This window comes from Halomonas sp. McH1-25, from assembly GCF_022348165.1.
Taxonomy (GTDB): Bacteria; Pseudomonadota; Gammaproteobacteria; order Pseudomonadales; family Halomonadaceae; genus Modicisalibacter.
Genome location: NZ_JAKRFI010000001.1, coordinates 453,771 through 679,926, shown reverse-complemented (window position 1 = coordinate 679,926; position 226,156 = coordinate 453,771). Strand labels below are relative to the sequence as shown.

Sequence of the window (226,156 nt, the reverse complement as noted above, 5' to 3'; positions counted from 1 at the left end):
TCGGAATGGGAGGGTATGACGAAGCTCAGGAAGGGCGACGAGACGATCATCGTGACCAGTGAGCGATCAACCGTCGGGCTGTTCGGAAGCATGTTCGGCATGGAAGAAAAGCCGTCGGAAGTGCAGCTTATCTCCGCATCGCCGAGCGTGGTTGAGCGGGTAAAGGCGGCAGAGAGCGGGGAGGGGTGATGGACAGCATTTACCGAGGCTTCAAAAGGTCGGCCCGGACTGGGCGTGTTATCGGCTGCCTCATGCTCGCTACCGCTGCGGTTGCCGGAGTTGGTGTAATTGTAGAGGACTGGCCGAGCATATGGCCCTTCCAGTTCATGGCCGCTCTCTGTATGAGCCTAACAGGCTTCTATTACGGACGGCTTTCGGCATGGCAGACAGGGCGTCACCAAGCCAACGTCAAGCGATGGGGCGAGGTTGAGGAAATTATGCGCGAGTTGGATCGGCAGTAGCCAACCACCCACACCGAACACAGCCCCGCATGGGGCTTTTATTTTGCCAAGGAGAAAAGCAATGCAGAAGCGCCCACCGATTACCGACGAAATGATCCGCCAAGTCACCGACGAGATTGCCCGTGAGTACGAAATTGGCGATCCCGACATTCTTCCCAAGCACTATCGCAATCACATGGATGGGATGGAACTGGCCATTGAGCTGGCCAAGTGGGAAGGCTGGGATTACGGCTACGAACTGGACCGGGAGTTCATCGACGAGCTCGACACCATTGGCATTCGCGTTGACCACATACACCGCCAGGCCGTGCAACAGTGGTTCGAGGAAAACAACATTCAGCCGCCCTATCCAGTCGGCACACAGATAACGCAAGGCGTCATTGACGGTATCGACGAGCACGGCATTGCCCGCTACATGGTCAAGCGGCCAGAGGATGAGGGTAAGCAAAGTTGGCTGCTGGTGAACTTCGAGGATGCCGTGCCTGTAGAGGCAGCCACGCCAGCCTAGACCGTTATCGAAATACCGATATTGAACACAGCCGCCCGAGAGGCGGTTTTCTTTTGCCTGGAGGAAACATGGCCTATCACCTGAAACGAGCGGAATATCTGCCACATGGCGATTTCGACCCGCCCCAATACGCATGGTACGTGGATTCCATGCGCGCTTGGTGCGGCAGTAAGCCCAGCACCTTCTGGCTAACCACCGATCCCGACAAGGTGAACTGCAAGCGATGCCGACGAATGATCGACTCAGGAAGCCTTGAGATAGGCAAGCACATCAAGCCCGCCTGATTGAAACACAGCCGCCACGAGCGGCTTTTTTTTGCCAGAAATTCGGAGGAGCGATGAATATCACGCCAACAGACATTGCGCGTTTTGAGGCTGCCTTTGACAGGGGAGAGCATGAGGAATGTTGGCCCTGGAAAAAGGCAACGCAATACGGATATGGCCGTTTGCGCATCGATGGCAAAGTCAGAAAGGCGACGAGAGTCGCATATCTGCTGCATTACGGCGAGCTGCCTGACGACAAGTTCGTGTGTCACTCGTGTGATAACCCTTCATGCGTCAACCCGCACCACCTATGGCTAGGGACTCCAAAAGAGAACCAGCATGATGCGCAATTGAAGCGTAGAAAACCGGTCATCCGGAACAGGGGGAAGAAGAACGCCAACTCGGTGCTGAACGACCTTGATGTAGAGATCGTCTTGTATCTCATTTTTCGAGGGTACGGGGATAAGCAAATTGCCGCCCGTCTCAGTGTTTCCAAAACCACTATTGCGAATATCAGGGCTGACCGCGCCTGGGTTCACTTGCCGCGCCCTGTTGAAGTTATTACCCGCAGCCGCTCGGCGGCACCAGAAGTTGAATGGGAGAACCGAGATGGGGCAACTGCTGACAGCATCTGATCTTGCCGAGCGCCTTGGTATCAGTCTTTCCAAGGCGTACGCACTCAAGGAGCAGATCGGTTTCATCGAGCTGGGCGGTAACGTCAGATTTGAGCCGGAGGCCGTGCAGGCATACATTGAGCGATGCAAGCGCGGCCCCGCCGAAGGGGAGAAGGAACGATGGGCGTCACAGTCCGTTATCGAGCGTCCCGCCAGAGGTGGGTCGTCACTGAGACGAGTGGATGCAAACGCTATCAAACAACGTTTGCAACAGAGAGCGAAGCAGAACAATACGCGCAGAAGCGCAGAACCGAGATAGGCGAGGCCGTTTTCAATGGCCAGATGGGGCGGCGACCGAAGTACACCTTCATGGAAGGCCTGGACAAGTGGATCGAGGAGTACGACACCACAAGCCAGGCCAGCAACATCGTGAAGGTGGCGGAATGGTTCGATGAGAACGCGCCGGATGCGCTGGTCGGGCAGGCGACGCTCGACGCAGCGCGGAGGATGCAGCGTGATCTCCGTAAGGCCGGCAAGAGCCAATCGACGATCAACAACCGCATCCAGGTAGTAAAGCGCGTTTTGTCACTGGCGTACAAGGAGTGGGATTGGATCGACCTACCACTGGACGGCAAGCTGAGCAAGCCGAACCCGAAGAACGAGCGGCATGTGTACCTGACCGAGGAAGAGGTCAGGGCGCTTATTCTGGCCGTGCCAGACAAGTACAGGGAGGAAAGGCGAGTCATTACCCTGGCAGCGCTGACGGGCTTGAGGCGTGGCGAACTGTTCACGCTCGACCCGAGCAATATACAGGGTGGCCGCATCATCCTGCGACCAGGACAGACCAAGAGCGGCAAGGCGCGAATCGTGCCGCTACCGGAGGATGGCGGGTATCTGGTGGAGAACCTGCCATTCCAGACGGACGGGCATCAGCTACGCATGGCGTTCGAGAAGGCAAGGAAGGCGATAGGCCGCGAGGATCTGCGCTTTCACGACCTGCGACACACGTATGCGTCGATGCTGGCCGAGGCCGGGGAGGTCATGACGACCGTGCAGGCATTGCTGGGTCATAGCAGTCTCGTCGTCACGTCGAGATACGCGCATATGTTCGATTCGAGACTGGATCAGGTAGCAAATAAGCTGCCGCGCATATGCGACCAAACTGCGACCAAAGGGATAGCTTCCGAGGGACTAAATCAGCTAAAGCATTGATTCTTGGTGCCCGGAGCCGGGCTCGAACCGGCACGGAGTCAACCTCCGAGGGATTTTAAGTCCCTTGCGTCTACCAATTTCGCCATCCGGGCGGGGATTGGGTTGGCCGGTTAGGCCGAAGAAATGGAGGCTGGAGTCGGAATCGAACCGGCGTACACGGAGTTGCAGTCCGCTGCATAACCACTCTGCCATCCAGCCTCTACGAGTCATTTGACGTGGCTAATCAGGTGCGATTGTGCTGATCTTCCAGCTTGCGATCCTGATGCCACTTTCCACCTTGGTGGAATCTGGAGCGGGAAACGAGATTCGAACTCGCGACCCTCGCCTTGGCAAGGCGATGCTCTACCACTGAGCTATTCCCGCTTGACTCGGAGACGCATTCTACAGATAAGTGCGCGTCTGTCAAATGCTTATCGTCATTTCTCTTACATCGACCGGGACAGTTCCGGCCATGCGGCACGCAGATATTGATACATCGACCATAGTGTCAGGATGGCGGCGGCATAGAGCGTAAACACGCCAATGTTGGCGATCAGGCTGCCAGGAACGGAGCTCAGGAGCAGCAATAGGGCAACCATTTGCAGGGTGGTCTTGAGCTTTCCTACCCAGGAGACGGCAACGCTGCCTCGCTTGCCCATTTCGGCCATCCATTCACGCAATGCAGAGATGACGATCTCGCGACCGATGATGACCAGCGCCGGTAGGGTCAGCCAGATCGATTCGTAGCGTTCGATCAGCAGCGCCAGGGCGACGGCGACCATGACCTTGTCGGCGACCGGATCGAGAAAGGCGCCGAAGGGCGTGCTTTGGTTCCAGCGCCGGGCCAGATAGCCGTCCAGCCAATCGGTCACGGCTGCCAGGCCGAACAGGGCGGCTGTCAGTGGCAGGCTCCAGGTATAAGGGAGATAGAACAGCAGAACTAGCAATGGAATGAACACGATACGCGCGAGCGTAAGGAGATTGGGAATATTCATCGATGTATCGTGGGTCCCTTGCCAGTGATCGAAATAACCATTCTATCTGTTGCGTTGTGTCTCATCCATGCAACGCCTGGTGAATAGAGGCGGCGAGGCTGGCGCTGATCCCGGGTACTCGAGCCAATTCGTCACGCGTGGCGTGGCGAACCCCTTGCAGGCCACCGAAGAATTTCAGCAGCTCGCGCCGACGCTTGGGGCCAACGCCTGGGATGTCTTGTAGCGTCGAGGTGCGCCGCGCCTTGTCGCGACGCTGGCGATGTCCGGTAATGGCAAAGCGGTGAGCCTCGTCACGAATATGCTGGATAAGATGCAGAGCAGGGGAGCCGCTTTCCAGGCTCAGTGTGTTGTCCACTGTCTCGAGGAACAGCGTTTCCAGCCCGGCCTTGCGCGTGGTGCCTTTGGCGACGCCTATCAGGCGAATGCCGGTTACGCCCTGTTCTTCCAGGACTTCTCGCGCCATGTTGAGCTGCCCCTTGCCGCCATCGATCAGCAAAATATCCGGACGCTTGCCATCGTCCTGCTGCAGCCGCTTGAACCGTCGCGTCAGGGCCTGGCGCATGGCGGCATAGTCGTCGCCGGCAGCTACGCCTTCGATATTGAAACGACGATAGTCCGATTTTACCGGGCCATCCGGATCGAATACCACGCAGGATGCCACCGTCGCCTCGCCGTGGCTATGGCTGATATCGAAGCACTCGAGTCGGTTGGGTATCCGTTCCATATTCAGGGCGGCGCGAAGTGTCTCGAAGCGCTTGGATAGCTGGGAACGATTGGCCAGCTGGGTGCCCAGGTACTGCTCGGCATTGGTGATGGCCAGTTGCTGCCACTGGGCCCGGTAACCGCGAACCTGGTGGGCGACACGAATTCGCTTGCCGGCATGCTCCGAAAGGGCGGCCTGAAGGATATCGCTGTCGGGCATCGAATGGCTGGTTATCACCTCTGGTGGCAGTTCGCGGCCCTGGCCGAGGTAATACTGGCTGACGAACTCACCGAGTAGGTCGCTGGGGGCTAGGTCGAGACCATTCTCGGGGGAGTGGTGGCGTGCCCCAAGCATCCGCCCCTGACGGACGGTCAATACGCTGACGCACAGTCCACCAGGACGCTCCGCTAGGGCAAAAATGTCGGCATCGCTGGCGTCGGTGTCGACGATCTGACGTTCTTGCACGCGACGCAACTGCTGGATCTGGTCTCGCAAGCGGGCGGCCTCTTCGAAGTCGAGGGCATGACTGGCCGCCTCCATCGCTGCCGTGAGCTGACCGGTGACCTGCTCGCTTCTGCCTTCCAGGCACATGATGGCGTGCTCCAGGTCGCGGCGATAATCCTCCTGACTGATGTAATCCACACAGGGCGCGCTGCAGCGGCCTATCTGATACTGCAGGCAGGGGCGCGTACGATGTGCGAATACGGTGTCCTCGCAGTTACGGATGCGAAAAATCTTCTGCATCAGGGCGAGGCTTTCACGTACCGCGTTGGAACTGGTGTATGGGCCCAAATAGCGGCCGTCGTTGCGCTTGCTGCGTACACGCTTGAATTCCAACGCTGGATAGGGGTGCCGGTCGCTGACAAAGACGTACGGGTAGGATTTATCGTCACGCAGCAGAATATTGTAGGGTGGCCGTAGTTCCTTGATCAGCGTTTGCTCCAGAAGCAGAGCTTCGGTCTCGCTGCGGGTAATGGTCACCTGAATGTCGGCGATGCGGGCCACCAAAGCCTGGGTTTTTGCATTGAGTGCGCCCCGGAAATAACTGGCCAAGCGCGCCTTGAGACGCTTGGCCTTTCCTACATAGAGTACGTTGCCCTGGTCATCGAGCATCCGGTACACACCCGGTGCCTCGCTGACCGTCTTGAGAAAGTGCTTTGCGTCGAAACTCATTCCACCTTAGGACCGTTCAGACAAAATCGGCAGGGGCCGGGCCACCAATTATCGGGTGTGCGGCAGATCACTCGTCGTTACTATAGCCGTCCACCAACCCGTAACGCAGCCCCAGATGCGTCAGTTCGACATCGGACTGCACTCCAAGTTTCTCGAAGATACGATAGCGATAGGTATTGACGGTCTTGGGGCTGAGGAAGAGGCGATCGGAAATGTCGCTGACCTTGTGGCAGTTGACGATCATCATTGCCACTTGCAACTCGCGGCTGGAAAGCTGATCGAAAGGGTTGTCCTGAGCGTCGAGCTTGGCCAGGACCAGGCGCTGGGCGATTTCCGGACTGATGTAACGTTGACCGATGTGGATGGTACGGATGGCGCGTACCATCTCATCCAACTCGCTACCCTTGCTGATAAAACCGCTGGCGCCTGCATCGAGCAGTCGTTGAGCAAAGGTTTCCTCGAGGTAGGCTGTGAGTACGACCACCTTGATATCCGACATGCCGCGAACGATCTTGCGGGTCGCTTCCAACCCACCGATTCCGGGCATACGGATATCCATGAGCACGATATCGGGGCGCAGAGCACGTGACTGGCTAATAGCCTCTTCGCCATCGGCGGCTTCGCCGATGACTTGCAGTCCTTCTTCCTCATCCAGCATACGAGCGATGCTGGTACGGACGAGGTGATGGTCGTCTGCGACTAGAACCTTGATCAAGTTCGCTCCTGGCGTAACAACGGTTGGTTCAGGCGTCAGCCTCAGGCCGAAGCGGGAACACGATTGTACTGAGTAGCGAAACGATGATCTACTGTATAGCACCGTTTCGCCGGGCTTGACTCAACGAATATTCATCCCTATGATACGCACCGTTCCGGTGACAAGGCAGATGCCCAACCGCATCAATTGTCAAAGTATCGTTTTCTATTATCGGAAGCTATGCATCTTAAGAGGTAGCAAGCCTCTGGATGAGTTTGGGGCCTTAGCTCAGCTGGGAGAGCGCAACGCTGGCAGCGTTGAGGTCATCGGTTCGATCCCGATAGGCTCCACCAAATTCGAAAAAGCCGCCAAAGCTTATGCTTTGGCGGCTTTTTTTGTAGGCGAATATAGGCATGCCCTTCCGTAGAACAATCGCGCTCCATGCCTGTGTATTTGCTTAGTGCCTATTAGCCCCATGGGGAATCATCGGTTCGACCTGGCTCTGGTCCAGCTTGATTTCGACGCCCTTGAACGTCGTTGGGCTAATCTCATCGATCCCGGATTGCATTGCGGCCCACTTTTTCAATTCCCGAGCCTGATTTGGCCCGACGGTAATGTAGTCCGGATAGGCTTCATGCTTTTGGTAGTAGTCATGAATACAGGCTTCCAGCTGATCGTCGATCCGCATGGCATCCTCCTTGAATAGGTCGTCTCCAAAATTTCAGCCTAGTTCAAAGCTGATATGAGCTCCAACCGATGCCTGTGTAAGCCTTCCCAGGCTGCAGTGAAGAGATTAAGAAAACCGTCATGAAGTCTTGTTATGCTGGGTTCCGCATAAGCCAGACATAGGCAGGAGGCCTACATGTTCAACATCTCAAGGGAAGTGGCCTGTCCGCACTGCAGCGTCGTCAACTGCTGGGAAATCAACGACCCTCAGCCCGACGATGAACTGACTTGTACAGGATGCCGGCGGTTTATTAGCAGTCATGAAGACTATATTTACGGGCTGGTGAAGCAGGAGGTATCTCGTACCATGCAGCGTTACGCACACTGTAACGTCTCCCGTGATCTCTCGCTCCTGAAGTTGGCGCTCATGGGGGACGTTTCACCGCCTGTACCCGAAATGCTGCGTTACTGATCCACTAAAAGGCCGTGTTCAACCTGATCGCGGCTTTCTAGGCCTTCCCGGGTACGCGGAGGACCGTCGTGTCTGGGGGTATGTAGACGCTGGCTTGTTCTCGTCCAAGGGATCACCCAAACTCAGTCAAGCATGACAAGAGGCGTTACCTACCAGCAAGGAGGCTGAATATGAGAGCGTATTTCGGGTTTGGGCGTTTCGCTATCGTTTCGCTTGGTATCTTCATGGTCACCGTAGCTGGGTGCAGCACCTCCAGCGAGAGGGAGCAAGAAACTGCCGGTGTGGCAGTTGCCGCGGACGAAAAGCCGGAACCGATGTCGAGTAGTGAAATCCTTTTCGTCATCGAGACGATCAATTTGGGGGAGGCCGAGCAGGCGGAACTCGCCTTGCAGCACTCTCGCAACGATGAAGTTGCCGAGATGGCCCGGCGCATCCTGCAGGATCACACCGCCTCGACCCAAGCCGTAGATGAACTGGGGCAGGCCGTCGGTACTGAAGAGGATGCTGCGAGCTCAATCAGCGAAGGCATCCAGTTCCAGGTAGACGCCTTTCTGGAAGACATGGCGGGACTGACCGGATATGAGTTCAACAAGACCTATCTCGAAAAGCAGGTCGTGTTGCACGGTGTCGCGCTGGATGTGGTGCGCACCCAGTTGATTCCCAATGCCGATGAACCAAAAGTCCTCGAATACCTGGAAACTTATCGGGATATGCTCGAGGCGCATCGCAAGCAGGCCCAACAGAGTCTGGAAGACGTGCTTATGTCTGGCTCCAGCTAAGAGGAAGAGCGCCCCGCCCGAATTGGAGCGGGGCACAGCGCCTTGCCAAGCAAACCGAAAAGCGCTCGGTCAGGCCCCGCCGATGCCGCGGACTACATAGCCAGTGCCGCCGCAATCGGGGCATTCCTTATCTTCCAGCTGGCCCGTGCCGCCACACTTGCGACATATGTCCTCTCCTGTGCCGGGCGTTCCCGGTTCGGCTTCATCGCCCGGCTCCATGCCCTCATTCCGATGATCGTCGTTATGCGTCACCATGTCATGCCTCCTGTGAGATTCCCTGGCTAACGGCATCCCGCTCATGTCCTGAGATACTCTATCTACCCTAGAAGTGAAACGGGCCATTGACCAGCCGATAAAGATTCCCTGAATCAGGCGGCGTCCTGCCCGTCGCATAGGGCGACACGCACGAAGAGGCATGCTGAAGGCTTCAACGGGTTAGTAGGCTAGTAACCTAACCCCAAGGCCATGAATCAGCGCTTGTTCGATGGCTATGACTCGACACGCCCCAGTAGCAAGAACTCGAGCAGCGCCTTCTGGGCATGCAGACGGTTGCCGGCTTCCTGCCACACCACGGCGCGCGGATCGTCGAGCAGCGTTTCACTGATCTCTTCGCCGCGATGGGCCGGCAGGCAGTGAAGAAAGACGACTTCGTCCGCCGCCTTGTCGAGCATGGCTTCGTTTACCTGAAAACCGGTAAAGGCGCGTTCGCGTTGGGCCTGTTCCTCTTCCTGACCCATGGATGCCCATACGTCGGTCGTGACCAGGTGCGCATCGATGACGGCCTCTTGGGGGTCGCGCAGCAGCGTCACCCGATCGCCTGCGGCGTTCAGAATCTCGGGGGCGGGGTCGTAGCCTTCGGGGCAGCACACGCGAAGCTGAAAATCGAACTGGCGTGCCGCGTTGATCCACGAGTGGCACATGTTGTTACCGTCACCGATCCACACGGCCGTCTTGCCCTTCACGGCGCCGCGCCGCTCGGTCCAGGTCATGACGTCGGCCAGCAACTGACAGGGGTGATAGTCATCGGTGAGAGCGTTCACCACGGGCACCGTGCTGGCCTTGGCAAAGGCCTCCAGGCCGGCATGGGAGAAGGTGCGGATCATGACCGCATCGACCATTTCCGAAAGCACCCGTGCGGTGTCCTCGATCGGTTCGCCCCGCCCCAGCTGGGTGTCGCGTGGCGAGAGGAACAGGGCATGACCGCCGAATTGCGCCATGGCAGTCTCGAACGACACGCGGGTTCGCGTCGATGATTTTTCGAAGATCATTGCCAAGGTGCGATTGGTGAATGGCGTATAGGTGGGACCGTGGGTCTTGAGGCCATTCTTGATGCTGATTGCCCGGCGGATCAGGTAGGCGAGTTCTTCCGGGGTCAGATCCAGCAGGGTCAGAAAGTGGCGTGTCGCCATGGCAAGCTCCTGTCATCGACATACCGCTAACGAAAAAGGCGCCGAGGAGCGGGAGTGCACCGTCGGCGCCCGGGCCATGACATAGGCATGCCTGACCGCGCGAAAGGGAACCATCCTATCCAGTGCCGGGTCACAGCGCAACGTACGGAATATACTCATGTCCCAGCGGGGGCTGCTTTCGGCTCCCGGCATTAGTAGAATGAAACTACGCAATCATTCATCCGGCAACGCGGCATCGTGCTGACCAGCCCGGTGCCCCGGCCCGGTGTCAAGGAAAGGAACGCCACATGAGCACTACCCTGGAGAACATCAAGCAGCAGATCAGTGAAAATCCCATCCTGATCTACATGAAGGGAACGCCGCAGCTTCCGCAGTGCGGCTTTTCCGCGCAGACCGTTCAGGCGCTGATGGCGTGCGGCGAGCGCTTTGCCTTCGTTAACGTACTGGACAACCCCGATATCCGCGCCGAGCTGCCCAAGTACGCCAACTGGCCGACCTTCCCACAGCTATGGGTGCACGGCGAACTGGTTGGCGGCTGCGATATCGTCGTCGAGATGTATCAGAACGGCGAGCTCGAGACATTGATCAAGGATGCAGCTGCCAAGGCCAACGCCGAGCCAGGCGATCAGGCCTGAATCAAGCGAAGTCAGTCGGCTATACGGCCCGCGGACCGATGATTCGCGGGCCTTTCTGTATCCACGAAACGATACGCTTGGATACGAAATAACCCCTCGACATCATTGAAAAGACTGATTTGCGCAGCCACCCTGAGTCAAAGGACGGTCGATGAGAATCGACTGGAAAGTGAGCATGACCAGGGAGGTACGTACATGCAGGTTCCATTGGAAATTACTTACAATCATGTTTCCCGCTCCGACTGGATCGATGACTATATCAAGTCGCGTGTCGACAAGCTTGAACATCTCAGCGACAACATCGTGGCCTGTCGCGTCGTCATCGAACAGACACAGAGCCCGCACCGGACCGGCAATCCCTACCGTGCTCACGTTGAAGTTTCACTGCCTGCCAAACGTGAACTGGTGGCTGACAAGACGGAGACGGTGACCGATCCACAGGTGCAATTGCGCCCCATTATCCGGCATGCTTTCGAGGCGATGGAAAAACAGCTGAAGAAGCAGAACGGCAAACGCGGAGGGCGCAAGGTCAAGCACTACGAGGGCGGCGACGAGCTGACCCCGTCGGTAGCCACCGTGGTGCGCATGTTCGAGGAAGAGGGCTATGGCTTCCTCAAGAACCTCAGCGGCGAGGAAATCTACTTTCACCGCAATTCGGTACTGCACGATGACTTCGACCGACTGACCGTGGGGTCACAAGTGCGCTTTGAGCCCGAAGAGGGTGAGAAGGGACCACAGGCCAGTACGGTTCAGATCATCGACAAGCCAGGCGTGGCCGGGTCCCAGGATGTCGAGAACGATGTCGAACAGCCTGCCGGCTGGGAGCGTCGTCACTGACTGAGCGGCAGTACACAAGACCCGGGCCCGACAGCTTGGACTGCCGGGCCCGGGCGACGCATCGGCTCAAGCTTGGGCGACAAGCGGACCGCTTTTTTCTGCGGGTCCTGAGCGGATAGCTTAGTCGCCTTCCATCCCCTGTTCGCGTTGGGCCAACTCCCAACCTCCCATATCCTTGAATCGATTGACGATGGCGCAGAACAACTCGGCGGTACGCTCGGTATCGTAGCGGGCCGAGTGGGCAGCGGAGTTGTCGAATTCGATACCTGCCGCACGACAAGCGCGAGCCAGCACCGTTTGGCCGTAGACAAGACCCGACAAGGATGCAGTATCGAAGCTGGAAAACGGGTGGAAAGGATTGCGCTTGATGCCGCAGCGGTTCACTGCGGCATTCAGGAAGCCATGATCGAATGACGCGTTATGGCCGACCAGAATCGCTCGCGTACATTGGTTGGCTTTGATTGCCTTGCGTACTGGACGAAAGATTTCGCCTAGGGCCTGGGCTTCGTTGAGTGCCACCCGCTTGCGTAGCGGGTTGTCGAGATCGATGCCCGTGAAATCGAGCGCCGCCTGATCGATGTTCGCTCCCTCGAAAGGTTCGACATGAAAAGCAAAGGTGGCATCGGGCAGTAGGTTGCCTTGGGCGTCCATGGTCAGAGTGACGGCGGCGATTTCCAGAATGGCATCGCGCTCGGCATTGAATCCCCCGGTCTCCAAATCCACCACTACCGGCAAAAAACTGCGAAAACGCTGAGCCATCAGCACGTGGGCGTTCGCCTCGGTCATTCACCTCTCCCAATCCAGCATCGATGATTTGCGGTCGCCCCGCGCTACACAGGCCGTGAGTTTAGCATCTTTGGCTGCATGGCGTACCGGACGGCGGTGTTCGGCGCTGACGGCGAGCGTTATACTTGGACGATCGAATCACCAGGCCCGGCTGCCATGCGGCCGGGCGCTGCTGCCTCATAGCGTCAAGCCAGAGAGTTAAGGAGCCCCGCATGTCCGATGTGAAAAAGGTCGTCCTCGCCTATTCCGGCGGTCTGGATACCTCTGTAATCGTCAAGTGGTTGCAGGAAACCTACGACTGCGAGGTCGTGACATTTACCGCCGACATCGGTCAGGGCGAAGAAGTCGAGCCGGCCCGTGCCAAGGCTCAGGCACTGGGTGTGAAGGAAATCTACATCGAAGACCTTCGCGAGGAGTTCGTGCGCGACTACGTCTATCCCATGTTTCGCGCCAACACCATCTATGAAGGCGAGTACCTGCTGGGCACCTCCATCGCCCGCCCGCTGATCGCCAAGCGACTGATCGAGATCGCCAACGAGACCGGTGCCGACGCCATCTCGCACGGCGCAACCGGCAAGGGCAACGACCAGGTGCGTTTCGAACTCGGCGCCTACGCACTCAAGCCGGGTGTCAAGGTCATCGCGCCGTGGCGCGAGTGGGACCTGACGTCACGCGAGAAGCTCATGAATTACTGTGAGCAGCACGACATCCCGGTCGATTTCTCCAAGAGCAAGAAGAAGTCGCCGTACTCCATGGATGCCAACCTGCTGCACATCTCCTACGAGGGCGGCATCCTCGAGGATCCCTGGGCCGAGGCCGAGGAGGACATGTGGCGCTGGAGCGTCTCGCCCGAGGCGGCACCGGACCAGCCTACCTATGTCGAGCTTACCTACGAGAAGGGTGACATCGTGGCCATCGACGGCGAGCGCCTCGCCCCGCACGAAGTGCTGGCCAAGCTCAACAAGATGGGCGGCGACAACGGCATCGGCCGCCTCGACATCGTCGAGAACCGCTACGTGGGCATGAAGTCGCGCGGTTGCTACGAAACGCCGGGGGGGACCATCATGCTGCGTGCCCATCGCGCCATCGAGTCGATCACCCTCGACCGCGAGGCTGCACACCTCAAGGATGAATTGATGCCCAAGTACGCCGAGACCATCTACAACGGCTACTGGTGGAGCCCGGAGCGCAAGATGCTGCAGGCGGCAATCGACGAGACGCAGCAGTACGTCAACGGCGTGGTGCGCATGAAACTCTACAAGGGCAGCGCCAGCGTGGTCGGGCGCAAGTCCGAACAGTCGCTGTTTGACGAGTCGATTGCCACCTTCGAAGATGATGCAGGCGCCTACAATCAGAAGGATGCCGAAGGCTTCATCAAGCTCAATGCGCTGCGCTTGCGCATTGCGGCAGGCAAGGGGCGTCACGCCGGCTGAAGCAGGGTCGGGCGACATGGCTTGGGAGAAGCAGGGAGATGGTATGCTCAAGAAACTGATCGATGGCCTGTTTCGCAGTGGCGATGTCAAAGCTGAAGAGATCCCGGCGACGGACTATCGCGGTTACCTGATCACCCCGGATCCGCAGGATGCCGGTGGTCAGTATCGTGTCAGCGGCTGGATTCGCAAGCCGGTCGAAGGTGGCCAAACCCTCGAGCATCGCTTCGAGCGCTCGGACATGGTCGGCAGCCGGGAAGCCTGTGCCGAGCTGATCATCGCCAAGGCCGAACGCTTCATCGATGAGCGTGGCGACGATATCTTCAAGAGTTGATCCAGCAGACCTGACCGCAAGAGACGGCACCCTTCGGGGTGCCGTTTTTCGTTGTGTAGACTTGTGAGCGATACAAGTACCCGACGCGGCGTCAGGATAGATAAGTGCCTCTAGAGGAAGAGTAGACTGTAGAGATGGTATGGCCATGACTCACGGGTACTGACCGGTTCCTCGATCCACAGATTCGCCAGCACCTGGATTTCTGGGAAAGTGAACTCACTGTGTCGTCCTGGTTTGCCGGCGAGCGATTCAGTGCCGCCGATATTCAGATGAGTTTCCCGCTACTGGCGCTCGAAGCACGCGGTGGTTTTGGTGAGCGCCCCCATGTCAGCGCCTGTCTGGCACGCATGCGTGAACAACCCGCTTTTCAGCGCGCGATGGAAAGCGGCGGAAAGCTCCGCCTTTCCGGGTGAGGATCCGTCGAGCTCAATGCTCAATGGCTCGGCATCACCCGTGAGCGCAACAGGTAAAAAGCCCGTCCCAGCCATTCATGCAACGCCTGGGTGCTGTGGTGCAGGTGATAGGCGCGGGGCACCCAGGCGATGAGCCCCGGCGGTGGCTGGCTGGCAAAGTCGGTGGGGGCGGGCATCACCACCATGCCGGCATGAATGAATTCGGGCACGGCGCGTGGCAAGTGCCAGGCCTGAGAAACCAGCAGTACCGTCCGGATATCCTCGCGTTTGAGAATGGCCGCACTGAACGTTGCATTCTCCGCCGTCGTGCGGCTGCGGCTCTCGATCCAGCGGGCCTCGAGACCAAACACCTCGTCCAGAGCCTGCGCCATCAGTGTGGCCTCGGCAATTGGCTCGCCATGCACGCGACCGCCGGAAACCAATAGGGGCAAGCCGGTCTGGCGTGCCAGCCAGGCGGCATAGGCCAGGCGTCGCCAGGTGGCATTGGCGGGGGCGTCGCCCCAGCCGAATTCCGGTGCGCCATAGTCGCGACCGCCGCCGAGCACGACGATCGCCTGGGCTTCCTCCAGTTGGGTTGGTGTCGGCGGGTCGTAGGGCTCCAGGCTCCAGCGCAATAGGTAGCTTGCCCAGGGGGTGGCGAGAATGAGCAGGGTAGCCAGGCCCAACGTGACAAGAGACATGCCCCAGCGGCGATGGCGCTTCCAGAGTCCCAATCCAGCCAGGATCAGCAGGGCGTTGGCCAACGGCGGAAGGAACAGGTATTTCAGGATATAAAGCAGCATGCGTCGTGGCCTGGTGGGTCACACAATGTGCCAGCGCATGCTGGCCGACCTTCAGAAGGTAACTCAGGCGCCGCGTTTCGCAAACCGGCCAAACGCGTCACGCTCAGAAGAGCTCGGTCTTGTCGGGATATTCGCACAGGTCCTCGATGACACAACTGCCACAGCGGGGCTTACGCGCCACGCATGTGTAACGGCCATGCAGGATCAGCCAGTGATGGGCGTCCTGGCGGAACTCTCTGGGCACATGACGCAGCAGTTTCTGCTCGACCTCGTTGACGTTCTTGCCGGTGGCGATGCGCGTGCGGTTGGAGACGCGGAAAATGTGCGTGTCCACGGCGATGGTGGGCTCACCGAAGGCGGTATTGAGTATCACATTGGCGGTCTTGCGGCCCACGCCGGGCAGCGCTTCCAGGGCCTGGCGTGTCTTCGGTACTTCACCGGCGTACTCTTCGACCAGGATGCGGCAGGTCTTCATCAGGTTTTCGGCCTTGGTGTTGTACAGGCCGATGGTCTTGATGTGCTCCTTCAGACCGTCGATGCCCAAATCGAGGATGGCTTGCGGCGTGTTGGCGACCGGGAACAATCGCGCCGTGGCCTTGTTGACCCCGACGTCGGTGGCCTGGGCGGAAAGCAGCACTGCCGCCAGCAGCTCGAAAGGCGTCGTCCAGTTGAGTTCGGTCGTGGGCGTGGGGTTATGCTCGCGCAGACGGACAAAAATTTCGTGGCGTTTCTGGGCGTTCATCCGAGGCTCATCGTGTCAGGATCGGGGCAGAAGTGTAACAAATCGTCGTCAGCGGATGATGCCAGTCACCCGCACACGACGGTTTTCTTTCGGCTGCTTAGCCTGCTGGCGCCGACGCTCCAGGCGATCGTCGATGGCGTTCTTGGCGGCGATCAGCAGGCCGGTGGCAAAGAACGCACCGGGCGGCAGGACCAGAAACAGGAAGCTGTAATCGGCAAACACCGTGACCTGCCAGTCGGCAGCGATCGGCCCAAGCAGCAGGTCCATGCCGGCAAGCAGCGTGCCCTGGCCGAACAGTTCGCGTACCGCGCCGAGCACCACCAGCACGGCGGCAAAGCCCAGGCCCATCATCAGGCCGTCGGTGGCGGCAGGCAGCATGGGGTTCCTGGCGGCAAAGGCATCGGCGCGGCCGAGAATGGCACAGTTGGTAACGATCAGCGGAATGAAGATACCGAGGATCTGATAGAGACGGAACGTGTACGCCTGCATCAGCAGTTCGGCACAGGTCACGAAGGCGGCAATGATCATCACGAAGGCGGGCAGGCGAACGCTGGCCGGGACATGATGGCGAATCAGCGAGACCGACACGTTGGCGCCGACCATCACCAACAGCGTGGCCAGGCCCAGGCCGAGGGCGTTGACCACCGTGCTGGTCACAGCCAACAGCGGGCACAGCCCGAGCAACTGGACCAGGGCGGGATTGTTGCTCCACAGACCGTTTCGGGTGAGTTCGTTGAACTGGCTCATGGCGAGGCGTCTCCTTCGGAGCGGTCCAGCAGCATGGCGCGGTTGGCCGCGAAGTATTCCAGGCTACGGCGTACGGCGCCGACCACGGCACGCGGCGTGATGGTCGCGCCGGTAAAGGCGTCGAACGTGCCGCCGTCGGGGCGAACGGCCCATTCGGCCGCGGGTGGATTGCCCAGCGACAGGCCACTGAAGCGCTCGATCCAATCGGCCTTGCGGGCTTCGATCTTGTCACCCAGCCCGGGGGTCTCGCGGTGGGCCAGTACGCGTACCCCGGTCAGTGTGCCATCGGCGGCGATGCCGACCAGCAGGGAGATATCGCCACTGTAGCCGTTCGGGGCCACGACCGGGAGAATCACCGCGCTGACCTGGCCCTCGCGTCGGGCTCGCCAGGCAACGAACGGCCCGGGCTGACCGAGGGTTTCGGCTGCTGGCAACGTGACGGCGCCATCGAGCAGGTCGTTGTCGTGCAACTCGGCAGGCATTACCTGGCCGAGTGCCTGGTACTGGCTGGCGAGTCGATTGTCTTGAATGCGCCCGGCGGTCAGCGAATGCGTTACGCCCACCACCCCGGCCGTCACTATGGCGAACAGGCCGAGCCCCACGGCGCTGCGACGAATGCTCGGTGTCAGTTCGCTCACGGCAGCTCCTCGTCGTCATCGAGCTGGCGTACCTGAATGCCGCGGTTGGCCCGGGCATGGCCGTAAGTGCGGGGCTGAGTGTAGTAATCGATGAACGGCACGGCGAAATTCATCAGCAGCACGGCAAAGGCCACGGCATCCGGGTAGGCCCCGGTCGGGCGAATCACCATGATCAGCAAGCCGATACCGGCACCGTACCACAGCTTGCCCCGGCGGCTGGTGGCGGCACTCACCGGATCGGTGGCGATGAAGAAGGCGCCGAAGATGGCTGCCCCGCCCAGCAGGTGGAAAAGCGGCGTCGCGAAATGACTGGGATCGATGGCGTACATGGCGGTGGCCACTAGCGCCAGGGTGCCCAGCAGGCTCACCGGGATATGCCAGGTGATGATGCGCTTGGCGAGCAGGACGACGCCACCTGCCAGCCAAGCCAGGGCGACGTTGCGCCAGGCCTCTAGTGTGCCTGGAGGCAGTGGGTCGGAGGCCCAGAACTCACTGGCCAGCAGCGTTTCGCCCTTGTGCTTGAAAGCATCCAGCGGGGTGGCGCCGGTCATGGCATCGGCTGGGTCGGTCAGCCCCAGGAAATGACGTAGCGCGTCGCCTGGGGCAATGGCGTCCGGCCCGAACAGGCCGTGCGGTGCGGCCCACTGCGTCATGTCGACCGGAAACGCGATCAGCAACAGCGCATAGCCGACCATGGCCGGATTGAAGGGATTCTGGCCCAGGCCACCGAAAAGGTGCTTGGCGACGACGATGGCGGCAACCATGCCCACCAGGATCAGCCACCAGGGCACGAACGCAGGCAGCGAGACGCCGAGCAGAACGCCGGTGACCAGGGCGCTGTTGTCGCGCAGCGTCATGCCCAGCGGTCGCTGGCGCAAGCGCAATACACCGGCTTCAAGGACGATTCCCATGGCAGCGGCAAACAGCATGTTGAACAGCACGCCCCAGCCGAAATAAAAGGTTGCGGAGAGAATGCCTGGTAACGTGGCCAACAGAACCCAGCCCATGACGCGAGCGGTGGACGTCGCGGCGCGAGTGTGCGGGGAACTGGCATGCATCAGGCTCATGGCGTCGAGGTATCCTTGTGTTCGCTGGCGGTGGCCTCGGCTTCCTCAAGAGCCTTTCGGGCGCGTTCCAGGTTGCCTTGCGTACGCTCGAGTTTCTGCTGGGCCGCTGCCAGGGCAGCATCGTCGTTCTGCGCCATGGCACTTTCCAAGGCCTTTTCGGCCTTGCGGTAGGCGGCCTGGGCCGAGGCGACGGCAATCTTGCGTTGGCGGACCTGCTTGGCCGCGTCCCCGGTCGTGGCGCCCGTAGACGACGGTTGGCTCGCAGGGGCGGCGGATTCAGTTTTCGTCGTCGGTACGGGCTGAGTGGCAGCGGGTGTCGTTTGGGATTGCAATGCAGCCAGACGGGCCTCGGTCGCCTGTAGGTTTTCCCGTGCGGTGGCCAGTTGGGTTTCCAGATCGTCGAGGTCTGCCGACGGGTGCTGGCCGCCTTCGCTGGCGCGGGCCAGTGCCTTCTCGGCCTTCCTCACTGCCGCCTTGGCGGCGGCCTGGGCGATCTTGAGCTTCTTGAGCTCGGCGGCGCTATCCTGGCTATCGCGCTGAGGCGTATCGCTGGGGACGGAGGGTACTGCAGTCTTGCGTTGTTCGGGAGCCGAGCGTGACGCCTTGGCCTGCGCCAGGCGCGCCTGGCGCCGCGCTTCCTTTTCCGCCTCCTCGCGGGCCATGCGCGCCTGGCGAAACTCGAAACGGTGACGGGCGTGTTCGGCCTTGCGAGCTTCGCGTTCGCGTAGGCGAATCTCGCCCTTGGCGGCACGATAGTACTGGACCAGCGGAATATGGCTGGGACAAACGTAGGCGCAGGCGCCGCATTCGATGCAATCGAACAGATTGAACAGCTCGGCCTTGTCGTGTTCGCGACTCTTGCTGAACCAGTACAATTGTTGGGGCAACAACGAGGCCGGGCAGACCGTCTCGCAGGCGCCGCAGCGAATGCAGGGTTGCTCGGCTGGCGCCGGTGGGAACTCGTCGGCCGTCCCGGCAATCAGGCAGTTGGCCGTCTTGACCAACGGCAGGGCGTCGCTATCCAGCGTGAAACCCATCATCGGTCCGCCCAGGATCAGTTGCGATAGCCGCTCCGGGCGTAGTCCGGCGACACTCAGCAGTTCATGCAGGGGCGTGCCCAGGCGCGTCTGCAGATTGCCCGGGCGGGCCAGCGCCTCGCCAGTCAGGGTGACGATACGCGAGATCATCGGTTCACCATCGCGTACCGCTCGCAGCGAGGCCAGCAGCGTACCGGGATTGTGGCATAGCACGCCGACATCCGCCGGCAGGCCGCGTGAGGGTACTTCGCGTCCGGTGAGCTTCTGCACCAGTTGGCGCTCGCCGCCACTGGGATAGCGCGTTGCCACGATCTTGAGTTCGACCGGGATATCACCAACCGTGCCCGATAAGGTCCGGCGCAGCGCGGCGATCGCCTCGGGCTTGTTATCCTCGATACCGATCAGGATGCGCTCGGCGCCGCAAAGCCGGGCAAGCATGCGCGCACCCTCGAGAACGTCGCCAGGATGGGTGCGCAGCGTCAGATCGTCGGCGGTGATGTAGGGCTCGCACTCGGCAGCATTGACGATCAATGTATCGATGGTATGGCGCCGACGTACCTGCGCCTTTACGGCAGTGGGAAACCCTGCCCCGCCGAGGCCGACCACGCCGGAAGACTGCAATCGCTCTATCAGGAATTCGTCGCCTGTGCTGCGCCAATCCAGCGGTGGCATGCGCAGCCAGTCGTCGTCCTGGCCGTTGCCTTCGATGACGATGCATAGCGCCTTCGATTCCCCCACCGCTGCCGAGGGGTGGGGCACGGCGCGCTCCTCGATGGCCGTGACGCTGCCGGTGATGCTGGCATGCACCGGCGCCGAGATCATGCCTTGGGCGCAGGCAACGATTTCTCCGGTGCGCACCGTCTGGCCGACAGTGACGACCGGTTCGGCAGGCTGGCCGACATGCTGGGTCAACGGCAGCACGACTCGGGCGGGCAGAGGCGCTTCGATCAGCGGCGCTCGATTGGACAGCGCCTTGCGTTCGGGCGGCATGATGCCGCCGGGAAAGTCGAAATCAGCCATGCGCACGTTCCTCCGGCGCAGGCTGACGGTCGCTGGCGATCACTGTGGCCGCGATGGGCTGCGAGGGTCGATGGCCCGGGCCGGGCGGGCGCGGCCAGTGCCACTGCTTGGCCAGCTCGGGATGGGGCAGCATGTCGATGCAGTCAACCGGGCAGGGATCGACGCACAGGTCACAGCCGGTACATTCGTCGACGATCACCGTGTGCATGTGCTTGGCGGCACCGAGGATGGCGTCCACCGGGCAAGCCTGAATGCACTTGGTGCAACCGATGCACTCTTCCTCACGAATATAGGCGACCCTGGGTATGTCTTGCGCCTCGCCATCCAGCGGTTTTGGCTCGCGACCCAGTAGATCGGCCAGCGCAGCAATGGTCGCTTCGCCACCCGGGGGGCACTTGTTGATGTCGTCGCCCTGAACGATGGCCTCGGCATAGGGCTTGCAGCCTGGATAGCCGCACTGGCCGCACTGCGTCTGGGGCAGTAGCGCATCGATGCGCTCCACCACCGGGTCGCCCTCGACTTTGAAGACCTGCCCTGCGAAGCCCAGCAAGGCGCCGAACGCCGTCGCCAGGCCCAGCAGGGCAAGGATGGCGGCGAGTATGCCGTGGTCGGTGAGCCATTCGAGCATCGTCATTCTCCCGTCACAGGCATCTAGACCTGGACAAGCCCGCTGAATCCCATGAAGGCCAACGACATGAGACTGGCCGTGATCATGGCGATGGCCGCGCCACGAAAGGGCCTGGGCACATCGGCTACCGCCAGGCGCTCACGCATCGCCGCGAACAGGATCAGGACCAGCGAAAAACCCACCGCTGCGCCAAAGCCGTACAGGGTGGCCTCCATGAAGCTCGACTGGCGGTTGAGCGACAGCAGCGCCACGCCGAGCACGGCGCAGTTGGTGGTGATCAGCGGCAGGAAGATACCCAGTACCTGATAGAGTAGTGGACTGGTTTTGCGCACCATCATTTCGGTGAACTGCACGACGACGGCGATCACCATGATGAAGGCGATGGTACGCAGGTATTCCAGCCCCAGCGGAGCCAGCAGATAATGAAACGTCAGGTAGCTGGCCACCGATGACAGGGTCAACACGAAGGTCGTCGCCATCGCCATGCCCATGGCCGATTCCAGCTTGTTGGATACGCCCATGAACGGGCACAACCCAAGAAACTGTACCAGCACGAAATTGTTGACCAGCACGGTGCTGACCAGGATCAGGAAGTAGTGCGTCATCGCAGCCAACTGCAGCGGAGTGGTCGCCGGCGTGTCATTGAAACACCGGCGCCTTTGAGTCAAGGCGAACATTATACGCCCCTCTCGCCGGAGGGCCTACCGTGATCGCATCTCCCGGTCAGGCTGCGGTTTGTTCGCCTTCCATGCTCACGCGATTGCGGCCCGTTTGCTTGGCGGCATAAAGTGCCGCGTCGGCGGCATCGATCAGTTCCTGGGTCGAGCGTGGCTGTTCGGGAGAAACGTACCCGACACCAATGCTGACCGTCACCACGGCGCTCGCCTCGCCTGCGGGATGGGGAAGGCCCAATGCCTCGATGGCCAAGCGCAGGTTGTTGGCCTGTCTGGCGGCGAGCGTGGCACTAATGCCTGGCAGGATCACGCTGAACTCTTCCCCGCCCGTGCGCGCCACCAACTGGGCGGGCTGCGAGAACTGGCGTTGCATGGCATCGGCTATGGCCTTGAGACAACTGTCTCCGGCTGGATGCCCAAGCCGGTCGTTGTAGATCTTGAAAAAGTCGATATCGATCATCAGCAGGCTCATTGGCTGACTGCGCCGTTGGGTCAGCTTCAAGGTATCGCTCAGGTGCTGATCGAATAGCCGGCGATTGGCGAGTCCGGTCAATGGGTCGCGGTGGGAGAGTTCGACCAGGGACGAAGTCTGGCGGCGCTGTAGCTCCAACATTTGCTGGAATTCACGCGCCAGCATGCCGATTTCGTCACGCCTGTCGAGCAGTTCCCGAGGTAGGGGGCGGCTATCCTCGTGTAGCTGCAATTTCTGGGTGAAACTGGCGAACTGTCGCAACGGCCTCAGCACCATGCTCTCCAGCAGGATCAGGACGATGGCGATGACCATCACCAACAGGCCCGCCGTCCAGAACTGGGTATAGCGAAAAGTGGCGAGCTGAGTGAAAAAATCCTCGCGAGGGAGGCGGCTTTGCAACAACAGGCTCTCCGACCCCGTCACATGGGTAATAGGACGTGTAACCGTCATCTGCTGGCTGTCGCTACGCTCCAGACGTAGCCCTTGAAGAATGTCCTGCTGTAGGGCAGGCAGCAGTTCTATAGGCAGCTCGGTCTGATTCTCGACATGGGCTTGCCATTCATCATCCAGCAGGCGCACCTGCGCAAGCCACCCTTGCGGCGGACCGCTTTCATCGGTACGCAGAATCGGGTGCAAGGCAACGAAGGCGGGGTAGGGCGTGATTTCCAGATATGCCGTGCCTTCGGCCGGTCGGTAGCGGACCAAGGGGCGTAACCGTTGCGCCATGTTTTCCGCCCAACGGCAAGCGCCTTCGACACCCGGACAGGAAGCATAGCTACCACTGAGCGGATCGATGCCGGCTGTCCACTGCACCGAGCCATTTGTGGCGAAGAACAACATGAACTGGTAGTCCATGTCCTGGAACATGCTAAGGCTGAAATTCGACTCAGGATACTCCGCACGCTGTCCTTGCATGAACGCGTAGGTGTCGTCCCAGGTCGCCCAGTCCTTGGTCATGAGCAGCAGGGCATGGCGGTCGCTCTCCATGACGCGCTCGATTTGGTCGAGTTTGGACGCCGCCAAGGTGCGTTCTTCTTCGAGCAGGGCAGGATGAATGATGAAACGTGCAATCAGGCCCAACGCGCACATCGCAGCCAGGAAAAGAGTGGCCAACGCGAGCAGAAAGCGATGACGCAGCGAAGAAAGTCTGAAATTCATTGAGTGATCGCCACTGAGAAGCCCGTCGTAAGGCCGATAACCATGCAGAGTGTCGCAATCGATATCGGCCGTAATGGACGGGGCTTTAACCGGGCTTCACCCAATTCAAGGGACGGCCTTGGTGAATGCTCTGCAGGCTGAGACTAAAGTCGGATCGCGTCGAGTTAAAACCATACTACCATACTAGTTATACAAGAACGGCCAGGAAGGAAGTGCCGATGTCCGCCTCTCCCGGCGAGGTGCGAGTGCGGCCTCGAAAGCCATGTCCAAGCGAAAGCCAAGGAACATTCATGAATATCACTGATGCCTACGTGATCGTCACGTCGCCCGGGCGCAACTTCGTCACTCTCAAGATCGTCACCGAGGCGGGAATTTACGGCATCGGCGACGCGACGCTCAACGGCCGTGAAATGGCCGTGGTCGCCTACCTGGAAGAACATGTGTTGCCTGCATTGATCGGGCGCGACGCCGGACGGATAGAAGACATCTGGCAGTATCTCTATCGGGGGGCGTACTGGCGGCGCGGTCCCGTGACCATGTCGGCCATTGGTGCCGTGGATATGGCGCTGTGGGACATCAAGGCCAAGGCGGCCGGCATGCCGCTCTATCAGCTGCTCGGTGGCAAGAGCCGTGAGCGGGTCATGACCTACGCTCACTGCACCGGCAAGGACATCGACAGTTGCCTGGAGGAAGTGGCACGTCATGTCGAGCAGGGCTATCGCGCCGTGCGCGTACAAGCCGGGGTGCCGGGCATTTCGACTATCTACGGCGTCGCCAAACGCGAGGGCGAGCGTTACGAGCCCGCCGATTCGGACCTGCCCGCCGAACACGTGTGGAGTACCGAAAAGTACCTCAATCACGTGCCCAAGCTGTTCGCTGCGGTACGCGAGCGCTTTGGCGACGACCTGCATGTCCTGCACGACGTTCACCATCGCCTGACGCCCATCGAAGCGGCGCGACTGGGCAAGATGGTGGAGCCCTATCACCTGTTCTGGCTGGAGGACTGCGTTCCGGCCGAGAACCAGCAGAGCCTCAAGCTGATCCGCGAGCATACCACCACGCCGCTGGCGATCGGCGAAGTCTTCAACTCGATCCACGATTATCGCGAGATGATCGAGAATCAGTGGATCGATTACATTCGCATGCCGCTCAGTCACGGTGGCGGTATCACTCACGTGCGGCGTGTTGCCGATCTGGCTGCGCTCTATCACATCCGCACCGGTTTCCACGGCCCGACGGACCTGTCACCGGTATGTCTCGGCGCGGCGATCCATTTCGATACCTGGGTGCCCAATTTCGGCATTCAGGAGCACATGCCGCACGACGCGACCACCGATGCCGTCTTTCCGCATGACTACCGCTTCGAGGATGGCCACTTCCTGGTCGGTGAAGCGCCGGGGCATGGAGTCGACATCGACGAAGAGCTGGCCAGGCAGTATCCCTACAAACGTGCCAGCCTCCCGGTCAACCGGCTCGAAGACGGCACGCTGTGGCATTGGTAAGCGACGCCATCCCAATGTGGTTGCCCACCTTACTGATGGGGGAATGAATCCTATGGCTCTAGATACCGTGCCCAGCAATTACGGCCAAGTCGATATCGGCATCGTCCATCTCGGATTGGGGGCATTCCATCGCGCCCACCAGGCGGTCTACCTCGAGCGGCACCTGGCGCGCCACGGCGGTAGCGGCGGCTGGGGGATCTGTAGCGCCAACATCCGCTCCAACTGGCGATTGGTCGAGCAGTTACGCGCCCAGGGGCAACGCTACCACGTTGCCGAGTACGCCGACCGTGAGCATGTGACGCTGCGTGAAATCGCAGCCATTCGAGAAACGCTTTATGCGGGCGAGGATGGCCCCGATCGCGAAGCGTTGCTGGTCCGCATGAGCGATCCCAAGGTGCGCATCGTCACCCTGACCGTGACCGAGAAGGGGTATTACCTGAACCCCGCCGAGGGTACGCTGATGACCGATGATCCGGCCATCGCTCACGATCTCGACAACCCCGACTCGCCGTGCACCGCACCGGGCATGCTGGTCGAGGCCTTGGCCCGGCGACACAGGGCGGGTATCCCGCCGTTCACGGTGCTTTCCTGCGACAACATGCCGGACAACGGCAAGCGCACCCGGCAGGCCGTGATCGACCTGGCGTGTCAACGCGATGCGGTGTTGGCCGAATGGATCGCTGCGAATGTCGCCTTTCCCAGTAGCATGGTGGATCGCATCGTTCCGGCCATGACCGAGCAGGACTTCGCTCGCCTCGCCGAACTGGGGATCGACGATACCGCCGCGGTGGTCTGCGAGGCTTTCAGCCAGTGGGTAGTCGAGGACGATTTTCCGCAGGGCCGCCCGGACTGGGAGCATGACGGCGTCGAGATGGTGAGTGATGTGGCCCCGTTCGAGGCGATGAAGCTGCGCATGCTCAATGGCAGCCATTCGCTGCTGGCCTATCTGGGAGCATTGGATGGTGTCGAGACCGTGGCCGACGCCGTCAGCCGACCCGACATTGCCGCCCTGCTAACGCGTTATATGCAAGACGAGGCAATACCGACGCTGAGCATGCCGGCCGGCACCGACCTCACGGACTATACCGAGCGTTTGCTGGCGCGTTTCGGCAACGACAGCCTGCGACACCGCACGCATCAGATCGCCATGGACGGATCGCAGAAGCTGCCGCAACGCTGGCTCAATGGCGCACAGTCGCGGCTCGCTGCAGGCGGCGGCATCGCTTGTACCGCCTTGGGCGTGGCGGCATGGATTCGCTATACCCGGGGCGGCGATCTGCATGGTCAGCCACACACAGTCGACGATCCCATGGCGGAGACCTTCGCCGAACTCCATCGTCGCCATGCCGGCTCGGATGACGCCCTGGTCGCGGCGTTTCTGGGCCTGGAATCCATCTTTCCGAGCACTCTGGCGTCGGACGAGCGTTTTACGCGGCCCGTGTTGGCCGCCTATCGTTCGCTAGAGGCGCGGGGCGTTGCCGCGACCTTGGATAATCTCGATTCACTGGCACTCTAGGAGTTCAGCATGGAACAGACCTGGCGCTGGTTCGGTCCCGGCGATCCTATTACCCTTGCCGACATTCGTCAGACCGGTGCCACAGGCATTGTCACTGCGCTGCACGACATTCCCAGCGGCGAGGTCTGGCCGGTGAGCGCCATTGCCGAGCGCAAGCGACTCATCGAGGTGACGATTCGGCGCTTGGGCCTATAGGAACGAGCACGGCGAGCTTTTGTTGTCTCAACGAAAACGCGCGGCCTATCAAGCCGCGCGTTTTTTCATGCCTTGCGGGCAACCTGCGTCAGGTCACGCGCTGGCCGGGCTCGGCACCACTGTGCGGTTCCAGCAGGTAGATGCCCTTGCCGTCTCCGGCGGCCAGCACCATGCCCTCGGAAACACCAAAGCGCATCTTGCGCGGCGCCAGGTTGGCGACCATCACGGTCAAGTGACCTTCCAGCGCTTCCGGGGCGTAGGCCGAGCGAATGCCGGAGAACACCGTGCGCGTTTCACCGCCCAGATCCAGGGTCAGCTTGAGCAGCTTGTCTGCGCCTTCCACATACTCCGCCTTGGCGATGCGCACGATACGCAGGTCCACCTTGGCGAAATCGTCGAAGGCGATCTCGTCGGCGAGGGGGGTGTCGACCAGGGGCCCCTTGGCGGCTTCCTTGAGTTTCTTTTCCACCGCAATGTCCTCCTTGGAAGCTTCGACCATGGCATCGATCTTGTCGCGCTCGATGCGGGTCATCAGCGGCTTGAACTTGTTGATCGCATGATCTTCCAGCACATCGTGGCGGGTGTGCCAGTCGAGGCTGTCGAGATTCAGGAAGACGCGTGCCTCATCGGCCATGGCCGGGACCACCGGGGCCAGGTAGACCATCAGTTGGCGGAACAGGTTGATGCCCACTGAGCAGATATCGAGAACTTCCTGCTCACGGCCTTCCTGCTTGGCCAAGGCCCAGGGTTCCTTGTCGGCGATGTAGGTATTGGCCTCATCGGCCAGCTCCATGATCTTGCGCATGGCGCGGCCGAATTCGCGGACCTCGAAGTCCTCGGCGATCTCGTCACCGGCAGCGATGAAGCGGGCCAGCAGCTCCGGCTCCACCGATGTCGCGGAGAGCTTGCCTGCGCCGAGTTTCTTGACGAACCCGGCACAGCGGCTGGCAATGTTGACCACTTTGCCGACCAGATCCGAGTTCACGCGGTAGGCGAAGTCCTCGAGATTGAGATCGAGGTCGTCGACGCGCGAGGTCAGCTTGGCCGCGAAGTAGTAACGCAGGTATTCCGGGTTCAGATACTCGGCGTACGTCTCGGCCTTGATGAAGGTGCCGCGCGACTTGGACATCTTGGCGCCGTTGACGGTCACGAAGCCGTGACAGTTGATGGCGGTCGGCGTGCGCATGCCGGCGCCTTCGAGCATTGCCGGCCAGAACAGGGCGTGGAAGTAGACGATGTCCTTGCCGATGAAGTGATACACCTCGGCGTCGGAGTCCTTCTTCCAATAGCTGTCGAAGTCGATGCCCTCACGCTCGCACAGGTTCTGGAAGCTGGCCAGGTAACCGATCGGCGCATCCAGCCACACGTAGAAATACTTGCCGGGGGCGTCGGGGATTTCGAAGCCGAAGTAGGGCGCATCGCGCGAGATGTCCCACTCGTTCAGGCCGGCCTCGAACCATTCCTGCAGCTTGTTGGCGATCTGCGGCTGCACGTGGCCGGCGCGGGTCCAGCGCTTCAGGAATTCCTCGAAGTCGGGCAGCTTGAAGAAGTAGTGGGTGGAGCTGCGCACTTCCGGCGTGGCGCCGCTGATCGCCGAGACCGGATCGATCAGCTCCGCCGGGGTGTAGGTGGCGCCGCACGCCTCGCAGTTGTCGCCATACTGGTCCGGCGTCTTGCACTTGGGGCAGGTGCCCTTGATGAAGCGATCGGCCAGGAACAGGCCCTTGACCGGGTCGTACATCTGCTCGATGTCGCGGGTCGAGATGTGACCGGCATCGCGCAGCGCGGTATAGATGCGCTCGCTGTGGATGCGGTTCTCTTCCGAGTGGGTCGAGTGGTAATTGTCGAAGGCCACCCCGAAGCGCGCGAAGTCCGCCTGGTGCTCCTTGGAGACCCGTTCGATCAACTGCTCGGAGGTAACGCCTTCCTGCTCGGCACGCAGCATGATCGCGGTGCCGTGGGCATCGTCGGCACACACGTAGTGGCATTCGTTGCCGCGACTCTTCTGGAAGCGCACCCAGATATCGGTCTGGATGTACTCCAGCAGGTGGCCCAGGTGAATCGAGCCGTTGGCATAGGGCAGGGCACTGGTGACCAGGATCTTGCGCTTGGCGTTGGCGGTAGTGGGCATGGCGGCTCTATGACTGGTAGAAACGAAGAATTCGGGCGTCGGCTAGGGCTCGGAGATGAGCCAGGACGAAAGGGCGATTGTAGCCCGCTTGGCGGCCGGGTGCATCCGTGGAACTTCTACAGCTAGCTTTGTCATGGACTGCCGGCCAATCTCTCCTCATTCAAGTACATCAAAAAATCTCAAGAAATCTCTATCCAGGCCGAATGAGGTCTTAGTAGGCTAAGCAATGCTTTATCATGGTATGAGCAGTCATGAAAAATGTGGTGGGAGAGGAGGAGCAAATGTCGCAGCCTCTTAGCGGTAGCGTGTCCGGACGGTTGGAAAATGCATAGAATACTGTAGATGGAATATTAAATAGGCAGCTTTTTGAGCTGCTTGGAGGCTTGGTTGCTAATAAGACCTTAAGGTGAAATAAATTGGTGTATAAGCAAATAATAAGGTGGGCGGGTAGTAAAAAAAAGCTTCTTCCACAGCTTGTCGATAATGTGCCAGCCTCCTTTTCTCGATATGTTGAGCCTTTTTGTGGCTCAGCATGCCTGTTTTTTGAGATTCAGCCTAAGAAGGCACTTCTTTGCGATATCAATGAAGAGTTGATTAATGCTCTTCGCTTTATCAGGGAGGATGAATGTTTGCATTCGAAACTTTTAATTATACCCAACACTAAGGAGGAGTATTACAGGATAAGAGCCTTGCCTGTTGAGGATCTTACATCAGAGGAAAGAGCTTTACGTTTTTTGTATTTAAACAGATATTGTTTTAATGGGGTTTACAGAACCAATAAGAAAGGGGTTTTTAATGTGCCGAGAGGAACAAAGACCGGAGGTATTCCTGATGCTGGGGTTTTTGAGCGCGCAAAAGATATTCTTCAGTCTGCAGAAATAAGAAAAATGGATTACAAACAGACAGTTTTGAATTTAAAAGAGGGGGACTTTGTGTACTTGGACCCTCCGTATTCCAAAGCGGGAAGATTCACTGGCGAATATGGCGTGGGTAGTATGAACGCTTCAGAAATAGATAGTATAGCTAATTGCCTGTATGATATGGATAAGCGCGGTATTAAATTTTTGCTTTCTTATAAAAACTGCGAAGATTTTTTGAAATTAATTTCAGGCAGGTATCGATATAGTGAGCTTAAGGTTAAGCGCCATGTCTCTGGTTTCAAAGCTAAGTGGAGTGATGCTGATGAGATTTTGGTAAAGAATTATGAGTAACAGTCTTAAAGTTCTAATAGTTTCAGATCTGCATGCTGTTATTGACGAAAGACATAAAGATGATTCGCATCTATTTATTGATGGCGCAAGCTCAGAATTTGTTGACGCTTTTATAAGCTTCGTTAATGACCTTGGGGTTAATTTCGATTTGCTTGTATGTGCTGGGGATGTTGCTAATAAAGCTTCTAATGGCGCATTTGAAGCTGGCTGGATGGTTCTTAATAAAATAAGAAAAGAGTTGGGGGTGAGGGATTTTTATTGTGTGCCAGGAAATCATGACCATAAATCGAGGCACACTGGAAATAGTTTTGATCCTAAGCATGATTTGCAATTTGCAAATCCGCCATTTCCCCTTGATTGCAATATAAAAAGTACTCACTTTTGGGCATGGAATTGGTGTTGTGTTAATTGTGATTCCTACAATATGGTTTTATTGAATAGTAGCGCTTACCATGGCTATGGTGATGAACATTCTCATGGAAGAGTTGCCTATGAGATAAGTGATCAAATAAAAGATTATGTTAACTCTGAGAGATTTATAAAAAAGCCTATAAATATACTTTTATGTCACCATCACCCCACTAAAATGGAACAGGTTGACAGAGACTACGACACTCAGGAAATGCAAGGAGGGCAGTATCTAATCCAGTGCCTTGGTGAAGCAGGAAAGGGAGGGTGGCTAATTATACACGGGCATAAGCATTTTCCTGAAATAAGCTATGCTTCAGGAAGTACATCCGAGCCTATTACCGTACTTTCGGCAGGAAGTTTTAGTGCAGTTATCCATTCTGAAATAATGGGTAAGACTTCTAATCAATTTTATATCCTTGATATAGACCTGAGTGAAAGTAAAGCAAGTGGGCGTGCTGTTGGGAAGTTTGAAACGTATGAATGGACTCTGAAAAAAGGATGGTCCAGATCTGAGTCAGAGAGCTTACCCGCAAAGGGTGGTTTTGGAAGCTTATTAACGCCATCTCTCATTGCAAGTAGAATAGAAAGCTTAATAGAAGAAGATGAAGCAGGCTTTCTGGAAGAAAACGACCTGACTGATATTCAAAAAATAGTTGATAATTTTGTGCCAACTGATTTCAAGAAGCTTGTTAATAATTTGAGGTCATTAGGGTTTGATGTTATATACGATAGTGGAAAAATAAATCAAGTTGGGAGGGGGCATGGTTAGGTATAAAAGTATCCATGATTCGTTCAATGCGAGAAACTTAACTATTAGTGCGCTCTGTGAAGGATTTATTGTAAATGATCACTTTTTAAAGTTGTCGGGTCCTGATCATGCAATCATGGTTGGCCCTCGAGGTAGTGGTAAAACTACTCTAATGAAAATGCTCCAGGTAGAGGCGCTTTCGTTATGGGAATCGGATGATGCAGAAACTTTTAGAAAAAAAATAGATTTTACGGGGGTTTTCATTCCAACAGATAGATTGTGGAAAATGCAGTATGAATCTATTGTAGGAAATAATGAATGGGAAAGTGCTCGGGTTGATTCTCTTAATAGTATTTTTATTTATCATGTTTTAGAGCGATTTGTCCTGGCTGTAGAATATAGATCTAAAAGGTCATTAAATGATGTAAGGGGGTTTAGGCGTGTTAACCTTAGTAAAAAGGAAGAGGTTTCTTTAGTTAACGATCTTGCTAGAAGCTGGAGGGTGAAACCAAAGATGCTAACTCTTAAAGGGCTTGCTTTAGAGTTGGCTATGTCAAAGCACGAGTTATCCGGATTTTCTCTTTCTGCAGAGAGGGAGCCTGAAAAAGAAAAAAAATCACCCTTTTTTGATATAAAAAATATCGCAGGATTGCTGGATGTTTCAGTAAAAATAGTCAATAGCCATATTGATGAGGATGGTGGGAAGTGGTGTTTTTTATTTGACGAACTTGAGCTGGCTCCTGAAAGTATAGTGCAGCCGCTTATTAACGCATTAAGAGGTGGGCCAGAGGACATTATACTTAAACTTTCGTTGTCTCCTTATCATGGTGATATTAAGGTTACTGACAACCCTAATAGTCCTATGGATAGGCAGGATCACTCATTTATTAATCTATCTAGTTCTAATGATAGAATAGGATTCGAATTTTCAAAAAAACTTTGCCAAAAGCTTTTTGACAGGCACGGCTATTCTAAGACTGTTGAAAGCTATTTTGAAGAGCCGAAGCGGAAGCCGAACAAAATTGTTTTTCTGGAGTTGGAAAAGAAAGATCCAACCTTTAAAGATTATTTGATGAGGAATAATATAGATGCTACTAGGCTAGAACTCTATACAGAGAAAAATAAACTTCCAATAATAAGGAAGGTGCAATTCATTGCTCAATTGCGGAATGAATTTCTTTCATATGAGGGTAGGCTGAAAAGTAAGAAAAGAGCCTTAGATTACTATGCTGGATTTGATAAGATATGTAAGGCAGTTGAATATAATCCTAGGATGCTTATTGGGGTTTTTAGCATGCTTTTGGATGCAATGGTGGATAACAAAATATCAGTTAGTGAACAGATAAAGTCACTGAAAGAAATTTTAAATTCATACTCTGCATTGTTGAATACGATATCCATCGAAGTTGCCGGCTCTGCCTCTTTGCTGGAAATGGTTGACAAACTGGCAATAGCGCTTGCTTCCTATATAAAAGGTGGTGATTTTTATTCTGAGACTTATGGTTATTTCTGTTTTCATAAAGACCCAGGTGAGGAAGTTAAACGAGCGGTAGGCTATGCTTTAAATTCAGGTGCGTTTGTAATTGATGACTCTGATGCTCACTTGAATGGTAATATTGGGGATATAGAGAGCGTTAGGTTTAGACTTTCATATATCTTCTCTCATAAATATGGTTTGGTTATGAGCAAGCCTAGAGAGCTTGATTTTATGAAGGCTCTAAGCGGAGATTTAATGCCTAATGGACTTTCGCCGGAGCAAATAAAGCTTTTATGAAAATATTAAAAGAAGCATATCTGGAAAGCTTTGATGTAGCAATTTTTGGCCTAGGCTACGAAGAGCGATCTACTTATTTGTATAATAAGATTAAGCTTAAAAGCACTAGTAGTTATGCGATTGGTTATAAGTATAATGATAAGGTGTACAATTATAAGAAAAATAAGGCTGAGTTCCTGATGGGAGCCGAAGTGTTTGAGGTTGATGATAATGGATTTAAGTCTGCGATAGCTAAATGTATCTCGAGTTTACAAAATTTTAACAGGCCAAAGGTATTTGTTGATATTACTGTAATGAGTCGCCATAGACTGGCGACCGCTCTATGGGTATTAATTAAGAATTTGCCGCAAGGGGGACGTATAACAGTATCCTATTCTGTATCAGAATTTGTGCCTCCTCCTAACGAAATGCCGCCTGTAAAAGAAATAGGGCCTATAATTGGTGAGTTAAATGGGGTGCCTAGTAGTTTGGGATTGCCAATTGGGCTTATCGCCTGTTTAGGATACGAAGAGAACAAGGCCTTGGGCGCCGCTAATTATATTGACGCAAGCGAAGTGGTTGCTTTTATACCATGCAGCAAGATCGATGAATTCTATAAAGAAGTTTTGAGGAGCAATAAATTTTTCCTAGGAGGAATAGGAAAAGAAAATACATTTAGCTACGATGTGCATAATCCTTACAAGACTTTCATCGATATGAAGTCAGTAGTTATTGATATGTTAAAGGTCAATCGACCGATTATTCTTCCCTTAGGCCCTAAAATAGTTGCAGCGCTTAGTGTGTTATTGGGAATAGAGTTTTATCCACACCTTCCTATATGGAGGCTTTCCTCCAAAGAGAGTGAGGTTCCGGTAAATCGTCCCGCTAGCGGCCATGTTGTTAATTTCACTATTGAGAATTAGAAGTTTTGCATTAATCTGGCCTAAATATAGATAAATTTTCCAACTTGGCATATGAATCTAGCTAGCTGATCAAGACGGAAGGGGCCACTTAAAAGGTGACCTCTTCCTCCCTGATTCAACTCAGGCGCTGCATGTAGTCTAGGTAGCCGAAGGCCTTGACCGTACGCACCTCGCGGCTGGTCTCGTCGATCCGGCAGATCGCCGGCAGGCGAATGCCATTGAAGGTGGTGGTCTTGACCATGGTGTAGTGGGCCATGTCGGTGAACACCAGCCGGTCGCCGATCTCGAGCGGTCTGTCGAACGAGTAGTCGCCGATCACGTCGCCGGCCAGGCAGGTGGTGCCGCCCAGGCGATAAGTGTAGGCCTTCTCGTCCGGCATGCCGGCGCCGATGATCTCGGGCCGGTAGGGCATCTCGAGTACGTCCGGCATGTGCGCGGTGGCGGAAGTGTCGAGAATGGCGATGGGGCCGTCATTGTCGACGATATCCAGTACGCTGCACACCAGATACCCAGTGTTTAGGGCGATGGCTTCACCTGGCTCCAGATAGACTTCCAGATGCGGATAGTGCGCCTTGAAGTCACGGATGACCCGCACCAGCCGATCCATGTCGTAGTCGGCACGAGTAATGTGGTGGCCGCCGCCGAAGTTCACCCAGCGCAGGTTCGGCAAGTACTCGCCGAACTTGGCTTCGAACACCTCGAGCGTGGCTTCCAATGCGTCGCTGTTCTGCTCGCAAAGCGTATGGAAGTGCAGCCCGTCCAGACCATTCATAACGTCAGGATTGACGTCCACGGAGCGTGTGCCGAGCCGCGAGCCGCGAGCGCAGGGGTCGTAGATGGCGACTTCGCCTGTCGAATGCTCGGGGTTGACCCGTAGCCCGCAGGAAATCGGGCGCGGCGCCGCCGCAACCTTGTCGCGGAAGTGCCGCCACTGCCCCGGCGAGTTGAAGCTGATGTGGTCCGCATAATGCAGTACCACGTCCATCTCGGGGTCGGTGAACGCCGGCGAATAGACATGCACCTCGCCGCCGAAGGTCTCGGCGCCGAGGCGTGCTTCGTCCTGCCCGCTGGAGGTCGTGCCCACCAGATATTGGCTCACCAGCGGGAAGGTATCCCACATGGCGAAGCCTTTCAGGGCGAGCAGAATCTTCGCCCCGCTGCGCTCCTGCGCCTCTTTCAGGCGTTCCAGGTTACGGCGCAACAGGGCGTCGTCGACCACGTAGGCCGGCGACGGACAGGCATGGATGTCGAACGGATAGGTCGTTTCCGCCATCACGAATCCGCCAGCGGATCGTCGTCGGGATCGAGCTCGACCATCTGCCACGGCAGGCCCATGTCGCCGATGCGCTCCATGAACGGGTCCGGATCGAGCTGTTCGACGTTGAACACGCCTTCGCCCTTCCAGATGCCCTGCAGCATCAGCATGGCGCCAGTGACCGCGGGTACGCCGGTGGTATAGGAGATCGCCTGGGACTTGACTTCGCGGTAGCTCTCTTCGTGGTCGCAGATATTGTAGATGTATACCTTGCGCCGCTTGCCGTCCTTGATGCCGTCGAGGATCACGCCGATGTTGGTCTTGCCCTTGGTGCGCGGACCGAGCGACGCCGGATCGGGAAGGACCGACTTGAGGAACTGCAGCGGCGAGATTTCGCAGCCGTTGACCTCGATCGGCTCGATGCTGGTCATGCCGACGTTCTCGAGCACCTTGAGGTGCGTGATGTACTTCTCGGAGAAGGTCATCCAGAAGCGAATGCGCTCGATGCCCTTGATGTTCTGGGCCAGCGATTCGAGCTCCTCATGATAGAGCAGGTACATGTCCTTCTCGCCGATGCCGTCGAAGTCGAACCTGCGCTTCTCGGCCAGCGGCGCGGTTTCCTTCCACTCGCCCTTTTCCCAGTAGCGGCCATTCGCAGTGATCTCGCGAATGTTGATCTCCGGGTTGAAGTTGGTCGCGAACGGGTAGCCGTGATCGCCGCCATTGGCATCCAGAATGTCGATGCGGTGGATCTCGTCGAACAGGTTCTTCTGGCCATAGGCGCAGTAGATGTTGGTCATGCCGGGATCGAAACCGCAGCCCAGCGTGGCCATGTTGCCGGCCTTGGCGAAACGCTCCTGGAACGCCCACTGCTCCTTGTATTCGAACTTGGCCTCGTCCGGGTGCTCGTAGTTGGCGGTGTCCAGGTAGGGCACGCCGGTACGCAGACAGGCTTCCATGATGGTCAGGTCCTGATAGGGCAGGGCCACATGGATCAGCACGTCCGGCTTGAAAGACTCGATCAGCGCGACCAGCGCCTCGACATCATCGGCGTCGACCTGGGCGGTCTGGATGGGGCGATCCAACTGGTCTGCAATTGCCTTGCACTTCGCTTCGTTGCGACTCGCCAGGCAGATTTCGTGGAACACCTCGGGGTGCTGCGCGCACTTGTGAGTCACGACACCACCGACGCCGCCGGCGCCAATAATCAAGGCTTTGCTCATGCGTTCGCCTCCAGATGGGAAAGTTCAATAGTGGTCGAGTCCAGGCGTAGTCCAAGCGGTGGTCTTGCCCTTTGCTCAGACACAGCCTAGTCGGAAGTGAACGATGGACGCACGTCCGGTCGGCGTTCACTCCGGTCATGGCCTCACCCGGCCCCGAGGAGCCTGGCAAGAAGGCGCCGATAATGCGCAACTCAACGGCCAGGCTCAAGTCTTTTTCACTAACAAGGTAAACACGGGGTGTTGAAATTCGATGACGCAACTTCACGATGCCAGGCGAGCAATTGCCTCGACGCATCGCTGCGACAAGCCCGGCGATACCCGGTACCATTTCCCATCGCTTCTTTTTCCAGCTTTCTTTTCAAGAGACCGACGTGGAGCAGCAGGGCTTCGTACTTACCCGCCATTGGCGCGATACCCCCGAAGGCACCGAGGTGTCATTCTGGTTGGCGACTGACGCCGGCCCACGCTACGTCAGGCAGACGGTCCAAGCCTCGGTGGCATTCGTGCCTGTCGAACAGCGTATCCGGGCCGAACGGTTGCTGAACGGTGAGCGGGGCATCGAGCTTCGTCCACTCGATCTGCGCGACTTTTCCCATCGTCCGGTGTGCGGCCTTTATTGCCGTCACTATCGCCAGCTCTTGAGTGTTGAACGACGCCTGCGTGAGGCGGGCATCGATGTCTACGAGGCCGACATCCGCCCGCCGGAGCGTTATTTGATGGAGCGTTTCATCACTGCGCCACTGGCCTTCACGGGACGAGAGACAGCCGACGGTGGGCTGGTCGAGGCGCACGTAAAGCCGGCGCCTAAGTATCGTCCACGCTTGTCGCTGGTCTCATTGGATATCGAGACCAGCGAACGTGGCGAGCTGTATTCCATCGCGCTGGAAGGCTGCGGGCAGCGCCAGGTCTACATGCTGGGCCCGGCGAATGGACTGGACGAAGCTGCCCCCGGCTTTTCCCTGCACTACTGCGAGAGTCGCGAAGCCTTGCTTCGGCAACTCAACGAGTGGATGGCTCGCCATGATCCCGATGCCATCATCGGCTGGAACGTGGTGCAGTTCGATCTGCGCGTCCTGCAGCGCCATGCCGAGGCGCTAGGTGTGCCGCTGCTGTTCGGGCGGGGTGGCGAACCTCTGGAATGGCGCGCCCACGGCAGCAATGCCAACCATTTCTTCGCATCGGCGCCGGGGCGCTTGATCATCGATGGCATCGAAGCGTTGCGTTCGGCGACCTGGAGCTTCACGTCGTTCAGCCTGGAACATGTTGCGCAGACGCTGCTGGGCGAGGGCAAGGCCATCGACAACCCCTACCAGCGCATGGACGACATCAATCGCATGTTCGCCGAGGACAAGCCGGCCCTGGCCCGCTACAACCTCAAGGATTGCGAGCTGGTCACGCGCATCGTCGAGAAGACCGCGCTGATCGAGTTTCTGCTCGAACGGGCCTCGGTGACCGGCCTGCCGGCCGATCGCAGTGGCGGCTCGGTGGCGGCATTCTCGCATCTCTACCTGCCGCGCATGCATCGGCTCGGCTTCGTCGCGCCTGGCCTGGGGTCGCAGGGGGGCGAGAATAGCCCGGGCGGTTTCGTGATGGATTCGCGTCCTGGGCTTTATGACTCGGTACTGGTGCTGGATTTCAAAAGCCTCTATCCCTCGATCATGCGTACCTTTCTGATCGATCCGGTCGGGCTGGTGCAGGGGCTGGACGAGCCGGAAGACGCTACGGTGCCCGGCTTTCGCGGGGCGCGTTTTTCACGTACGCACCACGCGCTGCCCGGTATGGTGGCCCAGGTATGGCAGGGGCGCGAGACGGCCAAGCGCGAAGGCAACATGCCACTGTCTCAGGCGCTCAAGATCATCATGAACTCTTTCTATGGCGTACTAGGCGCTCGCGGTTGCCGCTTCTTCGATCCGCGCCTGTCATCGTCGATCACGTTACGCGGCCATGACATCATGAAACGCACCCGTGAATTGATCGAAGCCAATAGTTATACCGTTATCTACGGTGATACCGATTCGCTATTCGTATGGCTGGGGCGGGCCCATGAGGTGCACGAGGCGGCGCGCATCGGCCAGGCTCTGGTCGCGGATGTCAACGCTTGGTGGCAAGGGCATCTCAGTCAGGAATATGGCCTGACGAGTGCCCTGGAATTGCAGTTCGAGACGCATTTTCGTCGTTTCCTGATGCCGACCATCCGCGGTGCCGAGGCGGGTAGCAAGAAACGCTATGCGGGGCTGGTGCGTGCGAGCGACGGCAGCGAGCGGCTGGCCTTCAAGGGATTGGAGGCCGTACGTGCCGATTGGTCGCCGTTAGCCAAGGTGTTTCAGCAGGAACTGTATCGGCGCATTTTCGCCCATGAACATTACCGGGAGTTCGTGCGTGACTATGTCAGTTCCACCCTGGCCGGCGAGTATGACGAGCGGCTGGTCTATCGCAAGCGCCTGCGCCGCAAACTCACCGATTACCAGCGCAACGTGCCACCGCACGTTAGGGCGGCGCGTCTAGCCGATGAATACAACACCCACCTGGGGCGGCCGCGTCAATACCAGAACGGCGGCTGGATCAGCTATGTCATCACCGTGGCCGGACCGGAGCCGCTGGAAACGCTACGCTCTCCCATCGATTATCAGCATTACCTGACTCGCCAGTTGCAACCCGTGGCCGATGCGATTCTGCCATTCGTCGGAGAGTCCTTCGAGGCGCTGATCGACCGCCAGCTTGGCTTGTTCTGAAGCGATTGATCTCTGGAGTGCGCTGGCGCCTAACACGCTGACAACTAGACTGCAGGCCATAAGGCAAAGGATATGTCTCATCAGGAGCCGCTGACATGGAAGTCTTTCGCTACATACCGCTATCCGCGTGCGCTTCATCCGTGTCGGAAAGAGCGCATCTTCGCCCTGAACGTCATGTAGCTCGACGGCTCGGTTCAGGCGCTCTGGGGCTATTGCTGACGCTGCTCGTCACGGTTGGCTGCATCGGCGCCAATAGCGCATGGGCCGACACGCCGGACGTGGAGCACCCCAGCGAATACCTTCGTGCGACTGGGTTCCCGGGCTCGCTCGTCGCGGCCGATCTGGCCTCGTGGCGTGAGCATGTCCCTGACATCGAGCAGATCGAGATTCCGTCGTCCGCCGATGGGAGCGATCAGCCGGCCTTGTTTTATCACTCCGGATCGGATGAGGAGAAGCCGCTACTGCTGGTATTGCATAGCTGGAGCATCAATTACCTGCAGAATATCGATATTCCCATCGCCGAGTTTGCCGTGGCCAACGACTGGGTCTTCATGCATCCGGATTTTCGCGGCGAGAACGACGGAAGCCCTGAGTCGACGGCTTCCGATCTTGCTATCTCCGATATGCAAGACGCCTTGGAATATGCCCGCGAAAACGCCAATGTCGATGCGTCGCGGATTTACCTGCTTGGCTACTCCGGCGGGGCGATGAATGCCCTGCATCTGGCTAGTCGTAACCCCGATGTATTTGCAGGCGTCTCGGTATGGGTGCCGGTCTACGATCTCATTCCTTGGTATCGATGGAATGCCGAGCATGGCGAGCCCTATGCCGGCGAGATTGCCGGGGCTTGCGGGGGCGAGCCACGCGAGGGGACCGAGGCGCACGAAGAATGCGTCCAGCGCAGTCCCCGGGCGCACCTGCCCGATGTGGCCGGTGAACTCCGCGTGCTCATTGCCCATGGCATCGATGACCAGACCGTTCCTCCCGCACAGGCGATCCACGCCTTCAATGACTTGGCCGAGGAAGAAGATCGTGTGCCGCAAGCGCAAATCGATCGGCTCATGGAGACCCGCCAGGTACCCGAGGCGCTGCGTGAGCGTTCCTCTCACCAACAGAATGAGTTCCCCTATTTCGCCGAGGCGGATGCGCCGGTAGTGCTGCACCTGCAATCGGGTCCCGCCGAACTGGTGCTCTTCGAAGGGGGGCACGACATGCTATATCGCCCTGGCCTCGAGTGGTTGGCCCGGCAAACACGCTAAGTTGAAAACTGACATCAAGGATGCTCGATCTATGCCTTGTCTACGCCTCCTGAAAAGCCCGTGCCGTGCGGGCTCCAGCCTGTTGAAAGCAATCGCCATGACCTTGCTCGGCGCCAGTGGGTTCTGGAGCTTGGCCGCTGCCGGCGCAGACTCGTGGGCAGAGGTTGCCGAACCACTGCCGGGGGAGCCCCGTGTCATCGGCCATTATGGAGGGGCCTGCCTGGTCGGGGCTGAGAAGCTTCCTGACGATGGCGTGGGCTATCAGGCAGTCGATTTGAATCGCAACCGGCATTACGGTCACCCTGCGTTGATCGACTATGTTCAGGATCTCGGTCATCGAGTGGATGAGGCTGGATTCGGCCCGATTCTGGTAGGTGATATGGCGCAGCCGCGCGGCGGCCCGATGCCGTATGGCCATGTCAGTCACCAAAGCGGGTTGGATGTCGATATCTGGTTTCGTCTCGGCCTGCCCAGACTCGAATTCAACGAACGCGAAGGCCTTGAGCAGCCGATTCTGGTCGATCAGGAAAGCCAAGGTCTCGATGCACGCTGGACCGACAGACACGCGCAACTGATCCGCCTGGCCGCTGGTGATCCCCGTGTGGCGCGCATCTTTGTCGACGCTGCAGTGAAGCGCGACCTATGTCAGCGTGAATGGGACGATCGCTCCTGGCTGCGTCGGATACGTCCATGGCATTCGCATGACGATCATCTCCATGTACGACTGCATTGCCCGCCGGGTGCCACCGAGTGTGTCGAACAGCCCGAGCCCCCGCCCGGTGAGGGTTGCCAGGGTCTTCGGCCGACGCCTCGGCCGGAGGTTTATCCGAGCCCGAGTCGTAAATTGCCCCAGGCCTGCCGTGCCGTTCTGACCGGGCCATAGTTACCGATGTCGATGACGTGCAAGCCGACACAAGGAGGCACCGTTGGAATTGATTTTCTTCGATAATTGGCAGGCAGTGTGGCGCACAGGCATCCTCGCTGTGCTTGCCTATACGAGTCTGGTCGTACTGCTGCGAATCTCGGGACGACGCACGCTGTCCAAGATGAATGCCTTCGATCTGGTCGTCACCGTCGCCTTGGGCTCGACGCTGGCCTCGGTCATCCTCAGCAAGAATGTCACGCTCAGCCAGGGCGTGGCGGCATTTGCACTGCTGATCGGCATGCAGTTCATCGTGACCTGGACCAGCGTGCGTGTACCCTGGGTGCGCCACGTCGTCACGGGCGAGCCTGCGCTGCTGTTCTATCAGGGACAACATTTGCCGGCAGCTTTGAAACGGGCGCGCGTCACCGAAGACGAGATACGGGCAGCGGTACGCTCCAACGGTATGGCCTCATTGGATAAGGTTCATGCCGTAGTGTTGGAAACCGACGGCTCGTTCAGTGTAGTGCCGCAGGGTACAGTCGATGCAGCATCGAGCCTGTCCGGCGTGGTGCGTCCCGGACCCTATGACAGGCCGGGCCAAGAACAAGACAGACCGGGCCGAGAATGAGATATGTGCATCCCGGCTTGGCTGTCGCGGGGCGGCGCTGTCTAGACTCTGGTCAAACATGCCACGAGCGGGGCGAATCCCATGGTGTCTACCCTAAACGCACAGCCGAACCTATTGCTCAACGACGAGCCGCCTCTGCGCTACCTGCTTTCGCTGCCTCGAGGCGAGCCGCCCAAGTCGGGCTGGCCGATATTGTGCTTTCTGCATGGCTATGACGAGGCTGCGCCACTGGACATTCACCAGGCGTTGACCCGGCATGGCCCACTATGGCTAAAGGCCAATCCCCGGGCAGGCCGAGAGTTCATCATCGTTGCGCCACAACTGCCCACCGGGGGCGATATCTGGTACCGCCACGCCGCCGATGTGCATGACATCGTCGACGAGGTGAGCCAACGCTATGGCGGCGATGTCCAGCGTACCTACCTTAGCGGCTTCAGCTTTGGCGGCAATGGCGCGTTCGATCTCGCCATCGACCGACCGGATCGCTGGGCAGCGTTGTGGGCAGTGGATCCGACACGCGTGCCTCGTCAGGCCATTCAGCCTCCGGTGTGGCTCTCCATTGGCGATGCAGCGCGACGTAGCGCGTCGGGGTTCGTTCGGTCATTGGGGCTGGAAACCATCGAGAAAGGCAGCCCGCCTGGCGAGCGAGTCTACCTGGACCAGGGAGCGGATCACGTCGGCTCGGCACAGCTCGCCTACAGCGATGCGCGCATCTATGCCTGGCTGCTGTCGCATTCATGCCAGGAACCGGCCTGATGCAATGCAGTGGAGCGAATCGACACCTGAAGGGCTCGGTATCGAAGCATTGGACCGACGTCAATGGCCAACGCCTGTTCTATCGCTGTATCGTCGATCGGTCACGGTGCGACCGGTTACCCGTCGTGTGCGTGCATGGACTGGGCGTGTCCAGCCGCTATTTTCAGCCGCTAATGAGGCATCTGGCCGAGGCGTACGATGTCTATTCGCCGGACTTGCCGGGACACGGCCACAGCCCGGCATCCTCCCGCCCTCAGTCCATCGAGGCCCTGGCCCAGTCATTACTGGACTGGCTGAAGGCCATGCAACTTGATCGGGTCGTGTTGGTCGGACAATCGCTGGGTTGCCAGGTGGCGGTCGAAGCGGCACTACGCCAACCGGCACGTGTCGAGCGGCTGGTGCTGATTGCGCCTACGCTGGACCCGGCAACGCGTAGCCTGCGTATCCAGCTGCCGCGTTTCATCGCCGACATCCCCTTCGAGCGGCTTGCCCTGATACCGGTGGTGGCATGGGACTACCTTCGCATGGGCTGGCGGGCCGTGCCGGAGCTACAGGCCATGTTCGCTTATTCCATCGAGGACAGGTTACCGTCGCTCAGCCAACCGCTACTTTTGGTGCGAGGCGAGTTCGATCCCGTCGCTTCTCGCCGTTGGCTGGACGAAGCGGCGCGCCGACATGGCTCGGCCCGGGTCGAGGAAATCGCCGGCTGGGGGCATGCCGTACAGTTCAGCGCACCCGGGCGTGTCGCAGAGGTAGTGCGACAGTTTCTCGCCTTGTAAAAGAACCGAACGATTTCAAACGCGATACACACCGAACTGCGTCAGGCCCTTGTCGGCCAACTGCATGGCCTGCATTCGGCTCATTATGCCCTGGGTGCAATAGAGCAGGTAGCGGCGGTCACGGGGTAGTGCCTCTGCACGTTCCATCAGCTCGAAGAAGGGAATCGCCAGCGGCTCGCCATGAGGGAGTTCGAGCGGCTGGGCATCGCGTTCATCGGGATGGCGGATGTCGATCACGGTGACGTCGTCTGCGGCAAGCAGTGCCTCGCGGGAGTCGATTTCCGGAATGTTAGGCAGGGGGCGTGACGACTCCAGCAAGCGATCGACACGCGTCAATGTCGAATGCGCTACGGCATCATCGAGTAGCGTAACGTCGAAAGCCGCCTCGGCGCGTTCGATCTGCCCCGCATGGGGACGCACGTTGGGCCGTTTGGAGATTGCGCCGCAATATTCGGGTAACCGCTCGGCAAAACGCGCAGTGCCGATATGCCGGGCATCGGCGATGATCGTTTGCTTGTCGCTGGCGATCAGCGGGCGCAGGATCGGCCGCTCGCTGACGGCATCGATCAGGCTCAGGTTGGTGAGGCTCTGGCTGGAGACCTGTGCCAGGGCATCGCCGGTAACCAATACCGGAATGCGTGCTCTGGCCGCCACGCGGTTGGCGGCACGCAGCATCATGCGCTTGAGGACCACGCCGGCCAGTCCCGCCGGTACACGGCGCTGGATCTCACTGACGACGGCCTCGAAAGGCACGCTGACGAAGTTGACCCGGTGCGAGGCGCTGTAGCGCTGCCATAATTGATGAACGACCTCACGGACGCTTTGCTCATGGGCCGGGCCGCCGAGGTTGAAGAACACGAAATGCGTCTTGAGACCCCGGCGCAGCAGCCGCCAGGCGGCGACCGGCGAGTCATAGCCGCCGGAAACCAGCGCCAGTGCTTGGCCCTGGGTACCCAGCGGGTAGCCGCCGAGCCCCGGCAGACGCCGGGTGACCAGCACCAGCCGGTCGTCCGTTAGCTCGACGCGCACCTCGACGTCCGGCTGACGGAGATCCACCGTGGCCCCCTCGGTGGCATCGAGCAGAGCGCGGCCCAGGTGGCGCTCGAGCTCCTCCGAGGTGAAGCCATGCCGGCCGCGGCGCTTGACCCGCACACGAAAGCGCCGGTTTGTCAGAGGGGCGCGCCATAGCGGTACCAGCTTGGCGGCGGCATCCTCGAAGGAGACGAACGCGTGGTTCTCCACTACCTGGACTTCATGAATGCCGGATATTCGAGTCAGGCTGGCTTCCAGCGCCTCTTGGGCGGTCGCATCGAGGGCATGGCGTGGACGCACTTCCAGCGCATCCCAGCAGTCGGCTACCCGGATACCGGGCGAGAACCGCTCAAGCGTATTGCGAATGTTGGTACGCAGACAGCGCACCATTTCCCGCCGTACCGGGCGGGACTTGATGGTGATTTCCGGGAACAACTTGATTCGATAGCGCATGTCGCCTCCACGTACTTACGCCTGAACGCTACATGCCCAACTGCTGGAGAAAGCGCGGCAGGGCCGACGCGTCCAGCAGGATGGTGATGACCACGCCACCCAGCGCGCCGCCAAGGTGAGCCTCATGGGCCAGGCCGCCGGTGCGGAGTGGGTCGCGACGACGCATCGCATACATGGAGATCGCCACGAAACCGATGGCAAAGACGATGGCCGGGATGGGAATGGCAAAGAAGATGTAGAGCATCTCGAACGGCGCGTAGAGACAGAAGGCAAACACCAGGCCACTGATCGCCCCCGAGGCGCCGACTGCCGAGTAGCGGGCATTGCGATACTGAAAGAGCATGGAAAGGCCATGGGCCGCCAGATCCGAGCCGAAATAGAGGATCAAATAACCGACCGGACCCAGCATGTACTCCAGTAGCGGGCCGAAGAAGTACAACGTCAGCATGTTGACCAGCAGGTGAGCGCCGTTGACATGTACGAAGCCGGCCGTCACCAGGCGGTAGAGTTCGCCGCGCCGAATGCGGTCGGGACGAAACGCCAGGCGGTCAATGAGCTGTGGGCGGCGATGCAGCACGTACAAGCTGACGATCACATTGACGATCAGCAACACCAGAGTGATCGGGGCTTGGGTCAGATCCAGCATGTGAGTCTCCGTTCGAGAGTGGGCCATCCATGGCATCGAATAGTTTCATCATGCCAGATGGCTGGCGTTGTCGTCTGCGCCAAAGGCTTGCCAGCCGAGCGCCGTGCAGTCAGGATGCAGGCGTTTCACTAACCTTACCGACAGGAGTCGAGCCATGACCCAGGCAAGCGCACGCCACATTCTGGTGGACAGCGAAGCGAAATGTGAAGAGCTCAAGGCCGAGATCGAAAACGGACGCGATTTCGCAGAGGTCGCCAAGCAACACTCCACCTGTCCGTCGGGACGCAATGGCGGCGATCTGGGAACGTTCGGCCAAGGCCAGATGGTGCCGGAGTTCGACCAGGTCGTGTTCAGTGGCGACTTGAATACCGTCCATGGGCCGATCAAGACCCAGTTCGGCTACCATCTGCTGGAAGTTACCCAGCGGTCGTAATTCCTGACGCGATGAAGAAGCCGCATGCGGGATGCCCCGCATGCGGCTTCTTGCGTTATGCACGTCGCCGGTTGGACGCTGTGCCGCGAACGAGCCATGCTGAAATCGTGACGTGGCGGATCGACGGGTTGTGGATCGGCAATTCGCGAGGTGAAAAGACGCCACGTTCCGTCAGGCGAATGCACAAGGAACTTAAGCTTACGGCTAGGGCTATATGGCACCCGTTGGCTGACAAGTGAAACGGCCGTGATCGGCTAACTGCCAGCGTAATGCGAAACAGAACAATCGATACGAGGTTGCCACATGGAAGAGTTGGCCAAACGTCTTGGGCTGCGTACCGATCCGACCATTTTCTTCGTCTCGGCCGGGTGCATGATCGTTTTCCTGATCGCTCTGCTGGTGGCACCCGAGCAGATTCGCGATGTTTTCGCTAGCGGTCGGTCATGGGTCGTCACCAATCTCGGCTGGTTCTTCATCTTTGGCGTGAATTCCTGGCTGCTCTTTTTGCTCTGGATCGCGATAAGCCGACATGGCCGCATTCGCCTGGGCGGTCAGGATGCCAAGCCCGCGTACGGCAACCTCTCGTGGTTCACCATGCTGTTTGCCGGCGGGATCGGGACCGTGCTGATGTTCTGGGGCGTGGCCGAGCCCATCTCCCATTTTTCCAACCCGCCGTACGATGAAGTCGAACCCTATACGGTCGAGGCCGCCCGAGATGCGATGGGGTTCTCGATCTATCATCTGGGCTTGCACACATGGACGATCTTTACGCTGCCTGGGTTGGCCTTCGCCTACTTCATCTACCGCTATGACTTGCCGGTCCGCGTCAGCTCGGTGTTCTACCCACTTCTGCACGATCGGATTTACGGGCCCATAGGCAAGACCATCGATATCTTTGCCGTACTCGGCACGCTATTCGGCGTCGCCGTGTCGGTCGGGCTCGGCACGTCGCAGATCAACGCCGGGCTGACGGAATTGACCGGCATTCCCGATTCGGTGACTTCCAAGGTGGTCATCATCGCCATTCTCACCAGCATTGCCGTGACCTCGATCGTGGTGGGTCTCGACAAGGGGGTAAAGCGGTTATCCAATATCAACATTGGCATGGCCACGGCGTTGATGGTCTTCGTGCTGGTTACCGGATCGACGGTGTTCCTGCTGAGAGGCATCGTCGAGACTGTGGCCATCTATGGCTCCAATCTCGTTCCGATGGCGTTCTGGAACGACATGCTCGCGCAATACACCTCTGAGAATGGGGGGTGGGGCTGGCAAGGGAACTGGACCGTTTTCTACTGGACCTGGACCGTGTCCTGGTCGCCGTTCATCGGTATCTTCGTCGCACGCATCTCGCGGGGACGCACCATCCGTCAGTTCGTGCTGGGTGTACTCTTCGCGCCGTCACTGTTCACCCTGGTATGGTTTGCCATCTTCGGCTGGTCCGCCATGGAGATCGACGGCATCGGTGAGCAGGCACGTGCCGCTCTCGGTGAGCAGGCGGGCGTGTTATCGCGGGCCGTAGAGGAAAGCGTGCCTCTGGCGATGTTCGCGTTCTTCGAGCATTTCCCATTCACGACCCTGATACAGGGCTTGGCGGTCGTCATCGTGGCGATCTTTTTTGCCACCTCGTCGGATTCCGCCTCCCTGGTCGTCGATATGCTGTGCACCGGTGATGCCGATCCCGGCCCCGCACGTCAGCGGGTGTTCTGGGGCGTTTCCGAAGGCGTGGTAGCCGCCATGCTCATCGTGCTGGCGGGTGAGGCCGGGCTGGACGCATTACAGCAAGTCATCACTGTGCTTGGCCTGCCGATCTTCCTCCTGGTGTTTGCCATGGTCTTCTCGCTGTTACGTGCACTGGAGAGCGAAAGCGTCAGCAAGACCAAGGTAGGTGAGCCCCCTAGCGTGGACAAACTGTAGGAAGCGATCCCGGCTGAAATACAGTGGCTGCGGATCCAAGCCTAAAAAGGCCGGACTGGCTTCCTTCCTGCTCGTTGAGCGACACGTTGCCGGTAATGCGTATACTGCGCACCATCAGTGACAACGCGAACGACAGGAGCTGCATAGTGAGGAGAGGGGACACGCCGGACGGACGCGAGGAAAAACAGCGCAGGTGGCTGCGCCCCTGGCTGCTCCTGTTGGTCACTGCCTATCTTGGCATGGCAGCCTATCAAGCCTTCAAGCCGTTGCCCGAAGGCCTCAGTGTCGCCTCGCCTTTGCTGCCGGCATCCGACGTGGCGTTCCTGTCCGATGTCACCTATCTCGACGCCGAGGGCAATCGGCAAACCGAACAGGCCATCTTCGACGAGATGCTAAGCCTGATCGATCAGGCCAAGCGCCTGGTGGTGCTGGACATGTTCCTGTTCAACGACTTCGCTGGCGAGTCGCAGGGCGACTATCGTCCGTTGTCGGCACAGCTCGCCCGGGCGCTGATCGAACGCAAGGCACAGATGCCGGGGCTCGAGGCGGTGATCATCACCGATCCGCTCAATACGCTGTATGGCGGGCTGACGCTGGAGCACTTCACCGCGCTGCGGGCCGCCGGCGTGAAGCTGATCACTACCGATCTCACCGAACTGCGCGCCTCCAATCCGGCCTGGTCGGGACTCTGGTCCTGGTGCTGCCAGTGGCTAGGCAACACCGCGCAAGATGGCTGGCTGGACAATCCGTTGGGGCCGGGGCAGGTGACCTTGCGCAGCTACCTTGCCATGCTCAACTTCAAGGCCAACCACCGTAAGACGTTGGTGGCCGATATGGATGAAGGCTGGGTGGGCATGGTGACCTCGGCCAACCCCCACGATGCCAGCAGCCTGCATGGTAACGTCGCCTTGCGTTTCCAGGGGCCGGCCGTGGCGGCGCTGCTCGAGAGCGAGCGTGCCGTGGCGCACCTGTCGGGCGCCGATATCGATTTCGACCCGCTGCAACTCAGCGAGTCGGTGGTTCCCGGAGGGCCGCGCCTGCAACTGTTGACCGAGGGGCGCATCGGCGACGCGCTGATCATCGCCGTACAGAGTGCCGAGCCCGGCGATCGTATCGATATTGCCACGTTCTACCTGGCGCATCGCGAGCTGATCGACGCGTTGAAAGACGCCCAGGCGCGCGGCGTGCAAGTCAGGGTCCTGCTCGATCCCAACAAGGATGCCTTCGGTTTCGAGAAATCCGGCATTCCCAATCGGCCGGTCGCGGCCGAATTGCGCGAGGCGAACATCCCGGTACGCTGGTGTGCGACCCATGGTGAACAGTGCCACGCCAAGATATTGCTGAAGCGCTCGCTCAGTGGGGATGCGATGCTTTATCTCGGCTCGGCCAACTTCACGCGGCGCAACCTCGACGATCTCAATCTGGAAACCACGGTTCGTCTGGTCGCTTCGAAGGAAACGCCGGCCATCGCCGATGCCATGCGCTGGTTCGATCGCTATTGGCACAATCCGCAAGGGCAACGCCTGAGCGTGCCCTATGGCACGTATGCCGACGCGTCGCCTTGGCGCTACTGGCAGTACCGGTTGATGGAAGCCACGGGACTATCGACCTTTTAGTGCCGGCTATCCGTGGCATCGGGTTTCTGTGCCGCCGGAATCAGCACCTCGGCGACGATGGCTTCCAGCTCTTCCAGATAACTCTGCCCTGGCGACGGCGGGCTGGGGTTGGAGGTCATCACCACACTCAGGCCAAGGCTGGGTACGATATACAGCATCTGTCCTGCGTAGCCCCAACCGTAGTAGACGTCTTCGCCGGCCAACTCGGTGATGAACCAGCCATAGCCGTACTCATCGAAGTTGAACACCGAGCGCGTGTAGGGTGTCCACGACGCCTCGATCCATTCCCGGCTCAGGATCCGTTGGCCATCGACGGTGCCGCCTTGCCGGTACATCTCGCCGAACCTGAGAATCGCAAGTGGTGATAGGGCCATCTCGTTGCCTCCCATGTAGAGGCCTTGCGGATCCTGTGTCCAGGGCGGAATGGCGATATTCAGCGGCTCGCCCAGCCAGTCCCGGGCCAAGGCATGGGTGTCGCGGCCCGTGGAAAACGTCAATGCGGCGGATAGCAGATGCGTGCTGCCGGTGGAGTAGAGCATGCGCCCGCCGGGGTCGGCGACGAACGGGCGTGTCAATATGTAGTTCAGCCAATTGTCACTGGCCACCCAGGCAGCGTAGTTCGGCCCCGAGGTGGGCTCCAGCCCGGCCTGCATCGACAGTAAATGTCCCACGGTGACGTCGTCGATGCGCGGGCTGGCATCGTCGGGCACGCGTTGCCCCAGCAACTCGACGATCGGTTGATCGACGCCCTCGATTATGCCCCGCTGGATGGCAATCCCGACCATGGCGGAGATGACGGTCTTTGCCAGCGACTTGATATTGGTAGGCTCGCTCAGGCTTTCGCCGTCGGCGCTATATTCGATGACATTATCGCCGTGATGCGCCACCAACAGGCTATGCAGTCGTGGCAGCGATGCCGCTCTCGCCACGGCGTCATCGAGAGCCGAGGCAGGCAAGCCGGATGAAGCGTCGTCGCTCTGGCCCTCAGCGCTCGATGCGATCAGCATCCCCCCGATGAGCAGGCACCGTAACGCATAACGGGATGGCAACAGACGCATGATGATGTCAGGCATGGTGCTTCCTTCGTTGGCGAACCTTTCGACGCAATGCGGTCCAATGACTTGGGGCCGATTGCGGCCATCCTGATATTTAGGGTAGGAGGTCCGATGCTTGACGCCATTCAGCAGTTTTTCAATCGTACGCTGGCTCCCCAGGACGGCGCGCAACGCGCCCTGACGCTGGAGCTGGCGACCGCCGCACTGTTGTGCGAGGTGGTGCGGGCCGACTACCAGACCGGGGCGGCAGAGATCGAGGCGCTGCGTGACATGCTAAGGACGCGCTTTGCCCTGGATCGTGCCGCCGTCGACGAACTGATGGACCTTGCTGCCGAGGAGGCCGACCAGGCCGTGGATCATTTCCAGTTCGTACGCCTGGTCAACGAGCATTACGGCTATGCCGACAAGGTGGAACTGGTCGAGCTGATGTGGCGTCTGGCTTATGCCGATGACCAACTGGATGCACTCGAGGAACATCGCATCCGCAAGCTTGCCGATCTGCTCTTCGTGCGCCACAGCGACTTCATTCGCACCAAGTTACGCGTTCAGGATGAGCGCGACGGAGCGCAACCATGACACGCAGCGCATGCTTCAGCCGTCGCCGCTTTCTTGGCGGCCTGGTGGGTACCGGCGCCGCCGCAGCGCTGGGTTGGTCGCCGCTGACGCTAGCGCAGCAAAGCTCACGCGACGACCCCTTGATGAAGCCGATCCCTGCCACGGGAGAACGGATTCCGGCAATCGGCATGGGCACCTGGATAACCTTCAACGTAGGTGAGCTGGAAGCCATGCGCGCCCAGCGCGCCGGGATCGTCGCCGAGCTGTTCGCCCAAGGCGGGCGTATCATCGATTCATCGCCGATGTACGGTACCTCGGAAGCCGTGGTCGGGTATTGCCTGGAGCAGCTCGACGAGCCGGATGATCTGTTCGCGGCGACCAAGGTCTGGACGCGCATGGCGGACAGCGGGGCGGCCCAGATGGCCGAGTCGCGTCGGCTGTGGGGCGTCGAGAGGTTCGATCTGATGCAGATTCACAACCTGGTCGACTGGCAGACTCACTTGCCTCGACTGATGGACGATAAAGCCCGGGGTCGCATCCGTTACGTCGGGGTGACGACCTCGCATGGACGCCGTCACGACGAGCTCATGTCGATCATGCGCAACGAGCCCATCGATTTTGTGCAACTGACCTACAACATTCTGGACCGTGAGCCCGAAGACGCCATCCTTCCCCTGGCCAGGGAGCGTGGCATTGCCGTTATCGCCAATCGGCCGTTTCGCCAGAAACAATTGATCGAGCGCTATCGGAACGAACCGTTGCCGGAATGGGCGGGTGAGATCGATTGTGCCAACTGGCCGCAGTTCCTGCTCAAGTTCATCGTCTCGCACCCGGACGTGACCTGCACGATCCCTGCAACCACGCGTGTCGACCACATGCGCGAGGATACTGGGGCCATGTATGGTCGCCAGCCCGATCAGGCGATGCGCGAGCGCATGGTCCGTTACGTCGAAGGGCTGTAAGGCCGCATGCTGCCGTATTCCTCCGCCATCCTGTTCGCCATCTACGCTCAGTTCAATCAGGCGCTGTGGCCTGCCCAGTTGGGCTTCTACGCCTTGGCGCTGGCTCTGCTCGTCGTGGTCGTCAGGAAGCCGGACAGTGTCGCTGTCGCTCGCACGATGAACGCCTTTCTGGCGCTGACCTGGGCCTGGGCGGGGATCGGCTTTCATTGGGTGCATTTCGCACCGTACAACTTCGCGGCGCCGTATTATGCCGCCATGTTCCTGGGCCAGGCTGCGCTATTCGCGATCGCTGCCGTTCGAGGACGTCCGCATTACCGCATGACACGTGATCCGTCCGGCATGCTCGGGGTAGCTCTGCTGGGCTATGCCCTGTTCGGTTATCCGCTGGTCGATCTGGCGCTGGGGCAGACATGGCAAAGCCTGCGCTACTTTCCCATGGCGCCGGGAGCCACGCTGCTATTCACCTTGGGCGCATTGCTGCTGGGCTCGGGGCGTTTCGCTTACCTGCTGTTCGTCATGCCCGTGTTGTGGGGCCTGATTGCCGGCGTGCTGGCCTGGTGGTTGGGGCTTGCACAGGATGCCGTGCTGCCCGTGGCCAGCGTGACATGTCTGGCGCTGTTTGCGTGGCGCCAACGTCGTCGGCGTTGAGCGGCTCAGCGTGGCCGGCTGGGATCGCAATACCAGGGCAGTCCCGCCTTGGCGCTGCGTTCGAGCTCGGCGATCACCTGAGCGCCGAGCAACAGGATGATCGAGCCGATTTCCAGGCTCAGCAGCACCACGACAATGGTGGCCAGGGAGCCATAGACGGCATTCACCAGCGAGATGTTGGCGAAGTAGTACACCAGTATCAGCCTGACGACCTCCCATAGCAGCGCCGCCACGAAGCCACCGACCAAGGCACGGTAATAACCGATTCGTATCACGGGCATGACCTTGTAGATGGCACCGAACAGCAGGCACATGCCCAGGAAACTGAACAGGTTGAGCAGTGCCGTGGCCAGTTGCGCGGAATGCAGCTCGATGCCGAACAGGGCGATGATCAGTGCATTGAACGCGTTGGCCAGCACCACCAGCAGGGCGAGGGCAAGCAGGCCGGCCCCGAGCATGAGCATGAACGCGTAAGGCAGCAGGGCGGAAACCCAGAAGCGCCGTTTCGTCGGATTCTCGGGTTGGTGGAAAATCAGGCTGATCGAATCCTCGAGCATGCGAAACGCAAAGGAGCTGAAGAAGAGCAACACCAGCGTGCCGACAATACCGACGATATCCCGGGAGTCCAGTAGGGTACGTACGGCTTCCAGAAGGATATCGGCATGGGCCGGCGCCAAGTGGCGGGCCTGAACCGAAATGATCGCCAGCAGCTGCTGCTCGTTGACGATGTGGGTCAGCAATACGCATAGCACGGCGAACAGGGGCACGACCGACAACAGCACGCTGTATCCGACGCCCCCCGCGAGCAGGATGCCGCGGTTGTGAAAAAACATGCGCAGTACACGCAGGGCAAAGCGAGCCAGGTGGGGAAGGATCTTGCTGAGACGTCGGTTTCGCGGGGCGTTGTCTCGCATCTAAATGGTTCCGCCGTTTCGGTATGTCGGGTCGACTGTGCAACACTGGGTTGAAGACATAGTGGCTGGCGTTCTACGACTCTTGCAACCGGCAATCCCGTCGAGGCATGACAACCCATGACGACATATACGCAACACCGGTTTCTCGCCGATGCCATGCTCGGCCGCCTGGCGCGTTGGTTGCGCGTGCTCGATTTCGACACCGTCTTCGATCCAGCCATCGACGACCCGGAGTTGGTCGAGTTGGCCAATACCGAGAGGCGGGTCCTGCTGACGCGTGACCGTCATCTCGTCGACTATCTGCAACCGGCTCGCTCGGTGCTGATCGACCGGGACGCTCCGCTCGAGCAACTGCGCCAGGTTATCGAAACCTGCCGGCTCGAGCCGCCCCAGGCGTTGTTCACCCGCTGCATGGTATGCAATACCCCGCTACGCCATGCCACCGAGGAAGAGGCCGCCACCCTGCAGCCCGGCCGTGCTCGTACCTTGCCTGGGCCGGTATGGCGTTGTCCGGGTTGCCTTCGCCTCTACTGGCCCGGTACGCATACTTGGCGCATGCGTGAAACGCTGCAGCAGGCCCTACCTGACTGGCTCTAGACAGACCGTAGCCAATTTAAAGTTCTGTCCTTCCATGCCGTTAACGACACTGTGTCTGAGCGGTAACCGTGGCTCGGTCTCGCTTGTCGTACACGTCTCGATGCGATTCTCCCTGACAGCGCTGGATATGGCTGGCCGCGTTCGTGGCGGCATGACCCTTTCGCGTATTCGCGGCAACGCATAAGGTGATGGACTGCATCTCATGCGGCGGGACCTGACATGATCCACGAAGCGAGACAGGTGCAGCCAAACGTACCGAGAACCGAGGGATAATGGTCGACCATGATCGTGAACTGTGTGGTGTATCAGGACGGCCGCCGTCTCCGCGACATCGATGTCGCGGATGTTGCCGACTATCTGGGTCAGCCGGATTGCTTTGTGTGGGTAGCGCTTGCCGATCCCGGCCCCGACGAGATCGAGTCCATGCAGGACGTCTTCTCGTTGCATGAGCTGGCGGTGGAGGACACGCTGCACGGGAATCAACGTCCGAAAGTGGAGGAATATGGTGAATGCCTGTTCACCTACATGCGCACGCTGTGTGTGCGAGAGGGCGAAATTGGTTATGGAGAAATGGCGGTCTTCGTCGGTGCGGATTACATCTTGTCGGTCCGAAGCCGTTCATCGCAGGATTTCCGTAACGTACGAGCTCGTTGCGAGCGTGAACCGCATTTGCTCAAGCTGGGGCCTTCCTTCGTGCTCTATGCCCTGATGGATGCAGTGGTCGACCGCTATTTTCCCGTTGTCGAGGCGCTTGAGTCGGAGCTGGAAACCATCGAGGAAAGCATCTTCGTCAACAATGCGGCTCGCGAAAACATCGAGAACCTCTATCAGCTCAAACGCAAGGCGACCCAGGTCAAGCATGCCGTTACACCGCTGGCCGAGGCATTGGTGCATCTGTTCGGCGGTAGGGTGCCGACACTTAGTGCCAATACCCAAGAGTATTATCGCGACGTATACGACCACCTGCACCGCATCGAGACAGCGACGGATTCGATGCGCGACACCATTGTCACTGCCATCCAGGTCAATCTCTCCATGGTAGCCATCGATGAAGGCGAAGTGCACAAGCGATTGGCCGCCTGGGCAGCCATTTTTGCCGTGGCGACGGTTCTGGCCGGGATATGGGGCATGAATTTCGAACACATGCCGGAGCTGAGCTGGAAACTGGGCTACCCTATGGCCTTGGGACTGATGGGGGCGGCCTGTGGGGGGCTGTATTACCGGTTTCGCAAGGCCGGTTGGCTCTGAGGAGCCCCCGAGCAAGGAAAGAGCAATGCTGTCTGCACGCGGTGAGTCATGGATGACGAGATACAGCAGATTTCTACTCTGGAGCAGTTGCTGGACCGTCTCGAGGCCTCGACCCGAGAGGCCCGACAGGTAAGCTTGGAGATGATCGTCGAGGCGGTCGGCAGTCGCTCGTTCGGGCCGCTGCTGCTGGTGGCCGGTCTGATCACTCTGGCGCCGTTGATCGGCGACATTCCCGGCGTGCCGACCATCATGGGTATCCTGGTGCTGCTGGTGTCCGGGCAGCTCCTCGTCGGTCGGCGCCACTTCTGGCTGCCGAAGTGGCTGCTGGGGCGTTCGGTGGAAAGCGGCAAATTCACGCGTGGCATATACTGGGTGCGCCGGCCGGCACGTGTCATAGATAAACTGCTCAAGCCGCGCCTGGTCATGTTGGTGCATGGCGCGGGCCTGTATGCAGTAGCGGCGACATGCTGCCTCATCGCGCTTGCCATGCCACTCATGGAAGTGGTTCCCTTTTCCGCCAATGGCGCCGGTGCGGCCCTGACCCTATTCGGGTTGGCGCTGATCGCCCGCGATGGCTTGTTGGTCCTGATCGGCTTCGTTTTGATGCTAGGCACGGCGGGTCTCATCATTTATTAACCGCATTGGGAACGAGACGCTGCATGAAACTCGATGAACTGATCGCCGCCCTTGAGTCGGCCCCCCACCTTGTTGAATTCGATGATACCTTGCAGGTCATCGAGGCGAACTACCGCTATACGCCAGCCGGTTTTCGCAACGGTCCACTGGAGAATGCGCCTGGCGAGAATGCCGGCTCGTGCCGCATCTTCGCCTTCGCCAAGCGCCATGAACTCAGTGAAGCGCAAACCTTGCACTGCTTCGGTCGCTTTTACCGTCACGAGGTTCTGGATGATCCTGCGGGCCATGGCCATCGCAACATCCGGCAGTTCATGCGGACGGGATGGGCGGGCGTCGTCTTCGCCAGCGATCCGTTGCAGCCCGTAAATCGAGCCGGCCACTGATCTGCACTACCATCAAACTGCCGATTCGTGCACCGTCGTACAGTTACGGCTACCCTTGCCTCGATAGAGTGCCTCATCCGCCTGGATCATGGCTTCCTGGAGGGACAGGCGTCGTTCCGGCGTCAGAACCGGGGCCAGACCGATACTCAGCGTATGCACGATATGCTGGTCCCGATAGCGGGTGGGCGTCTGGGAGAATGACTGCCGGACTCGTTCGGCGACATCCAGCGCTGCCTCCTGGTCGGGCATTTGCAGCAACATGGCGAATTCCTCGCCGCCAAGCCGCACGCAAGTGCCGCTGGCTTGGCAGTGCGTTCTGAGAAGCTCGGCAAGTTCCTGAAGGATGCGATCCCCGGCAAGGTGCCCATAGGTATCGTTGACCGCCTTGAAGTGGTCCAGGTCGATCATGAGCAGGTAAACCGGCATTCCGGTACTGTCGAAGCGTTGCGCCATGATGTCGTACTGCTGGGCCAACAAGCGACGATTGCCAAGTTGTGTCAGCGGATCGTAGTTGGCCAGACGCAAGGCCTCGTGACGATCCGCTTCACGCGATCTCAATCGTTCGCCCAGCGCTACCAGCAAGAACATCGATTCCAGCAGACTGCCGATTTGCGCATAGGTCAGCGCCTCCATGCCCCAGGGTAGTAGCCGTGTATAGGCGCTGATCAGGCTGGCGACCAGGCACAGTGAGTAGATCGACCAGGCGATGGCAAACCAGCGTGCGTAAACCATCCCTTTGCGGTAGGCGAACCAGCCCAGGGCGGGCAATAGCAGTAGAGGCAGAGTCAGACTGGCGTAGGCAAGGTGAAGCACTAGGCTGTAATCGCCGAGAAGACGCAGCCCGATCGCCAGCCCCATGACGATTTGCAATCCCGATATCAGGCGGTCGACACGCGGAAAATGCTCCGCCGTATGCAGAAACGTGCGAGTGAACTGGAAGGTGACGATCACGAACAGCAGGTAGCCGATGTGGCAGCCTTCATTCTGCCAGTAGGGCATATCGGGAAAGAGGTACTGATAGGCAAAGCCGTTGATCTGCGCCCACATCAGCCCGCTGACGATCAGGAACAGGGCGTAGTACAGGTAGGTGGCTTCGCGCATGACGAAGGCGAAAAGCAGGGCAATCAGGCATAGCGCCAAGGTGATGCCGAAATAGCCGCCGAACACGAGATATTCGCCATGCAGGTGCTGCACGAATGCCTGGCGCTCCCAGAGGTGGACGTTGAGGCTCATCGAGTCCGCCTTGGCATAGTCCAGACGCAGATAGACGTCGCTCCAGCTGCCGGCCGGGGTAGTGTGCGAGAAGGCCAGCCTGCGGTAATCCAGCGGGCGCTCGTGGAACGAGGCGCGGTCCGTCATGTCGATTTCCCGCACTGGTCGCTTTCTGTCCATGACAAAGGCGGTCATGTTGTCGAGATACGCAGTCTCGTGATGCATGACCCAGCGCCGCTCCTGCCGACTCGTATTCTGCAGGCGGACGTGAATCCAGAACGTGCTAGCGCTGATTCCTTGGTTGACGCTGGCGTTGGTCAAGGGGTGGAAACGACGCCCCAGTACGTCCTGCAGAGAGGAACGGGTATCCGTAACCAAGTAGCTGGCCGGTGCCCGTAGCAGCTGGTGCTGTAGTGTGCCTATGTCGATGCTGTCTGGCGCACTATCGTTGGCCAGCGCGGCCGATGTCAGCCAGAGTAGGAATAAGGCAACGAGTTCTATGGCTGTCGTTGCGCAAGTTCGCCAAACGCACTTGGAGCCGGGAGTTTTTCTTCTTCGCACGGGCACAGCCTCGTTTTTATGCGCGCCTATGGCGTGCCGTTGCTGATTGTCGCGTAGCGCTCGGCAAGATCAATGGCTCGGCAGCTTCGCCGTTCAACGCTGAACGAGTTGCACGACGACTGCGGACATGCTCAGCGGGAACGGCGCCAGCATGACAGGCGATGAGCGGGCCATTGGTTTTTTGTAAATTACACTTAAGGAAATTGCAGCATGTTGCAGGTTTCACGTCACATCGCCGTTCCCGATCATGAAATCGAAATGCATGCAGTGCGTGCCCAGGGAGCCGGGGGTCAGAACGTCAACAAGGTGGCGTCGGCTGTGCATCTGCGTTTCGACATTCCTGCCTCATCGTTGCCGGAAGCATGCAAACGGCAGTTGCTGGCACGCAATGACCAGCGAATCACCAAGGAGGGGGTCGTGGTCATCAAGGCGCAGTCCTATCGCACCCAAGACAGAAACCGTGAGGATGCCCTGGAGCGGTTGCGTACCCTGCTGGCAAGCGTGACTCACCAGCCTAAGCGGCGCGTGCCTACCAAGCCCTCCCGCGCAGCCAAGCGGCGCCGGGTGGAAAGCAAGGTACGCAAGGGGGAGCGCAAGGCATTACGTCGTAAAGTCGACCATTGAGTAAGAGCAGCGGCTTGAACCTGGCGGGCGACGGACTAAAGTTTGTGTAAGGGGAAGCGAATCCCCTGTAACTGGGCTTGCCGCGTTTACAGGTAGTGCGTTTTTTTTCTACTGAAAGGTAACCCTTCGCAAAGCGCAGCAGACTCATCCGCGAAATCTTCCAGCGACTGGCCCGGCATGACGCGACATTCTCTCGGCGACATGACCCAGAACGCAGCGGGAATGCTGTCTGTTCGTTGTTTGCTTGCGCTTTTGCCTGGGTCACGCCTGGCCGCGGAGCTCACCGACAAGTCGAACTGAAGGAGAACGATTCATGGCAGAAACCTCGCCGGACCAGCCCAACCAGCCCAATAGGTCCAACCAGCCATTCAAGGATAACCGGGTTCGCGCTGTCGTCATCGTAGCCGTCATTGCGATCATCGTAGCGATATACATCGCCTCCAGTGCCAGCTCACAGGAGGATGAATGGAATACGCAGCGCGCCTCGCTGGAAGAGCGGATCGCCACGCTGGAGAGCGACAACCAGGCATTGCGCGATCGGAATGCCGAGTTCGAGGAGATCTACTCCAGCGTCGAGGATGCCCAGAGCGAGTATGCCTCGTTGCAGAGCGATATCGGGAATGCCGAAACTCGGATGTCCGAGCTGCAGAATCAGATGGGCGAGGCGGAAAGCCAGCTGTCGCAGCGCCAGGGACAGGTCGAGGAAGCCAACCAGCAACTGCAGTCCTTGCAGGCTCAGGTAGAGCAGGCCCAGGCCAGTCTCGACGAGGTGACCGGGCAGGCGCAGGCGGCAGAAGAGCGTCTACGCAGTGCGCAGAGCGAATTGCAAGATGTCCAGGACCGCACCGCGGAACTCGAAGGGCGCTATGCGGAGCTGGACGAGAAGGTCAATGCGCGTAGCGAACGCTTGAATACGCTGGAAGAGCAGATTTCCCAGCGCGAGTCGGAACTGGCCGAGTTGGAAGGTCAGTTGGCCGAGACGCGTGAAAGTCTCGAACAGGAGCGCCAGGCACTGTCCGAGACCCAGCAGCAACAGGAACAGGTGACGTCTCAGGTGCAGGAGACCGAACAGCGCCTGCAGCAGTTGGAATCGCAGATCCAGGCTCGCATTGAGCGGCTGTCCATTTTGCAGAGCCGTATCGCTGACGTACAGCAAGAGCTTTCCCGCATCGCCGCCATGCAAGACGCCCTGTCCGAGTTGAGCCAAAGCGTCGAGGCCGCAACCCAGGGGCAGTCTGGCAGCCAGAGCGGCAGCGATCAGCAATCCGGCAGCCAGAGTAACGATGGCCAGCAATCCGGCAACCAGAGTAATAGCGGTCAGCAATCCGGCGCCCAGTGGGGGGCGAGCGGTGCCGTTACCGAGCAAGCCAGCCAGTAAATAAGTGAGGTTTGCCTCGTCATGATCTAGCCGGCCGCTTTGGGCCGGCTTTTTTCTTCTCGGTTTGCTGCCAGGGGGAGGCAACCCTGCTTGCGCTGAGGGGTCACACTCCGAAAGGGTAGGTATCAGGAATGACTTCGGGGCGCCACAGCTCGCCTTTTTCGAACGGCTCGACGGCATTCGTCTCGTCGAGATGGAATACGGCGTCGAACTGACTGGGCAGAGAGGCCTGGAAATAGTGGCTCTGGCGCTCTGTCTCCGGCCGGTAGATGACGCCGATGGCGCGTTCCAGGCGAATTTCCCGTAACGGAGCGGTACGCTCGTCGGTAAGCGGCAGATAGAAACGGTCCAGGCCACTTTCGTGAAACAGCCGCTCATAGCTGCCATCGAGCGATGGGCGGACCCAACGATGTTCTACGGGCCCATCCCAGTCCTGGGCTGCCGAGACATAGCCTGTGTGCGTGGTGAAGCCGACCAGAAACGCATTTTCCGCACCGAAACGCTGGCGGACCAGTTGACCGACATTGTGCTGGAAGCGTCCCCAGCCCATTTCGGTACTGCTGGCATCGCCCAGGTGGGAATTATGCGCCCAGACGATCAGTTTGCCCTGGCCTCCCTGATCACGCAGGTGCTGGCGTAGTTCGGCCAGGGTATCGGTCATGTGATCGTCGCGTAGGTTCCAGGTGTCCACCCGTGAACCGAACATGGCGCGGTAATAGGCTTCGGCGTTGATAACCACCCGTGCATTCTGCTCGGCGAAGAACTGCTCGTCGGCCGCACGGCGCCCATCTTCGCGTAGATACTGCGTCGATTTTTCCAGCAGATCGGCCAACAGACGCACGGCGGTATCCTCACAGCTCTTGTTGATGCCGAAGGCAGCATCGCGCCCATAGCGGAAGGGATCGTCGGCATGATCGAAGCAGGCATAGCCTTCGCGGGCCAGCTTCGCCTGGTCGGGATCGATGCCTTGCAAATACTCGATTACCGCCTCGGCCGAACGATGCAGGCTATACACGTCCAAACCATAGAATCCGGTCTGCCGGGCTCTGTCGCGCCCGGCATTGTGCTGGTGTAACCAGGCCAGGAAATCGCGAACCTCATGGTTGCGCCACATCCATTGCGGAAAACGCTGAAAATCCGCAAAGGCATTCATGAGTGTGTCGTCGCCGTCATGGCGAGCATAGCGATTGAGCCGTAAAGCGTCGGGCCAATCAGCCTCGACGACCACGGCCTCGAAGCCTTTTTCCTCGATCAGGCGGCGGCTGATTTCCGCTCGCATCCGGTAGAACTCCCGCGTGCCATGCGAGGCTTCGCCCAACAGCACGATGGGACGCTCACCGATCTGCTCCAACAAGGCATCGTAATCGCTCATCGCGCCATCCAGGCGCAATGCCACGTTACGTACGCTTTCGAGTGGTGTCGTCATGCGTTTTCCTCCCTGATGCAGGCATCGATGCCTTATGACTCTAGTCAACCGTAATGGTGTCGTGCGCTGGCATTCGGTATCGAAATGTAGAGATGGGGCGTACTACGCTTGGTAAAGGGTTTCCATTGCAAGGGGGCAACATGGATATCGACGTCTATCGCGAGCGTCTCGGTGGCCTGGCGGGGTCGGAATGCACGTTCAGCGAAGACGAGTTGCGTCGACGACGCCAGGCGACACTCCAGCGCATGCACGAGGCCGGACTGGCAGCGCTATTGCTGACGTCACCTGCCGATATCTATTACCTCACCGGCTACAGCACCTTCGAAGTTTCCGTGCATACGGCCTTGGTGCTGACCCAGGACCGCCTGATTCTTCAGGTGCCCTCGATCGAGGCCGGGCCGGCGGTGGCCTGCACGCGCATCGATGACATTCGTAGCTATCGCTGGGAAAACATCGATGAAGTGCTGGATCCTCTGGTGGATGCGTTGACGGAATGCCACGGGCGAATCGGCATCGATCCCTGGCAGGCGGGGATGCGCCACGGCCTGGTCCAGGGGCTGGAGGAGCGCCTGCCGCAGCGCGCCTTAGTGAATGCCGGTGGCCTGCTGGGTAGCGTGAAGATCGTCAAGTCGGCGCTGGAGCTCGACTGCCTGTCCGAAAGCGCCCGTCTGACCGGGATCGGTATCGAGGCGGCCGTCGATGCCGTCGGCAGTGGTGCGCTGGACTCCGACGTGGCTGCCGAAGGTGCACGAGCCCTGCATGCGGCAGGTAGCGAATTCATGAGCATGCAGCCGATCGTGACCAGCGGTTCCCGCAGCAGCGTGATTCATCTCAACCACAAGCGCTGTCGCATCGACCAGGGCGATCCGGTGTTTCTCGAGTTCGGCGCCGCTTGGCAACGTTACACTGCACCCATGATGCGCACGGTAGTCGTCGGTAAACCCACGTCGGAGATGATTCGTGTCTTCGACACCTGTCGGCATATATACGATGCCCTGCTTGGCGCCATGCGCCCCGGCGAGTCGTTCGATAGTGTCGCGCAGGCGGCCGAGAGAGCGCTAGCGCCGCTCGAGAAGCAAGCATTCTTTTCCGGCGTATTCGGCTATGCCGTCGGTGCGCAATTTCCACCCTCCTGGGTCGAGGGCTCGGGCTTCATCGCTCGCGGCCATAACCGGTCGTTCGAACCCGGCATGGTTTTCCATCTGCCACTGTGCCTGCGCCTCCCCAGTCAGTGGGGCATCGGCTGCAGCGATACGGTTTGTGTGACGGAGGACGGGACGATGCCGTTGACCGACAACCCGTGGACACTCGATTCGCTCTAATAGTCGACTGAGAGGCTTGGGGTTACCCGCCGTTTGAGGGTTATACTCGGGACATACCTAAGGCGTATGAATAAAAGGAGTTAGCCCGTGATCGAGGGTGTAAAGCATATCGTCGCCGTGGCGTCAGGCAAGGGAGGCGTGGGCAAGTCGACGGTAACGGCCAACCTGGCCCTGGCCATGGCGGCCGAGGGCTATCGTGTGGGGCTGTTGGATGCCGACATTTATGGCCCCAGCCAAGCGCAAATGCTGGGCATCGGTGAGGGAGTACGGCCAAAGATGGCGGGAGAGAACCGCTTCAACCCATTGCCGGCCTATGGTCTGCAGGCGATGTCGATGGCTTTCATGGTCGACATCAACGAGCCGATGGTCTGGCGTGGGCCGATGGTCTCGGGCGCCTTCCAGCAATTGTTGAACCAGACGGTATGGGATGACGTCGATTATCTGTTCATCGACATGCCGCCGGGAACCGGCGATATCCAATTGACTCTGGCGCAAAAGGTGCCGGTATCCGGCGCGGTCATCGTCACCACGCCACAGGACATTGCCTTGCTGGACGCCCGCAAGGGGATCGAGATGTTCCGCAAGGTCAACGTGCCGGTACTCGGCGTGGTCGAGAACATGAGCCTGCACATCTGCTCGAATTGCGGCCACAGCGAGCCGATTTTCGGCCAGGGTGGCGGCGAACGGATCGCCGAGCAGTACGGTACCCAGCTGCTGGGCCAATTGCCGCTGCAACTGTCGATCCGTGAACAGGCCGATGGCGGCAAGCCGACCGTCGTGGCCGAGCCCGACGGGGGCATTACCGAGACGTTCCGCAGTATCGCGCGAGCCGTGGCCGAAGGCGTCGAGGGACAGTCCAACGAGTCGCCGAGCATTTCCTTCAGCGACTGAGCGGTATTGTCGGCATCGCCTTTATTAAACGACACCGGGGCCGTTATCATAGCGGCCCCGTTTTTTTACTACTGCGCCAACCCGAAGGACGCCCCATGAGCATCAAATCCGACCGATGGATACGCCGTATGGCCGAACGCGAAGGTATGATCGAACCGTTCGAGGCCGATCAGATTCGTCACGTCAACGGCCAGCGGGTGATCTCGTATGGGACGTCGAGCTACGGTTACGATGTGCGTTGTGCCGATGAGTTCAAGGTGTTCACCAATATTCACTCGGCGGTCGTCGACCCCAAGCACTTCGACGAGAAAAGCTTCGTCGATGTCAAAGGCGACGCCTGCGTGATTCCGCCCAACTCGTTCGCACTGGCGCGCACCGTGGAGTATTTCCGCATTCCACGTAGCGTACTGACTATCTGCCTGGGCAAGTCGACCTACGCGCGCTGTGGCATCATCGTCAACGTGACGCCGCTGGAGCCGGAATGGGAAGGGCACGTAACGCTGGAGTTCTCCAACACTACCAACCTGCCGGCGCGTATTTACGCCAATGAAGGTGTGGCGCAGATGCTGTTTCTCGAATCCGACGAGGTCTGTGACGTTTCGTACAAGGACCGGGGCGGAAAATATATGGGGCAGCGAGGCGTGACGTTGCCGCGAGCCTGATGGCCCACCGTAATCCATGAAGTGGCAACGCCCCGGTGGTTCATCACTGCCGGGGCGTTGTCGTTTGCGCTGGCCTGGCCGTCTCGAACGCGAGCGGCAAGTGTCAGGAAAGGTCTTCGTCGAGCTCTTCGGCGGCATCTTCGTGGGAGAGACGCATGCCTTGCGGCGGCAGGAGTACGCCATCCAGTGTCGGTCCCTTGGGGCCGAGCTGCAGGCGGCCTTCGAGGAACCAGCGCACGGCGATCGGATAGATCAGGTGCTCACGGGCATGAATCCGCTCGATGATGCTTTCCTCGGTATCGTCTGCGCAGAGCTTGAGGCAGGCCTGCATCACTACCGGTCCGCCATCGAGCTCCTCGGTCACGAAGTGCACGCTGACGCCATGCTCCGTGCAGCCGTCAGCCAGTACCCGAGCGTGGGTATTCAGGCCCTGGTAATCGGGGAGCAGCGACGGGTGGATATTGAGCAGCCGTCCATGGAAACGGTGCACGAACACCGGCGTGAGAATCCGCATGAACCCGGCCAGCACCACCAGGTCGGGTTCGTGACGCTCGATGACCTTGATCAGTGCGCCGTCGAAAGCCTCGCGACTCTCGTACTCGCCATGCGGTAGGGCCACGGCATCGATACCGGCCTCACGGGCGCGCTGCAGACCGTAGGCATCGGCCTTGTTGGAGATCACCGCGACGATCTCGCCACCCAGTTCGCCATAGGACTGGGCATCGATCAGGGCTTGAAGATTGCTGCCGTTGCCGGAGATCAGCACGACAACGCGTCGCACATCGGCCTGCTCCGCCGTAAAGTCGTTCAACGTGTCGGTGGTCTGCTCGTCGCTCATGCCTCGAGATTCTCCAGACGGACCTGTTCTTCTTCGCCGTCGCGTGCCACGATCTCGCCCAGGCGATAGACGCGCTCACCGGCGGCTTCGAGATGGCGGGTCGCCGCATCGGCCTGGTCGGCAGGTACGACGACGATCATACCGATACCGCAGTTGAGTACACGATACATTTCACGTGCGGCGACGTTGCCCTGTTTCTGCAGCCAATCGAACACGGCGGGGCGCTGCCAGGTGCCGACATCGATACGCGCGGTCAGGTTGCCGGGCAATACGCGCGGCACGTTCTCGAGCAACCCGCCACCGGTAATATGCGACAGTGCATGCACATCGATACCGCTTTCCTTGATCAAGGAGAGCAAGGACTTGACGTAGATACGGGTCGGGGCAAGCAGGGCATCGCCGAGAGGCTGGCCATCGAGATCGGTGTCGAGGTCGGCCTGGCTGACCTCGAGAATCTTGCGAATCAGCGAATAGCCGTTGGAATGCGGACCGGAAGACGCCAGGCCGAGCAGGGCGTCACCTTCGCCGACCTTGCTGCCATCGAGAATTTCGGACTTCTCGACCACGCCGACGCAGAAGCCGGCCAGGTCGTAATCGCTGCCCTCGTACATGCCGGGCATCTCCGCGGTCTCGCCGCCTACCAGGGCACAGCCTGCCTGCAGGCAACCTTCGCCGATACCGGCAACCACGTCGGCGGCGATATCGACATCGAGCTTGCCCGTGGCATAGTAGTCGAGAAATTGCAGCGGCTCGGCGCCGGCCACCACGAGATCGTTGACGCACATCGCCACCAGGTCGATGCCGATGGTGTCGTGACGGTTCATGTCCATGGCCAGGCGCAGTTTGGTCCCGACGCCATCGGTGCCGGTGACCAACACCGGCTGGCGATAACCGGCAGGCAGCTCGCACAGCGCGCCGAAGCCACCCAGGCCGCCCAGCACTTCAGGGCGACTGGTGCGCTTGGCGACGCCCTTGATGCGCTCGACCAGGGCATTGCCGGCATCGATATCCACACCGGCATCCTTGTAGCTCAATGAAGGGGACTGTGGCTTGTCGGAAGCGCTGCGAGTCATGATGTGTCCTGTCAGAATGGCCTGGTGGTAGGAAGCGCGCGCATTGTAGCATCGCGCCTGACGGGGTGCATCGCCGAGGCGATCTCTCATTATTTCTAGGGAAGCGGAATGTCACGAATCCAAGTCTGGTCGCTGTTGGGTCTGGCCGCCATCATCTGGTTGCTGGCGCTGCTGGAGCCTATCCTCATGCCGTTCTTCATCAGCATGATCCTGGCCTACCTGGGCGATCCGTTGACCGACGCGCTGGAAGCCAGGGGGCTATCGCGCCGGCTTGCCGTCAGTGTGGTATTTCTGGTGCTGTCGCTGGCGATCGGTACGGCCTGCCTGATCATCATTCCGCTGCTCGGACGCCAGCTTGCCCAGTTGGTCGAGGCGATTCCGATCATCCTCGCCTGGGTTCAGTCCACGGTGCTGCCTTGGGTGCAGTCGGTCAGCGGGATGGATTTCTCCACCGATTTCGATCAACTGCGCGAGGCTCTGATGGCCAACTGGAAGGAGACCGGTACCTTTGCCGCCACGTTGCTGGCGCAGGTGTCGCGCTCCGGCCTGGCGGTCATCGTCTGGATCGCCAACCTGGCACTGATTCCGGTGGTCACGTTCTATCTATTGCTGGACTGGGATCGTCTCAAGGGACGCATTCAGGACCTGTTGCCGCGGCGTTTCGAGCCGACCGTGACGCGTCTGGCCAAGGATTGCGACGAGGTGCTGGCCGCGTTTCTGCGTGGTCAGCTGATGGTCATGCTCAGTCTAGGCATCGTCTATGCCATCGGCTTGACTTTGATCGGCATTCAGTTTGGGGTGCTGATCGGGCTGGTCGCCGGCCTGGCGAGTATCGTTCCCTATCTGGGCGTCATCGTCGGCCTGGCGATCGCCGCGCTGGTGGCGTTCTTTCAGTATGGCGATCTGCTGCATCTGGCGGGGGTCGGTGTCGTGTTTGCCGTGGGACAGATGCTCGAAGGCATGGTGCTGCAACCGATGCTCTTGGGGGATCGCATCGGGTTGCACCCGGTGGCCGTCATCTTCGCCGTACTCGCTGGCGGGCAGCTGTTCGGTTTCACCGGAATCCTGCTCGCTTTACCGGTCGCAGCGGTTGTCATGGTACTATTGCGCTATCTTCATGAACGCTACAAAAACAGTACCTTATACGATGTTGCCGGCCAGCGCGGCGGCGATGAGGATCTCTGATGAGCACCGGGCCTGTGCAGCTTCCTCTTGGTATCGGCCTGCGCGATGACGCAACCTTTGCCAATTTCATGCCCCACGGCAATGCCGCCGCAGTCGCGGCGTTACAGGCCCAGTTGGATGATGCCGGTGAAGCCTTCGTCTATCTCTGGGGGGGCGAGGGGTCCGGCCGCAGCCACCTGCTGCAAGCCGCCTGCCACGAGGCCAGTCGTCGCGACAAGCGGGCGCTTTATCTACCGTTGGACGAGCTTGGACATTTCCCCCCGCACATGCTCGAGGACGTCGAGCGCCTGGACCTGATGGTGATCGACGACATCGATCGGGTCGTCGGCAGGAAACGTTGGGAAGAAGCGCTGTTTCACGGCTTCAATCGGCTGCGCGATGCCGGCAAGCGTTTGATCATCTCGGCGCCGGCGGCGCCGCGTCAGCTTGACGTCAAGCTACCCGATCTGGCCTCGCGACTGACCTGGGGAGTCACGTTCCAGATTCAGCGGCTGGATGACGAAGGCCGCTTCGAAGCGCTCAAACTGCGTGCACGGAGCCGTGGCATGCAGCTTCCCGATGAAGTGGCACGCTACATCCTGCATCGCGGTTCGCGCCGCTTGTCCGAACTGTTTTCCACCCTGGAACGTCTCGACCGGGCTTCCCTCACAGCGCAGCGCAAGCTGACCATTCCCTTCGTCAAACAGGCGCTCGGCTGGTAGCCAGCGAGGCAGGTTCGCGCTTCGTTCATGCGTAACGGCTTCATTGCCAGCGTTGGAACTGGCATATTTCGTGACCATGCGTGGTGAGGGGCATCGCAGCGTACCGGTGATGACTCCCGTGAGTTGTTTTTTGTTATGTTATAACGTATTTTTCCAAGGCTTGAAATTGACGCATCGGGTTGAAAGGAGCTTTGGATGGCAATGTCGTTAGCAAAAAAATTGAGTGTGTTAACTGTCGGTTCGGTGGCTTTGGCTATTGGTCAGCCCGCCATCTCTTCTCAGGAAGAGGCTGAGGCCTCCGCGCATGCGCACAATCACGATCACGGCCATGCGCACGATCACGACCACACGCACGATCAGGACATTTATGCCGGTTATTTCGAGGACGGCCAGGTAGAGGATCGTGCACTTTCCGACTGGCAGGGTGACTGGCAATCCGTCTACCCCTACCTGCAGGATGGCACCCTCGACGAGGTCTTTGCCCACAAGGCAGAGCAGGGAAAGAAAACCGCTGAAGAGTACAAGGCATACTACGAAGAGGGCTATCGGACGGATGTCGAGCGTATCGTGATCGACGGGCAGAACGTGACTTTCTACGAGAATGGCGAAACGCTTTCCGGCGATTATGCCTACGACGGTTACGAAATTCTTACTTACGAGGCAGGGAATCGCGGCGTCAGGTACATCTTCGAGCTGGCGCAAGGCCCGGAAGCGCTACCGCAGTTCATTCAGTTCAGCGACCACAGCATTTCCCCGACGGATGCCGATCACTATCATCTGTATTGGGGTGACGATCGGGCGGCACTGCTGAAAGAAGTCACCAACTGGCCGACTTACTACCCTTCCGAGCTGAGTGGAGAAGAGGTTGCCCAGGAGATGATGGCGCATTAAACGAGATAAGCGCTTGTGAAGCAGGCGCTCGGCCGGCCGTCGACACTAGCCGAGCGCCATTTTCATTCACCCTGCAGGGTCACGACCAGCGTTCTACTTCCGGCATGGTCCCGGTGCTCGCAAAGATAGATGCCCTGCCAAATGCCGAGGTTGAAACTGCCGTCGCTCACCGGAAGACTAACGCTGCTGCCTAAAATGCTGCTCTTGAGGTGAGCGGGCATGTCATCGCTGCCTTCGAGAGTATGCTGATAGTAGGGCTCGTCGGCAGGTACGGCCCGATTGAAGAAGCTCTCGAAGTCCTTGCGTACCGTAGGATCGGCATTCTCGTTGATTGTCAGCGAGGCCGAGGTGTGCTTGATGAATACATGGCACAGACCGACGGAAATGCGTTGCAGCTCCGGGAGTTCCTGCAGTATCTGCTCAGTCACCAGATGAAAGCCCCGAACGTGTGGCTTGAGTCTGATCTCCTTCTGAAACCACATGATTGTGCCTTCCGTGGTTGAATGGATATGTTACGTAACGTGATACCAGTGCCAGACGTCGCGCGCCGGTTGCCAGAAGGTATCGCCTATGGCCGCACTCTGCCAGCCCTGCGATTCAGTCAGTGGCCATCGATCCAGCCGTCTTCAGGTAATCGCTTCTGGTTGGCTATGCTGTTCGGCAATATCGTTGTCTTTTGCGTTGGGGACGCCATGTCCATGTTCAAGGCCATCGGGTTCGCTATCGGGGGCATCGCGCTCGTGACGTTGCTCGCGTGGGGCCTGACGGTGTGGATCGCCAGACGAGTGGAAGCCGCTATCCCTCCTGCTGGCAGGTTCATCGACTTGCCGGGGATTCGCCTGCATGTGGTGGAAAAGGGGCAAGGTAGGCCCGTGATATTGCTTCACGGTATTGGCGGACAGCTGCGTCATTTTACCTATGCGTTGGTCGATCGCCTTGCCGATGATTTCCATGTCGTGGCGGTGGATCGGCCTGGCATGGGATATTCGTCCTGGCACGGTGAGGAAGTGGCGGATCTGGCGCTTCAGGCCCGTTGCGTGGCGGCACTGATCCGAGAAGAACGCCTAGAGCGCCCTCTCGTGGTCGGTCATTCCCTGGGAGGCGCCTTGGCCTTGCATCTTGCGCTCGATTATCCCGAACTCGTCGGTGGGTTGGCGCTGCTGGCCCCGCTGACACACCCGCAGCCTGTCCCTGGCGAGCTGCGACCGATCGCCATTCGCTCCCCATGGCTGCGCAACAGCCTGGCCTGGACGTTTGCCACACCGCTATCGATCGTGTGGGCCAGTCGGACATTACGCCGCGTCTTCGCGCCGCAGTTACCACCCAAGGACTTCATGGTGCGGGGCGGGGCACTGTTGGGACTGCGACCGGAGAGCTTTTCGACGCTGAGCCTCGAGTTGAGCCAGCTCAACGATCCCATGCCGGCCATGGTCGAGCGCTACGCCGAATTGCACCTGCCAGTGGGGATCCTGTTTGGTGACGCTGACGAGGTGCTGGATCCCGAACTGCACGGTACGGCCATGGCAGCGTGCATTCCTTCACTGGCGCTGGAACATCTGTCCGGCGAGGGACACATGCTGCCGGTCATGTGTCCCGATGCCTGCGCTGCCTTCATTCGGCGCATGGCCGAGGCGTTGCCAAGGCACGATCGCGTCAGCGATCAAGAGTAATCTTGGCCGTTTCTCCCGAGCTCAGGCGGACCTGATCGATAATGACATGGCGCTTGCCGCCGGGGCCCGAGACCCGCCCGGCAACGTAGAAGACCCCGGAAGGCAGGCCGGTGACCTCGAAGTAACCGCGCTCATCGGTCTTGGCGTAATGGGTGTATTCCTGAGCGCGGGGATCGGGCTTCTCCAGCACTTTGCCGGCCAGTGCAGCTTCGGCAGCCTCGGCCGTATAGGTCGTTGCCGGGGCGACCGAGACGGTTTCGTTCGCGCCATAAACGGTTTGTCCCGAAGGCGTGGTGACGAAGAGTTGACCGGTGATCGCGGCGTTGCCATTTTTTTCTAGCTTGGCGTATTCGTTCTCGGGAAAGGGAACCTGACGCTCGGCGCGTTCGGGAACGCCCGGCGCCGGCGCGCCGAGATCCTCGACGTCGGGAGGGGCGGTGTCGCGGTCGGTGCCGACGAATTGACATCCAGCGAGCAGGCTGCCGATCAGGGCGGCAGATATCCATCGTTTCATTACACGCTTCCTTGTGGCTTGCGGCACGGAGACTATCTTCTGAAGCAGTCTACAAAGACTGGCTGAAACGGCAACCGATAAGCCCGCGCTATGGTTGCGATGCGTTTCGCCCGCTTGCAAGCGATGTCGCGAATCATGATGGTGTAACGGCTGCCGGTGGCTACGCAGTCCTTGCCGACCAACCGCTGATACAAAGGACAGGAGAGTGCTATGAGCGACACACGTATCGAACGCGACAGCATGGGTGAACTGGAAGTCCCAGCCAAGGCGCTTTACGGGGCCCAGACACAGCGTGCCGTCAACAATTTTCCGGTCAGCGGACAAGCCATGCCGCCAGCTTTCATTCGGGCCATCGCGCGCATCAAGCTGGCGGCTGCCGAGGTCAACCGTGACCTCGGGCTGCTGGACGATGCACGAGCCAAGGCCATCGTCGAAGCCGCTCGGCAGTTGGTGGATGGCCAGCACGCGGATCAGTTTCCCATCGACGTGTTCCAGACCGGCTCGGGTACCTCGAGCAACATGAACGTCAACGAGGTGATTGCCCATCTCGCGTCGAAAGGCGGGGTCGAGGTCGGCCCTAACGATCACGTCAACATGGGGCAGTCGAGCAACGACGTGATTCCCACGGCCATTCATCTGTCCGCTGCGCTGGAGGTCAAGGAACGACTGCTGCCAGCCATGGAATACCTGAAGGCCACTATCGAGCGCAAGGCCGATGAACTCGACGGGGTCGTCAAGACCGGGCGTACCCACCTGATGGATGCCATGCCGGTGCGCATGAGCCAGGAATTGGGAGCATGGGCAAGCCAGGTCGGTCAGGCCATCGAGCGTCTCAAAGGCGGTCAGCAGCGCCTGGGGCGGTTGGCGCAAGGGGGCACGGCGGTCGGTACCGGCATCAACGCGCATCCCGAGTTCGCCGAACGCATGGCCAAGGCGCTGGGATCCCAGACCGGACTCGAGCTGCGACCCAATGACAGTTTCTTCGCCAGTCTGGGCTCGCAGGATGCCGCCGTCGAGTTGTCCGGTCATCTGCGCACCTATGCGTGTGCCGTAATGAAGATCAGCAACGATCTGCGCTGGATGAACTCGGGCCCACTGGCCGGTCTGGGCGAGATCGAACTCGAAGCCCTGCAGCCGGGCAGTTCGATCATGCCGGGCAAGGTCAACCCCGTGATTCCGGAATCCGCTGCTCAGGTCGCGGCGCAGGTCATTGGGCTCGACAGTGCAGTGACTGTGGCGGGGCAGAGTGGCAATTTCCAGCTCAATGTGATGCTGCCGCTGATCGCCAATAATCTGCTGACGTCGATCACGCTATTGACCAATACCAGTCGCTTGCTGGCCGATCGTGCCATTGCCACCTTCAACGTGCGTCGCGACAATATCGATGCACCGCTATCACGCAACCCGATTCTGGTGACGGCGCTGAATTCGGTCATCGGTTATAACGCGGCTGCAGCCATCGCCAAGAAAGCCTATCAGGCGGGGCGGCCGATTCTGGACGTTGCCGAAGAAGAAACCGACCTTGGCCGGGAGGAGCTCGAACGCCTGCTCGATCCGGCCCAGCTAACTCAGGGCGGCATCCCCGAATAACGTCGTGACGTTCCTCCCCTGGCGGCGAGGCGCTTAGGCCTCGCCATCACCCTGTTGCCGAGCCTCTTCGATGGTTTCGGCAGCGTCTTTTCGCTCCTCACGATCTGCTTCGGGCGTATCGTTCTCATCGGCGCGTGCCGGCCGATAGCATAGCATGGCGATGATCGGGAAGTGATCCGAGCCGAAGGCTTTCAGGCGCTGCATATTGACCAGCGTGAAATGTTCGCTGATGAAGATGTGATCCAGCGGCCAGCGAATCAGCGGGTAACTGGCATGGAAGGTACTGAACATGCCGCGGCCGCGGCGCGGATCGAGCATGCCGCTGACCCGACAGAAACGCCGTGTAGTGCGCGACCAGGCGACGTCGTTGAGATCGCCCGCCAGTAGCGTTGGCTGTTCATGGCGATGGATGCCCCTGCCGACCAGAAGCAGTTCGGCATCGCGCCACAGGGATTGCTCGCTCTCGCTGGGTGCAGGAGGGCGCGGATGCAAGGCATGAAAGCGGATGCGTGCACCGCACGGCATGCGTAGCCAGGTATGTATCGACGGAATATCGCTTTGGATCAACCATTTGACTTCGGTCTCTTCGAGCGGAATCCGTGAGTAGAGATGCATGCCATAGAGGTTGTCGAGAGGGATACGGACGCTATGTGGCCATTCTTCACCCAGGGAGGCTTCGAGCTGTTCTCCCCACCAATCGTCGGATTCCAGAGTCAGTACGACTTCCGGGTGATGTTCGTGAATCTGTTCGAGCAGGCCCTGGGAGTTGCGGTTGGGTGTCAGGACGTTGGAAACCAGTATCGTCAGGTAGCGCATTTCCTTGTTGCTGGTCGCGGTCCTGACCGGCTTCGGCCATAGCGGTGTCCAAGGCAGGATATGTGCCGCCTGGATGAAGGCCACGGCGATGCAGGCGGCAATCGACCACCAACGCCAGTCGGCAGTGCCCCATAGCCATTGCGTGGCACCAGTGATGGCAGCCAGCGAGGCTAGCTGCAAACGAGGAAAGTCGAACCCGCGTACCCACCAGTGGCGTATGTTTAGGAAGGGAACGAGCGTTGCGACCAACAGAGCCGCAGCGACGATGCCCAGTCCGATATCGAGCATTGCTGCCTCCTGGATAAGGCGAAAATAACGTTGCGTTGCGTCAATGGTGCCATTCGTTTCAAGACGAATCATCTATCCGTTGCGCGAGGGCGACAAAAAGCAGACGATCTGGTTGATCGTTCTCGACTTTTTCGCACACTGGCTTGCAATCGGGCAGGAAATACGTAAAATACGCATCCGTTGCCGCGAGGTGATCGCACAACGCACCTGCAGGACCGTAGCTCAGTTGGTTAGAGCGCCACGTTGACATCGTGGAGGTCAGCGGTTCAAATCCGCTCGGTCCTACCAGCAGGCCATCATATTGCAGGACCATAGCTCAGTTGGTTAGAGCGCCACGTTGACATCGTGGAGGTCAGCGGTTCAAATCCGCTTGGTCCTACCAGATTGCATGCCCCGAGGGTCTTCCCTTGGGGCATTTTCGTTTCAGGTCAGTCGGCCAGGCGAGAAAGATCGCTGGCTTCGACAAAGGCCTCGACCAGCCGTTCGATGCCCTGCCGATCATGCTCGCTGAACCGCGCCTGACGCGGACTGTCCAGATCGAGTACGCCCCAGACCCTGTCGTCGATCACGATGGGGACGACCAGTTCCGAGCGCGAAGCAGCGTCGCAGGCGATGTGATCGGCTACGGCGTGAACGTCCTCGATGCGCTGGGTCTGTCGTGTGCGTGCGGCGGCCCCACACACACCCTTGCTGAAGGGAATCGGGTTGCAGGCCGGCTTGCCTTGGAATGGGCCGAGTATCAGCATCTCCGGCTGACGGTGAAGATAGAAACCCACCCAGTTGAGATCGTCGAGCTCCTGCATTAGAAAGGCGCAGGTCTGGGCGGCGTTGGTCAGCCAATCTTGGCTATCGAGCAGCGCCCTGAGCTGGCGAGCCAATAGTGCGTAATCTGTCACGGCATTGTCCTTGAGTCGCAAAGCATGAAAAAGGCCAGCGCATCGCTGGCCTCGACGTATGGCGTCCAACTGAACCGGCTTACTCCCAGCCCGGCACGGCTGCGCCCTTGAACAGTTCCTGTGCCTTGGCGGCGACTTCTTCGCTCTGGTAGGCCTCGACGAGCTGTTGAATTGCCTCGCGGTCTTCATCGCCCTGGCGCACCACGATCAGGTTCACGTAGGGCGATTCCGGACCTTCGCGGATCAAGGCGTCGTCCAGGCTCAGGCCGGCCGGCTGGGCGAAGGTGTTGTTGATGAACGCCATGTCGACGTCCGGCAGTACGCGCGGCAATTGGGCAGCCTCGATCTCGCGGAACTCGAAGTCGTGCGGATTCTCGGCAATGTCGATCGGTGTAGCCTCGAGGTTGGTCGGATCCTCGAGCTCGATCAGGCCCTCGTTGTGCATCAGGATCAGGGCGCGACCTTCGTTGGACGGGTCGTTGGGCAGGGCGATAGTGGCACCATCGGGCAAGGCCTCGATGCTGTCGTACTGCTCGGAGTAAGCGCCGATCGGATAGACGAAGGTGCGTCCGGCAATGGCGAAGTCGTAGCCGCGATCCTCGACCATGCTGCGCATGTAGGGTTCGTGCTGATAGGCGTTGGCGTCCAGGCTGCCGTCGGCCAGGGCGGCATTGGGCGAGACGTAATCGGTGAACTCGACGATTTCGACATCCAGATCGTAATTCTCCTTGGCCAGGCGCTTGGCGACCTGCATCACCTCGGTCTCGGGACCGGCTACGGTACCGACTTTGATCGAGGAAGATTCGGTATCGTCATTGCCGCCGCAGCCGGCGAGAAGAACACTGCCGAGCAGAGCCGCTACGCCTAGCAGGCGGGTGGGACCGAAACGGTGCGACAGGGATGGCATCATTGAGTATCTCCTTACAGAGGATGGATAGCCCACCTCCGGGTGGGGGTGGGCCGGTGTTTCACGTCGTAACGCGCTATTTGTGATCCGCCTTGCGAACCAGAGCGTCGCCGAGACTCTGAAAGCCTTGGACCATGACGACCAGAATGGCGACGGTGATCAGCATGACGACGGGGTTGAAGCGGTTGTAGCCGTAGCGAATGCCCAAGTCGCCCAGGCCTCCGCCGCCCACGGCGCCGGCCATGGCCGAATAGCTCACTAGGGTGACCACGGTGATCGTCAGTCCGGTGATGATGCCGCCGCGCGCTTCCGGCAGCAGTACCTTGGTAATGATCTGATAAGGCGTGGCCCCCATGGATTGGGCGGCTTCGACCAGGCCGGGTGGAACCTCGTTGAGCGCCCCCTCGACCAGGCGTGCCACGAAAGGAATCGCCGCAATGGTCAGTGGCACGATGGCGGCGTTGGTGCCGATCGAGCTGCCGACGATCACGCGAGTGAACGGAATGATCGCTACCATCAAAATGATGAACGGAATCGAGCGCCCGACATTGGTCACTACGCCCAGCACCGTGTTCAGCGCCGGTCTGGCCAGGATCTGTCCGGGGCGGGTCACATACAGCAGAACACCCAATGGTACGCCGAGGGCGGCGGCGACGAGACCCGAGATCCCCACCATATAGAGGGTGTCGAGAGTCGCCATCAGGATCAGCTCAAGCATTGCGCTGGACATGGCCAAGCACCTCCACTTGCAGGTCATGTGACTTGAGGTAGGCGAGTGCCTGTTGCGTCTTTTCCTGGGGACCGATCAGTTCGGCGATCATCAGACCCAAGGTGCGCTCCTGAATCGACTCGACCTTGGCTTCGAGAATGCTCACATCGATATTGCAGTCGCGGGCCAGGCGGGAAATCAGCGGGGTGGATACCGCATCGCCGGTAAAGGCCAGGCGCACCACGGGATGGGTATTCGGGCCGGCCTTGGCTTCCATGCGGTCGACCAGAGCCTGTGGTGGGTCGAGTTCCAGAAAGGCATTGAGGAATTCGCGGCCCAGGTGCGTTCGCGGCGCGGTGAAGAAATCGCCGACCTCGGCCTCCTCGACCAACTTGCCGCCGGAGATCAGGCCGACCTTGTGGCAGATCGATTTGACCACTTCCATCTCATGGGTGATCAGCAGAATGGTCAGGCCGAGCTTGCGATTGATGTCCTTCAGCAGTTCGAGGATCGATTGCGTGGTCTGGGGGTCGAGCGCCGACGTCGCCTCGTCGCAGAGCAGCACCTTGGGGCGACTGGCCAGGGCGCGGGCGATGGCGACACGCTGTTTCTGCCCGCCCGAAAGTTCGGCCGGGTACTTGTCGTGCTTGTCGCTCAATCCGGTGAGGTCCAGTAAGGGCTGGACCCGTTCGCGTATCTCGCCTTTGGCCACATCCATCAACTCCAGGGGCAGGGAGACGTTGTCGAAAACCGTACGTGAGGCCAGCAGGTTGAAGTGCTGGAAGATCATGCCGATGCGATGGCGCGCGTGGTTGAGTTGTTGTCCGTCGAGCTGGGTGAGTTCCTGTCCATCGACGATGACGCGGCCGGTGGTGGGGCGCTCGAGCAGATTGACGCAACGGATCAGTGTCGACTTGCCGGCCCCCGATAGGCCGATGACGCCGTAGATCTCCCCCTGCGCCACGTGCAGGTCGGTCGGCTTGAGGGCATGGATCGCCTGCGGGCCGCTGCCATAAGTCTTGGAAATGTTCTCGAGTGTGATCATGGTCCTGGTCGAATCGCGGCGCTGAGGAACAACCGATGACGGCAAGGCCTGTCCGGTTGGGGACGGGCGGAGTCGTCGTGCGCGGGCAAGGTCATGCTCGACAGCAGGAGGGTAGCGGGCTCGCGAAAAAAAAGGCCACCCTGGTGGGTGGCCATCAACGCTGGACACACCCTTTTAGCTGCACTTTCCGGAACACGAGGCTCCGGAGGCGCCCGCAATCCGGGTACAAATCGGCGCCTAAATAATGTGCGCAAGAGTGTAGGGAGTGAGGCGGGACGTGTCAATCGCTATGGAAGATGTGCGAAGGAGTGCCGTTTTTGCGCAGAAAATATTATGGCCATATGCCTCATGAGCAGCAATTATCCCTGCCTCGCTATTCTTGTCATGCGCCAAGCGTGGACGGCTCTGCGTTAATTTGACTAGACTGGCGGCCCTAGCGAGGGGAGAGCGCACGATGTTTACCGGAATAGTGCAAGGCACGGCCGAGCTGGTGGCGGTCGAGGAGCGGAACGATTTTCGCAGCCATGTCCTCAGCATGAGCGACGATATGCGTAAGGGGCTCGAGATCGGGGCGTCGGTAGCGCACAACGGCTGCTGCCTTACCGTGACACGCATCGAGGGAGATCGGGTCAGTTTCGATCTGATGCGTGAAACCCTGCGTTTGACCAACCTGGGCGACCTGGAGATAGGCGACCACGTGAACGTCGAGCGGGCTGCGCGTTTCGGTGACGAAATCGGCGGGCATGCCATGTCCGGGCACATCATCTGCATGGCCGAACTGACCGAGATCGACGAGGCACCCGACAATCGTCGTCTGTGGTTCGAGCTGCCCGTCGCCTACGCGCGTTTTCTCTTCGAAAAAGGCTACATCGGGATCGATGGCATCAGCCTGACTATCGGCGATGTCCAAGGTGCGCGTTTCTGCGTCAACCTGATTCCCGAAACCTTGGCGCGGACTACCCTGAGCGATCGCCTTCCCGGGGATCGCGTCAACATCGAGATCGACCCGCAGACCCAGGCAATCGTCGAGACGGTGGAGCGCGTTCTGGCGTCTCGCAACGACACACTGCGTTGACCGTCTCGCCAGATTGCGTTGGGACGGCATGTAGCTTCTGTCACTGAGCTTGCTTATAAATAACCGGCCACTGCCGCCGCCGCTCCATGCTGTCTCGCGTTGCGAGATGTCATTGGGTACCATGGGCGGCTTTTCCCGCACCCCAAGGATTCCGTTCCAGGTACGCAGGCCCCTACATGCTAAAACGACAACTGAATAACTTCTTCAAGCTGGACGAACATCAGACTTCGATCCGCACCGAAATCATCGCTGGGATCACCACGTTCCTGACGATGGCCTACATCATTTTCGTCAACCCGAGCGTACTGGGTCAGGCAGGCATGGACACGGGCGCGGTGTTCGTCGCTACCTGTCTCGCAGCGGCCATCGGCTGTCTGATCATGGGATTGCTGGCTAACTATCCGATTGCCATGGCACCGGGCATGGGGCTCAACGCATTCTTCACCTTCGGTGTCGTGCTGGGGATGGGCTATACCTGGGAAGCTGCGTTGGGAGCCGTGTTCCTGTCGGGGGTCATTTTCCTGTTGTTGAGCATCTTCCGCATCCGCGAGTGGATCATCAATTCGATCCCCATTTCGTTGAGATTGGGGATCGCTGCAGGTATCGGCCTGTTCCTGGCCATCATTGCCCTGCAGAATGCGGGCATCGTCGTCGACCATCCCGCCACGCTGCTTACCATTGGCGACATCGCGCAGCCTGCTGCGTTGTACACCTTGGGCGGTTTCTTCGTCATCGCCGCTCTGGCCCATTTGCGTGTGATGGGTGCCGTGATGATCGGCATTCTGGGCGTGACGGTCATTTCCATCCTGCTCGGTCATAGTGATTTCGCCGGTATCGTGTCGACGCCGCCTTCGATCGCCCCGGTCTTTCTCGAGCTCGATCTCGCCGGCGCGCTGGATATCAGCATGATCAGCGTGGTGTTCGCCTTTCTGTTCGTCGATCTCTTCGATACTGCCGGCACCCTGGTGGGCGTGGCCCAGCGCGGAGGACTGCTCGACAAGGAGGGCAAGCTGCCGCGTCTCAACAGGGCGTTGATGGCCGACAGTACCGCGACCATGACCGGGGCGCTGCTGGGGACCTCATCGACCACCAGCTATATTGAAAGTGCTTCGGGTATCACGGCCGGCGGTCGTACGGGGCTGACGGCGGTGGTGGTTGCCGTGCTGTTCCTGATTAGCCTGTTCTTTGCGCCCCTGGCGGGATCGATCCCGGTCTATGCCACGGCCGGCGCGCTGCTTTATGTCGCGGTATTGATGTGTGGCAGCCTGGCACGCGCCGACTGGGACGATGTCACCGAGGCGGCACCGGTCCTGGTGGCGGCGCTGTCCATGCCGTTGACCTACTCGATTGCCAATGGCATTGCACTGGGGTTCATCAGCTACGCCGCCATCAAGACATTGTCGGGGCGCTTCAAGGAGCTTAGCCCGGCCGTCACCGTACTGGCGATCCTCTTTGCCTTGAAATTCCTGTTCCTTGACTGAGGAAGTCCATGAGCATCTACGGCGACTACATCAAGTCCGTAATACGCACCGTACCCGACTGGCCGCAGCCGGGCGTCAATTTTCGGGATATCACGCCCGTATTGCAGAACCGCTCGGCCTTTCGCAAGCTGATCGATAGCTTCGTGCATCGCTACCAGGACATGGACCTCGATGCGATTGCCGCCATCGATGCGCGTGGGTTCATTATCGGCGCTCCGCTCGCTTATGAGCTGGGTTGCAGCTTCGTGCCGGTTCGCAAGAAGGGCAAGCTGCCGTTCAAGACCATCAGCGAGACCTACACCCTGGAGTACGGCGAAGCCACCGTGGAACTGCACTCCGACGCCTTCCGCGAGGGCGACCGTATCCTGGTGATGGACGATCTGATCGCCACGGGTGGCACCATGCTGGCAGCGGCCAAGCTGATCCAGCGCAGCGGCGGTCAGGTGGTCGAGACGGCGGCAATCATCGACCTCCCCGAACTCGGGGGCTCGCAGAAGATTCGTGAAGAAGGGCATAGCGTCTTCGCCGTGTGCTCCTTCCTGGAAGACGACGACTGAGTCGCCGTATCAGCAGAGATTTCGAACATGACCGCCAACCGTTACCACCAGCATTTCACCGTTTCCTGGGATCAGTTGCATCGCGATGTGCGTGCCTTGTGTCACCAACTCATCGAGCGGGATTTCAAGGGCATCGTGGCGGTTACCCGCGGTGGCCTGATTCCGGCCGCATTGATCGCTCGCGAACTCAACGTGCGCCTGATCGACACGGTCTGCATCAAGAGCTACGACCACATGGAGCAAGGCGGCCTGGATATCATGAAAGGCGTCGACCACGACGGTGAGGGCTGGTTGCTGGTCGACGACCTCGTCGATACCGGCAAGACGGCACGCGCCGTTCGCGAGATGCTGCCCAGGGCGCATTTCGTCACTGTCTATGCCAAGCCGGAGGGGCGACCGTTGGTCGATCAATGTCTCACCGAGGTGGCTCAGGATTGCTGGATCCAGTTCCCCTGGGACATGGGCATTGCCTATGTGGAACCCTTGGTCGATCAAGTGCGCGGCCAGGAGCGCTAGAATCCGAGGACACAGCATGGCATCGCCTTTGCCCGCAAGCTGGGATGATTATCTGGGCGCCGAGTTCGAGGCGCCCTACATGCAGTCGCTGAGAGCCTTTCTGGCAGCGGAAAAACAGGCACGCAAGGTTATCTATCCGCATTCGACGAATTGGTTTCGGGCTTTCGAGCTGACGCCCTTGGACCAGGTGCGGGTCGTGATTCTCGGTCAGGATCCGTATCACGGTCCTGGCCAGGCCCATGGGCTGTGCTTCTCGGTTCGCCCCGGGGTGCCGACGCCCCCGTCACTGCAGAACATCTACAAGGAGCTGGCGCAGGACGTCGGCTTCACACCGGTCGATCACGGCTTTCTCGAAAGTTGGGCCCGTCAGGGCGTGCTACTGCTCAATAGTGTGCTGACCGTCGAGCAAGGCAATGCCGGCGCGCATCGTAACCGAGGCTGGGAAACGTTCACCGATCGGGCCATTCAGGTCATCAACGAGCATTGCGTCAATGTGGTCTTCCTGCTGTGGGGCAGCTATGCCCAGAAGAAGGCATCATTCGTGGACCGCAACCGTCACCTGGTGCTCCACGCGCCGCACCCGTCGCCGCTGTCCGCCCATCGGGGGTTCTTCGGGCAACGACACTTCTCCAAAGCCAACGATTTTCTCGAAGCCAAAGGTCGCGGCCCGATCGACTGGCAATTGCCTGCCGTGCCTGGCGCCGGCCAAGATTGACACTTAACCCGCGCGGCCGGTCGCGATAAAATGCGCACAACCTAGGGCCCGCGCCCCTCCCTCCTTACCACTGCCTTGCAAGGGATTCCTCGCCATGAGCGTACACGCTATCGATCATCCGCTGGTCAAGCACAAGCTGGGCCTGATGCGTGCTGCCGATATCAGCACCAAGAGCTTTCGTGAGCTCGCCGGCGAAGTCGCCAAGCTGCTGACCTACGAAGCGACCAAGGCTTTGGAAGTGGAGCCGGTGACGATCCAGGGATGGAGCGGCCTGCCCATCGACGTGGAGCACCTCAAGGGCAAGAAGGTCACCATCGTGCCAATCCTGCGTGCCGGTCTGGGCATGCTGGATGGTGTGACCGACCTGATCCCCAGTGCGCGTATCAGTGTGGTGGGTCTATATCGCAACGAAGAAACCCTGGAACCGGTCCCGTACTTCGAGAAGTTCACCAACGACATAGAAGAGCGCCTGGCTATCGTCATCGATCCGATGCTGGCCACGGGCGGTTCGATGGTCGCGACGCTTGATATGCTCAAGAAGCGTGGCTGCCCGCAAATGAAAGTGATCGTGCTGGTCGCGGCACCGGAAGGCATCCGCCGCGTACAAGAGGCGCACCCCGAAGTGGAAATCTATACCGCTGCCATCGACGAGCGACTCGACGAGAAGGGCTATATCGTGCCGGGGCTGGGTGATGCAGGGGACAAGATATTCGGGACGCGCTGAATAACGTCGTTTCCTCGGCGGGCTGGCTCTTCGGTCAGCCGCTTCGCTTTGGCTTGTCCTGCCAGGACAATCTACAGGATTAGTCCTGGCTTATGTTCGGAAATGACCAATATCGAACATTTCTCTCATTGAGAACCCATCTCTTTGGCGCTCTTTCGATCTTGGTCAAAAGTCTAATAAGCGCTAATTTCCTTTATTAATCAAAGGAAAGTGTTCGTTTTAAGGCGAATTCTTGCGTCTTGTCGTGCATTTTCGGTTGTGTTCATTTGTGTTTGTATTCGAATCTCGGCTAGTGTTCAAACTAGCCGTTTACGAATACCTCGATAACAACGAACAACCGAGCACAGTATGTCCTTGATCCTCGAAAATCTCCATCGCGTTGTCGGCGGGGAAACCCACATCGACGATATAAGCCTGGCGCTGGAGCCCGGCTCGTTCAATGTGCTGCTAGGCCGAACGCTCTCGGGTAAAACCTCGCTCATGCGCCTCATGGCAGGTTTGGATTCCCCGACACGAGGACGGGTCGTGATGAACGGCCAGGACGTGACGGGCGTGTCGGTACGCAAGCGCAACGTCTCCATGGTTTACCAGCAGTTCATCAATTATCCCGGCCTCAGCGTTTACGACAATATTGCGTCTCCTCTTCGGCTGGCCAAGGTCGGTCGTGGTGAAATCGATCGGCGCGTTCGGGAGATTGCCGAAATGCTGCATATCGATCCCTTCCTGGACCGCCTGCCGCTGGAACTCTCCGGTGGGCAGCAGCAACGCACCGCCATGGGCCGTGCACTGGTGAAAGATGCGGATATCGTTCTCTTCGACGAACCGCTGGTCAATCTCGATTACAAATTACGCGAGGAGTTTCGCGAAGAATTGCGCGCCGTCTTCAGTGCACGCAACTGCATTGCCATATACGCGACGACCGAGCCAGCCGAAGCCCTGGCGCTGGGCGGTAACACGGCCGTACTGCACGAGGGGCGCGTGCTGCAGTATGGCCGTACCGAAGATGTCTATCACCGGCCGCGCGATATCCTGACGGCAGAAATGTTTTCCGAGCCGCCCATCAATATTCTCCATGGCATCGTTTCAGGCGCTGAAGTGACGTTCGACAGTCGCTTGCACTTCGCGCTCAACGAGGACCTGCGCTCCTTGCCGCCGGGAGAATATCGCTTCGGGGTGCGAGCCTCGCATATTTCCCTGCGTCCACGTGCCGAAGACGATATTGCCGTCCAGATGGTCGTCGACATGGCGGAAATCAGTGGCTCCGAGACTTTCCTGCACGTGCATAACGACCTCTTTCATTTATCGGTGCACCTTGCAGGCGTGCATGACTTCAGGGTTGGCGCACCCATCACGCTCTACTTTACGACGCACAAGGTGTACGCCTTCGATCGGCATGGGGCCGTAGTGCATATTCCGACGCATCTGGGAGGCCTGTGAGATGGCAGAAATCACCTTGAAATCCCTGGCTCACAGCTACCTGCCCAACCCCGAAAAACCGGGAGACTATGCCATCCGTGAAATGAACCATGTCTGGCAGCAGGGGGGCGCCTATGCGCTTCTCGGCCCTTCGGGGTGTGGCAAGTCGACCTTGCTCAACATTATTTCCGGCTTGCTGGAACCTTCCAGCGGCGATGTGCTGTTCGATGGTGAGCGGGTCAACGCATTGCCGCCCGAAGCACGCAATATCGCCCAGGTTTTTCAGTTTCCGGTCGTCTACGACACCATGACCGTCTACGACAACCTGGCTTTTCCCCTGCGCAACGTGAAGACCCCCGAAGATCGTGTCCATGAGCGCGTCATGGAAGTTGCCGATGCGCTGGAGCTGACCCCGCAATTGAAGCGCAAGGCCAAGAACCTCACCGCCGACGAGAAGCAGAAAGTGTCCATGGGGCGTGGTCTGGTGCGTGACGATGTGTCGGCGATTCTCTTCGACGAGCCGTTGACCGTGATCGACCCTCAGCTCAAGTGGAAGCTGCGGCGTAAGCTCAAGGAGATCCATCAGCGTTTCGAAATCACCATGGTCTACGTGACTCACGATCAGCTCGAAGCGTCCACCTTCGCTGACAAGATCGCCGTGATGTACGAAGGGCAAGTCGTCCAGTTCGGCACACCACGCGAGCTTTTCGAGGCGCCAAACCATACCTTCGTCGGTTACTTCATCGGTAGCCCCGGCATGAATTTCCTCGCTATCTCGCTGCATGAGGGGCGGGTCATGACCGGGGCGACTGAGCTGCACGTAGGGCAGGACATCGCCATGGCCTTGCGGGATATCCGTTCGGCCAACGTCAAGCTAGGCATTCGTCCCGAATTCATCGAAGTTCACGAGGCTGCCGTCGAGGGCGGCATGGCCGTAGACGTCGAACATGTTCAGGATCTGGGCACCTACTCGATCCTTTACCTCAAACTCGGCGAAACGTCTCTCAAGGCGCGCATCGAGGAAGAGCAGGCCACGCCTGTCGGCAAGGCGTATGTGCGCTTCCCGAGCGACCGGATCGGCCTTTACGTCGACGAGTTTCGTGTGGAGGTTCCTCATGCATAAAGTCCAGAACAACCGCGCATGGTGGTTGATCCTGCCCATGCTGCTGTTGGTCGCCTTCTCGGCAATCATTCCCTTGATGACCGTGGTCAATTATTCGGTACAGGACGTCTTCGATGCCAATACCCGGTTCTTCACGGGAACCGAATGGTTCAAGGAGATGCTCAACGACCCGGCCCTCCAGGCGGCCGTGCTACGCCAATTCGCCTTCTCGCTCACGGTCCTGGCCATCGAGGTGCCATTGGGCATCGGCATTGCGCTGATCATGCCCAGGCGGGGATGGCAGGCCTCTGCCGTGCTGATTCTGGTGACCATGCCGTTGCTTATTCCCTGGAATGTCGTAGGCAGCATTTGGCAGATCTTTACCCGCGGCGATATCGGCCTCATGGGCTGGAGCCTGCGTGAACTCGGGTACGGTTACAACATCACGGCGAATCCCGTGGATGCCTGGGCCACCATCATCCTGATGGATGTCTGGCACTGGACGCCGCTCATTGCCTTGCTCTGCTTCAGTGGCCTGCGCTCCATTCCCGATGCCTACTACCAGGCGGCGCGCATCGACCGGGCATCCCAGTGGGCAGTCTTTCGCCACATCCAGCTCCCCAAGTTGACCAATGTCCTGGTCATCGGCGTGCTGTTGCGCTTCATGCACTCCTTCATGATCTATGCCGAGCCCTTCGTGCTGACGGGGGGCGGGCCGGGGAGTTCCACGACCTTCCTCAGCCAGTCGTTGACCACCATGGCGATCGGACAACAGGACTTGGGCCCCTCGGCGGCATTTTCGTTGATCTATTTCCTGATCATTCTTCTCGTCAGTTGGGTCTTCTACACCGCCATCATGAACATGCAAAAAGACAAGAAAAATCAGGAGATCTAAGATGCCTGACTCACTGATCAGCACGCCTGAGGCCGTTCGCAAGCACGCGGCTACCACTGCCGCACGCCGCCGCCGCAGGTCGCGCCCGGCACTACTGCAGTGGCGGCGCCGTGGCTTGATGGCTGCGTATATCGTGTTCGTATTGCTGCCGATCTATTGGCTGCTCAACATGTCCTTTCAATCCAACACCGAGATACTGAGCGGGCTCACCCTTTGGCCGGAGAACTTTACGACGGAGCATTACGTCAAGATCTTCACCAATGCGAACTGGTACATGGGATACGTGAACTCCATTACCTATGTTCTGATGAACATGCTCATCAGCATCGCGGTGGCGTTACCGGCGGCCTATGCCTTCAGCCGCTATCAGTTCATTGGTGACAAGCACCTGTTCTTCTGGCTGCTGACCAATCTCATGGCGCCACCGGCGGTCTTTCTCCTGCCGTACTTCCAGCTTTATTACACGGTAGGGCTCTTCGATACCCATATCGCCGTGGCGCTGGCGCACTGCTTGTTCAACATTCCGCTGGCGGTATGGATTCTCGAAGGGTTCATGAGCAGCGTGCCGAAGGAAATCGACGAGACGGCTTTCATCGATGGCTACAGCTTTCCGGCGTTCTTCGTGAAGATATTCATCCCCATGATCAGTTCGGGCATCGGCGTCACGCTGTTTTTCCTGTTCATGTTTTCCTGGGTCGAATTGCTCCTGGCGAGCACGTTGACCGCCACCAACGCGCAGCCCATCGCCTCGGTCATGACCCAGACCAAGGGGGCATCGGGCATCGACTGGGGCACGTTGGCCGCAGCCGGTGCGCTAACCATTCTGCCGGGCATCGTCGTCGTCTATTTCGTGCGCAACCACATCGCCAAGGGCTTTGCCCTGGGCCGGACCTGAGGAGACACGCCATGGAATGGATGGTCTGGACCACGCCTACCGCGATCTTCTTTGCAGTCATCGCTGCCATGTTGGCGGGTATGACGGCCTGGGAAATCGCATCGCCGACGATCGAGCGCAAGGGGTTTCTGCCGATCGAAACCACGCGGGGGGACAGGCTCTTCATTGGCCTGCTTTCCGCTGCCTACATTCATCTGCTGGTGGTGGGCTTTACGCCACTGAGCATCTGGATAGCCCTGGGTGTGTCGATCCTTTGGTTACTGGTGTTGATGCGCTGGGGCTGACAACCATTGGGAGCCGCAGGTTCACGGACGAACTACCACAAACGAAGAGGTCATCATGAAACCGATAAGAATACGACTCTCTCTGCTCGCTGCCGGCGTCATGCTGGCGAGCGGCGCGTTGCACGCCGACGAGAACGACACTCGCGCCATCGCCGAACGACTGGTAGACGAGCACTTTCAGGAATCGACGCTGACGCGTGAGCAGCAGATCGAAGAACTCATGTGGTTTGCCAAGGCGGCCGAGCCGTTTCGTGGCATGGATATCAACACGGTCGCCGAAGGCTTGACCACGCACATCTATGAACGGGATGTGCTCGCCAAGGCCTTCAGCGAGCTGACCGGCATCAACCTGACGCATAACATCATCGGGGAAGGTGATGTGGTCAACAATATGCAGACGCAGATGCAGTCGGGGCGCAACATCTACGATGGCTATGTCAACGATACGGACTCCATCGGTACGCATATCCGCTACGGCAGCACCGTCAATATTTCCGAAGCGATGAAGAACGAGTGGGCCGACTACACGCTGCCGAGCCTGGATCTCAACGATTTCATCGGTATCCAGTACGGCACCGGTCCGGATGGCAGCATCTATCAGCTTCCCGACCAGCAGTTCGCCAACCTGTACTGGTTCCGTTACGACTGGTTCCAGCGCGAGGATCTGCAGCAACAGTTCCGTGAGATTTACGGTTACGATCTGGGCGTGCCCACCAATTGGACGGCCTACGAGGACATCGCCGAATTCTTCACCGAGCATGTCGGTGAAATCGACGGCACCAAGGTATACGGACATATGGACTACGGTCGCCGCGATCCCTCGTTGGGCTGGCGTTTCCACGACTCCTGGTTGTCCATGGCGGGTATGGGTAGCCCGGGAGTGCCGTTCGGCAATCCCGTGGACGATTGGGGCATTCGCGTCAACGAGCAAAGCCAGCCGGTGGGAGCCAGCGTGAGTCGGGGTGGGGCCACCAACTCGCCAGCCTCGGTCTTTGCGGTGACCAAGATGGTCGACTGGCTGAAAAAATATGCGCCCCCCGAGGCCAGCGGCATGACCTTCGGTGAAGCCGGCCCGGTCCCCGCACAGGGCAATATCGCCCAGCAGATATTCTGGTACACCGCCTTTACTGCGGACATGACCGACCCGGGCCTGCCGGTCACCGAGGAAGACGGTACGCCTAAGTGGCGTATGGCGCCGTCGCCGACCGGGCCGTACTGGGAAGAGGGGATGAAGGTCGGCTATCAGGACGTGGGCGCCTGGACCTTCTTCGACTCCACCCCCGAGGATCGGCGCACGGCGGCCTGGCTTTTCGCCCAGTTCGCCGTTTCCAAGACCGTCTCGCTCGAAAAGTTGATGGCCGGACTCACGCCGATCCGTAAATCGGACATCTTCTCCGAGCAGATGACCGAAATGGCACCCAAGCTCGGCGGCTTCGTCGAGTTCTATCGCAGCCCCAACGAGTCCCAGTGGACCCCCTCGAGTACCAACGTGCCGGACTATCCGCGCATGGCACCGCTATGGTGGCAGAACCTGTCGCCAGCGGTGAGCGGCGACATTTCCCCCCAGGAAGCGCTCGACAACCTGGCGGGCGACCTGGATGGCATCATGGCACGCCTGGCCCGGGCCAAGGTCTTCGAAACCTACGCGCCCAATCTCAACGAGGAGCGGGATCCAGAGTATTGGCTATCCCAGCCGGGCTCGCCCAAGGCCAAGCTGGATAACGAGATGCCGCAGGGAACCACCGTACCCTATGACGAGTTGATGAAGGAGTGGATGGCAGCCGGCACACGCTGAAACGCCTGCGCTCGATCGTCGTGCCCCGCCGAGCCGCCCATAGGCTTGGCGGGGAGACCGGTCACGCGTGAATGGTTACCTGAACGGGCCACAGAGCCCCGCTCGACATGACCGAGCGGGGCTTTTTGCATTCAGAGAGACCCGCGTTGCCAATGAATATTCGAGCGGCGTCGAGGAAATGCCCTGTCTCGTGCATCTTCGCAGGGCAAGCCATTGGATTGACCGAGTGCAACAGCGTTGGCAGTGGCGTGGCACGACGTGGAACCCAACCGGGCTGTGGCCTGTTAGAATGCCGCGCGACGCGAAATGTCCGTGGAATCTTTGGAGTCCCTATCATGACCGACAATACATCGGCCGCTACCCTGCCGGCCGATTCGCTGCCCCGAACCCTGCTGACCGGGGCGCAGATGCTCTTCGTGGCATTCGGTGCCCTGGTGCTGGTGCCGTTGCTGACCGGACTCGATCCCAGCGTGGCGCTATTCACCGCCGGGGCGGGAACGCTGGTATTCCACGCCGTCACGCGCCAGAGCGTGCCGGTGTTTCTGGCATCGTCGTTCGCTTTCATCGCACCCATCCAAGGATCGGTGGCCAACTTCGGCATCCCGGCCACGCTCGGGGGCTTGTTCGTGGCAGGCCTGGTTTACGTGGCCATCTCGCAACTGGTCAGGGTAAAGGGAACCGCCTGGCTGAATCGGCTTTTGCCGCCGGTGGTGGTGGGGCCGGTGATCATGGTCATCGGGCTGGCGCTGGCGCCGGTCGCCGTCGACATGGCGATTGGCGATACCAGTGACGCCATCAGTTACGGACAGGCGATCACTTTATCGATGCTCAGCCTGCTGGTCACGCTGATTCTGGCCGTGTTCGGGCGTGGCCTGCTGCGGCTCGTGCCGATCATGGGCGGTATTCTGGTCGGTTACCTGCTCGGGCTGGCCATGGGCGTGGTCGATCTGACGCCAGTGAGTGAGGCGGCATGGATCGAACTGCCCAACTTCGTGGCGCCGACGTTCCATCTTTCAGCGATTCTGTTCATGATCCCGGTGGCCATCGCGCCGGCGGTCGAGCATATCGGCGACATGATCGCCATTGGCTCGGTGACCCGCAAGAACTACCTGGAAAAGCCGGGATTGCACCGGACCCTGCTGGGCGATGGCCTGGCCACGTCGGTGGCTGCACTGTTCGGAGGGCCGCCCAACACCACCTATTCGGAGGTGACCGGGGCGGTCACGCTGACACGCAACTTCAACCCACGGATCATGGTCGTCGCGGCTGTCGTGGCCATCGTTCTGGCCTTCGTGGCCAAGCTCGGCGCGCTGCTGCAAACCATCCCCGCGCCAGTGATGGGTGGCATCATGACGCTGCTGTTCGGCTCGATCGCCGTGGTGGGCATGAATACGCTGGTCAGGGCGGGGCAGGCACTGACCGTGCCGCGCAATCTGGTAGTCGTTTCCCTGATCCTGGTATTCGGGATCGGTGGCATGCAGGTCGGCGGCGGTCAGTTCGTCCTGCAGGGCGTCAGTCTGGCTGCGTTGGTGGGGATCGTATTGAACCTGGTGTTGCCACCCGCCAAGGAAGAAGACTAGCACCGCGCTGAACGGCATTGTCATTGCCGAGGTTTCGGGCTAAGCCCGGCTGGGAGGAGGGAACGGCGGCGGCACGTTCCCTCCCGTGTCTTCAGCCGTGGTGCTTCTCTGTTCCGCCTTCAGAGAAGCTGGGCGGATTGTTGGCGCTGACGATGACGCAATCGCTGTCGCTGACATTGCGAAAGCGATGCGGAAGTCGTGAGTCGAAATAGTACGCATCGCCGGCGGTGAGCAGCTGAACCTCGCCGTTGACGGAAAGTTCGATGGTGCCGGCGACGATGACGCCGCCTTCTTCCCCCTCGTGTTCCAGCATGTCTTCACCGGTATCGGCGCCCGGCGGATAATGTTCGTGGATGATCGACATGCTGCGGTTGGGTCGGCGAGCACCGACCAGACGCCAGGATAGCTTGCCATCGCCGATCTCGGTCAACTCGCTGGCACGATAGAACGCTTGTTCTTTTGCGAATTCCTCGCCGGCAAAGAATTCACTGATCGATACGGGCAACGCGTCCAGTATCTTCTTCAATGAACTGACGGAAGGGCTGACACTGTTCTGTTCGATCAGGGATATCGTGCTGTTCGTCACCCCGGCACGCTTGGCCAGTTCGCGTTGGGAGAGCCCGCGTTTCTGGCGAAGCTGCTTGAGGCGTGCCCCTACGTCGAATCCGCTCATCTTTCACCTTTGTTGAACATTCTTTACGGCATGATAGCGCTTTACTTTTCCCTGTGAAAATTGCCGATTCCTCTTCCTGAGTTCAATCAATGAGTCCATCGACTGCCTGCGTTAGGCTATATAATACTGGCCTGCCGGGGGTGCAGCCCATTTCCGGCAGGCCAATCGTTTCGAGGCGTTGCAGTCGATGATGTGCAGCGTACTTCCGGTAATCTGCTCGGTTGAATGAATACATGTCCGATGGCGCAATGCATTGTGAAAACGTCTCGCTATTGATCCTGGCGGGTGGCCAGGGCCGACGTATGGGCGGTATCGACAAGGGGTGGCTGGCGTTTGCCGGTCGCCCCTTGATCGAGCACGTCATGGTGCGTTTTCAGGGCCAGGTCAGCCGCATCATGATCAGTGCCAATCGCTCCCTGTCGGCTTACCGTGAACTGGACGTCGAGGTGATAACGGATAGAGAAGGGGGATACCAAGGCCCGCTCATGGGGATCTGGAGCGGCCTCAGTGCGGCAACGACGCCTTGGGTGCTGGTCGTGCCGTGCGATAGTCCGGCGCTCCCCGCCGACCTGATCCCGCGCATGATGGCAGGCATCGGGGAAAACGATATTGCCATGGCCCATGACGGCGAGCGGGCACATCCGGTGGTCGCGTTGATGCGCCGGGACCTGGCCGGCGATCTCGAGGCGGCGCTCTTGGCAGGCGAACGCAAGATACGCCACTGGTATGCACGACATGCCTATTGCGAGGTCGATTTCAGTGATTGCCGCGAGGCGTTTGCCAATCTCAATACGCCTGAGGATGGCGCCGCACTTACGCGTCGGCTCACGATGAAGCGAGACCTTTGATACGGGATAAGCGCCCGGACGCTTCGCAGTAATGCCTTGACCGCGTTACGCTACATGACATAGGACACATTTCTTCGCATGACTAGGATGCCATGACACTCGACCTTGCCAACGAACCGCTACCGCTGCTGGGCATCGCCGCTTGGAGTGGAACGGGAAAGACGACCTTGCTCGAGCGTTTGTTGCCGATTTTGGCACAGCGGGGGTTGCGGGTCGCCGTGATCAAGCATGCTCACCACAGCTTCGATATCGATCAGCCTGGCAAGGATAGTTATCGACTGCGGGGTGCCGGAGCCAGCCCGATCCTGGTAGCGTCCAGGGAGCGCTTTGCGCTGATGATGGAAACGCCCGATCGGCAGGAGCCCGAACTGCCAATGCTCATCGATCAAGTGCGTCCACAGCGACCGGACATGGTGCTCGTCGAGGGATTCAAGGAATGGCCGTTGCCCAAGCTCGAACTGCACCGGCCAGCCCTGGGCAAGCCGTTACTGATTCATGACGATCCCTGGATCCACGCGGTTGCCAGCGATGAGCCGGTGACCTTGCCGGCTGGCGTAGTGACGTTGGCGCTTAACGACATCTCCTCACTGGCCGAGTATATAGGTACCTGGCCTGAGGATTGGCCACAGCGTCGGCAGCCTCGTCGAGAGGTCGGCTAATGAGTGCTTCTTGCTTCGATAGCGACGGACGCATGCTTAGTGTCGAAGATGCCACTGCGACACTTCGTGAACTGGCGCCCCGCCCATTGGCGACGCAACGCCTGCCGTTGGCTTCGTTGCTGGGACGTGTGTTGGCCGCCGATATCCATTCGCCGATCGACGTACCCCAGAATACCAATGCCGCTCTGGACGGAATCGCTCTGGCCTGGCCGATACCGTCCCAGGCATGCTTCGACGTTATCGGTGAGTCGTTGGCTGGCCAGCGCTACGAGGGACAAGTCGCTAAGGGCCAGGCCGTGATCATCACTACCGGTGCGCCGCTGCCTGTCGGAGCGGATACCGTCGTCATGCACGAGCAACTGACGTTCGTCGGCGATGCAGAGAGTCCCCAGGTCGAGATCCTGCGGCCCGAGACGGTCAGCCGAGGTCAGAACGTCCGCATGGCGGGAGAGGACATCGCCCGACAGGCATTGGCGTTAGCGGCGGGGACGCGGTTCAAGGCGCAGCACCTGGGTTTGTTGGCCTCCCTGGGATGCGATGAAGTCGAGGTCTATCGCCGTCCCAAAGTCGCACTCTTTTCCACCGGCAATGAAGTCACTGCACCGGGCCAGCCCTTGCCGCGGGATGGCATCTACGATGCCAACCGCTTCTCGCTGCTAGGCTTGCTTGCGTCACTCGGCTGCGATGTCGTCGACCTGGGTATCCTGGCCGACGAGCCCGGACGCGTGGAACGGGCGCTGACGTCTGCGGCTGATGAGACGGACATGGTCATCACCAGTGGGGGCGTGTCCGTAGGTCAGGCGGACTGGATCAAGCATGCGTTACACGGTACGGGGCGGCTGCGCTTCTGGCGTATCGCCATGCGGCCTGGCAAGCCACTGGCCTTTGGCGCCCTGGGCGAGCGCGAGGTGCCTTTCTTCGGTTTGCCGGGCAACCCGGTTGCCGCGATGGTGACGTTTCTGCAGTTCGTCCAGCCGCTGCTGCGGAATTTGCAAGGCGAGTCGACATGGCGTCAGCCACGCCTGGTGGCGGTGGCCGAAGACCATTTGTCCAGTCGCGAAGGACGCGTGGATTACCTGCGTGGCGTCTATGCTTGCGATGGCCAAGGGCGGTTGCATGTGCACAGCACCGGGCAGCAAGGGTCCGGCATCCTCACCTCCATGGTGGCTGCCAACTGCCTGATCGAGATTGACATGGCCCGGAGCGAGGTTGCACCGGGCGAGACCGTAACGATTCAACCATTCGAGGGCTGACATGAGCCTGACCCATCTCAATTCGCGGGGCGAAGCCCACATGGTCGATGTCGGCGACAAGGCCGAAACCCGCCGTGAGGCAATCGCCGGTGGCCGTATCCATATGCGCTCCGAAACCCTGGCGCTGCTTGCCGAGGGTGGGTTGCCAAAGGGTGACGTATTGGCAACGGCACGCATCGCCGGAATCCAGGCGGCCAAAAAGACTCATGAGCTGATTCCCCTGTGCCATGCCTTGGCGTTGTCCAAGGTGGAAATCCGTTTTGAACCCGATAGTGCCAACAGCTGTATCGAAGTCACGGCGACATGCCGGCTGACGGGACGTACGGGGGTCGAAATGGAGGCGCTTACCGCCGTGTCCGTTGCTTGCCTGACGCTTTATGACATGTGCAAGGCGGTCGACAAGGACATGCGTATCGATGGTGTACGCCTGCTTTCCAAGACCGGCGGCAAATCGGGCGACTACCAACGGGATGAGGCCGTCGATAGTCAGGACATGTCCGCTTCTGCATTGCCAGCCGCCCAATACCAGCGTCATGTTTCCACCGACGTACGCGACATGCCAATGATTACCGGGGAATCGCCGGATGGGCATATCAGCATCGCGCCACGCAACGAACAGCCGTGCGTTCAGGTAAAGCTCTTGGCGGAGTTGCGTGAACGTCTTGGCATCAGCGATGTCGATATCCCTTTCGAGTCGCTGCCATCGCCGACGGTTGCCGGCCTCAAGCAGGCACTTCGATTGCACGACGAGCGCTTTTCGCTACTGACGGAGCGGCGGGTGCTGTGTGCGGTGAATCAAGTCATGAGTGCAGACGACATGTCACTTACCGATGGCGATGAAGTGGCCTTCTTCCCGCCGGTGACCGGAGGATAAGCATGATCAGTGTTCAGACCGCGCCTTTCGATGTCGGTGCCGAACAGCGACTGCTGACGCGGGAACGTACCGATATCGGTGCCGTGGTCAGTTTCACGGGGCTGGTACGCGACTTCAATGAACGACCCGATGTTCAGGCACTGACGCTGGAACACTATCCGGGCATGACCGAGCGGGCGTTACGAGACATCGTGACCGAGGCCGAAGGCCGTTGGTGCCTGCAGGGAGTGCGGCTGATACACCGTGTCGGACGGCTGGAACCCGGCGATCCGATCGTCATGGTTGCCGTCGCAAGTGCTCACCGCAGACATGCATTCGAAGCCTGCGATTTCATCATGGACTATCTCAAGACGCGCGCGCCGTTCTGGAAAAAGGAACATACCGTCAGTGGCCAGTACTGGGTTGCTGAACGCAACAAGGATATAGAGGATGCGAAGCGCTGGGAGGCGACATGACGCAACTGGTCGACAATTTTCAGCGTGTTGTCCGCTATGTGAGGATCTCGGTCACCGATCGTTGTGACTTTCGCTGTGTCTACTGCATGAGCGAGGACATGACCTTTCTGCCTCGTGATCAGGTCCTCTCGCTGGAAGAGTTGGCGCTGGTAGCGAAAGCCTTTACCGAGTTGGGCGTCGAAAAGATTCGTCTTACCGGGGGCGAGCCCCTGGTCAGGCGCGGTATCGAGGAGCTGGTGGAAGACATCGGCCGCCTGGAAGGGCTCAGGGATTTTGCGATGACCACCAATGGCGCCGGACTGGTCAAGCAGGCCCGCCGGCTTCGCGAAGGCGGGCTTCAGCGGCTCAACATCAGCATCGATTCGCTCGACGAGGAGCGTTTTAAAAAGTTGACCCGCACGGGGCGATTGCAAAAGGTCATCGATGGTATTCATGCGGCAAAGGATGCCGGTTTCGAGCGCATTAAGCTGAATGCGGTGATTCTGAAGGGGAGAAACGACGATGAAATTCTACCCCTGGTGGACTTTGCGCGTGAGGAGAAGGTGGATATCAGCTTCATCGAGGAAATGCCGCTAGGCGACGTTTCCGAGCATTCGCGCGCTGAGACCTATTGTTCGAGCGACGACGTGCAATCAGTCATCGAGTCCCGGTATCGGCTGCTGCCTACTACGGAGACTACCCTGGGGCCGTCGCGCTATTTCCGTATGCCGGACAGCGAGACACGTATCGGCTTCATTTCTCCCCACAGTCACAATTTCTGTTCGACCTGCAATCGCGTCAGGGTGACGGTGGAAGGGCGCCTGCTGCTCTGCCTGGGCAACGAGCATTCCGTGGACCTTAGAGAGGTCCTGCGCCGCTATCCCGGTGATATCGAGGCACTCAAGTCGCGCATTATCGATGCCATGGTTCTCAAGCCCGAGAAGCATCATTTCACCACGGATGGGGATGTCCAAGTGGTCAGGTTCATGAACATGACCGGGGGATAAGCGGCACGATTGCGTTACGAGCATTTATTGTCATGAACGACGATAAATAAGCCTTTCTCTAACGGCCCGCTTAATCGAGCGGGTTATTTTTTGGCCTGGCTTGCCAATTAACCCTGCAAGCATATACTTTTACGATAAACGTGGAGATAAAAAGATAACCAGGCCTTCAGTACGGAGGAGAATCATGTCGACCGAGTCGTTGGAAAGAATTGCCCGAAACAAGAATGTTGCTCGTGCAGCTGCTCGCCAGTTGAGCATGGAACAACTGCATAAATTGTCCGAAGTCATTAACGAGGTCATCGAGCAGAAGCAGGAAGATGAGCGCAAGCGCCAGGAAGAGGAGACGGACAAGGCGCGAAAGCTCGCGGAAATTCGCGAAGCGATCAATGATGCCGGCCTGTCGCTGGATGACCTTGTCGGCGAGCAGCCCAAGCGCCGCCGCGGACGCCCACCGAAGAAAAAGGAAGCCTGAATTCGACAGGGATGCTCCGTCATGCTCGGCAGGCAGGCAGCGGTAGTCATCGTGCAACAGAAAAAATGGCGTTAAGCGCCGTTTTTTATGCCGTCAGTCGTTCTGCATCATGAGCAAGAGCTGGCTTCGGCGGCGGTCAACTGTAAATGGACAGTCGGTAAATGGCGAATATGATCGGAGAGCCACTGCATCAGCCGAGGCTGTAATTGAGTGCGCAGTTGGGACAGTGTATCTGCTTCCAACTGCGAAAGCGTGTCGTCCAGCCAGTCGGAAAAACTGGTCTCGTCCAGTGCCGAGGTGGCTCTGGAATCGACGATCAGCCGCCCGATGCGCGACCACCCCATGTCGGTCGGCGTTACGGCAATCCACAGAAATAGATCGCCATGGCGTTCCCTGGAATTTCCCTTGGGGGCGACCAGCCCTTCCAGAGGCCTCACATCGTCCTGGCTGATGATATATGGCGTTTGCGCATGACGAGCCTCCACCGTCACTCCCTCGTCATCGAAGCGGATCAGATCACCATTGGTTGGCGACACTGGGGCGGCGATCCCTCGCGCTTGCGCCAGTTCGCGATGGGCTAGCTGGTGGCGGTGTTCGCCATGCACCGGAAGTAAATAGCGCGGCTTGATCCACTCATACAAGCGATGCAACTCTTCTTGTGCTGCATGCCCGGAAGCGTGTAGCTCAGGATGGTGCACTTCTTCCAGAATACGCACGTCGCGCTGACGCAGAGCATGATGAAGCCGTTCGATATGCCGCTCGTTGCCCGGGATGGCCTTGGCGGAAAAGATGACCGTGTCGCCGGCCTGCAGTTCGAAATCGGGATGGCTTCCCTGGGCGAGGCGGGAAAGGGCCGCCCTCGGTTCGCCCTGACTGCCGGTGGCAATCACCAGGACCTCCTCGGGGGGTAAATAGCCTAGATCTCTGACGGGCACCAGGGCAGGAAAGTCTTCCAGATAGCCGAGGCCTCTCGCGATGCGTACCATGCGCTCCATGGAGCGCCCCATCAGGCTGACGCGACGACCGCACTGTGAGGCAGCCTGGCCCAAGGCAAGTACACGAGACAGGTTGCTGGCAAAGCAAGAGACGATGACCCGTCCCTGGCAATCGGCAAGAGTGCGTTGCAGGGCGCGAGCCACTTCGCCTTCGCTGCGCGACTTGCCCGGTAGGGGCGCGTTCGTCGAATCGCCAACCACCAGGTCGATAGGGGCCAGGGAGCGGAACAGTTCCTCATCGACCGGGGCGCCGATCAGTGGCTCGGGATCGAGCTTCCAGTCTCCGGTATGCAGCACGCGGTGCGCTGGGGTGTTCAACAGCAACGCACAACTCTCGGGAATCGAGTGGGTCAGCGGCAGGTAGCGCAGCATGAAAGCCCCGCATTCCAGAGCGTCGCCGGGCTCGACGACGCGGATCGCATCCGGAGCCAGACCACGCTCGGCGAACTTGGCGCGCAGCAGGCCGGCGGCAAGAGGCGTGGCATAAATGTCGCATCCCCATTGCGGCCATAACCAGGCCACTGCACCGATATGGTCTTCATGGCCGTGCGTGATCACCAGGGCGCGCGGCGAGATGCCCAAGGCCGGGAGCCCGTGGATATTGGGAACCTGCAATGGATTGTCGGGAAGATCCTGCCGAATCATCATTCCGCAATCCACCGCGAGCCAGTCGCCACCGTAGCCGTACAGACTCAGGTTCATGCCGATCTCGCCACATCCTCCCAGTGGCAGGAAGTGCAACGGCGGGCGGCGGCGTGGACGAAGCTGTACGCGTGTCTGTGGCATTATCGATAGGGGCTGAATGAGTAATCTTCCAATATACGTGATCGCAGGCAACCGTCACAATGCGCGCTATCGAAAGTCGCTGAATTCGCTACAATAGCCTGCCGCGTGCCAGCGAGGCACAGTGTCTTTTCATTCTTCGAGTCCGAGCGGATCAACATGTCGCATTTCTTTCGTCTGGTCGTTTCCTGTCCCGATCGTCTGGGTATCGTGGCTCAGGTCTCCGGCTTCATTGCCAGTCAGGGTGGGTCAATCACCGAGGCCAATCAACACTCGGACCTGAGTACCGGACGCTTCTTCATGCGCTATGAATTACAGGTCGACGCAGATGCATCGCGTGCAGAAGTGCTTCGCGAAGCCTTTCGCCCGATTGCCGAGCGCTTCGAGATGGATTGGGCGTTGCATGATGCATCACGCCGCAAGCGTGTAGTGCTGATGGTTTCCAAGGCTTCGCATTGTCTGGTCGACTTGCTGTATCGCTGGAAAGCCGGTGAATTGCATTGCGATATTCCCTGCATCATCTCCAATCACGAGGATCTCAAGCCCTTGGCGGAATGGCACGGCATTCCCTTTCATCACGTGCCGGTGAGCGCCGACGACAAGGGGCCGGCTTTCGCCGAGGTGGAGCGCCTTGTCAATGAGGCGGAGGCGGACTGCGTGGTGCTGGCGCGTTACATGCAGATCCTGCCGCCGCGGCTATGTGAAAGCTATGCCGGTCGGGTTATCAACATTCATCACAGCTTTCTGCCCTCGTTTGCCGGGGCCAAGCCATACCATCAGGCCTACGAGCGCGGAGTCAAGCTGATCGGTGCAACCTGCCACTATGTGACGGAGGAACTCGATGCCGGCCCGATCATCGAACAGGACATCCACCGTGTTTCCCATTGTCACACGCCGGACGACCTTGTGCGCTTCGGGCGCGATGTCGAAAAAGCCGTGCTGGCCAGGGGGCTGCGCTGGCATCTTCAGGACCGTGTCTTGATCCACGGCAACAAGACGGTAGTGTTTGCCTGATCGGGCTGTGCCAAGCTGAGTGGTATCGGATGCCAAGCGGGTGCCGTCATGTCCTTTGCTGCCGTGGTGATCGAGCCCTGGTTGCTGATCTGTTGTGCCGTGCTTAGTCTGGCTGTGCTAGGACGTGCCGCATGGCTGTTCCCCTGGCAACGGCTCGAGAAAGATCGGCCGCTGCAACATCGTCTACTGGGGGCCACGCTATTCGTCGCCCTGCTTTGGCAACTTCGCGCCCAGGCCGTCGACTGGTTGACGCTGCACTTGCTATTGACCGTATTGCTGACGCTGGTCTTCACTGCGCCGCTGGCCCTGCTTGCCAATGCCCTGGTGAACGTGGCGATGATAATGCTTGGCAAGGTGGCCTGGCCGCTGCTTGGGGTAAACGTTCTGGTGACCGGGGTGGTGCCGGCGTTGGTCACGGTGGGCCTCTGGCGCCTGGTGGATCGGCGCCTGCCGGACAATCTGTTCGTCTACCTTTTCGTCTGCGGTTTCTTCGGTGCCGCGCTGGCGACGTTGATGAGCGGCTTGTGTACCGTGGGGCTGGTTCTGGTGGGGGCGACGAGCCCCGAGGTGCTGCGCCTGGTTCACGATCATGCGTTGTTCCTGCCGCTACTGATGCCCTCGGAAGCTTTCATCACCGGCATGCTGCTGAGCCTGCTGTTGGTCTATCACCCACATTGGGTGATGACCTTCGACAGTCACCGCTATATCGACACCAAGTAACGCCTGAACCGGGATCAGGGAGGCTCGCCGAACAGATCCAGTTGGCGCGCGCTGTCGGGAGCGGCCAGGCGCACGCCGACTCCCAGCAGGCGCACGGGGCGCGCGCCGCGGGTCCAGGCTTCTTCGAGCAACAGCAGAAACCGCTCGGACTCCGGTTGCCAGCCGGCATATTCCAGCGTGGTCAGCGTAAAGTCGTCGAACCGGACCTTGACGAACAGGCCCCTGACGCGTGGGCGGCCATGGCGGTCGAGGCGTTCATCGAGTCTTGCGATCAGTGCCGGCAGGGCGGCGCGGCAGGCGGCCAGATCGGGGAGATCCTGGTCAAAGGTGTTCTCGGCACTGACCGACTTGCGTTCGCGCTCGACTTTGACCGGACGCTCGTCGATGCCTCGCGCCAAGCCGTATAGGCGATAACCGAACTTGCCGAATCGCTCCAACAAGGCGTCGAGTGACCACTGGCTTAGCTCGGCACAGGTCCTGACGCCCATGGCGGCAAGCTTGGCAGCATTGGCCGGACCGACGCCGTGCAATTTGCCGACCGGTAGCGAGGCAACGAAGGTAACGACCTCGTCGGGGGTGATGACGCGCAACCCGTCCGGCTTGTCCCAGTCGCTGGCAATCTTGGCCAAGAACTTGCTCGGTGCTGCACCCACCGACACGGTAATCCCCGTACGCTTGACGGCTTCCTGCTTGATCCAGCGGGCCATCCAGGTCGCACTTCCCTTGAAGCGCGTCACGTCGCTGACATCGAGGAAGGCCTCATCCAGCGACAGCGGCTCGACCAAGGGCGTCAGCTCATGGAAAATGCCTTGAATCTGTTCCGAGACGGCGCGGTAACGGGGGAAGTCGGGTGGCAATAGGGTAAGCCCAGGGCACAGGCGCAGTGCATGAGCCGTAGGCATGGCCGAGCGTATGCCATAGCGACGTGCGGGATAATTGCAGGTGGCAATCACGCCTCGACGTTCGGCACTTCCACCGATGGCGAGTGGAATGTCCCGCAGCCGTGGATCGTCACGCATTTCCACGGCCGCATAAAAGCAGTCGCAATCGGCATGCAGAATCTTGCGCATGCGCGGTAACGACTCAGTGCAACGATTGGCCGTTACCACCTCGGATGACGCCGACACCGACGCCTTCGACCTCGAGTTCCTGCTGACGAAGATCGATCTCGATGGGCGAGAACTCGTCGTTTTCGGGAAGCAGCCAGACCGTATGTCCGTCGCGCCGGAAGCGTTTTACCGTGACTTCATCTTCGAGTCGGGCCACCACGATCTGGCCGTCACGGACCCGATTGGTGCGATGCACCGCGAGCAGGTCGCCTTCGAGTATTCCGATGTCACGCATCGATAGCCCGCGAACCCGTAATAGATAGTCCGCGCGAGGCGTGAAGTAATCCGGTGCCAGCGGGCAATAGCGATCGATGTGCGCAGCGGCCAGGATCGGGCTACCGGCGGCGACCTCGCCGATGATCGGCAGGCCATTGTGCGTCTCGCCCGTGCTCATACTCTCTTCGGCTTCCTGCGATGGCAGGCGAATCCCGCGCGACGTGCCGGGGATCATGCGAATCACGCCTTTCTTGCTTAGGGCGCGTAGATGCTCTTCGGCGGCATTGGGTGAACGGAAGCCCAAGGCGCGCGCGATCTCGGCGCGGGTCGGAGGGTAGCCCAACTCGTTCATGGTCTTGACGATGAAGTCATAGACATTCTGCTGGCGCGGGGTAAGGGGACGAGTCATGGTGCCTCCGCGGTTGCGCTCGGTGTGAAATCGGTCGTGGCTTTGTTCAAGTATACAGCCTGGCATTGTATCCAGTAATCGATTTCATGCAAATGCACCGGTCTGCCGGGTTGCGTTTGATTCGAAGCGTTTGTCGAACTACCGCAACTTGCGTAGTATTCAGCTATGTTTTAAACAATCGTTTATAATCAGAGGCAGTTCATGGCCCAGACCGATACCGTGACGCGTATTCTCGATACTGCGGAGGTCTTGTTCGCCGAGCGTGGGTTTGCGGAAACCTCGCTACGCAACATCACCAGCAAGGCCAAGGTCAACCTGGCAGCGGTCAACTACCATTTCGGCTCCAAGAAAGCCTTGATCCAGGCTGTCTTCGCGCGTTACCTCGATCCCTTCACCGAGCGATTCCATACGGCGCTGGACGAACTCGAGAGCGAATACGGAGAGCGGCCCGTTCCTCTCGAAGTGCTCCTCGAGTGCATGGCGCGAACCGTGCTCGAGGTACCGGCAGAGCGCAATAGCCTCAAGGTTTTCATGCGCCTGCTGGGACTGGCCTATACTCAGGCGCAGGGTCACCTGCGCCGCTTCATTCAGGCGCACTACGGCAGCGTATTCACTCGTTTTGCCGAGCTGGTGCGTCGGGCCACGCCGGACCTGCCGGATGCCGAGCGTTTCTGGCGTTTGCACTTCATGCTCGGTACGGTCATCTTCACTCTGTCAGGGCTGGATGCGTTGCGCGACATCGCCGAGAAGGATTACGGCGAGCATGTCAGCGTGCGTGAGCTCATTCGCCGTTTGAGGCCGGTGGTCGTTGCCGGCATGAACGCCCCTTTACCGGAGTCGGCAAGAGCGGCCTCCTGACCTTGCGGGGCGTAGCGCTGCTTGGCGATGGGCTATAATCGACTGCAACGTCGGAAAGACGTTCTAGGCTGTTACTAAGCGACATCGGGAGGCGGATTCATGAATTCCGTCTGTTGTCGCCTCGTCCGTTGGTCTAGAATCGGCCCCCTCCACGGCCAAGGAACCCGATCATGACCCAACCGCTCGGACCGGTAATGCTGGATCTCGAAGGTACTGCACTGACCCGTGCGGAGCGCAAGTTGCTGGCGCGCCCGGAGGTCGGTGGAGTGATCCTGTTTGGCCGCAATGTTGCCGATGCCGGTCAGGTAAGCGAGCTGTGTGCCTCGATCCGCCGAATCCGCCCGGACCTGCTGCTGGGGATCGACCAGGAGGGCGGTCGGGTTCAGCGCCTGAAGGAAGGTGTGACCCGACTGCCCTCGATGGGCAAGCTGGGCAGTACCTATGTGGAAAAGCCTCAGGACTGTCTGCAGCTTTGTCACGATGCCGGCTGGCTGCTGGGCATGGAAATGGCAGCCTGCGGCCTGGATCTGACCTTCGCGCCGGTCCTGGATGTCGACGTTGGCCAGTCGCAGGTAATCGGCGACCGTAGCTTCGCCAGCGACCCACAGGCCGTCACGGCGCTGGCCGGCGCCTTCATCGATGGACTGCACGAAGCCGGTATGGTCGCGGTCGGCAAGCATTTTCCCGGCCACGGTGGGGTGGTGGCCGACTCGCATCTCGAAGTCCCGGTGGACGAACGCCCCCTTCAGGCATTGCGCGAGTACGATCTGGTGCCGTTCGCCAAGCTGGCCGGACGCCTCGATGGCATCATGCCGGCGCACGTCATCTATAAAGCTTTCGACGATCGACCGGCAGGTTTCTCGCCAAACTGGCTTGGCATGCTGCGCGAAGAACTCGGCTTCAAGGGGGCCATCTTTTCCGACGATCTGTCCATGGCGGGTGCGCACGTCGCCGGGGGACCGGATGCGCGAGCCCAGGCTGCGCTGAATGCCGGCTGCGACATGGTGCTGGTCTGCAACGATCGCGAGGCCGCGTTGGCCGTCGTCGAGGCATGCCAGGGGCGTGAATCCAAGCGCCAGGCCAAACTGCGTTACGGCCGGGCACGGCCAAGCCTCGATACCCTGCCTGCGCTCAGTCGCTGGCGGCGTATCCATGCCAGGCTAGAGGCATTGGCGGGAGCGGCATAACGCTTTCGCTCCCCATTCACTTGCGCATACTCAAGAGTACCGCTCGTCGCGCCAGCCAATCAGCGTGGCGCCACGTGCCCGACAGACATTGAAGGTATCAGGATTCCAATGCCTAAGCTTGACCCAGACTCTCACGAATCGCTAGCCACCATGCGCGACATCATGGACAACGCCGACTGCCTGATCTCCCAGGCCCAGGTCGAGCGCGCCCTGGATCGCATGGCCGAGCAAATTACCGCAAATCTCGGTGACAAGCTGCCGGTCTTCTACTGTGTGATGAACGGTGGTCTGATTACCACTGGCCACCTGTTGACTCGCCTGGGCTTTCCTCTCGAGGTCGATTATCTGCATGCCACTCGCTACCGTGGCGGCACTCGGGGAGGCGAACTGTTCTGGCGTGTCTCGCCGGAAGTGCCCATGGCAGGGCGCCACGTGGTCATCGTCGACGATATTCTCGATGAAGGCGCCACCTTGGCGGCCATCCTCGATTACTGTAAGGAAGCCGGAGCCGCGAGCATCTCGACAGCAGTGCTGGTCGACAAGCGGCATGATCGCAAGGCCGTTCCCGATCTCAAGGCGGATTATTGCAGTCTTGAAGTCGAGGATCGCTACGTGTTCGGCTTTGGCATGGATTACAAAGGCTACTGGCGTAACGCGCCTGGGATATTCGCTCCCAAGGGCATGTGACGCATCATGTCTTTCCTCGCGGACACAGGGGGTGAGCGATGCTGGCAATCATCGGGGGGACCGGCCTGACCACCATGGCGGGGTTGGACGTGCTCAAACGGCAGTCGGCGGAAACTCCGCTGGGAGCGGCATCCGCCAGTGTCGTGCAAGGTACGCTCAATGGCCATGATCTGCTGTTTCTGGCGCGCCATGGCCATCCGTACAAGTTGCCGCCACACCGCATAAACTATCGTGCCAATCTTTGGGCATTGAAGCAGGCCGGGGCGACGCGCATCATCGGAGTGAATGCCGTAGGAGGCATCGACGCGTCGCTACTGCCGGGAGCGCTGGTGGTGCCCGACCAGATTATCGATTATACGGTCGGTCGCGAATGCACCTACTTCGACGGTCGCTTCAAGCCGCTCAAGCATATCGATTTTTCCTGGCCTTACAGGGCATCGTTGCGGGCCGAGCTGCTCGATGCGGGCAAGAAAGCTGGCGAGACGCTGGAGGACGGGGGCATCTATGGCTGTACCCAGGGACCGCGTCTCGAGACGGCGGCGGAAATTGCACGGATGGCGCGCGATGGGTGCCGTCTGGTTGGGATGACCGGCATGCCGGAAGCCACCTTGGCACGCGAATTGGACATCGACTATGCCTGCCTGGCGCTGGTAGTCAATCCGGCCGCTGGCATGACGGACCGTGAGATCAGTCTGGCCGAGATCGACGCCGTCATTTCGAGGGGCATCGAACGAGTCAAACGGGTCGTCGCCGCAATGCTGGAGTAGTCACGAGCTGGTTGGCGTCATGCGCTGGCCCAGCTCGTGGTTTGGCGCTATCTCATAATCCCAGTTCGTGGGTCGCTTCCTCGCGCATCTTGTACTTCTGGATCTTGCCGGTCACGGTCATCGGAAAGGCGTCGACGAATTTCACGTAACGCGGCACCTTGTAATGGGCGATCTGGCCCTGACAGAACGTACGCAGGCCTTCCTCGTCGAGGCTCTCGCCCTCGACCAGCTTGACCCAGGCCATGACCTCTTCGCCGTACTTCTCGTCGGGCACTCCGATGACCTGCACGTCGGAGATGGCGGGGTGGGTATAGAGAAAGTCCTCGATCTCGCGCGGGTAGATGTTCTCGCCGCCGCGAATGATCATATCCTTGATGCGCCCGACGATGGCCACGTAGCCTTCCTCGTCCATCGTGGCCAGATCGCCGGTATGCATCCAGCCGGCGCTATCGATGGCCTTGCCGGTGGCTTCGGGATTGTCCCAGTAACCGAGCATCACGCTGTAACCGCGAGTGCACAGCTCGCCTTTCTCGCCGCGCGGCACGACGGCGCCGGTCGATGGATCGATCAGCTTGACCTCGGTATGGGGATGTATGGTGCCCACCGTCGTCACCCGTTTGTCCAGCGGCGCGTCGGTCTGCGTCTGCAGGCTGACCGGGCTGGTTTCTGTCATGCCGTAGCAGATACTGACCTCGCGCATGTGCATCTTGTCGATGACCTGGCGCATCACCTCGATGGGGCAGATCGACCCCGCCATGATCCCGGTGCGCAGCGAGCCCAGGTCGTATTGCTCGAAATCGGGGTGCTCCAATTCGGCGATGAACATGGTGGGCACGCCATATAGCGCCGTGCCGCGCTCCTCGCTGACCGCCTGCAAGGTGGCCAGCGGATCGAAGCCGTCACCCGGATAGATCATTGCCGCGCCATGCGTCATGCAGCCCAGGTTGCCCATCACCATGCCGAAGCAGTGGTAGAGCGGTACGGGTATCACCATGCGATCCTCGCAGGTCAGGCCGATGCGCTCGGCAACGAAGAAACCATTGTTGAGGATGTTGTGATGCGACAGGGTCGCCCCTTTGGGGGCGCCGGTCGTGCCCGAGGTGTACTGGATATTGATCGGCTCGTCGAACTGCAGCGTAGCCTGCAGTTCGGCCAGTTGCGTGGCATCGATATCCTCGGCACGCGCCTGCAGACTCTCCCAGGTCAGCATGGCCGGACGGGTGCGCCCTTCATCCAGGCAGATGACGCGTTGGAGCGCCGGCAACCGGGCGCTGGCCAGGCTTCCGGGGGTGGCAGAGTCGATTTCCGGCACCAGCTCGGCAAGCATGTCGACGTAATTGGAGCTCTTGAAGGCGCCCTGAAGCACTAGCGTCGACGTGCCCGATTGGCGAAGGGCGTACTCGAGTTCATGAGTGCGGTAGCTGGGATTGATATTGACCAGCACGGCGCCGATCTTGGCGGTGGCAAACTGGGTAATGGTCCATTCTGCACAGTTGGGTGCCCAGATACCGACGCGTTCGCCCTTGGTCACGCCGATGGCGAGCAGGGCGCGGGCGGCCCGTTCGACCGCCTCCTGCAATTGGCGCCAGGTATAGCGCAAATTCTGGTGGCGGCTGATCAGTGCGTCACGCTCGCCATGGCTGGCGACCGTGGCATCGAAGCAATCAGCGATGGTTTGTCCCTTTAGTGGCAGCTCGCTGATACCGCTGACATAGCTATCAAGACGACGCTGCGGGACGGTTGTCGTTGTGGCGTGGCGTGTCATGGAACTTCCTGCTTGTTGTTGTGAAGAGCATTGCCTTGGTTGTCGTCAGCACCTGGTGCGCTGGCGGGTCAGGGCCTGCAGTGACTCCTGGCAGCGGGACTCGACGTCATCCAGCTCACGCTGAAGGATGCGTATGTCTTCCAACTGCTGCTGCATGGCGGCGCGCTTGTCGGCCAATATGTCGAGCATGCGGCGCAGCTGGCGTTCATCGCCGTCGGGCGCGCGATCATAGAGCTGGATGACCTCGCGGATCTCGGCCAGAGAAAATCCCAGGCGCTTGCCGCGCAGGGTCAGCTTGAGCCGGACGCGGTCCTTGTCATGATAGATGCGTGTCTGGCCACGACGCTCCGGTTCCAGCAGACCCTCCTGTTCGTAGAAACGGATCGTCCGCGGAGTGACTTCGAAGAGCTTGGAGAGCTCGCCGATCGTGTAGATCCGTCGTGAGCGCGATCCTTCCTGGGGAGCCGGAGCGACGGGCTGGGGGGCGTCTGGCATGTTGCTTTCCTCACTGTCCTGGACGCATGGAACCAAGCGTTCAGCGTCCCGTGTGCCTAGGCTAGATCAGGTTTACGTTAACGTAAAGTAGACCAAGCGATAGCTTTCTTGCCGCCAAGCAAATGCTAGGTTGAATGACGGGTCGGGATGATGAATACCGACCCGTCACGTCAGGCCTATCGTGAGGAAGCAGTGATGGATTTCGCTCTTAGTGACGATCAGCGCGCACTACAGCAGGCCGCTGCCGATTTCGCCCAGGCCGAACTGGCCCCCCACGCCGCCGAATGGGACGCGACGTCGCATTTTCCCGTCGACGTCATCAAGCGGGCCGGGGAGGCGGGCTTTCTGGCGATCTACCTCGATGAGGCGCATGGCGGGCTGGGATTGTCGCGCCTGGATGCCTCGCTGATCTTCGAACAGCTCTCGCAGGGCTGCGTGTCGGCCACGGCCTATCTGACCATCCATAACATGGCCAGCTGGATGATCGCCCGTTGGGGGAACGACGCGCTACGCGATGCCTGGTTGCCGTCGTTGATCAGCGGTGAACGCCTGGCTTCCTATTGCCTGACCGAGCCGGGCGCCGGCTCGGATGCCGCCAGCCTGCGTACCCGTGCCGTCCGCGATGGTGACGATTACCTCATCACCGGCAGCAAGATGTTCATCTCCGGCGCCGGGTCCACCGATGTGCTGGTGGTCATGGCGCGTACCGGTGCGCCGGATTCCGGGGCTGGCGGAATATCGACCTTCCTGGTGCCGGCCGACAGCGCCGGTATCGAGTATGGCAAGAACGAGGACAAGATGGGCTGGAAAAGCCAGCCCACGCGGCTGGTCAGCTTCGATGACGTACGGGTACCGGCCGGACATCGCCTGGGTGAGGAGGGCGAAGGGTTCAAGCTCGCCATGAAGGGGCTCGATGGTGGCCGCCTCAATATTGCCAGTTGCTCGCTGGGTGCGGCGCAATATGCGCTGGAGCTGGCGCGCGACTATCTTCACGAACGTAAGCAATTCGGCAAGGCGCTGGCCTCGTTCCAGGCGTTGCAGTTCAAGTTTGCCGACATGGCGACGGAGCTCGTCAGCGCAAGGTTGATGGTGCGTCATGCAGCATGGCGTCTCGATCGGAATGATCCTCAGGCAACGGCGTACTGCGCCATGGCCAAGCGGCTGGCGACCGACATCGGTTTTCATGTCTGCAACGAGGCGCTGCAATTGTACGGTGGGTATGGCTATATCAAGGAGTATCCCCTCGAGCGTTTGGTTCGCGACACGCGCGTTCACCAGATTCTGGAGGGTACCAACGAGATCATGCGCCTGATCGCCTCGCGTCGCCTGTTCGACGATGGCGTGGTCGAAGCCCTGCAACAATAACGAATCAATGGCATCCGGAAGGCAAGGAGTCAAACGATGAGCCGCACCCTAAAGCTGGAAAAGGACAGGCATATTGCCCGCGTGACGATCAGCAACCCGCCTGCCAATACCTGGACGTACGACTCGCTGGTCGAACTGGAAACTCTGGTCGAGGCATTGGAGGTGGATGCCGACATCACAGCCCTCGTGATCACCGGCGAGGGGGGCAAGTTCTTCTCGGCAGGCGCCGACCTCAAGACCTTTGCCGATGGCGACAAGGGCATGGCGGCAACCATGGCGGTGCGTTTTGGCCATGCCTTCGAGCGCCTGGCCAATTATCGGGGCGTGAGCATCGCGGCGATCAACGGCTACGCCATGGGCGGCGGGCTGGAATGCGCCCTGGCCTGCGATATTCGTGTCGTCGAACGACAGGCCAAGCTGGCGCTGCCCGAAGCTCGGGTCGGTTTGTTGCCGTGCGGCTGCGGCACCCAGCACCTCACGCGTCTGGTCGGTGAAGGCTGGGCCAAGCGCATGATCCTGTGCGGTGAACAGGTCGATGCCGAGACGGCCGAGCGCATTGGCTTGGTCGAAGAGATCGTCGAAACCGGGCAGGCGCTTGAGCGCGCCCTGGCGCTGGCCGAGGGCGTCGCCCAGCAGAGTCCAAAGGCACTCGAACACTGCAAGACCCTGATCATGAGCAGCCGTGAACGCGGATTGTCGGACGGGTTCCGGCTCGAGCGCGAGCTGTTCGTCGATCTGTTCGACGATCCCAACCAGCGGGAAGGCGTCAATGCCTTTCTGGAGAAACGCGAACCGCAGTGGACACCGGTCGACAGGGAGCGTTGAACATGGCCGAACAGCCCGTCAAGTTTCAGGAACTGGCCACCCGCGACGAAAAGCGTATTGGCGTGGCCACATTGAATGCGCCCAAGTCGCTCAATGCGCTTTCTCTAGAGATGATCGAACTGCTGGGCGACCGGCTGGCTCGCTGGGCCGACGATCCGGATGTGGCCGTCGTCTGGCTCGAGGGGGCTGGCGACAAGGCGTTCTGTGCCGGGGGGGATATCGTCGGGCTCTATCGTGCCATCGCCGACAAATCGGACGACGAGGCGACAGACGATTTTCCGACCCGCTACTTCACTGCCGAGTATCGCCTGGATCATACCCTTCACACCTATCCCAAGCCGTTGGTGGTCTGGGGTGACGGTATCGTCATGGGTGGCGGTCTGGGCCTGATGGCCGGAGGCGGCCACCGGGTCGCGACCGAGACCACGCGAATCGCCATGCCCGAGATCACCATCGGCCTGTATCCGGACATCGGCGCCAGCTGGTTTCTCAATCGTATGCCTACCGGAGTGGGTGTCTACCTGGCCATGACCGGGGCGCAGCTCAATGCCCGCGATGCCCTCGACCTGGGACTGGCAGATCGCCTGATTCCTCACGAATATCGCGAAGACGTCATCAAGGCGCTGGCCAATGCAACGTTCGACTCGCCCGAGGCTACCGTGAGGAGGATCCTGCACGATTATGAGGAACGCTTGCGCGCTCCGCAGGGGCAAGTGATGACGCACCTCGATGCCATCCAGTCGCTGGTCGATGCCGCCAAGGCCGCCGAGGCCGTCAAGCGTATTCTCGGCGACACCCGGGCCGATGAGTGGCTGGCAGCCAACCGCCAACGTCTCGCGGCGGGATGCCCGATCACGGCGCATCTCGCCTGGCGCATGCTGGAGCGACATAAACGCGGCAGCCTGGCGCAGGCATTTCGCGATGAGCTCAACCTGTCGGTCCAATGCTGTCGGCAAGGCGATCTCGCCGAGGGGGTGCGCGCTCTGTTGATCGACAAGGACAAGGCGCCGCGCTGGAGCCATCCGGATATGGCCAGCGTGCCCGAACGCGACATCAATGCTTTTTTTACGCCACTGTGGTCCTCGCAAACGCATCCGCTGCGTGATCTCTAGAGACGACTGCTCAACAACAATAAGGAGCCATTCACATGCGTATCGCTTTTATCGGCTTGGGTAACATGGGTGCCCCCATGGCCAGCAATCTGCTCAAGGCCGGACATGAGGTGAGTGTATTCGATCTCGTCGAATCGGCCATGCAACGGCTGGCGTCCGAGGGCGCCAAGGCGGCGAACTCTGCCGTCGAGGCGGCATATGGCGCTGAGGTCGTCGTGTCGATGCTGCCCGCCGGAACCCATGTGCGAAAGCTCTATCTCGGTCATCAGGACCAGACAGGACTACTCGAGACATTCGATACCCAACCTTTGGTCATCGATGCCTCCACCATCGCTCCTGAAGACGCCCGCGTCGTCGCCGAGGCGGCGCACAAGCGTGGCATCTCGTTTCTCGATGCCCCGGTGTCCGGCGGTGTCGGCGGCGCCAAGGCGGGCACGCTGACCTTCATCGTCGGTGGCCCCGAGGCCGCCTTCCAGCGGGCGCGTCCCGTACTCGAGACCATGGGCAAGAATATCTTCCATGCCGGGGAGGCCGGGGCAGGGCAGGTTGCCAAGATCTGCAACAACATGCTGCTGGGTATTTTGATGAGCGGAACGGCGGAAGCCCTGGCGCTGGGTGTCCGGAACGGGCTCGACCCGGCCACGCTGTCCGAGATCATGAAGCAGAGTTCCGGCGGCAACTGGGCACTGAACGTCTACAATCCCTGGCCCGGTGTGATGGAGAATGCGCCGGCATCCAAGGATTATCAGGGCGGTTTCCTGGTCGATCTGATGATGAAGGATCTCGGTCTGGCCTGGGACTTGGCGCTGGCGTCGAAAGCGACGGTACCCATGGGCTCCCAGGCGCGCAATCTGTTTGCGCTGCATGCCGCCCAGGGCAATGGGCGGCTGGATTTCTCCAGCATCCAGCGACTGTACCGTAGCGACATGCCGGAATGATTGCGCCGTCATGCATACGCCGGTGGCACTCTTGACTACGCTTTGAGGGGTTAGTCATTGCATACATGGGGGTGATATGGCCAAGGTGCTTTTGCCCGTAGCCGACGGTAGCGAGGATATCGAAACGGTCACCGTAATTGACGTGTTGCGGCGTGCCGAAGTTGACGTGCTGGTCGCCTCGGTCATGCGAGAGATCGAGGTAACCTTGGCGCGGGGTACCCTGCTGACGGCGGACGTCACACTGGATGCCGTTGACGAGTCGCAGTCATTCGACGCTATCGTGTTACCGGGCGGCATGCCTGGAGCATCCCGGCTGCGCGATAGCGAGACGCTCAAGGAGCGTCTGCTCCAACAGCGCGAGGCCCAGCGCTGGATTGCGGCGATCTGCGCCGCGCCTGGCGTCGTGCTGGCCGCCCACGATCTGGTGCGTGGTCACGATGTTACCGGCTATCCCGCCTTCCAGGCGCCACTCGCCGATGCGGGAGGCCATATCAGCCAGCGTTGTGTGGTCGAGGATCGTCGCTTGGTGACCAGTCAGGGCCCGGCGACCGCCATGGCGTTTGCCCTGCATCTGGTGGGCCTGCTCGTCGATGAAGAGACCGAAGCACGTATCGCCGAAGGATTGCTGATGGACGTCGTTTCTTCCGAACGTCGCTGCTGATGCGCTTGGGCTCCCGGCTCGGCTTGGGCACAATGGGCCTCCCCAAGCCAGGAGCCCAAGCATGTCATCCAGCGAACGCGCTGCCGCCACGCACATTGCCTCTGCCCCGCATACGGACCGCCGCGCGCCCACCAATGATCTGCTGACGGGACCGATCGCCGCCACCCTGTTCCGCAAGTCGTTGCCGGTCATTGCCGGCATGGCGGCGATGATGTTGTTCAATCTCGTCGATGCCTGGTTCGTGTCTCGACTGGGCACCACGCAACTGGCAGCCGTTTCGTTCACGTTCCCGGTATCCTTCGCGGCGATCAGTCTGGCCATCGGCCTGGGTATCGGTACCTCGGCGGTGGTCGGACGCCGGCTGGGGCGCGGCGAGGTGGACACCGTCCGTCGCCGGGCCACGGATGCCTTCCTGCTGTCGCTGCTGGTGGGTGTCGTCGTCACCGTGGTGGGGCTGGCGACCCTGACACCACTGTTTACGGCGCTGGGCGCCGATCAGGCATTGATGCCGCATATTCACGCCTACATGGGCGTGTGGTATCTCGGTGCGGCATTCGTAATCGCGCCGCGCGTTCTCAATAGCGTATTGCGTGCCCAGGGCAATACGCTGGTGCCCGGGTTGTTGATGGGCGGTGCCGCCTTGCTCAATGCCTTGCTCGACCCGCTACTGATCTTCGGACTGGGGCCGGTGCCTGGGCTGGGCGTCAGCGGAGCGGCGTTGGCCACCGTGATCAGCTGGGGCGTGATGACGCTGGGGCTGTTCGCTCAGCGCGATCTCAAGGCATTGATCGACTGGCGTGGACTGAGCCTGCCGGCGCTGATGGCGTCCTGGGCCGAGTTGGGAAGGATTGCTCTGCCGGCGGCCATCACCAGCGTATTCACTCCGGTTGCCATGGCCTTGGTGACACGCATCGTTGCTGATTATGGTCATGCCGCCGTGGCGGCGTTCGGGGTAGGCTCGCGTATCGACGCCATTGCCCAGATCGTCGTGTTGGCCCTGTCGATGACCCTGTCGCCATTCATCAGCCAGAATCAGGGGGCCGGCCAGCCGGAACGCGTCAAGCAAGCGATTCTGGGCTGCTTCGCTTTCGTCATGGTCTGGCAATTGCTGATCTGGGGCGTGCTGCAGGGCTTGGCGCCCTGGCTGACCGGGAGCTACGCCCAGACACCGGCGGTAGGCGAGGTGCTGCGCACGTTCCTCTGGCTGGTGCCGCTGGGGCTGGGCGCACAAGGCGTGGTGATCCTGACCAATTCGTCTTTCAATGCCTTGCATAGGCCACGCCGTGCCCTGGTGCTTTCGGTGATTCGCCTGTTCGCGCTGTTCGTGCCACTGGCCTGGCTGGGTGGACGGCTGGCCGGACCCATGGGGATCTTCGCGGGCATGCTCGGCGCCAACCTGCTCATGGCCATTGTCTCGTGGCGTCAGATCCGCTCGGCGCTGCATCACCGCTTGGGTGTATGACGTTTAGTCAACGCGGACGAATGCGTCGCTGCAGGCCGGTTTCGGCGATCATGCGTGTGGAAATTTCCTCGATCGAGAAACGGGTAGTGTCGATGTAAGGCACCTTGTGACGCTTGAACAGCGACTCGGCCTGATGGATTTCCTGCAGGCACTGATCGATCGAACAGTAGCGGCTATTGGGGCGACGCTCGGTACGGATTGCCGCCAGACGGCGCGGATCGATGGTCAGCCCGAACAGCTTGTGCCGATAGGGCGCCAGCGATTTGGGCATCTTGAGCATGCCATCCTCATCGAGATCGTCCTCGGTGAGTGGATAGTTGGCTGCGCGAATGCCGAACTGCAGCGCCAGGTACAGCGAGGTGGGAGTCTTGCCGCAGCGGGACACGCCGACCAGGATGACATCCGCCTTGTCGTAATGATGCACGCGCGCACCATCGTCGTTATCGAGGGCGAACTGGACCGAGTCGATGCGCTGCATGTACGCGTCGTCGTGACCGATGGCGTGGGTGCGTCCGACCGAATAGCTGGAGTGGGTATTCAGCTCTTCCTCCAGCGGGGCGAGGAAGGTGGTGAAGATATCCACCTTGAAGCCGGGGGCCCGGGTAATGATTTCACGAATCGTCTGGTCGACGATGGTATCGATGATGATCGGTCGTTCGCCGTCACGAACCGCAGTGGCCTCGATGACGGCTGCCAGGTTCTGTGCCTTCTCCCGGGAGTCGATATACGGCTTCGTCACCATTTGGATGTCGCTGTTCTCGAACTGCGCCAGCAGACTGCGTCCCAGGGTTTCGGCAGTGATACCGGTGCCGTCGGAAATGAAAAAGGCGGTGCGGGCCATGCCGTATCTCCGGTAATGAGGCGTAGGAAACCAAAAGCCATTGTCCCGCGTCGTCCCCAGAGCGGCAACCACCAGGCCGACTACATAATCCATCCCAAAGCGGCCAGTGTTGTAAAAAAACTCCAGTGACTTCGCTATTAGACTAATGGCTAATAAGCGCAGCGATTGTTAGGGTGAGTAACATCTTTCGAAGCCAGTCGCGCCTGACGCTGCGCTGCGCACCGCATAAGGATTGGGAGGTCTCTTGGAAAACTATATCGAATGGTTCGACCGCCTGGGCATGGATGACGTCGAGCGGGTTGGCGGCAAGAACGCCTCTCTGGGCGAAATGATTTCCAACCTGGCCGATGCCGGGGTCACCGTCCCGGGAGGCTTCGCGACTACGGCATTCGCCTATCGTGAATTCCTGGCTCATGAAGGGCTCAAGGAGCGCATCGACGAAGCCTTGTCGCGCCTGGATGTAGACGATACCGATGAGTTGGTCAGGGTCGGCGCCGAAATTCGTCAGTGGGTTATCGATACACCGTTGCCTCCCCAGTTCGAGGCCGCCCTGCGTGATGCCTATCGCGAACTCGAGTCCAGACACGCCAATCTGAAGGTGGCAGTGCGTTCCTCGGCAACGGCAGAGGATCTTCCCGATGCCTCGTTCGCCGGCCAGCAAGAGACCTTCCTCAATATCGAAGGCTTCGATAACGTCAAGCGCGCCGTTCATGAGGTATTCGCCTCGCTCTTCAACGACCGCGCGATTTCCTATCGCGTGCATCGCGGCTTCGCCCACGATCAGGTGGCACTGTCTGCAGGCGTTCAGAAAATGGTGCGCTCGGAAACCGGGGCATCGGGGGTCATGTTCACCCTCGACACCGAATCCGGTTACCGCGACGCGGTGTTCATCACCGGCTCGTGGGGGCTGGGCGAGACCGTGGTCCAGGGCGCAGTCAATCCCGACGAATTCTACGTGCACAAGCCGACCCTGGCCGCTGGCCGGCCGGCAGTGTTGCGCCGTACGCTCGGTTCCAAGCTGATCAAGATGACCTACACCGAGGACGCTTCGGCCGGCAAGTCGGTCCAGACCGTCGATGTGCCGTTCGCCGATCGTGCACGTTTCTGCATCAGCGACGACGACGTCATGGCGTTGGCGCGTCAGGCGGTGACCATCGAACGGCATTATGGCCGCCCGATGGACATCGAGTGGGCCCGCGACGGCGATGACGGCAAGCTGTATATCGTCCAGGCGCGCCCCGAGACCGTGGTATCCAATCAGGAGGGGGGCAAGCTCGAACGCTTCCAGCTCAAGGAGAAGGGGCGCCTGCTGGTCTCGGGCCGCGCCATCGGCCAGCGGATCGGTCGCGGTGCCGTCAAGGTGGTCGAGACGCCCGAGCAGATGAGCAAGATCCAGAACGGCGACGTGCTGGTCACCGACATGACCGACCCCGACTGGGAGCCGGTGATGAAGCGTGCCTCGGCAATCGTCACCAACCGTGGTGGACGTACCTGCCACGCGGCCATCATTGCCCGCGAACTGGGCATTCCCGCCGTCGTCGGCTGCGGTGACGCCACCGACCTGCTCGAGGACGGACGCGAGGTCACCGTCTCCTGCGCCGAAGGCGACACCGGGCATGTCTACGATGGCCTGCTCGATTACGATTGCAATACCACCAGCGTCGATAGCATGCCGGACCTGCCGTTCAAGATCATGATGAACGTCGGCAACCCGGACCGCGCCTTCAACTTTGCCTCGCTGCCCAATGCCGGAGTCGGGCTGGCGCGTCTGGAATTCATCATCAACCGCATGATCGGCGTGCACCCCAAGGCGCTGATGGAGTACGACCAGCTGCCTGCCGACCTGCAGCAGATCATCGACGTGCGCACGGCCGGTTATGCCGACCCGGTAACGTTCTATGTCGACAAGTTGGTTGAAGGCATCTCGACCCTGGCGGCGGCGTTCTACCCCAAGCGGGTCATCGTGCGCATGTCGGATTTCAAGTCCAACGAGTACGAGAATCTGATCGGCGGCAAGAACTACGAGCCTGGCGAAGAAAACCCCATGCTCGGTTTCCGCGGCGCGTCACGCTACATCTCGGACACCTTCCGTCCCTGCTTCGAGCTGGAGTGCCGGGCGCTCAAGCGCGTTCGCGACGAGATGGGGCTCGACAACGTCGAGATCATGGTGCCGTTCGTGCGTACGCCGAGCGAAGGGCGAGAGGTCGTCAAGCTGCTCAATGCCAATGGCCTCAAGAGCGGCGATAACGGCCTCAAGATCATCATGATGTGCGAGCTGCCGTCCAACGCGCTGCTGGCCGATGAGTTCCTCGAACACTTCGACGGCTTCTCGATCGGTTCCAACGACCTGACCCAGCTGACTCTGGGGCTGGATCGCGATTCCGGTATCATTGCCCATCTCTTCGACGAGCGTGATCCCGCCGTCAAGAAGCTGCTGTCCATGGCTATCCAGGCCTGCAAGGCACAGGGCAAGTACGTCGGAATCTGCGGGCAGGGCCCCTCGGACCATCCGGAACTCGCCAAGTGGCTGATGGAGCAGGGTATCGATTCGGTCTCGCTCAATCCCGATGCCGTGCTCGAAACCTGGTTCATGCTCGCCGGGGAAACGCTGGGCTAACGAACCGCTTCAATAATCCCGGAGACGGCGCCCGGCTCTCGAGCCGGGCGCCGTTTTTCAGGAGTGAAGCCAGTTTCGCAGCTTCACCAGCAACAACTCCCCGTCGTTCAAGGTGTCGCGCTCGGCCAGGACTTCGGCAAGCATGTCCGGCCGGTCGGTGATGATATTGTCGACGCCCAAGTCGATCATACGTGACATTTCACTGCGACTGTTTACCGTCCAGGCGTGCAATTGATAGCCCAACCGGTGTGCGATCGCGGCGCTCTCCGGCGTCACGCGATTATGGCGCAAGCCGAGTGCATCGATGATGGTGATGTCCAGGCCGCCACGCACCACGAACTGGGCGAACAGTGTCGTTTTCAAATGCGGGGCCTGCCGTTTGACTTCGCGGACGACCTGCGGCGAAAGCGAGGCGACGATCACATCGTCCTGGCGTGACTCCGGCAAGCGATCGATGACTGCAGCCACCAGCGCCTGCATGTCGCCCGGCGCCGGCTTGAGCTCGATATAGAGCTTGATCCGATCGCGCGTCAGCCGCAACACCTCATCGAGGGTCGGGATGGGCTGACCGGCAAACGTGTCGCCAAACCAGCTCCCGACATCCACCTCTTTCACCTCCGCCAGCGTCATTTCATCGATATCCTGGTCCAGACCGGTCAGGCGTCTCAGGCTATTGTCATGCGAGAGAACCACTTCGCCGTCGGCGGTCAAACGAACGTCGATCTCGACATAGTCCGCACCATCGCTGATGGCCTCTTCGATGGCTGCCAGAGTGTTTTCGGGTGCCTTCATCGAGCTGCCGCGGTGGGCCGTGATCTGTACACGATCGCGGATCTCGAAGCTGTTGAGTACCGATGACGCCTGATAGAGCGCAAAGACCAGAACCAGAGCCTCGGCGCCCCAGGCGATCCAACCGGGATGGCTGCCCTTGGTCGGCGCAGAGGGTTTCGGCTGGCGATGCGCCAGGCGCAGGTACAGACAACCCACCAGCATGCTGTTGAACGCTACCCCCACGAATGTCCCTGCCAGTGCCAGCAGGCCGTAGAGGGTCAGATAAATCAGCATGGCCGGAATGAGTACGCTGACCCGTTCGGGAAGCCACTGCAGCATTGGGGTGACCAGCGTATCGAACAGTGCCGTGACCAGGGTCGGCAACAACAGGATAGCGGTGAGCGGAATAGCGACGGGAATGCTTAACCGCGCCTTGACACCGTGCGTCAGGGCCCGACTGCGTGCCAGGGCTTGGCGGGCCGACAAGCGTTCGAGCATCAACGCAGGGAGGGCCAGAGCCCAGCGTAGGTAGAGCCTGGCCGCCAGCCACAGCCACGACAGTGCCAGCAGCGCCGCGGCGAGGAGGAACCACCAGAGTTCCCGAGGTTTGGCCTGGGTCACGTAATAGCTTTCATAGCCGCCGAGCAGCGCCTCGTATAGCCATACCAGGATGAGCACAAAGGGTAGGACGAGCAGCAACTGCGCACCGACCTTGATCAGGGTCAGCGTGGCGAGGCCGATGAAGCGCTGCACTACGCCCCACGAGGCATCCAGTGCCATGCGATAACGGTTGCCGCCGGGGTGCGCCGTGATGAGCAGCATGCCGGCCTGCTGGAGAAACAGTATCAGGAAGGTGAAGACAACTACCGCCAGAACCCAGACCAGCCCAACCGGAGAAAGTGCCACGGCGAGTAGCTGGTCATTGGTGAGCACCGGCCGCCCGATACGCCTGAGCAGGGCGGCCAGCGAACTGGCCGAGGCCGGCAACAACAACGTGGCGGCCAGTAGGGTGAAAAACAGGTGGTAGGCGACCAAGGGGCGCCAGTGGTCACGCAAGGTCGCCATTACATCGGCGAACAAGCGATGCAAAGTCAATGATATGGAGCTTTTTTCGAACATGCTTCCAGCGTTGCACTTTATTAGCAAAAGTGCCAACGGCTACATGTTCAGGCAGTAAGTTCAGACGTCCAGAGTGAGACGCGATTCGGCCACCAGGATGCCATTGTTATCGGCATAGACCCACTGTCCGGGATGCAGGGTCACGCCCGCAAAGGTGACTGCGATGTCACGTTGGCCCTCTCCGCGCTTCTCGCTACGGCGTGGGTGGGCCCCCAACGCCTGGACGCCAAGCTCCGTCTCGGCGAGGACATCGACATCGCGTACGCACCCGTAGACGATGACGCCGCTCCAGCCATTGTCGGCTGCCTTTTCCGCCAGCATGTCGCCCAGTAGGGCGCAACGTAGCGAGCCGCCGCCATCGACCACCAGAACGGCACCCTCACCGGGCTCGGCGACGGCCTCCTTAACGCGGGAGTTGTCTTCGAAGCACTTGACGGTACGTACCGGGCCGCAGAAGGATTCCACACCGCCGAAATTGGCGAACAATGGATCGAGAATCCGTACCTCGGGATGGGCGTCGCAGATATCCGGTGTCACGATATGGTTCATGTCTAGTCTCCTGAATGAGACTTGATAGTGCCACACCCATGCAGCAAGAAAACCCTGCCTTGGACGCAAGACATGTAGCAATGCGACAGGAAAGCCTGCAAGAATTCAGGTCGGCAACGTCAGAAACGAAACCCGGCCGAGGCCGTGAACGTGTCGACGCGATACTCGCTGTCGACATCGTAATATTCGTATTCGGTACGCAACAGGAACGGTGAAAAGTCGAGTTGCGCACCGATGCCGTAGACGGGATTGGTGCCTTCATGACCTTCGAGTTCGAAACGGGTGCCGTCGTCGAGATTGCCTTCCAGATTGTTATCCCAGCGAGCGATACCGGCCTTGGCAAAAGCCGTCAGCCAAGACGAGAATGCCATTTGACCTACTGCACTCATGCCATAGGCACTGGATTCGAAATCGCTGCTGGCTCCGCTGCTGTCCTCGAAGCGGACACGGCCTAAATACGTATAGAACATCTCGGCAGCAAAATAGGGGGTGAAGTCGTAACCCACGAATCCCTTGAAGACATTGCTATCGTCCTCGAAGGCTGGCCTGTCAGGTCGAGAGGCAAACACCTCGTTCATCGAGGCCTGGTTATCACTGCCCTGGGTGCCAATGCCGGTGCCTACGAAAAGGTTGTCCTGCGATTCTGCCGAGACTGGCAGAGAAACAGTCGCCATTCCTACGAAGGTTGAGCCCAGAATGCCACTGAGCAGTATCCAAGTCTGCACGGGAAGTCTCCCTGTGATGCGACAAGTCTTGTTATCGCGATCGCCAACCGCTGATACGAACGGAGTTGGCGTCGTTGCGAATGGGTCGGAGAACATACGTGCATTAAAAGTAAGCCGGACAGGGCCAATCGACAAGGATGGCTGAGTTACGGGGGGTAACTATCGTTAAGGACTTGGACGATAAATGAAACTGCCCACCGCATGCGGTGGGCAGTCTGTCTCGCTGCGAGCTGCCGAGCAGTGAACTCAGACCTTAGAAGCGAAAACCGGCAGATGCACTGACGCTGTCGATTTGGTAATCGCTATCGAAGTCGTAACGTTCGTATTCGGCACGCACGAAGATCGGTGAGAAATTCAATTGAGCGCCGACACCATAGACCGGATCGGTACCGTCCTGGTCTTCAAGGTCGAGATCGGCACCGCCCAGATTGCCGTCGACATCGGTCTCCCATTTGGCGACGCCGATCTTGGCAAAGGCGGTAAACCAAGAGGTGATTGGCAACTGGCCGACGACGCTCACGCCGTAGGCGTCCGATTCCAGATCGGTACTGGCAATGTCGTTGCCTTCCAGGCGCGTCTTGCCCAGGTCGGCATAGAACAGCTCAGTCGCGAAGTAAGGATTGAACTCGTAGCCCACAAAGCCCTTGAAGGAATTGTCATCGTCATCGATGTCGAAATCCTCCGAGCCGGATTCGATGAAATCGTCGACCTCATCGCTGTCGTTCTTCAATGAACTGAACCCGGTCCCAACGCCGAGGTAAAGCCCTTCACCGTTCGGGGCAGCCATGGCCGAAGGCGCGGCTACGTAAAGAACGGAAGACGCTAGCGAAGCAGTAATGAAAGGTTTGAATTTCACGGTGGTTCTCCTTGTGATCGTCGGCACGTTGGCAACGTAGCAGCCGGCGGAGGGGGTGACGGCATCCTGCCGTATTCCACGCAATGTAACGACCGTTTGATTGAGACACTGGAAATCTAATTCGAACACTGTTCGATATCAAGACTTGCAATGTTATCGACACGTATATTTTTGTATAAAAAAGCGCCCCGTCATGGACGGGGCGCTTCGGTCTTCGGCTCTAGGACACCTAGCGTCCCAGCGATGGTGCGAGCATCGGAACCAAAGAATCAGGCTTCCTGTGCGACAGGAATCACGTTCGAGGCCATCTTCTGATATTCCTCGATCTCATGGAAGTTCATGTATCGATAAATTTCACCGGCCATGGCATTGAACTCGCCCATGTAGCCCATGTATTCCTCGACCGACGGCAGGCGGCCAACCACGGCAGCCACTGCGGCCAACTCGGCTGAGGCCAGATAGACATTGGCGCCGTCGCCCAGACGATTGGGGAAGTTGCGGGTCGAGGTCGAGACTACGGTGGACTTGGGCGCGACACGGGCCTGGTTACCCATGCACAGCGAGCAGCCCGGCATTTCCATCCGTGCTCCGGCACGACCATAAATGCCGTAATAACCTTCTTCGGTCAACTGGTGCTGGTCCATCTTGGTCGGCGGCGCCAGCCACAGGCGGGTCTTCAGGCTACCGGCCGGCTGCTTTTCCAAGAGCTTGCCCGCGGCACGGAAGTGGCCGATGTTGGTCATGCACGAGCCGATGAACACTTCGTCGATGGTCTCGCCGGCCACGTCGGAAAGCAGACGGGCATCGTCGGGATCGTTGGGTGCACAGAGCACGGGCTCGGTGATCTCGCTGAGATCGATCTCGATGACCTCGGCATACTCGGCGTCCTTGTCGGCACGCATCAGACTCGGGTTGGCCAGCCACTCTTCCATGGCCAGGATACGGCGTTCCAGGGTACGCACGTCGCCGTAACCGTTGGCGATCATCCATTTGAGCAGCGTGATGTTCGACTTGAGGTATTCGCTCACGCTGTCTTCGGACAGGGTGATGGTGCAGCCCGCGGCACTGCGCTCGGCAGACGCGTCGGAGAGTTCGAAGGCCTGCTCGACGGTGAGATCCTCGAGACCTTCGATCTCCAGGATGCGACCCGAGAAGGCATTCTTCTTGCCGGACTTCTCGACGGTCAGCAGCCCCTGCTTGATGCCATACAACGGGATGGCATGCACCAGGTCGCGCAGGGTGATGCCGGGCTGGCGCTCGCCCTTGAAGCGCACCAATACCGACTCCGGCATATCCAGCGGCATGACGCCGGTGGCGGCGGCGAAGGCCACCAGGCCGGAACCTGCCGGGAACGAGATGCCCATCGGGAAGCGGGTGTGGGAGTCGCCGCCGGTGCCCACCGTATCGGGCAGCAGCATGCGATTCAGCCACGAATGGATGATGCCGTCACCCGGACGCAGCGACACGCCGCCACGGTTCATGATGAAGTCGGGCAGGGTGTGGTGGGTTTCCACGTCGACCGGCTTGGGGTAGGCGCTGGTATGACAGAACGACTGCATCACCAGGTCGGCCTGGAAGCCCAGACAGGCGAGATCCTTGAGTTCGTCGCGGGTCATCGGGCCGGTGGTGTCCTGAGAACCGACGGTGGTCATCTTCGGCTCGCAGTACATGCCGGGGCGCACACCGTCCATGCCGCAGGCCTTGCCGACCATCTTCTGGGCCAGGGTGAAGCCCTTGCCGCTGTCAGCCGGCTGCTCCGGCGTCTTGAACACGTCGGACGGACCCAGGCCGAGTTCGTTGCGTGCCTTGTCGGTCAGACCGCGACCGATGATCAGCGGAATGCGACCGCCGGCACGCACTTCGTCGAGAATCACGCGGGTCTTGAGTTCGAAGGTGGTCAGTACCTCGTCGGTACCATGACGGCAAACCTTGCCCTCGTAGGGGTAGACGTCGATGACGTCGCCCATGGCCATCTGCGAGACATCCATCTCGATGGGCAGAGCGCCGGCATCTTCCATGGTATTGAAGAAGATCGGGGCGATCTTGCCGCCGAAGCAGAAGCCACCGGCGCGCTTGTTGGGTACGAACGGAATGTCGTCGCCGAAGAACCACAGCACGGAGTTGGTGGCGGACTTGCGTGAGGAGCCGGTGCCGACTACGTCACCGACGTAAGCGACCGGATACCCCTTGGCCTTGACTTCGTCGATCTGGGCCAGCGGGCCCTTGGTGCCGGGCACCTCAGGCTGGATGCCTTCGCGCTCGTTCTTGAGCATGGCGTTGGCGTGCAGCGGGATGTCCGGACGAGACCAGGCATCCGGTGCCGGTGACAGGTCGTCGGTGTTGGTTTCGCCGGGGACCTTGAATACGCTCAGCGTGATCTTGTCGGCAAGCGCCGGCTTGGCCAGGTACCACTCGGCGTCGGCCCAGGATTGCAGGACGTCCTTGGCGACGGCGTTGCCGGCCTTGGCTCGATCGGCGACGTCGTGGAAGGCATCGAACATCAGCAGGGTGTGCTTGAGTTGTTCGCCGGCTTCCTTGGCGAGGCTGGCGTCGTCGAGCAACTCGACGAGGGTGGCGATGTTATAGCCACCCTGCATGGTCCCCAACAGCTTGACCGCATGAATCTTGTCGATCAGTGGCGATTCGGCTTCGCCCTTGGCGATGGCGGTGAGAAAACCGGCCTTGACATAGGCGGCCTCATCGACACCGGGGGGAACGCGATCGGTGATCAGTTCGAGGAGAAACTGCTCCTCACCCGCCGGCGGGTTCTTGAGGAGGTCGACCAGCGCAGCGGTCTGCTCGGCGTTGAGCGGCTTCGGCGGCACGCCCTCGGCAGCGCGCTCCTCGACATGTTGGCGGTAGGCTTCAAGCACGTTGGGGATCCTCATCTATTTTTCGGATTCCATGAGCGATCGGAGGAGGGGTACATCGACTCATGTCGATGAAAGGCGACCCGATGACAGGCGACCCCGACCGCTGACAGGCCGCCGCGATTCTACGCGAGAATGTCGACAATGTTAAGCGAAGCCCGCCTGCTTGGCGTTCCACTTTGGTCGCCGCGGTGTAGCGCAACGACAAGAACCGCTGTTTTCGCTATCGCTGACATGAAATTGTCGCGTTACCATGAGGCGCTTGAAGAGGATCTGCCATGACGCAACGTATCGCTTCTCCCTGCGTCGGGTTGTGTTCCACCACAGTGGGGGACACTGCCTGCCGGGGGTGCCAGCGCAGCGACAGTGAAATACGTGACTGGTTCGCTTACGACGATGATGAGCGACGCCGGCGTATGGCCGAATTGGACGGGCTCCGGGTAGCGATTGCAGGAGAGTTTCTGCAAGTTACCAGTGCCGAGACGCTCGAAGTGCAACTCGTCCGCCATCGCGTTCGCTTTCGCGAGAACCAGCCACCGTTGTCGCGGGCGGTCGAACTGTTACGTGTCGGGCGGACCCGAATCGTCGACCTGACCCGTTACGGCCTGCAGCCGTGCGGTAAAGGTTTGTCGCTCTCTGCCGATGAAATGTATGAGTCGATTAGCTTGGCATTGCTCGAGCATGCACAGAAGCGCAGCCAGGCACAGCGACTCGATCAACCAATATGATGACGACCATGTCCGATACCGTAGAGGCGTTGCTGCCTGCCGAACTGCTCGATTTTTTGCCCTGTGCCACGCCTGAGGCTTGGTGTGACGCTGCCTTGGCCAATCAGGAGCTGCTGTTGATCGATCATGCGCAGTGCGAGAAGAAGGCGGCATCGACTGCCATGAGCCTGATGTATCGTTATGTCGATCGCCCTTTATTGTTGACAAAGATGTCGCAATTGGCTCGAGAGGAGCTCCTGCACTTCGAGCAGGTGGTCAAGCTGATGGAGGCGCGCGGTGTCGTTTACCGCCATCTCAGTGCGGCGCGCTATGCCGAAGGGCTGCGCAGCCATGTACGTCGCGACGATCCCGAGCGTCTTATCGACATTTTGATCGTCGGGGCTTTCATCGAGGCACGCAGTTGCGAACGTTTCGCCCGGCTGATACCGCGTCTCGATGACGAGCTTGCCAAGTTCTATCGCTCTCTGGTTAAGTCGGAAGGGCGTCATTACGAAGATTATTTGATGTTGGCTCGATACTTTGCCACCGATTCCATCGACGCGCGTATCGCGTTTTTCGCTGAACGCGAGCGTGAGTTGATCGAGGCGCCGGATACGGTCTTCCGTTTCCATAGCGGTTTGCCTGCCGCGGCCTGAGGCAGCTAGGGTTGGGCGGTGACGCCTTGCAGTCGTCGACAGAACAATGCAGGAACTGACAACAATGATGCGGACCGATTCCGTCAATACCCAGTTAACGCTGTTCGGTCACTTTTCCTTGAGCCTGGGTGGGGATACGCTCACTCAATTCAGCTACGACAAGGTCAAGGCACTGCTGGTCCATCTGCTGTTGCAAGGCCAGCCGGTGAATCGTGCCACGCTAGCCGAACTGCTATGGCCCGACCAGGGGCTGTCCTCGGGGCGAACCAATCTGCGTCATGCGCTGCATTGCCTGCGCCAGAGCCTGGGGGACGATGCCGAGCGCGTGCTGGTAGTGTCCCGTCAAACCATCGCGTTCCAGTTGCCGGAACGGTGGCGATTCGACCTGCATCAGGTCGATGCGCTCTTGGCCGAGCCGCCCGATGTCGTGCGACTCGAGAAATTGCTCGCTCTCTACCGGGGCGATCTGGCGGAGGAACTCCAGCTCACCCAATGTGCCGAATATCAGCGCTGGTTGGTGCGAATCCGCGGCGAGTGGCGTCAGCGCGTCATTGCCTATGCCGAGCAGGTCGTCAACTCGGCCGCTGACATTCCCGATACGTTGCTACGTACCCTGGTAAGCCGTTTTTCGGGCTATGCCCCTTTTCATGAACGCTTGATTCGGCAACTGATCGATCAGGGCCAGTCCGCCGCAGCGCACGAAGAATATAATGCCTACCTGCAGCTGTTGGCCTTGGCAGGACAGCAGCCCGATCCCGGCATTCTGCAACTGGCGCGTTATTGGTCCGATGCGCCGGTGGAGCCACAGCCGGTCACGCCTCAGGGTGCCTATTCGCGTGCACTCAACATGGATAGCCAGCCACTGCGTGACGAGGAAATCGATCACAGGCAGCTTTCCGTGATGGCGATTCGCCTGAGCTTGCACGGGGAATGGGAGGAGCGGAGCGAGGTTCGCGCCTGTCTGGCGCTGCAAATCGAGCTGCTGCGCTGGCTGGAACGGCAGTGCCATCATCTGGGAGGGTTCTGGTTGCCCGGAGCGACAGGCGGCCTGGGGCTGGCGTGCTTTGGCACGCACGGCCCGGCGCACCAATTGGCCGAGTTGGTCGCGCTTTATGAGCACTGCCGACGTGCCCTGCCGGACGAAACGGCACGCCTCTGGAGCGGTGACAAGGCGGCACCCCAGTTTTCACTCATTGCAGGACTGCATAGCGGGCGTGTCGTTTATCTGCCCGAGCGGCAACTGATCGATCCCCTGGGGCAGGTAACGCAGCGTTCCCTGGAGTTGATGAGCGCTGCCGAGGGCAGTGAACTGGTCATCTCGCAAGAGGCCAGCCAGCACATGCCGCCGGCTCTCGACCTGCAGCCCCGACTGGCGTCGCGGCTGGTGGCCAGTGACGGCAAGATACGTTTGCGTGCACTGGTGCTTGGCACCGGTGAGGGCGGGCGCAGTACTCTGCAGCCGGCGTTGGTCGGTCGCGAGAATGCGCTACGCAAGTTGCGCGATGCCCTGGCCCGGGCCGGCATCGGCCTGCGTCAGAGTGTGTTGGTGCAGGGCGCTTCGGGAATGGGGAAGTCGGCGTTGATGGTGGGCTTCAGGCAGCTGGAGCAGAGCCAGGATGCCGCATTGTGCTGGATATCGACCACTCGGATGTCGATGCAGGAGCCTTATGGCGTCGCCCGGTCGCTGGTGCGCTGGCATTGGCAGGGCGAGCCGAATGGCGATGCGTTGCAAGCCTTGTTGGAAGCGCAGGGCGAGACCGCGCTGCTGGCCGATGAAGCCCGTTGCCGCATGCTCTATCAGGCGCTGGGAGTGGAGGTGCCGGAAGAACGCCTGACCATTGCCCAGAACGGTGAAGCAGTGGACCTCGTCGTGCGGGTGTTGCATGGTCTGATCAAGCACATCACGAAGGATAAGCCGTTGGTGCTCATGGTCGACGACCTGCAGTGGATCGATGAGCTTTCGTTGAAGGTGCTGTCCGGACTGCAGGCGCACTTGCCGATCAATAGCCCTTTCCTGCTGGTGACCAGCTACCATGGTCGCGAAGCGTTGCCGGTCAAGCTGCACTGGGATCAGCAGATCGTGCTGGGGCGTCTCGACGCTACGCAATCGTCCCGTCTGTTGTCGCAACTGGCGCGTCATTATCGCCTGCACCTTAGCCCCCGCCTGCGTAGCCAATTGATCGAACGCTGTGATGGTGTGCCTCTCTACTTGCAGGAAATCTGCCGGCGACTGGACATGGATCGTCGTGAAGGCCGCAGTGTTCAGGTCGAGGAGCTGCCTCATGGCTTGCTGGGGCTGTTGGCCAGTCGCATCGACCAGTTGGATACCGACCGGCATGTTGCCCACGTGGCGGCGGTACTCGGCCGTCAGTTCCGCCTCGACTTCCTCAGGGAGTGCTGCGGTATCGAGGAAGCGCGTCTCAAGCAGGCGCTGGAGCAAATGGTGCGTCTCGAGATCATCGAGAGTCGCGAGGCCGGCAGTGAATTCGAATATCAGTTTACCCATCCGCTGCTCCAGGAGGCGGCCTATCTATCCTGTCCCCGAGACATTCGTGCCCGCATCCATCAGCAGGTCGTCGGCCTGATCGAAGAGCGTTTCCCGATGTGGATCAGTCGCAATCCGGGCGACTTTGCCGCACATTTGCGCCGCAGCGGGCACTATGCACGCGGAGCCCGCTATTTCGAACTGGCGGCCCGGGAGGCGCTCAAGGTCAGTGCCAACCGGACGGCACTGCGCATGGCGGATGCCGGCCTGGCCAGCTTGCGTCAGGTCGACGAACAGGTCGAGCGCGAAATCAGCCTGTTGACCGTCAAGGGGCAGGCCGCCTTCGCTCTGGAAGGGCACGGTTCGCCAACTGCTCATGAAAGCTTCGTCAAGGCGCGTGAACTGATCGAATGTTCGCCCTGCGCCGACGAAGAGACCGAGCTCGAGCAGCGTTTTCTGGTCAAGTGGGGGCTCTGGGTGGGCTGCAGTCAGCGATATGCCAATGCCGATGCCTTCTCGTTGGCGTCACGCATGGCGGCCGTGGCGCAGCAGCTCCCTGACCCGCGCTACCGCCGCCTGGCGGAGTATGCCCAGGCTCACTGCGAGTACTGGGCGGGAAGCATTCGGCAGGCGCACGACCATCTGCAGGAAATCGATCCGCTCAATCAATCGATGATGCTGGAGTGGCTGCCATTCTCCGACCATCCGCAGGTGGCGGCGGCCTGCTACCAGGGTTGGGCATTGTGCTTGCGTGGCGATTACCACAACGCCGAAGTCCAGATCGAGGCTGCGATTCGGCTGGCCGAACGCTTCAACCACCCCGGATCACTGGCGATGTCCCTGATGTTTGCAGCGTCGCTGTACCGGCAGTTGGGGCATGTGCATCTGGCAGGCGCCAGGGCGGAGCGCGTCTTCGAGCTGACGCAGACGCCGGATTTGCACCTCTGGCACATGACGGCCCAATGTGCCCTGGGGTGGCACAAGGCCCTGACCGGTGACCGTGCCGGGCTGGCCATGATCGAAGCCGGGTTGGAAGAGTCTTTCGAACTGGTCGGACGCGAGCGATACCAGCGACCGGTGCTATGGTACGTGGATGCTTGCCTGTTTCTGGGCGAACTGTCGCGTGGCGAAGATTACCTCGATCAGTGCCTGCTAATGGCATGCGAGCGCCATTCGCTTTATGTGCCGGAGCTCTCCATTCAACTGGCCAAGCTATATCACCAGCTAGGTCGTCCCGCTGAGCCGGTTCGCAAGCTGGCTGAACAGGCGCTGGCGCAGGCACGTGAACACGAGAACATTCATCACGAGCTTTATGCGTTGGAATTCTGGCTGGAGGCCGTCGACCCGAATGACGTGAATGCGCGTGAGGCATTGCGCCGGCTGCTTGGCGTGGTTTCGCAAAGCGATGCGCCGGTCTTGGGGCGCTGGCGTACGCTGCTCGATCATTGTGCGCCGAATGAGCTGGCCAGCCCTCGCGCCATCAACGCCGAGTAGAGAAGCCGAGCTTGCATTCGAAAACGATACGGGGCGCTGCTGTTGGCAGCGCCCCGTTGGCGTACAGGCGCGAATGGTCGGACGTTTAGAAAGTGAACTGAAGCAGCTCGGGCTGGCCATTCGTTTCGATGCGGATTTCCCAGCCCTGGTGAGGTTGCCAGTCGCCCAGTACGATACGTTTCGCCGCGTCTCCAGCGACCTGTAGTTCGTGTACGGCGGGGCGGTGGGTATGGCCGTGAATCAATGTGCGCACATTATGTTGCGCCATTTCGTGCACGACGTCTTCCGGCGTGACATCCATGATGTCTTCCGCCTTGTTGGAACTGGCCTCGCCTGACTGGCTGCGCAGGCTGCGGGCCAGTTCGAGCCGTTGTTCTACGGGCAAGGCCAGAATCTGCGCCTGCCACTGTGGATCGCGAACCATGGCGCGGAACTTCATGTAGGTTTCGTCACGGGTGCATAGGCTGTCGCCATGCATCAGTAGGATGCGTTGGTCTCCCAACGTGACAATGCTGGGATCCGGCAGGAGCGTCGACCCGGTGGCCTGTGCAAAACCCTCCCCGATCAGGAAGTCGCGATTGCCGTGCATGAAGTAAAGTTGCGTGCCGCTATCGCTAACGTCCTTGAGTGCCGCGATGATGCGGGCCTCGAATTCGCCCTGGTAGTCGTCGCCGATCCAGGCTTCGAAGAAGTCGCCGAGAATATAGAGCGATTCGGCATGACGGCCGCGCTCATCGAGGTAACGTAAGAATCCCTCGGCGATCTCGGGGGCACCGGCATGCAGGTGCAGGTCGGAAATCAGTCGTATCGTCATGCGTCCGTACCGTCAGTGGTCGGGGGCGGTCCTGGCGTTGCCTGATGCAAGGGCAAGGGCCTCGTCATGAAACGGCCCGCCGTAGCGGGCCGCTTCAATATCAGTTCAGCGTTCAGTCGACGATTTCCGCGCGCTGGATGACGACGTCTTCTGCGGGAACGTCGGCATGCATGCCGCGACGGGTCGTCGGGACGTCCTTGATGCTCTCGACGACATCCATGCCTTCGACCACTTCGCCGAATACACAGTAGCCCCAGCCCTGCAGGTTCTTGCCACGATGGTCGAGGAAGTCATTGTCTGCCACGTTGATGAAGAACTGGGCAGTGGCCGAGTGCGGATCCTGGGTACGGGCCATGGCGAGAGTGCCCTTGCGGTTCTTCAGGCCGTTGTCGGCTTCGTTCTCGATCGGCTCGCGGGTGGGCTTCTGCTCGAAATCGAGGTCGAAACCGCCGCCTTGGATCATGAAGCCGTTAATCACGCGATGGAACAGTGTGTTGTCGAAATGGCCGTCACGCACGTACTGCTCGAAATTTGCCGCCGTCTTGGGGGCATTTTCGTAATCGAGCTGGATGTGGATCTCGCCGTGATTGGTATGCAGGACGATCATGGAGGTTTCTCAACTGTCAGAAATGGTGCGCCTTGGCGAAGCGCTTGAGCGTCGCGCTATAATAGCGTCTTTCGTTCTACGCGCGAAGCCGGGGTTCATTACCGCTTCGCCATTCGCGATCCCAGAGGTTCATGGACACCATATGACCACCGAGAGTACCAGCGCCCCGAATTTCATTCGCAACCAGATCAGGGAAGAGATCGAAGCGGGCTCCGTCGATACCGTCGTCACCCGTTTCCCTCCGGAACCCAATGGATTTCTGCATATCGGCCATGCCAAGTCGATATGCCTGAATTTCGGGATTGCCGAGCAGTTCGGCGGTGGTTGTAATCTGCGTTTCGACGACACCAACCCGGCCAAGGAAGAGCAGGCTTACATCGATGCCATCAAGGCCGATGTGGAATGGCTGGGCTTTCAATGGGCCGGCAACGTTCGTTATGCCTCGGATTACTTCGATCAGCTCTATGCCTGGGCGCAGCACTTGATTCGCGAAGGCAAGGCATACGTCGACGATCTGTCCGCCGAGGAGATCCGTGAATACCGCGGTACGCTCACCGAGCCGGGGCGTCCGAGCCCCTATCGTGAGCGTTCTGCCGAAGAAAACCTGGACTTGCTGGAGCGCATGCGCACCGGGGAGTTCGCCGAAGGCGAGAAGGTGCTGCGCGCCAAGATCGACATGACATCGCCCAACATCAACCTGCGCGATCCGGTGCTCTATCGTATCCGCCATGCCAGTCATCACCAGACGGGCGACAAGTGGAAGATCTATCCCTCCTACGATTTTGCCCACGGTCAGTCGGATGCCATCGAAGGCGTGACTCACTCGCTATGCACGCTGGAGTTCGAGGATCACCGCCCGCTCTACGACTGGTTCCTCGAGAACCTGCCGGTGCCGGCTCGCCCCCGCCAGATCGAGTTCGCGCGGCTGAATCTGAACTATACCGTTACCTCAAAGCGCAAGCTCAAGCTGCTGGTTGACAAGGGGATCGTCGACGGTTGGGACGACCCTCGTATGCCGACGGTGTCCGGTATGCGCCGGCGTGGCTACACGCCGAATTCGATCCGCAAGTTCTGCGACATGATCGGGGTGACCCGTGCCGAGGGTGGCATGGTGGATATTGCGATGCTCTATCACGCCATTCGCTCCGATCTGGAAGACAACGCGCCACGTGCCATGTGCGTGCTCAAGCCGCTCAAGGTGGTGTTGACCAATGTCGCGGAAGATCATGACGAGGTCTTCGAGGTGCCCGGGCATCCGGCACGAGACGACATGGGCGTGCGCAAGCTGCCGCTGAGTCGCGAGATATGGATCGATGCCGACGATTTCATGGAAGAGCCGCCCAAGAAGTTCTTCCGCCTGGCGCCGGGCAAGGAAGTTCGCCTGCGCAATGCCTACGTCATTCGCTGCGACGAGGTCATCAAGAGCGCCTCGGGCGACATCGAGGAACTGCGCTGTTCGGTGGATTTCGACACGCTCGGCAAGAACCCCGAAGGGCGCAAGGTCAAGGGCGTGATTCACTGGGTCAGTGCGGCGCATGCCGTGCCGGTCGAAGTGCGTCTCTATGACAATCTGTTCCAGGTCGAGGCGCCGGATCGCGACCGCGACGTCGATTTCCTCGAACACCTCAACGAGAACTCGCTGAGCGTGGTCGAAGGCTATGGCGAGCCGAGCCTGGCCGAAATCGGACCCGAGGATCGCTTTCAGTTCGAGCGGGTGGGCTATTTCTGCGCTGACCGGCATGCCTTGGCCGAGGGCAGGCGTGTCTTCAACCGGACCGTGGGACTCAAGGATACCTGGGCCAAGATCCAGAAGAAGGGGTGAGTGGCATGCAGATCTACAATACCCTGACCCGGCGCAAGGAGACTTTCAGTCCCATCGAGCCGGGCAAGGTGCGCATGTACGTGTGTGGCATCACGGTCTACGACTATTGCCACATCGGTCATGCGCGGGTCATGGTCGCGTTCGACGTGATTACCCGTTACCTGCGGGAACGCGGTTACGACGTGACCTACGTGCGCAATATCACCGACGTCGACGACAAGATCCTCAAGCGTGCCGACGAGAATGGCGAAACCATCGTCAGCCTCACCGAGCGCATGATCGCGGCCATGCATGAGGACGAGGATCGTCTTGGCGTGCTGCGTCCCGACCGCGAACCCCGGGCGACGGCATATATCGATGAGATCATTGCCATGATCGAGCTACTGATCGAGAAGGAATATGCCTACCGCGCCGACAACGGCGACGTCTATTATCGGGTACGCAAGTTCGCTGGCTACGGCAAGCTCAACAATCGCAATCTCGATGAGATGCGTGCCGGTGCGCGTGTCGAGGTCGAAGCGCACAAGGAAGACCCGCTCGATTTCGTACTCTGGAAAGCGGCCAAGCCGGACGAGGCGAGCTGGCCGTCGCCTTGGGGTAACGGCCGCCCGGGCTGGCACATCGAATGTTCCGCCATGTCGACCTGCTGTCTGGGGGAGACGTTCGACATTCATGGCGGCGGGCCGGACCTGACCTTCCCGCACCACGAGAACGAGATTGCCCAGAGCGAGGCGGCGACCGGTCAACGTTACGTCAATACCTGGATGCATGCCGGCGCGGTCAGAGTCGACCAGCAGAAGATGTCCAAGTCATTGGGCAATTTCTTCACCATCCGGGAGGTGCTTGAAGTGCACGATCCCGAGGTGGTTCGTTACCTGTTGCTGTCCAGCCACTATCGCAGTCCGATCAACTATGCACCCGATGCACTCGACGAGGCGCGACGTTCTTTGGAACGTTTCTACAATGCGCTCGAGGGCATCGAGCCGGTGCAGGGCGATGTGGATGAGCGCTATCAGGCGCGATTCGTCGAGGCGATGGACGATGACTTCAATACCGCCGAGGCGCTTGCCGTGCTGTTCGAGCTGGTTCGCGATCTGAATCGGGCGCGTAAGGAAGCGCCCGAGCAGGCGCCGATCCTGGCATTCGAGCTGAAGCGCCTGGGCGGTATCCTCGGGCTGTTTGGCCAGGAGCCGTCCGCTTTTCTCAAGGCGGGAGCGACGAACCTGCCGATTTCCGAAGCCGAGATCGAGGCGCGAATCGCTGCGCGTGCCGAAGCCAAGGTGCAGCGCGACTTTGGTCGGGCCGACCGTATCCGTGACGAACTCGCTACCATGGGCATCGTACTCAAGGATTCCCGCGAAGGTACGAGTTGGGTATTCGAAAGGTAGGCAGGATGTCTGGAACGAAAAACCGCGGCGCCGTGTTGGCGCTGCGGTTTTTCACTGACCGAACCGGGTGATTTGCCAGTAGGGCCGGCTCAGGCTTCGACGCTGGCTTCGAGGGGCGTGCCCAGGCGTTTGACCATGGCTTCGACCATCTCCGCCGAGTGCGTGGCGGCTTGTTCGATGAACTGCTGGAAGGAAACGTTGGATTCCTTGCCGGCGATGTCCGACAAGGCGCGGATCACTACGAAGGGGCATCCGTACAGATGGCAGGTCTGGGCAATGGCTGCCGCTTCCATTTCCGCCGCCAGCATGGTCGGGAAACGCTCGCGGGTGCGCTGCACGGCATCGGGACAAGCCATGAAAGCGTCGCCGGTGGCGATCAGCCCTTCGTGTACGCGCAAATGACCCAGGCTTTCGATGCAATCCCGCGCGACCCGTACCAGCCTGTCGTCTGGCAAATAGGCGGCCGGCATGCGAGGAACCTGTCCATGCTCATAGCCGAAGACCACCGCATCGACGTCGTGATGGCGCACTTCAGTGGAGATCACTACGTCGCCAACCCGCAAGTCGCTACCGAAGCCGCCCGCCGAGCCCGTATTTATAATGACTTCGGGCTGGTACATGTCGAGCAGCAGGGTCGTACCTATGGCGGCATTCACCTTGCCGATGCCCGACTGGAGGATCACTACATCGACTCCATGCAACTGGCCGATGTGAAAGGTGGAACCCACATGCTCGCGTGTACGTCGATTGTCCAGCCGTGAGGCGAGCAGGGCGACTTCTTCCGCCATGGCGCCAATGATTCCGATTTTCTGCATCAGGCGAATACCTGGTTCCATTCATTGCGTTTGGCCAGGAAGTTGCGGGCCAACGCCTGGGCGCCTTCCAGGCTGTGGCTGGCCGCCCAACCGCACTGCATTTCGTTGCAGGCCGGGACTTCCTTGGCTTCCAGAACGTCTTCCAATGTCTTGGCCAGCAGGTCGAGCACGTCGTCGTAGTCGTCGTGATTGATCATCGCGACGTAGAAACCGGTCTGGCAACCCATCGGGCTGATGTCGACGACCTTGTCGCTATGGTTGCGCGACAGTTCCGCCATCAGATGTTCCAGCGAGTGCAGGGCCGGCATCTCCATGTGTTCACGGTTGGGCTGGCAGAAGCGCATGTCGTATTTGTGGATATGGTCGCCGTTGTCGCCGGTCTTGATTCCAGCCAGACGGACATAGGGCGCCTTGACCTTGGTGTGGTCCAGGTTGAAGCTTTCGACGTTCATCTGCTGCTGATCGCTCATCCCATTCTCCAGAACATCGTTGATCGTTGTGCAGGCGGTAAAACAGGTGGCGATTATACGCAACATGTCTCACTTATGCATGGCATCGTGCAGTTCGGCGGCGTACAGCGTGTTTTCCAGTAGCGAAGCGACCGTCATGGGGCCTACGCCACCCGGTACCGGCGTGATGTAGCTGGCGCGCCTGGCCGCCGGCTCGAACTCGATGTCACCGATCAACTGGCCGCTATCCAAACGATTGATGCCGACATCGATGACGATGGCGCCTTCCTTCACCCATTCGCCCTTGACCACGCCCGGCTTGCCTACCGCGACGACCAGCAGGTCGGCATCGCGGACATGGGTCTCCAGATCGCGGGTGAAACGGTGGCAGATCGTCGTCGTGCAGCCGGCCAGCAGCAGCTCGAGCGCCATGGGTCGCCCGACGATGTTGGATGCGCCGACGATGGTTGCGTCGAGGCCGCGTACCTGAAGGCCGGTTTCCTGCAGCAGGGTCATGATGCCCTTGGGCGTACAGGGGCGCAGTACGGGCAGGCGCTGGGCGAGGCGGCCGAGGTTGTAGGGATGAAAGCCGTCCACGTCCTTGTCGGGGCGGATGCGCTCGAGGATCGGGCGGGCGTCCAGGTGCTCAGGCAGAGGCAACTGCACCAGGATGCCGTCGACCGTGGGGTCATCGTTCAGCTCGTCGACGAGGGTTTCCAGCGCTTCCTGGCTCGTATCGGCGGTCAGTTGGTGACGAAAGGAAAGGATGCCGGCCTGCTCACAGGCAAGATGCTTGTTACGCACATAGACTTCGGACGCCGGATCTTCACCAACCAGCACCACGGCAAGCCCGGGGATGCGCTTGCCGGTTGCGTGACGGGTCTTCACTTGGCGAGCGACTTGTTGGCGGACTTGCGCGGCAATGGCTTTGCCGTCGATCAGTTGGGCTGACATCAAAGATTCCTTTGGTACTGTCGAGCAGAAGCGCTGCGGAAGAGAAGGCGGGATTTTCGCATGTCCGAAGCGGCTGTCAAAGCGCCGCTACGTTGCAGTGGTTAGGCCAAGGGCTTGACCTTTGGGCAAAGTTACGTAGAATACGCAGCGCTTGACGAGGCCCGAGCGGTGACGTCTTGGCCGTGGCTACGAACGGCGGGGTATAGCGCAGTCTGGTAGCGCGCCTGCTTTGGGAGCAGGATGTCGGGGGTTCAAATCCCTCTACCCCGACCAACCTATTGATTGGTAAAGGTTTATTTGATCGATGGGGTTGTGGTTGGAAGCTTGGGGCCGTAATATGACTCTCTCGTAGAGACACTATGCGCCTATAGCTCAACCGGATAGAGCAACGGCCTTCTAAGCCGTAGGTTGCAGGTTCGAGTCCTGCTGGGCGCGCCAAGTTGCTGGCCAGCTTCCATAGGCCGGCCTGGCATGGTCAATACCGTAAGCAGCAGTTCGATATGGTGGATGTAGCTCAGTGGTAGAGCCCCGGATTGTGGCTCCGGTGGTCGTGGGTTCGATCCCCATCATCCACCCCATGTCGTCTGTCTCGTTTATTGAAGAAGTGGTGGATGTAGCTCAGTGGTAGAGCCCCGGATTGTGGCTCCGGTGGTCGTGGGTTCGATCCCCATCATCCACCCCATTTCTTTTCCCGGTTGCCCCTCTTTTATCCTGATTGTATGTTGCCACGCTCGTGGCGATTTCTGTTTCGGCTTCCTTCGCGTATATCCGTTGACGCCTCTATGCGCGTTAAGCGCTGCAATGGCGGGGTTTTTTCCGTTGCCCTTGCAAATCCTGCGGATGTCCCCATATACAGCCGCATGACGCGCTTGCCAGCGCGTGCAGGGATTCTTAAAATCCTCCCTTTTGAACGCACTTTCAAACGCCCCCAGTCGGTAGAGGACCTTTCATGCAAGTTTCCGTCGAAACGACTTCACAGATCGAGCGCCGCGTCACCGTGCAGGTGCCATCCAATGAAGTCGATGAGGCCGTCGCCGCCCGTCTCAAGGACACCGCCAAGAACATTCGCCTCAACGGCTTCCGTCAGGGACGGGTGCCGATGGCGGTGGTGAAGCAGCGCTACGGTCGCGACGTGCGTAATGAAGTGGTGGGCGAACTAATGCGTCAGCATTATGTCCGGGCAATCACCGAGCAGAGCCTGAACCCGGCGGGGTATCCGTCGATCGAGCCCACCGTCAACGAAGCGGGCAAGGACCTGGAGTTCGTCGCGACGCTGGAGGTCTATCCGGAGTTCGAGTTGGCCTCCATCGAGGGCAGCGAAATCGAGCGTCCGGTAGCCAGTGTCAATGACGGCGACATCGATCAGATGATCGAGACCCTGCGCAAGCAGAATGCCCAGTGGGAAGTCGTCGACCGTGCCGCCGAGACGGGCGATCAGGTCAAGATCGACTTCAAGGGCTTCCTGGGCGATGAGCCGTTCGAAGGCGGTGAGGCCGAAGGGCACGACCTCGTACTGGGGTCCAATAGCTTTATTCCCGGTTTCGAGGAGCAACTGGTCGGGGTCAAGGCCGGCGACGAAACCGAGATCAAGGTTACCTTCCCCGAGGATTACCAGGCTGAGCATCTGGCCGGTAACGAAGCGACCTTCCAGGTCAAGGTGCATCAGGTCAGCGCCCAGCAGTTGCCGGAAGTCGACGCCGAGTTCGTCAAGCAGTTCGGCGTCGACGATGGCGATCTCGACAAGTTCCGTGGCGAAGTGCGCAAGAACATGGAGCGCGAGGTCAAGCAGGCGGTCGATAACCGCGTCAAGCAGCAGGCCCTGGATGCCCTGAAACAGGCCAACGATATACCGGTGCCTGCATCGTTGGTCAGTCAGGAAACCGATGGGCTCAAGCGTCAGGCCGCCCAACAGTTCGGCCTGGGTGACGACTTCGATGTCTCGCAGCTGCCGGACGAACTGTTCGCCGAACAGGCCAAGAGCCGGGTGCAAGTGGGTCTGCTGCTGGCCGAAGTCATCAAGGTGCATGAGCTGGACGCCAGCGATGACGAGATCAAGGCCAAGGTCGAGGAACTCGCCCAGCAGTACCAGCAGCCTGAGCAGGTCATCGAGTACTATCTCAAGGACGAGCAGATGAAGAATCAGGTCAAGTCTGCCGTTCTCGAAGAGAAGGCGGTTGACAAGCTTCTCGAGCAGGCACAGGTTAAAGACGTCGAGATGTCCTACGAGCAGGCGCTACAGGCGGCCCAGCAGCAGGGCGGAGAGGACGAAGAAGCCGAAGAGGATGAGGCGACTTCGCAGCAGTCCTGACGCGGCGCTGTACAAGCTGACTGAACGACCCGGCTTCGGCCGGGTCGATAGTCATGTGCCTGGCTGGGTAAGCAAGGCATCACGTTACAAATCACCGGATTAAGGTAGTCACGCAATGGGCAACGAGTTCGATATTCAAAACGCCGGCGGTCTGGTCCCCATGGTGGTCGAGCAGAGCGCACGCGGTGAGCGGGCCTACGATATTTACTCGCGCCTGCTCAAGGAACGTGTGATCTTCCTGGTGGGTCCGGTGGAAGACTACATGGCCAACCTGGTCGTGGCACAGCTGTTGTTCCTCGAGTCCGAGAACCCGGACAAGGACATTCATCTGTACATCAACTCGCCCGGCGGGTCGGTAACGGCAGGTATGTCCATTTATGACACCATGCAGTTCGTCAAGCCGGACATCTCGACCGTGTGTATCGGGCAGGCCGCCAGCATGGGGGCGTTGCTTCTGGCCGGCGGCGCCAAGGACAAGCGTTTCTGTCTGCCGAATTCACGCATGATGATCCACCAGCCGCTCGGTGGGTATCAGGGGCAGGCGTCGGATATCGAAATTCATACGCGTGAAATTCTCAACATTCGCCATAAACTGAATCGTATTCTGGCCGATCATACTGGACAGGACATCGAGACGATTGCCAAAGATACCGACCGTGACAATTTCATGGACGGCAACCAAGCAGTGGAATATGGCCTTATCGATGCCGTGCTGGCTAAGCGCCCGGCATCCTGATAGCGTAATTGTAAACTATGCATATCCTGGCGGCCGTCATGGCCGTCTTCGGAAAGAGGTACGCGAATGGCCGACGGCAAAGGCAAAGACGAGGGTAAGCTGCTGTACTGCTCGTTCTGTGGCAAAAACCAGAACGAAGTACGCAAGCTGATCGCAGGCCCTTCCGTCTATATCTGCGACGAGTGTGTCGACTTGTGCAACGACATCATTCGCGAGGAGGTTCTGGAGGCCGATGCCGAGGGTGACGAAGATCGCCTGCCAGCTCCACGTGAGATCCGCGATACACTCGATGACTACGTGATCGGGCAGGACCGGGCCAAGATGGTGCTGTCCGTCGCGGTGTACAATCACTACAAGCGCTTGCGCGCTGGAGTGAAGGGCGACGACGTCGAACTCGGCAAGTCCAACATTCTGCTGATCGGGCCGACCGGCAGCGGCAAGACGTTGCTGGCCGAGACCCTGGCGCGTCTACTCAACGTGCCCTTCACCATCGCTGACGCTACGACGCTGACTGAGGCGGGGTACGTCGGCGAGGACGTCGAGAACATCATCCAGAAACTGTTGCAGAAGTGCGATTACGATGTCGAGAAAGCCCAGCGCGGCATCGTCTATATCGACGAGATCGACAAGATATCGCGCAAGTCCGATAACCCGTCGATCACCCGTGACGTCTCCGGTGAAGGTGTGCAGCAGGCGCTGCTCAAGTTGATCGAGGGCACTACGGCTTCGGTGCCTCCCCAAGGGGGACGCAAGCACCCGCAGCAGGAGTTCCTGCAGGTCGATACCGGCAATATCCTGTTCATCGTCGGCGGGGCCTTCGCCGGGTTGGACAAGGTGATTCGCGATCGTGCCGAGAAAGGCGGGATCGGCTTCAACGCGACGGTCAAGAGCAAGGATTCCAGCAAGGGCGTTGGCGATGTTCTCGCCGGAGTCGAGCCCGAAGATCTGGTCAAGTTCGGGCTGATTCCCGAATTCGTCGGTCGTCTGCCGGTGATTGCCACCCTGACGGAGCTCAGCGAAGAAGCGCTCGTGCAGATACTTACCGAGCCCAAGAACTCGCTGGTCAAGCAGTATGCCAAGCTGTTCGAGATGGAGAACGTCGAGCTCGATTTTCGCGAGGATGCGTTGCGGGCGGTTGCACGCAAGGCGATGACTCGCAAGACCGGCGCCCGCGGCCTGCGTTCGATTCTCGAATCTGTGCTGCTCGATACCATGTATGAGGTGCCTTCTCTCGAAGGCGTCACCAAGGTGGTCATCGACGAGTCCGTTATCGCTGGCGAAAGCGAACCGTTGCTCATGTATTCGAATCAGGAAGAGAGCAAGGTCGCGAACAAGGATGGCTGATGCTCATCCGTTCGGGAGGGGGCCGTCATGGCCCCCTTTTCGTATGTTCGGCCGCGGAGCTTGTTGTTACCTGTCGGTTGTAAACTGACACTTTCGCCCCCATTCCTTGTCCCAATAGTCGATTGCCGCGCTAGGAAAATACTCGACCTGGCTGACTAAGGAGAATCGTTCACTCGGTTCCGGCCGATGCGTGTCGGGTCGGTCTGTCCGAACAGGATCCACAGGCTCCTGTCATATCGTTCTTGCCGGCTGCGAACCGCCAAGCCAGGCGTTGTACCTGGTGACCAAACATTCGAATCGTGAGGAACTGTCTGCGATGCAGCAGAACGCCGAACAGACACTGAGTCTGCCCCTTCTCCCATTGCGGGATGTTGTCGTCTACCCGCAGATGGTCATCCCCCTGTTCGTCGGGCGTGAAAAGTCCATCCAGGCCCTCGAGGCGGCCATGGACGCCGACAAGCGTGTGTTGCTGGTGGCCCAGCGCGAGGCCGGCCAGGATGATCCGGGGACTGAAGATCTGTTCTCGGTGGGCACCGTGGCGGATATCATGCAACTGCTCAAGTTGCCGGACGGGACCGTCAAGGTGCTCATCGAGGGGACGTCGCGCGCCGATGTGCGGCATGTAGGTCTCGCCGAGTCGGGGTACAGCATTGCCGATATCGTGCTGCGCGAGAGCTTGCCGCTTTCCGACCGCGAGCAGGAGTCGCTCGTCAGGGTGTTGCTCAACCAGTTCGAACAGTACGTGAAGCTGTCCAAGAAAGTGCCCAACGAGGTACTCAGCTCGTTACAGGGTATCGAGGACCCAAGCCGGCTCGTCGATACGATCTGCGCCCATCTGTCGCTCAAGATCGGCGACAAGCAGGAACTGCTCGAGATGGACCGCGTGCGTGACCGCATCGAACACCTGATGGCATTGATCGAATCCGAAATCGATCTGCTGCAGGTGGAAAAGCGCATCCGCTCGCGCGTCAAGGACCAGATGGAAAAGTCGCAGCGTGAGTACTACCTCAACGAGCAAATGAAAGCCATCCAGAAGGAAATGGGTGAGCTCGAGAACGTACCCAACGAGGCTGACAAGTACGAGAAGCTAATCAAGGAATCCGGCATGCCTGCCGAGGCTGCCGAAAAGGCAAGCCAGGAACTGGGCAAGCTCAAGATGATGGCGCCCACCTCGGCCGAGGCGTCCGTGGTACGTTCGTATCTGGATTGGCTGGTGTCGGTGCCCTGGAAAAAGCGCACGCGCGTCAAGCACGACCTGGCGCATGCGGTCTCGGTGCTGGATGAGGATCACTATGGCCTGGAAGAGGTCAAGGAGCGCATTCTCGAGTACCTGGCCGTGCAGAAACGTGTCAAGAAGCTCAAGGGGCCGGTGTTGTGCCTGGTCGGGCCGCCTGGCGTCGGCAAGACGTCGCTGGGTCAGTCGATCGCTCGCGCAACCAATCGCAAGTATGTGCGCCTCGCTCTGGGCGGCGTGAGGGACGAGTCGGAGATCCGCGGACATCGCCGGACCTACATCGGCTCGCTGCCGGGTAAGTTGATTCAGCGCATGAGCAAGGCCGGCGTCAAGAACCCGCTGTTCTTGCTCGATGAGGTCGACAAGATCGGCATGGATCATCGTGGCGATCCGGCATCGGCGCTTCTCGAAGTGCTCGATCCCGAGCAGAACGATAAATTCAGCGATCATTATCTGGAGCTCGATTACGACCTCTCGGATGTGATGTTCATCTGTACCGCGAACTCGATGAACATTCCCGGACCCTTGCTCGATCGCATGGAGATCATACGCCTGCCGGGTTATACCGAGGATGAGAAGCTCGCCATCGCCAAGCGCTATCTGGTGCCCAAGCAGCTCAAGGCCAATGGCCTGAAGGAGGACGAGCTGGCGATATCCGACGAGGCGATTCTCGAACTCATTCGCTACTATACTCGCGAGGCGGGGGTACGTGAGCTCGAGCGTCAGATAGCCAAGGTGTGTCGCAAGGTGCTTCGCGAGCGTGTCGAGAAGGAAGGCAAGCAAGGTGCGCTGACGGCACAATCGCTCACAGCCGAGGATATCGAAGCCTATGCTGGGGTTCGGCGTTACAGTTATGGCTTGGCCGACAAGGAGCACCAGGTGGGGCGGGTTACCGGCCTGGCCTGGACTTCGGTCGGCGGCGAACTGCTCAACATCGAGTCGGTCGTCACGCCGGGCAAAGGACGCCTGAACAAGACGGGATCGCTAGGTAACGTCATGAAGGAGTCGGTCGATGCGGCGCATACTGTCGTCCGTGCCCGTGCCGTGCCCATGGGAATCGATCCCGAGCGCTTCGAAAAGGAAGATCTGCACATCCACGTGCCCGAAGGCGCCACCCCCAAGGATGGCCCGAGCGCCGGGATCGCCATGGTCACTGCCATGGTATCCGCCTACACGGAACGCCCGGTGCGCAGTGACGTTGCGATGACCGGGGAAGTCAACTTGCGCGGCGAAGTCATGCCGATCGGTGGACTGAAGGAGAAATTGCTGGCGGCAAGGCGGGGTGGTATAAAGATCGTACTTATTCCTGAAGAGAATCGTCGCGACCTCAAAGAAGTTCCCGACAACATCACCGATGCTCTGGATATACGTCCTGTGCGTTGGATCGATGAGGTTCTTGACGTAGCGTTGATTGATCCTTCCGATGTGTCCAGCGATGATAATCGTCCCGATGAAGCAGCTTCTTCGCATACGATGGTCAGCACGCACTAACGGTTTTTTATGTATCATAACGGGGTGAAAACCCCGTTATGACGGGGCTTGGCGCCGAAGGTCGCTTGACAGAAGTTTTACCGCATTGCTATAAATTGCGCTTTGCTGTGATCGCGTAAGCCGCCCTAAAGAAGCGCCGATTTTCAGTAATTTCCGAAACAGTCAAGGGGTGAAGTGTGAATAAATCCGAGCTGATCGAAGCCATCGCCGCATCTGCCGACATTCCCAAGGCAGCTGCAAGCCGTGCGTTGGATGCGATGATCGAGTCCGTCACCGAGAGTCTGAAGAAGGGCGATTCCGTTGCCTTGGTCGGCTTCGGTACCTTTACCGTCAAGGAGCGCGCTGCTCGCACTGGCCGCAATCCCCAGACTGGTCAGCCGATCGACATCAGTGCAGCCAAGGTGCCCAGCTTCAAGGCGGGCAAGGCGCTCAAGGACTCGGTCAACTGATTCGCTGACGTCCCCGGGTGCAAGCGCGGGGCCTGGCAGTGACATCAGGGCGCTGATGGTCAACCCATGCCGTTGAACATCCCACCTTGCCGGTTAGCTGCCATCCATGTCCCTGCTGCCAGGCGCATCGCGTAAGCGATGCGCTTTTTTATTTCAACAAACAGCATTTGAGGCCAGCATGCTGCAACAAATCCGGGATCGCTCCCAAAGCATGATCGCCAAGGTCATTGTCGGTGCGGTCATCGTCGCTCTCGCGCTGTTCGGCGTCGAATCGTTGATCGGCCTGTTTACTTCGGGTAGCGACAATGTTGCCGAGGTAAACGGCGAGCCAATCACTCGCCAAGAAGTGGAGACCGAGGTTCAGCGCGCTATTCGCTCCGGCCAGGTGCCGCCCGAGCAGGAGCGGGAATTGCGCAACCAGGTGATCGAGCAACTGGTGTCGCGTGAAGTGCTGGGCCAGTACGCCGAAGAGGGCGGTCTGTACGCCTCCGAGACGCAGATAGATCATATGATCGTCAGCCTTCCAGAGTTTCAGGACCAAAGCGGTAAGTTCTCCCAGGAAATCTTTCGCAACCGTCTGGCCAGCGCCGGTTACACGCCGCTGTCCTTTCGCCAGCAACTTCGGGAAGATCTGATCCGCCAACAAGTCCAGCAGGGGCTGGCTACCAGCGAGTTCATGCTCGACAGCGAACGTGAGCGTTTCGTCGAGTTGCAACGCCAGACGCGTAGCTTCCGTTACCATGTTCTGACGCGGGACGATCTGGAAGACGATATCGTCGTGTCAGAGCAGGAACTGCAATCCTATTATCAGACCAACCAGGAGCAGTTTCGCCGTCCCGAGCAGGTCCGTTTGGCCTACGTGATACTCGATCAGGCGAATCTGGCAGAAGACCTTCAGGTGGATGAGCAGACGCTGCGCGACGCCTATGCCGAACGCGAGCGTGAGGCAGGTCGGCGGGTGTCGCATATCATGGTGACGTTCGGGGACCAGCGGACCCGTGAAGAGGCTCGGGCGCGGTTGCTGGAGGTGAAGGAGCGCTTGGCAGCCGGTGAGAACTTTGCTGACCTGGCGGCTGAATATTCCGACGATGAGACGACTGCCGATAGCGAGGGCGATCTGGGCTTCATCAATCGCGGCTTCTTTGGCGAATCCTTCGAGGATGCGGCGTTTTCTCTGGAGCCGGGCCAAGTGTCGGACATCGTCGAGACCGATAACGGCCTACACCTCATTAAAGTTACCGACCTGGATATTCCGCCATTCGAAGAAATGCGCGATACGTTGCGTGAAGACGTCGCCATGGAGCAAGCGAGTGATGTCTTTAACGAGCAGGCTCAGCGCCTGATCGACGAGAGCTTTGCAGCCGATGACCTGGCCAGTGTCGCGGAAGACCTCGGGCTGGAATTGCAACAGAGCGACTGGGTTTCCCGTGATGGTGCAAGCGGCGTACTAGCGGAGCCCGGCGTCATGGCGGCGGCTTTCGAGACGGACGTGCTGGAGAACGGTTACAACAGCGAGGTGCTCGAGCTCGACGAACAGCGTCGCATGGTGCTGCGTGTCACCGACCATCGCGAAGCGACCACGTTGCCGTTGGATGAGGTGCAGGAACAGGTACGTAGCGCCGTCGAACAGGAGAAGGTGGCTGAGGCGTTGCGCGAGAGGGCGGCCGAAATGGCACAGGCGCTGCGCAACGGCGACTCGCTGAATCTCGACTGGCAGCAGGTCGATAGCGTCTCTCGTCAGCAGGAAGCCGCTGTCCCGCAGCCGATTCTGCAGCAGGCTTTCCGGCTCCCCAGACCCGAGGGCAGCGACCCTGTATATGGGCAGGCGGTGACACCCCAGGGCGTAGCCTTGATTGCCTTGACCGACGTGGAGGCGGGTGACGTTTCCGCTGACGGCCAGATCGATGCTTTCGTCGTGCAAATGGCCGAGCGCCTGCGTGCCCAGGCGGCAATACAGGGACTGCTCGAGACGTTGCGTGAAAATGCAGATATCGAGCGCATGTAATGCGTCAATAGCATAGACGTTTGCCATTGCCGGAGGGCGCAGTTCAGCTGCGCCCTTTTTGTTTTCCGCCAAGGACTCTAGTCGAATAAAGGAGTACTGACGCGCTGGCGATGACCTGTTATTGTTATAAAGTAACAATATGGAGCCATCATGCCACGCTCACGCAAAAACCGGCTGCCTGAGCAGCCCATTCCCGTTCATATCGTGACCGGTTTTCTCGGCAGCGGTAAGAGCACCTTTATCAAGTCGCTCGTTCGCCACAAGCCACCCCAAGAGCGTTGGGCGATCCTGGTCAATGAATTCGGTCAGGTGGGTATCGATCAGGCCTTGTTCGAAGCGCGGGATGACGTGGTGGTCAAGGGACTGCCGGGCGGCTGTCTGTGTTGCCAGCTGGCTTTCGTCTTACAGGCGGGGCTGGTCAACCTTCTGCATCGCAGTAAACCCGACCGACTGCTAATTGAGCCATCGGGGCTCGGGCATCCGTCGGGCCTGCTGGATGTGTTGCGCAGCGAGGCATTCAGCGAATCGTTGGCGGTCAGCGAGGTGATCGTCCTGCTCGACCCGCGTCGCATGGACGATGACAGAGCGCTGCAGCATGAAACCTTCCAGGACCAGTTGGCGCTGGCCGATGGGGTGGTGATATCCATGACCGACGTTGCCTCGCCACAGCAAATACTGGCAGCCCGAAAGCTTGTGGCCGGTCTGTGGCCGGCCAAGCGTTGGTTGCACGATATTCAATCCATGACCATTGAGCATCTTTTGCACGCCAGCGCGCATTGGCAGGAGGCGGTGCAGCGGCCTGCATCCCACCGGCTCGAAGGTGATGGCCAGGCCGTTATGCTGGATGCCTTCGACTACCGCCAGCCCACGCCGGGACAGCCGGTACGTGACGAAGGGAGATCGCTGGGATATTCCAGCCTGGGCTGGCGCTGGCATCCCGATGATACGTTCGATCTTGACCGGCTGACCTGTGCAATCGACGGCCTGCCCAACAATGTACGCCTCAAGGGAATATGGCACACGTCGTCAGGTTGGAAAGCGCTCAGCCGCAGCAATGGCTGCCTGTCGCTGGAGGGTGCCGCCTGGCGTCGCGATTCGCGTGTCGAACTGATCGGCGAACAGCTTCCCGAGGCTGTCACACTGGAACAGGAATGGCAGCGTTGCCAGGTCGTTTCGTCCGCTTAAGTATATACCGTTATCTTTTGATTGGTTTTCAAGTGGCTGCTTCAAGAACCATGATGTTTTTCACTGCCTCTTCACGGTCGCTGCCGCAAAGGTCGGGATCATAATCGAAACGCTGGCAGACGGCAGGGCGTGTCGGATCGTTGAAAAGCCGACACAGGTTGTTCTCGTCGAGTTGGATGCAGCGCACCCCGGCCGGCTTGCCTTGTGGCATTCCCGGGATGGGCGAACTGATCGAGGGAGCGATGCAACAGGCACCGCAACCGGCGCGACACGCCATGGAAAGACTCCACCGCTATGGTTAAGAGGTGGAGTCTACGCCAATTCAAGCCTTTTCGCCGAGCCGTCTGGCAACGTCATCGCTCGTCGAATTCCTGTCGGGTTGGGGGGCCAGTTCGCCCGTTTCCGCCCGTAGCCTAGGGAGAGCATAGGGATAGTGGGCGTTGATGAAAGCAATCAACTTTTCCCGTACTTCACAGCGTAGATCGAACGCATCGCCGCCATTACCCGCGCTGACGAGAATGCGGACCTGCATGGTACGTTCACTGAAGTCGGTGGCCTGTACCACACTGACCTTGCCATCCCAGTACGTCGATGCGGCAAGTATCCGGGCCAGTTCTTCTCTGACCGGATCGAGTGGCAGGGTGTAATCCACATAAAAGAACACGGTTCCGATCAGATCGGCGCTACTGCGTGTCCAGTTCTGGAAAGGATTGTCGATGAAGTAATTGATGGGCAGGACCAGTCGCCGAAGATCCCAGATGCGGATCACGACATAGGTCAGCGTCAATTCCTCGACGCGCCCCCATTCGCCCTCGACGACTACCGCATCGTCCAGGCGGATGGGTTGGGTTAGTGCGATCTGAATGCCGGCAAGCAGGTTGCCCAGGACTTTCTGCGCGGCAAAGCCGACGACGACGCCAATGATCCCTGCCGAGGCGAGAATGCTGGCCCCTAGCTGGCGCACCTTGTCGAACACCATCAACATCGAAGCGATTGCCAGAACGACGATGATGAAGTTGATCAGTTTGCGCAGCATGGCGACTTGAGTGTGCACCTGCCGTGCACGCAGGTTGTCGGCGACATCGGTATTGAAGCGTGCATGCAAGATGTTTTCGCCGATGCCGACCATGTACATAAGCACAGCGGCGATCCCACCAATGAGTACCAGGCTGGCCAGGTTGTGCAGCACGGCCTCAAGCCCCGGGGATTCCGTGACCAGCGGCAGGAGCGAGAAGAGCAGGAAAACGGGTAGCAGAACGGCGCAACAGCGCGCCAGAAAGGGAAAGAAATACTTGTCCAGCGCATTGCTGCGTCGCTGCGACCAACGATCCAGGTGGGCAATCATCCGCCGGGAAAGGCGCAGGAACAGCCAGATGGCAAGAACTGCGCCGAGCGTATGCGCGACGATGACCAGCGCCATTCTTGCGGGTACTTCAGGCAACAGAATGAGCAAGGATATGGCTGGGCCGTATAGCCAGATCAGTAGCTGCACGGGGAGGTAGATGGCTTGGTCTAGGACGCGCAAAACGCGTAGGTGAGGGGAGGTGCTTGACTGTACGCGGCGATGAATCTGGCGCAGGGCGAAGGATGCTGTGGCGGCGACCAGCAGCAAGGCCAATGCCAAGGCCCAACTCGACAGTACAGTACCGAATTGACGTTCGAGCCAATACATTCCTTTGTCTCCATCGGCTGAATGGCTACGCGGAGCCTGGCTCCGCATTCTCATCCATTCAGCCTAGAAGAATTGCTTCTCGACGCCGAATTCCAACGGTGATTCGTTTCAGCCGGCGGCCATCGTGCGGCGTGGCCCGGAAAACGCGCCCTTGCCGATCCCTTCGAAGGCTTGCACGCGAACTTCATTGCCCGATTCGCTCACAATGCTCTTCGATAGCCAAGCGGCGATATGCTCTACCGTGGTCGGCGTCGGCATGGTGATGCAGCGATCACGGGGCAGGCGAATCTGAAATTGTCCCTGAGCGGCCTTGTAACGCACCGTCAGTTGGCCTTGCGGCCCCGGTGGGCCGGCATCAACAATATCCTCTTCAGTCACCAGATAGCGGTCGTGCAACCGCTCCGCCCAAGCCGTTTCCAATTCGGGCTGCCTCGATCCCTGAGCCCATATGCGTAGGCGTGAACGATGGCCGTGCGCAATGCGCTGACAGTTTCCGACGTGTCGCTTCAGCCCATGGCTGTAAGTGAATGCGGCACCATCGATCGGCTCTTCATGCAACCGCAGCCTGATGGATTCCACCCTCGGCGGAGGGCGCCGACTCAGTAAGTCGCTGTAGTGGGCGGCGAGACGCTGCGGAGTGATTTCCCGCCATGGTAGTAAGCTGAAGGCTTGACGCGGACCACGCACCTCCATGGCATACGGCGTCACGGTCCGAACACAAAGCCCTTCATTGCAGTCGTGTACGCTCAGGCCCGGCGCCTCCAGTGGTACCAGGAGGGTATGGTCCGGTCCGCTATCGAGATGCGACTTGACCCAGGGCTTGACCTCTCCGAAGTCGAAAAGCATGCCGTCTTCGCCGAGTTGGCCGTCGAGTTCGACATCCACATGCCAACTGGCTCCGATCAGGCCGCGTTGCGGACACCACAACGAGACATCCAGATGAGTCAGATTATTGACGAAGAGTGTCATCAATCGATCCCCGCTAGCTTGTGGAGCTGGATGGACAGGCGCCACTGTGGGTGGGCTAGACAGTAGTCTACGGTTTGCGTCAGGGTGTTTCCTTCTACGCCTTGGAAATCGAGATCCATGGGCTGCAGAAAGAAATGCTCGAATGCCAGGTCCCTAAAGCGCTCGGGCATGGCATCCGGCTGGGGATAGACCAGCTTGATCTCGTTGCCCTGGGTAAGACTCAGTGGAGCCCGGCCCTTGGGGCTGACACATAGCCAGTCGATACCCGCAGGGGGCTTTAACGTACCGTTCGTTTCCACGGCGATCTCGAAACCGCGGTCATGCATGGCCGCGATGAGTGAGGAATCGAGCTGGAGCAGCGGCTCGCCGCCAGTGAACACGACATAGGGTGTCGTCGCCTCGCTGGTAGACATTGGCCATAGCGATGCAAGGTGGCTGGCTAGTTCGCCTGCCATGGCGAACTTCCCTCCGTTCTGACCGTCGGTCCCGACGAAATCGGTATCGCAAAAGCGGCACACACTAGTCGCCCGGTCGCGTTCGCGCCCCGACCACAGGTTGCAGCCCGAAAACCGGCAAAACACGCTAGCTCTTCCGGCACGCGCTCCTTCGCCCTGGAGCGAATAGAAGGCTTCCTTGACGCTATACATGGTTTGCGTACCGCAGGGGATCGGTAACGCCGTTGGCGGCAAAGGCCGCCAACCGCTCGCGACAACTGCCGCATCGGCCACAAGCCTGCTCTTCGCCCAGATAGCAGGTCCAGGTATCTGCATAATCGAGGCCCATCGCCAACCCGTCGGCCAGGATGGTTGCCTTGTCGGAATGAAGATAGGGAGCCTCGATGTGCACCGGCTCGAAATTGGCGATGGCCGCCACGGCATTCATTCTGTCGACGAATTCCGGGCGGCAATCGGGATACAGTACGTGATCGCCGCCATGCGCGCCGTAGAAGCAGACATTGGCGCCGATATTGACGGCATGTGCGATTGCCAGTGACAGCAGTACCATGTTGCGGTTGGGAACTACGGTAGCGGTCAGGTTGTCCTGGGCGTAATCGCCTGCTGGCATATCGCGCGCCGTATCGGTCAGTGCCGAGCCATCCATGAGCGAGTGAATGGCGCGGATGTCGATGAGTCGGTGACTGACCTGCAGGTCACTGCATACCCGTTCGGCCACATGAAGTTCTCTGGCGTGGCGCTGGCCGTAGTGAAAGGAAAGTGCGTGAACCTCGAAACCCTGGCGTAATGCCTTGTGAAGAACGGTGTAGGAATCCATGCCGCCGGAATAGATGACAACGGCTTTGCGGGTGTCGATGCTCATGGCATCGGTAGGTCGTTGGGTCATGATGATCCTGCCGGAGAATTTATTGGTTTCGTCGAAGACGAAGTCCGGGATCCGGGTGTCCGGAAGACGAGCGATACGCTCATCGCCACTAGCTGCTCGCATATCGAGAGCGGGCGTCATCTTACCTGTAGAAGAAACCAACAGCCAGAATCGGCGACTGGCGATTCGACGTAGCTGACGTTACCCTCGAAGCAGTTCAGCGAACCGGCGAGAGTATCGAATGGCGACCATTGAACATAGCGCAATTGTCCATGCGGAACGCGAAAGAGTTTTTGCCCTGCTGGAGCAGGTCGAGAACTTTGCCGATTATTCCGACATGATCGAGTCGATTGAACCGCTTGGCGATTCCCGCTACCGCTGGCATATCCACGCCATAGGTATGGATTGGAGTTTCGATGTAAGGATCACGGAGCGGCGGGCACCCGATACCTTGGCGTGGGAGTCGGTGGAGGGGGTCCGCAATCAAGGGCGTTATGTGCTCGAAAGCGTACCCGAGGGGACGCGGGTGACACTGACCGTGGAGTACCAGATTCGCAACCGGCTTCTGGAAAAGGCAGTCAACAAGGCCGCCCAGCCGATTGCGAACAAGGTCAGTCAGCAAATTCTCGAGCGAATCGAGGCACGTCTGTAAGTGCTATTGCGCCGTGATCCGGTTGCGCCCCTGACGTTTGGAGAGATACATGCGCTGATCGGCGACATGAATCATCTCTTTGGGCAGAGAAAAATTTCCATCACTCAAGCTGACGACGCCTACGGATGCCGTAATGAAAATAGGCGTGCCGGCATGATGTATCAGGGGCTGATCGCGCAACTTGGCGCAGAGAGTGTCGGCAAATGCCGATGCCTCTGCGTGAGAGCGATCCTTGAGGATGGCTAGAAACTCTTCACCACCGTAGCGTCCCACGATGGTACTGGCCTCGCTGGAGCATTGCAGCAGTTTGGCGAAGGAGCGCAGGACTTCATCACCGAAATGATGTCCATGCTCATCATTGATCTGCTTGAAATGGTCGAGATCGATGAAGACGAGGGACAAGGACGAGCCCTCGTTCTGGGCCTCGCAGAAGCAGTCTTCGAACAGTTGGGTCAGGTACTGACGATTGTATAGCTGCGTCAGGGGATCGAAACGGATGGCTTCATTGAGCTTGGCATTGTTTTCGCGCAGTTGGGCAAGTTCGCCCTCCTGCTTCTTGACCAGCTCATGCAGATTGAGGCTGCGCTCGAGCAAGAGCTGCTTGCTTTCGAAGAGGAGCTGTTGAGGGTCGATCTTGTCCGGCGCATCGACATCGAACAGCTCCGCGATAGTGGGCAACTGTTCCTGGATGCTGCCCAGCAGTTCGCTGCGAAAGGTGTCGTTACCAAGCCAAGGCTCGAGCTGGGCCAGGGTCTTGTGGCCTTCCGGTGCCAGCCAGATATCTGCCAGGCGTCCCGATAGCATGACGCACTCGCTACCCGTCAGGGCTTGTCGACTGACGGGACAGTCGTGACTGTAGCGAATCCACTCGCAGCTCAGCGGCGATAGCCCCCAGGTGGCGGCAAGCCATGCACCGATTTCGGTATGATCTGCTCCCAGATCGATTCGCTCGCGCAGGCTGATTTCGTCGTGCTGCAGGGCACCTGCCAACGTATCGGCATAAATGGGCCCTTCGACGGCATCGAGTGCCAGCATGCCGATATCCTGCAACAGCGCAGCGGTAAAGACCGTATCGCTGTCCAGTCTACCCTCCACGTGGCGCGCCAGTTCACGTGCGGCAATGGCACTGGTCAGCGAGCGCTGCCAATACCGATGCAGGTCCAGGCCCTTGGCTCGGGCCCGGTTACCGTAGCTTCGCGCCAAACTGAATCCCAGCGCCAACGAGACGGACAATTCCAGCCCGAGCCTTTCGACCGCCTCACGCAATGTGCTGGCCGGTCTGCCACCCAAGGTGTAGTAAACGGTATTGGCCAGGGAAATCAGCCTGGCGGTTAGCGCCGGATCATGATTGAGCGCCTCGACCAGCGGCTGCAATTTGACATCGGGATCGCGCGCCAACTCGATGACCTTGAGTACGGCTGCGGGCAGCGAAGGCAGGGTGGGGCAAGCGGCTAGCGACTGGCGCAACGCATCGGAAATCAAGCGATCGTCCCCCGCAGAGGTAACGCCGCAAGCTGTGGATCATTGCCACAAGAAAAAAACGTAATAGCGACCGCGCACATCATTATATCCTTATACTGAAGGCATATAACCGTCGATCACACTATAACAGCGGATTGTTATTTGCGGGTCAAGACAAAATGCTTACCTAAAATATACGAAGTTTTTACGGTAGATTTACATTTAGGCGCTGGAGGCAATGCCACCGAAGCCGCGTCGGCGCGATTGGCCGTCGGGCCCATAAAGCGCTTTGCCAGCCGCCTCATTGAGGAAGTCGAGAATTCGCTGGTTTTGGGCCAGCCTGGAACCGACGAGGACACCGTTGAATTGATTGAGCTGCTTGGCCTGCTGCGCCCTTTCACGGAAGGTCTGCCAATCTTGCATGCAGCCGGCATCCTGAGCCGCTTTCTCTGCACCGAGTCGGCCTTCGCCATAGCCCAGCTTACGCTGAGCGGTGACCCGCTGGGACTCGAGTTGCTCGAGCAGGGCAATGGTCTCCTGCTTGTCACGGGCCAGTTGCGAAAGACGTTGTCCGTCGACGTGACCATGTGCCAGGCTGTCCCGTTCGGCTTCGAGTAGCTCGATCAGGGTTTCGAGGTGACTGCGTTGACGGGCGATATGCCGGGCCAGGCTCATGGTCGATACTCCGCTACGATTCAGGATGTCTTGTCGCCGAGCAGATCGCGCACGCTGTCGATCAAACCGTCGGCGATACGCTCGGCGCGGATATCGAGACGGCCCTCGCTGATGGCCTGGCGGATTTCGGCGACGCGAGCGGCATCGACATCCTTGCTGGCGTCATTGGTACCGTCGCTCAAGTGGGTGACGGTTGCCGGTTGAGTCTTGCTCGTGGCCGAATCTGTCGGGCTGGCTTGGGGTTTCTTGCCGGTTTCACCCTGGGTGATCGGGTTCAATGGCTGAGAACTGTCGATTTTCACGCAAACATCCTCACGATAGGTCGCTTTCCCTGTCTATCGGCGCTGGGTATGAATACTTTAGTCCACCGGCAGAAATTTAGGTTCCAGCGCCCACTCTCGATCATGACATGTTAGAGCGTGATCTTTAGCTGGTTGGGGCCTGTCACGGTCGCTACCAACTGCTCGCCGTTGTCGGTTCCCAGGCGAATCTCGTCGCCTAGTGCGCCGCTGTCCAGGGCCTTGGCCTTGCGACTGACCGAAAACCCGGCGCCTTGGGCCGTTACGGTCACATGGTCGCCACGCGAGACCAGCTGCGGTCGGCGCAGGTAATGGGTTTGCAGCGTAGTGCCGGCCCGCAGTGGCCGAGCGGCGCTCAACCCCAGGGCTTCATCGACACTCAGCAGGGCATGGCGGGGCAGGCGTTCCAGGCGAGCCTCCGCCAAGGTCAGGTCGGAGGCGGTAATGAGGCTGCCGGCATCGATATCGTGAGCGACGACCACATGATCGACCACCACGGAAACGCTGGCCTGCAAGTAGCGTGTCTGCTGCCCACGCTCTCCGCAACGCAGACCGACGGAAATACGGCCATACAAACGCTGCTCGGGATTGGTCAGGAAAGGCTGTGGATCGACACAGTCGGGTAAGCGTGCCGATGCCGGATGTACAGTTATTTGGATATCGCGCCCCAAGCCGCTGACACGCTCGGCCAGAAACGCCGTGACGCGTTCCTCTATCTTGGCGTCGACTTCCGCTGCGCCCCAGGTCGCGATGGCGGGGGCCAGCCACAGGACGAACAGCAACGCTAGCCTCGTCAAGAGACGCATCGTTACCCGCCGTGATTTGCCGCTCAACGTGGCGTCTGTCGTGATCCGCATATCCGCCTCCCAACTCGATAGCCGCCGATTCTAGGAGCAGACGAGAAAAACCAAACGTCGAAATGATAGCCAAATCGCGGCCTGTTTTTGCCTTTGGGCTGACAGGGAGGGGTCTATTCTCCACGCTGAATCTTTCCCCATCCAAGCCAAAGGGCTCGATGATGATCGACAAGCTTGCCGGGTCGCTCAACCTTCACCAGGAAGCGCTCAATCTGCGCGCCGAGCGCCAGAAGGTACTGGCCAGTAATATTGCCAATGCCGATACGCCGAACTACAAGGCGCGTGACTTCGACTTCTCCAGCGAGTTGTCCCGGGCCATGGATAACGGACGTGCCAGTCGCGAAGGGCTGAGCCTGGCCACGACGTCCAGCCGTCACATTCCTGCCCAGGCGCCGGTCTCGATGGGTCGGGATCTGCTCTATCGCGTCCCCGATCAGCCCAGTCTGGACGGTAATACCGTGGACATGGACCGCGAGCGGGCGCAGTTTGCCGACAATGCGGTTCGCTATCAAGCCGGGCTGACCATCCTCAACCGCAAGATTCAGGGCCTGAAATCGGCCATGCAGTCGGAGTAATGCCGCGTGTCTATGTTTAGCGTTTTCGATATTTCTGCGTCCGCCATGAGTGCCCAGGCGCAGCGTATGAACGTCACCGCCAGCAACATGGCCAATGCCGACAGCGTGGCGGGCCCTGACGGCGAAGCCTACCGGGCCAAGCAGGTCATGTTCGAGACCCAGTCGCAAACCGCCAGCGGCGTCGGTGGCGTGCGCGTTTCGCAAGTCGTCGACGATCCTTCGCCGATGCGTATCGAGTATCGCCCCGAGCATCCCCTGGCCGACGAGGAGGGTTACGTGACCATGCCCAACGTCGAGCCGGTCAACGAGATGGTCAACATGATCGCGGCATCACGGTCCTATCAAGCCAACGTCGAGGTCATGAACACCAGTAAGACGCTGATGCTCAAGACGTTGACGTTGGGCGAAAACTGATTCGGCGGGTCGAGGAGATAGTCAATGGCCAACAGCATCGATAGTGGCGTGCTCAGCAACATGAATGTGGGCGCTGCAGGCAAGCAGACGCAGAATACCAGCCAAGAGCTGAGCGACAGCTTCATGACGCTGCTCATCACCCAGCTCAAGAATCAGGATCCGACCAAGCCGATGGAGAACGCTGAGATGACCTCTCAGCTGGCCCAGATCAATACCGTCAACGGCATCCAGGATCTCAACAAGACATTGGAAGGCATCACCGGGCAGATCGACGCCGGCCAGGCCCTTCAGGCCTCCGCACTGATCGGTCAGGGCGTGCTGGTGCCGGGGAATCGCATCGTGGCCGGTCAGAGCGACGATGCGGCCGGTGGCCTGGTCACCACCCCCTTCGGTGTCGAACTCGCCAGTCCGGCCGAGAAGCTCACCATCACCATCACCAACGGCAGCGGGGAAGTGGTGCGCACCTATGAGCAGGGGCCGTTCGAGGCAGGCGTGCAGTCCTTTACCTGGCCCGGCACGTTAAGTGACGGCAATACGGACGCTCCCGCAGGCAATTACAAGGTTTCCGTCGAGGCTACCCAGGGAGACGAGCCCGTGCCGGTCACCGTACTGAACTATGCCCTGGTCAACGGCGTAATCAAGGGTGAGAACGGCCCGCGTCTCGACCTGGGGGGACTCACCGATCAGGTCGATCTCGAGGACGTGCGCCAGATTCTCTGACGCCTTTTTATTATTAAAAAGCATCAAATAATCGTTACGTGGGGAAATGAATCATGGGTTTTTCACAAGCACTGAGTGGCGTTAACGCAGCTTCCAAGCAGCTTGACGTGGTCGGCAACAATATTGCCAACTCACAGACATCCGGTTTCAAGAGTTCATCTGTCCAGTTTGCCGATGTATTCGCCGGTAGCAAGATCGGCCTGGGTACACGTGTGTCGGGGGTCGTGCAGGATTTCAGTAACGGCAGCCTGGAAACCACCGGTCGTAACCTGGACCTGGCGATCGCCGGCACCGGCTTCTTCCGCTTCGAGCAAGAGGGGCAGGTCGGCTACTCCCGCAACGGTCAGTTGACCATGACGGCCGATGGAGACCTGATCAATGCCCAGGGCGCGAGGCTCATGGGGTATGGCCTGTCGGACGGTCCTTTTTCACCGGTAGTCGCTGGCGGTCAACCAGTGCCTTTGAATATTCCTGCCGATGACATGCCGGCTCAGGCGACCGGCACCGAAACGGGCGTCAAGGCCGTTTACAACCTCGACCAGGCGATCGACGAGACGGACGCTTCGTTGCGCAACACGGTGACGCTCGACGATGGATCCGCCGCGGGCGCAGATGTGGATTACCATTATTCCAATAGCTTCACGGTCTATGATTCCCTGGGCAATCAACGTAACGCCACGCTCTATTTCGAGAAGACTGCCAACCCCAACGAGTGGAATAGTAAGCTCGCTCTCGACGGGGTGTACGATACTGCCAACGACTTCACGCTGAGGTTCGATAATAACGGTCAGCTTTCCGAAATTGACTATGGCGGAGCGACCACGACTCAGCCCAACCTGACCTATCCCACGGTCAACTACTCGACCGCGCAATTGGGGGGCGATCCGGCGCCGCTGTCCTTCGAACTGAATCTGCAGGGGACGACTCAGTTCGCCGATGACTCCTCACAGAAGTCGCTGGCACAGGATGGCTACTCCTCCGGGGCACTGGTGGGTATCACGGTCAACGATAACGGCACCGTGATGCGCAATTATTCGAATGAAAAGTCGATGGCCGCCGGACAGATCGCTCTGGTCAACTTCCGTAATCCAGAGGGGCTGAAGCCCTCTGGCGATAACCTATGGACAGCGACGGCCAGCTCAGGTGCCGAGGTGGTCGGTACCGCCGGTACGGGCCTGTTCGGCTCCGTCGAATCCGGCACCCTTGAAGCCTCCAACGTCGATCTGACTTCCGAATTGGTCGACCTGATCATTGCCCAGCGCAATTACCAGGCCAACACCAACTCGATTCGTACGCAGTCCGAAGTCATGGATGCGATCGCTCAGCTGCGTTAATGCCCGGTGATGCCGGGCCAATGCGCCCGGCATGGTGTCGTCCTGACAAGAGTATCGAACCATGGATCGCATCCTTTATACCGCCATGAGCGGGGCCAAGCAGAGCATGGACCTGCAGGCGGTCATCAACCACAACCTGGCCAATGCCGCAACGCCGGGCTTTCGCGCCGAGCTGCAGGCCATGCGCGCCGTCCCGGTCAATGGCGAAGGGTTGCCCACGCGCACGGTCGTGGCGGCGACCACCCCAGGTAGTGACTTCAGTCATGGCGCGATCAGTACAACCGGGCGCGAGCTGGATGTGGCCATCGACGGCAATGGCTGGCTGGCAGTCCAGACGCCGGACGGCGAAGCCTATACCCGGCGTGGTGACCTGCAGATCGACGCCAACGGCGTACTGACCAATATGGGGCGCCCTGTCATGGGCGATGGCGGCCCGATCGTGGTGCCGCTGGGCGCCGATGTCAGCATCGGTAGCGATGGCACGTTGAGTGCGCTGGTTCCCGGCACCGACCCGACGGCCCGCGGGCCGGCCGGTCGTCTCAAGCTGGTCAATCCCGAGCCGGGCACCCTGCAGCGCGGGGTCGACGGTCTGTTCCGCCCGGCGGAGGATGCCGACGGCAACGTCCCCGTGCTTCAGGCCGATGAAAACGTGCGGGTGGTCAGTGGCGCACTGGAAGGCAGCAACGTCAGCGTGACCGAGACCATGGTCGCCATGATCGATAGCGCGCGGCGCTACGACATGCAGATGAAGACCATCGAGAATGCCGAGCAAAACGATCAACGCGCCAACAACCTGCTTTCCGTCACGGGCTGATAGCGCCATCGACACCCGACAAGACTTTCGAGGAAACCAATCATGATCAGATCGCTGTGGACGGCCAAGACCGGCCTCGAATCCCAGCAGGTGCAGATGGACGTGATCGCCAACAACCTGGCCAACGTCAGCACCAATGGCTTCAAGCGTTCTCGCGCCGTGTTCGAGGACCTGCTGTACCAGAACCTGCGTCAGCCGGGGGCACAGAATACCGTCCAGGACAATTTGCCGTCAGGTATGCAAATCGGCAGTGGTGTGCGTCCCGTGGCCACCGAGCGGCTACATTCCCAGGGGGGCTTGGAGAACACCGAAAACTCGCGTGATCTGGCCATCAACGGCAAGGGCTTCTTCCAGGTACTGCGTCCCGACGGCACGACGGCCTATACCCGCGATGGCAGTTTCCAGGTCAACCAGAACGGCCAGATGGTCACCGCCAGCGGTTATCCTGTCGAGCCGGCGGTATTCATTCCCGAAAACGCCCTGTCCATCAGCATCGGCCAGGATGGTGTGGTGTCAGTGACCCAGCCGGGCTCCTCCGAGTCCAACGAAGTGGGGCAGATCCTGCTGTCGACGTTCACCAACCCGACCGGGCTGGAAAGCATCGGCGAGAATCTCTATCTCGAAACCAACGCCTCTGGCCCACGCAACGACAGCGTACCCGGCCTGAATGGCGCCGGTAGGCTCTACCAAGGCTACGTGGAGACATCCAACGTCAACGTGGTCGAGGAAATGGTCAGCATGATCCAGACCCAACGGGCCTACGAGATCAACAGCAAGGCCGTCCAGACGTCCGACGAAATGCTGGCTCGTCTGACCCAGCTGTAATGTGAGAAACAAGGCATGGGCAATGTGTATATGAGACGGCGGGAGGGTTTCGGTCAGGGGCGTTTCCTGCATTGGGTGCTGACGCTGGCGGCCTTGCTGGTGCTGGGCGGCTGTGCCCAGTTGCCGCAACCGTCGGTGGTCGGTGAGCAGGAGCGCATCGTGGTCGTCGAGCCGCCGCCACCGGTCGCCAACGGGTCGATCTTCCAGCCCGCACGCGGTTACCAACCGCTGTTCGAGGATCGTCGTCCGCGCATGATCGGCGACATTCTGACCATTGTCCTTGACGAAGAGGTCAGCGCCAGCAAGAACGCCTCGGCGAACGCCGGACGCAACGGCTCAGCGGGTCTCGACCTGGCGACGCTGCCCGATGCCCTGGATCAGCTAGCCGAGTACGGCTTCGATGTGGAAGGCAATAACGATTTCTCCGGTAGCGGTGGCGCAGCAGCGTCGAATACGTTTACCGGCACCATTACCGTGACGGTGATGGACGTGCTCTACAACGGCAACCTGCGGGTACGCGGCGAAAAACAGATCATCATCAATCAGGGCACCGAATTCATTCGCTTTTCGGGGGTGGTGAACCCGCGCACCATCACTGCACTGAATACCGTGCCATCGACCCTGGTCGCCGATGCGCGTATCGAATATGTGGGTAATGGGTATATCAACGAGGCGCAGACCATGGGCTGGCTGCAACGCTTCTTCCTCAACGTGTCGCCGTTCTAATCGGCGTCGGAACAACAGGTCGATGAAGATGGTTTCCCGTCGCTTCTCCTCAGCTCTGGCTTTTCGTCTGTGTGTGGCACTGCTCCTGTGGCTGGGACTGACGCTCCCGGCCCAGGCCGAGCGAATCCGTGATCTGGCCTCCTTCGCCGGGGTGCGCGAAAACTCGCTGGTCGGTTATGGTCTGGTCGTCGGTCTCGACGGTACCGGCGACCAGACCACCCAGGCGCCGTTCACGACCCAAAGTCTGACCAACATGCTGTCCCAGTTGGGCATCACCGTTCCCCAGGGAACCAACATGCAGCTCAAGAACGTGGCAGCCGTCATGATTACCGCCGTGCTGCCACCGTTCGCGCGTCCCGGTCAGGAAATCGACGTGGTCGTGTCGTCGGTCGGCAATGCCCGAAGTCTTCGCGGTGGCACCCTGTTGATGGCGCCACTGAAGGGGGCCGATGGGCAAATCTATGCACTTGCCCAAGGCAACGTCCTGGTCGGCGGGGTCGGGGCGCAAGCCGGTGGCAGTAGCGTGCAGGTCAATCAGCAGGCCGTTGGTCGTATCAGCGGTGGCGCCACGGTGGAAATGTCGGTCCCGTTGGAGTTGGGGGCCAACGGCACCTTGGACTTGCAGCTCGATGAGTACGATTTCGATACCGTCCAGCGGGCCGTGACTGCCATCAATAGCGAGTTCGGCATGCCGGTGGCGGCAGCGCTGGATGGGCGTGTGATCCGTCTGGAAGCGCCCATGGATAGCAACGAACGGGTCCGCTTCATGGCGCGGGTCCAGAACATCGACCTGGCGCTGGGCGAAGGGCCGGCGCGAGTCATCGTCAATTCCCGTACGGGCTCGGTGGTGCTGACCAGTGCCGTGACCCTGCGCCGTGCTGCGGTAGCCCACGGCAACCTGTCGATCACCATCGACTCCAATCCCCAGGTCAGTCAGCCCAATCCCTTCGCGGAAGGCGAGACCGTGGTCGTGCCCAATGCCGACATCACCGTGGCACAGGAGGGCGGTGCGCTGCAGATGCTCGAAACCAGCGCGGATCTTGCCCAGGTGGTGCGTGCCCTGAATGCACTGGGCGCCACGCCGCAGGATCTGATGTCGATTCTGCAGGCGCTCAAGGAAGCCGGCTCGCTGCGTGCTGAACTGGAGATCATGTAATGGCCGTCGATAACGTGAGCGGGCAATTCGCCCTGGACCTGCAGGGCCTCCAGCGCCTCAAGCACACGGCGGGCAGCGATCCCGGCCAGGGCCTGGAGGAAGCCGCCAAGCAGTTCGAGGCGATCTTCCTGCAGATGATGCTCAAGAGCATGCGCGAGGCGGTTCCCGAGTCGGGGCTGCTCGACAGTCAGCAGACCAAGTTCTACACCGAAATGCTCGACAAGCAGTGGTCGCAGCATCTGTCGGGTCATGGGATCGGCCTTGCCGAGCAGCTGATCAATCAGCTCGAAGGGCGTGGCCTGGTGCCGAGCGGCGCCAGCGCGACCGAGGATTTGATTGCCGGTATCCCGCGCGGCACACCGCGCGTGCTGCATGACGGCCTGCGCAGCGATGACGCGCGCGATGCCGCAGCCGCAGCGACTGATGAAACGGCGGAGCGGAGCGAGTTCGGTTCGCTATTGAGTAAAGAACTCGACCTGCGTCCACAGGCCGGGCAGGGCAGCGATGACGCGCCGATAAGCTCGAACACCAATGTAAGTACGGCATCGTCGGCCCGCGGCGAGCGCCCCGAGCATGTGGCACGCTTCCTTGACACGTTGCAAGGTCCCGCCCAGGCGGCCAGTCGCCAGACAGGTGTGCCGGCCGAGCTGATCCTGGCCCAGGCGGCTCTCGAAACCGGCTGGGGCAAGCATGAGATCCCCACCGCCGATGGCGGCAATAGCCATAACCTGTTCGGCATCAAGGCCGGCAGCCGTTGGCGTGGCGAAACGACCGATATCACCACCACAGAATATGTCAACGGACGCCCGATCAAACAGGTCGACCGCTTCCGCGTCTACGACTCCTTCGAGGACGCGTTCACGGACTATGCTCGCCTGATCGGTGACAATCCGCGCTATGCGGGAGTGGTTGCCGCGCCGGACGCCGCCTCGGCAGCCCGTGCCCTGCAAACAGCGGGTTACGCGACCGATCCGGCCTATGCCGACAAGCTGATTGCCGTCATGACGTCCTTCGGCGACGGGGCGAATCGAACCGTCGCACAGACCGGTCAGATGGCAGCCGCTAATGGTTTCGATGTCACTCGTGCGCCTACAAGCATTTTCTGAGGCTAACGAGGCGGGCCAGAGCAGTATGGGGCTCGCTCACCTTCAAGTTTGCCTGTTGCTTGCCGATAACCTTAACAATCGCAACTTTGGAATGGACTCATGAGCCTCTTTTCCACCGGCCTCAGTGGCCTCAGCGCTGCCCAGGTTGCCCTGCAGACGACTGGCACTAATATCAGCAATGTCTATACGCCGGGTTACAACCGCCAGATCACGCAGTTGGGTGAAACTAGCCCGAGTGGTGGCGGTGTGCAGGTCAATGATATCGAGCGCCAGTTCAACCAGTACATTGCTTCACAGCTCAATGAAGCCACCAGTCGCTCGAGCGCACTGCAAGCCTACGACACTCAAGTCAGCCAGCTCGACAATTTGCTGGCCGACGGTGAGGCCGGGTTAGCGCCGCTGATGCAGAATTTTTTCTCCTCGCTCGAGGATCTTGCCGGAGCGCCCTCGGACCCGGCGGCACGCCAGGGCGTGATCGGTAGTGCCGATACACTGACAGCACAGTTCCGTGCCTTCGACAGCTACCTCGACGACATGCAATCGGGCATCAATGGCCAGATCCGTGACGAAGTCACGCAGATCAACAACACTGCCGATCAGCTAGCCAAGCTCAATCGGCAGATAGCCTTGACCCAGGCCAAGACCGGCGATGTACCCAACAACCTGCTCAACAAGCGTGATCATCTGGTTGCCGAACTGAGTGAGCGGCTCGACGTCAAGCTGTCGATCCAGGACGGTAGCACCTACAATCTGACGCTGGGCAACGGGCAGCCACTGGTTGCGGGCAACAGGAGCTATTCGCTGGAGGCCGTGGCGTCTTCATCGGACCCGTCGCGTACCGTAGTTGCCTACAACGATCCGGGGGGCAGTAAGATTGAGCTTGCCGAGTCGGCATTCGAGGGTGGTACGCTGGGCGGCTTGATGACCTTCCGCAGTGAAACGCTGGACAAGACCCAGAACCAGATCGGTCAGATGGCGCTGTCGCTGGCTGCGGGCTTCAACGAGCAACATCGTGCCGGGCAGGACCTCAGTGGCAAAGCCGGTGGTGATTTCTTCGCGATCGGCGATCCAACGGTCTACTCGAACGAGAACAATGGCAGCGATGCGTTTTTCACCGCCGAGTTCAGCGATGTCTCGGCGGTGACGACCAGCGACTACCAGATCAAGCGAGAGGGTGGCGCCTTCGTCGTATCGCGGGTAGGCAGCAACGAACCGCTGGATCCGCAGCCGCCCGTCGTACCGGATGCCAGTGGCAATGACACCTTGTCTTTCGGCGGTATGACCCTGACTCTGGACGAGACTCTGGGGACTGTCGGCGAAGGCGATACCTTCCTGATACAGCCGACCCGTGCCCTGGCCGGGGAGCTGGAAAACATCGTCGACGACACGTCAAAGATTGCGGCCAGCGCGCACGTCAAGGTGACGCCGACACTCCAGACGGGAAGCACCCTGGAGGCTGGCGACATTACCCTCGAGGAAGGCTTCTCGCTACCCGCGTCAGCCATAGCGATGACGGTGAGCAACGCCGACAATGCGGCGGGAACCTTCACCCTGAGTCATGACGCGCCTGCCGACAGCGAAGTTCTGGTCAACGGCGAGGTCCCGGCGGATCCGGCCAACCTCCAGCTCTCGGTCGGGGACACGCTGTCCATCGATGGCGTCAGCATGACCTTCAATGGCGAACCGGTCGACGGCGACACGCTGACTCTGGCGTCCGATCCCGCCAGCGGCGACAACCGCAATGCGTTGGCGCTGCAGAACCTGCAGAATGGCGATCTCGTGGGGGGCGCGGCGAGCCTGAGCGAGGCCTACGCGTCGCTGGTCAGCGATGTGGGCAACCGGACCAACGTGGTCCAGGCGAATCTCAGCGCGCAATCGGTGCTGACCGAGCAATTGACGGCCGTGCAGCAGTCCGAGTCGGGGGTCAATCTCGACGAGGAAGCCGCCAACCTGATCCGCTTTCAGCAGTTTTATCAGGCCAATGCCAAGGTCATCCAGACCGGAAGCACGCTGCTCGATACCATCCTGGGCATTCGTTGATTCCGGTTATCCAGTTTATTGAGGTTTCGTCATGCGCATCAGTACCGTGACCATGTTTGAATCCAGCCTGTCGTCGATGAATCGCCAGCAGAGCGCCTTCCTCGATGTCGGCCAGCAGATGGCGACCGGGCGACGCGTCGTCAATCCATCTGACGATCCCCAGGCGGCCTCGCGTGCAGTCGGCGTCTCGCAGTCCATGGCCGTGTCGGAACAATACTCCGATGCACGTGTCACGGCACGCAATGCACTGTCGCAGGAGGAAAGCGTACTTAACAGCGTCAGCGATGCAATTTCCAGTGCCAAGACGCTGATCGTCCAGGCCGGTAACGGTACCTTGAGCGATGCCGATCGTTCTGCGATCGCCAGCGAGCTGCGTGGTATCTACGAGAGTCTGATCGGCCAGGCCAATACCACCAATGGCAACGGTGATTACCTGTTCGGTGGCGTAAAGGATAACGCGCCCCCCTTCGTCAAGCAGAACGGAGTGGTCAATTATCAGGGGGCGGACTCTGTGCGTGCCCAGCAGGTCGACTCCTCGCGCCAGATGCCGGTAGGCAATAGCGGATTGGAAGTCTTCTCGGGTGTGCATGCCGGTTCCGACTACGTGGCCGAGGCAACGACCGCCGACGACAGCACGCTGACCTTCACTGGCCCAAGCGTCAGAAATGCAGCGTCGGATGGCTTCGGTGAAAGCTACACGCTGACCTTTACCGATCCGACGACCTTCAGCGTAACCGACCGCCTAGGCAACGTGGTGTTGACCGATACCTACACCGCCGGCGAGGCCATAGAGTTCAAAGGCATGTCGATCACCCTGGAGGGTGAGCCCAAGCTGGATGACACCATCGAGATGACCAAGGGGCAGGATCAGAGCGTCTTCGAGACACTGGAAAACGCCTTGGCCGCCCTGGAGGCCCCCGCCGATACGCCCGCCAAGCAGGCCGATTTGAGCAATACGCTGTCATCGGTCAGCCGCCAGCTCGACAATAGCCTTGACAACGTACTCACCGTTCGAGCTTCGGTGGGTGCGAGGCTCAACGAGCTGGATGTCCTCGATACCGTAGGCGGAAATCGTACCTTGAACTACGAGTCGACCCTCTCAGAATTGGTCGATCTGGACTATGCCCAGGCGATTTCAGACTACACGTTGCGGCAGGTGGGTCTGCAGGCTTCGCAGAAGACCTTTGTCGACATGCGCGGGATGAGCCTGTTCGAGATGCTCTGACACTCGTTTGCAAGATACAAAGAAGGCGCCTTTCGGCGCCTTCTTTGTTTGGCATGGGATTGCCGCGCGGTGGTTAGCCGGCCATCGTCCCGATGAGTTGCTGGAGAAACTGGAATCCGTTGGCGAACAATCGCTCGAGAAAGCTGGCGTAGTCGGTCATCAGCACCATCAACAGGATCAGACCCACCGTCAATGTCAGCGGGAAGCCGACGGAGAAGATCGTTAACTGCGGTGCGGCACGGTTGAGGATGCCCAGCGACAGATTGATGATCAGCAGTGCCGCAACGACGGGGAGGGACAGTAGCAGACCGGCATTGAATATCGTGCTGCCGTAGCGGGCCAGCATGTCGAAGGCATTCGGGTTGAGGGTGCCGTAGCCGATGGGCAGGGTGTCGAACGAGCTGGCCAGGATCTCGATGACGATAAGGTGACCATTGAACGCGAGCAGCATGAGCAGCGTAATCATGTACAAAAAGCGCGACAGCACCATGCTCTGCGCACCGATATCCGGCGAGAAGAAGGTGGCGAACGCCAGGCCCATCTGCAGGCCGATATACTCCCCGGCGGCCATCACCACTGCCAGTGTCACGCGCATGACCAGGCCGATGGCCACGCCAATCAGCATCTGTTCGACCATGATGCCCAGGCTGGGCCATGAAAAGATCGGCACGTCGGGCAGTGGCGGCAGGGTCGGCGCAATGACGAACGCCAGCACCGCGGCGAAACCGATCTTGACCTGACGGGGAATGCTGGTATGGCCCCACAGCGGGGCGGCCATGATGAAGGCCGTGAGTCTGACGAAGGGCCACAGGAAGGCAACCAGCCAGGCCTGCAACTGATCGAAGGTGACCTCGATCATGTCAGCCCAGCATCAGAGGAATATTGCGAAACAGCTCGGTTGTGAAATTGGTGATCAACTGGATCAACCAGGGGCCGGCCAGCACCAACGCGCCGAAGACACCCAATATCTTGGGAATGAACGACAGCGTCATCTCGTTGATCTGCGTCGCCGCCTGGAACAGGCTGACGAGTAGACCGATCAGCAGTGCCGTGATGAGCAGGGGGCCGGCAAGAAACAGGGTGACCTTCATGCCCTGGTACGCCATGCTCATGACCATTTCCGGTGTCATGCTCGATTACCTCGTTAATGGACAAACAGCCGCTGGGGATCGCGCGGCGCCTAGATATAGAAGCTTTCGGCCAACGAGCCGATCAGTAGCTGCCACCCATCCACCAGCACGAACAGCATCAACTTGAAGGGCAGGGAGATGGTCGCCGGAGGAACCATCATCATCCCCAGCGCCATTAGCACGCTGGCGACGACGAGGTCGATGATCAGAAACGGGATGAAAATGGTGAAGCCGATCTGGAATGCCGTCTTCAGTTCGCTGGTCACGAAAGCCGGTAGCAGGACGCGCATGGGCACGTCTTCCGGCCCTTGGAAAGTACCGGCATCGGCCAGGCGACCAAAAAGCGCAATATCCGGCTCACGGGTCTGCGCCAGCATGAACTCCCGGAACGGCTGGCTGGCCAGTTGCAGGAATTCGTCGAAATTGATCTGCTGATCGGAAAACGGCTGCCAGGCAACCTCGTAGGCCTGGTTGAGCACAGGCGACATGATGAAAAACGTCAGAAACAGTGCGAGGCCAAGCAGGACCTGATTCGGCGGTGCGGACTGCGTGCCCATGGCGGTGCGCAACAGGCCGAGTACGATGATGATGCGAGTGAAGCTGGTCATCATCAACAGGATGGCGGGCAAAAAAGCCATCGAACTGAGCAGCAGCAGGGTCTGCAGGCTCAGTGACCATTGTTGGCCGCCATCTTCCAGCGGCTGCGTGACGATACCGGGTATGGTGGCCTGCGCCCACCCGGCCTGCGGCCAGAGAAGAGCGATTATGGCTATGGTTGCGAGGATCGAAAACAAGCCGAGACGCAAGGGCTTGGCCTGCGGAAAAGACGACAGGAAAAAAGCTGGCAACGTCACACATCCTCTCCGGAGCGCTTATCGCTTCGCGTGAATTTGCTGCGCGCGTTCTGGCGCATGGCGCTGGCAAAACGTGACGCAAACCCGTCGGTTTCGCTAGGCGGAGGAAGGGACTCATCCTGCTTGGGTGCCGGCATTTCATGGAGCCGGGTCACCTCGCCGCCACCCACACCCAGCACCAGCCAGGTGCCTTCGACATCGACGATGACCACACGCTCGCGCTGGCCGACGGCGGTACTGGCGACGACCTTGAGATGCCGATTATGGCCCGTGCGTCCCGGCCCGAGGCGCTTGAGAAACGCGCTGCAAAGCAGGATGACGGCGATCACCAGGGCAAGCGCCAAGGCGGTCTTGCCCAGTGTGGCCAGACCCAGCAGGGCGTCCCCCTGAGCGCCGCTCAGCGTATCGGCGGCGCCCTGTGTCGCGGAAGCTTGGCTCATCGGTTGAGTTTCTGCACGCGCTCGGATGGTGTGATGATTTCGGTGATACGGATGCCGTACTTGTCATCGACCACGACGACTTCACCCTGGGCGATCAAATAACCGTTGATCAGGATATCCATGGGCTCGCCGGCCAAGCCGTCGAGTTCGATCACCGAGCCCTGCGCCAACTCCAGCAGTTGCTTGATGGTGATGCGAGTGCGGCCAAGCTCCACGGTCAACTTGACCGGGATGTCCATGATCATTTCCAGGTCGCGCATGGTACCGCTGCTGGCGCTGGAATCCAACGGCTTGAATACCTGGTCGCCGGCGGCGGTAGCCTGGCTACTGGCGGCGTCGACCTTCAGCTCGGCTTCCACCTCGGCCTGTTCGGCGAAGGCAGCCGCCCAGGGATCGTCCTCGTCGGATGACGTCTCGCCAGCCCCCTGTTCGGCCATGGCGTCCGCCCAAGCGTCGTCGGTGCTGTTCTGTTCGGGTTTCTTGGGGTCAGTCATTGTCGGATTCCTTGGCTTGCTTCAACAGCCCGGGGGTGAACTTGAACTTGGCATTGTTGGCGACATGGTCGATCAGGTGGCGTACGCGCAGTGCACGTTGGCCGTGCTGGCTGCCGAATTCACACTCCATGACCGGGACGCCATCGACACGTGCCGTGACGATATCGGGGAGCTCCAGCGGGAGCACATCGCCTACCTTGAGCGACATGACCCGGCCGAGGCTGGTCGAGAGATCGATGAAGTCGGCGACCAGCTCGACGTGGGACTGCTTGATCTCGCCTGCCATGCGTTGGCCCCACTGGCTCTCCTCGTCGGCATGGTTATCGGTCAACGGACCGGACAGCAGGTCGCGAATCGGCTCGATCATCGAGTAGGGCATGCACACCTGGAAATCGCTGGCCAGATTACCGACTTCCAGATGGAAGGTGCTGGTGACCACGATTTCATTGGGTGAACTGGTGACGTTGGCAAAACGCAGCTGCATTTCGGAACGCGTGTAGTCGATCTCCAGCGGGAAAACCGACTTCCAGGCATCCTGGTAGGCATCGATGGCCAGGTGCAGCAGGCGATGGATGATGCGCTGCTCGGTATGCGTGAATTCGCGGCCTTCCGATTTGGTCAGGAAGCGTCCATCGCCACCGAACAGGTTGTCGACCACCATGAACACCAGGCTGGGCGGGAACACCACCAGGGCGGTACCGCGCAGCGGCTTCATGGAAATCAGGTTGACGTTGGTGGGGACCGGAATATGGCGCGAAAACTCGCTATAGCTCTGGTAACGCACGCTGTCCACCGTGATGTCGGCACTGCGCCGCAACAGGTTGAACAGGCTCATGCGGAACTGACGAGCGAAGCGTTCGTTGATGATGTCCAGCGCATGCAGACGTTCCCGGATGATCCGGTGCTGGGTCGCCGGATCGTAGGGGCGAATGCGGGAAGAAGCGGCGTTGTCGCTGCCGGGGCCCGCATCGTCGTCGCCACTGACGCCCTTGAGAAGGGCGTCGATCTCATCCTGCGAGAGCAGATCGTCTTGAGACATGGTGTCCCTATTGCACGATAAAGTCGGTGTAGAGGACGTCGTTGACCGCCAGCTCGGGCTGGGGATCGCTGAACGGCTCGTCGAAAAGCGCCAGAATTTGCTGCGATAGCGCTCGCTTGCCCTCAGGGCTCGTCAGGCCTTCGGCATGCTGGCTGGAGAACAGCAGGAGCAACCGGCTACGCAACTGAGGCATGTTCTGCTCGAGCATCTCGCGCGTGACCTCATCGCCCACCTTGAACGACAAACCGACGTATAGCAGGCGCTGCTCGTACTGGTCGCTTTGCAGATTGACCGTGAATGGCGACACGGTCACGAAGATGGGAGGCTCCGGCTTGATGGGGTCGGCCGATTGCTGGGCTTCCTCGGTACTGGCCTCGCTCTTTGAGTCGAGCAGGAAGTAGACGGCCGCTGAGCTGGCCATCGAAATCACGATGAGGATGATACCTAGCAGCCACCAGGGCTTGCGACTCGTTCCTGCATTGGGGTTCTTGGCCATTGCTCACGCCGTCGTTGGTCGATGTTTCTGTGGGAATTATGCGGGCAGCCTTGCCTCGGGCAAGGATGGAAAAAGCTGCCGATACACGCTTATCTCTAGGCTTTGTCCGGCCGCCGGGCTTGCTGCGTTCCAGATAGCCGTAGAGCCTGTCGCAGAATCGCGCACAGGCTCTATTAGGTATCGGCCGCATCGGCCGTTCTTGAAGGGCGACGTCAGGCGTAAAGATCGATTGCGCTACTGTCGGTAGTGATCGTCGATGCTCGTGCGCTCGCCATGGTGTCGTCCGAGGCAGCCACCGAACCGTCTTCGTTCAGGCTGGCCATGGCGCGGTTACCCCCTGACGCCTGGTCGCGGCCATCGTCACGCTGCTGATGCTCGCCCACCATGGCTTCGCCCAACTGGATACCGCTTTCCTCCAGCGCTTCGCGCAGTTGCGGTATGGCCTGTTCGACGGCGGCGCGGACCTGCGGGTTGGCCGAGAAGAACTGCGCCTGGGCAAGCTGATCATCCATCTTGAGGCTGATCGAGAGTGGGCCCAGCTCGGCAGGGTGCAGATGAAGCTCGACCTGCTGACCACCACGCTGATGCAAAGCCACCAATTGCTGTCCCAGGCCCTGTTGCCACTGAGCCGAAGCCAGCGGGGCCGTCAGCGTCGGAGGTAATTGCCCGGTGGGGAGCATGCTAGCATTGCCGGCGTTGGCCGCAGTGCCGGTCGGCGAAGCCATCCCCAGCAGTGATTGGCTGAACGAGCCTTCGGAGCCGTGCCGGGTGGGTAGGGCATTGTCATCAGCGGTGACGGCGGCAATCGCATCGGCGAAATTACCGGTTGGTTGAGGCGCCATCTGCTGGAGCGTGGTGCCCTGTTGCGTCAGCGCCTGCATGCCTTGTGCCGTCAATTGCTGGTGGCGTAGCCCCGCCGACTGGCTATCGGCGGTCGCTGTAATGGCCCGTTCGCTATTGGCATCGGTGACCAGTTGCGCTGCGTTGGCGGCTAGCTTCGTTCCCTGCTCGGCAGGAAGCGTATCGCCGCGCTGCGCGCTGGCAATCGCGTTCATGCGCTGGCGGATATCGGCCAGTAGCTCACCGTCACCTGCCGGCAAGGACGAGAGTGTCGTGGCAATGGATGAGGCGCTCCCGGCCTGCATGGCAGTCGATTCCCCGTTCTGCTGGTTCGCAGGCTGAGCGCCACCCAATAGACTGCCTTCGATGGCTTGAACGACCTGCTGCGTCAGCGGGGACAGCTCGCCCGGGAGAGCAGCGATCAGCGCGTTCTGCTCTGATGGATCGCTTTCAAGGAGCTCGTTTAACGTTGCCAGCGTATCTACACTGAATGTTGTCCCGGAGCGTTCATTGTCTACGCTTGGCTCGTGACTGATTCCTAGCGTCAAAGCTGGCGTAGAGGAGGCCTCTCCATTGCCCAGCTTTGCTTTCATTGTTTCGCCTGCCTGTTTGTACACACGTGCAAACTCGGCGTCGCCGTTGCCACTGGGCTTGCCTTCGCCTTTGCCCAAGGGCAGCGAGGTGGCGTTGCTGCTGCCGGCGAGCAGTTGAGAAAGTTCCATGGAGCTGGCTGCCTCAGTGACTGGGTTCGGAATTCGTTTCTTGACGCTGGCGACGCAGGACGAGCCCGGCGGCCATTTCATCGGCCAGGCGTTGTTCCTGCCGGTTGGCGCGCTGCTGGACTGCCGTTTCCCGGCGTGTCGCCAAGGTATCGTAGGCGGACAGCTTGCGTTGCTCGTTCTGCCAACGTTTCTGACCCTGATTCAGGCGTGCTTCGCGCTCGCCGAGAGTCTGCCGGGCACGCGCAATGGCGGCGTCCAGCGAGGCGAGAAACTGCTGATAGTTACGCCAGCTGTCAGGACCGATGCCCGATTCCATGGCCTGTTGCAGACGTTGACGATACTCGAAGCGATAACGCGTCAGCGTCTCGAGTTGGGCGTTGGCGCTCTGCAGGTCGCGGCGCAAATTGCCCAGCTCTATACTGGCGTTGTCGCGAGTATCGCGAGTCAATGAAATCAACGTATCCAACGGAGTCGTTGCTTGGACCATGGGATCGTTCCTTCTGGGTAGACTTGGGCCTGGCCGCAGGGGCGGACCTGTTACCATTTTCGAGCATGCCGCGTGAAACCAAAGCGAGAGTTACCGTGCGTAAACGGCACTTTCTCGTCGATTTCGTCCACGGGGCAGGCAAGCTACCTCATGTTCAGGCCGGAACCAGCGCGCTTAGGGACTGGTGCGTTTGCGGTATGTCGGAGCGCTCGTCAATGCGTTGCTGCAGGAACTGCTCGAGTCTCGGATACATGCTTACCGCCTGGTCGAGCTGAGGATCGTGGCCCGGTGTATAGGCACCTACGCTGATCAGGTCGCGGTTACGCTGATAACGTGACACCAATTGCTTGAAACGCTGGGCCTGGCGTAACTGATCGCCGCTGACGACAGCGGTCATGACGCGACTGATCGACGCTTCGATATCGATGGCAGGGTAGTGGCCGCTTTCGGCCAGCGCCCGTGACAGCACGATGTGCCCGTCGAGGATGGCGCGCGCCGAGTCGGCGATGGGGTCCTGCTGATCGTCGCCTTCGGTCAATACGGTATAAAAGGCGGTAATCGATCCGCCGCCCTGCATGCCGTTGCCGGCACGCTCGACGAGGCTCGGCAATTTGGCGAACACCGAGGGCGGATAACCCTTGGTCGCCGGCGGCTCGCCGATTGCCAACGCGATCTCGCGCTGTGCCATGGCATAGCGTGTCAGCGAGTCCATGATCAGCAGCACGTTGCGTCCGGCATCGCGGAAGCCTTCGGCCAGGCGCGTGGCATAGGCGGCACCTTGTAGCCGCTGCAATGGCGAGGTATCGGCAGGCGCGGCGACGACCACCGAGCGGCGACGGCCTTCGGCGCCAAGGATGTTATGGATGAAGTCCTGCACCTCACGACCACGCTCGCCGATCAGACCGACAACGATCACGTCGGCCTGGGTATAGCGGGCCATCATGCCCAGCAGCACGGACTTGCCGACACCGGAGCCGGCGAACAGTCCCATGCGCTGTCCGCGACCCACGCTCAACAGTCCGTTGATGGCGCGAATGCCGACATCGATCTGGGTATCGATCGGGGCACGCGACAACGGATTGAGCGGTGGCGTGGCGAGTGGCGCATGCGGGGCATCGGTCAGCGGACCCTTGCCGTCCAGCGGACGGCCGCTGCCATCGACGACGCGGCCGAGCAGACTGTCGCCGAGCGGAAAGCGCCGTGCACTCCCGTTCTCGTTGCCGTCGCCGAGAGGAAAGACACGCGAACCGGGCAGCAATCCGCTGATTTCTTCCAATGGCATCAGAAAGAGTTTTTCACCGGAGAACCCCACCACCTCCGCTTCGGCGAAACGCGGCTGTTCCGAGCCGGGTTGGCCGGTCGCCGGGTGAGGGGAGAGTTCGATGCGGCAGGCGCTGCCCAGCGGAACGCGCAAACCGACCGCTTCGAGAACCAGGCCGGTCGCTCGCACGATTCGGCCGCTGGCACGATAGGCGGCGATACCGCCGACACGTTGCTGCACGCCACCGATGGCCTCTTGCCAACGTCGCCGATGAAGATTGTCGGCTGTCGTCGTCGCACTCATGCCTGTTCTCCAGGCTGAGTGTCGTTCTGGCCGTCGTTGTGACGACGGCGGACCTGGCGGGTGATGCGCTCCCAACGCGACTCCAGCGAGGCATCCAGCTCGCCACTGGCACTGGTGGCGCGACAGCCACCGCGGCTGATCGTGTCGTCGGGCTGTAGCTGCCAGCCGGCGGCGTCGAATTCGGCACCCAAGTGAGCCTTGACCAAGGTCAGATCCGCCGGGTGCAGCCAGAGCCTGGGGCGTCCGGAAAGCGACGGCTCGGCATGCAACAGTTCGCGAACGATATCCAGAATGACCTCGGGGCGGGCCTCCAGCGCTTCTCTGGCGAGTTGCCTGCCGGTGGTCAATGCCAGATCGACGAGACGTTCGGCGACCTCGTCATCCAGGGTGTCGAGGGCTTCACGATAGCCTTCCGCCAAGGGCAACAGGGGGGCCAGGGCCTGCTGGGTCTGGCGTTGCAGTTCTTGTTCGCCAGCCGTTCTGCCTTCCTCGAGGCCCTTTTCGTAACCGGCCTGGCGGCCTTCCTCGAAGCCCTTTTTGTAGGCGTCGTCGTAGGCTTCCTGGCGCGCCTTCTCGCGCAAGGCCTCGAGTTCGGCGTTACGCTTGAAAAGTTGCTGACGAATGGCCTCCTGACGCGAGCGTTCACGCTGGCGAAGGTCACGCTCCGGCGTGCCGAGCTCGTCCATCTCCCAGCGGCGCCAGTAGCCGTCATCGTGTTCCGGAACGACCTGCCGATCAGACATAGGAGTCGTCTCCGCCGCCTATGACGATCTCGCCACTGTCCGCCAGGCGGCGGACGATTTGCAGAATGGACTTCTGCTCGGCCTCGACCTGGGAAACCCGGATCGGACCGCGCGCTTCGAGGTCTTCCTGGAGCAACTGGGCCGCCCGCTGGGACATGTTCGCCATGAACTTCTCGAGCAAGGCATCCGGCGCGCCCTTGAGCGCCACAACCAGCGAGTTGGTGTCGACTTCCTTGAGAATGAGCTGAATGCCGCGAGCGTCGATATCGACGATATTCTCGAACAGGAACATCTCGTCGATGATCTTCTGTGCCAGGTCCTCGTTGTGGGCCCGCACGGTCTCGATGACGGCTTCCTCCTGGGAGGAGTTCATCAGGTTGAGGATCTCGGCCGCCGTTCTCACGCCGCCCATCTTGCTGCGACGCAGGTTCTGGCCGTCGAGCATGCCGCCGAGAACTTCGGTCAGCTCCTGCAGGGCAGCCGGCTGCACGCCGCTGAACGTGGCAATACGCAGTACCACGTCATTGCGCAGCTTGTCGTCGAACAGCTCGAGTATATTGGCTGCCTGGTGGCGCTCGAGGTGTACCAGGATGGTAGCGATGATCTGCGGATGCTCGTCGCGGATCAGCTCGGAGACCATCGGCGCTTCCATCAGATTGAGCGACTCGATGCCCGAGTTGGTGCCCTGAGCGTCGAGTATCTCGTCCAGCAGACTCGAGGCGCGCTCGTTACCCAGCGCCTTGGTCAGTACCGCGCGGATGTGGTCGCCGGAATGCAGGTTGAGGGCAGCGAACTGTTCGGCCTCGTCATGGAATTCGTCGAGAACCTGGCGCATCTCCTCGTGGGAAATCTGGTCGATGGTCGCCATCTCGCGGCTGATCGCCGACACCTCCTTGGTGGAGAGGTGACGGAAGACTTCGGCGGCGCTGTCCTCGTCCAAGGACAGCAACAGAATCGCGCTGCGGCGGACGCCGCTCAACTTACTCATTTTCGTTCATCCAGCTTCTGACGACGATTGCGACCAGGCGTGGATCTTCCAACGCCATCTCGCGCGCTTGCTTGAGGTGCTGTTCGTAAGCGTTGGCCTTGCGGCGGCGCCGACGTGAGCTGTCTTCGGCAGTGACGGAGTCATCCTCATCGTCGTCCGCGCTCAGGGCAACGGCCGGTTCGCCTGCCAGATTTTCCGTAACCATGTTCGGCACAGTGGACGGTTGGCTATAACGCTTGACCATCGGGCGCAGCACCATGAACCACAGGAACAGAGCGGCCAGTGCAACCAACAGATAGCGGCCGAGAGTCAGGCCCAGTTCGATGGCTTGCGGCGTTTGCCACCAGGGCGGCGGTTCGGCGCTGATATCATCCTGAGCGAACGCGCTGTTGACGAGGGCCAGCTCGTCACCGCGGGCCTCGGAGAAGCCCATGGCCTGCTTGATCAAGCGTTCGATCTGTTCCAATTCGGCAGCGTCGAGCGGCTCTCGCACCGGCTCGCCCTGATCGTTGATGGTGTCGCGATAATTGACGACCACGGCAGCGGACAGGCGCTCGACCTGACCACGCTGGTACTGGACGTGTTCCACGCTGCGATCGACTTCGTAGTTGACCACGTCGCCACGGTTCAGGCGGCTGGGTGGCGTAGCCGCGTCGTTGGCCTGTGCCTCGCCATCGGCGCCTTCTTCCCCTTCCTCGCCTTCGGCGTCCTGGCCTTCGTCGATGGGTGAGGGAGCCACGCCCGGCGGCGTATTGGTCAAGGCGCCGGGTACACCCATGGCCAACTCGTCACCTCCGGTATAGCTCTCGTTGAGCTGACGGCTACGAATGGCAGCTTCGTTGGGTGCCTGGTTGGGGGCGTAGCGCTCGGCGGTCTGCTCGCGGGTGGAGAAATCGACATCGGCCGCCACCTGAGCGCGAATGTTGGTGGCGCCCAATATCGGGGTCAGGATGCGTTCGATGCGCATCTGATAGGAACGCTCGACTTCCTGGACGTAGTTCAACTGGGTGCCGTCCAGGTTGCCCAGGGCACCGCCGCCACTGGTAGAAAGCAGGCGGCCCGCCTGGTCGACGACGGTAACCGCATCGGAGGCCAGCTCAGGCACGCTGCTGGACACCATGTGCACGATAGCGCTGATCTGGCCGTCGCTCAGCGTACGGCCGGGATGCAGCGTCAGCACGACCGAGGCCTTGGCCGGCTCATTTTCGCGTACGAACACCGACTGCTTGGCCATGGCCAGGTGAATGCGTGCCTGGGCAACCGGACCCAGCGATTGCATGGAGCGGGCCAGTTCGCCCTCAAGGCCACGCTGGTAGTTGATCTGCTCGGCGAACTGACTGATGCCGAACGCCTGATTGTCCATCAGCTCGAAGCCGACATCGCCAGCCTGGGGCAGGCCCTGCTCCGCCAGTTGCAGACGCAAGGCGTGCACCTGATCGCCAGGGACCAGCAGAGCGCCACCGCCTTCAGTAAACCGATAGGGCACGCCGCGCGTATCCAGCTCGTTGACGATACGGCCGCCGTCGGCATCGCTTAGGTTGCTGTACAGGACGCGGTAATCCGGCGCGCGAGCCCAGAGCAGCATGGCGGCAATGATGGCAATCGCTGCCGCCCCGGCAATCAGTAGAGGGACACGGGGGTTGCTGCGCAATTGTGAAACGAGCCCTGCCATCTGACCCCCTTGGTTGGTCGCCTTGTCACGTCCGTTTTGCGGGGGTGTCGTCTGGCTGGCCGAAGCGGCGTCGGTCATGCGCGCCTCCCGGCGAAATTAATGAGGCCCGTATGGGCAGTGGTAGCGATGTCGGCCCGGTAGCCGCGGGTCGGTCCAGAGTGCATTCGGTGTCTGGCTCCAGCATCCGTCTCGGTTCGTCGCTCAGCGCCTTTACAGCGTCCCGAGGTCCGGGGCATTTGCGTCAGGCATGGGCGGTCGGGTGATGGGTGCCATTATGCGTAGGGAAGGAAAGGCTAAAGGGAAGAAAAGCCCATTATTTCACTATCATTTGCTGATATGGCCTGATGGCAGGGCTTGGTAGGCTTGCCATCACTAGCAAACCGCCAGGAAAATTGACAATGACGACACCTGCCATCCAGTCGGCGCTGAGCCAGATGCAGACGCTGGCCACTCAGGCGGCCGGTCAGGCTGCGAAAGGTCAACACGTTGCCACGGCCGTGGGACAGGGCGGCTTCGCCAATGAATTGCAGTCCTCGATCCAGCGCATCAATCGCCTGCAGCAAACCGCGAATGCCAAGCTCGACGCCTTTCAGTCCGGCGAGCCCGGCGTGGCGTTGAACGACGTGATGGTCGACATGCAAAAGGCCAGCGTCGGGTTTCAGATGGGGTTGCAGACGAGAAATCGCCTGGTGACGGCGTACAAAGACATCATGAACATGCAGGTCTAGGCCCCTGGTTTCCAGTTTTGCAGCCAACGTACACACCGCCAGTGGTCTATCGGCCACTGGCGGTTTTGTTTGCGCGTTCAAAGGTCGAGTTCTTTTACCGGTTGGGTGAAGGGAAGCTCGGGACTGGGGCGGGCGAGCAGGTAGCCCTGGGCGCGGGCGCAGTTCAAGCGGCGCAGGAAGTCGAGTTGGGCGGGGGTCTCGATGCCTTCGGCGCAGACATTGCGGCCGAAACCGCGACACAGCGTCAATAACGACTCGATGATGGCGCGATCTTCTGCCGAGTCAGGCAGGCCGGCGATGAACGATTTGTCGATCTTGACCGTGTCGAATGGGAACTGCTTGAGATGCGACAGCGAGGAAAACCCAGTGCCGAAGTCGTCCAGCGCGATGCAGACGCCGTACTCGTATAGCATCTGCAGTTGCTGACCGACCCAGTGCGGTGACTGGATCAGTGCCGTTTCGGTGATTTCCAGCTCGAGAACACTGGTTGGCAAGTTGCGTTGCTTCAATGCCTCGATCACATGATCGGCCAAGTGTGCATCGTCCATCAATTGGATGGCGCTGACGTTGACGCTAAGGAAGAAGTCTTCAGGCAGCCGATCACGATTGGCCGCCAGATGATCCAGGGCCCGGTCGATGATCCAGCGTCCGACCTCGACCATCAGGCCACTCTCTTCGAGAATCGGAATGAAAATATCGGGGCCGATGGTGTCCAACTCGTCGTCGCGCCAACGCAGCAGGACTTCCGCGCCAATCGGTGCAGAAAGATCTGACAATAGCCACTGGGGCTGGAAAAAGAGATGGAAGTCGCCACGTGCGAAAGCACCTGACAAGCGGCGTTCGATCGTCTGATGGCGACTGGCCTCATCGAGCATACCGCTAATGTACTGCCTGACGCGATTGCGTCCCTGGCGTTTGGCGCGTACCAGTGCGGCATTGGCGCGGCGTAGCAGTTCGTTGGGCTTTACCTTGCCGCCTGTGGAGCTGGCAAGACCGGCGCTGATGGTCAGTTGCAGTCCTTCGACCGAGGAAAAACGATATTGCTCGACTTGCTGGCGCAGCCAGTCGGCGAGGTGGATGGCGTTGCTGTCGTGCGGCAGGTTGACGCTAATGGCGAACTCGTCGCCACCCAGGCGCCCCAGCAGGGCATTGGGATAACTGGCCAATGATAACGACAGGGCGTCTGCCAGTTCGCACAGCACGGTATCGGCGATGGCCGTGCCATGCGCGTCGTTGAGCCGCTTGAAGCGGTCTATTCCGCACACCAGCACCATCTGTAGCGGCGCCAAGTCGTTGGCGTGTGGCGAGTTGTCAGCCAGCGACTGGAGAAAACCGGCCCGATTGAGCTGGCGCGTCAACGGATCATGGCAGGTGATCCAGTCGATTTCCTGTTGGGCCTTGAGCGATTCGCGCAGATCGCGGGCAACGATAACGTAGTTTGCCCGGCCGGACCCTGGATGCTCGATGCGTTGGATCACTGCCTGAATGGGCAGGGCATCGCCATTGCGGCAACGCAGCGTGGTCGTCAGCCGTACCGAACGCATGTGCTGCTTGAGCGGCGCCAGGCGCTGGGCCAGTCCTTCGGAACCATTGGCATCCAGCAATTGCTCCGGTTTCATGGCCTGCAGTTCGTTATTCGAGTAGCCCAACTGCTCCAGAGCGCCCTGATTGCAATAGGTAATGCGATGCGACTGCTCATCGAAGATCAGGATCAGGTCCAGCGTGGCGTCCAGCGTGGCGCGGAACTCCTCGAGAGTCGAATACAGAGCGGCTTTTTCTTCCTCTTCCTGAAGCGACAGCAAAAGGCGACTGCCGACATCCATCAGCGGTTTGAGGATCCACGGCATGCTGTCGTTATCGAAACCGCATTCCCGGTTGGCCAACAGCATCACACCGATGTTCCTATCGCCCGATACGAACGGGATCATCAGTGCATTGTCGAGAGGCGGATGGTTGTCTGGGAGCGTGCCGGTCACCGAGGCGAAATCGTTGCCATCGAAGATCTGGATCTCGGTTTTCGCGAAGCGATCGTGGGTGATGTCGTTGATACGTGCCAGGCTCAGGCGTCGTCTGCCGTGCATGAAAAATTTGTGCATCTTCTCGCTGACGTTGCCGAACGACATGCCGGTGATCTCCAGCATCGGTGTCGTGTCGACATGCTTGATTTCACCGACCAACCCATATTGGCACTGCATCAGGCGCAGCAGGTCGTCAAGCAGTTCCAGCAATGCCAAACGTGGCGGGGTCCCGGCGAGATGGCGCTGTTCCGCGCGGTTGATCAGTGCCTCGACCGACGGCTGCAAGGCCGCTTCGCCGTGCATGGAAGACGGCAGCATAGGGAATTCGATGCCGTGAGCGATCTCGATGGTGACCAGGCGCGCCAGACTGACGAGCGTTTCACACTCACTGTCGCTGAACTCGCGGGGGGCGTCACTGATGATGCAGAGGGTGCCAAGCGGCGACTTGCTTCGTCCGTAAATGGGGGCGCCGGCATAAAAGCGGATATGCGGTGGTCCCGTTACCAGTGGATTGTCCTGAAAACGCTCATCGAGAGTCGCGTCGTGGATCACCAGCAGGTCGTTGGCTTCGACGGCATGGGCGCAGAAGGCCTGCTCTACCGGGGTTTCCGAGATATCTAGTCCACAGCGTGACTTGAACCACTGCCGCTTGTCATCGATCAGGCTGACCAGGGCGATAGGCACGTCGAACAATTGGCAGGCCAAGTGCGTCAATGTGTCGAAGCGCTTCTCCCGAGGCGTATCGAGCAGACCCGTCGACTGCAGGGCGGCAAGGCGCAAACTGTCCTGAACGGCGGCTTGGAGCCGGCTGCCGGTGATAGGTGGCATGTCCTGTGGTGTCATTGCTGTGCCCGGTCTGGAGTCTTCCATGCGGCTCTTTCTTCAATGAAAAGTGACGTCCTGGGTAACTGTTATCGGCGGGTGTCGAGAAAACCGTAGGGCCTTGAACCGGCGCTGCCCCACCTGGCCGACTCATGCCTGCAAATGGATCAATTTCCCTTGCATCTGCTCGAGCGACTCAGCGATGCGCAGCACTTCCTCGCTGGGTATCTGACGGATGAGCTCGCCGCTGTCGCGATCGACGATGCGCGTCACGACGCGCTGGCCCTGCGCGAATTCCTGGAGCTGAAACTCGACGCCATAGCTGCGCATGACCTCGTTGATGCGCTGCACCGGTTCCAGCAGCTCGCGGTAACGCACGCCTGGGGCAACGTCACTATTGCCGTATGCTTCGACAAGCAGGCTGCCGGCTGGGCGAGGAAGATGCGATAGCACGCTCTCCAGGCGCTGGTGCGGCGTCAGTCCCTGGTCGAGCGATGGCGTGGCTGATGCGGAAGATGCATCGGTCAATGGCGAAGTCATACGATCCCTCTTGTTACTGTTCTGGAAATTGGAACCGCCTTGTGGCGCCTTGCTTCAAACAATGACTTCGGCGTAATGACTGCCGGCATCTGCACCCACCCCGAGAGTCAAGAGTAACGCGAACTCGTAACCCATCTGGGTCTTGTAGGCTTTCAGCTTCTTGGTGTCCTGATGCTTGCCGAAGCGACTCCCACTCTTGACGATTTCGATGAGCGCAAGGCGTTGGCCCGTCTCGCGTCGATGTACGGCAATGTCGGGAAAGACGGTGCGCGCTTCGGTGGCCGCGGCGTGGGTCGGCGTGACGACATGCTTCATGGCATGACATGGCACGTCCCAGCCGTTGTATTCGCAGTCGATTTCCCAAGAGGGCAGGTGCGCCTGGAGATGCATGGCCAGGCGAAAGGACAGTGCTCGCTCATTGATCCGATCATTGTCGAGAAGGCAGCGATCCTTGGCGGCAAGCTGGTGCAATGCCAAGTCGAGAGCCTCGATGAAAGGATGCGCGAGAGGGACCTCTGTCGCCTGGGAGAAGGTCATTGGAACACCTGTTGTTGTCTTTGCCGGTTGGTGGGTGACAAATCGCTTGCCGATATCGACTTACCAAGAGTTATCGGCAGTCGGGCGATAGAATTTAGCCACGACCGGACACGCCGCCTTACCAGGCCGTAGGAAGCATCGCGCGAATATCGCGATCCAGTGGCATCTTGATCGAGGTGGCGCCGAGAATCGTGTTGTCTCGCGCTCTTACGATGCGCACGTTCACATAAGCGGAGCGCTCCGCCTGGGCATAGGTGCCGATGAGCACGGCCTGGGCATCATGCGCCAGTGAAAGGCGTTGCACGTCGCGGGAGAGGATCAGTTCCCCTGTACTCTCTTCGATGAACAGGCTGTCGCGCATCTTCACTTCGATAACGGTCAACCCCGCCTGCACCAGGCCGGAGGTGAATAGTTCCGACAAGGTGCGACCGAGCGTCGAGGAGCGCTGCAAGTCGTCGATATCGACGAACGTCGCCGAGATGATCGGCCGATCGGGGGAGAGCCCCCGCGTGCTGGATAGCAGGCTCGCCGAGGCCTCTTCCACCAGTTCGATCATATCGGTATCCGGTGACTTGACGACGAGCGTGTCGCTATCGTGCGTGGCGCAGCCTGACAGGGAAATTGCCAATACACTGGACAACGCCAAACCCAGGAGACCGTTTCGCCAATTCATGGGGATCATTTCGCCTTGTCTCCTTTACCAGCGGTTGGTGAGAGGGATCGTCTTCAACGACATCGACTCGTCCCGGTAGTGGTCCGCGTCTTCCGGGTTGATGTAGTACACGGTAGATGACGAATAGAGGACCCGGTTGTTTTCGCTGACCTGAGTGGTAATGATGACCTCCTTGTCGGTCACGTTCGCCCAACTGCCACTGAACGCATCGACACCTGCCGCGGCAGGTATCAACGCCAGCGCAGGCTCGCTCCAGTGATTGATGGGGATGGTTGCAACGGCAATGCCGGTGGCTATCGTCGTCAGTGCGCCCGGCGGCGGCCGAATGCCGTCGCGATCGTCATGTTCCACGACCTGAACGCGGTAATCGACCTGGGCGGCGCCGAGCGGGTCGGTACGAACGATGGCGCCATTGGCTACCAAGTGGCTGGTCAGCATCGAGCCGAACCCGTCGGCGAACGGCATGGCCTGATTCCCGCCCGCCACGAACAAAGGCTGGCCTTCCAAACGCGCACTGCGCGCGATCCGCTCGGCCTCGTAGGCGGCAAGCACCTCCCAATGGTGCGCGGCCTGCATCTTGCGTTGCTCGCTGTAGGGGTAAGTCGCGGCCATGGGGACCTGGGTGGTATTGATGGCGCAACCAGTGAGAAGCGTGGTGCTGAGTATGATCAGGGCAACGGGGGAAAGAGAGAGCAGCCGATAGGGCATGGTGAACGCCTTTTATGAATCGCTTGGACACTTTAGCGTTCTATCGGCGTCGACAGGCAAAGCTTTATGGGTAGAAAAGACAAAGGGGGGGTTAGAAGGCGAGCATGATCTGCGTATAGTGCTGCTGCTCCTTGACCGAACGGGTGTAAAGCTCGTGCAGCGCAAGGTAATCGTCAGGCAGGGACTCATCGAAGCCGGTGGCCTCGAAGCGGGTCATCAAGGCCTTGGCATCGGCAATCACCGACTCGAGTTCGTCGAGGATGTGCCGGCAATCTTCGAGGCTCAGTGTCTGGTCATGTCGCTCCGATTCATGCATTCACTCACCTGTCTGTATGGCGCGGGCGCGTTGGTAGAGGGCGTTAGCGCTTTGGATGGCGAATTGCTCATGGCGATCCAACAGCAAGACGGCATTACCAGCACCTGTCGCTGCGTCGTGTAACTCCTGAGCATAGCGATCCATCAAATGATCCAGGTTCATGCGGATCATGGTGATTTCCAACTCGAACTCCTGTTGCAGCAGCTCATTGCGGATACGCGTTTCGTCAGAGGGAGCCTGAGCGATAAGCTGAGAGAGCGTATTGTTGACGAGATTCTCCACGGCTTTGAGCTTGGTAAGCACGTCGTCAAGAATACACTTGGCCGTTATGGTGTTGGGTTCGGGCAACATGGCGACTGTCCTAAAAGGACAGGCTCTCGAATCGAGAGCCTGTGTTGAGTGGGGTAGGGCCGAAGTCCCACCCCGGTAGTGCAGATATTGCGTGTAACGCTAAGCTTGGGATTAACCCAGCAGAGACAGTACGGACTGCGGCAGCTGGTTAGCCTGCGCGAGGACGGAAGTACCGGCCTGCTGCAGGATCTGGCTGCGAGTCATGTTGGCCACTTCCGTTGCGTAGTCGGCATCTTCGATGCGTGAACGTGCAGCAGACAGGTTGGTCTCGGTAGTGCTCAGGTTGGTGATCGCAGACTCGAAGCGGTTCTGGATGGCACCAAGGTCAGAGCGCAGAGAGTCGACCTTAGAGATGGCATTATCCAGCATGCTCATCGGGTCAACAGTAGCACCTTTCAGACTACCATCGTCATTAGTCTCTTTGGTGACGGTAACTTTACCGTCAACATCGGGTTCAGACAGTTTGGCGTAGGTGTAAGTGGGGTTCTCTTCGGTACCGCCTTTCACTACGTAAGTGCCCGTGCCGTTGCCTTCATTGTCAGTGATTTCATGCAGGCTTTCTCCAGCTTCTAAACCTTCAAAAGTAGCAGAAGCCTCAACGTCAGTTACTACTTTGGTTACCGCATCTGCACCTGTGCCATCATCAGTGACCAAAGAGCTAGTTACAGCTTCAGAGGAGGAGTCCCAAGAAACGCTACCATCGTCGGCCACGTCAGCCGCATAGTAATTACCATCGCTGCCCTTGACGACATAGCCACTCTCGTCAGCCAGTGCATACAGGCCATCTTGTGTAACTGCCATGGGGCTAGCAGCTTCATCAGCCAATTGGAGCAGGTCGGCATTGCTGCTGACACTGACATTGGCAGTTGCAACTTCTGTTACGGCGCCGCCCGGTGCGATGTTACCGGAGCTGACTTCCTGCATTGCTGTTTCATCAACAGTAGCAGTCAGGTCCCAAGAAGAAGCATCTGCTGCGTTCCAGTCAGCTGCCGCTGCAGCGGTGTCTACGCCAACATTTACTGCGTAGTACTTATCGTCGCTACCTTTAGTTGCGTAGTTACCATAGCTAACGGTAGAGAGGTCAGTACCAGCTTTGACAACATTATCGCCATTTGCAACAGCGTCAGCACCAGATGCAGAGTCAAACACTGCACCAGCTGATGTGTCGCCGAGATCAGGGGTTGCATTCCTGCCTGTGATTTGACCAGACGTTGCATCAATAGTAACAGAAGTGTAATTGGTGCCATCAGTAATTGCATACTGAACAGTATTGTCAGCAGCAGTATAGGCAACCAGACTCTCGCCTGAAGCTACTTGCCCATTGAAGTCGATAGCATAAGTATCAACTGTTGTAGCTGCTTCATCATTGCGCAGATACAGGTCACCATCAAGTGTTACACCGCCGGCTAGGCTAGGGGTAGTACCAGTGTTGGCGTCGTTGATAGCAGCTGGAAGATCAGACGAGCTGATAGTTGCAGAGGTCAGGGCTCCACCAGCGACGTCAACATCGGCTTCGTCCAGAGCTGGTGTAGCTGAGTCCCAAGTCAGTTGGCCCGTAACAGGGTTAGTAGCGAGGTCGTAGTACTTCTCGTCGCTTGCTTTGACAGCATAGCCACCACCGCTTTTCGCGTAGACGCCTGTAGCAGTCAGCGGTTCAGGAGAATAGCTGTTGGTTTGGATGCTAGCAGTTTTGCTCACATTAAATGAGCTGCCAGAGGTCATTTCGGCGCTCAAGTTATCGCTGGAAATGATTTGGCTAACATCGAACGATGCGAGGCCAAGAGTACTTTTATTAATCTGTTCAAGGTTAAGCGAAATCGTTTCGTTGTCCTTGGCACCGACCTGAATTTTCAGCTCGTTGTCTTCCTGCAGGACTTTAACACCGTTGAAGTTGGTTTCTTCAGAGATGCGGTTGATTTCGCTCAGACGCTGCCCGATTTCATTCTGGATGGATTTCAGGTCGTCTGCTGAGTTGGTACCGTTCTGAGCCTGAACAGAGAGTTCACGGATACGCTGCAGGTTGTCGTTGACCTGATTCAGGGCGCCTTCAGTAGTCTGCGCAACAGAGATACCGTCGTTGGCATTACGCTGTGCCTGAGACAGACCGGTGATCTGGGAAGACATGCGGTTGGCGATGGCCTGACCGGCTGCATCATCCTTGGCGCTGCTGGTACGAGTCAATTATGAACTAATAGTATCTATATGAAATTATTAACGGTTCTGTGACGCTGGATGCCGCCAAGTGAGTCTTTTCTTCCACTTTTCTACATAGCAGCGGCCTAAATAATGCTCTGAATCACCTTGGGCAAATGAAAAAATGCTTTAAAATCAAATTGTTGCCTTCAATCATCTTCTTTGAGTTCTTTCTTCAGCCTATCCAGTACAGACTCAATCCGGCGTGGTTCGGAATCAGTCTTTGCGAGCATTTCAAGCATTTTAACCCCCTGTTGATGACGATCTGAACGTCTACGGGTATCGTCCATCAGCTTTTCCTTAAGAAGGTCGATAGCTTTAGGTTCTATCTCAATATGAACACTATCGGTGTATAACGTATCCACCGTCACGCCTAATTTTTTTAATATTTTCAATGTTTTAGCGTAAATTTCGAAGCGCATAGGGAGTTCTAGCGTTTCAATACGCGCGATAGTGGGTTTTGAGACACCAATCAATTCAGCAAATTGGGCTTGGTTAAGACCCATTGCCGAACGCACGGCTCGCATCGCAACGGCTATTTTCACGTTCGTCTCAATGTCTGCTTCGTCAGTCATGTCTATTCCCGGTTTGCCTTCTGTGCCTGGGGTTGCATAAAAATGTCTTAGTGATACTATTAGTTCGTACGCCAAAGCGGAGTGATCTATGCCAAGCCAGAACCTTACCCAGCAATTCGTTAACAAGGCCCCTTGTCCGTCAGGCAAGAAGGCTAAAGTAGACTATTTTGACACAAAAATTTCAGGCCTTTTCCTTAAGGTACTGAAATCTGGCCGAAAAACCTACTACCTGCGCTTCAAGCATGACCGTGACGGGAAGCGCGAAAAGAAGTTAGGCGATGCCAGCATCTTAACATTGGATGAAGCCCGGACGAACGCGAGGAAGAAATTGGCCCAGCTTCAGATGGGCAATGACCCATTCGCTGAACGGGATGCACTGAAGCAAGTGCCTAAATTTGCGGATTTTGTTCATAACCAGTACATGCCGCATGCGAAGGAACATAAACGAAGCTGGAATGTCGATGAATGGATTCTACGCTTGCATGTGCTGCCGGTACTGGGGCATTTGCACCTGGATGAAATTACTAAGCAACATGCGATTGAGCTTGTCCGTAAGCATCGTCAACACCCTGAACAGTTCAAGCCATCCAGTACCAATCGAATGATTTCGGTATGTCGTCGTGTATTTAGCCTAGCGTTGAAGTGGGATGTGCCAGGGATGCAGAAAAATCCAATGGATGCGGTCCAGGTCCTTGCAGAAAATAACCAGCGTGAGCGATATCTGACCAACGAAGAACTGCCACGGTTGATGAAAGTCTTTGATAATCATGAAATTAAGATGGTAAGGCACATTATCTGGATGTTGATTTTGACAGGAGCAAGAAAACGGGAAGTGCTGGATGCGAAGTGGCAGGATTTCGACTTGGAAAGGTGTCAATGGCGCGTACCATACAGCAAAAGTGGAAAAGCGCGTTATGTACCCTTATCCGAAGGTGCCATAAGGCAACTATCCAAAGTGCCGCGCATCGAGGGTTGCGATTATGTCTTTCCCAACGAAAAAACGAAGCGGCCATACGTAAATATTTTCAGCTCGTGGGATACCATAAGGAAGGAAGCGGGCATACCAGATGTGCGAATCCATGATTTGAGGCACAACTATGCAAGTTATTTGGTTAACTTAGGCTATTCGATATACGATGTGCAAAATATCTTAGGCCATTCAAATATCAAGACTACGCAGCGGTATGCCCACTTGAGCCAGGGCAGGTTACTGAAAGCTAGTAACGCCCTATCTACCCTGATTGAGCAAAGTCTTTCGATAAAGTTCGAGCCAACGGATCATGATATTGGAACGTTAATCGAACATCGTGCATAAATAGTCAGAAGCCCCATCCTTGTGATGTTTTATATAATATGGATGGCTGGGGCTGTTATTTTCTTCCTTCTGGTGTGTATAAGTCCCACTGCACCGCTTCAGGGTGAGCTGATAGCTGTTTTAGTAAATAGTTAACAAGTCCTTCCGTGTCATAGATTTTTTTAATCCACTCGTCCTGTTCAAAGCAGCTTAAGGTTGGGTTCGCTGTTTTTGCGTCTACGCCTATCCATGCCTCAATAACGCTATCCCGTAAAATGAAATTTTCTTTCCTTTCTGGACTGCCAATACGTTCCTTTGGGTTTTCTATCAAAGCGTGGACATGCAGACCTTCAAATCCATGGTTTTCGATGACGGGAATGATTCTTAAACGTTTGTTTGATCGTGAGCCAAAGCATTTTATACTTAGTTCGTTGATAAATTTTCTAGTTATGCTGTTTACCTTGATTCTATCATTAATCGCGTGTTTGAAGGTTAGGGTTATGAAGTAATCCCATGGGTGTTTTTTAACCATTTCATAGATTTCTTTTTTTAGTTTTTCCATTTTTTGTTCTGAAGAATTAGGGGTTGTTGAATTTGATTTTTTCATTTCACTTTCCTTTATTTTAGTCATAAATTAAACCAAGGGATTATCGCGTAATGTCTTATATATATTATATATTGGCTGCTTTGAACGCAAGGAACCGCCAGTATGCGTTGAGTTTGCGATAAAGACAAAGAAACCTTGCCGTTGCCAGATATTGTGCCGTTACAAAGTGGCCCGCCACTTAGTGTTATTGCCTGACTCATATACTTAGCAGGACATACATGTAAATGTCTCAAAATATTTACATGCAGTTAAAGTCTATGGTTAAGGTCAGTCTTGGAAATAAAAATACGGGCCTGTGGCGGCCTATTGTATTATTAAGTAAGGTTGGGGGTGGCTAAATTCCACTTTACTTTTTCGGGATGCCTTTTCACCTTTCTTATCATATAATCAATAACGCCTGGTGTATGGCGAACTTCTTTCATCCGGCAACCATGCACAAATTTATTTCTGGCTGGATTGGCCGCTTTCGAGTCTGAGCTTATCCAAGCGCGTATAATTTCTGACCTGAATGCTGATTTTCTTCTTGATGTATTGTATGCTTGAATATTCGGGTCATTGATTTATAAAAGTTCCTGCTGGCCATTGGGTGTAAGTTCATCAATTATGGGGAACATGGCTACTTTTTTTCTGATACTTGACCCGAAAAGCCCTGTGTTCAGCCGATTTCGAAAATTAATCAACACTAAATTAATTTTTGATTCGCTAGTTATTTTTTTGCTGAATGGCAGTGTAATGAAATAATCCCATTGGGTTTCTTCTATGGCCCTTATGGCGTTGTTCTTGTGCTTTTCGCAAACGTATTCTTTGAATGATTTCATCTTCTTCCTTTGGGTCTGTTGTGTTTTTACTGTACGTTTCATTTTGCCATTAACTAAACCAAGGCATTGCTAGTACAATGTCTTAAAATTCACCTGCTATGGCTGCTTTGCCGCAAAAATCGCCTTGTGCGTTAGGTTTGCGATAATCCAAGAAGCCTTGTCATGCCACACTATTTACGCTCTCGTACAATGGTCCGTATGAGCGTTTCATCGGCCTACGTATCTTTAGGAAAAAATCTGGGCGATATGTCTCAAAATTTTTCAAAGCAGACAAAAAAATCTTATCGGCAAAAGAAGTCTTTGGTTGCCGAGGTCGTAAATCAGAAAAGGGTTGTCTTTGACACGTATGCAGAAGCCTGCGAGGCGGTGGGCATCAGTCGAAGCACCTTCTATCGATGGCGGGCCGAAATCATGAAAGAAAACAGGCAAGGCGAGGTGATGAAGAAAGGCCAGCGAAAGCGACCTAAGCGATATGCCCGCCAGCTTCCTGATAGTACAAGGGAATTGATTACTCAGCTGGCGCAAGACCCTGCGTTTACCAATGCGGCAAGTATCGCGCGAGCGGTCAGGGCACAAGGCATTGCGATTGGGAATGCAACGGTTATCGGGGTGCTGAGAGCGGAGGGGTTATATGATAAGGTTCGTCAGCGACGCAAGAAGGGGAAAGACAACTAAGACTTGTGCGAGCACACCAAAAACGCTGTTTAAACGACGATATGCTTTACCTGTGGGTTGGGGCGTATTCGGTCAGCGAAAGCTTCTAGAAGCCGTCCTGGCGATTCTAGGACGTGTCCTGATTAAGGTCGGTGCTATCCAGCATTTTCTGTGTGTGGTAACGCTGTTCCTTAAGCGCTTGGGTAATGATCATTTCCAGCTTGGCATAGTCGTCTGGCATCTCGTCGTTCATGCCTGTGTCTTCAAACCGGCCCATCAGCTTTCGGGTCTCAGTAATCAGGGCGTCTAGTTCGTCGATAACGTGCTGATATTCGGCTTGGTTCATATCCTTGTGGCCTATGCCAGTGGTTTTTCAATTTCCGGCCTGAATGGCGCACGCTCGCTCATATAATTTTTTAGCACTGTCGATAGCGAAACGCTCATGTTGATCCAGTTCCAAAATAGCGCCAGCTTCCCTGCCACCAGAACCGGAAGCGGCCTGGATTTCTTGGGCGTAACGCTTCAACAGGTGATCTAGATTCATGTGGATCATCATTATTTCCAGTTCAAATTCGTGCTTCAGAAGCTGGTAGTGGCTTAGCTCAGAAAAATTTCCAAACTCGGCAATCGTTGTGTGAAGCGTATTGTTAACGAGCTTTTCCGTGGCTGTCAGCTTGGGGATTATCTCATAGACGAGATCACGGGCAGAAATTGTGTCAGCTGTAACTAGCATGGACTGATTCCATAAAAAGACAGGCCCCCAAATCGAGAGCCTGTTTTGAACAGGGCAGGGCATAAACCCCACCCGTTACTGCGTGTACCGCGATGCTTAGGATTAACCCAGCAGAGACAGTACGGACTGCGGCAGCTGGTTAGCCTGCGCGAGGACGGAAGTACCGGCCTGCTGCAGAATCTGGCTGCGAGTCATGTTGGCCACTTCTGTTGCATAGTCAGCATCTTCGATGCGTGATTTAGCGGCAGATAGGTTGGTTTCAGTGGTGCTCAGGTTGGTGATCGCAGATTCGAAACGGTTCTGGATGGCACCAAGGTCAGAGCGCAAAGCATCAACAGTCTTTAGCGCACTATCAAGTGTGCCTAAAGCATCGACGGTTTTAGCTTCGCCTTTGGTGACGACAGCTTCGTTACTGGCATTAACTTCTACGTCGGCAGCATTGTAAGTTACATTGCCGTATGAGTCTTCGCCTTTCACGACATAGCCTGTCACATTGCCATCAGCATCTTTAACTTCATGCAGTGACTCATTTGAAGCGAGGCCGGTCACAGCTGCTTCGTTCGAGGTTGAAGTTACGATTTCGTTTAGCGAGGTGGTTTCATCGACGTCGGCCGCAGCCACTGCAGCCGTAGATGAATCCCAGCTTACATTGCCGGTATCCGAGTCAATGTCGGCTTCGTAGTAATTACCATCGCTACCTTTGACAACATAGCCGCTTTCATCTGCCTTAGCATATAGGCCAGCAGCAGTGGGGGCTTCGTAGAGCTTTGTCACTTCGGCGCTAGTGTCTACCGTGGCAGCATCAAGCGCACCGGAGGCAGAGTTCCAAGTCACTTCCCCAGTAGTGGTGTTTGGTGTCGCCGCATAGAAGTTACCGTCATTACCCTTAACAGCATATCCGCCAGCTGAAAGTGCATACAGGCCATCAGCGGTCGGCACATCAGCCGGATCAACAGCAACGTTATAAAGGTCATCTGTGACTGACGGCGGTGTGCTCGTGTCTACGATAAAGTCGGTTGTGCCACCTGCTACGACGTTGTTCTCACTAACTTGCACCCAGTTAGCGGGAGTTCCAGAGCCGCCAGTAACAGTGAAGGTGGCTGTATCATTGGTGTTGTCAGGGTCAGCGACTGCATCTGAGGCCGTAAGAGTCAGTGCGTAGAAGTTGCCATCATTGCCCTTGATCGCATATCCGCTTCCCGAAGCAGCAGCTTCAGCATCGGTTACGTCGTTGCGGCGATAGATCGTCTTGTCACTGAAAAAGTCAGTGTCAGTTGAGTCGCTAGGGTTCGTAATGTTATTAGTATCGGTAGTTATAGCTGCTTCGGTAGCATTTACGTAGCTTACTGATGAAGGATCACTTGAGATATTGGTGGTGCTGTCGGTGGGGCCTTTGGATGTATCAAAGTAGTACCCGCCAACATCGTTCTTTTCGATATCGTAAAAGTTACCGTCGCTACCTTTTGCTACAAAGCCGCTAGTGTTCGATCCACCGGTGGCATCGTATACGCCAACTGCAGTGATTCCAGAGTCCTGTTCGGAGTCAGTCAGATCAACACTGTTAGCTTGGATGTCAACATTAATGTCGGCATCGCTATTGGCCTGAATGGTGGTGCTTAACTTGGTCTCATACGTGCTATCAAGTGCAATAGTATTGAGTGCATCAGTACCAATTGAATCGCTGCTCATCATGGCGTTGACATTGAAATTCCCAACACCAATTGAAGAAGAATTTATTTCTTTTAAGTTGAGGGAGATGGTTTCCCCATCATTGGAACCAACCTGGATTTTTAGACTATTATCTTCTTGAAGCACCTTAACGCCGTTGAAGCTAGTTTCTTCAGAAATACGGTTGATCTCATTGAGGCGCTGACCAATTTCGTTCTGGATAGAGTCTAAATCTTCTGCTGAGTTAGTGCCGTTAGTGGCCTGAACGGTCAGTTCACGAATACGCTGCAGGTTGTCATTGACTTGGTTCAGCGCACCTTCAGTGGTCTGGGCGACGGAAATACCATCGTTGGCGTTACGCTGTGCCTGTGCCAGACCAGTGATCTGGGCAGACATACGGTTGGCGATGGCCTGACCTGCCGCATCATCCTTGGCGCTGTTGATGCGCAGACCGGAAGACAGGCGCTCCATGGCGGTGGTCAGATCGCCCTTTGATGAACTCAGGTTCTGCTGAGCGATCATGGAAGTGATGTTGGTATTGATCACTGACATTGTGATATTTCCTTCTGTCTAAACCTATCTAGGTCTTGGGGGCTCCAGTGGCGGGTCGGCTCTGTTCGCCCCTCTCGCCACAACGGCGCCGTTGGCCGTTACCCTGTATATCGTCGCCTGGGAAAAATGCTTTAGGGGCAATTGCGATTTTTTTGAAGAAGCAGGTATGGGTGTAGATGGCAGAGGCATGCAGCGCACCAGGTCTGTATAGGTTGGATGTACGATTCCCTGCAGCTCAGGCCTCTGCTAGCCTTGCGCTGGATCTATTTTATAGGCTTGCTCGGGAGCTATTGCGATGTGCGCCATGGACATACGCTGGCTGCAGCGCTTCAGCAATTTTGGGAAGGCGTTATCGCAATTGGATGAGGCAGTCGCCACGATGCGTCAGCGGGAGCTTTCCAATCTAGAAAAGCAAGGGGTTATTCAAGCTTTTGAGTATACCTACGAGTTGGGCTGGAATACGCTCAAGGATTATCTGCAGTGGCAGGGGATAGAATCCATCGTCGGTTCACGCGATACGATCAGGCAGGCATTCTCGCTGGGCTTGATTGAAGACGGCGAGGCGTGGATGACTATGCTGGTGGACCGCAACCGCACGTCGGATACCTATAATGAAAAGACGGCCCAAGATATCCTGCATAACATAGAGCAGTCGCACCATCGCCAATTGATGGCGCTTCAAATGACCTTGAGGCTACAGCGAGAGAAGATGTGAGCGACACGAGCGAAATTCAGCCATCAGGGTTATCAGCTCAGGCTGAGGCTCGTATTCGTAACGTCTTGTGTCAATTCGCCGGGCTAGAGCGAGCGATCCTCTATGGCTCACGGGCGATGGAGACGTATCGGCCGGGGTCGGATATCGACCTGACTTTCCTGGGTAGCAGGTTGACATGGCATGACCTACAGCAGCTTGAATTGCGCCTCGATGACCTGCTCTTGCCATATCGGTTCGATCTATCACTCTATCATCAGATCGATAATCCTGATTTGGTTGCGCATATCCAACGCGTCGGCGTCCCCTTCTACGAGCGGGATTGCGGCGAGCCCGATCAGTAGCGTAGCGCTCATGCCGAGTATCGATGTGGTCATCCAGCTGTCGACCGATGAATGTCTCAGGCATTACCGAGGCGAGGCGCAGAACGTCTATGCCACCAGCGTCGATGGGCGCCGCGTGCTGTTCCCCGCCAGGGCGCTGCGGCGCATTCTGCGCCGCGATGGGGTCAATGGCGTGTTTCGGCTTACTTTTACCGAGGACGGGCGATTCGAGTCGATCATTGCACTACCAATGCGCAGTGGCTAACGCTCCCCAGCCAAGGACGTAAGAAAGCGTTTTCGCTTGTCTTCCAAAGTCAGCGGCTGAGCCGTCAAATGAATCAGCTTGGTCATGGCCGCCTCGGGCGTCATGGCATCGCCCGCCAGAACGCCCGCCTCGATCAAGCCTTGGCCGGCAGCGTAGGTGTCAATGGCCACGGGGCCGTGCGGGCACTGACTGATAGCGGCGATCAGCTTGCCTTCGCCAGTGGCTTGGGCGAGCACGCCGAGCAGTGCCGGATCGTCGGGAACGTTGCCGCTGCCCCAAACTTCCAGCAGGGCGCCGTATACGCTTTCATCCAGCAGCCAGTTGGCGAGTAGTCTTGCCGGCATACCCGGCCATAAGGCGATGCGCACGATCGGCGAGTCATTCAAAGCGGTATAGTCGTATAGCTCGAATCGCGGCAATCCCCGCTGCTGGGCTTCGAGTCCGCGTGACGGGTAAAGCACCGGGGTGCCATCCACCATCTCGCCCAGTAGCGGGTAGTTGGGGCTGGCAAAGCCATCGAATCGATGGGTGTCCCACTTGCGCGTACACACGCCCCGCATCAGCTTTCCGTCAAAACACACGGCGACTTCTTGTAGCGTAGGTAAAGCAGCGAAGCGCAGGGCGGCTTCTACGTTGTTCAAGACATCGCTGCCTTCGGCTTCCAAGGGCAACTGGGCGCCGGTCACGATGACGGGACGGTCGATGCCCTGGAGTTGATATGCCAGGCTCGATGCGGTCCAGGCCAGGGTGTCGGTGCCGTGAAGGATGATGAAGCCCGCATAGTGCTTGAGACCAGAATAGCGTTCGGCAACGTCTCGCCCCAGGCGCTGCCAGTCGGCGGGCGTAGCGGCACTGGAGTCGATCGGCCGGGTGGTTTCCTGCACCTCGAAGTCAGGTAGCGACGCTTGGCGATCCGGGGGCAACTGGCCCAGCGCGTTGCGCAGACGGCCTTCGATATCCCGGCCCGGGACCAGGCCACGTTCGCCTGGCACCATTCCCAAGGTACCGCCTGTATAAATGACGAGAAGAGGCGCGGAATGCATGAGGCGTTTTTCCCTTGTTCGTTAAGGTCTGTCTGAAAAGTCGGCAACCACAGGCACTTTTCAGACGGACTCTAGTCACCGGCGCGTAGTGATCAATCGGCCTTGCGGATCCAGATCCAACTGGCGCTGTCGGCCGGCCAGCAATGAACACGCCATGGCGGCAGCCACGAAAGCCAGCAGCACGCCAGTCAGCACGTCGAGCCCGCTGGTGTACTCCAGCAGAATGCCTACCAGCAGGGGGCCGGTGGCGGCGAGACTATAGCCGATGCCTTGAGCCATCCCCGACAGTTTGCCGGCCAGGCGTGAGTTGGCACTGCGCAGAACGATCAGTGTCAGGGCCATGCTGAAGCTACCGCCTTGACCCAGGCCGAGCAGGATGACGCCCGGCCAGCGCCAGGATAACGGCGCTTGAAGAAGAATCACGATGCCCGCCGCGGTACAACCGAGCAGCAGGAGTATCGTGGGGCGCTGGTCTCGGCCCAGGCGGGCCAGCCAAGGCGCGCCCAGCGCCGTGATTAGCTGGCCCATGACGGATGCAGCGAGCAGCCAGCCCGCTTCGGCCTCGCCAAGGCCACGGCGCTGCAAAAGGACGGGCAACCAGCCGAACACGATGTAGGCCAGCGCCGACTGGCTGCCCATATAGCCGGTAACCTGCCAGGCGAGCGGATTACGAAGCAAGTGCACCTTGGGCATGTTTGGCGTAGTGGTGGTGGATCGGTTGGGGCGAGGATGCGGCATGCGCAGGCGCCAGGCAAGCAGCGCCAGCAAGGCCAGCAAGGCCCAACTGCCAAGTCCTAGCTGCCAACTTCCTAACCAGTTGGCCAGCGGTACGCTGAGTCCTGCGCCCAACGATCCACCGAGACACAGCGCCATGGTGTAAACGCCCGTGACGATATCCGCGCCTTGGGGCAGTTCGCGTTTGACCAGAGCGGGTAGCAACGTACCGGCAATGCCGATTGCCGCGCCGACGAGCAGGGTGCCGGTATAGAGGAGGAAAGGCTGGCTGTTGGCGCGCAGGACCAGGGCGCATCCCAATAGCAGCAGGGCCACGCTAAGCGTACGCTCGGCGCCGAGGCGCTGGGTCAGCCACGGTGCCAGGGGGGCGAAGACGCCCAGACACAGTACAGGCAGGGTGGTCAGCGCACCGATGGCCATCGCCGACAGGCCAATGTCCTGCTGTATCCGCACGAGCATCGGCGCCATGGAGGAGAGCGCCGGACGCAAGTTGAGCGCGACCAGAATCATCAGGGCCAGAAAGGGAGCGAGCTGGCGCCAGTTAGGGGTAGCCGTCATTGATGTCCTTACGATTGATAAGGGTCGTTATCCTTGTCGACCAAGTGCCATTGAGGTGAAGAATGGCCGAGCGGCTCGATGGGGATGAAGTCGCTCTTGATACGTGGTGACTCGGCCTTGGCGCGGATCTCGCTGGTGTCTTCCACGCTGATCAGGCGCGGCTGGCCCTGGAAGTCGAGGGACTGACTCACCAGGCGCCCGTCATGCATCCAGCAACGCTGTGGAACCCAGGCAATTTGCCAGTGACTGCCCCGCCATGTGGCGTCAGTGTCGCTATGGAGCAGAAAATCCTCTTGGGGGATCAAGGCGGCAAACTGCGCCGAATTGATGACGGCATCGTTGCCGCCCATGCGCACCGGCCCGTGAAACTCTCCCTTGCGTAACCGGTGGAGCGTCTTGCCGATTGTACCCACTACCGCCACGCTGCCCTTGCCGCATACGTGCAGCAATGTCTCGTCGACTTGTTTGACGACCCAGAGTGGAAGGGGTTTCTTGCGTGTCAGCCAATCAGCGAGTCCCATTCAGTCGTGCCCAAGCTGTTCCGATGAAAAATAGGCGAGGTCGATCACGGTTTCATGAACTTCGCCAGATCGCCACGCACACTATCCAGGAATGTCACGAAGCGGATGTCTTGAGGTTGGTCGTGCCGGTCGATGCGACAACCCATTGTCATGCTGCGTTTTACAAGAATTTCATCGAAGATTTCCAGCGTCGCTTTGCTGACGCTCTTCGCTCCCGGTTCGATGAAGCCGTCTTCAAGGGTAAACGACTCCAGCAAGGTGGCGCGGACGCGGGTCGTACCGCCTTCCGACAGTACGCGACGTACGAATAGCCAGCCTTCGCAAGCGAGGGACTCGCCATTGTCCCGCTTTCGCTCGAAAAGCGTACGATAACAGGCGCTTTCCTTGGCGCCCTTGTCGGCCATGCTGCGGTAGGCTTCCGTGACTCGGCTGGCCATGGCTCCCGAATCGGCCAGCTTGCGCAGCGCGGCGGCATGCTCGTGCTGCAACTGGTCCTGGCGTTGAAAGGTTTGCCAGCGTCGATAGTCGGCAAACAGGTTGTTCGAGTCCATGACGGCTTCCTTGGTGTCTGTGTCGCGATGGCTGCGGTCTGGCCGGGCCATGAAAGGGCCCTATGATGGCGCACCCGATTCACCCTGTCACGGCCCTAAAGCTACAGCCGTTTTCGCCGATACAGTGAAATGAATAGCTATCGCCGGCCTTTTCGAGATTCTGGATTCTCTGCAGGCTGGTAAAAAGGATACAGATTTCAGGGGATCGTCATGGCGAGTATTTCTTCACTGGGTATCGGCTCGGGGCTGGATTTGAACGGCCTGCTCGATCAGCTCGCATCCGCCGAGCGGCAGAAGCTGACGCCGATCACGACGCAGAAAAGCAGTTACAACTCCAAGATTTCAGCCTTTGGCCAGTTGGAATCGGCGCTGGACAAGTTTCAGCAGGCGGCGGCCAAGCTTAACGATGCCGATTCGTTTCGGGCGGTGAAGAGTAGTGTCAGCGGGGATGGCTTTACGGCAGCGGCTGGTAGCGACGCCGTAGCGGGTACCTATAACGTGAGTGTCGAGCAATTGGCGCAGGCACACTCGGTTGTCTTTGGGGGCGTTGGCAAGAAAGATGAGCCCGGTGAGTTTGACGCAGGCAAGCTGACCATTCAGTTCAATGCCATTGACGCTACAGAGGATGCCATTGAAATCGACGTCACCGCCGATAGTACTTTGGAGTCGATTCGCGATGCTATCAATGCCACAGAAGGCGGCGTTACTGCATCGATCATCAACGATGGTGGCGCCGAGCCTTACCGACTGGTGTTGACCTCCAAAGAGACTGGCATGCAGTCAAAGATGACCATCAGTTCTATGAGTTCTGCAGGAGAGGCTGGTGCAATTGGGTTGGATCCTGACCCCGGTACGAATGTTGGGGTGGATGCTCAGGATGCTGTCCTGAAGGTCAATGGCATTACCATTACCAGCCAGTCCAACCAAGTCGAGGAAGCCATTCAGGGCGTGACCCTGAATCTCTCCAAGGTAACGGGGGGAGCTGCCGATACGCTGACGGTTTCCCAGGACAGCGCCGCGATCAAGAAGAACGTTCAGTCCTTCGTGGATGCCTACAACTCGCTCAAGGCGAGTATGGATAGCCTGACTTCCTACGATGCGGAAACGCAATCGGCGGGAACCTTGCTGGGCGACAATACCATGCGCAGCGTCGAATCGAGCCTTCGCCGAGTGATGCTGGGCAGCGTGGGCGAAGGCAACCTCCAGATGCTCTCCGATGCCGGTATCGAGCTCAAGCTTGACGGCAAGTTGGAAGTCAATAGCGACAAGCTGGATGATCTGATTGCCGAGAGTCCGGAAAGCCTGAGTCGCTTCTTTGGCGGCACGGAAGAAAGCGACGGTTTCGCGGACCAGCTGGATACGGCGCTTTCCGCCATGCTCGATGAAAAGGGCCTGATTGCCAACGCCACTGAAGGGTTGAAGGACCGTATCAGCTCGCTCGACGACCGCTATGAGCGTGTCGAAAGCAGCATCAATTCAACGATCGAGCGTTATCGCGCCCAGTTTGCCGATATGGACATGCTGGTATCGGAAATGAACTCGACGATGTCCTATTTGACTCAGCAGTTCGAGTCCATGAACGCCCAGCTGGGCCGAGATTAACGGAGCATGACAATGGCTGTAATGCGTGGTGCCGGTGCTTATGCCCGGGTGGGTGTCGAAACGGGAGTGATGTCGGCCTCTCCTCATCAGTTGATCGTTCTGCTTTTCGATGGCGCTCAAGCGGCGATTCGAGCCGCCAAGCTGCATATGCAGCAGGGCAACGTGACCGAGAAGGGCAAGTCGATCTCCAAAGCCATCGATATCGTGAACAACGGCCTGTCGGCGGCACTCGACCGAGAGAAAGGTGGAGAAATCGCTACCAATCTCGGTTCTCTCTACGATTATGTGGTTCGCCTGCTGCTTCAGGCTAATCTACGCAACGACGAGCAGCGCCTCGACGAGGCGGCTAAGCTGCTCGATGACATCAGTTCTGCCTGGCGTGAAATCGCCCCACAGGCAAGGAGTTAACAATTAATGACGGCGGCAAACGAAGTGCTTGCAGGTTATGAGAGGCTACTGCAGCGCTCGGCGCGTATGCTGGCCTGGGCTCGGCAGGGCGAATGGGCGCATCTCGTGCAGGAGGAGTCCGTGTATGTCGTGGCGGTCGAAGACCTGAAGCGGCTGGAAGGCGGATGCGTGCTGGATCGCGAAGGCACGCAAAAGAAGGCCGATTTGCTCGAACGTATCCTGGAGCAGGATGCCGAAGTGCGCCAGCGTCTCGAAATCCGCCGCGATGAACTGAGTGGCCTCATCGGGGATACCCGGCGGCGACGTGACATGTCGCGGGCGTACGGGGCCGTGGCGACCAGGCCGACACCGATCGATCAAGGACGGCGGTGAGCGGCATCATCACCCCGATTCTCGACACGCTCCTGCATGAAGTGCTGGGCAAGCGTGTCGAGAGCCAGACCCATCGTGAGCTTACGGAGCCGGTCAGGCCGCTTTCGCCCGGGCATGCGCCGAGAGCGTTGCATAGCGACTCGCGTCTCAACGCCGAACAAGCCGCCGCTCAGCGTCAAACTGGCATCGGGGGTAGCGCCTCGTCATCGCCAACGCTCGAATCCGCGTCGTTGGCCCCCGCATCGACGCGCACCCATTTCAGTGTGGCGGCGCGCAATATCGCCGACGTTCTCGCCAAATTTCCGGCGCCGCCGGCCGTCGTTAAATCTCCCGCGCCGTTAGTGGCCGCTGGCGAGACGGTCGACGCTTCCCAGCTAGCATCTCGCCTGCGTCAGAGCATCGAAACGTCAGGTCTCTTTTATGAGTCGCACCTCGCTCGCTGGCATCGCGGCGACCTGTCGCGTTCACTATTGGCGCGTGAACCACAGATGCAGTTTTTCATTCAGCGAACCCAGGCAGGAGTCTCTGCCGTGCCTGAGGGACAGGAGCGTATCCTGATCATCGGGGAGCGTGTTGCCGATGTCCCTGGAAGGCAGTCGGGCAGGGCGATGCCCCAACTGTCTGCTCCCCTGGTTTACACACCGCCATCTTCTGCCGCATCGATGCAAAGCCCGCTATTGCCTGGACAGCCGGGAGAAACGCAACTGACTCAGGGACAGGCGGTGTATCAGACCGAGGATGCTGCGCTCGAGACGCTACCCCGGGGAACGTCAAGCGTCGATGGGCGGGCCGAGGATGCGCTTCACGGCATCGTAAGGCATCAGCTCGAGCTGATGGTGACCCCAACACTGCGTTGGGAAGGCGATCTCTGGTCCGGCGTGTTCATGGCATTGGCGATCCACGTGCCCGAAGCCCTGGAAAGACACGGAGAAGGTGGCAAGGAGAAAGGGGAGCAGGGTGAGGAATCTGACGAGGCCGCATGGCATAGTGAATTGACCTTGCAACTGCCTAGACTGGGTGCGCTGGGTGTCAATTTCTATCTGAGAGAGAATTCGCTGAACATGACGCTGGAATGCGACAACGAGAGCATCGTCTCGACCTTGCGGGCCGAAAGCCATGAGCTGGAAGCCCGTTTCAGGCGCTGCGGGTTGGCCGACGTCAAGGTCGGCATCCTGTCCAAACGCGACACGTCTGAGATCGAGGATTGACGGTGAAAGGTCATCAGCCACCGAATCGGCGCCGTCAGGCCGTGGCCCTGGCCTACCATGGCGGCGACCAGGCACCTACCGTACTCGCCAAGGGCTACGGCGACTTGGCGGAGCGTATCGTCAACGAGGCGCAAGCCAAAGGGATTTTCGTCCATGATGCGCCGGAATTGGTCAGTTTGCTGATGCAGGTCGATCTCGATGCACGTATTCCACCAGCCTTATATCAGGTAATTGCGGAATTGCTCGCCTGGGTGCATGAAATTGATTCTCAAGGCAATTAAGTTGCGTTGAAGAGGTTGCAAAAGGTTAAACGAAAGCTTGCTGTTTTAACTTTTGTTATCTAGCCCGCCTCATGCGGAAATTAAAAATTTCCAATAAAAACAATGATATGGAATGTAACTCTTGCGTTCCGTCAAAATTATTAGAACTTTAGTCATTTCTTCTGCGTAGAGTGTTGCAACGTTTCATAAAAACGTCTCACAATAGGGACACAATGAAACACCAAGAGTCGTCTATTGGAGACAGGCTCATAATAACGAATGGCCCTAGGCCATCGACTACGCAAACGCAGGGAATGACAAACATGCTGACTGATAGCCTTCTGAACGATATCCAAGACATCAATCTCTCGTACCTGCTGTTGGTGCAGCGTCTCATCAATGAAGACCGCACCACCGCCATGTTCCGTCTCAAGATCAGCGAGCCGATGGCTGACATGTTGGCCTCGCTGTCCGTCAAACAGTTGAGCCAGCTGTCACGCACCAATCAGTTGCTGTGCCGCCTTTGTTTTGACGATCCGGAGCAACTCTTGAAGCTGACGACCGATCCGCGTGAGCAGGGCCTGGGGCAGACGCATGCTGCGTTGCTGATGGCCTCGGTGACGACTCGCTCCAACGTTCAAGCGGGGTAAGTCGACATGGCCGAAAAGAGCTTGGTCAGCGAGATGCAGCAGGTCCAGATGGCTATCGAGTTGATTGAACTCGGCGCCAGGCTACAAGTACTCGAGACCGAAACCGACCTTAGCCGTGCCCGTCTCATCAAGTTGTATAAGGAAGTTCGTGGCATGTCGCCGCCCAAGGGCATGCTGCCGTTCTCCACCGACTGGTTCATCACCTGGTTGCCGAACATTCATTCATCGCTGTTCTACAACATTTATGAGCGGCTGGTGGAGGACCACGGTTGCGAGCGCATGAGTGCCTTCGTCAGGGCGTTTCGGCTCTATCTCGAGCAGTTGACGCTGGAAGATGCCGAACCGGTACTGGGATTGACGCGTGCCTGGACCCTGGTGCGTTTTTTCGAAAGCGACATGCTCGAACTTTGCAAGTGCACCAGCTGCAGCGGCCAGTTCGTCGTTCATGCGCATACGCCGTCGCATGATTTCGTCTGTGGTATCTGTCAGCCCCCGTCACGTGCCGGAAAGACCCGCAAGCGTCGTGAAGCGATCGAGGCGGGCCGACGCGCCGCCAGCGATACCGACGGATTGCCGATGGCGCAGGCTCGCTAGGCCTGACTGAGAAGTTTTCCCGATAAACCGCAGCGATTCGAGCTGCGGTTTTTTTATGCGCGCTATCTGTGTCGTCATTTCCCTCAAGCTCGTCGTGACGTTGCCGATAACAGCATTAAGTAACTCATTCTGCAAGACGAGGACGTGTCCGCGTGTTAATCCCCATCGGCTATTTAATTGTTATCGCGTCGGTCTTCGGCGGTTACTTGATGGTGGGCGGCCATCTGGGCGCCCTGTATCAGCCCGCCGAACTGGTCATGATCGGGGGTGCTGCGGTCGGTGCCTTCGTGGCATCGAACAACGGCAAGGCGATCAAGGCGACGTTTCGTACCTTCTCCAAGCTCAAGCGGACAGCCAAGTACAACAAGCTCATGTACATGGAGCTGATGGCGCTGCAGTACAAGTTGCTTACCAAGGCGCGTCGCGACGGCATGCTGGGCATCGAGCGAGACATCGACGACCCCCAGAACAGTGCCATTTTCGCCGATTATCCCAAGCTATTGGCCGACCCCATGGTCATGGCGTTTCTGACCGACTACCTACGCCTGATGGTCAGCGGCAACATGGACCCGTTCGAGATCGATGCATTGATGGAGCACGAGATCGAAACCTTCCAGCACGAGGCGGAAGTGCCGGCCCATGCCCTGCAGACCGTCGGTGACGGACTGCCCGCGTTCGGTATCGTCGCCGCCGTCATGGGGGTGGTCCATGCCCTGGGCTCGGCGGACCAGGGCGCTGCCGAAATGGGCATCCTGATCGCCCACGCCCTGGTGGGAACGTTCCTGGGCATCCTGCTGGCCTACGGTTTCGTCAACCCTCTTGCGGCACGCATTCATCAGCAGATCGCCGAGGCGGTCAAGATGCTGCACTGCATTCGCGTCACACTCATGGCCAGCCTCAACGGTTATGCGCCGCAGTTGGCCGTGGAGTTCGGTCGCAAGGCGCTGTATACCGCCGAACGGCCCACGTTCAATGAGTTGGAAGACCATGTGCGCAACTCCAAGAGCTCGGTGGGCGGACCATGAGCGGCGCCCATCGACCCATCGTCATCAAGCGCAAGAAGTCGGTTAAGGGCGGCCATCACGGCGGGGCGTGGAAGATCGCCTATGCCGACTTCATGACTGCACTAATGGCCCTGTTCCTCGTGCTGTGGTTGCTGTCGACGGCCTCGCCGGCAGAACTCAAGAGCATCTCGGAATATTTCCGCACGCCGCTGCCGGTCGCCATGGCAGGCGGGGACAAGAACACCGCCAGTACCAGTGCCATTCCTGGCGGCGGGCCCGATCCGGCGCATGTGGATGGCGAACAGATGCGTGTCGATCGTCGTCAGGAAACGCGTCCCAGCGATGAGCAGCGTCGCTTGATCAATCTCGAAAAGCGTATCGAGTCGGTGATCGAGAGCAAGCCGAACCTGAGGGAGTTGCGTTCGCAGTTGCGTATGGCAATGACGCCTGAAGGCCTGCGAATCCAGATCGTCGATTCGGAAAGGCGCCCTATGTTCGAGTTGGGCAGTGACCGCGTCGCACCCTATATGCACGACATCCTGCACGCCATTGCCCCCGTGCTGAACGAGTTGCCCAACCGCATCAGCCTGAGTGGACATACCGATAGCCTGCCTTACGTCAATGGTGAGAAGGGTTATAGCAACTGGGAATTGTCGGCGGATCGTGCCAATGCATCGCGTCGCGAGCTGGTGGCCGGTGGGCTCGATGCCGAGAAGTTGCTGCGCGTCGCCGGCATGGGCGCGCGCGTCCCCCTTGCGGAAGTCGATGGCAGCGATGCCGCCAACCGGCGGATCAGCATTCTCGTCCTCGATAAACGCGCTGCACAGTCGATCACCGAGCAGAGCGTGCAAACCTGGTCGGAAGCACCGCCGAAGATTGCGCCTCCTGCCGGCGCGAATGTGCCGGAAGAGTCGGCTGTAGTGGCACCCAATATGGCATTGGAGTCGCTCAATGATGCGTTCAATGCCCCTTGAGACTTGAGTGGATTAGAGCATGGACATTACTGAATTCTATGAAACCTTCTTCGAGGAGGCGGAGGAGCTCCTGGGCGACATGGAGCGCCACCTGCTCGAGCTGGACGTCGATGACCCGGATCCGGAGCAGCTCAATGCGATCTTCCGTGCCGCGCATTCCATCAAGGGTGGCGCAGGGACCTTTGGTTTCCTCGTGCTGCAGGAAACCACCCACATTCTCGAAAACCTCCTCGATCACACCCGTAGGGGGGAACTGACGCTGCGCCGCGACATCGTCGACACCTTTTTGGAAGCCAAGGATATGTTGCACGACCAACTGGACGCCTATCGCAATAGTGCCGAGCCCGACCCGGAAGCCTTTGAGCGTATCTGCGCGATCCTCAAGCAACTGGCGCTGGATGAGTTGGGCAAGTCGATGGGGGGCGAGGGTGCCGCTGCGTCCAGCGCGCCTGCCGCCGCGAAGCCAGAGCCGGAGCCCGAACCCGAGCCCGTCCGCGAAGAAGACACCGCAAGCGCCGATGGCGAAGCCGGCGAAGGGGCGTTGTGTGTCGCGCTGCTCGATGTCAACGACAAGGATCGCAGCCTGCTCGTGGAAGAGCTGGGCCAGCTGGGAAAAATTCTCGACCAGCGAGGCGATGCCAAGCGCTACGAGGTGATCCTCGAATCCGGTGTGAGTACCGATGACATCGAGGCGGTGATGTGTTTCGTCATCGAGCCCGAGCAGATCCAGATAAGCAGCGTCGGTGCGCCACCTGCTACAACGGAGCCTGCCGCTGCCAAGACAGCGCCAGTTGCCGCCAAGAAGGAAGAAACGCCGCCGCCAGCCGAAAAGCAGGCCGTTTCAACGGCACCAGCGCCTGCCGAGCAAGCCAAGTCGGCTGCCGACAAACCCGCCAAGCCGCCTGCCAAGGCGCAGGGGACAAAGAACAAGGCAGGTGGAGAGTCCTCGCTGCGTGTGCCGGTCGACAAGGTCGATCAGATCATCAACCTTGTCGGTGAGCTGATCATCACCCAGTCGATGCTCGATCAGACGGCCAGCGAGTTCGACGGCGTGACCCACAGCGCCCTGCATAATGGCCTGAACCTGTTGCAGCGCAATGCCCGCGACCTGCAGGAAGCGGTCATGTCGATCCGCATGATGCCGATGGATTACGTGTTCAGCCGTTTCCCGCGCCTGGTTCGGGATCTGGCCGCCAAGCTCGACAAGGACGTGGAACTCGTCACCGAAGGCAAGTCCACCGAGCTCGACAAGAGCCTGATCGAACGCATCATCGACCCGTTGACCCACTTGGTCCGCAACAGCCTCGACCATGGCATCGAGTCGCCCGACAAGCGCGAAGCCGCCGGCAAGCCGCGTACCGGCAAGCTCACGCTGTCCGCTCAGCATCAGGGCGGCAACATCCTGATCGAGGTCATCGATGATGGGGCCGGGCTGAACCGCAAGAAGCTGCTGGCCAAGGCCGAGTCCAACGGTCTGGCCGTATCGGACAGCATGAGCGACGACGAAGTGTGGCAATTGATCTTCGCGCCTGGCTTCTCCACGGCGGAAAAGGTCAGCGACGTGTCCGGCCGTGGCGTCGGAATGGATGTGGTCAAACGTAACATCCAGTCGATGGGCGGCCATGTCGAGATCGTCTCTCGCGAAGGTCAGGGCACGACGACACGTATCGTGTTGCCGCTGACCCTGGCGATTCTCGATGGCATGTCGATCAAGGTGGGCGATGAGGTCTTCATACTGCCGCTGGGTGCCGTTCTCGAGTCGCTGCAGCCCAACGAAGACGATCTGTACTCGATGGCCGGTAACGACCTGCTGCTCAAGGTACGCGATGAGTACTTGCCGGTGATCGCGCTCCACCAGGTGCTGGACGTGCAGAACGCGCGTACCAAGCTCACCGAGTGCATCGTGGTCATCGTGCAGGGCGAAGGCCGGCGCTATGCGCTGGTGGTCGACGATCTCGTCGGGCAGCAGCAGGTCGTCGTCAAGAATCTTGAAACCAACTATCGCAAGGTGCCGGGGATTTCCGCGGCGACCATTCTCGGCGATGGCAGTGTCGCGCTGATCCTGGATATCGCCGACCTGCATCGCCTCAGCCGGCGTAAGGCGCCGCGCCGTAACAACGACCATCAGCCCCAGCTCGTTCAGGAGGTACTTCCGTCATGACCGCCGTTTCTCAGGCCAACAACCAGTTGCAGCAGGTCAGCGCCGCTGCCATCGACACCCAGAGCAGCGAGTTTCTCGTCTTCTCGCTGGGTGAAGAAGAATATGCCGTCGATATCCTCAAGGTGCAGGAGATTCGCGGTTACGAGAACGTCACGCGCATCGCCAACGCGCCCGACTTCATCAAAGGCGTGACCAATCTGCGCGGCGTGATCGTGCCGATCGTCGATCTGCGTATCAAATTCCACCTCGACAAGGTCGAGTACGGTGGCCAGACCGTGGTGATCGTGGTCAATGTCGCCGAGCGCGTGGTAGGCATTGTGGTGGATGGCGTTTCCGACGTCATGACCCTGTCGCCCGATCAGATCAAGCCGGCGCCGGAATTCGGCGTGGCACTGTCTTCCGACTACCTGAGCGGCCTGGGCAGCCTGGACGACCGGATGCTGGTGCTGGTCGATATCGACAAATTGCTGACCAGTGAAGAAATGGCGCTGGTCGACCGCACGGCCAAGTAACTGGGTTCGAGACGTTCGATTCGCCCCGCGCGGCCGAGTATCGCCGGCGGGGTGCGTCGAATACAGACCAGATCATAACAAGAAGCAGCGAGGCCATGGGCCTTGGGAACAAGAACAGGGGAAGTGCCATGCAGAACAATCAGCCGGTCACGCACCGAGAATACGTGATCGAAGACGACAGTTATCTAATCTCCCGTACCGACCTGAAAGGCCGAATCACTTACGTCAATCCGGCCTTTATCGAGGTCAGTGGCTTTTCTCATGAAGAGCTTGTCGGAGCGCCGCACAGTATCGTCCGGCACCCGGATATGCCGGAAGCGGCTTTTGCCGATCTTTGGCAAACCGTCGAGGCTGGCAAGTCCTGGGAAGGATTGGTCAAGAATCGCCGCAAGAACGGCGATCACTACTGGGTGCATGCCAGTGTCACCCCGATCCTCGAAGGCGGCGAAATCCAGGGCTATGCATCGGTGCGCGTCAAGGCGACGGCGGAAGCCTGCCAACAGGCCGAGCAAGCCTATGCGCTGATGCGTGAAGGTAAGGGTAAGCGGTTGACGCTGAAACGCGGCCAGCTGCTGCAGCGCGGTTTACTGGCCCGGGTGGGACGCGTCAACCTGCGTTCGATGCGGGCTCGCCTGGTCACGCTTATCGGCCTGGCCGCGGTACTGCTGGTAGCGAGCGGAGGGATGGGGTTATACGCCCTCGAGGAGGCCGGGCAACGTTTCACTCGCTTGAGCCAGGACGGCCTCGAAGACGTGGCGCGGTTGCAAAAGCTCGACCAGTGGGTAACGCAGAGTCATCAGACGCTATCCCGTCGCGAGCGGTTGGAACTGCTTGATACTGGCAGCGAACGTGCCGATGAATTGGAAGGCTTGAACGAGCGGATTTCTACGGTCTGGGGTGAGTTCGATCGCCCCGGAAACCAGTCGGAACTCATCACTGAATTCGGCGAGCAATTGGCGCATTATCTTGACGAGGGGCTCCAGGCTACGGTCGAAGTGTTGCGCAGCGAGGATGCCTTCAAGGCATTCATGACGCTGCAGGAGAGCATTGGCGAACTGCAGACGGAAGGCGATGCCATCTCGCAGGAAGTCAACAAGCTGATCGCGGAGAAGCAGGCCCAGGCACGTATGCTGGCCGAACAGGCCGCTGCCGAAGAGCAGCAGATGTGGTTTTTTCAGGTAGGCCTGTTGCTGGCAGGATTGACGCTGCTGATCCTCATGGGACTGGTCATCATCCGCGCCATTCTGCGTCCGGTCGATGAGTCGGTGGCCTTCACCCGGCAAATCGCGGCGGGTAACTTGGGCGCCAGCATGCCCAGCCAGCGTAACGATGAACTGGGACAACTCATGCGCAGCCTGGACACCATGCGCAAGAGTCTTGGCAGTATCGTGGTGGACGTCAATCATAGTGTGAGCGTGGTGCGTCCGGCGTCGCGCGATATCGCTGCAGGCAACGAGGATCTGTCGTCACGCACCGAGCAGCAGGCCGCCTCGTTGGAGGAAACCGCCTCGAGCATGGAAGAGATGACGGCGACCGTGAAGCAGAACGCGGCCAATGCACGCGAAGCCAGCGGCCTGGCCAGCACCGCGGCGGGGGCCGTGCGCGAAAGCGGGGAGGTCATGGGGCAGGTCGTCACGACCATGGATCGCATCACCGAAAGCTCGCGCAAGGTCTCCGAGATCATCGGGGTCATCGACTCGATTGCCTTCCAGACCAATATCCTGGCGCTCAACGCCTCGGTCGAAGCCGCCCGGGCCGGTGAGCAGGGACGCGGCTTTGCCGTCGTCGCCGGCGAGGTACGTAATCTGGCCGGCCGCTCTGCGGATGCCGCACGTGAGATTCGCGCCCTGATCGATGGTTCCGCCAAGGAAATCGACGGTGGGGCCGATCTGGTCAAGAAGGCGGAATCCTCTATCGAGCAGGTCGTAGCCTCGGTACTCAAGGTCAACGACATCATGGGCGAGATCGCTTCGGCTTCCGATGAACAGACGCGCGGCATCGAGCAGATCAATCAGGCCATTGCCCAGATGGACGAAGTGACGCAGCAGAACGCCGAGCGCGTTCAGACCTCGGCACGTGCCGCCAGCGATCTGACGCAGCAGGTTGCGTTGCTGTCGAATTCCGTTGCCGTGCTGCGTCTGCGCGGCCAGGGCAAGGAAACGGTCGATCGTGAAACCCGCTTCAAGGCTGCCGACGCGCGTCGACAGGCACCGACTGGTGCGCTGCCCTCCGGTTCCAAGGTAAAGAAAACGGCCAGTCTTGCCACGGTCGAAGCAAAGGAAGAGTGGGAAGAGTTTTAATCTGACCTTTTTATAGGCTTTAAGCATGCGCCAATCGGCGCATGCTTTTTGGTGCCAGCCGATAAGCATTCATTTTGGCGTTGTCCTAGGGTGCGCATCAGGACGCTACTCCTGTGTTGACCTAGGCCGACAATATAGTTGTCTGGCGTCATCGCTTGGCGTTTTCTGGTGTCTAGTAGGGTACTCCTATGCAATCTTGGACAATGAGTAAAAAGTTATGGGCAATTCTGGTTCTTATGTGGATCGGAATGATGCTGATTGTGGGATGGTCCGCTTTCGATAAGCGTGAAACGATGCTTGAGGAGCGTAAACGCAGTCTGCAGCTTTTCATCAACAGCGCTCACGCCATGGTCAGTGATTTCGTCGACCGTGCAGGTCGTGGTGAGCTTACGCAGGAAGAAGCCAAGAAGCGTGCCATCGAGGGGCTGGCAACGCTGAGTTTCGGGGATGGCGGGTACATTTTCGTCTTCGATAGTCAACAGGGTATCGTCTACCATCCGCGTCGCGAGCCGGGCAGTGACATGTCGTCCTTTCAGGACGATAACGGCAAGTACCTCTATCGTGAACTGACGCAGGTTGCGCAAACCGCGGGTGGAGGTTTCGTCGATTACATGTCGAGAAACACCGAGGGGAACGCTCAGGAGCCCAAACTGAGTTATGTGCGTCGCATTCCGGCATGGGACTGGCAATTGGCCACGGGGGTGTATCTGAACGATATCCAGGCGGCGTTCTGGCGCAGCCTGCTTGGCTTGGGCGTGATCCTGCTGGTGGTGGGAGCCACGTTGACTGCTGCCATGTTCTGGATCATCCGTGGTGTCCTGAAAAGCCTGGGCGGCGATCCGCGCCATGCCCGCGATGTCGTCCAGCGGATTGCAAGCGGGGACCTGACCCGCCCGTTGCAGTTGAAGACCGGTGACACGACCAGCCTGCTGGCCGCCATCGAAGGCATGCGTCAACGTTTGTCCGACTCCTTGAGGCAGGTACGCCAGGCGGCGGAGTACATCGATGTCGGCGCTAGCCGGATTGCGGCAGGCAATCAGGATCTGTCGGCGCGCACCGAGCAACAGGCCGCCTCCATTGAGGAGACGGCATCGAGCATGGAAGAGCTGACGCAGACCGTGCGCCAGAACGCCGACAATGCTCATCAAGCCAGTGCGATAGCCGACGAGACCAGTGGCACGGCGCGCCAGGGTGGCACGATGATGGGCGAGGTGGTGACCACCATGCGTGGCATTTCCGAAAGTACCCAGCGCGTCAATGAGGTGATAGGGGTCATCGACTCGATCGCCTTCCAGACCAATATTCTGGCGTTGAACGCTTCGGTCGAGGCGGCGCGTGCCGGCGAGCAGGGTCGCGGTTTTGCCGTTGTCGCCGGCGAGGTACGTACGTTGGCTAGTCGCAGTGCCGAAGCGGCCCGCGAGATTCGGTCAATGATTCAAGCCTCGAACGAACAGGTCGAGGCTGGGGCGGGCCTGGTGGACCAGACCGGCGAAACGATTAGCGACGTCGTCGCTTCTGTCGCGCGCATGTCCGAGCTCATGCGCGAGATCGCCTCGGCATCACAGGAGCAGAGTGCCGGCATCGAGCAGGTGGGCCTCGCCGTCGGCCAGATGGACCAGGTGACGCAGCAAAATGCCAGCTTGGTCCAGGAGGCTGGCGTGACGTCCAGCTCGCTGGAAGAGCAGGCGCGCCAACTCAGAGACACCGTGGCCTGGTTCAAGCTGGCCGGCCGTTCTCAGCCAGGCGTCGCTCCTGCGCCCAAGGCGTTGACTCACGAAAGCGCCTGACTGGCGCGCACCCAGCTTCGCCCTTGCCGGTTGACGCCGCCCCTGACCATGGTCTGGGCAGGGGCGGCGTTCCGCGCTATTTCCCCTGCTAAATCTTTCACTATCAAGTCTTTTCCGTATCTGCCGATAGTCCTTTCGACGGTTGGGACCATCGGGCAACGTCCTGTCGGTACGTATTCCTCTCGCGAGTCCACCGTAACGTCTGTTGGTTTCCGGTCGCTTCCATCTGGCCGGGGCAATTACAAGACCGTGCATGAACATGGCGGCAAGGGGCAGCGCACCTGGAGCGGGTGGCGGCTCGGGGAGTCGCCTTACATTCGATAAGACGCAGGGATCTTATGAAGCTGATCGATAACATGACCGTAAAGGCCAGTTGGTTGATGGTGCTGGCGGTGTTCACGGTGCTGGTATTCAGTGTGAGTGGGTTGGGTGGCTATGCCGTGATGTACAGCCAGGATGCCCTGGGCACGCTCAACAAGGTCAATGTCGAGCAACAGTCCACGCTGAATCGGGCCAACAGTCAGTTGCTCAATCTGAGACTGGTGATTCAGAGCGAATACGCCAAGTTGAATGGCGCCGGCTGGGGCAATCAGGAATCGCAGATGGAAGCGCTGCCTGACATGCTCGACGAGCTGCGCGCCACGTTTGCCCAGTTCAAGGCGATCCCGGCCCAGCCCAGTCACGAGGCGCTGATCGCTGAGGTGGAGCAGGATTTCACTGCCGTGGTCGATGGGGCGCTGGCGCCGCAAATCGCCGCATTGCAGGATCTGGATCTGTTCACCTTCAGCGAGAATGCGGCAACCGCCCAGGCCCTCAATGACGCTTTCTATGCCAGTGCCGTTGAGTTTTTCAATGCAGCGGCAAGTGACGGACGCCAGCTGTACGATACGTTCCAGGATACGGCGTTGGCATTGGAAATCGCCATCGGCGCCGCCGTGGTGATTTCCATTGTCATGATTCTGGTCGTGCTATGGGGCATCACCGTCAACGTCATTCGTCCGCTGGGGCGCGTCGTAGAGCATTTCGAGCGCATGGCCGAAGGCGACCTGTCGGCGAGCATCGAACAGCGCGGCAACAACGAGATCGGCAAGCTGTTCTCTGCGCTGGCGCGTATGCAGGAGGGCTTGTCGCGGACGGTGGGCAAGGTGCGTCGCAGCAGCCAGAGCATCCATTCCGGTTCGCGTAACATCGCCCAAGGCAACACCGATCTTTCGTCACGCACCGAGCAGCAGGCAGCGTCGCTGGAAGAAACCGCGTCCAGTATGGAGCAGCTGACTTCCACCGTCGGCCAGAATGCCGACAATGCCCGTCAGGCCAGCCAGTTGGCCCAGAGCGCATCCCAAACCGCCGTGCGCGGTGGCGAGGTGGTCGGTCAGGTCGTCGATACCATGCGCGACATCAGCGCCAGCTCGCATAAAGTCGTCGATATCATCGATGTCATCGATTCCATCGCTTTCCAGACCAACATCCTGGCGCTCAACGCCTCGGTCGAGGCGGCACGAGCCGGCGAACAGGGCCGGGGTTTTGCGGTCGTTGCCGGCGAAGTGCGTAACCTCGCCGGGCGTTCGGCCGACGCTGCCAAGGAGATTCGTGGTCTGATCGAAGCCTCTGTCGAGCGTGTCGATACCGGGTCCAAGCTGGTCGACCAGGCCGGCAGCACCATGGGCGATATCGTCGCCTCGGTACAGCGTGTCAACGACATCATGGACGAGATTGCGTCCGCTTCCCAAGAGCAGAGTAACGGCATCGGCCAGGTGAATCAGGCCATCACCCAGATGGATCAGGTCACCCAGCAGAACGCCAGCCTGGTTCAGGAGGCCGCGTCTGCCGCCACTGCGCTCGAGCGCGAGGCCGCGGCGCTGAGCGAAGCCGTGGCGTTGTTCCGTCTGGCCCAACAGGCCGAGGTGGATCATGAATCCCTGCCTGCCCCGGCAGCACGCAGTGCGACCCATAGCGTGACGGAGAGGAACGATGAAGCCTCCCGCAGGCTGTCCGGAGCGCGTGCACCTCAACCCGCCGAGCAGGAGTGGGAAGAGTTCTGACGCTTTCACCGTTACGCAAACAATAACAACAGCACGCCTGGTAACTACCAGCAGCAAGGATATCGATATGCGCAATCATCAGCAGGTCACCCAACGCGAGTACCGACTGGACGACGAGCACTACCTGATCTCGCGAACCGACCTCAAGGGGCGAATCACCTATGCCAACCCGGCCTTCGTCGAGGTAAGCGGTTATACCCTCGAAGAGCTGGTTGGCGCTCCGCACAGCATTGTGCGCCATCCCGACATGCCGGAGGCCGCTTTCGCCAACCTCTGGCAAACCATCGAGGCGGGGGAGTCCTGGGAAGGCCTGGTCAAGAACCGGCGCAAGAACGGCGATCACTACTGGGTGCGCGCCAGCGTGACGCCGATTCTCGAGAATGGTGAAACTCAGGGATATGCCTCCGTACGGGTCAAGGCGGCTGCGGAGGAGTGTGAACGCGCCGAACGGGTTTACGCCCAGATTCGCGACGGCAAGTTGCGTGGCGTACGTCTGGACAAGGGGCACATTCAGCGCGGCGGATTCCTGGGCTGGCTGGGGCGATTGCAGTTTCGCTCGCTTCAGGGGCGCATGGCCACCATGATCGCGCTGGCCCTGGTGCTGTTGGGCGTGAGCGGTGGTCTGGGCATGTATGGCCTGGATACTGCGGGAGAGCGCCTGGAATCGCTCAATCGCAACGGTTTGATGGATGTGGCGCGCCTGCAGCGTATCGACCAGTTGATGACGCAGGGGCGCGACGCCGTATCAGGTCCGGTCAGTAATCCCATGTCGGGCGACATGGACGCCATGCAAGCCGAGGTCGATGCGATCGTGGCCGATCTCGGCCGGTTGTGGGGCGAGTACATGGCGCGTGAAAGCAACCACACCGAGGCGGCCGAAACGTTCGACGCAGGCTTGGCCAGTTATCTCGACAATGGCCTTAAGGCCGTGGTGACGAGCCTGGTGGATGGCGACTTCTATCAAGGCTTCGTGGCTTTCAAGGACGTGCTGGGACCGGAAGGCGACCGCCTGGGCGAGGTGATCAACGACTTGGTGGCCAGCAAACAGGAGGCTGCCCAGCTGCTGGCGAGCGAAGCGATCCGCGACAAGCGGCAGATGCTCATGATCCAGTCGGGGCTCTTGCTGGCCGGCCTGGTGCTGCTCATCGTGATGGGCATTGTCAGCATCCGGGCCATTCGCCGGCCGGTAAAGGAGTCCATGCAGTTCACGCTGCAGATCGCCTCCGGTAACTTGGGGGCAACCATGCCCAACGCCCGTGGCGATGAGCTTGGGCGCCTGATGCGCGCCCTGGATGCGATGCGCAAGAGCCTGGGCAGCATCGTCGCGGATGTCAATCGCAGCGTCTCGGTGGTGCGCCCGGCATCGCGCGACATCGCCGAGGGCAACGAGGATCTTTCGTCGCGTACCGAGCAGCAGGCCGCCTCGCTGGAGGAAACCGCCTCGAGCATGGAACAGATGACGGCGACGGTGAAGCAGAATGCGGCCAATGCCCGCGAAGCCAGTGGCCTGTCGAGCGCAGCGGCCAATGCGGTACGCGAGAGCGGCGAGGTGATGGGGCAGGTCGTGACCACCATGGATCGCATCACCGATAGCTCGCGCAAGGTTTCCGAAATCGTCAGCGTCATCGATTCCATCGCCTTCCAGACCAACATTCTGGCGCTCAATGCGTCGGTCGAGGCAGCGCGTGCCGGCGAGCAGGGCCGCGGTTTTGCCGTAGTGGCCGGTGAAGTGCGCAACCTGGCCGGGCGGTCGGCGGATGCCGCGCAAGAGATCCGGGCGCTGATCGATGGCTCCGCCCAGGAGATCGGCGGCGGGGCCGAGCTGGTCAAGCAAGCCGAATCTTCGATCGAACAGGTCGTGGCCTCGGTGCTCAAGGTCAACGACATCATGGGTGACATCGCCTCGGCGTCCGACGAGCAGTCGCAGGGCATCGATCAGGTCAACCAGGCCATTGCCCAGATGGACGAAGTCACGCAACAGAATTCCGAACGGGTGCAGACCTCGGCGCGTGCCGCCCAGAGCCTCGATCGGCAGGTAGCACTACTGGCCCAGGCCATGGCGGTGTTGCGTCTGAGCGGCAGCGGCAAGGAAAGCGTCGACCGTGAGACGCGTTTCAAGGCGGCGGAGGCGCGGCGTGCGCTTCCGTCAAGACAGGAAGAGTCGGCAGCGACGCCCCCTGTGAAGACACAGGTCAAGCATCACGCGGCCAGTGAGGATGAATGGGAGGCCTTTTGAGCACACCGATCCATCGGTCCGTTATGGAGGGTGTCGCTACCCGGGAAATCGCCTCTGATGGCGGCTTCCCGGGAGGCGGCAACCTGGAACGCGACCTTGTAATGACCGATGCCGATTTCGAGCGCGTACGCAAGCTGATCTACGAGCGGGCCGGCATCGTGTTGGCGGAGCACAAGCGCGAGATGGTCTATAGCCGTTTGGCGCGCCGGCTGCGTCAGCATCGCATGACTCGCTTTGCGGATTACCTGGCACGACTCGAACGGCAGCCCGAGTCCAAGGAGTGGGAGGCGTTTACCAACGCCTTGACCACCAACCTGACGGCATTCTTTCGGGAAGCGCATCATTTTCCCTTGCTCGCCAATCATGTGGCGAAAAGTACCGGGCCGGTACGTGTCTGGAGCTCGGCTGCGTCCACCGGCGAAGAGCCATACTCCATCGCCATGCTGCTGCAGGAAACGCTGGGGTCCAGGGCACGCGATGCACGTGTAGTGGCGACCGATATCGATACCGATGCCTTGGCCAAGGCGCGTGCAGCCGTCTATCCCATGGATCAAATCGACAAACTGAGCGAAGAGCGCCGCAAGCGATTTTTTCTGCGCGGCAGCGGAGCGCGTGCAGGGTTGGCACGCATACGTCCCGAGTTGGCTGCCATGGTCGAGTTCCAATCGCTCAATCTGCTGGCGCCAAAATGGGATGTCAAAGGGCCCTTCGATGCGATTTTCTGTCGCAACGTGATGATCTATTTCGACAAGGCGACCCAGGCAAAAATACTCGAGCGATTCGTGCCTTTTCTCAAGCCGGACGGACTGCTTTTCGCCGGCCATTCCGAAAACTTTTCGTACATTAGCCAGGCGTTTCGTCTACGCGGCCAGACGGTTTACGAACTGGCCAATTCACCCTCAAGTCGACCGGGTCATGGCCGATAGTCTGAGCATCATATCCTTTTACGCTACCGACGGACGGCAGTGTGATGGAAAGGAGAGTCTCTCTTGAGTGCATCCAAGATAAAGGTGCTATGTGTCGACGATTCGGCGCTGATTCGCGACCTGATGACCGAAATCATCAACTCGCAGCCGGATATGGAAGTCGTGGCGACAGCCCCCGATCCGCTCGTAGCGCGCGATTTGATCAAGCGTACCCATCCCGATGTGCTCACGCTGGACGTGGAAATGCCGCGCATGGACGGGCTCGATTTCCTCGAGCGCCTGATGCGTCTGCGCCCGATGCCGGTATTGATGGTGTCGTCGCTGACCCAGGCCGGGTCGGAAATCACCCTGCGCGCCCTGGAATTGGGAGCAGTGGATTTCGTCGCCAAGCCGCAGTTGGGGATTCGCAGCGGCATGCTGGATTACAGCAACATGATCGCCGACAAGTTGCGGGCGGCGGCACGGTCGCGGCCGCGTAGCGCACGTCGCGAGGGAACGCCGCCGCCGCCGGCGATCAAGGCGCCGCTGATATCGAGTGAGAAGCTGATCATCATCGGCGCATCGACGGGGGGCACCGAAGCCATTCGCAACGTATTGGAGCCGCTGCCTGCCAATAGTCCGGCGATCCTGATCACGCAGCACATGCCGGGAGGTTTCACGCGCTCGTTCGCCGAACGCCTCAACCGCCTGTGCCGTATCACCGTCAAGGAAGCCGAGGATGGCGAGCGTGTGCTGCCGGGGCACGCCTACATTGCACCCGGCGATGCGCACCTCAAGCTGGCGAGAAGCGGCGCCAACTACATTGCCCAGCTCGACAACGGTCCGCCGGTGAATCGCCACCGCCCATCGGTCGACGTGCTGTTCAATTCCGCTGCCCAGCAAGCCGGCCGCAATGCCATCGGGGTCATCCTGACCGGCATGGGCAAGGACGGGGCGGCAGGCCTGCTGGCCATGCGTCAAGCGGGATCGCCGACCTTGGCGCAGAGCGAGGCTACCTGCGTGGTGTACGGCATGCCACGTGAAGCGGTGGCGCTGGGCGGCGCCGCCGAAATCGTCGATCTGGATCAGATGGCCGGTCAGATCATGCATCTGGTGGCTGCATCAGGCCGTGCCCAGCGCGTATAAAAAATCATTATTCTTATCAAGACAGGGAAATGGAACGATGAAGCGCCTGCTCGGAAACATTTCGATCAATACCTTGCTGACCTCGGTGTTGGTGTGTGTCGGCGTGTTCTTTATGGTGCTGGCCGGGCTGGCCTATACCAGCAACCAAACGGCCGAAAGGTCGATGGCTGCTCTCAATAAGCTCAATGCCGAGCAGCTCAGCGAGATTTCGCGCGCCGACGTGCTGAGGCTACGGGCCAACCTTAGCCTGGAAGCTGCATCGCGCGCCCTTGACCGTGGGCGTGACGAGCAGGTTCAGGCCGAGCTCGACGAGGCCGAGGATCTGCTCGCTCGGGCCCAGGAACGCTACGCAGCGTTTCAGCGCGTGCCCGAAAGCGTCGAGATTGCACAGCACATCACGCCACTGGAGACCCAGTTTCCACGAATTCTCGAGCTGCTTGACCAACAACACCAGGCGTTGGCCGAGGGTGACAACGCCGGTTACGAAGCGCTTCAAGCGCAGCTCGAGCCATTGCGCTCACCGCTCAACACCGCCATGACCGAGTTCGTGCGCTTCGCCGGTGAGCTGGGGCAGGCCCGCCTTGCCGAATTCCAGCAGCGCAACGACATGTTTCAAGCTATCGGCCTGATCATGATTCTCCTGGTGCTGGCGATGTTGATTGCGGTGCGCTTTGGCCTGGTGGCCATGGTCGTACGTCCGTTGCGCGCCGCAGGCGATCATCTCGAGCGCATCGCCCAGGCCGATCTTTCTCACAGGATCGTCGTGCCGTACCGCAATGAGATCGGTAATTTGTTTGCCGCCATGCGTGACATGCAGCAGGGCCTGGGCAAGACCGTCGCCACCGTTCGCCAGAGTAGCGGCTCGATTCACATCGGCACGCGCGAAATCGCCAGTGGCAATGCCGACCTGTCATCGCGCACCGAGCAGCAGGCGGCGTCCATCGAGGAGACGGCCGCCAGCATGGAGCAACTGACCGCCACCGTGAAGCAGAATGCCGACAACGCCCGCCAGGCGAGTACGTTGGCCAACGATGCGTCCTCGACGGCAGGCCACGGCGGTGAGGTCGTCGAGCGTGTCATTACCACCATGCATGGCATTTCCGACAGCTCGAAAAAGATTTCCGATATTACCGGCGTGATCGACTCCATCGCCTTCCAGACCAATATCCTGGCCTTGAACGCCTCCGTCGAGGCGGCCCGTGCCGGTGAGCAAGGGCGCGGTTTCGCCGTGGTCGCCGGCGAGGTTCGCAACCTGGCCAGTCGCTCCGCTGCAGCCGCCAAGGAAATCAAGACGCTGATCGACGGTTCCGTTGCACAGATCCAGCAGGGCTCGACGTTGGTCGAGGAGGCTGGCACGACGATGCGTGACGTGGTTGCGGCGGTGCGCCGGGTCACCGACATCATGGACGAAATTTCCGCAGCGTCGCAGGAGCAGAGCGACGGCATCGGGCAGGTCAATACGGCGATTACGCAGATGGACGAAGTGACGCAGCAGAATGCCGCCCTCGTTCAGCAGGCGGCGGCGGCAGCGGCTTCCCTGGAAGAGCAGGCCAGCCGTCTGGAGCGCGCCGTGGCCGTGTTCCGTTTGGCAGGCCATGGGCAGGCCGAAGACGAGGCGACCGCTTCATTGCCGAACGATAAGCGTCTACCGGCCACGCCGCCAGCCAGAAGACCGGCCGCGCCAGGCAACGCCACGGGCAAGCCTCAGCCGGTCGTCGAAAGCGCGGACGACTGGGAAGAGTTCTGATCCGGATATGACAAAAATCGCCCTGCGGCGTCAGCCGAAACGCAGGGCAATGCAACGGTGAAATGCGTTGGGAATGCCAGTTAACTCGTAACTTTGTCCCCCGCATTTTGCTGACACAATCACGATAGCCGTATGGCGTGCCACTTAGACGACGAGGATGAAAGATGGCCGATAAGAACATGAGCATTCTGGTGGTAGATGACTTTCCTACCATGCGCCGCATTGTGCGCAGTCTGCTCAAGGAATTGGGCTACACCAATGTGGAAGAGGCGGAAGACGGTCAGGATGCCTTGGGTAAGCTGCGCTCCGGCGGCTTCGAGTTCGTCGTTTCCGACTGGAACATGCCCAACCTCGACGGTCTGGAAATGCTCAAGCAGATCCGTGCCGACGACGCACTCAAGTCGCTGCCGGTGTTGATGGTCACGGCGGAAGCCAAGAAGGAAAACATCATCGCTGCGGCGCAGGCCGGCGCCAACGGTTATGTGGTCAAGCCGTTCACCGCCGCGACGTTGGAAGAAAAACTCAACAAGATATTCGAAAAACTGGGCAAATGATCCGTGAGGAGGGCCAGCCATGAGCGGTGAAGCGCAGCAAGCCGTCAATCACGGCGATGATCTGATCGTGAAAATCGGGCAATTGACGCGCATGCTGCGAGACAGCATGCGCGAGCTGGGGCTCGACAAGGAAATCGAGAAAGCGGCCGAGGCCATTCCCGATGCGCGCGACCGTCTGAGTTACGTGGCATCGATGACCGAGCAGGCCGCCGAGCGGGCGCTCAATGCCATCGATCGGGCACAGCCGATACAGGAAGGGCTGGAAGCGCGGGCCAACGAACTCGACAAACGCTGGGCGGAGTGGTTCGCCGAGCCCAAGGAGCTCGACGACGCCAAGGTATTGGTGACCGATACGCGCAACTATCTTTCCGACGTGCCGGCGAAGACCCAGGCGACCAACGCCGAACTTCTCGAGATCATGATGGCCCAGGATTTTCAGGACCTGACGGGCCAGGTGATCAAGAAGATGATGGACGTCATCAAGCAGATCGAGAACCAGCTGGTTCAGGTGCTGCTGGATAGCGTGCCGGACAGCGACGACCGCAAGGAGTTGCGCCGTGCGATGGATGCCGAGCGTGAATCCTCGCTGCTTAATGGGCCGCAGATCAAGGCCGATGCGCCTGACGTGGTCAGCAGCCAGGACCAGGTGGACGACCTGCTCGATTCGCTCGGGTTCTGAGTTTTGCCGTGATCGGTCTATGGCGTATCGCTGACGTCTCGATGCGCTGTGCCCTCGCTTCACTTGCCCGCTTGCGCGCGACAATCGTGAATTAACGCACGATTCGTCGCGCTTTTTGTGTGATCGTCTCTCGCCTGCGCCGCGCAGAATAGCCAGCGTCCACTCCGTTTACGCTATTCGCACGCAGGAACCATGGCCGACGAGACCAGCCAGGATGACAAGACCGAAGAGCCGACAGCGCGACGCATCGAAAAGGCGCGCGAGGAAGGCCAGGTTGCCCGTTCCCGTGAGCTAGCCACCTTTATGATGCTGATGGCGGGGGTCGCCAGCCTGTGGGCCATGGGGTCGCTGCTCTATGATCAGTTGGGTCTGATGATGGAGCAGACCTTCCTGTTCGAACGCGGCGTTGCCTTCGATACCGCCTTGATGCTGGCGAACTTCTGGACGCTTGGCACACATACCCTGGTGGCGCTGCTGCCACTGTTCCTGCTGTTGACCGTCGTGGCGCTGATCGCTCCGGCGCTGCTCGGCGGTTGGCTGATTTCCGGCAAATCCCTGAAACCCCAGTTTTCCAAGCTCAATCCGCTGAAAGGGTTGCAGCGGATGTTTTCCACTCAGGCGCTGGCCGAACTGGCCAAGGCCATTGCCAAGTCGGTGCTGACCGGCAGTGTGGCGATCGGTTTCCTGTGGTCCAGGCGTGGTGAATTGATGGCGCTGATGGATCAGCCTCTGGAGATAGCGCTGTTCCATGCCTTGAAGCTGGCGGCGCTATGCTGCGGCCTCATCGTCCTTTCGCTGATCGTGGTCATCCTGATCGATGTGCCTTATCAGCTGTGGAGCCACAACAAGAAGCTGCGCATGACCAAAGACGAGATCAAGAAGGAACACAAGGAGTCCGACGGCGATCCGCACGTCAAGGCAAAGATACGCCAGCAACAGCAGGCCATGGCTCGCGGACGCATGATGAGCAAGGTGCCCGAGGCGGACGTCATCGTCACCAACCCGACCCATTATGCCGTCGCGCTGAGCTACCGTGACGGCGAGATGGGCGCGCCGCGGGTCGTCGCCAAGGGCGTGGATGCCGTGGCGGTGCGTATCCGCGAACTCGGCGACGAGCACAAAGTGCCACGGCTCGAGGCGCCGCCGCTGGCGCGTGCCCTGTATCGCCATGTCGATCTCGACCGGGAAATTCCCGCTGACCTGTACACCGCCGTGGCCGAAGTATTGGCCTGGGCGTTCCGCCTCAAGCAGGTTCGCCGTGAAGGCGGCGACATGCCCGACACGCCGCGCGATCTGCCGGTACCCGCTGAACTCGACGACGCCACGCGGCGCGAACCCCCTTCCGAGGATGCTCAATGAACCTGTTGGATTCCCTGGGTCGTCAGAACTTGCTGGGCAATGCCCATATGAAGCTGCTGGCCGGCCCGGTATTGATCATCATGATCCTGTCGATGATGATCCTGCCGCTGCCGCCGTTCGCACTGGACCTGTTTTTCACCTTCAACATCGCGCTGTCGATCATGGTGCTGCTGGTCAGCATGTTCACGCAGAAGCCGCTGGATTTCGCGGCGTTTCCCGCCGTCCTGCTGTTCACCACCCTGCTACGCCTGTCGCTCAACGTGGCCTCGACCCGTGTGGTACTGATGGAAGGCGACGAGGGCGGCGACGCGGCGGGCAAGGTCATCGAGGCGTTCGGCGAGTTCCTCATCGGCGGTAACTTCGCCGTTGGTCTGGTGGTGTTCTTGATCCTGGTCATCATCAACTTCATGGTCATCACCAAGGGGGCCGGGCGTATTGCCGAGGTCGGCGCACGCTTCATGCTCGACTCCATGCCAGGCAAGCAGATGGCCATCGATGCCGATCTCAACGCCGGCCTGATCGGCGAAGAAGAGGCCAAGCGTCGGCGTGGTGAAATCTCTCAGGAATCCGATTTCTACGGTTCCATGGACGGTGCCAGCAAGTTCGTACGCGGCGATGCGGTCGCCGGCCTGATCATCATGGTAGTCAACCTCATCGGTGGCCTGCTGATCGGCGTGATGCAGCACGACATGGCCTTCAGCGATGCCGCCCGCACCTATACGCTGCTGACCATCGGCGACGGCTTGGTGGCGCAGATTCCCGCGCTGGTGATCTCCACCGCGGCCGGTGTCACCGTTTCCCGCGTCAACACCGAGCAGGACGTTGGCCAGCAGATGCTGGGCCAGCTGTTCAACAAGCCGCAGGTGCTGATCTTGGCCGCCTGTGTCATGGGCCTGCTGGGTCTGGTACCGGGTATGCCCAATTTCGTATTTTTGCTGTTCACCGTGCTGCTGGGTGGTCTGGCCTGGTGGATGATGCGTCGCAACGATGAAAAGCTGGCCGAAGAGACCATCAATACCACGGCCGCACCGGCGCAGCAGGAAGTTCCCGAGGCGAGCTGGGACGATGTGCAACTGGTCGACACCCTGGGTCTCGAGGTCGGTCATCGCCTGATTCCCATGGTCGACCATCGCCAAGGCGGCGAGCTGCTCGGTCGCATCAAGAGCGTACGCAAGAAGTTCGCCCAGGAGGTCGGTTTCCTGCCGCCCGTGGTGCACATTCGCGACAATCTCGAGCTGGGGCCCAACACCTACGTCATCTCGCTCAAGGGGGCCGAAATCGGGCGCGCCGAGGCCTATCCCGGCAAGTGGCTGGCCATCGATCCGGGCCAGGTCTCCGGACATCTGGAAGGTACGCCGACCCAGGATCCCGCCTTCGGCCTGCCGGCGGTGTGGATCGACAGCAGCCAGCGCGAACATGCCCAAGTCTATGGCTACACGGTGGTGGATGCCGGCACGGTGGTCGCGACGCACCTCAACCACTTGCTGCATCGCCACGGTGGCGAAATGCTGGGTCGCCAGGAAGTTCAGCAGTTGCTCGACAAGCTGGGCGAAGAGAGCAAGACCCTGGTCGACGATGTGGTGCCCAAGCTGGTCTCGCTGACCACGCTGCAGCGCCTGCTGCAGAATCTGCTCGAAGAGGATGTCTCGATTCGCGACCTGCGCACCATTCTGGATACGCTGGCCGAGCATGGCTCGCCGCAGAGCGATGCGCATGAGTTGACCGCCGTGGTGCGCATCGCCTTGGGCCGCGCCATTACCCAACAGTGGTTCCCGGGCCAGGACGAGCTGCACGTGATTGGCCTGGACGCCAACCTCGAACAGGTGCTGAGCCAGGCCCTTCACAGCGGAGGGGGGCTCGAACCTGGCCTGGCAGAAACGCTGATGACGCAATCGGAAGCCGGCGTGGCACGCCAGGAAGCCAGCGGCGAACCATGCGTGCTGGTGGTGCAGCACGAGCTGCGTCCGCTGCTGGCGCGCTTCCTGCGGCGTCGCCTGCGCCAACTTGCCGTGCTGTCCCAGGCGGAAATCCCCGATGACCGTACCCTGCGGGTCACTACTCTGATCGGAGGCCGTAAATGAGCGTCAAGCGCTTTGTAGGCGTCAACAGTCGTGAAGCCATGCGTCAGGTGCGAGCCGCGCTGGGCGACGATGCGCTGATCCTGTCCAATCGGCAGGTGCCCGAAGGGGTCGAGATATTGGCCCTGGCCGACGAAGCGCATGGGCGCATGACGGCTCCGCTAGCCGAGGCGCCCAGCGTCAGGCCGTCTCCTGTATCGGCTACGGATACTCAGGGCAGCGGCTTGACGCCCGGTTTTCCCAAGGTCGCCGACCTCGTAAGCGATAGCCCGCTCGGGACGCAGGCACCGATCGATTTCGCGGCATTCAGTGAACGGGTGCTCGGCGAGATGCAGGATCTGCGCACCCTGATGGCCTCGCAGGTCCACAGGCCGAGAGGCACGGAAGGCAACAGCCTTGCCGACCGCCTGCGGCAACGGCTTTACGCGGCTGGCTTCGGGGTGCGTCTGGCGCAGGAGCTGCTCGAGTCGCCGCCCACGGAGTTGCTGACCGCCGACGAAGGACAGGCCCAGGCCTGGCTGGCCCGTCAACTGGCGTCGCGCTTGGCCGTCCTTGACGACGAGGCTGCACTGCTCGATGCCGGTGGCGTATTTGCTCTGGTCGGGCCGACCGGGATCGGCAAGACCACGACGACGGCCAAGCTGGCAGCTCGCTACGTGATGCGCCATGGCGGCGGTGGGGTCGCCCTGGTGACAACCGATAGCTATCGAATCGGTGCCCATGAGCAACTGCGCATCTATGCCCGCCTGCTGGGCGTGGAGGTGCATGCCCTGGAAGCCGATGCGCCGCTCGGCAACCTGTTGGAAAAACTGGCCGGAAAGCGCCTGGTGATCATCGATACCGTGGGCATGAGCCAGCGCGATCAGCGCCTGGTCGGCCAGATTGCCATGCTCGGCGATACTGGGGGCGGTGCGCAGCAACGGCCGATTCGCCGTCTGCTGCTGCTCAATGCAGCCAGCCATGGCGACACGCTGGAAGAAGTCGTCGACACCTATCAGCGTGCCTCACTGGCGGCCGGGGCGCCGCTTTACGGCGCGATCCTGACCAAGGTCGACGAGGCGCCACGCTTGGGCGCGGTGCTCGACATCGCCATCCGTCACGGGCTGTGCCTGCATTATGTGTCGCATGGCCAACAGGTCCCCGAAGACCTGCGCCTGGCCGAGCGTGATGCACTCGTTCAGCAGGCGCTCAGTGTCGCAGGACAATCCTCGTTCGCGATCGACGTGCCCACAGTGCCGTCTTCGGGGCAGCGTATTCAGGCGCTGTCGCGGGGCCTGATGGGCCAAGGTCGCGCCCTGGCCGCCACTCTGGCGATTCTGCGTCGCGAGATTGCCGGTTTCGCGCTGCTCGAAGA

Annotated in this window: 220 protein-coding genes, 10 tRNA genes and 3 pseudogenes (2 of these 233 only partly in view); 138 read left to right on the top strand and 95 right to left on the bottom strand. The window is 59.5% G+C overall.

Annotation, left to right across the window (positions count from 1 at the left end; all coding sequences use genetic code 11):
- The 5 genes from MHM84_RS03400 to MHM84_RS03380 form a co-directional block, all read left to right on the top strand.
- On the top strand, positions 1–189 hold the 3' portion of the coding sequence (locus MHM84_RS03400; protein ID WP_239262424.1) for a hypothetical protein. It extends 78 nt beyond the left edge of the window; only the last 189 of its 267 coding nucleotides appear in the window; its start codon lies off the left edge, out of view; it ends in the stop codon at positions 187–189.
- Positions 190–522: 333 nt separating this feature from the next.
- On the top strand, positions 523–969 hold the full coding sequence (locus MHM84_RS03395; RefSeq protein ID WP_239262422.1) for a hypothetical protein: 447 nt from the start codon (positions 523–525) through the stop codon (positions 967–969).
- A gap of 68 nt (positions 970–1,037) precedes the next feature.
- The gene (locus tag MHM84_RS03390) at positions 1,038–1,253 is read left to right on the top strand and encodes a hypothetical protein (RefSeq protein WP_239262420.1); all 216 of its coding nucleotides are present in this window, start codon (positions 1,038–1,040) and stop codon (positions 1,251–1,253) included.
- A 53-nt stretch (positions 1,254–1,306) separates the two neighbouring features.
- Positions 1,307–1,867 carry an HNH endonuclease gene (locus tag MHM84_RS03385; protein WP_239262418.1) on the top strand — a complete coding sequence of 187 codons (561 nt, stop codon included), beginning with the start codon at positions 1,307–1,309 and terminating at the stop codon, positions 1,865–1,867.
- Positions 1,868–2,026: 159 nt separating this feature from the next.
- Positions 2,027–3,058, top strand: a complete 1,032-nt coding sequence (locus MHM84_RS03380) for a site-specific integrase (RefSeq protein ID WP_239262416.1) — start codon at positions 2,027–2,029, stop codon at positions 3,056–3,058.
- Between the two features lie 4 nt (positions 3,059–3,062).
- Here MHM84_RS03380 and MHM84_RS03375 read toward each other — a convergent pair.
- The 6 genes from MHM84_RS03375 to uvrY all read right to left on the bottom strand — a co-directional run bounded on the left by MHM84_RS03375 (position 3,063) and on the right by uvrY (position 6,623).
- Positions 3,063–3,150 (bottom strand) — tRNA-Leu (locus MHM84_RS03375).
- Between the two features lie 32 nt (positions 3,151–3,182).
- Positions 3,183–3,256 (bottom strand) — tRNA-Cys (locus MHM84_RS03370).
- A 90-nt stretch (positions 3,257–3,346) separates the two neighbouring features.
- A tRNA-Gly gene (locus MHM84_RS03365) sits at positions 3,347–3,421 on the bottom strand.
- Positions 3,422–3,483: 62 nt separating this feature from the next.
- Positions 3,484–4,032 (bottom strand): CDP-diacylglycerol--glycerol-3-phosphate 3-phosphatidyltransferase, encoded by a 549-nt coding sequence (gene pgsA / locus MHM84_RS03360; protein ID WP_239262414.1) that lies wholly within the window; start codon positions 4,030–4,032, stop codon positions 3,484–3,486.
- A 61-nt stretch (positions 4,033–4,093) separates the two neighbouring features.
- On the bottom strand, positions 4,094–5,908 hold the full coding sequence (gene uvrC / locus MHM84_RS03355) for an excinuclease ABC subunit UvrC (RefSeq protein WP_239262412.1): 1,815 nt from the start codon (positions 5,906–5,908) through the stop codon (positions 4,094–4,096).
- Between the two features lie 67 nt (positions 5,909–5,975).
- Entirely contained in the window at positions 5,976–6,623 is a 648-nt protein-coding gene (gene uvrY / locus MHM84_RS03350) for a UvrY/SirA/GacA family response regulator transcription factor (RefSeq protein ID WP_239262410.1), read from the bottom strand.
- Positions 6,624–6,879: 256 nt separating this feature from the next.
- Here uvrY and MHM84_RS03345 point away from each other — a divergent pair.
- Positions 6,880–6,955, top strand: a tRNA-Ala gene (locus MHM84_RS03345).
- Between the two features lie 104 nt (positions 6,956–7,059).
- On the opposite strand, the gene MHM84_RS03340 is transcribed toward MHM84_RS03345, so the two are convergent.
- Positions 7,060–7,290, bottom strand: a complete 231-nt coding sequence (locus MHM84_RS03340) for a hypothetical protein (protein WP_239262407.1) — start codon at positions 7,288–7,290, stop codon at positions 7,060–7,062.
- Positions 7,291–7,464: 174 nt separating this feature from the next.
- Here MHM84_RS03340 and MHM84_RS03335 point away from each other — a divergent pair, with 174 nt between their 5' ends.
- On the top strand, positions 7,465–7,740 hold the full coding sequence (locus MHM84_RS03335) for a hypothetical protein (RefSeq protein ID WP_239262405.1): 276 nt from the start codon (positions 7,465–7,467) through the stop codon (positions 7,738–7,740).
- A gap of 170 nt (positions 7,741–7,910) precedes the next feature.
- On the top strand, positions 7,911–8,519 hold the full coding sequence (locus tag MHM84_RS03330) for a DUF4142 domain-containing protein (RefSeq protein ID WP_239262403.1): 609 nt from the start codon (positions 7,911–7,913) through the stop codon (positions 8,517–8,519).
- Positions 8,520–8,588: 69 nt separating this feature from the next.
- Here MHM84_RS03330 and MHM84_RS03325 read toward each other — a convergent pair whose 3' ends face one another.
- Positions 8,589–8,774 carry a hypothetical protein gene (locus tag MHM84_RS03325; protein ID WP_239262401.1) on the bottom strand — a complete coding sequence of 62 codons (186 nt, stop codon included), beginning with the start codon at positions 8,772–8,774 and terminating at the stop codon, positions 8,589–8,591.
- A gap of 233 nt (positions 8,775–9,007) precedes the next feature.
- Entirely contained in the window at positions 9,008–9,928 is a 921-nt protein-coding gene (gene argF, locus MHM84_RS03320; RefSeq protein ID WP_239262399.1) for an ornithine carbamoyltransferase, read from the bottom strand.
- A 287-nt stretch (positions 9,929–10,215) separates the two neighbouring features.
- Between argF and MHM84_RS03315 the strand changes: the two genes are divergently transcribed.
- Both MHM84_RS03315 and MHM84_RS03310 read left to right on the top strand, forming a co-directional pair.
- The gene (locus MHM84_RS03315) at positions 10,216–10,563 is read left to right on the top strand and encodes a Grx4 family monothiol glutaredoxin (RefSeq protein WP_239262397.1); all 348 of its coding nucleotides are present in this window, start codon (positions 10,216–10,218) and stop codon (positions 10,561–10,563) included.
- Between the two features lie 195 nt (positions 10,564–10,758).
- The gene (locus MHM84_RS03310; RefSeq protein WP_239262395.1) at positions 10,759–11,400 is read left to right on the top strand and encodes an HPF/RaiA family ribosome-associated protein; all 642 of its coding nucleotides are present in this window, start codon (positions 10,759–10,761) and stop codon (positions 11,398–11,400) included.
- Positions 11,401–11,520: 120 nt separating this feature from the next.
- Here MHM84_RS03310 and rnt read toward each other — a convergent pair whose 3' ends face one another.
- Entirely contained in the window at positions 11,521–12,186 is a 666-nt protein-coding gene (gene rnt / locus MHM84_RS03305) for a ribonuclease T (RefSeq protein WP_239262393.1), read from the bottom strand.
- 212 nt (positions 12,187–12,398) lie between these two features.
- Between rnt and MHM84_RS03300 the strand changes: the two genes are divergently transcribed.
- The 3 genes from MHM84_RS03300 to MHM84_RS03290 all read left to right on the top strand — a co-directional run bounded on the left by MHM84_RS03300 (position 12,399) and on the right by MHM84_RS03290 (position 14,363).
- Complete coding sequence (locus MHM84_RS03300; RefSeq protein WP_239262391.1) at positions 12,399–13,619, top strand: argininosuccinate synthase; 1,221 nt, start codon at positions 12,399–12,401, stop codon at positions 13,617–13,619.
- Positions 13,620–13,662: 43 nt separating this feature from the next.
- Complete coding sequence (locus tag MHM84_RS03295; protein WP_239262389.1) at positions 13,663–13,950, top strand: HlyU family transcriptional regulator; 288 nt, start codon at positions 13,663–13,665, stop codon at positions 13,948–13,950.
- 182 nt (positions 13,951–14,132) lie between these two features.
- The gene (locus tag MHM84_RS03290; protein WP_343218274.1) at positions 14,133–14,363 is read left to right on the top strand and encodes a glutathione binding-like protein; all 231 of its coding nucleotides are present in this window, start codon (positions 14,133–14,135) and stop codon (positions 14,361–14,363) included.
- A 20-nt stretch (positions 14,364–14,383) separates the two neighbouring features.
- Here MHM84_RS03290 and MHM84_RS03285 read toward each other — a convergent pair whose 3' ends face one another.
- The 9 genes from MHM84_RS03285 to MHM84_RS03245 all read right to left on the bottom strand — a co-directional run bounded on the left by MHM84_RS03285 (position 14,384) and on the right by MHM84_RS03245 (position 23,328).
- Positions 14,384–15,145, bottom strand: a complete 762-nt coding sequence (locus tag MHM84_RS03285) for a YdcF family protein (protein WP_239262385.1) — start codon at positions 15,143–15,145, stop codon at positions 14,384–14,386.
- Between the two features lie 103 nt (positions 15,146–15,248).
- On the bottom strand, positions 15,249–15,887 hold the full coding sequence (nth, locus tag MHM84_RS03280; RefSeq protein WP_239262383.1) for an endonuclease III: 639 nt from the start codon (positions 15,885–15,887) through the stop codon (positions 15,249–15,251).
- A 48-nt stretch (positions 15,888–15,935) separates the two neighbouring features.
- Positions 15,936–16,634 carry an electron transport complex subunit E gene (locus MHM84_RS03275; RefSeq protein WP_239262380.1) on the bottom strand — a complete coding sequence of 233 codons (699 nt, stop codon included), beginning with the start codon at positions 16,632–16,634 and terminating at the stop codon, positions 15,936–15,938.
- On the bottom strand, positions 16,631–17,272 hold the full coding sequence (rsxG, locus tag MHM84_RS03270) for an electron transport complex subunit RsxG (RefSeq protein WP_239262378.1): 642 nt from the start codon (positions 17,270–17,272) through the stop codon (positions 16,631–16,633). Before rsxG ends, MHM84_RS03275 begins: the two co-directional genes overlap by 4 nt.
- On the bottom strand, positions 17,269–18,339 hold the full coding sequence (rsxD, locus tag MHM84_RS03265; protein WP_239262376.1) for an electron transport complex subunit RsxD: 1,071 nt from the start codon (positions 18,337–18,339) through the stop codon (positions 17,269–17,271). The genes rsxG and rsxD overlap by 4 nt, the downstream gene beginning before the upstream one ends.
- Positions 18,336–20,396: an electron transport complex subunit RsxC gene (rsxC, locus tag MHM84_RS03260; protein ID WP_239262374.1), complete on the bottom strand. Its 2,061-nt coding sequence runs from the start codon at positions 20,394–20,396 to the stop codon at positions 18,336–18,338. Before rsxC ends, rsxD begins: the two co-directional genes overlap by 4 nt.
- Entirely contained in the window at positions 20,389–21,024 is a 636-nt protein-coding gene (rsxB, locus tag MHM84_RS03255; RefSeq protein ID WP_239262372.1) for an electron transport complex subunit RsxB, read from the bottom strand. Before rsxB ends, rsxC begins: the two co-directional genes overlap by 8 nt.
- Positions 21,025–21,047: 23 nt before the next feature.
- Positions 21,048–21,629 (bottom strand): electron transport complex subunit RsxA, encoded by a 582-nt coding sequence (gene rsxA / locus MHM84_RS03250; protein ID WP_239263814.1) that lies wholly within the window; start codon positions 21,627–21,629, stop codon positions 21,048–21,050.
- 118 nt (positions 21,630–21,747) lie between these two features.
- Positions 21,748–23,328, bottom strand: a complete 1,581-nt coding sequence (locus MHM84_RS03245) for a diguanylate cyclase (RefSeq protein WP_239262370.1) — start codon at positions 23,326–23,328, stop codon at positions 21,748–21,750.
- 290 nt (positions 23,329–23,618) lie between these two features.
- On the opposite strand from MHM84_RS03245, the gene manD reads away from it, so the two are divergent.
- The 3 genes and pseudogenes from manD to MHM84_RS03230 form a co-directional block, all read left to right on the top strand.
- Positions 23,619–24,830: a D-mannonate dehydratase ManD gene (manD, locus tag MHM84_RS03240; RefSeq protein WP_239262368.1), complete on the top strand. Its 1,212-nt coding sequence runs from the start codon at positions 23,619–23,621 to the stop codon at positions 24,828–24,830.
- Positions 24,831–24,882: 52 nt separating this feature from the next.
- The gene (locus MHM84_RS03235; RefSeq protein WP_239262366.1) at positions 24,883–26,346 is read left to right on the top strand and encodes a mannitol dehydrogenase family protein; all 1,464 of its coding nucleotides are present in this window, start codon (positions 24,883–24,885) and stop codon (positions 26,344–26,346) included.
- A gap of 9 nt (positions 26,347–26,355) precedes the next feature.
- A pseudogene (locus tag MHM84_RS03230) lies at positions 26,356–26,514 on the top strand (mannonate dehydratase); the annotation flags it as partial.
- Positions 26,515–26,629: 115 nt separating this feature from the next.
- Here MHM84_RS03230 and metG read toward each other — a convergent pair.
- Positions 26,630–28,672: a methionine--tRNA ligase gene (metG, locus tag MHM84_RS03225; RefSeq protein ID WP_239262364.1), complete on the bottom strand. Its 2,043-nt coding sequence runs from the start codon at positions 28,670–28,672 to the stop codon at positions 26,630–26,632.
- Between the two features lie 419 nt (positions 28,673–29,091).
- Between metG and MHM84_RS03220 the strand changes: the two genes are divergently transcribed.
- The 4 genes from MHM84_RS03220 to MHM84_RS03205 are packed head-to-tail and all read left to right on the top strand — an operon-like array spanning position 29,092 to position 33,718.
- Positions 29,092–29,883, top strand: coding sequence for a Dam family site-specific DNA-(adenine-N6)-methyltransferase (locus MHM84_RS03220; RefSeq protein WP_239262362.1), 792 nt, complete (start codon positions 29,092–29,094; stop codon positions 29,881–29,883).
- A complete protein-coding gene (locus MHM84_RS03215) occupies positions 29,876–31,063 on the top strand; it encodes a metallophosphoesterase (protein ID WP_239262360.1) in 1,188 nt (395 codons plus the stop codon). The genes MHM84_RS03220 and MHM84_RS03215 overlap by 8 nt, the downstream gene beginning before the upstream one ends.
- Positions 31,056–32,816 (top strand): hypothetical protein, encoded by a 1,761-nt coding sequence (locus tag MHM84_RS03210; protein ID WP_239262358.1) that lies wholly within the window; start codon positions 31,056–31,058, stop codon positions 32,814–32,816. The genes MHM84_RS03215 and MHM84_RS03210 overlap by 8 nt, the downstream gene beginning before the upstream one ends.
- Entirely contained in the window at positions 32,813–33,718 is a 906-nt protein-coding gene (locus MHM84_RS03205; RefSeq protein ID WP_239262356.1) for a hypothetical protein, read from the top strand. Before MHM84_RS03210 ends, MHM84_RS03205 begins: the two co-directional genes overlap by 4 nt.
- 115 nt (positions 33,719–33,833) lie before the next feature.
- On the opposite strand, the gene nspC is transcribed toward MHM84_RS03205, so the two are convergent.
- Positions 33,834–34,991: a carboxynorspermidine decarboxylase gene (gene nspC / locus MHM84_RS03200; protein ID WP_239262354.1), complete on the bottom strand. Its 1,158-nt coding sequence runs from the start codon at positions 34,989–34,991 to the stop codon at positions 33,834–33,836.
- Positions 34,991–36,196 carry a saccharopine dehydrogenase family protein gene (locus tag MHM84_RS03195; RefSeq protein ID WP_239262352.1) on the bottom strand — a complete coding sequence of 402 codons (1,206 nt, stop codon included), beginning with the start codon at positions 36,194–36,196 and terminating at the stop codon, positions 34,991–34,993. Before MHM84_RS03195 ends, nspC begins: the two co-directional genes overlap by 1 nt.
- 281 nt (positions 36,197–36,477) lie before the next feature.
- On the opposite strand from MHM84_RS03195, the gene MHM84_RS03190 reads away from it, so the two are divergent.
- The 6 genes from MHM84_RS03190 to MHM84_RS03165 all read left to right on the top strand — a co-directional run bounded on the left by MHM84_RS03190 (position 36,478) and on the right by MHM84_RS03165 (position 43,215).
- Positions 36,478–38,928 carry a DNA polymerase II gene (locus MHM84_RS03190; protein ID WP_275445651.1) on the top strand — a complete coding sequence of 817 codons (2,451 nt, stop codon included), beginning with the start codon at positions 36,478–36,480 and terminating at the stop codon, positions 38,926–38,928.
- 95 nt (positions 38,929–39,023) lie between these two features.
- Positions 39,024–40,187, top strand: a complete 1,164-nt coding sequence (locus MHM84_RS03185) for a prolyl oligopeptidase family serine peptidase (RefSeq protein WP_239262350.1) — start codon at positions 39,024–39,026, stop codon at positions 40,185–40,187.
- A gap of 97 nt (positions 40,188–40,284) precedes the next feature.
- On the top strand, positions 40,285–41,070 hold the full coding sequence (gene mepA, locus MHM84_RS03180) for a penicillin-insensitive murein endopeptidase (protein WP_239262348.1): 786 nt from the start codon (positions 40,285–40,287) through the stop codon (positions 41,068–41,070).
- A 43-nt stretch (positions 41,071–41,113) separates the two neighbouring features.
- Positions 41,114–41,680 (top strand): YetF domain-containing protein, encoded by a 567-nt coding sequence (locus MHM84_RS03175; protein WP_239262346.1) that lies wholly within the window; start codon positions 41,114–41,116, stop codon positions 41,678–41,680.
- 81 nt (positions 41,681–41,761) lie between these two features.
- Positions 41,762–42,436, top strand: coding sequence for a hypothetical protein (locus tag MHM84_RS03170; RefSeq protein ID WP_239262344.1), 675 nt, complete (start codon positions 41,762–41,764; stop codon positions 42,434–42,436).
- Positions 42,436–43,215 carry an alpha/beta hydrolase gene (locus MHM84_RS03165; protein WP_239262342.1) on the top strand — a complete coding sequence of 260 codons (780 nt, stop codon included), beginning with the start codon at positions 42,436–42,438 and terminating at the stop codon, positions 43,213–43,215. Before MHM84_RS03170 ends, MHM84_RS03165 begins: the two co-directional genes overlap by 1 nt.
- Before the next feature lie 15 nt (positions 43,216–43,230).
- Here MHM84_RS03165 and thiI read toward each other — a convergent pair whose 3' ends face one another.
- Positions 43,231–44,700, bottom strand: a complete 1,470-nt coding sequence (thiI, locus tag MHM84_RS03160; protein WP_239262340.1) for a tRNA uracil 4-sulfurtransferase ThiI — start codon at positions 44,698–44,700, stop codon at positions 43,231–43,233.
- Positions 44,701–44,728: 28 nt separating this feature from the next.
- Positions 44,729–45,346: a rhomboid family intramembrane serine protease gene (locus MHM84_RS03155; RefSeq protein ID WP_239262337.1), complete on the bottom strand. Its 618-nt coding sequence runs from the start codon at positions 45,344–45,346 to the stop codon at positions 44,729–44,731.
- Positions 45,347–45,449: 103 nt separating this feature from the next.
- Between MHM84_RS03155 and MHM84_RS03150 the strand changes: the two genes are divergently transcribed.
- The 3 genes from MHM84_RS03150 to MHM84_RS03140 all read left to right on the top strand — a co-directional run bounded on the left by MHM84_RS03150 (position 45,450) and on the right by MHM84_RS03140 (position 49,309).
- Entirely contained in the window at positions 45,450–45,779 is a 330-nt protein-coding gene (locus MHM84_RS03150; protein WP_343218270.1) for a peptidylprolyl isomerase, read from the top strand.
- A gap of 303 nt (positions 45,780–46,082) precedes the next feature.
- Positions 46,083–47,693: a BCCT family transporter gene (locus MHM84_RS03145; protein WP_239262333.1), complete on the top strand. Its 1,611-nt coding sequence runs from the start codon at positions 46,083–46,085 to the stop codon at positions 47,691–47,693.
- Positions 47,694–47,839: 146 nt separating this feature from the next.
- Positions 47,840–49,309, top strand: a complete 1,470-nt coding sequence (locus MHM84_RS03140; RefSeq protein WP_239262331.1) for a phospholipase D family protein — start codon at positions 47,840–47,842, stop codon at positions 49,307–49,309.
- Here MHM84_RS03140 and MHM84_RS03135 read toward each other — a convergent pair.
- Positions 49,306–50,382: a serine hydrolase gene (locus tag MHM84_RS03135; protein WP_239262329.1), complete on the bottom strand. Its 1,077-nt coding sequence runs from the start codon at positions 50,380–50,382 to the stop codon at positions 49,306–49,308. The genes MHM84_RS03140 and MHM84_RS03135 overlap by 4 nt on opposite strands.
- A 93-nt stretch (positions 50,383–50,475) precedes the next feature.
- Here MHM84_RS03135 and MHM84_RS03130 point away from each other — a divergent pair, with 93 nt between their 5' ends.
- The 3 genes from MHM84_RS03130 to MHM84_RS03120 are packed head-to-tail and all read left to right on the top strand — an operon-like array spanning position 50,476 to position 52,529.
- Positions 50,476–50,940 (top strand): TerB family tellurite resistance protein, encoded by a 465-nt coding sequence (locus MHM84_RS03130; RefSeq protein ID WP_239262327.1) that lies wholly within the window; start codon positions 50,476–50,478, stop codon positions 50,938–50,940.
- Positions 50,937–51,881 (top strand): aldo/keto reductase, encoded by a 945-nt coding sequence (locus tag MHM84_RS03125; protein ID WP_239262325.1) that lies wholly within the window; start codon positions 50,937–50,939, stop codon positions 51,879–51,881. The genes MHM84_RS03130 and MHM84_RS03125 overlap by 4 nt, the downstream gene beginning before the upstream one ends.
- A gap of 6 nt (positions 51,882–51,887) precedes the next feature.
- Positions 51,888–52,529: a DUF6064 family protein gene (locus tag MHM84_RS03120; protein WP_239262323.1), complete on the top strand. Its 642-nt coding sequence runs from the start codon at positions 51,888–51,890 to the stop codon at positions 52,527–52,529.
- Between the two features lie 5 nt (positions 52,530–52,534).
- Here MHM84_RS03120 and MHM84_RS03115 read toward each other — a convergent pair whose 3' ends face one another.
- On the bottom strand, positions 52,535–53,443 hold the full coding sequence (locus MHM84_RS03115) for a YihY/virulence factor BrkB family protein (RefSeq protein ID WP_239262321.1): 909 nt from the start codon (positions 53,441–53,443) through the stop codon (positions 52,535–52,537).
- Positions 53,444–53,560: 117 nt separating this feature from the next.
- Here MHM84_RS03115 and MHM84_RS03110 point away from each other — a divergent pair, with 117 nt between their 5' ends.
- From MHM84_RS03110 to MHM84_RS03095, 4 genes are all read left to right on the top strand, one after another.
- Complete coding sequence (locus MHM84_RS03110; RefSeq protein ID WP_239262319.1) at positions 53,561–54,040, top strand: Mut7-C RNAse domain-containing protein; 480 nt, start codon at positions 53,561–53,563, stop codon at positions 54,038–54,040.
- Between the two features lie 282 nt (positions 54,041–54,322).
- The gene (gene corA, locus MHM84_RS03105) at positions 54,323–55,288 is read left to right on the top strand and encodes a magnesium/cobalt transporter CorA (protein WP_239262317.1); all 966 of its coding nucleotides are present in this window, start codon (positions 54,323–54,325) and stop codon (positions 55,286–55,288) included.
- Between the two features lie 48 nt (positions 55,289–55,336).
- Positions 55,337–55,924 (top strand): exopolysaccharide biosynthesis protein, encoded by a 588-nt coding sequence (locus tag MHM84_RS03100; RefSeq protein WP_239262315.1) that lies wholly within the window; start codon positions 55,337–55,339, stop codon positions 55,922–55,924.
- Positions 55,925–55,947: 23 nt separating this feature from the next.
- Positions 55,948–56,307: a HopJ type III effector protein gene (locus tag MHM84_RS03095; RefSeq protein WP_239262312.1), complete on the top strand. Its 360-nt coding sequence runs from the start codon at positions 55,948–55,950 to the stop codon at positions 56,305–56,307.
- Positions 56,308–56,319: 12 nt separating this feature from the next.
- Here MHM84_RS03095 and MHM84_RS03090 read toward each other — a convergent pair whose 3' ends face one another.
- Positions 56,320–57,897 carry a diguanylate cyclase gene (locus MHM84_RS03090; RefSeq protein WP_239262310.1) on the bottom strand — a complete coding sequence of 526 codons (1,578 nt, stop codon included), beginning with the start codon at positions 57,895–57,897 and terminating at the stop codon, positions 56,320–56,322.
- Positions 57,898–58,290: 393 nt separating this feature from the next.
- Here MHM84_RS03090 and arfB point away from each other — a divergent pair, with 393 nt between their 5' ends.
- Both arfB and MHM84_RS03080 read left to right on the top strand, forming a co-directional pair.
- Complete coding sequence (gene arfB, locus MHM84_RS03085; RefSeq protein WP_239262307.1) at positions 58,291–58,704, top strand: alternative ribosome rescue aminoacyl-tRNA hydrolase ArfB; 414 nt, start codon at positions 58,291–58,293, stop codon at positions 58,702–58,704.
- Positions 58,705–59,017: 313 nt separating this feature from the next.
- Positions 59,018–60,082, top strand: a complete 1,065-nt coding sequence (locus MHM84_RS03080) for a hypothetical protein (protein ID WP_239262305.1) — start codon at positions 59,018–59,020, stop codon at positions 60,080–60,082.
- A 103-nt stretch (positions 60,083–60,185) separates the two neighbouring features.
- Here the strand turns inward: MHM84_RS03080 and MHM84_RS03075 are convergent, their stop codons facing one another.
- Positions 60,186–61,508 carry an erythromycin esterase family protein gene (locus MHM84_RS03075; RefSeq protein ID WP_239262303.1) on the bottom strand — a complete coding sequence of 441 codons (1,323 nt, stop codon included), beginning with the start codon at positions 61,506–61,508 and terminating at the stop codon, positions 60,186–60,188.
- 140 nt (positions 61,509–61,648) lie between these two features.
- On the opposite strand from MHM84_RS03075, the gene MHM84_RS03070 reads away from it, so the two are divergent.
- The 3 genes from MHM84_RS03070 (at position 61,649) to dcd (ending at position 64,383) form a co-directional block, all read left to right on the top strand.
- Positions 61,649–62,830, top strand: coding sequence for a Xaa-Pro peptidase family protein (locus tag MHM84_RS03070; RefSeq protein ID WP_239262301.1), 1,182 nt, complete (start codon positions 61,649–61,651; stop codon positions 62,828–62,830).
- A gap of 90 nt (positions 62,831–62,920) precedes the next feature.
- Positions 62,921–63,721: an iron-sulfur cluster carrier protein ApbC gene (gene apbC, locus MHM84_RS03065; RefSeq protein ID WP_239263809.1), complete on the top strand. Its 801-nt coding sequence runs from the start codon at positions 62,921–62,923 to the stop codon at positions 63,719–63,721.
- A 95-nt stretch (positions 63,722–63,816) separates the two neighbouring features.
- Positions 63,817–64,383, top strand: coding sequence for a dCTP deaminase (dcd, locus tag MHM84_RS03060; protein ID WP_239262299.1), 567 nt, complete (start codon positions 63,817–63,819; stop codon positions 64,381–64,383).
- Between the two features lie 103 nt (positions 64,384–64,486).
- Here the strand turns inward: dcd and purN are convergent, their stop codons facing one another.
- Entirely contained in the window at positions 64,487–65,221 is a 735-nt protein-coding gene (purN, locus tag MHM84_RS03055) for a phosphoribosylglycinamide formyltransferase (protein WP_239262297.1), read from the bottom strand.
- Positions 65,218–66,294, bottom strand: coding sequence for a phosphoribosylformylglycinamidine cyclo-ligase (purM, locus tag MHM84_RS03050; protein WP_239262295.1), 1,077 nt, complete (start codon positions 66,292–66,294; stop codon positions 65,218–65,220). The genes purN and purM overlap by 4 nt, the downstream gene beginning before the upstream one ends.
- A gap of 108 nt (positions 66,295–66,402) precedes the next feature.
- On the opposite strand from purM, the gene MHM84_RS03045 reads away from it, so the two are divergent.
- The 3 genes from MHM84_RS03045 to MHM84_RS03035 all read left to right on the top strand — a co-directional run bounded on the left by MHM84_RS03045 (position 66,403) and on the right by MHM84_RS03035 (position 69,071).
- Positions 66,403–67,479, top strand: coding sequence for an AI-2E family transporter (locus MHM84_RS03045; RefSeq protein WP_239262293.1), 1,077 nt, complete (start codon positions 66,403–66,405; stop codon positions 67,477–67,479).
- Entirely contained in the window at positions 67,479–68,180 is a 702-nt protein-coding gene (hda, locus tag MHM84_RS03040) for a DnaA regulatory inactivator Hda (protein ID WP_239262291.1), read from the top strand. The genes MHM84_RS03045 and hda overlap by 1 nt, the downstream gene beginning before the upstream one ends.
- Positions 68,181–68,375: 195 nt before the next feature.
- Entirely contained in the window at positions 68,376–69,071 is a 696-nt protein-coding gene (locus tag MHM84_RS03035) for a metal-binding protein ZinT (protein ID WP_239262289.1), read from the top strand.
- Positions 69,072–69,133: 62 nt separating this feature from the next.
- On the opposite strand, the gene MHM84_RS03030 is transcribed toward MHM84_RS03035, so the two are convergent.
- Positions 69,134–69,553 carry a secondary thiamine-phosphate synthase enzyme YjbQ gene (locus MHM84_RS03030; RefSeq protein WP_239262287.1) on the bottom strand — a complete coding sequence of 140 codons (420 nt, stop codon included), beginning with the start codon at positions 69,551–69,553 and terminating at the stop codon, positions 69,134–69,136.
- A 210-nt stretch (positions 69,554–69,763) separates the two neighbouring features.
- Between MHM84_RS03030 and MHM84_RS03025 the strand changes: the two genes are divergently transcribed.
- Positions 69,764–70,741, top strand: coding sequence for an alpha/beta hydrolase (locus tag MHM84_RS03025; protein WP_239262285.1), 978 nt, complete (start codon positions 69,764–69,766; stop codon positions 70,739–70,741).
- Here the strand turns inward: MHM84_RS03025 and MHM84_RS03020 are convergent.
- Entirely contained in the window at positions 70,725–71,255 is a 531-nt protein-coding gene (locus tag MHM84_RS03020) for a carboxypeptidase-like regulatory domain-containing protein (protein WP_239262282.1), read from the bottom strand. The two genes, MHM84_RS03025 and MHM84_RS03020, sit on opposite strands and share 17 nt — an antisense overlap.
- Positions 71,256–71,465: 210 nt before the next feature.
- Here MHM84_RS03020 and MHM84_RS03015 point away from each other — a divergent pair, with 210 nt between their 5' ends.
- Complete coding sequence (locus MHM84_RS03015; protein WP_239262280.1) at positions 71,466–72,845, top strand: class II fumarate hydratase; 1,380 nt, start codon at positions 71,466–71,468, stop codon at positions 72,843–72,845.
- Between the two features lie 33 nt (positions 72,846–72,878).
- Here the strand turns inward: MHM84_RS03015 and MHM84_RS03010 are convergent, their stop codons facing one another.
- Positions 72,879–73,949, bottom strand: a complete 1,071-nt coding sequence (locus MHM84_RS03010; protein WP_239262278.1) for an endonuclease/exonuclease/phosphatase family protein — start codon at positions 73,947–73,949, stop codon at positions 72,879–72,881.
- Positions 73,950–74,160: 211 nt separating this feature from the next.
- Here MHM84_RS03010 and MHM84_RS03005 point away from each other — a divergent pair.
- Positions 74,161–74,237: transfer RNA gene (locus MHM84_RS03005), tRNA-Val, on the top strand.
- Between the two features lie 17 nt (positions 74,238–74,254).
- Positions 74,255–74,331 (top strand) — tRNA-Val (locus MHM84_RS03000).
- A 46-nt stretch (positions 74,332–74,377) separates the two neighbouring features.
- Here the strand turns inward: MHM84_RS03000 and MHM84_RS02995 are convergent.
- From MHM84_RS02995 to MHM84_RS02980, 4 genes are all read right to left on the bottom strand, one after another.
- Positions 74,378–74,845 carry a GAF domain-containing protein gene (locus tag MHM84_RS02995; RefSeq protein WP_239262276.1) on the bottom strand — a complete coding sequence of 156 codons (468 nt, stop codon included), beginning with the start codon at positions 74,843–74,845 and terminating at the stop codon, positions 74,378–74,380.
- 79 nt (positions 74,846–74,924) lie between these two features.
- Positions 74,925–75,755: a MetQ/NlpA family ABC transporter substrate-binding protein gene (locus tag MHM84_RS02990; protein WP_239262274.1), complete on the bottom strand. Its 831-nt coding sequence runs from the start codon at positions 75,753–75,755 to the stop codon at positions 74,925–74,927.
- Positions 75,756–75,828: 73 nt separating this feature from the next.
- Positions 75,829–76,482 carry a methionine ABC transporter permease gene (locus MHM84_RS02985; protein WP_239262272.1) on the bottom strand — a complete coding sequence of 218 codons (654 nt, stop codon included), beginning with the start codon at positions 76,480–76,482 and terminating at the stop codon, positions 75,829–75,831.
- A complete protein-coding gene (locus MHM84_RS02980) occupies positions 76,463–77,506 on the bottom strand; it encodes a methionine ABC transporter ATP-binding protein (protein WP_239262270.1) in 1,044 nt (347 codons plus the stop codon). Before MHM84_RS02980 ends, MHM84_RS02985 begins: the two co-directional genes overlap by 20 nt.
- Positions 77,507–77,960: 454 nt before the next feature.
- On the opposite strand from MHM84_RS02980, the gene MHM84_RS02975 reads away from it, so the two are divergent.
- The 13 genes from MHM84_RS02975 to MHM84_RS02915 all read left to right on the top strand — a co-directional run bounded on the left by MHM84_RS02975 (position 77,961) and on the right by MHM84_RS02915 (position 90,541).
- Positions 77,961–78,581 carry a riboflavin synthase subunit alpha gene (locus MHM84_RS02975; protein WP_239262268.1) on the top strand — a complete coding sequence of 207 codons (621 nt, stop codon included), beginning with the start codon at positions 77,961–77,963 and terminating at the stop codon, positions 78,579–78,581.
- 176 nt (positions 78,582–78,757) lie between these two features.
- Positions 78,758–80,062, top strand: coding sequence for an NCS2 family permease (locus tag MHM84_RS02970; protein WP_239262266.1), 1,305 nt, complete (start codon positions 78,758–78,760; stop codon positions 80,060–80,062).
- 8 nt (positions 80,063–80,070) lie between these two features.
- Positions 80,071–80,619 carry an adenine phosphoribosyltransferase gene (locus MHM84_RS02965; RefSeq protein WP_239262264.1) on the top strand — a complete coding sequence of 183 codons (549 nt, stop codon included), beginning with the start codon at positions 80,071–80,073 and terminating at the stop codon, positions 80,617–80,619.
- Positions 80,620–80,646: 27 nt separating this feature from the next.
- Positions 80,647–81,135: a xanthine phosphoribosyltransferase gene (gene gpt, locus MHM84_RS02960; RefSeq protein ID WP_239262261.1), complete on the top strand. Its 489-nt coding sequence runs from the start codon at positions 80,647–80,649 to the stop codon at positions 81,133–81,135.
- 16 nt (positions 81,136–81,151) lie between these two features.
- Entirely contained in the window at positions 81,152–81,850 is a 699-nt protein-coding gene (gene ung, locus MHM84_RS02955; protein ID WP_239262259.1) for a uracil-DNA glycosylase, read from the top strand.
- 94 nt (positions 81,851–81,944) lie between these two features.
- Positions 81,945–82,574: a uracil phosphoribosyltransferase gene (gene upp, locus MHM84_RS02950; protein ID WP_239262257.1), complete on the top strand. Its 630-nt coding sequence runs from the start codon at positions 81,945–81,947 to the stop codon at positions 82,572–82,574.
- A gap of 348 nt (positions 82,575–82,922) precedes the next feature.
- The gene (locus tag MHM84_RS02945) at positions 82,923–84,011 is read left to right on the top strand and encodes an ABC transporter ATP-binding protein (RefSeq protein WP_239262255.1); all 1,089 of its coding nucleotides are present in this window, start codon (positions 82,923–82,925) and stop codon (positions 84,009–84,011) included.
- A gap of 1 nt (position 84,012) precedes the next feature.
- Positions 84,013–85,113: an ABC transporter ATP-binding protein gene (locus MHM84_RS02940; protein ID WP_239262253.1), complete on the top strand. Its 1,101-nt coding sequence runs from the start codon at positions 84,013–84,015 to the stop codon at positions 85,111–85,113.
- Entirely contained in the window at positions 85,106–85,987 is an 882-nt protein-coding gene (locus MHM84_RS02935; RefSeq protein ID WP_239262251.1) for a sugar ABC transporter permease, read from the top strand. Before MHM84_RS02940 ends, MHM84_RS02935 begins: the two co-directional genes overlap by 8 nt.
- 1 nt (position 85,988) lies before the next feature.
- Complete coding sequence (locus MHM84_RS02930; protein ID WP_239262249.1) at positions 85,989–86,882, top strand: carbohydrate ABC transporter permease; 894 nt, start codon at positions 85,989–85,991, stop codon at positions 86,880–86,882.
- An 11-nt stretch (positions 86,883–86,893) separates the two neighbouring features.
- Entirely contained in the window at positions 86,894–87,166 is a 273-nt protein-coding gene (locus tag MHM84_RS02925; RefSeq protein WP_239262247.1) for a DUF2160 domain-containing protein, read from the top strand.
- A 55-nt stretch (positions 87,167–87,221) separates the two neighbouring features.
- On the top strand, positions 87,222–88,961 hold the full coding sequence (locus tag MHM84_RS02920) for an ABC transporter substrate-binding protein (RefSeq protein ID WP_239262245.1): 1,740 nt from the start codon (positions 87,222–87,224) through the stop codon (positions 88,959–88,961).
- 335 nt (positions 88,962–89,296) lie between these two features.
- Positions 89,297–90,541 (top strand): uracil-xanthine permease family protein, encoded by a 1,245-nt coding sequence (locus MHM84_RS02915; RefSeq protein WP_239262243.1) that lies wholly within the window; start codon positions 89,297–89,299, stop codon positions 90,539–90,541.
- A 91-nt stretch (positions 90,542–90,632) separates the two neighbouring features.
- On the opposite strand, the gene MHM84_RS02910 is transcribed toward MHM84_RS02915, so the two are convergent.
- Positions 90,633–91,214 (bottom strand): cupin domain-containing protein, encoded by a 582-nt coding sequence (locus tag MHM84_RS02910; protein ID WP_239262241.1) that lies wholly within the window; start codon positions 91,212–91,214, stop codon positions 90,633–90,635.
- Between the two features lie 233 nt (positions 91,215–91,447).
- Here MHM84_RS02910 and mobA point away from each other — a divergent pair, with 233 nt between their 5' ends.
- The 7 genes from mobA to MHM84_RS02875 all read left to right on the top strand — a co-directional run bounded on the left by mobA (position 91,448) and on the right by MHM84_RS02875 (position 96,761).
- Entirely contained in the window at positions 91,448–92,062 is a 615-nt protein-coding gene (gene mobA, locus MHM84_RS02905) for a molybdenum cofactor guanylyltransferase MobA (protein ID WP_239262239.1), read from the top strand.
- Positions 92,063–92,154: 92 nt separating this feature from the next.
- The gene (gene mobB / locus MHM84_RS02900) at positions 92,155–92,721 is read left to right on the top strand and encodes a molybdopterin-guanine dinucleotide biosynthesis protein B (RefSeq protein WP_239262237.1); all 567 of its coding nucleotides are present in this window, start codon (positions 92,155–92,157) and stop codon (positions 92,719–92,721) included.
- Entirely contained in the window at positions 92,721–93,974 is a 1,254-nt protein-coding gene (glp, locus tag MHM84_RS02895) for a gephyrin-like molybdotransferase Glp (RefSeq protein ID WP_239262235.1), read from the top strand. The genes mobB and glp overlap by 1 nt, the downstream gene beginning before the upstream one ends.
- Position 93,975: 1 nt before the next feature.
- Positions 93,976–94,848: a cyclic pyranopterin monophosphate synthase MoaC gene (gene moaC, locus MHM84_RS02890; protein ID WP_239262233.1), complete on the top strand. Its 873-nt coding sequence runs from the start codon at positions 93,976–93,978 to the stop codon at positions 94,846–94,848.
- Between the two features lie 2 nt (positions 94,849–94,850).
- Complete coding sequence (gene moaE / locus MHM84_RS02885; RefSeq protein WP_239262231.1) at positions 94,851–95,303, top strand: molybdopterin synthase catalytic subunit MoaE; 453 nt, start codon at positions 94,851–94,853, stop codon at positions 95,301–95,303.
- Positions 95,300–96,289 carry a GTP 3',8-cyclase MoaA gene (gene moaA / locus MHM84_RS02880; protein WP_239262229.1) on the top strand — a complete coding sequence of 330 codons (990 nt, stop codon included), beginning with the start codon at positions 95,300–95,302 and terminating at the stop codon, positions 96,287–96,289. The genes moaE and moaA overlap by 4 nt, the downstream gene beginning before the upstream one ends.
- A gap of 184 nt (positions 96,290–96,473) precedes the next feature.
- Positions 96,474–96,761, top strand: a complete 288-nt coding sequence (locus MHM84_RS02875; protein ID WP_239262227.1) for an H-NS histone family protein — start codon at positions 96,474–96,476, stop codon at positions 96,759–96,761.
- Between the two features lie 107 nt (positions 96,762–96,868).
- Here the strand turns inward: MHM84_RS02875 and MHM84_RS02870 are convergent, their stop codons facing one another.
- Positions 96,869–98,458: a ribonuclease J gene (locus MHM84_RS02870; RefSeq protein WP_239263806.1), complete on the bottom strand. Its 1,590-nt coding sequence runs from the start codon at positions 98,456–98,458 to the stop codon at positions 96,869–96,871.
- A gap of 240 nt (positions 98,459–98,698) precedes the next feature.
- On the opposite strand from MHM84_RS02870, the gene purU reads away from it, so the two are divergent.
- Together purU and MHM84_RS02860 are read left to right on the top strand one after the other, a co-directional pair.
- Positions 98,699–99,553, top strand: coding sequence for a formyltetrahydrofolate deformylase (purU, locus tag MHM84_RS02865; protein WP_239262225.1), 855 nt, complete (start codon positions 98,699–98,701; stop codon positions 99,551–99,553).
- Between the two features lie 48 nt (positions 99,554–99,601).
- Positions 99,602–100,273: an energy-coupling factor ABC transporter permease gene (locus tag MHM84_RS02860; RefSeq protein WP_239262222.1), complete on the top strand. Its 672-nt coding sequence runs from the start codon at positions 99,602–99,604 to the stop codon at positions 100,271–100,273.
- 14 nt (positions 100,274–100,287) lie between these two features.
- Here MHM84_RS02860 and dinB read toward each other — a convergent pair whose 3' ends face one another.
- Together dinB and lexA are read right to left on the bottom strand one after the other, a co-directional pair.
- Entirely contained in the window at positions 100,288–101,343 is a 1,056-nt protein-coding gene (gene dinB / locus MHM84_RS02855) for a DNA polymerase IV (protein WP_239262219.1), read from the bottom strand.
- Positions 101,344–101,356: 13 nt separating this feature from the next.
- Complete coding sequence (gene lexA / locus MHM84_RS02850) at positions 101,357–102,007, bottom strand: transcriptional repressor LexA (RefSeq protein ID WP_239262217.1); 651 nt, start codon at positions 102,005–102,007, stop codon at positions 101,357–101,359.
- Between the two features lie 201 nt (positions 102,008–102,208).
- On the opposite strand from lexA, the gene MHM84_RS02845 reads away from it, so the two are divergent.
- The 4 genes from MHM84_RS02845 (at position 102,209) to MHM84_RS02830 (ending at position 105,506) form a co-directional block, all read left to right on the top strand.
- Positions 102,209–102,865 (top strand): TetR/AcrR family transcriptional regulator, encoded by a 657-nt coding sequence (locus MHM84_RS02845; protein WP_239262215.1) that lies wholly within the window; start codon positions 102,209–102,211, stop codon positions 102,863–102,865.
- Positions 102,866–103,035: 170 nt separating this feature from the next.
- Complete coding sequence (nagZ, locus tag MHM84_RS02840; RefSeq protein ID WP_239262213.1) at positions 103,036–104,052, top strand: beta-N-acetylhexosaminidase; 1,017 nt, start codon at positions 103,036–103,038, stop codon at positions 104,050–104,052.
- Between the two features lie 108 nt (positions 104,053–104,160).
- Entirely contained in the window at positions 104,161–104,739 is a 579-nt protein-coding gene (locus tag MHM84_RS02835) for a hypoxanthine-guanine phosphoribosyltransferase (RefSeq protein ID WP_239262211.1), read from the top strand.
- Between the two features lie 38 nt (positions 104,740–104,777).
- Positions 104,778–105,506, top strand: a complete 729-nt coding sequence (locus tag MHM84_RS02830; protein ID WP_239262209.1) for an S-methyl-5'-thioinosine phosphorylase — start codon at positions 104,778–104,780, stop codon at positions 105,504–105,506.
- A gap of 52 nt (positions 105,507–105,558) precedes the next feature.
- Here MHM84_RS02830 and MHM84_RS02825 read toward each other — a convergent pair whose 3' ends face one another.
- The gene (locus MHM84_RS02825) at positions 105,559–107,271 is read right to left on the bottom strand and encodes an AMP-binding protein (protein WP_239262207.1); all 1,713 of its coding nucleotides are present in this window, start codon (positions 107,269–107,271) and stop codon (positions 105,559–105,561) included.
- Positions 107,272–107,316: 45 nt separating this feature from the next.
- Positions 107,317–107,766, bottom strand: coding sequence for a MerR family DNA-binding transcriptional regulator (locus tag MHM84_RS02820; RefSeq protein ID WP_239262205.1), 450 nt, complete (start codon positions 107,764–107,766; stop codon positions 107,317–107,319).
- Positions 107,767–107,961: 195 nt separating this feature from the next.
- Here MHM84_RS02820 and MHM84_RS02815 point away from each other — a divergent pair, with 195 nt between their 5' ends.
- The 6 genes from MHM84_RS02815 to MHM84_RS02790 all read left to right on the top strand — a co-directional run bounded on the left by MHM84_RS02815 (position 107,962) and on the right by MHM84_RS02790 (position 114,129).
- Complete coding sequence (locus tag MHM84_RS02815; protein ID WP_239263802.1) at positions 107,962–109,131, top strand: acyl-CoA dehydrogenase family protein; 1,170 nt, start codon at positions 107,962–107,964, stop codon at positions 109,129–109,131.
- Between the two features lie 36 nt (positions 109,132–109,167).
- Positions 109,168–109,956 (top strand): enoyl-CoA hydratase, encoded by a 789-nt coding sequence (locus MHM84_RS02810; RefSeq protein ID WP_239262203.1) that lies wholly within the window; start codon positions 109,168–109,170, stop codon positions 109,954–109,956.
- A 2-nt stretch (positions 109,957–109,958) separates the two neighbouring features.
- On the top strand, positions 109,959–111,068 hold the full coding sequence (locus tag MHM84_RS02805) for an enoyl-CoA hydratase/isomerase family protein (protein ID WP_239262201.1): 1,110 nt from the start codon (positions 109,959–109,961) through the stop codon (positions 111,066–111,068).
- A gap of 35 nt (positions 111,069–111,103) precedes the next feature.
- Positions 111,104–112,006, top strand: a complete 903-nt coding sequence (gene mmsB, locus MHM84_RS02800; RefSeq protein WP_239262198.1) for a 3-hydroxyisobutyrate dehydrogenase — start codon at positions 111,104–111,106, stop codon at positions 112,004–112,006.
- A gap of 76 nt (positions 112,007–112,082) precedes the next feature.
- Positions 112,083–112,667, top strand: a complete 585-nt coding sequence (locus tag MHM84_RS02795) for a DJ-1 family glyoxalase III (protein WP_239262196.1) — start codon at positions 112,083–112,085, stop codon at positions 112,665–112,667.
- 61 nt (positions 112,668–112,728) lie between these two features.
- On the top strand, positions 112,729–114,129 hold the full coding sequence (locus MHM84_RS02790; RefSeq protein ID WP_239262194.1) for an MATE family efflux transporter: 1,401 nt from the start codon (positions 112,729–112,731) through the stop codon (positions 114,127–114,129).
- A 7-nt stretch (positions 114,130–114,136) separates the two neighbouring features.
- Here the strand turns inward: MHM84_RS02790 and MHM84_RS02785 are convergent, their stop codons facing one another.
- On the bottom strand, positions 114,137–114,970 hold the full coding sequence (locus MHM84_RS02785) for a pyruvate, water dikinase regulatory protein (RefSeq protein WP_239262192.1): 834 nt from the start codon (positions 114,968–114,970) through the stop codon (positions 114,137–114,139).
- A gap of 244 nt (positions 114,971–115,214) precedes the next feature.
- Here MHM84_RS02785 and ppsA point away from each other — a divergent pair, with 244 nt between their 5' ends.
- Positions 115,215–117,587: a phosphoenolpyruvate synthase gene (ppsA, locus tag MHM84_RS02780; RefSeq protein WP_239262190.1), complete on the top strand. Its 2,373-nt coding sequence runs from the start codon at positions 115,215–115,217 to the stop codon at positions 117,585–117,587.
- A gap of 57 nt (positions 117,588–117,644) precedes the next feature.
- On the opposite strand, the gene MHM84_RS02775 is transcribed toward ppsA, so the two are convergent.
- The 5 genes from MHM84_RS02775 to acnB all read right to left on the bottom strand — a co-directional run bounded on the left by MHM84_RS02775 (position 117,645) and on the right by acnB (position 124,480).
- Positions 117,645–119,438 carry a glycerophosphodiester phosphodiesterase family protein gene (locus MHM84_RS02775; protein ID WP_239262188.1) on the bottom strand — a complete coding sequence of 598 codons (1,794 nt, stop codon included), beginning with the start codon at positions 119,436–119,438 and terminating at the stop codon, positions 117,645–117,647.
- Positions 119,439–119,537: 99 nt separating this feature from the next.
- Positions 119,538–120,026: a ribonuclease E activity regulator RraA gene (rraA, locus tag MHM84_RS02770; protein ID WP_239262186.1), complete on the bottom strand. Its 489-nt coding sequence runs from the start codon at positions 120,024–120,026 to the stop codon at positions 119,538–119,540.
- A gap of 119 nt (positions 120,027–120,145) precedes the next feature.
- Positions 120,146–120,751 (bottom strand): outer membrane beta-barrel protein, encoded by a 606-nt coding sequence (locus tag MHM84_RS02765; protein WP_239262184.1) that lies wholly within the window; start codon positions 120,749–120,751, stop codon positions 120,146–120,148.
- A gap of 253 nt (positions 120,752–121,004) precedes the next feature.
- The gene (locus MHM84_RS02760) at positions 121,005–121,607 is read right to left on the bottom strand and encodes a porin family protein (protein ID WP_239262182.1); all 603 of its coding nucleotides are present in this window, start codon (positions 121,605–121,607) and stop codon (positions 121,005–121,007) included.
- A gap of 269 nt (positions 121,608–121,876) precedes the next feature.
- Positions 121,877–124,480, bottom strand: coding sequence for a bifunctional aconitate hydratase 2/2-methylisocitrate dehydratase (gene acnB / locus MHM84_RS02755; protein ID WP_239262180.1), 2,604 nt, complete (start codon positions 124,478–124,480; stop codon positions 121,877–121,879).
- Positions 124,481–124,755: 275 nt separating this feature from the next.
- Here acnB and MHM84_RS02750 point away from each other — a divergent pair, with 275 nt between their 5' ends.
- The 3 genes from MHM84_RS02750 (at position 124,756) to MHM84_RS02740 (ending at position 129,819) form a co-directional block, all read left to right on the top strand.
- Positions 124,756–125,205: a DUF1289 domain-containing protein gene (locus MHM84_RS02750; RefSeq protein ID WP_239262178.1), complete on the top strand. Its 450-nt coding sequence runs from the start codon at positions 124,756–124,758 to the stop codon at positions 125,203–125,205.
- Complete coding sequence (locus tag MHM84_RS02745; RefSeq protein WP_239263799.1) at positions 125,205–125,840, top strand: tRNA-(ms[2]io[6]A)-hydroxylase; 636 nt, start codon at positions 125,205–125,207, stop codon at positions 125,838–125,840. The genes MHM84_RS02750 and MHM84_RS02745 overlap by 1 nt, the downstream gene beginning before the upstream one ends.
- Before the next feature lie 64 nt (positions 125,841–125,904).
- Positions 125,905–129,819: an AAA family ATPase gene (locus MHM84_RS02740; protein WP_239262176.1), complete on the top strand. Its 3,915-nt coding sequence runs from the start codon at positions 125,905–125,907 to the stop codon at positions 129,817–129,819.
- Between the two features lie 85 nt (positions 129,820–129,904).
- Here MHM84_RS02740 and MHM84_RS02735 read toward each other — a convergent pair whose 3' ends face one another.
- Both MHM84_RS02735 and MHM84_RS02730 read right to left on the bottom strand, forming a co-directional pair.
- Positions 129,905–130,633, bottom strand: a complete 729-nt coding sequence (locus MHM84_RS02735; RefSeq protein WP_239262174.1) for a UDP-2,3-diacylglucosamine diphosphatase — start codon at positions 130,631–130,633, stop codon at positions 129,905–129,907.
- Between the two features lie 112 nt (positions 130,634–130,745).
- A complete protein-coding gene (locus tag MHM84_RS02730) occupies positions 130,746–131,240 on the bottom strand; it encodes a peptidylprolyl isomerase (RefSeq protein WP_239262172.1) in 495 nt (164 codons plus the stop codon).
- A gap of 142 nt (positions 131,241–131,382) precedes the next feature.
- On the opposite strand from MHM84_RS02730, the gene MHM84_RS02725 reads away from it, so the two are divergent.
- The gene (locus MHM84_RS02725; protein WP_239262170.1) at positions 131,383–133,062 is read left to right on the top strand and encodes a glutamine--tRNA ligase/YqeY domain fusion protein; all 1,680 of its coding nucleotides are present in this window, start codon (positions 131,383–131,385) and stop codon (positions 133,060–133,062) included.
- Positions 133,063–133,067: 5 nt separating this feature from the next.
- Positions 133,068–134,450 (top strand): cysteine--tRNA ligase, encoded by a 1,383-nt coding sequence (gene cysS, locus MHM84_RS02720; protein ID WP_239262168.1) that lies wholly within the window; start codon positions 133,068–133,070, stop codon positions 134,448–134,450.
- 89 nt (positions 134,451–134,539) lie between these two features.
- On the opposite strand, the gene mtnN is transcribed toward cysS, so the two are convergent.
- The 3 genes from mtnN to folD all read right to left on the bottom strand — a co-directional run bounded on the left by mtnN (position 134,540) and on the right by folD (position 136,668).
- Entirely contained in the window at positions 134,540–135,265 is a 726-nt protein-coding gene (gene mtnN / locus MHM84_RS02715; protein ID WP_239262166.1) for a 5'-methylthioadenosine/S-adenosylhomocysteine nucleosidase, read from the bottom strand.
- Positions 135,265–135,735: an S-ribosylhomocysteine lyase gene (locus tag MHM84_RS02710; protein WP_239262164.1), complete on the bottom strand. Its 471-nt coding sequence runs from the start codon at positions 135,733–135,735 to the stop codon at positions 135,265–135,267. The genes mtnN and MHM84_RS02710 overlap by 1 nt, the downstream gene beginning before the upstream one ends.
- 69 nt (positions 135,736–135,804) lie before the next feature.
- On the bottom strand, positions 135,805–136,668 hold the full coding sequence (gene folD, locus MHM84_RS02705; RefSeq protein ID WP_239262162.1) for a bifunctional methylenetetrahydrofolate dehydrogenase/methenyltetrahydrofolate cyclohydrolase FolD: 864 nt from the start codon (positions 136,666–136,668) through the stop codon (positions 135,805–135,807).
- A gap of 196 nt (positions 136,669–136,864) precedes the next feature.
- Here folD and MHM84_RS02700 point away from each other — a divergent pair.
- From MHM84_RS02700 to MHM84_RS02650, 11 genes are all read left to right on the top strand, one after another.
- Positions 136,865–136,941: transfer RNA gene (locus tag MHM84_RS02700), tRNA-Pro, on the top strand.
- Between the two features lie 88 nt (positions 136,942–137,029).
- Positions 137,030–137,106, top strand: a tRNA-Arg gene (locus MHM84_RS02695).
- Positions 137,107–137,171: 65 nt separating this feature from the next.
- Positions 137,172–137,246, top strand: a tRNA-His gene (locus tag MHM84_RS02690).
- 29 nt (positions 137,247–137,275) lie between these two features.
- Positions 137,276–137,350: transfer RNA gene (locus MHM84_RS02685), tRNA-His, on the top strand.
- Between the two features lie 267 nt (positions 137,351–137,617).
- Complete coding sequence (tig, locus tag MHM84_RS02680) at positions 137,618–138,976, top strand: trigger factor (protein WP_239262160.1); 1,359 nt, start codon at positions 137,618–137,620, stop codon at positions 138,974–138,976.
- Positions 138,977–139,091: 115 nt separating this feature from the next.
- Positions 139,092–139,712, top strand: coding sequence for an ATP-dependent Clp endopeptidase proteolytic subunit ClpP (clpP, locus tag MHM84_RS02675; protein WP_239262158.1), 621 nt, complete (start codon positions 139,092–139,094; stop codon positions 139,710–139,712).
- A gap of 66 nt (positions 139,713–139,778) precedes the next feature.
- Complete coding sequence (clpX, locus tag MHM84_RS02670; protein WP_239262156.1) at positions 139,779–141,056, top strand: ATP-dependent Clp protease ATP-binding subunit ClpX; 1,278 nt, start codon at positions 139,779–139,781, stop codon at positions 141,054–141,056.
- Positions 141,057–141,372: 316 nt separating this feature from the next.
- On the top strand, positions 141,373–143,781 hold the full coding sequence (gene lon / locus MHM84_RS02665; protein WP_239262154.1) for an endopeptidase La: 2,409 nt from the start codon (positions 141,373–141,375) through the stop codon (positions 143,779–143,781).
- A 176-nt stretch (positions 143,782–143,957) separates the two neighbouring features.
- Positions 143,958–144,230 (top strand): nucleoid-associated protein HU-beta, encoded by a 273-nt coding sequence (gene hupB, locus MHM84_RS02660; protein ID WP_019018387.1) that lies wholly within the window; start codon positions 143,958–143,960, stop codon positions 144,228–144,230.
- A gap of 178 nt (positions 144,231–144,408) precedes the next feature.
- The gene (locus tag MHM84_RS02655; RefSeq protein WP_239262152.1) at positions 144,409–146,235 is read left to right on the top strand and encodes a SurA N-terminal domain-containing protein; all 1,827 of its coding nucleotides are present in this window, start codon (positions 144,409–144,411) and stop codon (positions 146,233–146,235) included.
- 150 nt (positions 146,236–146,385) lie between these two features.
- Positions 146,386–147,420, top strand: coding sequence for a GTP-binding protein (locus MHM84_RS02650; RefSeq protein ID WP_239262150.1), 1,035 nt, complete (start codon positions 146,386–146,388; stop codon positions 147,418–147,420).
- A gap of 28 nt (positions 147,421–147,448) precedes the next feature.
- Here the strand turns inward: MHM84_RS02650 and MHM84_RS02645 are convergent, their stop codons facing one another.
- From MHM84_RS02645 to queC, 5 genes are all read right to left on the bottom strand, one after another.
- Positions 147,449–147,697: a YkgJ family cysteine cluster protein gene (locus tag MHM84_RS02645; protein WP_239262148.1), complete on the bottom strand. Its 249-nt coding sequence runs from the start codon at positions 147,695–147,697 to the stop codon at positions 147,449–147,451.
- Between the two features lie 45 nt (positions 147,698–147,742).
- The gene (locus tag MHM84_RS02640; RefSeq protein WP_239262146.1) at positions 147,743–149,092 is read right to left on the bottom strand and encodes a mechanosensitive ion channel domain-containing protein; all 1,350 of its coding nucleotides are present in this window, start codon (positions 149,090–149,092) and stop codon (positions 147,743–147,745) included.
- A gap of 108 nt (positions 149,093–149,200) precedes the next feature.
- Positions 149,201–150,061, bottom strand: a complete 861-nt coding sequence (locus MHM84_RS02635; RefSeq protein WP_239262144.1) for a 6-carboxytetrahydropterin synthase — start codon at positions 150,059–150,061, stop codon at positions 149,201–149,203.
- On the bottom strand, positions 150,061–150,708 hold the full coding sequence (gene queE, locus MHM84_RS02630; protein ID WP_239262142.1) for a 7-carboxy-7-deazaguanine synthase: 648 nt from the start codon (positions 150,706–150,708) through the stop codon (positions 150,061–150,063). Before queE ends, MHM84_RS02635 begins: the two co-directional genes overlap by 1 nt.
- Positions 150,701–151,402, bottom strand: a complete 702-nt coding sequence (queC, locus tag MHM84_RS02625; protein ID WP_239262138.1) for a 7-cyano-7-deazaguanine synthase QueC — start codon at positions 151,400–151,402, stop codon at positions 150,701–150,703. Before queC ends, queE begins: the two co-directional genes overlap by 8 nt.
- Before the next feature lie 220 nt (positions 151,403–151,622).
- Here queC and MHM84_RS02620 point away from each other — a divergent pair, with 220 nt between their 5' ends.
- On the top strand, positions 151,623–152,033 hold the full coding sequence (locus MHM84_RS02620; RefSeq protein WP_239262136.1) for an SRPBCC family protein: 411 nt from the start codon (positions 151,623–151,625) through the stop codon (positions 152,031–152,033).
- Between the two features lie 3 nt (positions 152,034–152,036).
- Here MHM84_RS02620 and MHM84_RS02615 read toward each other — a convergent pair whose 3' ends face one another.
- The 4 genes from MHM84_RS02615 to flgA form a co-directional block, all read right to left on the bottom strand.
- Positions 152,037–153,515 (bottom strand): GGDEF domain-containing protein, encoded by a 1,479-nt coding sequence (locus tag MHM84_RS02615; RefSeq protein WP_239262134.1) that lies wholly within the window; start codon positions 153,513–153,515, stop codon positions 152,037–152,039.
- Positions 153,516–153,716: 201 nt separating this feature from the next.
- Positions 153,717–154,169, bottom strand: a complete 453-nt coding sequence (locus MHM84_RS02610; protein ID WP_239262132.1) for a flagellar protein FlgN — start codon at positions 154,167–154,169, stop codon at positions 153,717–153,719.
- Between the two features lie 20 nt (positions 154,170–154,189).
- The gene (gene flgM, locus MHM84_RS02605) at positions 154,190–154,471 is read right to left on the bottom strand and encodes a flagellar biosynthesis anti-sigma factor FlgM (RefSeq protein ID WP_239262130.1); all 282 of its coding nucleotides are present in this window, start codon (positions 154,469–154,471) and stop codon (positions 154,190–154,192) included.
- 110 nt (positions 154,472–154,581) lie between these two features.
- Positions 154,582–155,325, bottom strand: a complete 744-nt coding sequence (gene flgA / locus MHM84_RS02600) for a flagellar basal body P-ring formation chaperone FlgA (protein ID WP_239262128.1) — start codon at positions 155,323–155,325, stop codon at positions 154,582–154,584.
- A 161-nt stretch (positions 155,326–155,486) separates the two neighbouring features.
- Here flgA and flgB point away from each other — a divergent pair, with 161 nt between their 5' ends.
- The 11 genes from flgB (at position 155,487) to flgL (ending at position 166,260) form a co-directional block, all read left to right on the top strand.
- Positions 155,487–155,900: a flagellar basal body rod protein FlgB gene (gene flgB / locus MHM84_RS02595; protein ID WP_239262126.1), complete on the top strand. Its 414-nt coding sequence runs from the start codon at positions 155,487–155,489 to the stop codon at positions 155,898–155,900.
- Between the two features lie 6 nt (positions 155,901–155,906).
- On the top strand, positions 155,907–156,314 hold the full coding sequence (gene flgC, locus MHM84_RS02590; RefSeq protein WP_239262124.1) for a flagellar basal body rod protein FlgC: 408 nt from the start codon (positions 155,907–155,909) through the stop codon (positions 156,312–156,314).
- Between the two features lie 24 nt (positions 156,315–156,338).
- Positions 156,339–157,034, top strand: coding sequence for a flagellar hook assembly protein FlgD (locus MHM84_RS02585; RefSeq protein WP_239262122.1), 696 nt, complete (start codon positions 156,339–156,341; stop codon positions 157,032–157,034).
- Positions 157,035–157,087: 53 nt separating this feature from the next.
- Positions 157,088–158,368 (top strand): flagellar hook protein FlgE, encoded by a 1,281-nt coding sequence (gene flgE, locus MHM84_RS02580; protein WP_239262118.1) that lies wholly within the window; start codon positions 157,088–157,090, stop codon positions 158,366–158,368.
- A 61-nt stretch (positions 158,369–158,429) separates the two neighbouring features.
- On the top strand, positions 158,430–159,182 hold the full coding sequence (locus MHM84_RS02575; protein ID WP_239262116.1) for a flagellar basal body rod protein FlgF: 753 nt from the start codon (positions 158,430–158,432) through the stop codon (positions 159,180–159,182).
- Between the two features lie 42 nt (positions 159,183–159,224).
- On the top strand, positions 159,225–160,007 hold the full coding sequence (gene flgG, locus MHM84_RS02570; protein WP_239262114.1) for a flagellar basal-body rod protein FlgG: 783 nt from the start codon (positions 159,225–159,227) through the stop codon (positions 160,005–160,007).
- Between the two features lie 15 nt (positions 160,008–160,022).
- On the top strand, positions 160,023–160,733 hold the full coding sequence (locus MHM84_RS02565) for a flagellar basal body L-ring protein FlgH (RefSeq protein WP_239262112.1): 711 nt from the start codon (positions 160,023–160,025) through the stop codon (positions 160,731–160,733).
- A 22-nt stretch (positions 160,734–160,755) separates the two neighbouring features.
- A complete protein-coding gene (locus MHM84_RS02560; protein ID WP_239262110.1) occupies positions 160,756–161,889 on the top strand; it encodes a flagellar basal body P-ring protein FlgI in 1,134 nt (377 codons plus the stop codon).
- Positions 161,889–162,995 (top strand): flagellar assembly peptidoglycan hydrolase FlgJ, encoded by a 1,107-nt coding sequence (gene flgJ, locus MHM84_RS02555; protein ID WP_239262108.1) that lies wholly within the window; start codon positions 161,889–161,891, stop codon positions 162,993–162,995. The genes MHM84_RS02560 and flgJ overlap by 1 nt, the downstream gene beginning before the upstream one ends.
- 99 nt (positions 162,996–163,094) lie before the next feature.
- Positions 163,095–165,035 carry a flagellar hook-associated protein FlgK gene (flgK, locus tag MHM84_RS02550; protein ID WP_239262106.1) on the top strand — a complete coding sequence of 647 codons (1,941 nt, stop codon included), beginning with the start codon at positions 163,095–163,097 and terminating at the stop codon, positions 165,033–165,035.
- Between the two features lie 31 nt (positions 165,036–165,066).
- The gene (gene flgL, locus MHM84_RS02545; protein ID WP_239262104.1) at positions 165,067–166,260 is read left to right on the top strand and encodes a flagellar hook-associated protein FlgL; all 1,194 of its coding nucleotides are present in this window, start codon (positions 165,067–165,069) and stop codon (positions 166,258–166,260) included.
- A 73-nt stretch (positions 166,261–166,333) separates the two neighbouring features.
- Here flgL and fliR read toward each other — a convergent pair whose 3' ends face one another.
- The 13 genes from fliR to fliF all read right to left on the bottom strand — a co-directional run bounded on the left by fliR (position 166,334) and on the right by fliF (position 177,807).
- Positions 166,334–167,119: a flagellar biosynthetic protein FliR gene (gene fliR / locus MHM84_RS02540; RefSeq protein ID WP_239262102.1), complete on the bottom strand. Its 786-nt coding sequence runs from the start codon at positions 167,117–167,119 to the stop codon at positions 166,334–166,336.
- A 1-nt stretch (position 167,120) separates the two neighbouring features.
- The gene (gene fliQ / locus MHM84_RS02535) at positions 167,121–167,390 is read right to left on the bottom strand and encodes a flagellar biosynthesis protein FliQ (RefSeq protein WP_026300437.1); all 270 of its coding nucleotides are present in this window, start codon (positions 167,388–167,390) and stop codon (positions 167,121–167,123) included.
- 50 nt (positions 167,391–167,440) lie between these two features.
- A complete protein-coding gene (fliP, locus tag MHM84_RS02530) occupies positions 167,441–168,163 on the bottom strand; it encodes a flagellar type III secretion system pore protein FliP (RefSeq protein ID WP_239263797.1) in 723 nt (240 codons plus the stop codon).
- 77 nt (positions 168,164–168,240) lie between these two features.
- Complete coding sequence (gene fliO, locus MHM84_RS02525) at positions 168,241–168,684, bottom strand: flagellar biosynthetic protein FliO (RefSeq protein WP_239262100.1); 444 nt, start codon at positions 168,682–168,684, stop codon at positions 168,241–168,243.
- Positions 168,681–169,178 (bottom strand): flagellar motor switch protein FliN, encoded by a 498-nt coding sequence (gene fliN / locus MHM84_RS02520; RefSeq protein WP_239262098.1) that lies wholly within the window; start codon positions 169,176–169,178, stop codon positions 168,681–168,683. The genes fliO and fliN overlap by 4 nt, the downstream gene beginning before the upstream one ends.
- Positions 169,171–170,217 (bottom strand): flagellar motor switch protein FliM, encoded by a 1,047-nt coding sequence (gene fliM, locus MHM84_RS02515; protein WP_239262096.1) that lies wholly within the window; start codon positions 170,215–170,217, stop codon positions 169,171–169,173. Before fliM ends, fliN begins: the two co-directional genes overlap by 8 nt.
- Positions 170,218–170,224: 7 nt before the next feature.
- Positions 170,225–170,713: a flagellar basal body-associated protein FliL gene (gene fliL / locus MHM84_RS02510; RefSeq protein ID WP_239262094.1), complete on the bottom strand. Its 489-nt coding sequence runs from the start codon at positions 170,711–170,713 to the stop codon at positions 170,225–170,227.
- 212 nt (positions 170,714–170,925) lie between these two features.
- A complete protein-coding gene (locus MHM84_RS02505; RefSeq protein WP_239262092.1) occupies positions 170,926–172,275 on the bottom strand; it encodes a flagellar hook-length control protein FliK in 1,350 nt (449 codons plus the stop codon).
- A gap of 13 nt (positions 172,276–172,288) precedes the next feature.
- Entirely contained in the window at positions 172,289–172,762 is a 474-nt protein-coding gene (fliJ, locus tag MHM84_RS02500; RefSeq protein ID WP_239262090.1) for a flagellar export protein FliJ, read from the bottom strand.
- Between the two features lie 154 nt (positions 172,763–172,916).
- On the bottom strand, positions 172,917–174,326 hold the full coding sequence (fliI, locus tag MHM84_RS02495) for a flagellar protein export ATPase FliI (protein WP_239262088.1): 1,410 nt from the start codon (positions 174,324–174,326) through the stop codon (positions 172,917–172,919).
- Positions 174,323–175,069 carry a flagellar assembly protein FliH gene (gene fliH, locus MHM84_RS02490; RefSeq protein ID WP_239262086.1) on the bottom strand — a complete coding sequence of 249 codons (747 nt, stop codon included), beginning with the start codon at positions 175,067–175,069 and terminating at the stop codon, positions 174,323–174,325. The genes fliI and fliH overlap by 4 nt, the downstream gene beginning before the upstream one ends.
- Positions 175,062–176,057: a flagellar motor switch protein FliG gene (fliG, locus tag MHM84_RS02485; RefSeq protein ID WP_239262083.1), complete on the bottom strand. Its 996-nt coding sequence runs from the start codon at positions 176,055–176,057 to the stop codon at positions 175,062–175,064. Before fliG ends, fliH begins: the two co-directional genes overlap by 8 nt.
- Positions 176,050–177,807 carry a flagellar basal-body MS-ring/collar protein FliF gene (fliF, locus tag MHM84_RS02480; protein WP_239262081.1) on the bottom strand — a complete coding sequence of 586 codons (1,758 nt, stop codon included), beginning with the start codon at positions 177,805–177,807 and terminating at the stop codon, positions 176,050–176,052. The genes fliG and fliF overlap by 8 nt, the downstream gene beginning before the upstream one ends.
- 320 nt (positions 177,808–178,127) lie before the next feature.
- On the opposite strand from fliF, the gene fliE reads away from it, so the two are divergent.
- Positions 178,128–178,457 (top strand): flagellar hook-basal body complex protein FliE, encoded by a 330-nt coding sequence (fliE, locus tag MHM84_RS02475; protein ID WP_239262078.1) that lies wholly within the window; start codon positions 178,128–178,130, stop codon positions 178,455–178,457.
- A 77-nt stretch (positions 178,458–178,534) separates the two neighbouring features.
- On the opposite strand, the gene MHM84_RS02470 is transcribed toward fliE, so the two are convergent.
- From MHM84_RS02470 to MHM84_RS02425, 9 genes are all read right to left on the bottom strand, one after another.
- Complete coding sequence (locus tag MHM84_RS02470) at positions 178,535–181,345, bottom strand: EAL domain-containing protein (RefSeq protein ID WP_239262076.1); 2,811 nt, start codon at positions 181,343–181,345, stop codon at positions 178,535–178,537.
- Positions 181,346–181,447: 102 nt separating this feature from the next.
- Entirely contained in the window at positions 181,448–181,837 is a 390-nt protein-coding gene (locus MHM84_RS02465) for a flagellar protein FlaG (RefSeq protein WP_239262074.1), read from the bottom strand.
- 54 nt (positions 181,838–181,891) lie between these two features.
- Positions 181,892–182,374: a hypothetical protein gene (locus tag MHM84_RS02460; protein WP_239262072.1), complete on the bottom strand. Its 483-nt coding sequence runs from the start codon at positions 182,372–182,374 to the stop codon at positions 181,892–181,894.
- Positions 182,375–182,492: 118 nt separating this feature from the next.
- Complete coding sequence (locus MHM84_RS02455) at positions 182,493–183,047, bottom strand: FlgO family outer membrane protein (protein ID WP_239262070.1); 555 nt, start codon at positions 183,045–183,047, stop codon at positions 182,493–182,495.
- Between the two features lie 24 nt (positions 183,048–183,071).
- A complete protein-coding gene (locus MHM84_RS02450; RefSeq protein ID WP_239262068.1) occupies positions 183,072–183,755 on the bottom strand; it encodes a hypothetical protein in 684 nt (227 codons plus the stop codon).
- A gap of 91 nt (positions 183,756–183,846) precedes the next feature.
- A complete protein-coding gene (locus tag MHM84_RS02445) occupies positions 183,847–184,071 on the bottom strand; it encodes a hypothetical protein (RefSeq protein WP_239262066.1) in 225 nt (74 codons plus the stop codon).
- Positions 184,072–184,422, bottom strand: coding sequence for a hypothetical protein (locus MHM84_RS02440; RefSeq protein ID WP_239262064.1), 351 nt, complete (start codon positions 184,420–184,422; stop codon positions 184,072–184,074). It lies immediately after the preceding gene.
- 111 nt (positions 184,423–184,533) lie between these two features.
- The gene (locus MHM84_RS21425) at positions 184,534–186,603 is read right to left on the bottom strand and encodes a flagellin (protein ID WP_275445646.1); all 2,070 of its coding nucleotides are present in this window, start codon (positions 186,601–186,603) and stop codon (positions 184,534–184,536) included.
- 161 nt (positions 186,604–186,764) lie between these two features.
- Positions 186,765–187,190, bottom strand: a complete 426-nt coding sequence (locus MHM84_RS02425; RefSeq protein ID WP_239262062.1) for a helix-turn-helix transcriptional regulator — start codon at positions 187,188–187,190, stop codon at positions 186,765–186,767.
- Positions 187,191–187,278: 88 nt separating this feature from the next.
- Here MHM84_RS02425 and MHM84_RS02420 point away from each other — a divergent pair, with 88 nt between their 5' ends.
- Entirely contained in the window at positions 187,279–188,505 is a 1,227-nt protein-coding gene (locus MHM84_RS02420; RefSeq protein ID WP_239262059.1) for a site-specific integrase, read from the top strand.
- 55 nt (positions 188,506–188,560) lie between these two features.
- On the opposite strand, the gene MHM84_RS02415 is transcribed toward MHM84_RS02420, so the two are convergent.
- Both MHM84_RS02415 and MHM84_RS02410 read right to left on the bottom strand, forming a co-directional pair.
- On the bottom strand, positions 188,561–189,091 hold the full coding sequence (locus MHM84_RS02415) for a hypothetical protein (protein WP_239262057.1): 531 nt from the start codon (positions 189,089–189,091) through the stop codon (positions 188,561–188,563).
- 560 nt (positions 189,092–189,651) lie between these two features.
- Positions 189,652–189,909: a hypothetical protein gene (locus MHM84_RS02410; protein WP_239262055.1), complete on the bottom strand. Its 258-nt coding sequence runs from the start codon at positions 189,907–189,909 to the stop codon at positions 189,652–189,654.
- 162 nt (positions 189,910–190,071) lie between these two features.
- Between MHM84_RS02410 and MHM84_RS02405 the strand changes: the two genes are divergently transcribed.
- On the top strand, positions 190,072–190,584 hold the full coding sequence (locus MHM84_RS02405; RefSeq protein WP_239262053.1) for a helix-turn-helix domain-containing protein: 513 nt from the start codon (positions 190,072–190,074) through the stop codon (positions 190,582–190,584).
- Between the two features lie 106 nt (positions 190,585–190,690).
- On the opposite strand, the gene MHM84_RS02400 is transcribed toward MHM84_RS02405, so the two are convergent.
- The 4 genes and pseudogenes from MHM84_RS02400 to MHM84_RS02385 all read right to left on the bottom strand — a co-directional run.
- Positions 190,691–190,909 carry a hypothetical protein gene (locus MHM84_RS02400; RefSeq protein WP_239262051.1) on the bottom strand — a complete coding sequence of 73 codons (219 nt, stop codon included), beginning with the start codon at positions 190,907–190,909 and terminating at the stop codon, positions 190,691–190,693.
- A gap of 27 nt (positions 190,910–190,936) precedes the next feature.
- The gene (locus MHM84_RS02395; protein ID WP_239262049.1) at positions 190,937–191,296 is read right to left on the bottom strand and encodes a hypothetical protein; all 360 of its coding nucleotides are present in this window, start codon (positions 191,294–191,296) and stop codon (positions 190,937–190,939) included.
- Between the two features lie 102 nt (positions 191,297–191,398).
- Positions 191,399–191,653 (bottom strand): annotated as a pseudogene (locus MHM84_RS02390) (flagellin); the annotation flags it as partial.
- A gap of 1,452 nt (positions 191,654–193,105) precedes the next feature.
- A pseudogene (locus MHM84_RS02385) lies at positions 193,106–193,516 on the bottom strand (flagellin FliC); the annotation flags it as partial.
- A gap of 304 nt (positions 193,517–193,820) precedes the next feature.
- Here MHM84_RS02385 and MHM84_RS02380 point away from each other — a divergent pair.
- The 3 genes from MHM84_RS02380 to MHM84_RS02370 are packed head-to-tail and all read left to right on the top strand — an operon-like array spanning position 193,821 to position 194,816.
- Positions 193,821–194,231, top strand: a complete 411-nt coding sequence (locus MHM84_RS02380; RefSeq protein WP_239262047.1) for a nucleotidyltransferase substrate binding protein — start codon at positions 193,821–193,823, stop codon at positions 194,229–194,231.
- Entirely contained in the window at positions 194,228–194,572 is a 345-nt protein-coding gene (locus tag MHM84_RS02375; protein WP_239262045.1) for a nucleotidyltransferase domain-containing protein, read from the top strand. The genes MHM84_RS02380 and MHM84_RS02375 overlap by 4 nt, the downstream gene beginning before the upstream one ends.
- A 10-nt stretch (positions 194,573–194,582) precedes the next feature.
- Positions 194,583–194,816: a DUF2835 family protein gene (locus MHM84_RS02370; protein WP_239262043.1), complete on the top strand. Its 234-nt coding sequence runs from the start codon at positions 194,583–194,585 to the stop codon at positions 194,814–194,816.
- Here the strand turns inward: MHM84_RS02370 and MHM84_RS02365 are convergent.
- From MHM84_RS02365 to MHM84_RS02350, 4 genes are all read right to left on the bottom strand, one after another.
- Positions 194,813–195,859 (bottom strand): asparaginase, encoded by a 1,047-nt coding sequence (locus MHM84_RS02365; RefSeq protein WP_239262040.1) that lies wholly within the window; start codon positions 195,857–195,859, stop codon positions 194,813–194,815. The two genes, MHM84_RS02370 and MHM84_RS02365, sit on opposite strands and share 4 nt — an antisense overlap.
- 75 nt (positions 195,860–195,934) lie before the next feature.
- On the bottom strand, positions 195,935–197,152 hold the full coding sequence (locus MHM84_RS02360) for an MFS transporter (protein WP_239262038.1): 1,218 nt from the start codon (positions 197,150–197,152) through the stop codon (positions 195,935–195,937).
- Positions 197,153–197,160: 8 nt separating this feature from the next.
- Positions 197,161–197,673 carry a hypothetical protein gene (locus MHM84_RS02355; RefSeq protein ID WP_239262036.1) on the bottom strand — a complete coding sequence of 171 codons (513 nt, stop codon included), beginning with the start codon at positions 197,671–197,673 and terminating at the stop codon, positions 197,161–197,163.
- 44 nt (positions 197,674–197,717) lie between these two features.
- Positions 197,718–198,224: a hypothetical protein gene (locus tag MHM84_RS02350; protein WP_239262034.1), complete on the bottom strand. Its 507-nt coding sequence runs from the start codon at positions 198,222–198,224 to the stop codon at positions 197,718–197,720.
- A gap of 210 nt (positions 198,225–198,434) precedes the next feature.
- Here MHM84_RS02350 and fliD point away from each other — a divergent pair, with 210 nt between their 5' ends.
- From fliD to flhF, 23 genes are all read left to right on the top strand, one after another.
- Positions 198,435–199,826, top strand: a complete 1,392-nt coding sequence (gene fliD / locus MHM84_RS02345; RefSeq protein ID WP_239262032.1) for a flagellar filament capping protein FliD — start codon at positions 198,435–198,437, stop codon at positions 199,824–199,826.
- A 12-nt stretch (positions 199,827–199,838) separates the two neighbouring features.
- The gene (gene fliS, locus MHM84_RS02340; protein WP_239262030.1) at positions 199,839–200,234 is read left to right on the top strand and encodes a flagellar export chaperone FliS; all 396 of its coding nucleotides are present in this window, start codon (positions 199,839–199,841) and stop codon (positions 200,232–200,234) included.
- Between the two features lie 6 nt (positions 200,235–200,240).
- The gene (gene fliT / locus MHM84_RS02335) at positions 200,241–200,606 is read left to right on the top strand and encodes a flagellar protein FliT (RefSeq protein WP_239262028.1); all 366 of its coding nucleotides are present in this window, start codon (positions 200,241–200,243) and stop codon (positions 200,604–200,606) included.
- Positions 200,603–201,814, top strand: a complete 1,212-nt coding sequence (locus MHM84_RS21560; protein ID WP_239262026.1) for a flagellar hook-length control protein FliK — start codon at positions 200,603–200,605, stop codon at positions 201,812–201,814. Before fliT ends, MHM84_RS21560 begins: the two co-directional genes overlap by 4 nt.
- A 2-nt stretch (positions 201,815–201,816) precedes the next feature.
- Positions 201,817–202,095, top strand: a complete 279-nt coding sequence (locus tag MHM84_RS02325) for an EscU/YscU/HrcU family type III secretion system export apparatus switch protein (protein WP_239262024.1) — start codon at positions 201,817–201,819, stop codon at positions 202,093–202,095.
- A gap of 302 nt (positions 202,096–202,397) precedes the next feature.
- A complete protein-coding gene (flhD, locus tag MHM84_RS02320; RefSeq protein WP_239262022.1) occupies positions 202,398–202,724 on the top strand; it encodes a flagellar transcriptional regulator FlhD in 327 nt (108 codons plus the stop codon).
- A gap of 6 nt (positions 202,725–202,730) precedes the next feature.
- Positions 202,731–203,318, top strand: coding sequence for a flagellar transcriptional regulator FlhC (gene flhC, locus MHM84_RS02315; RefSeq protein WP_239262020.1), 588 nt, complete (start codon positions 202,731–202,733; stop codon positions 203,316–203,318).
- A 152-nt stretch (positions 203,319–203,470) separates the two neighbouring features.
- The gene (gene motA / locus MHM84_RS02310) at positions 203,471–204,343 is read left to right on the top strand and encodes a flagellar motor stator protein MotA (protein WP_239262018.1); all 873 of its coding nucleotides are present in this window, start codon (positions 203,471–203,473) and stop codon (positions 204,341–204,343) included.
- The gene (motB, locus tag MHM84_RS02305; protein ID WP_239262016.1) at positions 204,340–205,296 is read left to right on the top strand and encodes a flagellar motor protein MotB; all 957 of its coding nucleotides are present in this window, start codon (positions 204,340–204,342) and stop codon (positions 205,294–205,296) included. Before motA ends, motB begins: the two co-directional genes overlap by 4 nt.
- Positions 205,297–205,315: 19 nt before the next feature.
- Positions 205,316–207,457 carry a chemotaxis protein CheA gene (gene cheA / locus MHM84_RS02300; protein ID WP_239262014.1) on the top strand — a complete coding sequence of 714 codons (2,142 nt, stop codon included), beginning with the start codon at positions 205,316–205,318 and terminating at the stop codon, positions 207,455–207,457.
- A complete protein-coding gene (gene cheW / locus MHM84_RS02295; RefSeq protein ID WP_239262012.1) occupies positions 207,454–207,969 on the top strand; it encodes a chemotaxis protein CheW in 516 nt (171 codons plus the stop codon). The genes cheA and cheW overlap by 4 nt, the downstream gene beginning before the upstream one ends.
- Before the next feature lie 128 nt (positions 207,970–208,097).
- On the top strand, positions 208,098–210,269 hold the full coding sequence (locus MHM84_RS02290; protein ID WP_239262010.1) for a PAS domain-containing methyl-accepting chemotaxis protein: 2,172 nt from the start codon (positions 208,098–208,100) through the stop codon (positions 210,267–210,269).
- A gap of 293 nt (positions 210,270–210,562) precedes the next feature.
- A complete protein-coding gene (locus MHM84_RS02285; protein ID WP_239262008.1) occupies positions 210,563–212,056 on the top strand; it encodes a methyl-accepting chemotaxis protein in 1,494 nt (497 codons plus the stop codon).
- A 338-nt stretch (positions 212,057–212,394) separates the two neighbouring features.
- The gene (locus MHM84_RS02280; protein WP_239262005.1) at positions 212,395–214,098 is read left to right on the top strand and encodes a methyl-accepting chemotaxis protein; all 1,704 of its coding nucleotides are present in this window, start codon (positions 212,395–212,397) and stop codon (positions 214,096–214,098) included.
- 67 nt (positions 214,099–214,165) lie between these two features.
- The gene (locus MHM84_RS02275; RefSeq protein ID WP_239262003.1) at positions 214,166–216,334 is read left to right on the top strand and encodes a methyl-accepting chemotaxis protein; all 2,169 of its coding nucleotides are present in this window, start codon (positions 214,166–214,168) and stop codon (positions 216,332–216,334) included.
- 23 nt (positions 216,335–216,357) lie between these two features.
- Entirely contained in the window at positions 216,358–217,260 is a 903-nt protein-coding gene (locus tag MHM84_RS02270; RefSeq protein WP_239263795.1) for a CheR family methyltransferase, read from the top strand.
- Between the two features lie 63 nt (positions 217,261–217,323).
- On the top strand, positions 217,324–218,385 hold the full coding sequence (locus MHM84_RS02265; RefSeq protein ID WP_275445645.1) for a chemotaxis response regulator protein-glutamate methylesterase: 1,062 nt from the start codon (positions 217,324–217,326) through the stop codon (positions 218,383–218,385).
- Positions 218,386–218,422: 37 nt separating this feature from the next.
- On the top strand, positions 218,423–220,132 hold the full coding sequence (locus MHM84_RS21415; RefSeq protein ID WP_275445644.1) for a methyl-accepting chemotaxis protein: 1,710 nt from the start codon (positions 218,423–218,425) through the stop codon (positions 220,130–220,132).
- A 164-nt stretch (positions 220,133–220,296) separates the two neighbouring features.
- Positions 220,297–220,686: a chemotaxis response regulator CheY gene (gene cheY, locus MHM84_RS02250; protein ID WP_019018462.1), complete on the top strand. Its 390-nt coding sequence runs from the start codon at positions 220,297–220,299 to the stop codon at positions 220,684–220,686.
- A gap of 19 nt (positions 220,687–220,705) precedes the next feature.
- Positions 220,706–221,365, top strand: coding sequence for a protein phosphatase CheZ (cheZ, locus tag MHM84_RS02245; protein WP_239262001.1), 660 nt, complete (start codon positions 220,706–220,708; stop codon positions 221,363–221,365).
- A 192-nt stretch (positions 221,366–221,557) separates the two neighbouring features.
- A complete protein-coding gene (gene flhB, locus MHM84_RS02240; protein ID WP_239261999.1) occupies positions 221,558–222,724 on the top strand; it encodes a flagellar biosynthesis protein FlhB in 1,167 nt (388 codons plus the stop codon).
- Positions 222,721–224,805, top strand: a complete 2,085-nt coding sequence (gene flhA / locus MHM84_RS02235; protein WP_239261997.1) for a flagellar biosynthesis protein FlhA — start codon at positions 222,721–222,723, stop codon at positions 224,803–224,805. Before flhB ends, flhA begins: the two co-directional genes overlap by 4 nt.
- Positions 224,802–226,156 carry the 5' portion of a flagellar biosynthesis protein FlhF gene (gene flhF, locus MHM84_RS02230; protein WP_239261995.1) on the top strand. 922 nt of this gene lie beyond the right edge of the window, so only the first 1,355 of its 2,277 coding nucleotides appear in the window; the start codon lies at positions 224,802–224,804; its stop codon lies off the right edge, out of view. Before flhA ends, flhF begins: the two co-directional genes overlap by 4 nt.

Excerpts from the sequence above, each read along its gene's own strand:
- MHM84_RS03395 (WP_239262422.1), top strand. The coding sequence starts at position 523 with ATGCAGAAGCGCCCACCGATTACCGACGAAATGATCCGCCAAGTCACC.
- MHM84_RS03390 (WP_239262420.1), top strand. The coding sequence starts at position 1,038 with ATGGCCTATCACCTGAAACGAGCGGAATATCTGCCACATGGCGATTTC.
- MHM84_RS03385 (WP_239262418.1), top strand. The coding sequence starts at position 1,307 with ATGAATATCACGCCAACAGACATTGCGCGTTTTGAGGCTGCCTTTGAC.
- MHM84_RS03380 (WP_239262416.1), top strand. The coding sequence starts at position 2,027 with ATGGGCGTCACAGTCCGTTATCGAGCGTCCCGCCAGAGGTGGGTCGTC.
- pgsA (WP_239262414.1), bottom strand. The coding sequence starts at position 4,032 with ATGAATATTCCCAATCTCCTTACGCTCGCGCGTATCGTGTTCATTCCA.
- uvrC (WP_239262412.1), bottom strand. The coding sequence starts at position 5,908 with ATGAGTTTCGACGCAAAGCACTTTCTCAAGACGGTCAGCGAGGCACCG.
- MHM84_RS03340 (WP_239262407.1), bottom strand. The coding sequence starts at position 7,290 with ATGCGGATCGACGATCAGCTGGAAGCCTGTATTCATGACTACTACCAA.
- MHM84_RS03335 (WP_239262405.1), top strand. The coding sequence starts at position 7,465 with ATGTTCAACATCTCAAGGGAAGTGGCCTGTCCGCACTGCAGCGTCGTC.
- MHM84_RS03330 (WP_239262403.1), top strand. The coding sequence starts at position 7,911 with ATGAGAGCGTATTTCGGGTTTGGGCGTTTCGCTATCGTTTCGCTTGGT.
- MHM84_RS03325 (WP_239262401.1), bottom strand. The coding sequence starts at position 8,774 with ATGGTGACGCATAACGACGATCATCGGAATGAGGGCATGGAGCCGGGC.
- argF (WP_239262399.1), bottom strand. The coding sequence starts at position 9,928 with ATGGCGACACGCCACTTTCTGACCCTGCTGGATCTGACCCCGGAAGAA.
- MHM84_RS03315 (WP_239262397.1), top strand. The coding sequence starts at position 10,216 with ATGAGCACTACCCTGGAGAACATCAAGCAGCAGATCAGTGAAAATCCC.
- MHM84_RS03310 (WP_239262395.1), top strand. The coding sequence starts at position 10,759 with ATGCAGGTTCCATTGGAAATTACTTACAATCATGTTTCCCGCTCCGAC.
- rnt (WP_239262393.1), bottom strand. The coding sequence starts at position 12,186 with ATGACCGAGGCGAACGCCCACGTGCTGATGGCTCAGCGTTTTCGCAGT.
- MHM84_RS03300 (WP_239262391.1), top strand. The coding sequence starts at position 12,399 with ATGTCCGATGTGAAAAAGGTCGTCCTCGCCTATTCCGGCGGTCTGGAT.
- MHM84_RS03295 (WP_239262389.1), top strand. The coding sequence starts at position 13,663 with ATGCTCAAGAAACTGATCGATGGCCTGTTTCGCAGTGGCGATGTCAAA.
- MHM84_RS03285 (WP_239262385.1), bottom strand. The coding sequence starts at position 15,145 with ATGCTGCTTTATATCCTGAAATACCTGTTCCTTCCGCCGTTGGCCAAC.
- nth (WP_239262383.1), bottom strand. The coding sequence starts at position 15,887 with ATGAACGCCCAGAAACGCCACGAAATTTTTGTCCGTCTGCGCGAGCAT.
- MHM84_RS03275 (WP_239262380.1), bottom strand. The coding sequence starts at position 16,634 with ATGAGCCAGTTCAACGAACTCACCCGAAACGGTCTGTGGAGCAACAAT.
- rsxD (WP_239262376.1), bottom strand. The coding sequence starts at position 18,339 with ATGAGCCTGATGCATGCCAGTTCCCCGCACACTCGCGCCGCGACGTCC.
- rsxC (WP_239262374.1), bottom strand. The coding sequence starts at position 20,396 with ATGGCTGATTTCGACTTTCCCGGCGGCATCATGCCGCCCGAACGCAAG.
- rsxB (WP_239262372.1), bottom strand. The coding sequence starts at position 21,024 with ATGCTCGAATGGCTCACCGACCACGGCATACTCGCCGCCATCCTTGCC.
- rsxA (WP_239263814.1), bottom strand. The coding sequence starts at position 21,629 with ATGACGCACTACTTCCTGATCCTGGTCAGCACCGTGCTGGTCAACAAT.
- MHM84_RS03245 (WP_239262370.1), bottom strand. The coding sequence starts at position 23,328 with ATGAATTTCAGACTTTCTTCGCTGCGTCATCGCTTTCTGCTCGCGTTG.
- manD (WP_239262368.1), top strand. The coding sequence starts at position 23,619 with ATGAATATCACTGATGCCTACGTGATCGTCACGTCGCCCGGGCGCAAC.
- MHM84_RS03235 (WP_239262366.1), top strand. The coding sequence starts at position 24,883 with ATGGCTCTAGATACCGTGCCCAGCAATTACGGCCAAGTCGATATCGGC.
- metG (WP_239262364.1), bottom strand. The coding sequence starts at position 28,672 with ATGCCCACTACCGCCAACGCCAAGCGCAAGATCCTGGTCACCAGTGCC.
- MHM84_RS03215 (WP_239262360.1), top strand. The coding sequence starts at position 29,876 with ATGAGTAACAGTCTTAAAGTTCTAATAGTTTCAGATCTGCATGCTGTT.
- MHM84_RS03210 (WP_239262358.1), top strand. The coding sequence starts at position 31,056 with ATGGTTAGGTATAAAAGTATCCATGATTCGTTCAATGCGAGAAACTTA.
- MHM84_RS03205 (WP_239262356.1), top strand. The coding sequence starts at position 32,813 with ATGAAAATATTAAAAGAAGCATATCTGGAAAGCTTTGATGTAGCAATT.
- nspC (WP_239262354.1), bottom strand. The coding sequence starts at position 34,991 with ATGGCGGAAACGACCTATCCGTTCGACATCCATGCCTGTCCGTCGCCG.
- MHM84_RS03195 (WP_239262352.1), bottom strand. The coding sequence starts at position 36,196 with ATGAGCAAAGCCTTGATTATTGGCGCCGGCGGCGTCGGTGGTGTCGTG.
- MHM84_RS03185 (WP_239262350.1), top strand. The coding sequence starts at position 39,024 with ATGGAAGTCTTTCGCTACATACCGCTATCCGCGTGCGCTTCATCCGTG.
- mepA (WP_239262348.1), top strand. The coding sequence starts at position 40,285 with ATGACCTTGCTCGGCGCCAGTGGGTTCTGGAGCTTGGCCGCTGCCGGC.
- MHM84_RS03170 (WP_239262344.1), top strand. The coding sequence starts at position 41,762 with ATGGTGTCTACCCTAAACGCACAGCCGAACCTATTGCTCAACGACGAG.
- MHM84_RS03165 (WP_239262342.1), top strand. The coding sequence starts at position 42,436 with ATGCAATGCAGTGGAGCGAATCGACACCTGAAGGGCTCGGTATCGAAG.
- thiI (WP_239262340.1), bottom strand. The coding sequence starts at position 44,700 with ATGCGCTATCGAATCAAGTTGTTCCCGGAAATCACCATCAAGTCCCGC.
- MHM84_RS03155 (WP_239262337.1), bottom strand. The coding sequence starts at position 45,346 with ATGCTGGATCTGACCCAAGCCCCGATCACTCTGGTGTTGCTGATCGTC.
- MHM84_RS03145 (WP_239262333.1), top strand. The coding sequence starts at position 46,083 with ATGGAAGAGTTGGCCAAACGTCTTGGGCTGCGTACCGATCCGACCATT.
- MHM84_RS03135 (WP_239262329.1), bottom strand. The coding sequence starts at position 50,382 with ATGCCTGACATCATCATGCGTCTGTTGCCATCCCGTTATGCGTTACGG.
- MHM84_RS03130 (WP_239262327.1), top strand. The coding sequence starts at position 50,476 with ATGCTTGACGCCATTCAGCAGTTTTTCAATCGTACGCTGGCTCCCCAG.
- MHM84_RS03125 (WP_239262325.1), top strand. The coding sequence starts at position 50,937 with ATGACACGCAGCGCATGCTTCAGCCGTCGCCGCTTTCTTGGCGGCCTG.
- MHM84_RS03120 (WP_239262323.1), top strand. The coding sequence starts at position 51,888 with ATGCTGCCGTATTCCTCCGCCATCCTGTTCGCCATCTACGCTCAGTTC.
- MHM84_RS03115 (WP_239262321.1), bottom strand. The coding sequence starts at position 53,443 with ATGCGAGACAACGCCCCGCGAAACCGACGTCTCAGCAAGATCCTTCCC.
- MHM84_RS03110 (WP_239262319.1), top strand. The coding sequence starts at position 53,561 with ATGACGACATATACGCAACACCGGTTTCTCGCCGATGCCATGCTCGGC.
- corA (WP_239262317.1), top strand. The coding sequence starts at position 54,323 with ATGATCGTGAACTGTGTGGTGTATCAGGACGGCCGCCGTCTCCGCGAC.
- MHM84_RS03100 (WP_239262315.1), top strand. The coding sequence starts at position 55,337 with ATGGATGACGAGATACAGCAGATTTCTACTCTGGAGCAGTTGCTGGAC.
- MHM84_RS03095 (WP_239262312.1), top strand. The coding sequence starts at position 55,948 with ATGAAACTCGATGAACTGATCGCCGCCCTTGAGTCGGCCCCCCACCTT.
- arfB (WP_239262307.1), top strand. The coding sequence starts at position 58,291 with ATGTTGCAGGTTTCACGTCACATCGCCGTTCCCGATCATGAAATCGAA.
- MHM84_RS03080 (WP_239262305.1), top strand. The coding sequence starts at position 59,018 with ATGGCAGAAACCTCGCCGGACCAGCCCAACCAGCCCAATAGGTCCAAC.
- MHM84_RS03075 (WP_239262303.1), bottom strand. The coding sequence starts at position 61,508 with ATGACGACACCACTCGAAAGCGTACGTAACGTGGCATTGCGCCTGGAT.
- MHM84_RS03070 (WP_239262301.1), top strand. The coding sequence starts at position 61,649 with ATGGATATCGACGTCTATCGCGAGCGTCTCGGTGGCCTGGCGGGGTCG.
- dcd (WP_239262299.1), top strand. The coding sequence starts at position 63,817 with ATGAGCATCAAATCCGACCGATGGATACGCCGTATGGCCGAACGCGAA.
- purN (WP_239262297.1), bottom strand. The coding sequence starts at position 65,221 with ATGAGCGACGAGCAGACCACCGACACGTTGAACGACTTTACGGCGGAG.
- purM (WP_239262295.1), bottom strand. The coding sequence starts at position 66,294 with ATGACTCGCAGCGCTTCCGACAAGCCACAGTCCCCTTCATTGAGCTAC.
- MHM84_RS03045 (WP_239262293.1), top strand. The coding sequence starts at position 66,403 with ATGTCACGAATCCAAGTCTGGTCGCTGTTGGGTCTGGCCGCCATCATC.
- hda (WP_239262291.1), top strand. The coding sequence starts at position 67,479 with ATGAGCACCGGGCCTGTGCAGCTTCCTCTTGGTATCGGCCTGCGCGAT.
- MHM84_RS03035 (WP_239262289.1), top strand. The coding sequence starts at position 68,376 with ATGGCAATGTCGTTAGCAAAAAAATTGAGTGTGTTAACTGTCGGTTCG.
- MHM84_RS03030 (WP_239262287.1), bottom strand. The coding sequence starts at position 69,553 with ATGTGGTTTCAGAAGGAGATCAGACTCAAGCCACACGTTCGGGGCTTT.
- MHM84_RS03025 (WP_239262285.1), top strand. The coding sequence starts at position 69,764 with ATGTCCATGTTCAAGGCCATCGGGTTCGCTATCGGGGGCATCGCGCTC.
- MHM84_RS03020 (WP_239262282.1), bottom strand. The coding sequence starts at position 71,255 with ATGAAACGATGGATATCTGCCGCCCTGATCGGCAGCCTGCTCGCTGGA.
- MHM84_RS03015 (WP_239262280.1), top strand. The coding sequence starts at position 71,466 with ATGAGCGACACACGTATCGAACGCGACAGCATGGGTGAACTGGAAGTC.
- MHM84_RS03010 (WP_239262278.1), bottom strand. The coding sequence starts at position 73,949 with ATGCTCGATATCGGACTGGGCATCGTCGCTGCGGCTCTGTTGGTCGCA.
- MHM84_RS02990 (WP_239262274.1), bottom strand. The coding sequence starts at position 75,755 with ATGATGCCATCCCTGTCGCACCGTTTCGGTCCCACCCGCCTGCTAGGC.
- MHM84_RS02985 (WP_239262272.1), bottom strand. The coding sequence starts at position 76,482 with ATGTCCAGCGCAATGCTTGAGCTGATCCTGATGGCGACTCTCGACACC.
- MHM84_RS02980 (WP_239262270.1), bottom strand. The coding sequence starts at position 77,506 with ATGATCACACTCGAGAACATTTCCAAGACTTATGGCAGCGGCCCGCAG.
- MHM84_RS02975 (WP_239262268.1), top strand. The coding sequence starts at position 77,961 with ATGTTTACCGGAATAGTGCAAGGCACGGCCGAGCTGGTGGCGGTCGAG.
- MHM84_RS02970 (WP_239262266.1), top strand. The coding sequence starts at position 78,758 with ATGCTAAAACGACAACTGAATAACTTCTTCAAGCTGGACGAACATCAG.
- MHM84_RS02965 (WP_239262264.1), top strand. The coding sequence starts at position 80,071 with ATGAGCATCTACGGCGACTACATCAAGTCCGTAATACGCACCGTACCC.
- gpt (WP_239262261.1), top strand. The coding sequence starts at position 80,647 with ATGACCGCCAACCGTTACCACCAGCATTTCACCGTTTCCTGGGATCAG.
- ung (WP_239262259.1), top strand. The coding sequence starts at position 81,152 with ATGGCATCGCCTTTGCCCGCAAGCTGGGATGATTATCTGGGCGCCGAG.
- upp (WP_239262257.1), top strand. The coding sequence starts at position 81,945 with ATGAGCGTACACGCTATCGATCATCCGCTGGTCAAGCACAAGCTGGGC.
- MHM84_RS02945 (WP_239262255.1), top strand. The coding sequence starts at position 82,923 with ATGTCCTTGATCCTCGAAAATCTCCATCGCGTTGTCGGCGGGGAAACC.
- MHM84_RS02940 (WP_239262253.1), top strand. The coding sequence starts at position 84,013 with ATGGCAGAAATCACCTTGAAATCCCTGGCTCACAGCTACCTGCCCAAC.
- MHM84_RS02935 (WP_239262251.1), top strand. The coding sequence starts at position 85,106 with ATGCATAAAGTCCAGAACAACCGCGCATGGTGGTTGATCCTGCCCATG.
- MHM84_RS02930 (WP_239262249.1), top strand. The coding sequence starts at position 85,989 with ATGCCTGACTCACTGATCAGCACGCCTGAGGCCGTTCGCAAGCACGCG.
- MHM84_RS02925 (WP_239262247.1), top strand. The coding sequence starts at position 86,894 with ATGGAATGGATGGTCTGGACCACGCCTACCGCGATCTTCTTTGCAGTC.
- MHM84_RS02920 (WP_239262245.1), top strand. The coding sequence starts at position 87,222 with ATGAAACCGATAAGAATACGACTCTCTCTGCTCGCTGCCGGCGTCATG.
- MHM84_RS02915 (WP_239262243.1), top strand. The coding sequence starts at position 89,297 with ATGACCGACAATACATCGGCCGCTACCCTGCCGGCCGATTCGCTGCCC.
- MHM84_RS02910 (WP_239262241.1), bottom strand. The coding sequence starts at position 91,214 with ATGAGCGGATTCGACGTAGGGGCACGCCTCAAGCAGCTTCGCCAGAAA.
- mobA (WP_239262239.1), top strand. The coding sequence starts at position 91,448 with ATGTCCGATGGCGCAATGCATTGTGAAAACGTCTCGCTATTGATCCTG.
- mobB (WP_239262237.1), top strand. The coding sequence starts at position 92,155 with ATGACACTCGACCTTGCCAACGAACCGCTACCGCTGCTGGGCATCGCC.
- glp (WP_239262235.1), top strand. The coding sequence starts at position 92,721 with ATGAGTGCTTCTTGCTTCGATAGCGACGGACGCATGCTTAGTGTCGAA.
- moaC (WP_239262233.1), top strand. The coding sequence starts at position 93,976 with ATGAGCCTGACCCATCTCAATTCGCGGGGCGAAGCCCACATGGTCGAT.
- moaE (WP_239262231.1), top strand. The coding sequence starts at position 94,851 with ATGATCAGTGTTCAGACCGCGCCTTTCGATGTCGGTGCCGAACAGCGA.
- moaA (WP_239262229.1), top strand. The coding sequence starts at position 95,300 with ATGACGCAACTGGTCGACAATTTTCAGCGTGTTGTCCGCTATGTGAGG.
- MHM84_RS02875 (WP_239262227.1), top strand. The coding sequence starts at position 96,474 with ATGTCGACCGAGTCGTTGGAAAGAATTGCCCGAAACAAGAATGTTGCT.
- MHM84_RS02870 (WP_239263806.1), bottom strand. The coding sequence starts at position 98,458 with ATGAACCTGAGTCTGTACGGCTACGGTGGCGACTGGCTCGCGGTGGAT.
- purU (WP_239262225.1), top strand. The coding sequence starts at position 98,699 with ATGTCGCATTTCTTTCGTCTGGTCGTTTCCTGTCCCGATCGTCTGGGT.
- MHM84_RS02860 (WP_239262222.1), top strand. The coding sequence starts at position 99,602 with ATGTCCTTTGCTGCCGTGGTGATCGAGCCCTGGTTGCTGATCTGTTGT.
- dinB (WP_239262219.1), bottom strand. The coding sequence starts at position 101,343 with ATGCGCAAGATTCTGCATGCCGATTGCGACTGCTTTTATGCGGCCGTG.
- lexA (WP_239262217.1), bottom strand. The coding sequence starts at position 102,007 with ATGACTCGTCCCCTTACCCCGCGCCAGCAGAATGTCTATGACTTCATC.
- MHM84_RS02845 (WP_239262215.1), top strand. The coding sequence starts at position 102,209 with ATGGCCCAGACCGATACCGTGACGCGTATTCTCGATACTGCGGAGGTC.
- nagZ (WP_239262213.1), top strand. The coding sequence starts at position 103,036 with ATGACCCAACCGCTCGGACCGGTAATGCTGGATCTCGAAGGTACTGCA.
- MHM84_RS02835 (WP_239262211.1), top strand. The coding sequence starts at position 104,161 with ATGCCTAAGCTTGACCCAGACTCTCACGAATCGCTAGCCACCATGCGC.
- MHM84_RS02830 (WP_239262209.1), top strand. The coding sequence starts at position 104,778 with ATGCTGGCAATCATCGGGGGGACCGGCCTGACCACCATGGCGGGGTTG.
- MHM84_RS02825 (WP_239262207.1), bottom strand. The coding sequence starts at position 107,271 with ATGACACGCCACGCCACAACGACAACCGTCCCGCAGCGTCGTCTTGAT.
- MHM84_RS02820 (WP_239262205.1), bottom strand. The coding sequence starts at position 107,766 with ATGCCAGACGCCCCCCAGCCCGTCGCTCCGGCTCCCCAGGAAGGATCG.
- MHM84_RS02815 (WP_239263802.1), top strand. The coding sequence starts at position 107,962 with ATGGATTTCGCTCTTAGTGACGATCAGCGCGCACTACAGCAGGCCGCT.
- MHM84_RS02810 (WP_239262203.1), top strand. The coding sequence starts at position 109,168 with ATGAGCCGCACCCTAAAGCTGGAAAAGGACAGGCATATTGCCCGCGTG.
- MHM84_RS02805 (WP_239262201.1), top strand. The coding sequence starts at position 109,959 with ATGGCCGAACAGCCCGTCAAGTTTCAGGAACTGGCCACCCGCGACGAA.
- mmsB (WP_239262198.1), top strand. The coding sequence starts at position 111,104 with ATGCGTATCGCTTTTATCGGCTTGGGTAACATGGGTGCCCCCATGGCC.
- MHM84_RS02795 (WP_239262196.1), top strand. The coding sequence starts at position 112,083 with ATGGCCAAGGTGCTTTTGCCCGTAGCCGACGGTAGCGAGGATATCGAA.
- MHM84_RS02790 (WP_239262194.1), top strand. The coding sequence starts at position 112,729 with ATGTCATCCAGCGAACGCGCTGCCGCCACGCACATTGCCTCTGCCCCG.
- MHM84_RS02785 (WP_239262192.1), bottom strand. The coding sequence starts at position 114,970 with ATGGCCCGCACCGCCTTTTTCATTTCCGACGGCACCGGTATCACTGCC.
- rraA (WP_239262186.1), bottom strand. The coding sequence starts at position 120,026 with ATGAACCATATCGTGACACCGGATATCTGCGACGCCCATCCCGAGGTA.
- MHM84_RS02750 (WP_239262178.1), top strand. The coding sequence starts at position 124,756 with ATGACGCAACGTATCGCTTCTCCCTGCGTCGGGTTGTGTTCCACCACA.
- MHM84_RS02745 (WP_239263799.1), top strand. The coding sequence starts at position 125,205 with ATGACGACCATGTCCGATACCGTAGAGGCGTTGCTGCCTGCCGAACTG.
- MHM84_RS02740 (WP_239262176.1), top strand. The coding sequence starts at position 125,905 with ATGATGCGGACCGATTCCGTCAATACCCAGTTAACGCTGTTCGGTCAC.
- MHM84_RS02735 (WP_239262174.1), bottom strand. The coding sequence starts at position 130,633 with ATGACGATACGACTGATTTCCGACCTGCACCTGCATGCCGGTGCCCCC.
- MHM84_RS02730 (WP_239262172.1), bottom strand. The coding sequence starts at position 131,240 with ATGATCGTCCTGCATACCAATCACGGCGAGATCCACATCCAGCTCGAT.
- MHM84_RS02725 (WP_239262170.1), top strand. The coding sequence starts at position 131,383 with ATGACCACCGAGAGTACCAGCGCCCCGAATTTCATTCGCAACCAGATC.
- cysS (WP_239262168.1), top strand. The coding sequence starts at position 133,068 with ATGCAGATCTACAATACCCTGACCCGGCGCAAGGAGACTTTCAGTCCC.
- mtnN (WP_239262166.1), bottom strand. The coding sequence starts at position 135,265 with ATGCAGAAAATCGGAATCATTGGCGCCATGGCGGAAGAAGTCGCCCTG.
- MHM84_RS02710 (WP_239262164.1), bottom strand. The coding sequence starts at position 135,735 with ATGAGCGATCAGCAGCAGATGAACGTCGAAAGCTTCAACCTGGACCAC.
- folD (WP_239262162.1), bottom strand. The coding sequence starts at position 136,668 with ATGTCAGCCCAACTGATCGACGGCAAAGCCATTGCCGCGCAAGTCCGC.
- tig (WP_239262160.1), top strand. The coding sequence starts at position 137,618 with ATGCAAGTTTCCGTCGAAACGACTTCACAGATCGAGCGCCGCGTCACC.
- clpP (WP_239262158.1), top strand. The coding sequence starts at position 139,092 with ATGGGCAACGAGTTCGATATTCAAAACGCCGGCGGTCTGGTCCCCATG.
- clpX (WP_239262156.1), top strand. The coding sequence starts at position 139,779 with ATGGCCGACGGCAAAGGCAAAGACGAGGGTAAGCTGCTGTACTGCTCG.
- lon (WP_239262154.1), top strand. The coding sequence starts at position 141,373 with ATGCAGCAGAACGCCGAACAGACACTGAGTCTGCCCCTTCTCCCATTG.
- MHM84_RS02655 (WP_239262152.1), top strand. The coding sequence starts at position 144,409 with ATGCTGCAACAAATCCGGGATCGCTCCCAAAGCATGATCGCCAAGGTC.
- MHM84_RS02650 (WP_239262150.1), top strand. The coding sequence starts at position 146,386 with ATGCCACGCTCACGCAAAAACCGGCTGCCTGAGCAGCCCATTCCCGTT.
- MHM84_RS02645 (WP_239262148.1), bottom strand. The coding sequence starts at position 147,697 with ATGGCGTGTCGCGCCGGTTGCGGTGCCTGTTGCATCGCTCCCTCGATC.
- MHM84_RS02640 (WP_239262146.1), bottom strand. The coding sequence starts at position 149,092 with ATGTATTGGCTCGAACGTCAATTCGGTACTGTACTGTCGAGTTGGGCC.
- MHM84_RS02635 (WP_239262144.1), bottom strand. The coding sequence starts at position 150,061 with ATGACACTCTTCGTCAATAATCTGACTCATCTGGATGTCTCGTTGTGG.
- queE (WP_239262142.1), bottom strand. The coding sequence starts at position 150,708 with ATGTATAGCGTCAAGGAAGCCTTCTATTCGCTCCAGGGCGAAGGAGCG.
- queC (WP_239262138.1), bottom strand. The coding sequence starts at position 151,402 with ATGACCCAACGACCTACCGATGCCATGAGCATCGACACCCGCAAAGCC.
- MHM84_RS02620 (WP_239262136.1), top strand. The coding sequence starts at position 151,623 with ATGGCGACCATTGAACATAGCGCAATTGTCCATGCGGAACGCGAAAGA.
- MHM84_RS02610 (WP_239262132.1), bottom strand. The coding sequence starts at position 154,169 with ATGAGCCTGGCCCGGCATATCGCCCGTCAACGCAGTCACCTCGAAACC.
- flgA (WP_239262128.1), bottom strand. The coding sequence starts at position 155,325 with ATGCGGATCACGACAGACGCCACGTTGAGCGGCAAATCACGGCGGGTA.
- flgB (WP_239262126.1), top strand. The coding sequence starts at position 155,487 with ATGATCGACAAGCTTGCCGGGTCGCTCAACCTTCACCAGGAAGCGCTC.
- MHM84_RS02585 (WP_239262122.1), top strand. The coding sequence starts at position 156,339 with ATGGCCAACAGCATCGATAGTGGCGTGCTCAGCAACATGAATGTGGGC.
- flgE (WP_239262118.1), top strand. The coding sequence starts at position 157,088 with ATGGGTTTTTCACAAGCACTGAGTGGCGTTAACGCAGCTTCCAAGCAG.
- MHM84_RS02575 (WP_239262116.1), top strand. The coding sequence starts at position 158,430 with ATGGATCGCATCCTTTATACCGCCATGAGCGGGGCCAAGCAGAGCATG.
- flgG (WP_239262114.1), top strand. The coding sequence starts at position 159,225 with ATGATCAGATCGCTGTGGACGGCCAAGACCGGCCTCGAATCCCAGCAG.
- MHM84_RS02565 (WP_239262112.1), top strand. The coding sequence starts at position 160,023 with ATGGGCAATGTGTATATGAGACGGCGGGAGGGTTTCGGTCAGGGGCGT.
- MHM84_RS02560 (WP_239262110.1), top strand. The coding sequence starts at position 160,756 with ATGAAGATGGTTTCCCGTCGCTTCTCCTCAGCTCTGGCTTTTCGTCTG.
- flgJ (WP_239262108.1), top strand. The coding sequence starts at position 161,889 with ATGGCCGTCGATAACGTGAGCGGGCAATTCGCCCTGGACCTGCAGGGC.
- flgK (WP_239262106.1), top strand. The coding sequence starts at position 163,095 with ATGAGCCTCTTTTCCACCGGCCTCAGTGGCCTCAGCGCTGCCCAGGTT.
- flgL (WP_239262104.1), top strand. The coding sequence starts at position 165,067 with ATGCGCATCAGTACCGTGACCATGTTTGAATCCAGCCTGTCGTCGATG.
- fliR (WP_239262102.1), bottom strand. The coding sequence starts at position 167,119 with ATGATCGAGGTCACCTTCGATCAGTTGCAGGCCTGGCTGGTTGCCTTC.
- fliQ (WP_026300437.1), bottom strand. The coding sequence starts at position 167,390 with ATGACACCGGAAATGGTCATGAGCATGGCGTACCAGGGCATGAAGGTC.
- fliO (WP_239262100.1), bottom strand. The coding sequence starts at position 168,684 with ATGAGCCAAGCTTCCGCGACACAGGGCGCCGCCGATACGCTGAGCGGC.
- fliN (WP_239262098.1), bottom strand. The coding sequence starts at position 169,178 with ATGACTGACCCCAAGAAACCCGAACAGAACAGCACCGACGACGCTTGG.
- fliM (WP_239262096.1), bottom strand. The coding sequence starts at position 170,217 with ATGTCTCAAGACGATCTGCTCTCGCAGGATGAGATCGACGCCCTTCTC.
- fliL (WP_239262094.1), bottom strand. The coding sequence starts at position 170,713 with ATGGCCAAGAACCCCAATGCAGGAACGAGTCGCAAGCCCTGGTGGCTG.
- MHM84_RS02505 (WP_239262092.1), bottom strand. The coding sequence starts at position 172,275 with ATGGAACTTTCTCAACTGCTCGCCGGCAGCAGCAACGCCACCTCGCTG.
- fliJ (WP_239262090.1), bottom strand. The coding sequence starts at position 172,762 with ATGGTCCAAGCAACGACTCCGTTGGATACGTTGATTTCATTGACTCGC.
- fliI (WP_239262088.1), bottom strand. The coding sequence starts at position 174,326 with ATGAGTGCGACGACGACAGCCGACAATCTTCATCGGCGACGTTGGCAA.
- fliH (WP_239262086.1), bottom strand. The coding sequence starts at position 175,069 with ATGTCTGATCGGCAGGTCGTTCCGGAACACGATGACGGCTACTGGCGC.
- fliG (WP_239262083.1), bottom strand. The coding sequence starts at position 176,057 with ATGAGTAAGTTGAGCGGCGTCCGCCGCAGCGCGATTCTGTTGCTGTCC.
- fliF (WP_239262081.1), bottom strand. The coding sequence starts at position 177,807 with ATGACCGACGCCGCTTCGGCCAGCCAGACGACACCCCCGCAAAACGGA.
- fliE (WP_239262078.1), top strand. The coding sequence starts at position 178,128 with ATGACGACACCTGCCATCCAGTCGGCGCTGAGCCAGATGCAGACGCTG.
- MHM84_RS02470 (WP_239262076.1), bottom strand. The coding sequence starts at position 181,345 with ATGGAAGACTCCAGACCGGGCACAGCAATGACACCACAGGACATGCCA.
- MHM84_RS02465 (WP_239262074.1), bottom strand. The coding sequence starts at position 181,837 with ATGACTTCGCCATTGACCGATGCATCTTCCGCATCAGCCACGCCATCG.
- MHM84_RS02460 (WP_239262072.1), bottom strand. The coding sequence starts at position 182,374 with ATGACCTTCTCCCAGGCGACAGAGGTCCCTCTCGCGCATCCTTTCATC.
- MHM84_RS02455 (WP_239262070.1), bottom strand. The coding sequence starts at position 183,047 with ATGAATTGGCGAAACGGTCTCCTGGGTTTGGCGTTGTCCAGTGTATTG.
- MHM84_RS02450 (WP_239262068.1), bottom strand. The coding sequence starts at position 183,755 with ATGCCCTATCGGCTGCTCTCTCTTTCCCCCGTTGCCCTGATCATACTC.
- MHM84_RS02445 (WP_239262066.1), bottom strand. The coding sequence starts at position 184,071 with ATGCATGAATCGGAGCGACATGACCAGACACTGAGCCTCGAAGATTGC.
- MHM84_RS02440 (WP_239262064.1), bottom strand. The coding sequence starts at position 184,422 with ATGTTGCCCGAACCCAACACCATAACGGCCAAGTGTATTCTTGACGAC.
- MHM84_RS02425 (WP_239262062.1), bottom strand. The coding sequence starts at position 187,190 with ATGACTGACGAAGCAGACATTGAGACGAACGTGAAAATAGCCGTTGCG.
- MHM84_RS02420 (WP_239262059.1), top strand. The coding sequence starts at position 187,279 with ATGCCAAGCCAGAACCTTACCCAGCAATTCGTTAACAAGGCCCCTTGT.
- MHM84_RS02415 (WP_239262057.1), bottom strand. The coding sequence starts at position 189,091 with ATGAAAAAATCAAATTCAACAACCCCTAATTCTTCAGAACAAAAAATG.
- MHM84_RS02410 (WP_239262055.1), bottom strand. The coding sequence starts at position 189,909 with ATGAAATCATTCAAAGAATACGTTTGCGAAAAGCACAAGAACAACGCC.
- MHM84_RS02405 (WP_239262053.1), top strand. The coding sequence starts at position 190,072 with ATGCCACACTATTTACGCTCTCGTACAATGGTCCGTATGAGCGTTTCA.
- MHM84_RS02400 (WP_239262051.1), bottom strand. The coding sequence starts at position 190,909 with ATGAACCAAGCCGAATATCAGCACGTTATCGACGAACTAGACGCCCTG.
- MHM84_RS02395 (WP_239262049.1), bottom strand. The coding sequence starts at position 191,296 with ATGCTAGTTACAGCTGACACAATTTCTGCCCGTGATCTCGTCTATGAG.
- MHM84_RS02380 (WP_239262047.1), top strand. The coding sequence starts at position 193,821 with ATGGACATACGCTGGCTGCAGCGCTTCAGCAATTTTGGGAAGGCGTTA.
- MHM84_RS02370 (WP_239262043.1), top strand. The coding sequence starts at position 194,583 with ATGCCGAGTATCGATGTGGTCATCCAGCTGTCGACCGATGAATGTCTC.
- MHM84_RS02365 (WP_239262040.1), bottom strand. The coding sequence starts at position 195,859 with ATGCATTCCGCGCCTCTTCTCGTCATTTATACAGGCGGTACCTTGGGA.
- MHM84_RS02360 (WP_239262038.1), bottom strand. The coding sequence starts at position 197,152 with ATGACGGCTACCCCTAACTGGCGCCAGCTCGCTCCCTTTCTGGCCCTG.
- MHM84_RS02355 (WP_239262036.1), bottom strand. The coding sequence starts at position 197,673 with ATGGGACTCGCTGATTGGCTGACACGCAAGAAACCCCTTCCACTCTGG.
- MHM84_RS02350 (WP_239262034.1), bottom strand. The coding sequence starts at position 198,224 with ATGGACTCGAACAACCTGTTTGCCGACTATCGACGCTGGCAAACCTTT.
- fliD (WP_239262032.1), top strand. The coding sequence starts at position 198,435 with ATGGCGAGTATTTCTTCACTGGGTATCGGCTCGGGGCTGGATTTGAAC.
- fliS (WP_239262030.1), top strand. The coding sequence starts at position 199,839 with ATGGCTGTAATGCGTGGTGCCGGTGCTTATGCCCGGGTGGGTGTCGAA.
- fliT (WP_239262028.1), top strand. The coding sequence starts at position 200,241 with ATGACGGCGGCAAACGAAGTGCTTGCAGGTTATGAGAGGCTACTGCAG.
- flhD (WP_239262022.1), top strand. The coding sequence starts at position 202,398 with ATGCTGACTGATAGCCTTCTGAACGATATCCAAGACATCAATCTCTCG.
- flhC (WP_239262020.1), top strand. The coding sequence starts at position 202,731 with ATGGCCGAAAAGAGCTTGGTCAGCGAGATGCAGCAGGTCCAGATGGCT.
- motB (WP_239262016.1), top strand. The coding sequence starts at position 204,340 with ATGAGCGGCGCCCATCGACCCATCGTCATCAAGCGCAAGAAGTCGGTT.
- cheA (WP_239262014.1), top strand. The coding sequence starts at position 205,316 with ATGGACATTACTGAATTCTATGAAACCTTCTTCGAGGAGGCGGAGGAG.
- cheW (WP_239262012.1), top strand. The coding sequence starts at position 207,454 with ATGACCGCCGTTTCTCAGGCCAACAACCAGTTGCAGCAGGTCAGCGCC.
- MHM84_RS02290 (WP_239262010.1), top strand. The coding sequence starts at position 208,098 with ATGCAGAACAATCAGCCGGTCACGCACCGAGAATACGTGATCGAAGAC.
- MHM84_RS02285 (WP_239262008.1), top strand. The coding sequence starts at position 210,563 with ATGCTTGAGGAGCGTAAACGCAGTCTGCAGCTTTTCATCAACAGCGCT.
- MHM84_RS02280 (WP_239262005.1), top strand. The coding sequence starts at position 212,395 with ATGAAGCTGATCGATAACATGACCGTAAAGGCCAGTTGGTTGATGGTG.
- MHM84_RS02275 (WP_239262003.1), top strand. The coding sequence starts at position 214,166 with ATGCGCAATCATCAGCAGGTCACCCAACGCGAGTACCGACTGGACGAC.
- MHM84_RS02270 (WP_239263795.1), top strand. The coding sequence starts at position 216,358 with ATGGAGGGTGTCGCTACCCGGGAAATCGCCTCTGATGGCGGCTTCCCG.
- MHM84_RS21415 (WP_275445644.1), top strand. The coding sequence starts at position 218,423 with ATGAAGCGCCTGCTCGGAAACATTTCGATCAATACCTTGCTGACCTCG.
- cheY (WP_019018462.1), top strand. The coding sequence starts at position 220,297 with ATGGCCGATAAGAACATGAGCATTCTGGTGGTAGATGACTTTCCTACC.
- cheZ (WP_239262001.1), top strand. The coding sequence starts at position 220,706 with ATGAGCGGTGAAGCGCAGCAAGCCGTCAATCACGGCGATGATCTGATC.
- flhB (WP_239261999.1), top strand. The coding sequence starts at position 221,558 with ATGGCCGACGAGACCAGCCAGGATGACAAGACCGAAGAGCCGACAGCG.
- flhA (WP_239261997.1), top strand. The coding sequence starts at position 222,721 with ATGAACCTGTTGGATTCCCTGGGTCGTCAGAACTTGCTGGGCAATGCC.